The following is a 230,686-nucleotide window of genomic DNA, read 5'->3' on the forward strand; positions in this document are numbered from 1 at the left end:
CCACACCGCAGGACCTTTTGTGGTCGCGCGCTTGCTCGCGATAGCGGTGGTTCAGCTTATGGAGATGTTGGATGTGCGGCCGCCATCGCGAGCAAGCTCGCTCCCACAGGGAGGGCAGTGTTGTTTGTTGGATGCGGGCACGGCGCAGGGCTTCTTGTGGGAGCGAGCTTGCTCGCGATAGCGGTTGTTCAGCTTGCAGAGATGTTGGATGTACTGTCGCCATCGCGAGCAAGCTCGCTCCCACAGGGAGGGCAGTGTTGTTTGTTGGATGCGGGCACGGCGCAGGGCTTTTTGTGGGAGCGAGCCCTGCTCGCGATAGCGGTGGTTCAGCTTGTGGAGATGTTGGATGTACTGCGGCCATCGCGAGCAGGCTCGCTCCCAAAGCGGATTATTCGCGGTTCTGATTGACAAAGTCCACGAACGCCCGCAGCGGCGAGGGTAGGTAGCGGCGGCCGGGGTAGTAGAGGAACGGCCCGGTGAAATGCTGCCACCAGGGTTCGAGTACCGGTTCGAGCAGGCCGCTGTCCAGGTGTGGCCGCAGCCAGTCCTCGAACAAATGAACGATGCCCAGCCCATCCACCGCCGCCTGCACCGCCAGGTCCATGGCGCCGCCGATGCGCACGATCAACGGGCCGTTCGGCTCGACGCTGATGGTTTCCCCGTCCCGTTCGTACTCCCAGAGCGGTAGGGCCCCGCTGGGAAACTTGCCGGCCAGGCAGGCGTGCCGCAGCAGGTCCCGCGGGTGCTCGGGTCGGCCACGGGCGTCGAGGTATGCCGGTGAGGCGGCGGTGGCGAAGCGCTGCAAGCGTGGGCCGATGGGAATGGCGATCATGTCCTGCTCAAGGCGTTCGTCGTAGCGAATGCCGGCGTCACACCCGGCCGCGAGCATGTCGACGAAACTTTCCTCGGTGACCACTTCGAGGCGGATGTCAGGGTAGCTTTTGAGGAACGGCGCGATGATCGCGGGCAGCACCAGCCGGGCGGCGCTGACCGGTACGTTCAGCCTGAGGGTGCCCGAGGGACGATCACGAAAATCGTTGACCACGTCCAGCGCGGATTCCACCTCGCCCAAGGCCGGCACGATGCGTTCCATCAGGCGCGCGCCGGCCTCGGTCGGCACCACGCTACGGGTGGTGCGGTTGAGCAGGCGCACGCCGAGCCGGCTTTCGATGCGTCGCACGGCATCGCTGAGGCTGGAGGCGGATTTGCCGCTGATCCGCGCGCCTTCACGAAACCCGCCCGCGTTCACCACCGCCACGAAGGACAGCAAGTCCTGGATATCTGTCGCCATTGTTCTCTCCACCGTACAGCCCGTTCGGATTGCACCTGATTATCAGCGGAGTGGTCAACGCCTATAGTCGGCCCAGGCATATTTAATCCAAGGGGTACGAGATGAGCAGGGCAGACACCGCAGGGACTTTTCAACTGGGCGATCGTACGGTCAAGCGCATGGGCTACGGCGCGATGCAACTGGCGGGCCCCCAGGTTTTCGGGCCACCCAAGGATCCGGCGGCGGCCATCGCCGTGCTGCGCGAAGCGGTGGCGGCGGGCGTCAACCATATCGACACCGCTGACTTCTACGGGCCCCATGTCACCAACCGGCTGATCCATGAAGCGCTGCATCCTTACGCCGACGACCTGGTCATCGTGACCAAGGTTGGCGCCGTCCGGGGTACGGATGCGTCATGGAACCCGGCCCACAGCCCGGCCGAGCTGACCCGCGCTGTCCATGACAACCTGCGCAACCTTGGCGTGGATGTGTTGGAGGTGGTCAACCTGCGCGCCTGGGGCAATTTGCATTCGCCAGCCGATGACGACATCGAGGAACAGTTCTCGACGCTGGCCGAGTTGCAGCATCAGGGCCTGATCCGCCATCTGGGCTTGAGCAACGTCACCGCGTCCCAGGTCAAGCAGGCCCAGGGCATTGCAAAGGTGGTCTGCGTGCAGAATCACTACAACCTGACCCATCGCGTCGACGAACAACTGATTGTAGAGCTGGGCAAGCAAGGCATCGCCTACGTGCCGTTCTTCCCACTGGGTGGGTTTACGCCGCTGCAATCGCAAACCCTGTCGGATGTCGCCGCGCGCCTGGACGCTTCACCGCTGGGCGTCGCGTTGGCCTGGCTGCTGCAACGTGCGCCGAATATGTTGCTGATTCCCGGTACGTCATCCGTGGCGCACCTGCAGGAAAACCTCTCGGCAAGTGAGCTGCGAATTCCCGCGCAGATGCTGGCCGAGCTTGACGCCATGCTGTAGCGACAGGCGCCGCGCGGCGGTGTGCCTGATGCCTGAAAAATCGAACAGGCTCCGGCCGGACGATGTCCCAGATTTATCGTCGTCAGGCAAGGATTTCGTCATGGCAGACCCTGGTATTCCCGGCCATCGCTGGGCTGATTCGACATGGGCGTTCTTACGCGAGGGCTACCCGTTCATTCGCAAGCGGTGCGCCGCCTATGGCAGCCCGGTTTTCCAGACCCGGCTGCTGGGTCGGCGCACGCTTTGCCTCAGCGGGCTGGAGGCGGCGGAGCTGTTCTACGACGCGCGGCGCTTTGTCCGAACGCCCACGTCCACGCCTGCGCCGCTGCGCAATATTCTGCTGGGGGCCGGTGGGGTCCAGGGGCTCGACGGAGCCCCTCATGCGCGACGCAAGCAATTGTTCCTCGAACTGCTGGACAAGGAAAACGTCCAGCGTTTGGCCCAGGTTTATGAAGCTCGCTTGAGCGAGGCCACGGCAAGACTTCCAGTGGGCGAGGCGTTCGAATGCCTGCCTTGGATCGAGGCCCTGTTGTGTCGGTCGGTCTGCGAATGGGCCGGCGTTGCGACGATGAGCGACCAACAAATGCACCGGCTGACCCGGCGGTTGGCCTCGTTGATCGACGGCAGCGGTCGCCTGGATTGGCGCATGCCAGCCGCGTGGTGGCGGCGCAAGGCCTGCGAAGCCGAGGCCGCGCGCTGGATCGAAAACTGCAGGCGAGGCGCCCACCCTGCGTTGCCGGAGTCCCCTCTGCACAAGCTTGCCCAGCATCGCGATGAGCAAGGGCAATTGTTGGCGCCACGGGTAGCGGCCGTCGAATTGCTCAACATTCTACGCCCGGTGGTCGCGGTGGGGCGCTTCCTGTTGTTCGGGCTGATCGAGCTGGAGCGACAGCCGCGATGGCGCACCTCCATCGCCCGCAACGAAGGCGCGGCGTGGGCCTTCGCCGAGGAAACGCGGCGCTTCTATGCGTTCTTTCCGATGGTGGCCGCGTTCGTGCGCGAGAGCTTCGAATGGCGCGGCTATCGTTTCGACAAAGGCACCCGGGTGCTGCTGGACCTTTTCGGCAGCAACCGCGATGCGGCGCATTGGAAGGCGCCGGACAGTTTTTCGCCCGAACGTTTCGGCCAATGCCCGATGAAAACATCGGTCATCAGCCAGGGCGGCGGCGAGTACACCTACCACCGTTGTCCTGGCGAGCCGTTGACCTTGTCGTTGATGCAGGCAACGTTTGAATATTTGTGCCGGCACCTACAATGGCGTTTGGACGTGAAGGCCGTCGATTTCCAACGCCTGCCGATGTTGCCCCGAGAGGCCGTGCCGATGACCGTGACGGGTCATTGGGGGGACGAAAAGACCAGTGCCTGACCGTCGTCCGGGATGAGCAGCCGTTCCGCAACCCCCGCCCGCTCGGCGGCAGCGCGCAGTGCCTCTCGTGTCGTCGGGCAATGGCTGATGGCTTCCAGGTGATTGGCCATCACGGTCCCACGAGACAGACGGGTGAATTCCAGGGTTTCTTCCATGCCCATGATGATGTCGTCGCCGATATCGAAACGTGCCCCGCCTGCCGGTACGACGCTGACCTGCGGCTGATGGCGCAATACGAAATCGCACACAGTGGGGGTGAGCACGGTGTCGCCGGTGAGGTAGACGCTGGGCTCGCCGGGCAACTCGATCAGGTAGCCGACGCCGTGCTCCATCAGCTTGCCTACCAGGCCCCGTCCGTGGGTGCATTTGACGGACCGAATGCTGCCACCCAGGAACGCGCCGGGTTGCTCGTGATCGTTGGCGAGCGGTTGGACGTTCAAGCCTCGCCTGGCGAGGTACCCGGCGTCGCGGGGCGTGCAGATGACCGGGATCTGGCGTTCTCGCAGCCAGTGTTTCGCCGCCCGATCGAGATGATCGAAGTGGCCTTTCTGGCAGTGCGTGATCAGACAATGAGTCACGGTTTCAAGAGCGCTTGCCGTGGACGCCGGCAGCTCCACCAGCGGATTGCGCTGGGTCGCGCCGAACAGGCGAAGCGGCGGCAGGGCGCCTTTGCCGGCCAGCATGGGGTCGACGAGCACGCGGTACGGGCCGAACTCAAGGATGATCGTGGCGTTACGGATCTGTTGGATTTTCATGGAGCGTTCCTTGTTGGGCGAGCGTTCCATGGTGCCGATCCCGGGCGATAGGCATAATGGCCGGATCTGACATCCTTGATTCAATTTGAGCCATGCCGAAAAAACTCCGCGTCGGTTTGTTGCTGTTTCCCGGTTGCATGCCTGCCGGCCTGTTTGCCTTTGCCGATCTGCTGCACGCGGCCAACCGCCGCAGTGGTCGGGTGCTGTTCGAGGCGACCTATGTCGCGCTGCAAGCCGGCCCGGTGACCTGCGCCCATGGCATCGGTCTTCAGGCTGAGAAGTCGTTGGGCGAGGCCGACCTGGATGCGCTCATGGTGCCTGGTTTCTGGGCCGAATCGGCCGAACAGGTCAAGGGTGTGCTTGCCGGCCAGGCTCCGCTGTTGAAAGCGCTGTCGAACCGCCCCCGGCGCTTGCAACTCTGGGCCTACTGCACCGGGGTCTGTCTGCTGGCCGCCTGTGGCCGATTGGACGGGCAGGGCGCGACAGTCACCTGGTGGTTGGCGCAGTCGATGCAGGAGCAGTACGGCAACGTGCGCTGGCAGAGCGAACAGAACTGCGTGTTCAACGCGCGAACCGCCACCGCGTCGGGGGTGAACGGTTACCTGCCCATCGCCGAGCACCTGATCGAACGTAACGTCAGTAGCGATGCACTGCGCGATATTACCCGGCTGATGGTGTTGCCGCGCCCGGCCGTCCCGCACGTGGCGTTTCAGGGGATTGCGCTGATACAGCAGCCCGACGGATTGCTGCGCCGGTTGCATGGCTTGATCGAGCAGATGCCGGCGGAGCAGATCACGGTCAAGGCGCTGGCGAGTCGGCTTGCCATGTCCGAGCGCACGCTGGCGCGCAAGGTTGGCGACGCAACCGGCCAGACCGTCGCCGCGTATGCCCGGTGCATCAAGTTGAATCAGGTGGGCGAACGCCTGACATTGACGTCGCTGCCCCTGGCCAGCATCGGCGCCGAGCTGGGTTTCAGCAGCAGCTCCAACCTGCAGCGGATGTTCAAGACGCTGACAGGGCTGACGCCGGTGCAGTACCGGCGCCAGTTCGGGCGGGTGTGAAGCTGGGGCGCGTCAGCTGCGCGCCTGCTCCTTCTCGTTTCGGTGATGGTCCGGCCAGCTGTCGACCGGGTGCGCGCGGTCCTCGTTGAACATTTCCGTGAGCAGTGCATTGGCGCGGCGGTAGGCGTCGTGCCGGAACTTGAGGTCGTCTTCCGGCTGGGCGACGATTTCTTCGAGCATCTGCAGGTTGAGACGACGGAACTGGTCGGCGCGTTCGCGTGCCTCGTATGCGCCGACACCCATCTGCACCAGCGCGCGTCGACCCAATGACAGCGCGCTTTCAAAGGTCTCCCGCTCGGCGCTTTCCACGCCCAACTGCCGCAGGGTGATCAGGTGCGCCATGTCCCGCGCCCGCACGATCAGTTTCAATCCGGGGAAGTGTTCCTGGGCCATTCGGGTCAGCGTCAGGTTGTCCTGCTGATCGTCTATCGCATTGATCAGCACCATCGCCTGGGCCGCGCCGGCGGCGTGGAGCAGATCGAGGCGCGTGGCGTCGCCGTAGAACACTTTTACGCCAAACTTGCGCAGCGTCTCGATGTTGTCGGGGTCATGGTCGAGAACCACCACCTCAACGCCGCAGGACATCAGCAAGCGACCGGCGATCTGCCCGAAACGACCGAAGCCGGCAATGATCACCCTTGGATTCTGCTGGTCGACGAGATCGGATTGCTGGTTGTCCTTTTTGGTGGCCGATTCCACGCGGTCCAGCAGCAGGATCAGCAAGGGCGTCAGGCACATGGACAGGGCGACCGCCAGCGTCAGGCTTTTGCCCCACTGGTCGGTGAGGATGCCGGCCAACGTCGCAGCGCCGAACACCACGAAGGCGAATTCACTGCCCTGGCCGAGCAGCACCGCTTGCCAGGAGCGCTGGCCGGCGGGCACGTTCAGGAAGCGGCTGACGGTCTTGATCACCAGCAGTTTGATCAGGATGAAGCCCAGGGTCAGGGTGATGACCTTCAGCGGTGCGTTGATCAGCGTGCCGAAATCGATCGACATGCCCACGCCGATAAAGAACAGCCCCAGCAGCAGGCCCTTGAACGGCTCGATGTCGCTTTCCAGGGCGTGGCGGTATTCGGAGCTTGCCAACAGCACGCCGGCGAGGAACGCGCCCATGGCCATCGACAGGCCGGCCTCTTCGAGAAGAAAGCCGAAACCGAACACCAGGAACAGCGCCACCGCACTGAAAATCTCCCGCAGGCCCGAGAGCGCGGCGAAGCGCAGCAGCGGTCGCGTCACGTAGCGCCCCAGCAACACGACGACGCTGATGGCGGCGACAATTTTGACGATCGACAGCGCCAAGGCCATGCCTGACGGGGTTTGGCCGTGGGCCGACAACAACGGGATCATGGCGACCAGGGGAATGGCCGCGATGTCCTGGAACAACAGCACCGCAAAGCTGCTGCGCCCGACGGCCGTGGCGGTCAGGTTGCGTTCGCTCATCGCCTGCATGGCGATGGCGGTTGAGGACAGGCTCAACGTCAGGCCGACCAGCAGCGCCGCCGTCCAATTCAGCCCCAGGGCCGCGCAGAACGCGGCGATTGCACCGCCGCAGGCCAGCATCTGCAGGGCGCCGCCGCCGAACACCATCCTGCGCAAAGCCCATAGCCGCTTGGGATCGAGCTCTAGACCAATGATGAACAGCATCAGGACGACGCCGATTTCGGCGAACTCCAAAATAGCTTTTACATCGGTGATGAGCTTGAGGCCCCACGGGCCGATCACGCAACCGGCCAGCAGGTAACCCAGCACCGGGCCCAGGCCGAAGCGCACGGCAATCGGCACGATCAGTGTCGCCGAGGCCAGGTAGATGAGCATCTCGATCAGGCTGTGCGTCTGCATTTCAATCTTCCTTCCAAGCGGCCAGGCGTGCGCCGTAGTGTTCGATTTGTGCCCGTTGAGTGTCGGACTCGGCGGCGTAGGCGCCGTGCACGGCGACCGGCTCGAGCCAGCGCATGTGGCAGTAGAGCGCCGTGGCATGGAGCGGCTGGGCCAGCGCGGAAAAGTCCGGGTACGCGCCGATCTGGAAATGCTCCCGTTCGCCACCCGTGCTCACGGCCCACAACAGGCGCTTACCGTTGAGGGCCGTGGCGCCTTTGCCATAGGCCCAGCCATGGGTGAACACTTTATCGATCCACAATTTCAAGAGAGGCGGCATGCCGTACCAGTACATCGGGTGCTGGAGGACAATCAGGTCAGCCTGCTCGGCAGCGCGCTGTTCGGCCTCGACGACGATGTTGAAGTCTGGGTAAAGCTCGTAGAGAGACCGTATGACCACGTCTGGGTTGTCGGACGCGCGCTTGAGCATCTGTTGGTTGACCCGCGATTGGTCGGGGTAGGGATGGGCGTAAACGATCAGGATCATCGGGGCGGTTCCGCGCGACAGGGCCAGGTCAAAAGGCCGGACATCCTACCGAGTAAGGCACGTGTTGTTTAGGACATTGTTCGCCGCAATGCCGTGCCGAGGTCAATTGAGCGGCAGCGAGACCCTGACCTCGAGACCACCGTCCCTGCGGTTCCTGAGCATCAGCGTTCCGCCATGCTCCAGTACCGTCGCCCGTGCCGCCGACAGGCCCAGCCCGACGCCGCCGGTGTTCTTGTTGCGCGAGCCTTCGATGCGAAAGAACGGCGCGAACACTTGCTCCTGATATTGGAGCGCGATGCCCGGCCCGCGATCGACGATGCGGATCTCGACGCAGTCGGCGAAGGACTTCAACCGCACGCCCGGTTCGCTGCCGTATTTCGCCGCGTTGTCGATCAGGTTGCTCAGCGCGCGCTTGATCCCGATGGGCCGGCCGACATACACGAACCGCTGGGCGCCTTCGAAGGACACTTCGGTGCCAGCGTCCCGGAAATCGTCGACGACGGTGTGCAGCAGTTCCGCCAGGTCGAACGCCGTGGCGTGTTCCAGGCGCGCTTCGTCGCGGAAGAATTCCAAGGCGGCGTTGACCATCGCCTGCATCTCGTCGACGTCCCGGAACAACCTCGATTGCTGATCGGGGTCCTCTATGAATTCGCCGCGCAGGCGCATGCGGGTCAGGGGGGCTCGCAAGTCGTGGGAGATGGCGGCGAGCATCTGCGTGCGGTCCTGGACGAAGTGCTTGAGCTGGGCCTGCATGGCGTTGAACGCCAGGATCGCCTGGCGGATTTCGAAGGGACCTACGACCGGGATCGGCGGTGCCCGGAAGTCCACGCCAAAGCGTCGGGCGCCCTCGGCAAAGCGCTCCAGCGGTGTGGCGAGGTGTCGCGTGGCGATCAGGGCGACGATCAGTGTCGACAGCATGATCAGCGCGATGATGATCAGGTTGCGGGCCCATTCTCCCAGGCCCCAGCTGCGCGAGGTCACAGAGACGGTTACCCAGGAGCGATCGGACAGTTCGATGATTACGGCGTAGCGCCTGGCGGGGTCATCGGCTGGCCAGTCTCCTGGTTCGTAGGCGTCGATCCGTGCGTCGGGCCTGCCCAACTGCCGATGCAGGAATGCCGAGCCTTCGCTGAACTCCGGGTCGTCGATCACCGGTAACCGCGCATCTTCATAGCGCCGCAGCCACTGGACGCTGAACGCCTCGTCACTGGCCGCCACGGCAATGTCGGGTCGTTGTGCGGGCTTGACCGAATCAATGATGCGGGTAATCGCTGCGGCCTTTTCCATCAGGCCGGTTTCCATCAGGGGAGGGCGCGCCCAGGCGCCGGCCAACAGGCTGAACAGTTCGTTGAGCGCCAGCAACGTCAGCATCGCCACCATTGTGGTCAGCGCGATCCAGCGTGCCACGGTGTCCCGTGGTCGATGGACCTTCGTGGGCCCGGTGGTCATCGCTTCACCACGTGGGGACTGAACAGGTAGCCACTGTTGCGAACGGTGCGGATCATCGACGGACCGGTGACGTCGCTTTCCAATTTGCGCCGCAAACGGCTGACCTGGACATCGATGCTTCGGTCAAACGCATCGAAGGTCTCGCCACGGGCCAGGTCGAGCAGTTGCTGGCGGGTGAGCACCCGGCGTGGATGTTCGGCAAAGACCAGCAGTAATTCGAATTCCCCGGTAGACAGCGGAATCATGACTTTGTCGGGCGAGCGCAATTCGCGACGGGTGACGTCCAGTTGCCAGCCCTCGAACTCCAGGGTCGGCCGGGCGAGGTCGCCCGGGCTGCCCCTGGCTTCGCCGGTGCGCCGCAGGACGGCGCGCACCCGGGCCAGCAATTCTCGGGCATCGAAGGGCTTGGTGAGGTAGTCATCGGCGCCCATTTCCAGGCCGACGACACGGTCGCTCAATTCGCCCATGGCGGTGAGCATGATGATCCCGACCCGGTGCTCGTTGCGCAGGCGCTGGCACAGCACCAGCCCATTGTCGCCCGGCAACATCACGTCGAGGATGATCAGGTCTGGCTGCCGGCGCTCCACCGCTTGCCACAGGGCGTTGCCGTCGGCGGCGACTTCGACGCTATAGCCATGTTGCTCAAGGAATTTGCGCAGCAGGGCGAGGACTTCGAGGTCATCGTCCACCAGTAACAAGTGGCTCACGGTGGTCACGTCGGGCAATGAATACGGGGTGCAATACTAGGGTCAATCCGGGCCTGCGTCATTTATTTCAATCCGGAAACAAAACTGCCGGCGGGCAATATTCCGGAAATCTGCGGGCAAGAAAACGGCGGCAGGATGGGGTCGATGTCGGTCTCTCCAAATAGTCAGTTCCACCCAGAACCCGTGGCGAGGGAGCTTGCTCCCGCTGGGTCGCGAAGCGGCCCCAAAACAGCGGTGAGCGCTTCGCACTAAGGCGCGAGCAAGCTCCCTCGCCACGGGTTTGGTGTTTGGCTTTTAACCGGCATAGGCACCCCTCCATTCCTCCCCGAGATAGCCCCGCATGTCGATCCTCAAACCCGCGCCGCTGTTTGTCCGATCCACCGTCATCGTCGCGCTGGCGGTACTCGCCAGCGGCTGCAGCAGTACGCCAACCGCCAACCCGGGCAGTTGCGAAAGTGTTCCCTATGCGGTGCACGATCCGGCCGAACCGGTGAACCGCGGCATCTTCGCCTTCAACCGTACCGTGGACGATTACGCCCTGGCCCCCGTCGCCCGTGGGTATCGCAAACTGCCGGACATGTTCCAGGCTGGCGTACACAACTTCGTCGCCAACTTCGGTGAGCCCAAGGTGTTCATCAACGATTTGCTGCAAGGCAATGGGCAGCGTTCGGTCACGACTCTTGGGCGCTTCGTCATCAATACCACCGTGGGCATCGTCGGGCTGATCGACGTGTCGGGCAAGATGGGCATCGCGCGTCATGAATCGGATTTCGGCCAGACGTTTGGCGTCTGGAATATCGCCCCCGGACCGATCGTGGAATTGCCGCTGCTGGGCACTGCCAACCTGAGGGACGCGACCGGCAAGGTGGTGAGCTTCGTCGTGGACCCTTTCGGCGACAACAGCGATACCGTCCAGACCCTGGGTACGATCAAGACCGTGGGCGGCGTCGTCGATGGACGCGCGCAGGCGCTGCCGCTCACCGACCAGTTGCAGGCGCGACCGGACTATTACGTGGCGCTGCGCGACGCCATCGCGCAACGACGTGCTGATTTCGTCGCGGATGGCAAACTGGGCGCCGTCCAGGACGAGCCGCAATGCCCGGAACGCGGTGGCGCCGATGAATAGCCAGGCGCTGGTCCTGCATCGGCGGGTGAAGACCATTGACCAAGGCTCGCTGCATTGCCGCGAGCTCGAACTGCGGCTTGCCGAGGACGGCCAGCACATACTGCTCAGCCGCTACGTCGAATGGTACGACCCGCAGCAACCGGGCCTGTGTGCAGCCCAGCACTATCGGGTGCCGTTGGCGAGCATGATTCGCTGGATGATCAACAATGGCGAGCGGGGCAGCGGGCCGTGACGATGGGCGATCTCCCCGGCGTGTAACCATGTCGGGGAGTTGAAACATTTTTACATACTTCCGGCTTAATTATGGTTGTACGATGTCGTACGAAATATGGTCGACTGTTTCCGTTCCTCACAAAAAAAATAACGGAGATTCCATCCATGTCGAGCATTCCCTCCGCAGAAGGCCAGGCCGTGGCCCCCGCGCAGAGCCGCTTCGTACGCCTCTTGAAGCTACTTGGCCCAGGTATCATCGCGGTACTGTCATGGCTGGGCGCTGGCGATCTCATCACATCTTCCGTGGCCGGCGCGAACTACGGCTACGCAATGATGTGGGTGCTGGCGGTGTCCTTGCTGCTCCGATACCTGATCGTCAACATCATTGCCCGCTTCCAGCTGTGCAATAACCAGGGCATGACCATCCTGCAGGGTTACGCCCAGCTCAATCCGTTTTTCGCCTGGTTCATGCTGGTGTATGCGCTGCTCATGGGGCACCTGATGAACGCCTACATGATCAAGGGCGCCGGCGAGGCCTTGGCGATGCTGCTCAAGACCGATTACCCGCTGCTGTGTTCGGTGGCGGTGGTGTTGGCAGTGTGGATGCTCGTCGGGCGCAATATCTACTCGATGATCGAGGGCGTGATGAAGGTGTTGCTGGCGATCATGACCCTGGCGTTCCTCGCCTTGGCGGTCATGTCCGGCCCGGATGTCGCCGGAATCGTCAAAGGCACCATCGGCTTCAGCATTCCACCCGATGAAGGCGTGCACGGTGCGCTGCTGGTGGCGGTGTCGGTGATTGGCGCGGTGGCGGGTTCCATCGCCAACTTCGTCCACCCTTATGTCATGCGTCAGAAAGGCTGGGTTGGCCCTGAGCACAAGCGCATCCAGCGCAACGACCTGTTGTTTGCGGTGTTTGTCGGGATCGTCATCAACCTGGCGATCTGGATCGTCGGCGCCGAGATCCTGCGGCCTAATGGCATCGAAGTGAAAACCCTGGGCGACCTGGGCAAGGCCCTTGAAATGTTCTTCGGCTCGATCGGTTGGTATGTGTTCTTCGTCGGTGTGTTCGCCACGCTGTTCGCCAGCATTTCCGGCAAGACCACGGCATTCCCGATGCTGATCACCGATGCCTTCCAGCACGTGCGTCCTGAGCGTCGCGAGCGCTATGGCAAGGAGTTCCACCGCGACCCGATGCACAAGTGGTTCATGCTGTTCATCCTCGTCACGCCGCTGATCTGGTCGCTGCCGGGCATGCCGGACTTCGTGACCCTGACCATCGGTGTCAACGCGCTGAACATCGTCGGCCTGCCAGTGATCTCCCTGGGCCTGCTGATCATGTCCAACCAGAAATCGCTGCTGGGCAAGGAATACCGCAACAACCTGTTCGAGAACATTGCGCTGGTGTTCGCGACCGGCCTGGCGTTGTGGGTGGCGTTCCAACTGGGCGTCGATCTGTTTGCCTGAGCCTTGGGCATTCATCTCTGGAAGGGGCTGCTAGACTTCATGGTCCAGTCCCTTTCGGAGAATCCCAATGAACAACAAGAACAGGATTTGCCTCTGGTACGACGGCACCGCGCAGGACGCAGCTGAGTTCTACGCAAGCACGTTTCCCGACAGCGCGGTGAACGCGATCCACCATGCGCCGGGCGATTATCCGGCGGGCGAGCAGGGCGATGTCATCACGGTGGATTTCACGGTGATCGGCATTCCCTGCATCGGCTTGAATGGCGGCGCGATGTTCAAGCACAACGAAGCCTTCTCCTTCCAGGTCGCAACCGATGACCAGGCCGAGACGGATCGCCTCTGGAACGCGATCATCGACAACGGCGGCCAGGCGAGCGCTTGCGGCTGGTGCAAGGACAAGTGGGGTGTGTCGTGGCAGATCAGCCCCCGGGTTCTGGTCGAGGCGATCACCAGCGCCGACAAAGCCGCCGCCAAGCGCGCCTTCGAAGCCATGATGAACATGACCAAGATCGACATCGCGGCGATCGAGGCGGCGGTGAAGGGGTAGCCTGCGGTCGGCAGTAAAAACCATGCAAGCTGACCCTCCGCCATCGTCGGATCGCCGCCCGGAGCAAGCTCGCTCCCACAGGGATCCGTGCTGGCAGAAAAATTGAAGTTACCCCATCAAATGTGGGAGCGAGCTTGCTCGCGATGGCGGAGGGTCAGCCAACACACTCACCGCTGACTCTCCACACGCCAGATGCTACAGGGAGGGTCCAGGCAACCTGGCAATCACCTTGATCTCGAACTGGAAACCATACAGCCATGTCACACCCACCGCTGTCAGCGTTGGGTGCGGCGCGTGGCCCCAGAATTCGGGCACCACGCTCCAGACCCGTTCGAATATCGATTCGGGATCAACCATGAAGACCGTGACGTCGATCACGTCGTCAAAACTGCAATCGGCGGCGGCGAGTATGGCCGCAAGATTGGTGAAGGCGCGGCGCACCTGGTCTTCCAGCACGGGCTCGGGCGAGCCGTCCTCGCGGCTGCCGACCTGTCCGGATACGAACAGCAAACCATTGGAGCGAATCGCCGGCGAATAGCGGTTGCGCTCGTAAAGCGCCTGGCGGCCGGGTGGGAAAACAACGTCTCGGGTGGTCATGGGAATCTCTCCATCAATGGCCGAAAGCGGCCGGAACTCAACGATGAAGTCACTCTAGAGGCTTGTGTCCGGGCGATAAACGAGCAACCTTGGCGATCACTGTTTGTAGAAACCAAACAATCCGAGGCAGGAAATGGACCGTTTCGATGCGATGCAGGCGTTCGTGCGTGTGGTGGAGTCGGGCAGTTTCACCAAGGCCGCCGAGACGCTGCACATGAGCAAGACCACCGTGACCCAGCTGGTGCAACAGCTCGAAGCGCGGCTGCGGGTCAAGTTGCTCAACCGCACGACACGCAAGGTCAACGTCACGGCGGACGGCGCGGCCTTCTATGAGCATGCGATTCGCCTGTTGGCGGACCTGGATGACGCCGAGACCAGCTTGTCCGGCGCCCAGGCCCTGCCGCGCGGGCGGCTGCGTGTCGATGTGCCGAGCCCACTGGCGGCGCTGATCCTGATACCGGCGCTGCCGGAGTTCTACGAGCGTTACCCCGACATCCAGATCGACATGGGCGTCAGCGACCGCATCATTGACATAATCGACGAAAACGTCGATTGCGTGGTTCGCGGCGGCGAACTGAAGGATCAATCGCTGATCGCCCGACGCGTCGGCGACCTGGCCCTTGGGGTCTTCGCCGCGCCAAGCTACCTGGCGCGTCTGGGTACCCCGGCCCACCCGCGTGAGCTGGAGGATTCCCAACATCGCGTCGTCGGTTTCCTGTGGGCACGCACCGGCAAGGCCTTGCCCTATGCCATGCACCGACAGGACGAGCACCTGCGCATCAAGGGGCGTTACGCCCTGGCGATCGACGATGGCAACGCCTACCTGGCCGCCGGCCTGGCGGGGCTGGGGGTGCTCTGGTTGCCCATCTATATGTCGCGGACTCACCAGGCGCAGGGGACGTTGGTCCCGTTGTTCGAAGATTGGCGCCTGGAGTCGATGCCGATGTACGTGGCCTACCCGCCGAACCGGCACATCAGTGCCAAGCTGCGGGTGTTCATTGACTGGGTGATGGAACTGATGGCGCAGCATGCGCCTATCCTTGATCGGCAGGCGTCATGACATTTTTCTCGGTCGCAGAGGAGAACAGCGATGGAACGATTCACCGGCGGTTGCCTGTGCGGCAACGTTCGTCTTGAAGCGTCTGGCCGTCCATACCGGGTCGGCCTTTGCCACTGCCTGGATTGCCGCAAGCATCACGGTGCACTGTTTTTTGCGGCGGCGGTGTTCCCCGAGGACGCCGTCACCGTCACGGGCGAGCCCCGGGACTATGCCGGGCGCTTCTTCTGCCCCAATTGCGGCTCGTCGCTGTTCGCCCGCAGCGGCGACGAGATCGAAGTGCACCTCGGCACGCTCGATACCCCCGACCAACTGACGCCCACCTACGAATGCTGGACCGTGCGCCGCGAGTCCTGGCTGCCGGCGTTCCCGCTGGCGCGGCGGTATCAGCATGATCGCGGGGGCAAGGGGCGGGCAGAAGAGTAGGGGGGCGAGGCGCTCAGGCCGGTTCGCCTATGCACCACCATTGGACTGTGATGTTGTTTTCTGGGTCGACTACGTTACGCCCGTGCTCAATGAAATTGGGTGGAACGTGCAGCGCCAACTTGTCGCTGATCCGTTGGGGCGCTAGCGCGTTCGCGTCGCTGAGGAAACCCAGGTAGTAGTCCTTGTCATAGAAAATGGTGACTTCGCTTTCAAAGAGCCATGGCCATGTCAGAAGGCAGGCGACGCGGTAATAACCTTCGGAGCGGTCTGCCGCCCGGGATATGTGGGCCGCTGCCTCGAGCAACTGCTGGACGCAGAACGCCTGGACTTCGATTCGGGCTTGATCGCCTTCGACGAGCAGTTCGTGGACCGGGATTTTCCAGTTCGAATATCGGTAACCTTCCTGCCTTGGATAGAAATTACCCTCAAAACTCGACGCCCAGCGCTCGATTGAGCGAAGGCGGCGATGCAGGCCCCTGAGTGGCTTTCCGTTGACGCTGATTTGCCGCATTGATGTGTCCTGCCAAATGAGGCCGGCCATTCTCCGGGCTGCAATGCGGCAATCCAAGGATAACGCTGGTCATTTCGGTTTCATTTGATGTCCGCGATATCAGAGCGATCAACCAAATCCGACAATCGCCTTGATCTCCAGATACTCCTCGAACCCATGGACCCCATATTCGCGCCCGTTGCCCGAGCGCTTGTAACCGCCGAACGGGGCCATGGGGTTCCAGGTCGGATAGTTCAGCAGCACTTGCCCGGCACGGATGCGCTTGGCCACGGCGCGTACCTGGTCAAGGTCGCGGCCCTGAACGTGCGCGCCCAGCCCGTAGACGGTGTCGTTGGCGATGGCGACGGCTTCGTCCAGCGTGTCGTACGGGATGATGCACAGCACCGGGCCGAAGATTTCTTCCTGGGCGATGCGCATGCCGTTGTCGACTTGCGAGAACACGGTTGGCCGGGTGTAGAAGCCTTTGGTGAAACCGTCGACGCGTCCCGGCCCACCGCAAATCAGCTTGGCCCCTTCCTCCAGGCCCGCTTCGATCATCGCCTGCACGCGCTTGAACTGGGCCTGGTTGGCAATCGGGCCGAGCACGGTGTCTTCCGACCGTGGGTCACCGACGATGATGGCATTGGCCGTGGCGGCCGCCAGTGCCTCGACTTCCGCCAGGCGGTTCCTGGGTACGATCATCCGCGTCGGCGCGCTGCAGGACTGGCCGACATTGCGTAACGCCGACATCACGCCGGGCGGCACGGCCTTGGCGAAGTCGGCGTCGGGCAGAAACACGTTTGGCGACTTGCCGCCCAGCTCTTGGGTGACCCGCTTGACCGTGGGGGCGGCGGCTCGGGCCACCAGGGCGCCGGCGCGATTGGAGCCGGTGATGGAAATCATGTCAATGTCGGGGTGCGCCGCCATGGCCGCGCCGACCTCGGCACCGCCGCCGTTGACCAGGTTGAACACGCCTGCCGGCAGGCCGGCGTCATGCACCAGTTCGGCGAACAGCAGGGCGCTCAAAGGCGACAGTTCGCTGGGCTTGAGCACCACGGTGCAACCGGCGGCGATCGCCGGGGCGACCTTGGCGGTGATCTGATAGAGCGGCCAGTTCCACGGCGTGATCAAACCGCAGACGCCGATGGGTTCGCGCACGATGGCGGTGCCGCTCTCGATTTTCTGAAATGCATAAGTGGACAGCACATCGCGCGCCACACGAACGTGTTCGGCCGCCAGCGGCACTTGCATGGATCGGGCGAAACCGATTGCCGCGCCCATTTCCAGGCACAGCACCTGGGCCAGCGCTTCCTTGCGTTCGAGCATCAGTTCATGGATCTTGCCGAGGATTCGGGCGCGATCCGCCACTGCGGTCGCGGCCCAGCCGGGCATCGCCGCCTTTGCCGCCGCGACGGCGCGGTCAACGTCGTCGGATGATCCTTGGGCAACCTCGGCGAGCACCTCTTCGGTGGCCGGATTGACGACTGCCAGCGTCGTCCCCCGGGTCGGCGAATGCCAATGACCATCGATGTAGAACTGCCCGGTATTTTGCGGAATATATGAGGGTTTGGTCATCCATCAGGCTCCCATAGAGCGGTGATGACACTGCCGGCAGCAGGTCGTGGTTGCATGCCGATAAACTACCAAAGCGGCCCTGGCGGGTTGTGCCGTTGTTTGGCTCGGCAAAGAACAATCTGCTGAATATGCCGGGCTGACTTTGCAAAAACGTAGCGAAGGCGCTTCGCAGGCCCGACGCTACCGAGGCGTCGCCCGCAGCCGCAAAAGTGCCGGGGCCCTGCGGGCGGTGCACAGTGTTTTGAGTTGCTGGCGCAACCAGCGCAAATCGTGCCGCCGTGGCGTCGGCAAGCGCCTGGGTCTGGTCCGGCCGACGAGCTCGGTAAAGGTCTGGACGAATGAGGCCGGGTCACCGATGCCCTTGAGCTTGCGCCGTAGTTTTCCGTCTTTATAGAACAGCACGGTGGGCGTGCCGGTGACTTCCGGGTGCCGAGGCGATTGATCGGTGCTCAGTTTGTAGATCACGGCCCGATTCTCGAAGGTCTCGGCAACCTTGCAGAACAGCGGGTCGGCCATGCCGCAGGCGTAGCAGTGCGGATGGCCGAAATAAAAGACCACCGGGCGCCAGGTCTTGAGCGCCGTGCGGTAGTCCTTTTGAGTGCTGACGTGAGTGATGAGCGAGCTCATGGCGGCTTCCCTGTGTCCAGACGTGCCCCAGGACCATAAGCAACACGTTCCGGCGACGCTACTGTCAGAGTTGACAGGTGGCGGCCCCGTTTCGGTGCGATGGGTGTATTGCGCCCCCGATAGGCTTCGTAATGGGGCCTTGTTACCCAGCGGCCGTAGCCATCGGTAGCAGCCGCGAGCGGGTCATGGTTGCGCCTCCCGATCCGCTGGATTTCTATCTTCCTGATTTCATTGACGTTCCATTTTTCACTCCACCGCATCGAAAGGCTGTGGCACACTTTCTGCTGTCTATTCCGTTGTTACATACCAAATTCCGGTATAGCGGAATAAACTCACCCTGGAGTGCTTGCCATGCAACGCCGACCTTCCTTGTTCAAAGCGTGTGTTTTTCTCTTCGCGGCCACGACGGCCGCCATGGGTGTCGCCCAGGCGGCCGACAGCAAGCTGGACAGCGTGCTGCAACGCGGGAAATTGATTGTGGGCACGGGCAGCACCAATGCGCCGTGGCACTTCCAAGGAGCGGATGGCAAGTTGCAGGGGTTTGATATCGACATCGCGCGGATGGTCGCCAAGGGGCTGTTCAATGACCCGGAAAAAGTCGAGTTCGTGGTGCAATCATCCGATGCGCGGATTCCCAACCTGCTGACCGACAAGGTCGACATGAGCTGCCAGTTCATCACCGTCACCGCCAGCCGCGCCCAACAAGTGGCGTTCACCTTGCCGTACTACCGCGAAGGGGTGGGCCTGCTGTTGCCGGCCAACAGCAAGTACAAGGAAATCGAGGACCTCAAGGCCGCCGATGACGACGTCACCGTGGCGGTGCTGCAAAACGTCTACGCCGAAGAACTGGTCCACCAGGCGCTGCCCAAGGCCAAGGTCGACCAATACGACAGCGTCGACCTGATGTACCAGGCGGTGAACTCCGGCCGCGCCGATGCCGCCGCCACCGACCAATCCTCGGTCAAGTACCTGATGGTGCAGAACCCCGGTCGCTACCGCAGCCCGGCCTACGCCTGGAGCCCGCAAACCTACGCCTGCGCGGTCAAGCGCGGCGACCAGGACTGGCTGAACTTCGTCAACACCACCCTGCACGAGGCCATGACCGGTGTGGAATTCCCCACCTATGCGGCGTCGTTCAAGCAGTGGTTCGGCGTTGAGTTGCCGTCTCCGGCGATCGGTTTCCCTGTTGAATTCAAATGACCCTGTGAGCCCGGGGCGCCCCTCGCGGGCGCACCGTCGAAGGTACTGCCGACCATGAATTATCAGTTGAATTTTGCCGCCGTCTGGCGCGATTTCGACACCTTGCTGGCGGGGCTTGGCCTGGGGCTTTCCCTCGCGCTGGTGTCGATCGCCATCGGCTGCGTGATCGGCCTGGCGATGGCGTTCGCGCTGCTCAGCAAGCATCGCTTGTTGCGGGTGTTGGCCTCGGTGTACGTCACCGTGATCCGCAACACGCCGATCCTGGTGCTGATCCTGTTGATCTACTTCGCCTTGCCGAGCCTGGGCATTCGCCTGGACAAGCTGCCGTCGTTCGTTATCACGCTCTCGCTGTACGCCGGGGCCTACCTGACCGAAGTGTTTCGCGGCGGGCTGTTGAGTATTCATAAGGGCCAGCGCGAAGCAGGGTTGGCGATCGGCCTGGGCGAGTGGCAGGTCAAGGCTTACGTCACCGTGCCGGTAATGCTGCGCAACGTGTTGCCGGCCCTGTCGAACAACTTCATTTCGCTGTTCAAGGACACCTCCCTGGCGGCGGCGATTGCCGTGCCGGAGCTGACCTATTACGCCCGCAAGATCAACGTGGAGAGCTACCGGGTGATCGAGACCTGGCTGGTGACCACGGCCCTGTATGTCGCGGCCTGTTACCTCATTGCCATGCTGCTGCGTTATTTCGAGCAGCGCCTGGCGATCCGCCGTTAGGAGTTTCCCATGTACGAATCCCCCAGTTGGTTGCACGAGTTGTGGGTCGCCCGGGACACTTTGTGGAGTGGCTTCCTGACCAGCGTGCAATGCTCGGCGTTGGCGATTGTGTTGGGCACATTGATCGGTCTCTTCGCCGGGTTGGCGCTGACATACGGGCGGGCCTGGATGCGCGCGCCGTTTCGGTTCTATGTCGACTTGATCCGCGGTACACCGGTGTTCGTGCTGGTGCTGGCTTGCTTCTACATGGCGCCGGCCCTGGGCTGGCAGATCGGTGCGTTCCAGGCCGGTGTGCTGGGCCTGACGCTGTTCTGCGGCTCTCACGTGGCCGAGATCGTGCGCGGCGCCCTGCAGGCGTTGCCTCGTGGGCAGATGGAAGCGAGCCAGGCCATTGGCCTGACATTCCAGCAGGCGCTGGGCTACGTGCTGTTGCCCCAGGCGTTGCGGCAGATCCTGCCGACCTGGGTCAATTCCTCCACCGAGATCGTCAAGGCCTCGACCCTGCTGTCAGTGATCGGTGTGGCCGAGTTGCTGCTCAGCACCCAGCAGATCATCGCCCGGACGTTCATGACCCTGGAGTTCTACCTGTTCGCCGGTTTTCTCTTTTTCATCATCAATTACGCCATCGAGTTGCTCGGGCGGCACATTGAAAAGCGGGTGGCCTTGCCATGACTGATATTTCCCTCTCCAACGCCCAACCGCTGCTGGACATTCGTGGCCTGCGCAAACAATACGGCCCGCTGGAAGTGCTCAAGGGCGTTGACCTGAGCATGCAGCGCGGCAACGTGGTCACGCTGATCGGCTCCAGTGGTTCGGGCAAGACCACGCTGCTGCGTTGCGTCAACATGCTGGAAGAATTCCAAGGCGGCCGGATCACGCTCGACGGCGAGTCCATCGGCTATGACGAGGTGGACGGCAAGCGTGTGCGCCACCCCGAGAAAGTCATCGCCCGGCACCGGGCCATGACCGGCATGGCCTTCCAGCAATTCAACCTGTTCCCGCATCTGACCGCGTTGCAGAACGTCACCCTGGGCCTGCTCAAGGTGAAAAAACTGCCCAAGGACGAAGCCGTGGCCCTGGCCGAAAAATGGCTGGAGCGGGTCGGCCTGCTGGAACGGCGCGATCACTTCCCCGGTCAGTTGTCCGGCGGTCAGCAGCAGCGCGTGGCGATTGCCCGGGCGATTGCGATGAACCCGAGCCTGATGCTGTTCGACGAAGTGACCTCGGCCCTGGATCCGGAACTGGTCGGCGAAGTATTGAACGTGATCAAGGGTCTGGCCGAAGACGGCATGACCATGCTGCTGGTGACCCACGAGATGCGCTTTGCCTTCGAAGTCTCGGACAAGATCGTCTTCATGAACCAGGGCCGCATCGAAGAGCAGGGGCCGCCGAAGCAATTGTTCGAGCGACCGCAATCGCCGCGCCTGGCGGAATTCCTCAAGAACACCCGTTTTTAACTTCCATTCAACAAGGAGATAAATCCATGAGCATTACCCGTTACGGCACCGGCAGCACCGCAGGCGGCGGCCAGCCACGGCCCTTCGCCCGTGCCGTGGAGGCCGATGGCTGGCTGCACGTGTCCGGCCAGGTGCCGGCAGTGAACGGCGAAATCATCGTTGGCGGTATCGTCGAGCAGACCCACCAGACCATGAAGAACCTGATCGCCATTCTCCAAGAGGCCGGTTATGGCCTGGAAGATGTGGTTCGCTGCGGTGTCTGGCTGGAAGACCCGCGGGATTTCTGGAGCTTCAACAAGGTGTTCGGTGAGTATTTCAGCCCGGAACACGCCCCGGCGCGGGCGTGTGTGCAGGCGAGCATGATGGTCGATTGCAAAGTCGAGATCGACTGTGTGGCCTACAAGAAAAAGGCCTGACCACGATCTTCTGGCGAATTCACTTCTGTGGCGAGGGAGCTTGCTCCCGCTGGCCTGCGCAGCAGGCCCATTCTTTACGACCGCTGCGCAGCCGAGCGGGAGCAAGCTCCCTCGCCACAATAAAGATACATGCGATTATGGGTGAAATTTCAGGAACCAAAGACATGACCGAAGACACCATCAAACGCCGGGCCCGGGGATTGGATCGGGCGTTCGATATCCTCGATTTCCTCAAGGAGATCGGCCAGCCGTTGCGCCCGAACGACATCGCCAGCGGCATCGGCAGCCCCAAGTCCACGGTCTATGAGTTGGTGGCGTCGCTGCTGGAGCGTCGCATCCTCGAGCCGGTGGGCAAGGATGGCCATGTCTACCTGGGGCGCCAGTTGTACTTTCTCGGCCAAGCGCATTTGCGGCATTTCGACCTGAGCCGCGAAGCCGACCAGGCCTTGCAGGACATCGTCCGGCAGACCCGGGAAACCGCGCAGATGTGTCTGCTCAACGGGCGCAAATACACGGTCGCGCTGATGAAGGAGGGCGAGCGGCACTTTCGCATCTCTTCGGACATCGGTGAAAACGCGCCGATCCCCTGGACGGCCTCCGGTCGCCTGTTGCTGGCGCATCTGAGCGACCAGCAGATCATCGACCTGATCGACCCCGATGACTTCATCCTGCCGGACGGCGAACGCCTGCCGCTGGAGCGGTTTCTAGGAGAGATCCGCCAGGCCGGCATCGATGGATTTTTCTCCTTCGATAGCGTTGCCGACACCTTCACCCACTGCTTCGCCGCACCGGTCAAAGACCCCAACGGCGTGGCCATCGCGACCCTGTGCATCGTCGCCCCGAGGGCTGACGCCAAGAACAATTACGCCGACTACCGCCGGGTGCTGATCGAAAGCGCCAACCACCTGGCCCGTCGCATCAACGAATAGACAGCCTTGGCTGTGTGAGGAGTTCGAACATGTCTTCTGCCATTACTAACGCGGGCGTCGAGAAGGGCGCCGCGCCCATCGGCGCTCATTTGCTGCGGGACGTGAGCCTGCCGGCGCTGGTGCTGCATCGCGAGGCCCTGGAGCACAACATCCGATGGATGCAGAAATTTGTCAGTGACAGCGGTGCGCAGCTGGCGCCCCACGGCAAGACCAGCATGACCCCGGCGTTGTTTCGTCGCCAGATCGAAGCCGGCGCCTGGGGCCTGACTTTGGCCACGGCGGTGCAGACCCGTGCCGCCTACGCCCATGGCGTACGGCGCGTGCTGATGGCCAATCAATTGGTCGGCAAGCCCAACATGGCATTGATCGCCGATCTGCTGGCCGACCCGGCGTTCGAATTCCATTGCATGGTCGATCATCCGGACAACGTCGCCCAGCTCGGCGCTTATTTCGCTTCTCGCGGCGTGCGGCTGAACGTGATGATCGAATACGGCGTCGTCGGCGGTCGTTGCGGTTGCCGTACCGAAGCCGAGGTGCTGGCCCTGGCCGAGGCCATCGGAGCGCAACCGGCACTGGCATTGACCGGCATCGAAGGCTATGAAGGGGTCATCCACGGTGATCATGCCGTCAGCGGCATCCGCGCATTCGCCGCTTCCCTGGTGGGGCTGGCCATGCAGTTGCAGGACAGCGGCGCGTTTGCCATCGACAAACCCATCATCACCGCCTCGGGGTCGGCCTGGTACGACTTGATCGCTGAATCTTTCGAAGCCCGCAACGCCCAGGGACGTTTCCTCAGCGTGCTGCGCCCCGGCAGTTACGTGGCCCACGACCATGGCATCTACAAGGAGGCCCAATGCTGCGTACTGGAGCGGCGCAGCGATTTGCACGAAGGCTTGCGTCCGGCCCTGGAAGTCTGGGCCCACGTGCAGTCGATGCCGGAGCCGGGCTTCGCGGTGATAGCCCTGGGCAAGCGCGACGTAGCCTACGACGCCGGGCTGCCGGTGCCGCTCAAGCGCTATAGACCCGAGGCTGATTCGGTGACGGGTGACGACGTCAGCGCTTGCAAGGTGACGGCGGTGATGGACCAACATGCATTCATGACGGTGGCGCCGGGGGTCGAGCTGCGGGTCGGGGACATCATTGCGTTCGGGACCTCCCACCCGTGCCTGACATTCGACAAGTGGCGGGTGGGGTGCCTGGTGGATGAGGGGTTGCGGGTGGTTGAGCTTATGGAGACTTGTTTCTAAGGCTTGAGAGCGAGTCGCGGCTATCGCGAGCAGGCTCGCTCCCACATTGGATTTGTTGTGAATACAAAACCAGTATTCACCCACGATCCCTGTGGGAGCGAGCTTGCTCGCGATAGCGGTCCGCAATACACCACCGAACCATCAGGAACATCCATGAGCAACACTAAACCCCGCATCGCCCTGATCGGCGAATGCATGATCGAACTGCAGCACCGCGCCGACGGCAGCCTGCAGCAAAGCTTCGGCGGCGACACGCTGAACACTGCGGTGTATCTGTCCCGTGCGTTGGGCGACAAAGGCTCGGTGGATTACGTCACCGCCCTGGGCGACGACTCTTTCAGCGATGCCATGTGCCAGAGCTGGGCTTCGGAAAACATCGGGTTGGAAAGGGTCCAGCGTTTGCCCGGTCGTCTGCCGGGCCTGTATTGCATCCAGACCGATGCGGCGGGCGAGCGGCGTTTCCTGTACTGGCGCAACGAGGCTGCCGTGCGGGATTGCTTCACCACGCCGGCCGCCGTGCCGATCCTGGAAGCGTTGCCCGGATACGACGTGCTGTATTTCAGCGGCATCACCCTGGCGGTGATTGGCGAGCAGGGCCGGCGCAAACTCATCGAGACCCTGATCGAGGCACGGCGCCGGGGCGCGCAGGTGGTGTTCGACAACAATTACCGGCCACGGCTCTGGGCCTCGGTCGAGGCGGCCCGGGCGGCCTATCGCAGCGTGTTGCCCTATGTGGAGCTGGCGTTGCTGACCGTGGATGACGAACAAGCACTGTTTGGCCATGCCGACAGTGACGCAGTGTTCATCGCCTATGAGCAACTGGGGACACCGGAAGTGGTACTCAAGCGCGGCGCCGAGGCGTGCCTGATTCGTTGTGATGGCCGGTCTTATGACGTGCCGGCCCAACGGGTAGAGCGCGTGGTGGATACGACAGCGGCGGGGGACTCGTTCAGCGCCGCCTACCTGGCGAGTCGCTTGCTGGGGGGCAGCCCGGCGGAGGCGGCCGAGGCCGGGCATTTGTTGGCGAGCCGGGTGATCCAGGTGCCGGGGGCATTGATACCGAGATGATCTGGCCAGCCAAAACCCTGTGGGAGCGAGCTTGCTCGCGATTGCGGTGTGTCAGTCAATATTGATGCAGCTGACCTGACGCCTTCGCGAGCAAGCTCGCTCCCACAGGGGCTCGGTATCGCTTCAATCCCTATAAAACACCTGCACCAGGTGATAGCCAAACTTGCTCTTGATCGGCCCATGCACCACCCGCAGTGGTTTCTTGAAGATCACCGCGTCGATGGCGCCGACCATTTGCCCGGGCCGCACTTCACCCAGGTCGCCGCCGCGCTTGCCGGAGGGGCAGGTGGAGTATTTCTTTGCCAACACGTCGAACGCTTCGCCCTTGGCGATGCGTTGTTTGAGCTGTTCGGCTTCTTCGGCGGTTTTCACCAGGATATGGCGGGCTTGGGCTTTCATTGCGGCACAGACCTGAAGGGGGCGAAAGGGCGGCGATTATGCCTCAAGTCAGTGGTCATGGTTGATCATCGTCCGAATCTTGTTGGCCAACAGGTCCAGGGTAAACGGCTTGGCGACCATGTCCATGCCCTGATCCAGGAAACCTTGGCGTTCGGCGGCTTTCTGCGCATAGCCGGTCATGAACAGCACCTTCAAGCCGGGCCGGTGCTGACGGGCGATTTCCGCCAGCTGGCGGCCGTTCATGCCCGGCAGACCGACGTCGGTCACCAGCAGATCGATGCGTTGCTCGGATTCGAGCAATACCAGCGCCCGCTTGGCGTCCTCGGCTTCGAGGGCGGTGTAGCCCAGGGTGGCGAGTAGGTCGAGCACCAGCATGCGCACCGCCGGTTCGTCCTCCACCAGCAACACCGTTTCGCCGGCGATGGCGGGCGGAGCGTCGGTGGTCGTCGGTGCCGTTGCCTGTTCCGCCGGCGCGACGTGCAGGCGCGGCAGGTACAACTGCACGCGCGTACCTTGGCCCGGGACACTGTCCAGGCTCAGGTGACCGCCAGATTGCTGGGCGAAACCATAAATCATCGACAGTCCCAGGCCGGTGCCCTGGCCGATGGGCTTGGTGGTGAAAAACGGATCGAAGGCCTTTGCCAACACGGCGGGGGTCATGCCGCTGCCGTTGTCGCGCACGGCGATCATCACGTAATCGCCGGCCTTCACCGGCTCCAGCGTGCTGATGTCGCTGCCGTCGAGGTAGACGTTGGCGGTCTCGATGTTCAACTCGCCGCCATCGGGCATCGCGTCCCGGGCGTTGATGACCAGGTTGAGCAAGGCGTTTTCCAATTGGCTGGCATCGGTGCTGACCGGCCACAACTCGCCGGCCAGTTGCAGTCGCAGCACAATGTGATCGCCGGTGGTGCGGCTCAGCAGGTCCTCAAGCGAGCGAACCAGCGTGTTGGCATCCAGAGGCTTGCGGTCCAATGACTGGCGTCGGGAAAAAGCCAGCAGGCGGTGGGTCAGGGCGGCGGCGCGGTTGGCCGATGAAATCGCAGCTTCGGTAAAACGGCCGATCTCGGCGGCACGACCGGAGGCGATGTAGCGCTGCATCAAGTCGAGGCTGCCGAGGATGCCAGTGAGCATGTTGTTGAAGTCATGGGCGATGCCGCCGGTGAGTTGGCCCACGGCTTCCATCTTCTGCGCATGGCGCAGGGCTTCTTCGGCGCGTTCGCGTTCGAACATCTCGCTTTGCAGTCGGTGGTTGGCCTCGGCTAGCTGCTGGGTGCGGGCGATCACCCTTTCTTCCAGCGTTTCGTTGAGGTGGCGCAGGGCTTCCTCGGTTTTCTTGCGCTCGGTTTCGTCGATGACAAAAATGTAAAAACCGTTCACCGATCCGTCGGCGCCACGGCGTGGCAGGTAGTTGATCAACGCATGGCGCGGCCGGCCGTCGCGGTGGGGCGACTCTACGGTGAAACTGCACGGCTTGCCCGCCAGGGCGCCGGCGATCTGTTCGGCTCGGGCGGCGTAGGCCTCGTCGCCGATGACCTCACGGATGGTCTTGCCGTAGAGCTCTTGCGGCGTCAGCCCGTACCAATTGAGGTAGGCACTGTTGTTCAGCCGGAAACGCTCCTCGCGGTCGACGTAGCCGATCAGCACCGGCATGGCGTTGATGATCAGTTGCAGCTCGGTCTGGCTCTGGCGCAAGGCATGTTCGGTGCGCTTGCGTTCGGTCAGGTCCAGCGCCGCGCCGAGAAAGCGCTTGGGCCGGCCATGGCGATCCTTGTAGCAACGTCCACGCACGAACACCCAGCGCAGCTCGCCGTGGGGCTGCTGCAGCCGATACTCCTCGGCGTACTCGGTGCCATGGGTGATGCAGTGCTTGATGCTGCGCGCAACCATCGCCCGATCTTCCGGGTGGACGCCCTCGAGATAGGCGCTGATGGGCAATTGCCGTGACAGTGCCGGGTCGACGCCATGGAGGAGGGCAAAATGCGCGTCGGCGATGAAGCGATCCTCGCCGATGTCCCAGTCCCAGGTGCCCAACGCATCGGTGGCCGCCAAGGCCAGTTGCAAGCGTTCTTCGCTTTCCTGCTGGGCCTTGAGGCTGGCCTCGGAGCGCCGTTCGAATTCCTGAGCCAGGCGTCGCCGCTCGCCCGTCTCGATGGCAGTGATCAGTATTCCGGCGACGCTGGCGTTTTCGTCATGGATCGGGCTGTAGGTCAGGTCCAGCCAGACATCGCAGAGGCGGCCGCCAAATGGCATGCGCCAACGTTGATCGCGGCAGGTGCGCACCCGGCCCTGCAACACGCTGCGATAAACCCCTTCGGTTTCGCTGCGAAGTTCGGGCCAGGCCGTGTGGGTTGGCTGGCCAAACGCCCTGGGGTGCTTGTCGCCGACCAATCGCGCATAGGCGTCGTTGTACAGATGGATCAACTGCGGCCCCCACAGCACGGCCATCGGCATGGGCGAATGGACCACGATGTCCACGGCGGTGCGCAGGCTCGGGGGCCAGGTTTCTTGGGCGCCCAGCGGGCTGGAAGTCCAGTCCAGACGGGCGATCAACTGCTGTGTGTCGCTGCTGGCAGGTACTGCATTCATCACGGGAATCCCTGGATGTCATGTCGATGCTGCGGCTTCTACTATCCTCTGAAGAAGGTAAGCGCGGGTTGATCTGAAGTTTTTCTGGCTCGGGTCAGCGTGTCCATTGAAGTTCGCGGAAGTTTTTATAGTCATGGAAATTGATCCTTTACTGCGAGTCCTGGCAAGCCAGGACGGCTCCGACCTCTACATGTCCACCGGCGCGCCGCCCTGCGCGCGTTTCGAAGGTGTGCTCAAGCCGCTGAGCAACCAGGCGTTCAAGGTTGGCGACATCGCTGGGCTTGCCGAGTCATTGATGGACGCCGAACAGCGCCTTGAGTTCGATCGGGAATTGGAAATGAACCTGGCGATCTCCCTGGCCGGTGTCGGACGGTTTCGCGTCAACATCTTCAAACAGCGCAATGACGTGTCCATGGTCATACGCAACGTCAAGCTGGATATCCCGCGTTTCGAAGACCTGAAGCTGCCCAAGGTGCTGCTCGAAACCATCATGCACAAACAAGGGCTCATGCTGTTCGTCGGCGCCACGGGCTCGGGCAAATCCACATCACTGGCGGCGCTGATCGACTACCGCAACCGCAACAGCAGCGGCCATATCATCACCATCGAGGACCCGGTGGAATATATTCACCGGCACAAGAAATCCATCGTCAACCAGCGAGAAGTCGGTGTGGATACCCGCAGCTTCCACGCCGCTCTCAAGAACACCCTGCGCCAGGCGCCGGACGTAGTACTGATCGGCGAAATACGCGACCGCGAGACCATGGAACACGCCTTGGCCTTCGCCGACACCGGCCATCTGGTGATTTCCACCCTGCATGCCCATAACGCCAACCAGGCCCTGGACCGGGTGGTCAATTTCTTCCCGGAAGAACGCCGGCCGCAACTGCTGCAGGATCTGGGCAACAACCTCAAGGCGTTTGTCTCCCAGCGGCTGGTGCGCACCCGCACCGGCCAGCGGCGGGCGGCCGTGGAGGTGATGCTCGGCTCGCCCACGGTGGCCGACCTGATCCGTCGCAACGAGTTGGGCGAGCTCAAAGGCATCATGGAAAAATCCGAGGAACTGGGGATGCAAACGTTCGACCAGGCGCTGTTCAACCTGGTGGTGGAAGGGGCGATCGATGAAGAAGAGGCGTTGAAAAACGCCGACTCTGCGAACAATCTGCGCTTGCGGCTCAAGCTCCATGCCGAATCGGGAGCGGCGCCACCGGCTGAGCCGTCGGCGGGCGGGGAATGGGGGCTCATGGACTGATCGGTTTGTAGTGCGACCGCGTTATCGTTCATCGCGAGCAGGCTCGCTCCCACAAGGGATTTGGGTGCAAACAGTCCCCTGTGGGAGAGAGCTTGCTCGCGATGAGGCCCTCAAACCCAGCAAAACATTCAGATCAGGTCGCAAGCTCCACCCGCCCACGAAACTGCTCCAGCGCCTCGGGATTGGCCAGTGCATCGGTGTTCTTTACCGCCTCGCCATGCACCACGTTGCGCACCGCCAGTTCCACCACCTTGCCGCTGATGGTCCGTGGGATATCGTTGACCGCGAGGATTTTCGCCGGCACGTGGCGCGGTGTAGTGTTGGCGCGGATGACCTGGCGGATCTTCTGTTCCAAGGCGTCGTCCAGCACCAAGCCCTCTCGCAGGCGCACAAACAGCACCACCCGCACATCACCCTGCCATTGCTGGCCGATGGCGACGCTGTCCAGGACTTCCTCGACTTTTTCCACCTGCCGATAGATTTCCGCCGTGCCGATGCGCACGCCACCGGGGTTGAGCACCGCGTCGGAGCGGCCGTGGATCAGCAGGCCGCCGTGGGGCAGCTCTTCGGCGTAGTCCCCCTGGGCCCACACGCCCGGGAACTGGCTGAAATAGGAGGCGCGAAGTTTCTCCCGCTGGGGATCATTCCACAGCCCGATGGGCATCGCCGGGAAATGCCGGGTGCAGACCAGTTCGCCTTTTTCGCCAACCACCGCTTCGCCGGCTTCGTTCCAGACCTGCACCGCCATACCCAAGCTCTTGCCTTGCATCTCGCCGCGGCGCACGGGGGCCAGCGGATTGCCGTTGACGAAGCACGACACGATGTCAGTGCCGCCGGACATCGAGGCCAGGCAAACATCGGCCTTGAAGTCGCGGTAGACATAATCGTAACTGTGGGGCGCCAAGGCTGATCCCGTGGACAGGATCGTCCTCAGGCTGCCCAGGTCGTGGGTCTGGCGTGGCTTGATGCCTTGGCTTTCCAGGGCGGCCAGGTATTTGGGGCTGGTGCCGAATACGCTGATGCCTTGTCGGTCGATCAGGTCGAGCAGGCGTTCCGGGCTGGGGTGGAACGGCGACCCGTCATAGAGCACAACCGCGCTGCCCACGGCCAGCGCCGACACCAGCCAATTCCACATCATCCAGCCGCAAGTGGTGTAGTAGAACAGCCGGTCTTCGGGGCCCAGGTCGACGTGCAGGCCATGTTCCTTGAGATGTTGCAGCAGCACGCCACCGGTGCCGTGGACGATGCACTTCGGCACGCCGGTGGTGCCGCTGGAATAGAGAATGTACAGCGGGTGATCGAACGGCACGGGGTTGAACACCGGCTCGCCGCCGCATTGGTAGAAACCGTCCCACAGGGCCACGCGGGCCGGGGTCTTGAAATCTTCGACGCGGGCGTCGGGCTGGGCGTAGGGCAGTACGATCAATTGTTGCAGCGACGGTAGCCGTTCGAGTATTTCGTTGACCTTGGGCCGCTGGTCGATGGTTTTCCCGGCGTAGCGATAACCGGCGCAGGTGATCAGGACTTTGGGTTCTATCTGACCGAACCGGTCGATGACGCCCTGGGTGCCGAAATCCGGCGATGAACATGACCAGATGGCGCCCAGGCTGGTGGTGGCGAGCATGCACACCAGCGTCTGCCAGGTGTTGGGCATGCAAGCGGCGACCCGATCGCCCTGGGTCACGCCAGCGCCTTGCAGGCTTTTTTGCAGGCCGGCGACATGGGCGGCGAGATCGGCCCAGGTCAGCGTTTCTTCGCCGCCGTTTTCATCGAGTGCGACCACTGCCACGGCGCTGTCGCGGCGACGCAACAAGTGTTCGGCGAAATTCAGCGTCGCCCCTGGAAACCAGCGGGCACTGGGCATCTGCGGGCCTTCGTCGAGCACCGCGCCAGGCGCTTGATGGAAGCGGATCTCGAAGAAGTCGACGATGGCCTGCCAGAAGGCTTCGCGGTGGTCGGTGCTCCAGGCATGCAGGGTTGGGTAGTCGTTGAGTTGCAGCGAGTGCCGTTCGTTGACGAACCGGCGAAAGGCGTCCATTCGCGACTGGGCGATGCGTTCGGGGCTGGGGTGCCAAAGGATGTCGGACATGGTTTGCCTCTTGTTTTGGGGCTTACAAATAGTTCAGCACAAGGCGCCGGATGTGGCGAGGGAGCTTGCTCCCGCTGGCCTGCGAAGCGGGCCCAAGAGGCGCCTGCTGCGCAGCCGAGCGGGAGCAAGCCCCCTCGCCACAAAAGCTCGACGGCGCGGCGTTATTGAGCCAACCACCCACCATCAATATTCCACGCCGCGCCCCGCACCTGGCTGCCCGCTTCACTGCACAGGAACAGCACCAGCTCACCCAACTGCGGCGGGGTCACGAACTCCAGGGACGGTTGCTTCTCGGCCAGCAGATCATGCTGGGCCTGTTGCGGGTCCACACCCGTGGCGATGCGGTCGTCGATCTGCTTCTGCACCAGCGGCGTCAGGACCCAGCCCGGGCAGATGGCGTTGCACGTGACGTTGCTGGCGGCAGTCTCCAGGCCCACTACTTTGGTCAACCCGATCACCCCGTGCTTGGCCGCGACGTACGCCGCCTTGCCCACCGAACCGACCTGGCCATGCACCGAGGCAATGTTGACGATCCGTCCCCAGCCCTTGGCGCGCATGCCCGGAAGGCTCAGGCGGGTGGCGTGGAACACCGAGGACAGGTTGATCGCAATGATCGAATCCCAGCGCTCCACCGGGAAATCCTCCACGGCCGCCACGTGCTGGATGCCGGCATTGTTCACCAGGATGTCGACACCGCCGAATTCGCGCTCGGCGTAAGCGAGCATGTCGGCGATCTGCGCGGGGTCGCTGACGTCGGCCGGATGATGGCCGACCTTGACGCCGTGTCGAGCGACTTCGGCGACCACCGCCGAAGCATCGCCAAAGCCGTTGAGGATCAGGTTGGCGCCGGCCTTGGCCAGGCTCAGGGCGATGCCCAGGCCGATGCCGCTGGTGGAGCCGGTGACCAGGGCCGTCTTGCCGGAAAGGGTGGTTGTCATGGGAACCTCACACAATGCCAGTGGCGTAGAACACACCGATCACGAAGAACACCGCGAGGGTCTTGATCAGCGTAATACAGAAAATGTCTTTGTAGGCTTCACGGTGGGTCAGGCCCGTGACCGCCAGCAAGGTGATGACCGCGCCGTTGTGGGGTAGGGTGTCCATGCCGCCGCTGGCCATGGCCGCTACCCGGTGCAGCACTTCCAGTGGGATGTTGGCGGCGTTGGCGGCGCTGATGAAGGTTTGCGACATCGCCGCCAGGGCGATGCTCATGCCACCCGACGCGGACCCGGTGATGCCCGCCAGCAGGGTTACGGTCACGGCTTCGTTGACCAGCGGATTGGGGATGTTCTTGAGCCAGTCGGCGAGCACCAGGAAGCCCGGCAGGGAGGCGATCACCGCACCGAAACCGTATTCCGACGCGGTGTTCATGGCCGCGAGCAACGCACCGCCCACCGCGCTCTTGCTGCCTTCGGCCAGCTTGCTGCGAATGGCTCGGAAGCCGAACAACAGCACCATGACGATGCCCACCAGCAAGGCCGCTTGCACGGCCCAGATCGCCGTGAGCTTGGCGATGTCGCTGGTCACCGGCGCCGCCATGCCCGGCAGGGCCAGGCTATGGGTCTTGCCGTACCACTGTGGGATCCACTGGGTGAACAGCAGGTTCATGACCCCTACCGCCAGCAATGGCGAAACGGCGATCCAGGGGTTGGGCAGCTTGATGTCTTCGGCGGTTTCCGGCTCGTTGCGCAGCTCGGTACCGTAGCCTTCGCCCGTGCGCTGGGCCTTGTTGCGTTGGCGCTGCAAGAACAGCATGCCGAAGCTGAACACGAATATCGTACCGATCACGCCCAGCCACGGCGCTGCCCAGGCAGTGGTATTGAAGAAGGTGCTGGGGATGATGTTCTGGATCTGTGGCGTGCCGGGCAGGGCGTCCATCGTGAACGAAAAAGCGCCGAGGGCGATGGTGGCCGGGATCAGCCGCTTGGGAATGTTGCTCTGGCGGAACATCTCGGCCGCGAACGGATAAACCGCAAAGACCACGACGAACAGCGACACGCCGCCATAGGTGAGCAGCGCGCACACCAGCACGATCACCAGCATGGCCTGGCGCGTGCCCAGCAGGCGAATCGCCGCCGCGACGATGGAGCGGGAAAACCCCGACAGCTCGATCAGCTTGCCGAACACGGCGCCGAGCAGGAACACCGGGAAGTAGAGTTTGATGAAGCCGACCATCTTGTCCATGAACACCCCGGTGAAGGCTGGGGCAACGGCGGACGGATCGGTGAGCAACACCGCGCCGAGGGCGGCGATGGGGGCAAAAAGAATGACGCTGTAGCCACGGTAGGCGGCAACCATCAGCAGCGTGAGGGCTGCCAAGGCAATGATCACACTCATGGTGTGTCTCCTGGATTGTTATTTTTGTGGGTGGTGCGGTGGGGAGGGCTATAGCGAGTTTTGTGCCACTTGTTTAACTTATTGAAATATAAGGAATTTATTGAGGCGGGCGACGTGAGCTTGGAAAGTGCGTCTCTGTTTTGAGATTTTTGTTGAGATTACTGGCCTCATCGCGAGCAGGCTCGCTCCCACAGGTGAACGAGGATGGCAGGGAGAACGCCAGTTCCTGTGGGAGCGAGCCTGCTCGCGATGAGCGCGAAGCGCTCCAAACCATATGTCCAAATATGGAGAATTGAGTCTCTTTATTGAGACTCAGCAATCCCCAGCGCCACCATTTTCTTGTAAAGCGTCGACCGCCCCAGTCCCAACCGCTCGGCTGCCTCAATCACCCGCCCACCGCATTGCGCGAGGGTGGTCTCGATCAAATGTCGATCGAATCGGGCCCGGGCCTGGCTGAAGGTTTCCTGGGGCAACGGCTCGAGGCTCGGACTCGCCGCGCGCACCACCGGCGTGAAAGTACCGATGGCGGCACGAATGTCGGCGGCGGTGAGCATCAGGTCGTCGCTGAGCAGCGCGGCCCGTTCCAGCACGTTGCGCAACTCCCGGATGTTGCCCGGCCAGGCGTGCTGGCCCAGCAGGTCGAGGGCGTCGGGATTCAGTTCGTGCTGGCTGCGCAATTCTTCGAGGATCGCCTCGCTCAGGGCCGGCAGGTCATCCAGGCGTTCGCGCAGCGGCGGGACCTGGATGGGCAGCACATTGAGGCGGTAATACAGATCCGCCCGGAATTCGCCACGCTGGATCGCCGCCTCCAGGTTGGTGGAGGTCGCGGCGATGACCCGGACATCGCTTTGCAGTACTTCATTGGAGCCGACCGGTTCGTATTCCTTTTCCTGCAACACGCGCAGCAGTTTGCTTTGCAAGGGCAGCGGCATATCGCCGATTTCGTCGAGGAACAATGTGCCGCCCTGGGCGATTTGCAGCTTGCCGGCGCGGCCCTTGCGGTCGGCACCGGTGAAGGCGCCTGGCGCGGTGCCGAAGAATTCGGCTTCCAGCAAGGATTCGGGGATGGCGGCGCTGTTGATGCTGACAAACGCCTTGTGCGCACGCGGCGAAGCACCGTGAATCGCCTGGGCCAGAAGCTCCTTGCCGGTGCCGGTTTCGCCGAGGAGCAATACCGGGGAGTCGGTGCTGGCGCTGCGTCGGGCACGGCGCTTGACCTCGAGTCCCGCAGCGCTGGTGCCGATGAAATGGGCAAAGTTGTACTTGGTCTGCCGTGCCCGCAACAGCGAGCGGGTAGAGGCCAGTTCTTCCTGCATGCTCAGGTAGCGTTTGAGCATCGGCGACAGGCTGCGCAACTCGTCGAACAGGGCAAAACCGATGGCGCCGATCACCGCGCCGGCGCTGTCATGGATCGGCAGGCGCATCACCACCAGCGGTTCCTTGGGCGTGTCCTGCATGTCCAGCAGGATCGGCCGCCCGGTACGCACCACCTCTCGCAACAAGCTGCCCGGAATGACGCTTTCGCAAGCCCGGCCGATGGCCTCTTGCGCCGAATTCAGGCCGAAGCGACGAGCGTAGCGCTCGTTCATCCAGACGATGTTTGCATCGCGGTCGACGATCACCGTGCCTTCGCTGGACTGCTCGATGATTTCGAACAACGAGCGGATCGCCAGCGTACGCACGCGCTTGTAATCCTTGAGGCTTTCGGTGGAGTTCATGATCGGATCCGGGTTGTGTGTTGCTTGTCAGGCCCCCATCGCGAGCAAGCTCGCCCCCACATTTGGCCTTCAGTGCAACACCGGCCAATGTGGGAGCGAGCTTGCTCGCGATGGGCGCGACACGAAGCTACGCCATGTGCCGCATTATGCCCACTCTGGATGCGCCGCCGCCAACAACTCCTTGGTATACGGGTGCTGGGGTGAATCGAACACATCATGGCTGGGGCCTTGCTCGACCACCTTGCCGTCCTTGATCACGATCATGTCGTGGGCCAGGGCGCGGACCACCGCCAGGTCGTGACTGATGAACAGGTAGGTCAGGCCGTATTTTTCCTGGAGCTGGCGGAGCAGGGCGACCACCTGCTTTTGCACGGTGCGGTCGAGGGCGGACGTAGGTTCGTCAAGCAGGATCAGGGCGGGCTTGAGCACCAATGCCCGGGCAATGGCGATGCGTTGGCGCTGCCCACCGGAAAACTCGTGGGGGTAGCGATGCCGGCTCTGCGGGTCGAGGCCGACCTCCTTGAGCGCCTGGATCACCTGGGCTTCGCATTGCTCGGCACTGGACCGGCTGTGGACTTCCAGGCCTTCACTGATGATCTGTTGCACTGACATTCGCGGGCTGAGGCTGCCGAACGGGTCCTGGAAGACGATCTGCATCTGCTTGCGCCATGGCCGAAGCTCTTTATGCGACAGATGATCAAGCGCCTGGCCCTGGAAGCGAATGCTGCCTTCGGACTCTATCAGCCGCAGGATGGCCTGGCCGAGGGTGGATTTGCCGGAACCGGATTCGCCGACGATGCCCAGGGTCTTGCCGCGCTGGATATTCAGGCTGATGCCGTCCACGGCTTGCAGGTACTGCTTGCGCCGGAACAATCCGCCACCGAGGGGAAAGCTGACGCGCAGTTCCTGCACTTGCAGGACGTCTTCGCGTTCGTCCCGGGGCAGGGCTTCGCCTTCCGGTTCGGCGTTCAGCAGTTCGCAGCTATAAGGGTGGCGGGGGGCGCTGAATAAGGTTTCACAGGGCGCCTGCTCGACAATTTCCCCGGCTTTCATTACGCAAACCCGCTGCGCGATGCTGCGCACCAGGTTGAGGTCGTGGCTGATCAGCAGCAGGGACATGCCCAGGCGCTGCTGCAACGATTTGAGCAGCAGCAGGATCTTGCGCTGCACCGTTACGTCCAGGGCGGTGGTCGGTTCGTCGGCGATCAGAAGCTCCGGCTCGCAGGCCAGGGCCATGGCGATCATGACGCGCTGGCGCTGGCCGCCCGATAGCTGGTGCGGATAGGCCTTGAGTCGTTCGGCGGGTTTCTGGATGCCGACCAGGGCCAGCAATTCCAGGATGCGCTGGCGCGCGGCCTTGCCGCCCAGGCCGCGATGCAGCATCAGTGTTTCGCCGATCTGCTTTTCGACGCTGTGCAGCGGATTCAGCGAAGTCATCGGCTCCTGGAAGATCATTGCGATCCGATTGCCGCGCAGTTCCCGTAGCGTCTTGGCCTCGGCACCCACCAGTTCTTCGCCGCGATAGCAAATGCTGCCGGTGGTGCGCGTGCCGGTTTCCGGCAGCAGTTGCAGGATGGAATGGGCCGTCACCGACTTGCCGGAGCCCGACTCGCCCACCAGCGCCAGGCATTCGCCTTGGCGGATGTCCAGGCACAGGTTGCGCACCACCGTCTGGCCGTTGAAGGCCACGCTCAGGTCACGGATTTCGATCAGGTTTTCGCTCATCTCAAGGTTCCGCTCATGACCGAGGGTCGAACGCGTCTCGCAACGCTTCGCCGATAAACACCAACAGAGAAAGAATCAGCGCCAAAGTAAAAAACGCCGTCAGCCCCAGCCAAGGCGCTTGCAGGTTCTGCTTGCCCTGCGCGATCAGCTCACCCAGGGATGCGCTGCCGGCCGGCATGCCGAATCCCAGGAAATCCAGCGCTGTCAGGGTGGAAATCGCCCCGGTGAGAATGAACGGCAGGTAGCTCAGGGTGGCGTTCATGGCATTGGGCAGGATGTGCCGCACGATGACCTTGCGGTCGGTCAGGCCCAGCGCCCGCGCGGCTTTCACGTATTCGAGGTTGCGCCCGCGCAGGAATTCGGCACGCACCACGTCCACCAGCGCGAGCCAGGAGAACAGCGCCATGATACCCAGCAGCCACCAGAAGTTAGGCTCGACGAAACCCGACAGGATGATCAGCAGGTAAAGCACCGGCAAACCGGACCAGACTTCCAGCAGGCGTTGCCCCAGCAGGTCCACCCAGCCGCCGTAGTAACCTTGCAGGGCACCGGCGGCGATGCCGATCAGCGCGCTGATGGCGGTCAGCGCCAGGGCGAACAGGATCGACACCCGCGCGCCGAATATGACCCGCGCCATCACGTCCCGTGCCTGGTCGTCGGTGCCCAGCCAGTTCACGCTCGACGGCGGGCTTGGGGCCGGCCGCTCAAGGTCATAGTTGGGCGTGTCGTCGCTGAAAGGAATAGGCGGGAACAGCAGCCAGCCGTTGCCCTGGTGAATCAGGTCCTGCACATAGCTGCTGCGATAGTCAGCCTGGAACGGCAATTGACCGCCGAACTGCTGTTCGGTGTAGCGCTTGAACACCGGGAAATACAACGAGCCTTGGTAGCTCACCACCAAGGGCTTGTCATTGGCAATCAATTCCCCACCCAGGGTCAGGACGAAAAGCCCGATGAACAGCCACAGCGACCACCAGCCGCGACGGTTTTTCCTGAAGCGTTCGAAACGCCGCCGCCCCAGGGGCGATAACTTGAACATCAGGCGTTCCTCGCGGCGAAGTCGATGCGCGGGTCCACCAAGGTGTAGCAAAGATCGCCGATGAGTTTGATCAGCAGGCCGAACAACGTGAAGATAAACAGCGAGCCGAACACCACTGGATAGTCCCGGGACACGGCGGCCTCATAGCTCATGCGTCCTAGGCCGTCGAGGGAGAAGATCACCTCGATCAGCAAAGAACCGGCGAAGAACACGCTGATGAACGCCTGGGGAATGCCCGACACCACCAGCAGCATCGCATTGCGAAACACGTGTCCATACAGCACGCGTCGTTCACTCATCCCCTTGGCTCGCGCCGTGACCACGTATTGGCGGGTGATTTCGTTGAGGAACGAGTTCTTGGTCAGGATCGTCAGGGTAGCGAAGCCGCCGATGACCAACGACGTGACGGGCAGCACCAGGTGCCAGAAATAGTCCGCGACCTTGCCCAGCGTCGAAAGGGACTCGAAGTTGTCCGAGACGAGCCCGCGCACCGGGAACCAATTGAGCGAGGTGCCGCCAGCGAAGATCACGATCAGGAACATCGCGAACAGGAACGCCGGCATGGCGTAGCCGATAATGATTGCGGTGCTGCTCCAGACATCGAATGCCGAACCGTGGTGTACCGCCTTGCGAATTCCCAGGGGAATCGACACGAGGTAGGTGATCAGCGTCGCCCAGAGCCCGAGGGAGATGGTCACCGGCATTTTTTCCAGAATCAGGTCGGTGACCGTGGCACCGCGGAAGAAGCTCTTGCCGAAGTCCAGGCGGGCGTAGCTGGTGAGCATCAGCCACAAGCGTTCGTGGGCGGGCTTGTCGAAGCCGTACTGTTTTTCGATGTCCTTGATCAATTGCGGATCCAGGCCTCGGCTGGCGCGGGAGCTACCGGTCATGGCATTGCCCGAGCTGCCGACGCTGGCGCCGCCAATGCCCTGCAGGTGAGCGATCGCCTGCTCCACCGGCCCGCCTGGCGCGGCCTGGACGATCACGAAGTTCACCAGCAGGATGATCACCAGCGTGGGAATGATCAGCAGCAAGCGCCGCGTAATGTAAGCCCACATCAGTGATGCCCTCCAGGCGAGCCACGCTTGATGCGTTCGGCGGTCATCTGTTCGTTGGTCAGTGGCGTGGTGCTGACTTCCCACCAGCTCTCGATGGCTTCGTCATTGCTCGCCTGGACTTTCGGCATGCCGAAGCGATTCCACCAGACCGTCGAGCTGCCTGGCGGGTAATAGTTGGGAATCCAGTAGTAGTTCCATTGCAGCACCCGGTCCAGCGCATGGGCATGGCGGAGCATGTCGTCCTGGGTACTGGCTTTGACCAGGCCATCGATGAGGGCGTCCACGGCAGGATTCTGCAAGGCCATGTAGTTGTTGGCTCCCGGGTCGTTGGCCGCCGCCGAGCCGAAATAATTGTAAAGCTCCGTGCCCGGCGAAGTGCTGACCGGGTAGCCGGTAATGATCATGTCGTAGTCGCGGCTCATCAGGCGATTGACGTACTGGGACGAGTCGATGCGCCGGATGTGCATGTCGACGCCGATCTGTGCGAGGGTGCGCTTGTAAGGCAACAACAGGCGGTCTATTCCGTTTTGCGTGACCAGGAACGTGAAGCTCAGTGGCTCGCCTTCGGCATTGACCAGGCGGTCGCCTTCAGGTTTCCAGCCGGCCTGTTCCAATAGCGCCAGGGCCTGCAATTGCTTGTCGCGGATGACCCCGCTGCCGTCGGTCTTCGGCGCTTGGAACACCTGGGTGAACACCTCTTGCGGTACTTTGCCGCGCAGCGGTTCGAGAATCGCCAGTTCCCCCGCGTCGGGGAGCTCCCGGGCGGCGAGGTCGGTGTTGGAAAAAAAGCTCTGCTGGCGCACATAGAGGTTGCGCATCATCTGGCGATTGCTCCACTCGAAGTCCCAGAGCATGGCCAGCGCCCGGCGTACGCGGCGGTCCTGGAATTGTGGCCGTTGCAGATTGAACACAAAACCCTGGGCCGGCTGGGGCGCCTCGGTGGCAAGGTGGGCTTTTTGCAGCCGACCGTCGCGCAGGGCCGGGCTGTCGTAGCCGATGGAAAAGCCCGTGGCGGAGAACTCGCGGTTGTAATCGTAGGCGCCGCCACGCAAGACCTGCCGGGCCACGTCGGTGTCGCCGAAGTATTCGATACTGAAGTGGTCGAAGTTGTAGAGCCCGCGGCTGACCGGCAGGTCCTTGCCCCACCAGTCGGCGTTGCGCTCGAAGGTGATGCTGCGGCCCGAGTCGACCTTGCTCACCCTGTACGGTCCGCTGCCCAGGGGCGCCTCGTAACCGCCGCCGTTGGCGAAGTCGCGACTCTTCCACCAGTGCTCGGGGAAAACCGGCAGGGTGGCGATGTCCAGGGGCAGGGTGCGGCTTTCGTTATTCTTGAAGTCGAAGCGAACGGTTCGTTCCGATTCCACCTCGACACCTTTGACGGCGGCGAACTGCGTGCGATAGCGCAGGCTACCCTGGGTCATCAGCAGGTCGAAGCTGTAGCGCACGTCTTGCGCGGTGATGGGCTTGCCATCGGCGAAACGCGCCTTGGGATTGAGGTAGAAGCGCAGGGACAGGCCATCTTCGGCGCGTTCCATTTTTTCGGCGACAAGGCCGTAGACGGTATAGGGTTCGTCCAGGGAGCGTTGGGCCAGCGGCGAATAGAGCATGCCGTCGACCTGGCTGACGCCGATGCCTTTGTCGATATAAGGCAGCACATGGTCGAAATGGCCGATCTCCACGGCCGAGCGGCGCATCGTCCCGCCCTTGGGGGCCTGGGGATTGGCGTAGGCAAAATGGGCGAAGCCTTCGGCGTACTTGGCCGGTTCGCCATAAACGGTCAGGGCATGTTGGGGGGCGGCATTCACGCCTGCGGCGCCAGTCAGCAGGACCACGGCAGTGAACAGCCAGGAGGGAAAAGCCAGTCGCATTGTCAGCCTTAAAGCCGGGTGATCGATGAGTGCGATTTGTACGCGAGGGACGCGCTGATCGCCAGCCCTTCGCATGGCTCAAGCATGACAGCCCGCCCTAAGGCGGACCGTCGTGTCGATAAACCGAAATCAGTCCTGGCGGCTGGTTACTTCCAGCAGGTGATAGCCGAACTGGGTCTTGACCGGGCCTTGAACCACATTGATCGGAGCGCTGAATACCACGGTGTCGAATTCCTTGACCATCTGGCCCGGGCCGAACGAGCCCAGGTCGCCGCCCTGACGGCTGGATGGGCATGTGGAGTTGGTTTTGGCGACTTCAGCGAAATCAGCGCCAGCTTCAATCTGGGCCTTGAGTTCGTTGCACTTGTCTTCGCTGGAAACCAGGATGTGGCGGGCAGTGGCTTTGGCCATGGAGGTACTTCCTTTCAGTGTCGTAAAACGCCCAGCCTACCGGAATCAGTCCGCGGTTGTTGCCAAAATTGCGTCAGAGTCCGACGATCCGCAAGCGTTCTGCATGTTTCACGTAGAGCTCCATCGGATCGTTTCCCTTGCGCCAGCCTCCGTCAGCGCCCTGGTTGAGGGTGTCCAAGTGATCCATTGGGTAGTCGGAGCGGATCACCTTGCCCAGGTGGGAGCTGAAGCGTCCGACGATGCCATCGTTCTGTCCCGCCTCGGTGGTGAAATATTCGGAAAAAGCGCGGCAGAAGTCATGCAACGGATCGGGGGCGCTATTGCCGGCTTGTTTCGCGGTTTCCTGCACCGTGCCACTCCAAGAGTAATACCGCACGCCGTTAACCAATTGCGGCCCGTTGCCGCCCCAATGTCGGGGCAAGCCTTGCGGATACCTGTCATTGAATGCGCCTACGCCTTCGGTAGTCAGCGCCGCCAGCGCTGCGATGGCGTTTTGCGCAAGCTGTGCCTGGCCACTGAGCAGTGAAATGAAATCGGCGAAAAGCGTGGCGACCCGGTTCGCCACGTGTTCCGGCAAACGACCAGGCGTGAGGGCCTTGCGCAGGAAGTCAGCGAGTTCCGACCCTTGGTTGGGGCCGCTGACGGAGGTGACCGAGGCGACACTGCCGGGCGCCAGGGCGGCGGCATAACGAGCGGCCAACGCGCCTTGCCCGTGGCCGATAAGGTTGACCTTCGCGGCCCCGGTTCCTTCGAGAACCCGGTCCATCTGAGCCAGCAACTGTTCGCCGCGCGCTTCGTTGGAGTGGGTGGCCGACACGTACGGGACGAATACTCGGGCGCCGGCATTGCACAACGCCTGTCTGACGTCGTGAAAAAGTTCGAGCGGGCCGACCCTGTCGAACCCGAACAAACCATGTACCAAAAGAATGGGAAAGCGGGTGGTTGCATTCCGTTGCATGTTCGTACCTTTTTCGAAGAGGTTCATGTTGAGTTTGCGGCACCACTCTAATCCAGGCCGTTAGTGAGCGGTGTAGGACCAAACCGTTACTAGCTGCGGAAACAGGAATAGAAAGCGCGAGAAATTTTCCTCAAAAGCCAGGCGGCTCCTGCGGTTTCGGACGCTTCCGATAACCGATTGCCCTTCAAGCCACATCTCAAGGAGCGAGAGACCACGCAACTTGTCGCCTCGTCTGGCTGCGCGTCCCGGGCCGGAGAGTTCTAATGGTTTCATCCGGTGTCGCTATGGAAGCGGTGCCCCTTTCCAAGGGACTGGAGCCTGGAAATGACCATTGAATCAACTGTACGAAAAAGCCGGCCTCCATCGCGAAAGCTGCCCGCGCCTTTGCTGGCGAGGGCCCGCGAAGGCATCGTCGACCCTGCCTGGAGCAAGGCCGTCATCACGGTCAAGCCGTACCCGCTCATGTCCTGTGGAGACGAGCTGATGTTGTATTGGCGCGGGCTCAATAACGAAGGCGAGCAGTACCACCATCAAATTCGCCGGTTCGTCACGGAGCGGCAGGTCGGGCGCGAGCTTGTCTTTGTTGTACGCGAACCGCATATCGCCGAACTCGACGGCGGCTCGCTGGAAATTTCGTACCGGGTCATTGGCAAGCAGTTGCCGACCGCATTGGCCTCACAGGCCCTTCAGTTGCAAATTGGCGACGTGGCGCCGCTGCTGCTGCCGCCCATCGCCAATGATGCGGTGGGTGGGCACCTCGATCCGGGGCGGGTGCCTGAAGGCACGACGATGACCGTGCGACCTTATTCGAGAATGGCGGCCGGTGATCGACTGATCCTTCTGGCCAGCCGCGATTCCAAGCCATTGTGGCGGGATGTGCTGGACATAGGGGCTCATGCAGTGGGCGAAAAAGTATCGTTCTGGATCGATCATGGAGACATCGCTTCCCATATCGGGCACTCGTTGACCGTGGCTTATGTCGTCAGGCGCGGACATTCGATACGTCGAGCCGAGCCGCTGTCCGTCTGGATCGGTCCTCTGGTACGCCCAGCGCTGGTGGCGCCGAGGGTATTGGAGTTGATGGAGGGTGAACTGGATGTCGACGGGCTCCATGACGCAGCGACGGTGGTGATCGACGGCGTAGGGCTGGAGGCGGGCGAACGGGTCTGGTTGCAATGCGACGGCAGCTACTCGGATGCCCAGGAGCGGGAAATCACCGAGGCCACGGCCGGCCAGCCAGTTGTCTTCACGGTGCCGATTGCCTATTGGCAGGAGCAGGGCGGCCAATCGGTCCGCCTGTTCTATCAGGTTGAGCGTCTGGATGATGTAAGCCAGCGCTCGCCGGAGATCACCATTGAAGTTCGCGCCAGGCCGTAACGAAGGATCCGCGATGACAAAATCCGTGGCGAGGGAGCCAGCTCCCGCGCCACGGCATGAACGGGTCCGAAACTCAGACGCCCAATCGCAACCTGCGATGAGCCTGGCGCAGCAACTGCTCGGTGGACTCCCAGCCAAGGCATCCATCGGTCACCGACACGCCGTAGCGCATCGCCGGCCCCAACGGTTGGCAGCCTTCGAAGAGGTGGCTTTCGAGCATCATGCCGATCAGGGCCTTGTTGCCTTGCAAGCGCTGTTGCAGCACGTCCTCGAACACATGGGGCTGGCGCAGCGGATCCTTGCCACTGTTGGCGTGGCTGCAATCAACCAGGATGCGGGCCGGGATGTCGAGGCGGGCGAGGTCGGCGTGAATCTGCGCCACGCTTTGGCGATCGTAGTTCGGGCCGCGGTGGCCGCCGCGCAGGACCAGGTGCGTATCAGGGTTGCCTTGGGTCTGGATGATCGCCGGATGCCCTTGGCTGTCGACGCCGAAATGTCGATGGGGGTGCGCCGCGGAGCGCATGGCGTCGCAGGCGATGCCAACCCCGCCGTCGGTGCCGTTCTTGAAACCGACCGGCATGCCCAGACCGCTGGCCATTTCCCGGTGAATCTGCGATTCAGTGGTGCGCGCACCAATGGCGACCCAGCTAAGCAGGTCGTCGAAGTAACCGGCGGCCATCGGCTGCAACAGCTCGGTGGCCACGGGCAGGCCGAGTCGGAGCATCTCACGCATCAACTCCCGCGACAGCTCGAGGCCGGTGGCCATGTCGTCGCTGCCATCGAGATGGGGGTCGTAGGCCAGGCCTTTCCAGCCCACGGTGGTGCGGGGCTTTTCCACGTAGGCGCGCATCACCAACAGCATGCTCTCGCTGACTTCCCGGGCAAGGCGAGCCAGGTTGGCGGCGTATTCGAGCGCGGATTTCGGGTCGTGGATGGAGCAAGGGCCGACGATGACCAGCAGGCGGGAGTCCTCACCGTCGAGGATGGCGCGGATGGCCTGGCGATGGGCGCCAACTTGTTGGCTCAATACGCTGTCTAGCGGCAGTTGTTGCTTGAGTTGCAACGCGCTTGGCAGGCGCAGGGTCAAGGTTTCATTGGCAGGGCTGAGCGTGGACAGCGGCAAAGCGGAGACGGACGAATTCATGATCTGGCTTCCTGGGCGAGCAGCGGGTTCGTTCCCGCGCCGGCCCTAGTTGGGTGTTCGACAATTGGCCGTAATGGCCCGCAACGTTGGCATGCCACCGATAGGTGACCGATCGGAGGCGGCAGGCTGTCCCGAGCGGTGGCTGGTAAATCGCCAGGCGGAAAAACTGTCGTAACGGTAATAAGTGGCGTAGTTCATGGTTCGATCCTCAAGTGGTGTGATGCTGCGTATGTCTGGGGCCTGAAAAACAAAACCCCCGGTCGGGAGGCCGACCGGGGGTTTGGAAAACTCTGGAAGGCGACCCGTTTAAAATGGGCGCCGGTTGGGTATCAGGCGCGCCAGTGGCTAAACCAATACCCAAAATAAAAGCTGACCGAAGTTGGCGCGTCGTTCGCCCAGGCAGCCGCAACCGAGCGCGAGGCGCTGGTAGGTTGAAGCGGTGAAAGGGCGCTGGACATGCTGTGTCTCCGATGAATGATCTGGAGCTTACAAGAGCGCGGGGCGGCCGTTCAATAAGAAAATGCTATGGCCTTTTAATAACAACCCCATCGCTTGAATCCGACGGGCTTTATGACAAACTCCAGCGTTGTGCCAATTTCAATCACCGAAGTCGACAATGACCGGATGGCACGCTAATGGCAGCGGCCCCAGGCGTGGAAGAGCTGTTGGTCATCGCTCGCCGCGACGACGGTCGTTGGGCGGGTGAGCCCGTGGCATTGTGACGAGGTTTCAATGAGATTTGTATGGCGCCCGGCTGAAGTCGGTGACGTTGAATTCGCACGTCAATTGACTTGCAGCAATATGCTTCCCTATTACCTTCGCCATGATTTGCTGTGGCAGGACGAAGCGTTCGATCTGGCCTGGGTCATCCGACAGAACTGGATTCTTCAGCGCAATGAACAGGCGCTGGGTTTCGTCAGTCTCAGTCGTGATGCTCGCGCCTTGTACATTCGGGAGTTGCAGATCGATGAGGCGTTTCGTCGGCAGGGTGCCGGAACCTGGGCGATCGGACAGGTCTGGGCGATGGTGGCAAATGAGCATCGACCGGCGTTGCGGCTCACCGTTTTCAAGGACAACCCGGCCCGCGCGCTCTATGAACGCATGGGGCTGCGGGTGGTCGGTGAGGATGAATGTTTCCTGAGGATGCAGCGAGACGCCTAGGCTGAGGCGTCGGATATTGGATCTGAAGATTTGTTGTAACTTTTATCTGCCCGTTTGCGCTAGGTCTGCCGAGTGCTTTTTGCTAAGGTGTGGGCAACCCATACAAGACCAAATCGTGAGGTGTCTGCTTGATTAGGGTGTTAGTGGTCGACGACCATGATCTCGTCCGTACGGGCATAACACGAATGCTGGCTGACATCGATGGCCTGCAGGTGGTTGGCCAGGCCGAATCCGGGGAAGAATCCCTGATCAAGGCGCGTGAATTGAAACCCGACGTGGTGCTGATGGACGTCAAGATGCCGGGCATCGGTGGTCTTGAAGCCACGCGAAAACTGTTGCGTAGCCATCCGGACATCAAGGTCGTCGCGGTGACCGTCTGTGAAGAAGACCCGTTTCCCACCCGGCTGCTTCAAGCGGGGGCGGCGGGCTATCTCACCAAGGGCGCTGGCTTGAACGAGATGGTCCAGGCCATCCGCCTGGTATTTGCCGGACAACGCTACATCAGCCCGCAAATCGCCCAGCAATTGGCGATCAAGTCTTTCCAGCCGACCAACGATTCGCCCTTCGATGCGCTGTCCGAGCGAGAAATCCAGATTGCGCTGATGATCGTCGGCTGCCAGAAGGTCCAGATTATTTCCGACAAATTGTGCCTGTCGCCCAAAACCGTCAATACCTACCGTTACCGTATCTTCGAAAAGCTTTCGATCAGCAGTGACGTCGAGTTGACGCTGCTGGCGGTGCGTCATGGCATGGTCGACGCCAGCGCCTGATAATGACCGAACAGTTTGATCCAAGTGCTTTCCTGTCCACGTGCAGCGGCCGCCCCGGCGTGTACCGCATGTTCGACAGCGACGCGCGCCTGCTTTATGTCGGTAAGGCCAAAAACCTCAAGAAGCGCCTGGCCAGCTACTTCCGCAAGACTGGCCTGGCACCGAAGACGGCCGCGCTGGTGGGTCGCATCGCGCAGATCGAAACCACCATCACCGCCAATGAAACCGAGGCGTTGCTGCTTGAGCAGACGCTGATCAAGGAATGGCGGCCGCCGTACAACATTCTGCTGCGCGACGACAAATCCTATCCGTACGTGTTTTTGTCCGACGGGGCGTTTCCGCGCCTGAGCATTCATCGCGGAGCCAAGAAGGCAAAGGGCCGATATTTCGGTCCTTACCCCAGTGCCGGGGCCATCCGTGAAAGCCTGAGCCTGTTGCAGAAAACCTTTTTCGTACGCCAATGCGAAGACAGCTACTACAAGAACCGCACCCGGCCCTGCCTGCAACACCAGATCAAACGCTGCAAGGCGCCCTGTGTCGGCCTGGTGGAGCCTGAGGTCTACGCCGAAGACGTGCGTCACTCGGTCATGTTCCTGGAGGGGCGTAGCAATGCGCTGACCGATGAGCTGTCGGCCGCCATGGAAGAGGCCTCGATCAATCTCGAATTCGAACGCGCCGCTGAGCTTCGCGACCAGATCGGGCTGCTGCGCCGGGTTCAGGACCAGCAAAGCATGGAAGGCGGCAGCGGCGACGTCGATATCGTGGCCGCGTTCATCAACCCGGGCGGCGCCTGTGTGCACTTGATCAACGTGCGGGGCGGCCGGGTTTTGGGCAGCAAGAACTTCTTCCCCCAAGTAGGAATCGAGGAAGACGTCTCCGAAGTCATGGCCGCTTTCCTGGGTCAGTACTACATCAGCAGTCCGGAACGCGACTTGCCCAGCGAGTTGATCGTCAACGTGGTTCATGAGGACTTTCCGGCCTTGATCGAAGCCATCGAAAAGCTTCGCGGTCGCGAACTGACCATCAGCCACCGTGTGCGTGGCACCCGTGCGCGCTGGCAGCAACTGGCCGTGACCAACGCCGAACAGGCCCTTGGCGCACGCTTGGCCAACCGCCAGCACGTCGCGGCGCGGTTCGATGCCCTGGCCGATGTCCTCCACCTGGACGAGCCGCCGCAACGGCTGGAGTGTTATGACATCAGCCACTCCAGCGGCGAGGCAACGGTAGCCTCCTGCGTGGTTTTCGGCCCGGAAGGTCCGATCAAGTCCGATTACCGTCGCTACAACATCGAAGGCGTTACCCCTGGCGATGACTATGCCGCCATGCACCAGGCATTGATGCGGCGTTTCAGCAAGATAAAGGATGGGGAGGGCAAGTTGCCGGACATCCTTCTGGTAGACGGCGGCAAGGGCCAGTTGTCCATGGCCCGGGACGTCCTCAACGAGCTGGCCGTTCCTGACCTGATCCTGCTCGGCGTGGCCAAAGGCGCGACGCGAAAGGCCGGTTTCGAGACGTTGTACCTGAACGACGCGGCCCACGAGTTCACGTTGAAAGGGGATTCGCCGGCGCTGCACCTAATCCAGCAGATACGCGACGAAGCCCACCGTTTCGCTATCACCGGCCACCGTGCCCGCCGAGGCAAGACCCGCCGCACCTCCACGCTGGAAGGCGTGGCAGGGGTCGGGCCGACGCGCCGGCGCGATCTATTGAAACATTTTGGTGGATTGCAGGAACTGTCTCGTGCCAGCATCGAGGAGATAGCCAAAGCACCCGGTATCAGTAAAAAGCTCGCAGAGTCGATTTATGCAAACCTGCATAGCGAGTAGAATGCCCGTCAACCTCGTAGCCAGTTGTGCCGATGAATATCCCAAACCTGATTACCGTTCTACGCGTCCTGCTCATCCCGATCTTCATATTGCTGTTCTATTTGCCGTACCACTGGAGCTACGTGGCCTCCGCCTCGGTCTTTGCCTTCGCAGCCGCGACGGACTGGCTCGACGGCTACCTGGCTCGCCGCCTGGAGCAGAGCACGCCGTTCGGCGCGTTCCTCGACCCAGTGGCCGACAAACTGATGGTCGCGGTGGCCCTGGTGCTGCTGGTGCAGGAACACGGCAACCTCTGGCTGACCCTGCCGGCGGCGGTGATCATCGGCCGGGAAATTGTCGTCTCGGCGCTGCGTGAGTGGATGGCCGAGCTGGGCGCCCGCGCCCAGGTAGCCGTGTCGAACCTCGGAAAATGGAAAACCGCCGCGCAGATGCTGGCCCTGGTGATTCTGCTGGCCAACCCCTCGGATTTCAGTTTCTGGGTGCTGTTGGGTTATGCCTTGCTGCTGGTGTCCGCTGGGCTGACGCTATGGTCGATGGTCCAATACCTGCGCGCCGCCTGGCCGCACCTGCGGACTGACGTTGATCCGAAATAAACTTTTTTGAATCAAAGGGTTGACGGCGTGTTTGGATTCTATAGAATGCGCCACACCAAGACGCGGGAATAGCTCAGTTGGTAGAGCACGACCTTGCCAAGGTCGGGGTCGCGAGTTCGAGTCTCGTTTCCCGCTCCAAATATTGCGCTACAGAGTTCCACTGAATTCTGTAAGTGATTGAAATCAGGGCCTTTAGGCCCTTTTTTCGTTCCAGCGTGAACCACTGAAATCCAGCACTATCCGGTGCGTTTAAGTCCAGAATTGAGTCCAGAATTCTGACGCGTACCGAATCGGTTTAATGCTGGAGCAGATTGTGTAGCGAGATGAGCATCTGGCCCTGACTCTGTTCAGGAGCTCGCGATGGCACTCTCAGAAATGACAGTTCGGCATGCCCGAATCACCGGTAATGACTACACCCTCGGCGACAGTGATGGTCTTACACTCAATGTGACGGCCAGAGGCGGAAAAGTCTGGCTCTTCCGTTATTACTGGGCGGGCAAGCAGAAGCGCATGTCGCTCGGTAGTTACCCCCAAGATGGCCGATAACCTGGCGTCAGCCGAGGTCCCGCTGACGGCGGATCAACTGGCACAGCTGGACGCTGCCAGCGCCATGCCTCTTGGATTCCCACACGATAAGGTGGCTGCTTCAGCGCCTTCGCTTGCTGGCGGTAAGGCAGACCTCATTGATGCAATGAACCGGGCCGTTCGATGAATCGAGTTTCCAGGCAGTCCGCCCATTTGTCCGCAAACCGGTAGAGGGGCATGAATGCCTCCGAGAGCTCCAAGCCGAGTGGCGTGAGGCTATAGCCGCTGTCGACTCGCTCGACAATGCCCGCGTCGCGTAGCTCATGGATTCTGCTTTGCAACACGGTGGGAGAGATGTCTCCCGCCGCGCTTCTCAACGCCCTGGAACTCATGACGCCATCGCGCAGTTCCCAAAGGATCCTCAGCGCCCATTTTTGTCCGAGTAAGTCCAGAAGCGCCATGATGGGCCGGCGTCCCCTGAGTATTGATGAAGCGCAGCCCTGATTATCATTCATCGTTATTGACCTTGATTGCTACATATTTAGTAGCGATCATCTTTGCTACATGTTTGATAGCGGAGGATACGCGATGACGAGAATCAAAGCACTCAATGAACCTTGCCCAGCCGACGTCAGGGCGGATTTCGACAAGATAATGGGCGTAGGGGTACCGCCGCTCGTTCTATTCTCGACCGTCGCAAGCAGCGATCGCGCGTGGCGAAAATTCAAGGGCGGTTCGCTGCTGGATGGCGCATTGCTGACACTTCGCCAGAGAGAACTGGTCATCGATAGGGTGTGTGCTCGCACAGGGTGTGAATACGAGTGGGGGGTGCATGTGATGGCCTTCGCGCAGGCCGCCGGGCTCTCCAGGGAAGAGATTGCCGGCACATTGGAATATCCCCTTCGCCCAGGGCAGTGGAAGGCGGAAGAGGCCGCTCTACTGACCGCGGTCGATGCGCTTCATGATCAAGCGACGTTGAGCGATGAAGCATTCTTGAACCTTGGAGAACACTTCGACGACGATCAGATCCTAGAGGTTCTGATGCTCGCGGGTTACTACCGTACGGTCTCCTACATTGCGAATGGTCTTGCATTACCGCTTGAGAAAAATGCAGCGAGCTTCAGTGAATATCGCAAAGGTGAGAGGGCCGGTCATTGATTGCTTCTGGTCGAAGTTTTTCGGTCACTGACGCACCCCTGCGGGAGCTAGCTTGCGATAGCGGTGGGGCAGCTTGCATCAATGTTGAATGAACTGACGCCATCGCGAGCAAGCCAGCTCCACGGTTGATTGGAGGGGAGGTCGAGTGTAACCGTCTGCCCAACACCCTCTCCTGACAGCCCTCCAAATTAGCCAAGATAGTGGACACCGTTTTTTAGTGGACACTATCTTGGCTACAGTTACCCCAGTCCGTCGAACCGGTCGCCGTCCCAACTTCCCGCTCGACTTTAAACGCCGAGTCGTCGAAGCCACCTTCCAGCCCGGTGCCTCCGTGTCGGTGATCGCTCGCGAACATGACGTCAACGCCAACCTGGTATTTCGCTGGCGGCAACAGTACCAAGAGGGGCTATTCGGCCCGGTTAGCCAAAGTGCAGCGCTTTTACCTGTTCAGATAATCGAGACGCCAATGGATCTGGCGCAAGTCGTCCAGCCACCGGCAGAGCGTTATTTCGAAATCGCAGTTGAAGTAGGAGAAGCCAAGCTGCGTGTTACGGGTGCACCCGGTCCGCACACGCTGCAACTCGTCCTGCAGCAGTTATTGCAATGATTGCTCCTCCTGCTGGAACCCGTATCTGGATCGCCGCCAGCGTCACTGACATGCGCCGTGGTTTCGACGGATTGGCGGCTTTGGTGCAGACCCAACTGGAGGCCGATCCTTTCTCCGGTCAGATTGTCGCCTTTCGCGGACGGCGTGGTGACCGGATCAAATTGCTGTGGGCGGCGGCGACGGATTGTGCCTGTTTTGCAAACGCTTGGAACAAGGGCGCTTTGTCTGGCCGCTAGCAACCAGGGGCCGCGTGTCGCCAACGGCTGCGCAGTTATCGATGCTGTTGGACGTGATTGATTGGCGCAGGTCAATCCGTACGCCTCCTTCCTCGCGGTCTGACTTTCCACGCTGAAAAAATCCAGAGTAACATCCGGACACATACCAGTATCCCCCTACCCAAAAATCAGCTCCCGCTGATGGCGGCTGATGCTGCAAGACTGCATCCTTGAGCCCATGTCAACTAAGAGGTGTAGGTTCTCTCTCTATCTCTCTCGGTTTTGCCGTGCGTTCGACATGTTACGTGCCGCTCCTAGGAAGGAAACCCGTGTTCTGCGTCTATGTTCCCCTACATAGCTCAGCCGAACATGGGGTCCCCGCGACTCGCGGGATGGCAGTTTTGTGCCGCTCCCAGGAAGGGAGTCCATGGTCAGTTGTTTATGTACCCCTGCATAGCTCGACCGAACATGGGTCCCCGCTACTTGCGGGGATGGCTTTTTTTGTTTTTTCGGTAATCCGTGAAGAACCTATTATCTATACATCAATGTGGCGGCCAGCGAGCGAGGGTGTATCCAGCACATCTCAGGACTTGTTCGGAGAGTCCAAGACACCCCTTGCAAGAGAAAACCTGAAGGAATTTAAGAAGGGCTGCCGATACAGGTGATGTCCTGATATCGCCTGGGCTCCTTCGTGAAGAACCGTTTAAACCTCTATCTCTAATCCATCGAGTTTGTCACGTGAGCCTTCTGAATCAGTCCAAATTCTCGACCAAGCTTTTGACCTCGTTCGTCATTTGCGCCCTGATCACCCTAGCCGTTGGTGGGATGGGAATGGTGGGGATCAATCGTTTGGCCGCTGCACTGTCGTTGACCTTTTCCAACAACCTGGTTTCAGCGAGCAACACCGGCGAGGCCTTGATCAGCCTGACCAATCATAATCGAGGGCTCTATCAGTTGCTCGACGCTCAGGTCAGCGACCTGCCCGAAGCGGACAGAATGCTTGTTCGCCAGGCCCTGACGACGGATCTGGCCCGCGCGGAAAAGGCCTTTGCGACCTACCGTACCACGCCCATGGAGGCGGATGAGCAGGCCGCGGGGGACAGGTACGAAGAACTGTGGCCCACTTATGTGGTAAGTGCCCAGAAAGTCATTGAGTTGATGGACGCCGGCGATGTTGCTCAGGCACGCACTCGTTTGCACGCGCTGTCGGCGGGTGCGTTCAAGAGTGCCCGCGAGTACCTGCGGGTCATGATCGACTCGACCAATCGACAGATCAAAGAACGTGCTGAAGACGCCCGGGAGCTCGAAGCCAGTTCCAGGCTGAGGTTGCTGGTCGGGATCGGGATTGCCTTTCTGGTGGCCGTCGCTCTGGGCATTCTAAGTACGCGAATGATCACTCGCCCACTAGCAGTGGCGGTCGCTAGTGCCCGGCGCATTGCCAGTGGCGATCTGACCCAAAGCATTTCCACTACCCGTGGCGATGAAGCGGGGCAACTGCTTAATGCCTTGGCGGACATGCAGGGCGGTTTGAGGCGCGCCATTCAGCAGATCGCCAACGCTTCGAATCAGTTGTCCTCGGCCTCCGTAGACCTGAGCGCTGTGACCGAGGAGAGTACCCGGGGCCTGACGCGGCAAAATGACGAGATCCAGCAGGCGGCCACGGCTGTCAATGAAATGACCGCGGCAGTCGAGGAGGTGGCGCGCAACGCTGTGTCGACTTCCGAGGCCTCTAAAGCAGCGACCGAAGATGCCGCTCAAGGCCGCGGTCAGGTCGACCAGACGTTCATGGGCATCAGCACCATGGTGGAAGAAATCACCGTGTCGACCGAGACGGTGACCGAGCTGGCTGGGCACATTCTGGAAGTCAGCAAGGTACTGGACGTGATCCGTAGCATCGCCGAACAAACTAACCTGCTGGCGCTCAACGCCGCCATTGAAGCCGCCCGTGCTGGCGAACAGGGACGTGGGTTTGCGGTGGTGGCCGATGAAGTACGCGCGCTCGCCCACCGCACCCAAGCCTCGACCGTAGAAATCGAAGGCATGATCAGTACCGTGCAATCTGGTGCTAATGGAGCCGTCGCTGCCATGGGCAAGAGTCTGTCGCTGGCCACCAACACCCAGAAGCTGGCCCAGAGCGCCGGGGCGGCGCTGGAGAAAATTACTGACAGGGTTGTGACCATCAACGAGCGCAATCTGGTGATCGCTTCGGCGTCCGAAGAACAGGCCCAGGTCGCCCGTGAGGTGGACCGTAATCTGCTGAATATCCAGGACCTCTCGACCCAGACCGCTGCGGGTGCCAACCAGACCAGCGCCTCCAGCCAGGAACTGTCGCGGCTGGCCGGCTCCTTCAATGCCCTGGTAGCGCAGTTCAAGCTTTAAGGTTCAGAGCACTGTTTCACACACGCCACATGGCCTGCGCGGTCAGCCACCGCACGCCGTGCTCAATGTAGGGCGATCCTTACCGCCACCCCCAAAATGCTCACTTAAAAACCAGCGCGGTCTGATGGCCGATCAGTGGCCATGGCTTGCATCATGGCCGCTGGCATTTTGCCGCCAATCTTTCGACGCGTAGCGAGTGATACCGGTACCCGCCAGCAGGCTAGGTCAACATGTGGCGGATCCGTATCAAGCATGGCAACCGATCGTGCCGTGGTTCGCGCATTCCACCCATCCTCGTTGCCTGGCGATTGCGCGTGTCACTTGCATCCTGACGGCAGGGGAACGGGACGTCCATGTCAGGTGCGAATACGTGAGCTTGTAAAAGTGATCAATTTAAGGGCAGTTAAGTAATGAAGAGCGTTTCCGTTGCGACGAAGCTGGGCTTGGGCTTCGCCTCCGTCATATCAATTACATTGATTATTGCGCTGGTTGGTTTGGCGGGTGGCAATAACATCAACACCATGCTCAATGAAATGTACGCCAACAACCTGGTCCCCATCAAAGACGTGGCGAATGCCAACATGCAGGCCATTTATCACAACCGTGCGCTTTATGACTATCTGATTTCCGACAAAACCGAGCTGGACAAGATTGTCGAGAACATGGATAGAAATAAAGCAAAGATGGCTGGGCTGCTCGATAAATATAACAAGACCTATCTGACCGATCGTGAAAAGGACCTGTTGAAGAAGTTTGATGCCGCCTGGGGACCCTATGAATCTTCGGCCAAGAAGGTCTTGACCCTGGCGCAAACTGACAACTTGAAAGCTACGGATCTCATGAACAACGAGACCACGCAGCTGTTTCAGGTCGTTGATGATGTGTTGTCTGACATCGTCGATTTCAACGACCAGTTGGCTAAAGAGGCTTACGACCAGAGTGACGTGGCGGCAAACAGAGCGCAGCAGATTCTCATCGGCCTGCTGATTGTCGCGGTATTGGTTTCAGTCTTGATCGCCTTCCTTATTACCCGTGGTTTGCTCAGGCAGTTGGGCGGCGAGCCGGCGTTTGCCGCGCAGGTGCTGTCCAGGGTTGCAGCGGGGGATCTCGGTGTAACGATACCCCTGCGTAATAACGATACCAGCAGCATGCTCGCCGCGCTGAAGAGCATGGTAGAGAAACTCTCCCAAATCATCGGCGAGGTGCGTGGCTCGGCCAATGCCCTGACCAGCGCCTCCGAGGAAGTTTCCGCTACTGCGCAGTCCTTGAGTCAGGCTTCCAGCGAGCAGGCGGCCAGCGTCGAGGAAACCTCGGCCTCGGTCGAGCAGATGTCCGCTTCCATCGAGCAAAACACCGCAAACGCCCGGGTCACCGATGGTATGGCGGGCAACGCCGCCAAGCAGGCTGTTGAAGGCGGCGTGGCGGTCAAGGACACGGTCAGCGCGATGAAGAGCATTGCCGAGAGAATCGGCATCATTGATGACATCGCCTACCAGACCAACCTGCTCGCGCTCAATGCCGCCATCGAGGCCGCCCGTGCCGGTGAGCATGGCAAGGGCTTTGCCGTGGTCGCCGCCGAGGTGCGCAAGCTGGCTGAGCGCAGCCAGGTCGCCGCCCAGGAAATCGGTGAGGTAGCCAAGGGCTCGGTGGCCCTGGCCGAGCGTGCCGGCAGCCTGCTCGACGAGATTGTTCCCGGCATTGCCAAGACCAGCGACCTGGTCCAGGAAATCGCCGCCGCCTCCGCCGAACAATCCTCCGGTGTGGGCCAAATCAATACGGCGATGAACCAGCTCAACCAGATCACCCAGCAAAACGCCTCTGCCTCAGAGGAGCTGGCCGCCACCGCCGAGGAAATGAGTGGACAGGCCGAGCAGTTGCAGCAACTGATGAGTTTTTTCAGCCTTGCCGGCCACGGTGAGCATGAGCGTGGTGCTCCTCCCTCCATCGCTTCTGCCAGGTCCAGGGCGGTTTCGAACCTGCCCGCCATCAGCCGCTTGGCTGATACCCGTGACACGGCTGTGCCGAGCGGTTTTGTGCGTTTCCAGGAGTGATGCCGTGGGACAGTCGATCAAGCTGGACAATCCCCCGGGCTCACTGCCGACCCGGCAGTACCTGACCTTCACCCTGGCCGGCGAACAGTTTGCCGTGGGCACGCTGAGCGTGAAGGAAATCATCGAATACGGCGAGCTCACCGGTGTGCCAATGATGCCACCCAGCATTCGGGGGGTGATCAACCTGCGTGGTGCCGTGGTGCCGGTGATCGACCTGGAGGCGCGCTTCGGTGGCCGGCCGACCGAGGTCGGACGGCGCACCTGCATCGTCATCCTTGAAGTGGATCGTGGCGATGAGCAACAGGTCATCGGCGTGTTGGTCGATGCAGTGAACGAGGTGTTGGAAATCAATCTGTCGGACATCGAGCCGCCACCGGCCTTCGGTGGGCATGTGCGCACCGATTTCATCCAGGGAATGGGCAAGGTCGACGGCCGTTTGGTCATTCTTCTGGACATTGGTCGGGTGCTCTCGGTGGGCGAACTCGCTGCGCTGGATGAGGTGAGCGAGGCGCTTGAGTTCGGAGAGTCGGACAGTTGACTTCTAAAGTTCGTATGGGTATTTCGGCGCGCCTGATGATCGCGGTCACGTTCCCTATCGCGTTGGCAATGATCGGCGGTGGATTTTTCGTAGGGCTGCATGAAATTGACGTCGCCCACGCGGACCTCAAGCTTCTGAACGAGGAAAAGCTCAAGAGCGTGGAGGAGCTTCTGCAAGTCACCGACACGCTGCTGCGCGACCGGGTGAAGAATGGGATGCGTTTATTGGAAGAACGCGGTACGTCCATGGGCGCCGCCAGCCTGGGTTCGGCTGTCCGGGTCGAAAATGTCACGGTTCCCGACCTGCTGCTTGGAGGGCATCCCCAGGCCGGCGACTTTCATATCGTCGACTCTGTAACGGCCGATATGGGCGGAGGCACCGCGACCTTGTTCGCCAGGAGCGGCGAAGATTTCGTGCGCATTTCGACCAACGTCATGCTCGATGATGGGAAGCGGGCGATCGGTACCCGACTGGACCCGAAAGGCAAGGCCATAGCAGCCATCCGCCATGGGCGGGCGTTCTATGGCCTGGTGGACGTGCTTGGCCATCCTTACCTGGCCGGGTATGAACCGATCTTTGACGCGCGCGGCGCAGTCATCGGTATCTGGTATGTCGGTTACAAGATCGAACTGCAAGCGCTTCGGGAAGCCGTAGGCCGCACCAAGGTGCTGGACGGTGGTTTCATGGCGGTGCTGGATGAAAACAATCGCGTTCTGTTCCGGTCGGACAACGTCAGCGCCGAGCAGGTGCTCGCCGTGATCGAAGGCACCGGTGGTGATGATTGGCAGGTCGACACGCGTACGTTCGACAAGTGGCCCTTTCATCTGGTCATGGCTTACCCCAAGGCTGAAGGTGACCGGCAGGGTAACGCGGCGTTCCTGGGTATCGCGGTGAGCGGTGTCCTGTTGTGCCTGCTGGTGATCGCCGTGCTGCAAGTGTTGGTCTCGCGCATGCTCAGCCGCCCCTTGAGTCGGGCGGTCAGTGTGGCCCACCGTCTGGCTGAGGGCGACTTGACGATGAAAATCGAGGTCACCAGTACGGATGAGGTCGGGCAATTGCTGTCCGCTTTGCAACGCATGCTCAAGCAGCATGTGCAGGTTATCGGTGAAGTACGCGCCGCTGTGAGTATCTTGTCGAGTTCCTCGGAAGAGCTTGCCAGCACTGCCCAGGGCATGAGCCAGGCAAGTGGCGAGCAGGCGGCGAGCATGAACCGGACCGAGGCGTCGACCCAACAGGTGTCGGTCTCGATTCTGCGCAACAGGAGCAACGCTAAAGTGACCGAAGACATCGCGCTCGCCGTCGCCAGGGAGGCCGGGGAGGGGGATCGCGCGGTGAAGGAGACGCTGCAGGCGATGAAGAGCATCGCAGAAAGGATCGGCATCATTGATGACATCGCCTACCAGACCGACCTGCTCGCCCTCAATGCCGCCATCGAGGCGGCGCGTGCCGGTGTGCATGGCAAGGGCTTCGCCGTGGTGGCCGGCGAGGTGCGCAAGCTGGCCGAGCGTAGCCAGGTTGCCGCTCAGGAGATCGGTGAAGTGGCGAAGGACAGCGTGGCACTGGCCGAGCGTGCGGGCAGTCTGCTGGACGAGATCGTTCCCGGCATCGCGAAGACCAGCGTACTGGTCCAGGAAATCGCTGCCGCTTCCGAGGAACAGTCCTTCGGCGTGGGTCAGATCAGCGCGGCCATGAATCAGCTCAACCAGATTACCCATCAGAACGTTTCGGCCTCCGGGGCGCTTGCGGCCATGGCTGAAGAAATGAGCGGCCAGGCCGAGCGATTGCGGCGATTGATGGGTTTTTTCACGCTTGAGGTTCACCACGAACGTGCGCGGTCAGGAGCAATGCAATGAGCTCATTGATTGACGCCGGCAACCTGGTGTTCTGGCTACTTGCGTCCCTGGCGCTCGGCATCGTGATACTCGTCGTCTTGAGCCTTCGCCACCGGTCGGAGCGGCGAATCGACAGCCAGGCAAGTGTTACAACTGCGTCGCCGGTCGATGCCGGGCCCGACGACCTCGAGCGCTTCAATCGATACGCGATCGAACAACTCAGCGCCATCTCGCAAGTGCTTGCGACAAAGCACCTCGAGATGCCCTCTAGCAGACAAGAGGACGGCGATTCCCGTCGTCATGTGGGTTATGGGGCCATCGGCGAGCAACCCGATGTCCGGTTACACATGGAGCTCAGTGAACTTGACGAAAAATTGCGCCAGCTGAACGGGCTCGCTGCTCGATTACTTGATACAGAGCAGCTCTTTGTCGATATGGACAGGGGGGCCTCGCCGACCGCCGACACAATTGCCGCGAACAATCACTACCTCTTTTTTACACTTGGGGGCGAGCCGTTCGCGGTGAGTGCATCCAGTGTCGAAACGATCGTCGGGGCCGCTCGAATCGTTGCCGGGTCCGGGCTATCGACGCGGTTGCGTCGGGCGATCAGGGTGCGCGACGCGCTGGTGCCGGTGATCGACTTGGGTTCACATTTCGGTGGGCTGCCGATAGAGATCGGCCCAGGCACCAGCATCATCATTTTCGAAGTGATGCGCGACGACGCCATGCAGTTGATCGGTGTTCTGGTCGATGCGGTTGTCAACGTGCTGCCGATCCCTGCGCTGGACATCCAGTCGCCGACAACATCGAACAGCGGAATTGCGAGCGATTTCATCCGCGGCACCGTCACGATCGACAACCAGGGCGTCACCGTGCTGGATATCGGACAAGGCCTTTTTGCCAATGAGTTCCTCGCCCTCGGCCCAAGGAACCCTGCAAATGAATAATCCGGTGCTTTCCGATAAAGAGTTCCAGCAGTTTCGCGGGATGATCTTCGAGATCGCCGGGATCAGCATGTCCGATGCCAAGAAGCCCCTGGTCAGCGGTCGCCTGGCCAAGCGCGTCCGCCAGCATGGGCTGTCCGGCTATGGTGAGTACTTTCGCCTGCTGATGAGCGAACGTGCGGAGCTGCAGGTCGCGGTAGATCTGCTGACCACCAACGAAACCTACTTTTTTCGCGAACCGAAGCATTTCGACTTCCTCCGTGAGCGGATCCTGCCGGAGTTGCTCGACCGCTCCACCTTACGTGTCTGGAGTGGCGCCTGTTCCTCCGGCGAGGAGCCCTACAGCATCGCCATGTCCTTGGCCGATGCCCTCGGCAGTCGACCTTGGGAATTGCTCGCCTCGGACCTCAGCACACGCGTGCTGGAGAAGGCCCGCGCGGGCTTGTACGACATTGCCGATGCGGAAAACATTCCTCGGCCCCTGTTGAACCGATATTGCCTCAAGGGGGTCGGCGAGCACGCCGGTAAGCTGCTGATAGACCCGGCGTTGCGCAACCGCCTGCGTTTCCAGCAGATCAATTTGAATTCCGCGTTGCCGGAGCTGGGTGAGTTCGAGGTGATTTTCCTGCGTAACGTCATGATCTATTTCGACCTCGAAACCAAGCGTCAAGTGGTGCGGCGCATGCTGCCGCTGCTCAAGCCGGGTGGCTATTTCATCGTCAGTCACTCGGAGAGTCTGAACGGCGTCTGCGACGAGCTTAAAGTCGTGGCGCCTTCCATCTACCGCAAGCCTCATGCGTAGACCCGACGGCATCATCGAAATTTTCTTGCAGCCGGGCGACTTGTATTTCGGCGATCGCTACACGCGCATCCGGACATTGCTGGGCTCCTGCGTATCGCTGGTGGTCTGGCATCCCAGGCTGCTGATCGGCGGTATGTGCCACTTCATGCTGCCGACCCGGCCGCACCCGCCAACCGGGGAGCTGGACGGTCGTTATGGCGACGAAGCCATCGAGTTGATGCTGCGTGAAGCCCGCGCTCACGGTGTCTCGCCCTCGGAATTCCGCATCCAGTTATTCGGCGGCGGCAACATGTTTCCCTCTATCGGTAGGCACAAGGACAAGCACGTGGGCAAGAAGAACGTCGATGCCGCCAGGCAGTTGCTACAGGCTCATGGTTTGACGTGCAGCGGTACCCATGTGGAGGGGATCGGGCACCGGAACCTGATCTTCGACCTCTGGAGCGGCCACGTTTCGCTCAAGCACATTGCGCCGGCGCTGGACCTGCGTCAGGAGGGGCGCGCATGACGCCCATCAAGGTCATGATCGTCGACGACTCCGCCGTGGTGCGCCAGGTGCTGTCGACCGTGCTCGCCGCACAGCCGGGGATCGAGGTGATCGGCGTGGCCACCGACCCGTTGTTTGCACTGGAGAAAATGCAACGGCAATGGCCCGATGTGCTGGTGCTGGACGTGGAAATGCCGCGCATGGACGGCATCACGTTCCTGAGGAAACTGATGGTCGAGCGGCCGACGCCGGTGGTGATCTGTTCCACGCTGACCGAGGCCGGGGCACAGACGACCTTGCAAGCGCTGGCGGAAGGGGCGGTCGGCATCGTCAGTAAACCCAAGTTGGGGCTCAAGCAATTTCTTTACGATTGCGTCGATGAACTGGTCCAGGCGATCCAGAGCGCGGCGCGGGCCAACCTGCGCCGGCTGGTTCCCCAGGCCGCTGTTAAATTCTCCGCCGACGCGATCCTGCCGGCCCCAACCCAGGCGATGGCACGAACCACCGAGACCCTGGTGGCCATAGGGACCTCCACCGGCGGCACCCAGGCGTTGGAGGCAATACTTACCCGCCTGCCGCTGGTCTGTCCGGGGCTGGTCATTGTCCAGCACATGCCGGAGCGCTTCACCGCTGCCTTCGCCGAGCGGCTGAATCGGCTGTGTCGTATCGAGGTGCTGGAAGCGCGCAACGGCGACCGGGTCATGCCGGGGCGGGCGCTGATCGCTCCCGGTGGGCGGCACATGTTGCTCACACGAAGCGGTGCCCAGTATCAGGTGGAGATTCGGGATGGTCCGCCGGTCAGTCGACACCGCCCTTCGGTCGACGTGCTGTTTCGCTCCGCTGCCCGTGCGGCCGGCGGCAATGCGCTGGGGATCATCATGACCGGCATGGGCGACGACGGTGCACGAGGTCTGAAGGAAATGCGCGACGCGGGTGCTCGAACCCTGGCCCAGGACGAAGACAGCTGCGTCGTTTTCGGCATGCCGAAGGAGGCGTTCAAGCTGGGTGCGGTGGAGCGCATGCTCCCCCTCGGTGAAATCCCCGCGGCAATCCTCGCCGGCATGGCTGGCAGGCGTTGAATACAAGCTTTTCCAAAGAACGCACTTAGACCGATGGGCACTGACGGCCCTGTAAGGGTGCTGGGCTGTGCGGCTGAACAGAGGCCCGTGCCCGAAGCCTGAAACATCAACTCGCCTCATGAGTATCGAACATTCAATGAAAACGCTTCGTAACATGCCCATCAGCCGTCGGCTGTGGATCGTACTCCTGCTCGCCATGACCATGCTGCTTTTGCTCGGCTTGACGATGTTGCGCCAGATCTACGCCGAGGAATATGCCGGCAAGGAAGACAAGACCCGGCAAGTGGTGGAAGTCGCCATGAACATACTCGAGCACTACCACAGTTTGGAAAAGACCGGTGCGTTGAGCCGCGAAGACGCACAGAAACAAGCCATCGCGATGGTGCGCAAGCTGCGCTATGACGGTGATAACTATCTGTGGATCAATGATCTCGGACCGAAGATGTTGATGCACCCGACCAATGCCAAGCTCGACGGTCAGGACCTCTCCGGATTCAAGGATCCGGACGGCAAGGCCCTGTTCATGGACATGGTCGCGGTCGCCAAGAGCAAGGGTGGTGGTTTGGTGGAGTACCGCTGGCCCAAGCCGGGCGCCAGCGAGCCGGTAGGGAAAGTCTCTTATGTCCAGCTGTTCCAGCCATGGTCCTGGGTGTTGGGCTCAGGCGCGTACACCGATGACGTGCAAGCCGCGTTTCGCGCTCAAATGTGGAAAGCGGCCGCTGTGCTGCTGGGCATCGGCCTGCTGCTGGGCGGCCTGATCATACTGATCAGCAAGAGCATCACCCGGCCATTGAACGACGCGGTGCGCGCGATGGCCGATATCGCCGACGGAGATGGCGACCTTACGCGTCAACTGGATGCTCGCGGTCAGGATGAGCTGGCCGCACTGGCCGGTCATTTCAACGGCTTCACTGGAAAACTGCGCGACGTGATCGAGCAGTCGTTGCAAGCGGCCAATGCGCTGAATCAGGCCTCGGCTTCGCTCAATGCCATCGCCACCGAGAGCCAGGGGCACAGCGCGCAGCAGTCGCAACAGATGGAACGCGTGGCGACGGCAATCAATGAGGTGACGTGCGGCGTCCAGGATGTGGCGAAGAGTGCCGAACAGGCCGCCGGGGAAGTGCGTGACGCCGACGAGCGAGCCCGGTTGGGGCAAAGCAGTATCGACAGTTGTTCACGGCAGATCGAACAGCTGTCCGGGACCATCGAGCAAGCGGTGGCGGTCATTCAGGCCCTTTCGCAGGAAAGTACCCAGATCGGAAGGGTGCTGGAAGTGATTCGCGCCATTGCCGAGCAAACCAACCTGCTTGCCCTCAATGCCGCCATCGAAGCGGCGAGGGCGGGGGAGCAGGGTCGCGGATTTGCCGTGGTGGCGGACGAAGTGCGCATGCTGGCTCAGCGCACTCAGCTGTCGACCACCGAGATCCAGGGCATGATCGAAACCTTGCAGCGCAACTCCGACGCCGCGGTCAAGGTGATTGACGAGAGCCGCCAGGGGTCGCAACTCACCATTGAGCAAGCCAACCTGGCCGGCCGCAGCCTGGATCAGATCGGCCAGTCCCTGCGTAACCTGACCGGGCTCAATGCTTCCATTGCCAGTGCGACCTCTCAACAATCCCAGGCGGTCGAAGACATCAATCGCAATGTCACCCAGGCCAGCGGCCTTGCTCAGGAGAACTCTCAGGCCTGCGAACGAACCAGTGCCGCCAGCCAGGACCTGCGGCAATTGGCCGGCCAACTGGATCGTCTGCTGGGCCAGTTTCGAGTTTGAGCCGTACTTCCGCACGGCATGCTTTTGCGGTTCATAAATTCAGTTGCTTGAAACTAAAGAGCGAAAGGCTCTGCGAGTAAAATTTTGATGAATAAACTGTTGGGTAATCTGAGCGTTAATCTGAAGCTTGCACTGGGCTTCTCCCTGGTCTTGCTGCTGACGTTGATCATCACCTTTGTCGGTTGGTTCGGGTTGGACACCTTGAGCGAGCGCGCAGACAAGCAAATGTCGATATCGGAAGTTGAAAAGACCACCAAGGACCTGCGCATCGCGCGTCTGTTTTACACCCTGAATAATGGCTCTGGAGGTGCCGCTGCCGTACTCAGGCAATTGGACACTCTCGATCAGAATCTGCTGCGGGCTCGTGCATTGCATAAATCACCTCGGGATATCGAGGCGATAGGAGAAAGTATCAAGATTGCCGGCAATTATCGTGAGGCGTTCAACCAATTCAGCCGTGTCCTTGAGGTTCGTGAAGTCACTCGCAAGCAACTGGCCGGCGATTCCAATACCGCTGCAGTCGGACAGTTAAACGAGGCACAGCTTGCTGTCCAACAGGCACAGGAGACTCTGGACCGGGAAGTGGCTCGGTTGTTTGAGTTGTGTAAACAGATGTCGGCCGAGCAGGTAGTGAAGCGCGACCAGGCCTCCCAACAAGCCAAGATGCTCCTCGGCGGTAGCGCGGCAGCCGCTTTGCTTCTGGGTATGTTGGCCGCCCTGATCATCAGTCGCCAGATCACCCGCCCAATCCGCGCGACGCTCGATGCAGTCGAACGCATTGCCGCCGGCGACCTGACGCATAACCTGGTGGTCACCCGCCGCGATGAACTGGGCGTGCTGCAACAAGGCATCCAACATATGGGCGGGACCCTGCGCAACCTGATCGGCGGTGTTCGCGACGGTGTGACGCAGATCGCCAGCGCCGCCGAAGAGCTGTCGGCCGTGACCGAGCAAACCAGTGTCGGGGTCAACCATCAGAAAATCGAGACCGATCAGGTCGCCACCGCCATGCAGGAAATGACCGCCACGGGGCAGGAGGTCGCGCGTAACGCCCAGCAGGCCTCGCAAGCGGCCGCGGCCGCCGACGACGAGGCGCGCGAAGGCGACCGGGTTGTCGGCCAGGTCATTGCACACATCGACCACCTGGCCATGGAAGTTGCCCGTTCCAGCGAAGCCGTGGCCGTGTTGCAACAGGAAAGCAAAAAGATCGGCAGCGTGATGGACGTCATCAAAGCGGTGGCCGAGCAGACCAATCTGTTGGCGCTCAATGCGGCCATCGAGGCCGCTCGCGCCGGTGACGCGGGCCGCGGTTTTGCCGTGGTGGCCGACGAAGTCCGTGGCCTGGCCCAGCGGACCCAGAAATCCACCGAAGAGATTGAAGATCTGGTTGCCGGTCTGCAGAGCGGAACCGAGCGGGTCTCCCTTGTGATGAAGAACAGCCGCAGCCTGACCGACAGCTGTGTCGCGCTGACCCAAGATGCCGGTTTGTCGCTGGCGAACATCACTCGCACGGTGTCGAGCATTCAATCGATGAATCAGCGGATAGCGACCGCCGCCGAACAACAGAGCATCGTCGCCGACGAGATCAGTCGCAGCATCACGAGTGTGCGTGACGTTTGCGAGCAGACCGCCGCTGCCAGCGACGAAACGGCTGCTTCAAGCGTCGAGTTGGCACGGCTGGGGAATCACTTGCAGGTGATGGTCGGTCATTTCAAGGTCTGAAGTGGGAAGGGCGGAGTAGGGCTTGCCCTACCCGCGTAATCCATATGCCTAGTTAAAATCAGGCGCACCTGATAGTCCCCGCGCCTTATCCCCGGCATCATCGCCACTGTTTTGATATCGCCGCTTCGGAAGGCTGAACGGTGGTCGTGTTGTCGCTACGTTGCTCTGTCCGATTGCCTGGATGTCGATTCCTGGCTTTACGAACTGCCCCGTCACGCGTTCATCACACATAAGGGGAGGGGCGTACGCTTGATTCATGTTTCCTTGGCTATCCGGGATCTGCCGGATGAGCAGTTGTTGATGCGTCAGGGAGGACTGTATTGGGTGTCTGTCGACCGTGCCCGTGATGTCGAAGCGTTGGCGCTCCAGAGCCTGGCCGCCTTGCCCGAGCGGCACCGGGCGAGCCTGGTGTGGTGTGGCTATCACCCCGAGCAAATGATAAGCGCCTTGGACGAGCGGTCCGGGCCCGACGAGTTGCGGGTTTTCGAAGTGTCCACGGCCGCCATTCGCGCGGCGCTCAAATCGCTGCCCAGCGAGTTGAAGCGTGCTGCAACGGTGCCGGGCAGCTTCGTGTTGTTGATGCTGCCGACCAGTGGCTGGCAGGCATTCGACGCGGTGCAATTGCGGCAATGGTGCAGCAGGGTAAAGCGCTGGTTGCGTGAACAACGCTGCACGCTCCTGGTGCTGTGCCATGGCGAGGCCCCGGATCTGCATGCCGAGCTGATTCGTCTCAATGAGCACTTGTCCGGTCTGGCGCAGTTGTATCGGCGAGACGGCGTTATCCACTATCAGTCGCACTTTTGGCACAACGAGCGAGGCGTCTGTGGTGCTCAGGCGTTCGAGCTCGATCTGCAAGCCTCGGGGTTCAGTCTGGCCCGGGCGGAACAGGCCGTTGCGCTACCGACACGCACCGATGACCAGCGCATCTATCTTGCCCAACGCGTCGTGCTGGAAGGTGCTACGGCACTGTCGGAACACTGGCGCCTATTCGAACGGCGTATCGACCTGCTGGAGCAGGCGGCCCTGGCCCGCGCTGCGAGCGTTGTCGTGGCTGTCGACAGCGATCAGCAGGTGGAAGTGCTGGCGCGAGAGTTATACGAACTGCGCGAACGCTGCGGTACGGCGTTGAAAATCGTTATCCGCGAAATGGAGCCCTGCCTGCGCTATCGCGACGAGCGTCTGTTGATGTCGTGTGGGGCAAATATCATCGTGCCTTTCGGCATTGCGTTATCCCGATTCTTCAGTCTGGTCGACAGTGTGCAGGGGCAGGTCTGGAGGCGCGGTCGCTTGGGGGGTGACCTTGAATCGCTCATCGAACGTCTGCGCGCGCCGAAGATGCGAGGCCTGTTGGCGCCTCGGGAGTTTCTGTCGGCCCTGGAACGGATTTACGGCGGTGCCGCCAGTGAAGTCGAACACCAACTGTTGCGGTTGAATCCGCGCCCGGCATTGACGATGGAGCATTGCCTGCATCAGATCAGCCTGCGCCGGTTCGGCGATATCGCCAGCGTGGTGGATGGGGTTTTCTATCTGTTTCTATTCGCTTGTCGTAGCGATGGTCTGGAAGCGGCGTTGGGCAATATCTGTCGCCTGTCATGGCGCAACCTGTTCAGCGATTGTCAGGCTCTCGCCGAATTCGATGACTTGCCGTATGAGGCGTTCAGCAATGCAGTCAGTCTGCCGCAGACGTTGCGTCTGGCCCCGGATCGCACCGACACACCGCTGCGCACGCAAGCACAGTTGGGTGCCTACACACCACAGCGGATCACGCTGGCCCTCGCGGATGCCTGTGAATGAATCTTCTTGAGTTGTTCCAATTGATTGCCGTAAGCAGTCTGTTGACGCTGGCGTGTGTGTGGCTGTTGCGCAGCGTTTGGCGTCAGGGGCAAGCATTGCTCCAGTCCTTGTTACCGCCGCGCTATCTGAAACCCCGCCGCTCGCCTCGGCGCGCTTGCCCGCCAGTGGTGCCGGAGGCGCCCCATGAGTAAGTTCGAACCGGTGATTGCCGCGAGCACGGCGCGGGTCTGGCCCGGCCTCGGGCACTGGAATCTGTATTTCATCGTCAAGTTCGCGTTGCAGTGGGGCGGTTATCTGAACATTCAGGTATTGCCCAACCTGTTGTTCGCGGCTTTTTTGCTGATTCCCTTACGCAAGCACTCCACTGTGGTCGTCCGTCGATTGCTCGCTGTGCCGGTGGCCATGGCGCTGTTCTATCGAGACACCTGGCTGCCACCTCTGGATGAATGGGTCGAGTTGCCCTCGGTTATGGACCTGTCCTCCGGCCACCTTTTGACATTGGTCGGGAACCTGATCGACTGGAGCTTTTGTGGATGGCTGCTGGTGTTGGTGATGGCGTACCTGTTCGTCCAGCCCTGGCTGCGCATGACCACATTGAGCCTGGCGGGCCTGGCGTGGTTGAGTGTGACTTATCTGGCGGCGTTGCCGCCAACCCACGGAGCGAGCTCGACCCGCGTCATGCCCTCGGTAGACAAGGTCACCCCCTCCAGCGTGGCTGTCGACGTTTACTTGAAGCAGTTCTACGACTCGGAGGCTGATCGGCGTGTCTCGTTTCAGCCTCCGACGGCTGCCGCCCAGCCTTTTGACCTGCTGTTGATCAACATCGATTCTATGTCCTGGGACGATCTGGATGCGCTCGGTTTGCGCGACCACCCACTGCTGCGGCAGATGGATGTGCTGTTCGACCGCTTCAATTCGGCCGCCTCCGACCAGGTCCCCGCAGCGCTTCGGCTGTTGCGTGCCGGGTGTGGGCAGCCACCTCGCCGTGACTTGTTCGTTCCGGCGCCGGAGTCTTGCCTGTTGTTCGATGAGCTGGGCAAGCAGGGGTTCGTCGGCCAAACGCTGCTCAACCACACGGGGCGTTTTGCGGGCTTCTTGAATGCCGTGCAAACCTTGGGTTCGTTGCCGGAGCCGGAAATGAATACCGGCCATTGGCAGCCCATGCTGTCAGGGCCGGACGGCCTGCCGGTGTGGCGTGATCGCGAGGTGCTGGGCGATTGGTGGAAACACCGCCAAGCGCAGCCTCAGGCACGGGTGGCGTTGTTCTATAACACCCTGACGTTGCACGAGGGTAATCAGATCGTGGCGGCTGATGGCAACGTCCGACGTGCCGACTACAAGGCACGAGCCCAGGTCCTGCTGGATGACTTGAGTGGGTTTATCGAACAACTGGAGCTCAGCGGCCGTCGCGTGGTCGTGGTGATGGTGCCGAACCACGGTGCGGCCCTGCGCGGCGATCGCATGCAATTCCCCGGCATGCACGAGATACCCAGCCCGTCCATTACCCAAGTTCCGGTCGGCATCAAGTTGATCGGCATGGGGCGCAATCCTCGGTCCATGCCGTTGCATGTCAGCGAGCCGAGTAGCTACCTGGCCGTGGCGCAGCTCATCGATCGGTTGTATGGCACGCCATCACCGGCAGCGGGCGAGCAGCCTGACTGGCAGCCGCTGCTGGCAGGCCTGGCGCAGGCGCCACTGGTTTCCGAAAGCGAAGGCAGCATCGTCCTCGATTACGCCGCAACGCCTTATGTACGGATCACGGAGAAAGACCCATGGCTTCCTTATCGTCCGGTGTCCCAATGAGCGCCAGGTTGATGTCGCGCACCGAACGGGCCGATGACATCGCGCGATTGAAGGTGGAGCTGCAATTGCCCGCCCTGAAATACGTCGACGTGTCGCTCCAGAGGGAGCTGCGCCACGCCGTGGAGCGCTGGCCGTTGTTCGCCGAACTCGAGCAGGCACAGCGTGCGCCGGGCGCGCGGGTGTCGTTGGCGCGTCGCGATGAACAGCCGGTGAGCGCATGACTTCGCTGGGGTTGTACGGACTACGGGGTGGCACCGGCAGCAGTTCGTTGCTGGCGGCGCTCGGGTATGCCCTGCACACCTTGGAGCAGCGCGTACTGCTGGTGGACATGTGCCCGGAAAATCTGCTGCGCCTGCATTTCAATCTAGCCGTCACGCAAACCGGCGGGTGGGCCCGGGCCTTGCTCGATGGCCAGGACTGGACCGATCAGGTCTGGAGCCTGGCGCCGAATTTGAGTGTGCTGCCCCATGGTCGCCTCATTGGAACTGAACGGGCTCCCCTGGAGCAAGCGTTGGACCGTCGGCCCGGACTCTGGGCGCGGCGCATGGACGCTTTGGCGCAACACTACGACTGGATCCTGTTCGATCTGCCTCGACGTTTGCCGTGCCGGGACGACGTTGTGTCGTGCCAATTGCAGATCCAGGTCATCGAAGCCGATGCCGCCTGCCATGTGTTGCTGCAACAGCAAGAGGAGAGGGCGGACAGCCTGTTGCTCAATCGTTTCGATCCGGCCAGCCAGGTTCAACGCGATCTCGCGTTGATCTGGCGTCAACACTACGATGCACGGTTGCTGCCGGTGACCGTGCACAGTGATGAAGCGATGCGCGAGGCGCTGGCCTGCAAGCAGCCGGTGGGCCGCTATGCGCCGGACAGCCTGGTGGCTCAGGACGTGCTGAGCCTGGCGGTCTGGTGCCAGGCGCACCAAGGTGAGCTGAAGTGATCGCTCGTTGGTTTCCTTATGGGCAGTTGCGCGATGAACATGATTGCCCGCCGCCGGTCGCCTTGTTGCTGGCCCTGTGGAGCCTCCTGGCCTGGTCGATATTGCGCTTGGAATCCCCCGCCTGGCGACAGCTGCTGGACCATCGCAAACGCTGGTATCCGCAATTCGCCGGCAAGACGCCGAGCCTCGGCGACCCGTTGCGTTATGCCCTGCAGAGCCTCTGGTTACTGTTGGTACAACCTGTCGCGCCAGAACGGCGTTCAAGCGTTTATCCATGGTGGTCGCGAGCCTCGGCGTTCCACCGAGCGTGGTGGGAGCGGCTGAGCAATACGCTCCAGCAACAAACCCGGCGTATTCGTGACCATTCAAGCGTTACCCAAGGGGTCCATTGGTGGAGGGGCCTGGAACGGCACCGCCAATGGCTGCTCGGTGGTTTTCTGTTCATGCAATTGATCCTGTTGACGCTGCTGTGCATCACCGAACCGTTCGGTTACGTGGAACAACTGGTCTTCGGGCTCCTGCTGTGGGGATTGGCCCTGCTGGTGCGGGGCATTCCCGGACGGTTCGCGACGTTGTTGATGGTGGTGCTGTCCGTCATCGTTTCCTGCCGTTACCTGTGGTGGCGCTACACCTCGACGTTGAACTGGGATCAACCCTTGGACCTGGCTTGCGGCCTGGGTCTATTGGCAGCGGAAACCTACTCGTGGATCGTGCTGATCTTTGGCTACATCCAGACCTGCTGGCCGCTGAATCGCGAGCCGGCGCAGTTGCCGGACGACACCCGTCATTGGCCGACAGTCGATCTGCTGATCCCGACCTACAACGAGGACCTCTCGGTCGTGCGGGGCACGGTTTATGCGGCGCTGGGCATTGACTGGCCGGAAGACAAGCTGCGCATTTACCTGCTGGATGACGGCAAGCGCGAAACCTTCCGCCAGTTCGCCGCCGAGGTCGGGGTCGGCTACATCATTCGACCGGACAATCGCCACGCCAAGGCCGGCAACCTCAACCACGCCTTGGGCCGCATCGACGGCGAGCTGGTTGCGATATTCGATTGCGACCACATGCCGGTGCGCTCCTTCCTGCAACTGACGGTGGGCTGGTTCCTGCGTGATCCGAAGCTGGCGCTGGTCCAGACGCCTCACCACTTTTTGTCGGCCGATCCGTTCGAACGCAACCTCGCGGTATTCCGCAACCGGCCGAACGAAGGTGAGCTGTTCTATGGCCTGATCCAGGACGGCAACGACATGTGGAACGCTGCGTTCTTCTGCGGCTCCTGCGCTGTCTTGCGGCGTTCAGCGCTGGATGAGATCGGCGGGTTCGCAGTGGAAACCGTGACCGAAGACGCTCATACCGCCTTGCGCCTGCACCGCCGCGGTTGGAATTCAGCCTATGTGCGCATTCCCCAGGCCGCTGGCTTGGCAACGGAAAGCTTGTCCGCCCACATCGGCCAGCGCATTCGCTGGGCCCGGGGCATGGCGCAGATTTTCCGTACCGACAACCCGCTGTTGGGCAAGGGCCTGACGTTCTTCCAGCGGATTTGCTACGCGAACGCAATGATGCACTTTCTCGCCGGCTTGCCGCGGCTGATATTCCTGAGCGCACCCCTGGCTTTCCTGCTGTTGCATGCCTACATCATCTATGCCCCGGCGCTGATGATCCTGCTGTACGTGTTGCCGCCGATGATTCATGCCAGCCTGACCAATTCGCGGATGCAGGGGCGCTTTCGACAGACGTTCTGGGGCGAGGTCTACGAGACGGTCCTGGCCTGGTACATCGCCCGCCCGACCACGGTGGCGCTGTTCAGCCCGAACAAGGGCTCCTTCAACGTCACCTCCAAGGGCGGGCTGATGGAGCACAACCGCTTCGACTGGAAAATCGCCCGGCCCTATTTGGTCCTGGCGGGGCTGAATATCATCGGGTTGGGGTTTGCCTGCTGGCGTTTGTCCACTGGGCCGGCCAATGAAATCGGTACGGTGCTGGTGAGTTCGCTGTGGGTCATCTACAACCTGCTGATCCTCGGCGCCGCGGTGGCAGTGGCCGCCGAGGTGCGCCAGGTGCGCCAGACGCACCGAGTGCAGACGCGGTTGCCGGTGGCGGTACGCCTGGACAGTGGTCATTCCTATCCAGGCATGTTGGTCGACTACTCCGATGGCGGTGTCGGCGTGGAGATCGATGTGCCGCTGGCGCTGCCGGTCGGAGGTCGCATTTCGCTGCTGATGCAGCGTGACACGCGAGAGTTCATGTTTCCCGGCCTGGTCAGTCGCAGCCACAAGCAATTTGTAGGCATCAACTTCGCAAATCTGTCTACCCGGCAGAAGATCGACTTCGTGCAATGCACCTTTGCCCGCGCCGATGCCTGGTTGAACTGGGGCGAAAACTACGTGCCGGACCGGCCGCTGCACAGCCTGATCGATATTTTCAAGCTCGGTACCAAGGGTTACTTCCAGCTCTATCAATTCCTGCCGTTGTGGGTCCGCCGTGTGGCCGGTCCGCCCTTGCGGCTGGTCGGATGGCTGTTGAGTTACCTGCCACGGATGCCGGCTTCATTCTTCTCGTCTTCATCTCGTTCTGTGAGCCCATCATGAGTCGCTATTTCCGTAGATCCCTGGTTGCCGGCCTGGCGCTCCTGGCCGTTGGTGGTGTGCAGGCCGAGGGTCTGGCATCGCCTGTGGCAGGCGCGTCGCCACAGCTTGAACCGGCCCCAAGCTGGAGCAATACCTACAGCTTTGGTCAATTGGGCCAGCCCGGCGACAATCTGCTGCTGGGTATCCATGACAGCGAACAGATCGAGTTCTCGTTGCGCCGCGACCGCATCGCCAGCGATGCGAGCTTGCGGCTGGAGTACACCCCGTCGCCGGCCTTGCTGCCGGTGCTGTCCCATCTGCGGGTCTATCTCAATGATGTGCTCGTCAGCACGTTGCCCATCGAGAAGGATCAGCTCGGGCGCAAGACGTTCCGCGACGTGCCGCTCGACCCATTGTTGATCACCGATTTCAACCGGGTGCGCCTGGAGTTCATCGGCCATTACACGGACATTTGCGAAGACCCGGCCAACAATGCGCTATGGGTCAATATCGGGCGCCGCAGCGAAATCGAACTGCATGAACAGGCGGTGTCGCTGAAAAATGACCTGGCGTATTTCCCCCTGCCGTTCTTTGACGCGCGGGGCCAGGAAAAACCCACATTGAGCATGGTGTTCGCAGCGGCGCCGACATTGGGTGAGCAGCGCGCGGCGGGCGTCCTGGCGTCTTACTTCGGCAGTCGGGCCGGTTGGCGAGGCATGCGTTTTCCGGTGCTGTTCGACCAGTTGCCCGAAGCCGACGACGGGACGGCGACCACGCCGGCCATCGTCTTTGCGACCAATGACCACCGCCCGTCATTCCTGGCTGACCTGGAGCGTTTTCCAAAGGTGCAAGCCCCGGTGCTGCAAATCATCGAGAACCCTCGCGCGCCGCACAGCAAGGTACTGCTGGTGCTCGGCCGCAATGACGAGGACCTGCTGGTCGCAACGCGAGCATTGGCGCTTGGCGGCGATTTGCTGCGCGGTTCGCGAGTGACGGTGGACAAGGTGCAGCAACTGCAACCGAGGCAGCCCTACGACGCACCCAACTGGATTCGCACCGACCGTCCGGTTCGCTTCGCCGAGTTGATCAGTTACCCCGGGCAACTGCAGGCGAGCGGCTTGCGGCCGGCGCCGATCAGCGTCGACCTGAACCTGCCACCGGACCTGTTTGTCTGGCGCAGCCAGGGCATCCCCCTGAAGCTCAATTATCGCTACACCCCCAGCGTCGTCACGGATGAGTCACGGCTGAATATCAGTCTCAACGATCAATTCATCAGCAGTTTCCCGTTGCCCGCCAATGACAGTTCGAAGCTGCAAGGGCTGCGGCTGGCGGTGCTGTCCAGTGATCCGGCCAATCCCACCGAGAAGGTGTTCGTGCCTGCGTTGAAAGTCGGTGAGCGCAACACGCTGCGTTTTGACTTCAACTTCGCCAGCACGATCGGCAGTGCCCAACGGGATCATTGCCAGACGAGCTTGCCGTCCAGTAATCAGTCGACGATCGATGAAAACTCGACGCTGGATTTGTCCGGTTATCACCATTTCATCGCCATGCCGGATCTGAAGGCTTTTGCTCGCAGCGGTTTTCCGTTCAATCGCATGGCCGATCTGTCGCAAACCCTGGTCATGGTGCCGCCCCAGGGCAGCGCCGTACAGATCAGCACCTTGCTTGAAACCCTGGCAACGATCAGCGCGCGTTCCGGCGCGCCGGCGCTGGGCCTGCAATTGTCCGATGATTGGGGCGTGGCCGCTCGCACGGACGCCGATCTGCTGGTACTTGGCGGGTTGGGCGCGGGCGTCGGCGACAGCGCGAATGCGAACCTGATGCTCAACCAGCTCAACGATTGGCTGCTGGAGCCTTCCCATCAGGTACTGAACGGCTCGTCGGCGCGCGCCGGGCAGCTCAACGACTACAGGGAGCAAGCGGCCCATCGGGTCGAGGTGTCGGCCCAGGCGCCGATTGCCGCCTTCGTCGGCCTCAAGTCGCCGTTTCACGAACAGCGCAGCATCGTTGCGCTGCTTGCCCACGACGATACCGATTACCAATTGCTGCGCGATACGCTCGCCGACGGCGCGAAGATGGACGCCGTGGCGGGTTCGGTAGCGTTGCTGCGTAGCAGTGGCGTGGAGAGCAGCCAGGTGGGTGAGCAGTACTTCGTCGGCCATCTGCCGTGGTGGTTGTTGCTCTGGTTCCAGCTCTCCGAACACCCGGTGCTGTTGGCGATGACGGTGGTGCTGATCGTGCTGCTCATTGCATTCATGTTGTGGCGCTCGCTCAGTTGGGTCGCCCGGCGGCGCCTGGCGGGCCGGGAGTGATGGGCGTGAGAGGATGGCTGGCGCTGCTGCTGACGTTGAGCGTGATGGCCCCGGTCAATGCGGCCCAGTGCGGCTGGCCGGCGTGGGACAGTTACCGGCAGGCCATGATGAGCCCTGAGGGACGGGTGATCGACGGGTCCACCGAGCAGCGGATCACCACATCGGAAGGGCAGAGCTATGGCCTGTTCTTCGCTTTGGTGGCCAATGACCGGGCGAGTTTCGATCGGCTGTTGCGCTGGACCCAGGACAATCTGGCCGGTGGCGATTTGGCTCGCCGGTTGCCGGCCTGGCAATGGGGTCGTGACAAACAGGGGCAATGGAAGGTGCTTGACGCCAACAATGCCAGCGATGCCGACTTGTGGATCGCCTACAGCCTGTTGGAAGCCGGTCGGCTATGGAAGCGGCCTGACTACGAAAAGCTGGGGCTCAATATCCTCTGGCTCAGCGCGGCGCAGAGTCTGCGAAAACTGCCGGGACTGGGGTTGATGCTGCTGCCGGGCGGGCAGGGCTTCGAGGGGGCAGACCACTGGCGCTTGAACCCTAGCTATCTACCTCCGCAGATGCTCGCACGCTTTGCCCAAGTGGCTCCGATCTGGGCCGAGCTTGCCGATAATTCCCAACGGTTGCTGATCGAGGGTTCCCCCCAGGGGCTGGCCCCCGACTGGCTGTCGTGGCGAGCGGGGCAGGGTTGGGCGGTCGATAACGTGATGGGGCCCAAGGGCAGCTACGACGCCATCCGGGTTTACCTTTGGGTCGGCATGCTGGCCGAGCAAGCACCGGGAAGGCGTGAATTGCTCGAACATTTCCAGGCCATGCCAACAATGATCAAGCGCTTGGGGGCGGTGCCGGAAATCCTCGACACCCGCGCCGGCACCGATGCTGGCAAGGGCCCGGTGGGTTTCTCCGCGGCCATGCTGCCGATGTTGGCCGGCACACCTGATGGCGGCGAAACCTTGAAGCTGCAACGTGAGCGGCTGCGTCAGGAACCGCCCGCGCCCGACGCGTATTACAACCAGTCCCTGGTCTTGTTCGGACAGGGCTGGGACGAGCGGCGATACCGTTTCGACAAACACGGACGGCTGCTGCCGAACTGGGCGGGCGCATGCAAAAAGTAACGAAGTGGGCGCTGCTGTTGGCCGGGTTGTGTGGACCTGCCATGGCCCAGTCCTCCGGCCCGGTTGACCAGCAACAACGATTCCTGGAACAGATGCGTGTCGGCGAAGCGCTCTACCGCGAAGACCTGGTCCGTGACGCCTTGGCGCGCCTGAATCTCATCGCTCCCGACCTGCCTCAAGTGCTGGTGGCCGGAATCCGCCAGGCGCTGTTGCAACAGGATCAGGCGCAGGCCGAGCGACTGCTGGAGCGGTTACAGCGCCAAGCGCCGGACTCACAGGAACTGCTCCAGGCCCGCAGCCTGTTGACGCTGCAAAGCGTGGACGGACAAAAAGGCTTGAGTCAGGCCCGCAAGTTGGCCCAGGCGGGGAAAGCGCAAGAGGCGCTCGGGGCGTACCGGCAATTGTTCGGTGATGCCCCGCCGGATCTTTCCAGCGCCCTGGAATACTGGCGAGCCCGCAGCGCCATGGCCGGACAGCAAGCGATAGCCCTTGAGCACTTGCAAGCGTTGGATCGCCAGTACCCGGGAAATATCGGGTTGCAACTGGTGCTGGCCAACTTATTGATTGCCCAGAAAAAAGAGACACAGGGGTTGGCGATCCTGCATCGTCTGGCAAGTAATCCCCTGGCGAGCAATGCGGCCGCCGAACAGGAGTACAACTATTTGGGTCGGCTGCCGATCAGCCCCGCGAGTGTGCAGGGCTGGCAGGGCTTCCTGGCTCATTATCCCGATTCGCCACTCAAGGAAGCCGCCGTCGGTCAACTGCTGCGACAGCAACAACGAATGGCTGATCCTGCCTGGCAGGTCGCGACCAAGCGCCAACGCCTAGCGAAAGTCGTCGATCATTATTCGGTATGGCTGCGCCAGGGTGACAAGGCCTTGCAGCGCAAGGACCTGGCCGCCGCCGGGACGGCCTATCGGCAGGCGCGTAAGGTGAAACCGAACGACGCCAGGGCGCTGATCGGCCTGGCCGCCGTCGCCCAGGCCAACGCCGATGACATCGGCGCCGAAGCCTTGCTGTTGCAGGCGCATCGGTTGCAACCGGACAATCTGGCGGTGACCTGGCCGCTGGTGAATCTGTACCAGAAGCAGTCGCCGCAAAAGCTTGAGCCGTTTCTTGACAGCCTGCCTCCTAATCAGCCTCGGGATCTAGTCGCGTTGCGCCAAAGCCTACGGCTCGCGCGCTTGAACGCGTTGGCCGATGCCGCCACGCAACGGTCCGATTGGGCCGAGGTCAGTCGCCTGTTGCTGGAGGCTCGGCCGCTTGACGAGGACAATCCCTGGCTGGCTTTCCGGCTGGCCAACGCACAACGGGCGTTGGGGCAAACGGATGCGGCCGATGAGAGCCTGCGCCGCTTGCTCCAGCGCCAGGGGAGTAATCCCGAGGCACGTTATGCCCAGGCCCTGTACCTGAGCGCCGACGGGCGGGACAGCGAGGCTTTGCAGACATTGGCGCGCATCGCGCCGCAGGCCTGGAGCCCGGCCATGCACGAGCTGGACGAGCAGTTGCAACGTCGCCGATCGTTGGCGCAGGCCAATGCATTGCACGACGACGCGCGGCTCAATGCCGGGCATCAACCGCAACGGGCATTGGACCAATACGCCCGGTCGATGGCGGCAGTAGGTTTATTGACCCCCGCCGAGGCCAACCCACGCAATGATCGAGCGTTGACCCTGGCCAGTCGGAAAAAGGACGGCGATGAGGGATTGCCCCGCAGCTTGCGCGAGGAAGTCGACGCGCTGTATCAGCAGCAGAACCCCACCGTGCATCTCTACCACGACATCGCCTGGCGTTCCGACAACACCACGCCGGGCACGTCCGATCTGCTGGCTCAAACCTCCATCTTGCGCATCGACGCCCCCGTCGCGGCAGGGCAGGGCTTTGTCCTGGTCGAAAATATCGATCTCGATGCCGGTCGATTCGACACCGATGCCGATGGCCTGCACCGAGAGCGGTTCGGCACCTGCGCGATCCGCTTGCGTGACCGGGCAAGCGGGGCGGTGGTGTCCGACGGCTGCCGAAGCGACACCCAGCGCGCCCGTGGCCATACGATGGCCGTCGGCTGGCACGATGAACACTGGGCCTTGGATGTCGGGCATTCCGCCGAAGGGTTCCCCGTCTCGAACTGGTTGGGCGGCGTCAGCTTCGCCAGTGACTGGCGCACCCTGAAATGGAAACTTACGGCGTCTCGCCGCCCCGTGAGCGATTCGCTGCTGTCCCATGCCGGTGCCGTCGACCCAGTCAGCGGCGTGCGTTGGGGCGGTGTGACCAGCAATGGCCTGAGCCTTGACGTCAGTCATGCCACCAGTGCCGTGGATGGTTTCTGGGGCAGCCTCGGCGCGCATTGGTTGCGGGGCGAAAATGTGGCCGATAATCAGCGTCGTTCCGCCATGGGCGGCTACTATTACCACGTGATCGATCGCGCCGATGAACGTCTGACCTCCGGCCTGACCCTGATGTACTGGGGGTATGACAAGGATCTGAGCGAGTTTACGTTGGGCCAGGGCGGTTACTACAGCCCCCAGCGGTACTATTCGGTAGGGGTGCCGCTGAACTATGCCTGGCGCAACGCCGACTGGTCGGTGCGCCTGGACAGTTCGGTCGGCTGGTCGTTCGCGCGGACCGAGGCCAGCGCGCTTTATCCGCTCGAAGGCGCGGGGGCGAAATGGCTGAGTAGTGTCGAACAGGCGGGCTTGATTGCCGACGATATCGGCCAGGTGAAAGCCGGGAGCAGCACCAGCGGCGCCAACGTTCGTGTGCAAGGATGGGTGGAGCGTCGTCTGTCCGACCACCTCGTATTGGGCGGCGGGCTGGCATGGCAACACAGTGAGGACTACGCGCCGAGCCGCGCGCTGCTTTACTTGCGCTACACCTTCGACCCTTGGCAAGGCAACCTGCCTTTGCCGGTGGAGCCTATAACACCTTATGCGCAGATGCGCTGATCGTCAGGTGTCGGGCGGGTCAATCGCTGCCATCGGAAGATGGCGGCAAAGGAGTCGATGATGGCGCAAGAAATCCCTGAGGTTGTTCCTCATAGGCATTCGCTGACAACACGCGCCCTGCGGCTTGCCACGTTCCGCATCGGCCTGGTATCGCTGGGCGCGGGGGCGATTTCCTACTATGTCAATTCCACCTCGATAGAGAAGGACGTGACCGGGCAGTTGCTGCTGTCCACCGAGCAGACCCTGCAACGCGAATCCTTGCCGTTTCGGGAAATCAAGGACCTGCAGCGCAACTTCCTCGAGGAGTTCAAGCGGACTCTGGCCCTACCCGGCATGCGGGCCAAGCTGGTGGATGACTTCAAGCAGATTTTCTATCGCCACGACGATGGCTCTTATACGCAGCGTCCCGGTTTGTTCGAAGGAGAACCCTTGGCCGATGGGCGGCGCTTTGCCAGGATGTCGGCCACCTATGCGCCCGACATTCCGCCCAGCGACGACACCCGTGCGCGGTTTGCCTTGTCGTATCTGCTGTCCTACAAGTACGGATCGAGTAGTCACGGCCGGCTGTTCAACTTCTATGGTGTGGTACCTGAGAAGGGCTTTCCCATCTACCAGGACGCCGACATCGCCAAGGTATTCACTTATTCGGGGCCGGAAGCCCTGAAGCTCGAAACCTATGAGTTCTACGCGCGCGGCTTCGGTACGCCCGGCAACGACACGCTGTTCACGCGGATGTACTGGGATTTCTCCAATAATGCCTGGATGACAACCATCGCCACGCCCGATGTGGCCGATGCATCCGGCAGGCACCAGATCCTCGCCAGCGTCGATGTGTTACTGGATGAGCTGATGGCGCGCACCGCCAAACCCGGGGTGCAGGGCGCGTACAGCAGTCTGTTCATTGCCGATGGCGAAGGCACGCTGATCTACCATCCCACCGCCATGGAGCAAGTCAAAAGCAGTGCCGGCACGGCGTCCATCCGTTCGCTTGAAATGGTGCAAGACTTTCCATTGCTTGAAGCCATACCCGCGCTGACCCAGGGCCATGCGCGGATTATCCAGACCCGTGACGATATCGTCGCGATGGGCCGCATTCCCGACACGCCTTGGGTGCTTGCGATCCACTATCCCCGAACGCTGATGACCCCGGCCATTGTCGATAACCTGGTCATCGTGGTCGTGCTCGGACTGCTGACGTTGTTGGTGGAGATCCTCATTCTGCGTTCCATCCTGCAGAAACAAGTGGCCATTCCCTTGTTCCGGTTGATTGCGGCCACACGGCAGCTCGGTGCGGGCAAGGAGCGCCTGTGTCCGGAGCAGTTGCCGATCCAGTCCGCCGACGAAATCGGTGAACTGGCCCGGGCCTTTGGCAACATGGCCGAGCGGGTTCAGGGCACCCACGATCATCTTGAGCACGAAGTACGTGACCGTACGCGCGAAGCCCGACATCTGGAGGCTATTGCCGAGGAACGCAAGCGTGCCGAGAAATTGCTGTTGGAAAGCGAGCAGCGTTATCGGGATATTTTCAACAGTTCCCTTGACCCTCTGTTTTTGCTCGAGGTGACCGACCAGGGGTTGCGTTTCATCGAGGTCAACCCGGCCCTTGAGTCGGCCGTGGGCGTGGCGCGGGCCGAACTGATCGGCAAGACGATCGAGCAAATGCTGGCACCCCAGGCGCTCGCCAGCGCCATGGCAAAGTATCGACGCTGCATGGACAGTGATGCGCCGCTCGACGAAGAGGAGGAAGTCGAGCTGCCTGCCGGCCTGCGCACATTCCACACCACATTGATACCTGTACGTGACACTCGTGGACGCGTGCAGCGCGTCGTGTGTATCGCTCGCGACATCACTGAGCGCAAACACGCGGAGCGTGTACTCCACAGCTATCGCGAAAGCACGCGTGAAGAAGAGCGCAAACGCATCGCCCGGGAAATTCATGACGAATTGGGACAACAACTCACGGCGTTGCGCATGGGGGTTTCCCTGTTGCGCCTGCAATTCGGCAGTGGTCAGCCGCTGCTGGTGGAGCGGGTGCAGGTGCTCATGGGGCGGATCGACGCGGTCATTCAGGTCGTTCGTAACGTCGCTACCAGTCTGCGTCCGGCCGCGCTGGACATGGGTTTGATCCCGGCGCTCGAATGGCTGGTCTCCGAGTTTTCCCACAATGCCGGTATTGCGTGCTCACTGCGGGCCTCTTCCGATCCATTGGAGCTCGACGATGAACGGGCCACCGCCATTTTCCGTCTGATCCAGGAGTCGTTGACCAACGTCGCTCGTCATGCCCAGGCAAGTTGCGTGGAAATACACCTGCAACGCAGTGACGATCACGTTTTCATCGAGGTGCGAGACGACGGCAAGGGCTTTGATCCGAAGCAGTTGTCCAAGCGCACGCTGGGCATGCTCGGCATGCGTGAGCGAGGGCAGATGCTCGGCGGAACGGTCAACGTGGACAGCGCCCCGGGACAGGGCGTGCGCGTGCAGGTCGCGATCCCGTTTCGAACGGACCTGGAACTTCCCTGATCGGTGTGGTCCTTGTCCTGCCGGACTATCAGCCGTGCCCGATGATTGCGGGCTCAATCGCCCCCATGCTGGGCAGCGTGCACGACAGGGCGATCGTCCTGCGCGATATCCTGTTGATCGCCAACAAGGCCGAGCTGCCCGCGGAGCTGGAAAAGATCAGAATCCTGGCGCAGAACTACAGCAGTTCGGCCGAAAAGCTCGACCAGACGTTTGCAAGTCGCTCCGATATCACCTTGGAGGACCCAGATTTCCCATGGGACGGACGAGCCGGCGCGCCTGCTCAAGGCCTTGGAAAGCATGCAGCAAAGCTTGCGCAGGACGATCCGAGGTGCGAAGCCTGGCCCATCGCACCCAGCAATCGACACTGGAAATCGAAGAGATGGTGGCCGGCATCCGAACCGATATTCAGGACGCCGTATTGCTGATGAATGGATGTACGCGCAAAGCCGACCACAGTCTGGAGGTCGCTCGTTCGGCCGGAGAGGCGTTGGATGAAATCACTCAGGCCGTGGAGCTGATATCCGAGGGTAATCGCGTCATTGCCGGCGCGATGCAGCAGCAGGCAGAGGTTGCTCGAGAAGTGGACAGCAACTTGCTGAACATTCGCGATTTCTCGGTCCAGGCCCAGGACGTGGCGGTGAAGACCTTCACCACGACTCGGCAGCTCAACCAGCTCGCCGGGAATTTGCGCGAAATGATGAAGAGTTTCGTTATCTAGTGGCCTGTGTGGCTAATTCGTGTACTCAAATTAACCGTACAGGCCACTAGCGGCGCTCGCTGGTAAGGCAATTCCTACCGAGCGCGGACTTTCCCTTAGGTCAATATAAGCCTGGGCCGATGGTGCCGCCGCTCAAAACGAGGCAGTCTGCCATCATTCATCCGTCGCAGTGATTCATGACGGTGTTCAGTCGCTCGCTTGAAGCGTCCGGTCCGGTCAACCTTGCGGCTGACATCGGTTTCATCTGAAGCCAACGCCGACCGGATCAGAAACGCCAGCGTCAAGATCCAGAGAATCCTATCCAGATCATGCCATCTCACCCCGTCGCTCCGATGTTCATGCGATCTACATTGCAGAGTCTCTGCCTGTCGGGTTTCTGGCTGTTGTCACGGATGGCGACCGCCCAGGATCTGACGGTCATTCCGTTCGAGCAACTGCTCGAGACCAAAGTCGTGGGCGCGGCCCAATTCTCTCAGCAGCTCACCGACGCGCCGTCGGCCGTTTCGGTGGTTACGGCGGAAGAAATACACCGCTTCGGCTACAGGACGCTGGGTGAGATCCTCAATAACATGCGCGGCCTCAACATCGGCTTTGACGGGGCTTACTATTTTCTTGGCGGGCGTGGCTATGGTGCTCCTGGCGAGTACGCAGGACGCGTCATGTTGCGCATCGATGGTCAGCCGGTTGCCGACAACATCTTCAGCCAGATCTACCTCGGCGAGGATGGGCTGCTCGACACCGAGCTGATCGACCGCGTCGAGTACGCACCAGGTCCGGGCTCGGCGCTGTACGGCAACAGTGCCTTTCTCGGGGTGATCAACGTCGTGACGCTCAGGGGGCGCGATCTGGACGGCAGCCAGGTCGCCATGACCGCGGGCTCGAACCAGGATCGCAAGGTCCGCGCCAGTTGGGGTACGCGTCTGGACAACGGTGGGGAGTGGTTGGTCTCGACCTCGGCGTCCCAAGCCGAACTTCCTGATACGCCGCTCGCTGACGGTGCCCTGCGTGATGCTGAGGACGGGAAGCGGTTGTTCATCAAGGGGTCCCAGGATGCCTGGAGCATCGAGGGCGCATTCGTCGAACGCGGGCAACAGGAACTGACGATTCCCCTCGATTCCCATTGGGATTTTTCCGATCGCAACGACTTCTTGAAGCTTGGCCACGATGCCGACTTCGGGAGTTTTCGTTCATCCGTGCGGCTTTCCCACGGCCGTTATCTTTACCGCAGCGCCTATCGCGAGCCCATCGATGATGGGCGCCATTTCATCGAGGACATTCGCGCGGACGGCCGGTGGTGGGATCTGGAGGGCACGGTCAGTAGCGTCGCGCTTTCCGGACATCGCCTGGTGCTGGGCAGTGAATACCGCAACGACTACCGTCAGGATCAGCAAATACACCAGTATTTTCCTCGCCTCGACGAACACGAAACGGATCACAGCGAGACGTCGACCCAAACGTTCAGCCTTTACGCCCAGGACGAAATTGCCCTGCGCCATGACCTGAGCCTGAACCTGGGCATGCGCGTCGACCAGCGCAGTGGCCAGGATTCAGTGACCCGTAGCAACCCTCGGATGGCCTTGCTCTATACAGGCCTGACGGACACCACATTGTCGGTATCCCACGGCAGCGCTACGCGCTTTGCGAGCCGGAACGAGACGACCCTCAATGATCTCCCCGCGGTCGAGTCGGAGCGTGTCACCACCACCGAATTCGTGGCGGACCACCGCCGGGGCGATTTCCGCTTGTTGGGCACTCTCTATCGTTATCGCATTACCGATCCCGTCGGTCGTTTCTCGGACCCTTCGCTGGAGCGGATCGATACCCAGGGCGCGGAACTCGAAGCCCAATGGCAATGGCGCGAGATCCAGCTCAAGGGCAGCCATGCCTGGCAGCGTTCGGAGGACAATCTTGGCCGTGATCGAGTCAATTCACCCCGACACTTGAGCAAACTGCAGGTGTCCGTGCCGCTGGCAGAGGAGCGGCTGCGGGCCAGTCTCGCTGCCCGGTACGTGGGGCGCAGGCTGGTGGCGCCGGGAATAAGTACCGGCGGCTATACGATCACCGACCTGACCTTCACCAGTCGGGATGTGATGCCTGGGGTGAGCGTTACCGCCGCGGTACGCAATCTCTTCGACCGGCGTTACCTCGATGCCTCTCTCTTCGATGTCCAGAACAGCGCCGATCTTTCCGAGCGTGGTGAGCGTAGCCTGTGGTTGAGCGTGGGGTATGCGTTCCAATGAAAATCGCCGCGCGCCACCTGTTGGTCTTGGTTGCCCTGTACCTGTCCGCCCAAGTGGTGAGGGCCGACTCGGGAGTGGATGAACGCGCCATGAAAGCGGCCTATTTATACAATTTTGCCCTGTTCGCCGAGTGGCCAACGTTGCCTGACGTCAATTTTCAATTGTGCGTGCTGGGCACCACGCCGCTGGACGATGAGCTCGCCCAGTTGCAAGGCAAGCGTGTCCAGAACGGCCTGCCCATCACCATGCGCCGGGTTCTGCCTGATGATCCGCTCACGGGCTGCCAGGTCCTTTATATCGATGAACACAACCGTCGTTCCCTTGATTCTCTGCTGCGGCAACTGGCCGCGACGCCGGTGCTGACCATCACCGATGCCGCCGGTTTCGCCGATCAGGGGGTCATGATCGAGATGCGAAGGCAGGGCCAACGTATTGTGTTCGACGTCAACCTGATTGCGGCGCGACGGGCGCGCCTGGGCTTCAGCGCTCGACTGCTCAAGCTTGCCAGCTTTGTAGCGGACAGGTCTTGAGCACATGGCTCGTCTACGTTTCGAGGATCTCCCTTTGCGCGCCAAGGTCATTCACACTGGGTTCAAGCTGACCTCGGCCGCCATGGCGGTGCTGTTGGTGACGCTGCTGAGCTACCAATTCATCAATCAGCGCCGTGCCCTGGCGGAGGACATCACGGCTCACGCCCTGGTGGTCGGCAGTAATGGGTCGGCGGCGATCGTGTTCGGAAACGCCGACGAAGCGTACGAAACACTGGTCTCCCTGCGACACGTCTCGGATATCACCTGGGCAGCGTTCGTGCTGAACGATGGGCGTGAGTTGGCGATCTATCGGCGTGACCCGACCGAAGAAGTTGTGAATCATGATGGGATCGAAGAAATCGGCTGGCGGTCCCTGCTGGTGCGTCGGCCGGTAGAGCTCCATGGCAAGACCATCGGCAGTGTCGCGGTGCATGCAAGCTTTGCCTCGCTCTACCAGCGCCTGGCGTTGCAGGCCCTGTTCGGCGCGTTGGCGGCCGCGGCGGCCTTGTACTTGTCCTTCGTTCTCTCCCAGCGAATGGCGTCCAGCATCGTGCAACCGTTGCAGAACCTGGTAAAACTGACCGAGCGGGTGCGCGCTTATCAGGATTTCAGTCTGCGAGCGACGGTCTATGGAAACGACGAGACCGGCCGACTCGCTCGCAGTTTCAATGACATGATGGATCAACTCGAAAGTCACGATGCGCGCATCAGTGCCGAGCTGCAACAGCGTCGATTGGCACAGCAGCAGTTGAATCAACTGGCCTATCAGGATCCGGTAACCGGGCTGTACAACCGCCACTACTTCAAGGAAAAGCTCGAAACCGCGGTCGCGGAGGTGATGCGCTACGCTACATCATGCGCGGTGTTGTTCATCGATCTCGATGACTTCAAGATCGTCAACGATACCCTCGGCCACGAGACCGGCGACAGCCTGCTGATCCTGGTCGCCGAGCGCCTGCGGGAAACGTTGCGCAGCACCGATGTGGTGTGCCGGATCGGCGGCGACGAGTTCGCGGTCATCCTGGAAAATGGGGTGAATGCCGATCAGGCCAGGCAAGTCGCGTCCAATATCGTCGCCGCGCTGTCCAGCCCCTTCTACATTGAAGGTCGGCGGATCGGCGTCGGCGCCAGCCTGGGGATCAGCCTGTGTCCCGATCATGCCACGGACACCGCAAGTCTTCTGCGCAAGGCGGATATCGCCATGTATCAAGCCAAGGGCAGCGGTAAGAATAGCTATTATTTATATGATCTCGCCTCGGAAAATGTTTGAGCCTGTCTGTTGGTCCTGCCAATACCGGGCTCCACTAGTGGCCTGTACGGTTAATTCGAGTACTCAAATTCGAGTGCCAGGGCTTGCCAGGCAAGGCGCCATGACGAGTCGTAGCCCGCTACGGCGAGGAATGGCAACGCAGGCTGGCAAGTTCTGGCGCCGAAGTTGGGTGCACGAATTAGCCACACAGGCCACTAGGCGTTAAGTCGTATGACAAAAAGCCGAGCGATGCACCATACTCCGGGCAGGTCTTGATGAGCTTGCGTCGTCACCGACCGAAAACCGACCGGTCCTTGTCCATAAGCAACGCTAGAGCGAAGTGCTGATGAAGCTCTCTATGGAAACGGATATTTCCCCCCCACGGATGGCGCAAGCCCGACTCTTCGATGCCGTCTTCGATCTGGTCTCGGCGGCGCTGGTGCTGTTGGACGGCCAGGGCCGGATAGTGAAAGCCAACGGTGTTTTTGCTGAGTTGTTCGGCTACGCGCCGGCGCAACTGCCCGACGTTGATATCCAGGCGTTGCTCCACGACCCTGATGGCAGGTTTCCGCGTGCCGTGGATGGCCGAATCGTGCCGGCTCACTTCGCCGGTGCAGCGGTTGAACTGCGCTATCGACGCCAGGACGGCAGCGTACTGCTCGGGCGCACGAAGTCGACCGTGGTCGAGGGGTGGCTTCTTTGCGAGATCGAACCGAGTGCAGCGGCTCGAAGCCTGGACGCATGCCTGGAGCAGGACCAGTGGCTGCAGCGGATCGTGGAAACGGCGCCGGGCATCATCGGCACTTTTCGACTGGGTTGCGATGGCGAGGTTTCCATGCCCTGGGCCTCTCCAGGCTACGAAGAATATTATGGGGTTAGCCGGGAGGAGCTTGAGCATGACGCCAATATCCTGTTCGAGCGTATTCATACCGAGGACCTTGATCGAGTCAGGGCATCGATTGCCGAATCGGGACGTACGCTCAGTCCCTGGCAATGCGAATACCGGGTACACCATCCGCTAAAGGGCGAGATCTGGCTCGAAGGGCGTTCTACGCCAACGCTGGAGGCGGATGGCTCGATTATCTGGTTCGGTTTCCTGCACGACATCAGTGAGCGTAAACGCATCGAACAGGCATTGATGGACAGCGAAGAACGCTTTCGTCTGGCCTTCGAGTCCGTTGCCATCGGCATGGCCTTGCTGGGACTCGACGGGCGCTGGTTGCGCGTCAATCGCTACTTCTGTGAGTTGCTCGGTCGCGAGGAAGATGAGCTACTCCAAACCAGCAGCCAGGCATTGACTCATCCGGATGACTTTTCCGAGGAGCTGGAATGGGGCGGGTTCCTCGCCAGGGAGGGTGTTTCCTACCTGCGAATGGACAAGCGTTACCGGCACCGCAACGGCGAGTATGTGAGGGTTCAACTCACCGTTAGCGCCATCCGGGGCGCCGACGCCACGCCCTTGTATTTCGTCGTCCAGATAGAAGACCTGAGCCGTCTCCTCAAAGCCGAAGAGCGCCTGTCCTTGCTGGACCTTGCGCTGAGCCATGTACACGAGGCCGCCTACCTGATCGACCGCCAGGCCCGGTTTCGCTATGTCAACGACGAAGCCTGTCGAAGCCTGGGCTACAGCCGCACGGAACTGCTCGGCATGACCGTCGCCGAAATAGACCCGGATTGGACGAATGAGCAGATACTGGAGGACTGGAACTATGCCGGGCAGCGAACGCCCGAGATCATCGAGAGTCGTCACCTGGCCAGCGATGGACGCATTTTTCCTGTCGAGCTGAGCATCACTTATCTAGAGCTGGACGGTCAGAGCTACAGCCTGGAACTGGCCCGTGACATCACCGAGCGCAGGCGCCTGCACGCGGCGCGCCAGGAAAGCGAGAAGCGCTATCGGGAAGTCTTCGACAACAGCTCCGACTGCCTCTACCTGTTGGAAATCACCGAAGATCGACAGTTCCGATACATAGAGGTCAATGCAGCCTTCGAACGCGTGTCGGGGCTTGACCGCCAAGAACTGATCGGTCGCTGCCTGGGCGAGATCGTGCCGCGGGCAGGGCATAAAGTCATGGAAGGTTTGATGAGCTGCCTGGCCCGTGGCGAGATCATCGAGTGGAGCACTGAACTCGATCTTCCGGCCGGGTCCGTATCCCTGCACTCGACGTTCATTCCCGTCCGTGACCAACAGGGATCCATCTATCGGATCGTCGGGATCAGTCGCGATATCAGCGAACGCAAGCGCATGGAGCTTCGCCTGCTGAGCAGTGAGCAGCAGTTCCGCGCATTGGCGGAGAACTCGCTGAACATGATTATCCGTTACGACCTCGATTGTCGACGCACTTACGTCAACCCCGCTTTCGAACGGTATACGGGTATACCGGCTGCCCGAGCGTTGCTAACGCCGATCGAGGATGGCTGGACCGCCAACATGGCGGTGGAGGACTATCTGGGGCTGTTGCGTCAAGTGATACGTACCGGCGAACCGCTGGAAACCGTTCTGGAGTGGCCGAACGCTGCAAGCGGAGAAAGGGTGGTGCACGCCTTCCAGATAAACGCCGAGCGAGGCGCGGACGGATCGGTGACCAGCATTTTGGTCAAGGGTTACGACATCACCGCGCTCAAGCGTCACGAGCGCCTGGAGGAGGCCCGGCTTTGCATTTTCGAGCGCCTGGCGCAGGGCGCTCCGCTGGTTGAGGTTTTATCGCTGGTGACGGCTTATATCGAGCAGGTCCGGCCGGAATTTCTCGCCAGCATCAGGCTGGTGAGCGATGACGCTCGCCATTTGCGCCTTATTACCGCATCAAGCGTGCCGGCCGACTATCTACAAGCGGTGGGGGATATCGACATCTCGGAGGAGGGCGACGCAGCGGCCTGGCGTAACTCTACGATCATTGTCGAAGACATGAGTGTCGATCGTTGCTGTGCCGCCGTCAGGGGGCCGGCCGTCAAGGCCGGATTGCGAGCCTGTTGGTCGGAGCCGATCAAAGACTCCTCGGGGAAGGTCCTGGGTATCTTCAGTATCTTTTTACGCCGGCCAGGCAGGCCAACCGACAGCGACCTCAAATTGATTTACCAGGCCAGCCACCTGGCTGCCATCGCCATCGAGCGTAAATACGCCGAGACGCTGCTGCGCGAAAGCGAGAAGCGTTACCGGGATATTTTCGATCACACCCCCGATGTCATTGCCCGCTTCGATTCCAAGTGCCGCTTCCTGTACGTCAACCCGGCGATGGAAGGCATGCTCGATCAGTCGCAGGGGGCTCTGCTCGGTAGAACATTCAGGCAGGTATCGCCCGGCTCGGGTCTGGCACGATCCTTCCAGGGCAAGGTCGAGCAGGTACTGCGCAGCGGTCAAGCCGGCGAAGCGGAGCTGACGCTGGATCTACCGGCAGGACAAGACTCCGAGCCGGTCTGTTATCAGGTCCGTCTGGTACCGGAGCGCGATAAAAAAGGCGCGCTGGTCGGTATTCTCACCGTCGGTCGCAACGTCAGTGCCTGGCGCGCGGCGGAACGACGACTCAAGGAGTCCCACGCGCAATTGCGTCTACTGTCCAGTCGTCGTGAAAGCACGCGCGAGGAAGAACGCAAGCACATCGCTCGGGAAATTCACGACGAATTGGGGCAGCAGTTATCCGCGTTGCGCATGGGCATTTCGTTGCTGCGCCTGCAATTCGGCAATGACCAGCCGCAGTTGGTGGAGCGTGTCCAGGTCTTGATGCTGCGGGTTGACGAAATACTTCAGGTCGTGCGTAACGTTGCCACCAGCCTGCGCCCCTCCGCGCTCAACATGGGCCTGATCTCCGCGCTCGAATGGCTGGTGTCCGAGTTCACTCGCAATACCGGCATCGAGTGTCGGCTCAAGGCACCCTCGACTCGACTGGCACTCGATGACGAGCGTGCCACCGCGATCTTCCGGGTGATCCAGGAGTCCCTGACCAATGTCGGTCGCCATTCCCGTGCCAGACGGGTGAATATTCACCTGGAGCACGATGCCGAGCACTTGCAGATCGAAGTGTGTGACGACGGTCGGGGGTTTGATCCTCAACAATTGCCCGAGGGCACGTTGGGGTTGCTCGGCATGCGTGAGCGCGGACACATGGTGGGGGGAACGGTAATCATAGACAGTGCACCCGGGCAGGGGACCCGTGTCCGAGTGTACATTCCCTTTCAGCCGGGCCCGGAACTCCTATGATACGACTGATGATTACCGACGATCACGCCATCATGCGTGAAGGTCTGAAGCAACTGTTTGCCCTGGCGCCCGATGTGCGGGTCGTCGCCGAAGCGGAAAACGGTGCGATGTTGCTCGAGCAACTGCGAGTGACCGAGATCGACCTGCTGCTGCTCGACATGAGCATGCCGGGCATCTGTGGCGACGATCTGGTGGCGCGCATTCGCTTTCACTATCCGAAGTTGCCGATTCTTGTGCTGAGCATGCACAACGAGGTGCAGATTGCCCAGCGTGCGTTCAGGTCGGGGGCTTCAGGCTATCTGACCAAGGACCGTGACCCCGAAACCCTGCTCGCGGCGATTCGTCGGGTAGCGGCTGGAGGTCGGTACATCGATGCCGGGCTGGCCGAGCAAATGGCATTCGCCGCCAGCGGGTTGGGCCCCCATAGCCAGCACGACGGGCTCACCGACCGAGAACTGCAAGTCATGCGTCAGCTTGCCCAGGGGCTCAGCGTCTCGCGGATCGCCGAGGAGTTGGCGATCAGCCACAAGACCGTCAGCACCCACAAGGCGCGCCTGATGGAAAAGATGGGGTTCACCAGCACGGCCGATATCGTCCGCTATGCCATCAAGCATGGGGTGCTCTGAACCACCCTAGAACGTTGCCTCCATCCCATTCAAAAATTCCCTCTAAAAGCCTCCCGGGCATCCATTGCCCACCTGATCGAGGCGCTCGACGACGAGCGCCCCGGGCACCTGTCTTCGTCTTTTTTTTCGCCATCCGCGGTGGCCCGGCGCCGTTGAATGAAGTAGGGCGATTCCTACCGAAGTCGCCGTGGTGCCTACGGTAAAACCAGCCTGGTCCGATGGTTGGGTCATACCCAAGCTCTGCATGATGGGTGGGTGGCATTGTGCCGCCAGATTTTTTGACGCAAGACGGCCGGCGTTCGCCGCTGCTATCAGTTCCGGCCGTTGGAGGAGAGTCCAGATTGAGCGCAACAATCAACACCCAGGTTCCCGATTCGTCGGGGGCCCCGATCGCATTTCTTCTACTGGCGATCCTGGGCGCCGCCTGTGTACTGGCGGGCGGGGTGATGGACACGCAGTCCGTAGGGCTTGCCATTCTACTTTTGGCGCTGGGCGTGGCTACGGCCTTTTATTACCGTTCGCGTAACCCTGGGCGACGTGTCGCGTTCGATTCCATCGACCATGAGCGCCAAGCGCTGCAATCTCCCGTAGCCCTGTGTCGCTGCGGCCTGGAACCGGTATGCCAAGGCGTGTTGCCGATATGGACGGGCCAAATCGAAGTTGCCCGCAGTCACACCGAAGAAGCCATCACGACGTTGGCGACACATTTTGCCGAGATATCCATGCGTGTCGAGCGGGCAGTTTCGGGCGCGCAGGATGGCGCGGCGGCGGAAGGAGGGCTGGTCGAGCTGTTCGGTACCAGCCAGCGGGAGCTCGACGCCATCATCGCTTCGCTGCGCGCCGCTTTGACCACCAAGGAAACGCTCCTGCATGAAGTGATGGCACTCTCCGCCCTCACCGAACAGTTGCAAACGATGGCCCAGGATGTCGGCAATATCGCCAAGCAGACCAATCTGGTCGCGCTCAATGCCGCCATCGAGGCCGCCCGTGCCGGAGAGGTCGGCCGTGGTTTCGCCGTGGTGGCGGATGAGATTCGTAAACTGTCGAGCCTGTCCGGTGAAACCGGCAAGCGTATCGGCGACACGGTAAACACGGTGAGTGCGGCCATCGCCAATACCCTGGCAATTTCTCGTCAATATGCCGAGCAGGACGAAGCCACCGTCAATCGATCCGGCCAGGTCATCGAGCAAGTCATCGACAGTTTTCGCAGCGCCACCACCACGCTCTTCGATTCCTCCCATGAATTGCGCAAGGAAAGCCAGTCCGTCGGCCAGGAAATCGCCCAGGTGCTGGTCAGCCTGCAGTTCCAGGATCGTGTCAACCAAGTGCTGAGCCTGGTTCGCAACGACATGGAAAAGCTCCATGAGCACCTTGCCCAGGGGCAACGGGACAGCGCCGCGGGCCAGATGCCAACACCCATTGACGCCGATGCCTGGCTGGAACAGTTGGCCCGAACCTACACCATGCCCGAGCTGCATGACGTGCACCGGGGTAATGCCAAGGGCGCGCCAAGCAACGAATCCGAAATCACCTTTTTCTAGGAGCCCTCAATGGCCAAGACCATCATGATCGTCGACGATTCCGCGTCCCTGCGCCAGGTTGTCAGCATCGCCTTGAAAAGCGCCGGTTACGACACCGTTGAAGCCTGCGACGGCAAAGATGCCCTGAGCAAGCTGGACGGTCGCAAACTGCACCTGATCATCAGTGACGTAAACATGCCGAACATGGACGGGCTTTCATTCGTTCGGGCGGCCAAGCAATTGCCCGCCTACAAATTCACGCCGGTCATCATGCTCACCACCGAGGTGAGCGACGCCAGGAAACAGGAAGGCCAGGCGGCCGGTGCCAGGGCGTGGGTGGTCAAACCCTTCCAGCCGGCGCAGATGCTTACGGCAGTGTCCAAACTCGTTCTGCCCTGAAATTTCGCAATCCTATCGATGCCGCACGCGATATGCCGGCATTGGTTGAAGAGAATCCAAACCATGTATCCCAACGCTCATCAGCACCTCTTCATCGAGGGCGAGCTGAACATCTACACCGCGGCTGAATGGAAAAAACGCCTGGACGATCTGATCGCCCAGGATGAAGACCTCGAACTCGACTTGGGCGGGGTACAGGAGCTGGATACCGCCGGGTTGCAACTGCTGATCATGGCGAAGAAGGAGACGAACCTGCGCAACCGGCAACTGCGATTGGCCAATCACAGCCCAGCGGTGTTGGAGGTGTTCGCGCTATGCGGTCTAGCCGTCCTGTTCGGTGACCCTGTCCCGTTGCAATCCAACCGGTGGTGAAGAAGCAATGCTCATGAACCTGGACGACGCGCAGCAGACCTTCATCGTCGAAAGCCTGGAACTGCTGCAACAGATGGAAGAAGCCCTGCTGCGGATCGAATCGGCAGCGGATGACCCCGACACGATCAACGCAATCTTTCGCGCCGCCCATACCATCAAAGGCTCGGCGGGTCTGTTTGGTCTGGACGATATCGTTTCCTTTACCCATGTCGCAGAGAGTGTGCTGGACCGTGTTCGTGACCGGCAGTTGCAGTTCAACGCGCAGTTGACCGCGCTGTTCTTGCAGGCCTGCGATCACATCGGCGTATTGGTGAGACTGGCGGCGGACGGCAACGAATCCGCGCCGCAGAACGTTCGTGACAACGGCGTCAACCTGCTCAGCGTGCTGCGTGGATTTCTGGGCGACGAATCTGAATCGACGCCAGGCCTCGGCACCCAGCCGGGCGGTACGTCGCTGGTCGAGCATGAACCCGGCATTGAAAGCGGCGGTGAATCCAGGACTGCCGACCATTGGCACATTTCCTTGCGCTTCAGTCTTGACCTGCTGCGCAACGGCATGGACCCCCTGGCGTTCATCCGTTACCTGGCCACGCTGGGGCGAATCTGCCACATCGTCACCCTCAACGACGCTCTGCCCCACGCGGCGCAAATGGATCCGGAGAGTTGTTACCTGGGCTTCGAGATCGGCTTTCATGGCGATGTCGATCAAGCCACCCTCGAGAATGTCTTCGAGTTCATTCGTGACGACAGCCAAGTGCATATTCTGTCGCCGCACTGCAAGACCGATGAATACCGTCAGATGGTTCGGGAGCTGCCGGAGGAGCGCCAGCGCCTGGCTGAAATTATTTTCATCCGTTGTTGCGAGGTCACTGCCGCTACGGGCGCAGTTCCACTGGAACAGCCGCCACGGCAGCCTCCGGCCGATCCGGTGCCGGTCGAGCCTCCGGCTCCCGCTGCGATCCCCCGCGATCCCGTATCGAATGCACCGCAGCAGGTCCAGGACAGTCGCAGGAGCGAGAACAGTCTGATCCGCGTCGATGCCGGCAAGCTCGACCAATTGATCAACCTGATCGGCGAACTGATCATCGCCGGCGCGGGCGCCAACCTCGCTGCCAGGAACACCGGCGCCAGCGAGCTGATGGAAGCCACGGCGGTCCTGGCGCGTCTGGTGGAAGAAGTCCGCGATTCGGCACTGACCCTGCGCATGGTGCAGATCGGCTCGACCTTCAACCGTTTCCAGCGGGTGGTCCGCGATGTGTCCAGGGAGATGGGCAAGGATATTCGCCTGGAAATCAGCGGCGGCGAGACCGAGCTGGACAAGACCCTGGTGGAGCGCATCGGTGATCCGCTGACCCACCTGGTCCGCAATGCCATGGACCACGGTATCGAACCCGCCGAGGTGCGCCTGGCCCAAGGCAAGCCGGCCCATGGCACGTTGCGCCTCAATGCCTATCACGATGCCGGGAGCATCGTCATTGAGGTCGCCGACGACGGCGGCGGCTTGCACAAGGAAAAAATCCTGCGCAAGGCCATCGAGCGCGGGCTGGTCGGCGAAGGGCAGCATCTGGCGGAAAACGACATCTTCAACCTGATCTTCGAGCCGGGCTTCTCCACCGCCGAGCAGATCAGCAACCTCTCCGGGCGCGGCGTCGGCATGGACGTGGTCAAGCGCAACATCACCGCATTGCGCGGCAGCCTGGAGCTGGACAGCATCGAAGGGCAGGGCACCACGCTGCGGATTCGCCTGCCGCTGACCCTGGCGATCATCGACGGTTTCATGGTGGGGGTCGGCAACGCCAGTTATGTGATCCCACAGGACATGGTGGTGGAGTGCATCGAGTTGCCGGCCAACGACGGGCTGGACTATCTCAACCTGCGTGGCGAGGTGTTGCCGTTCATCCGCCTGCGCGAGCTGTTTGACGTCGAAGGGGAGCCTGCGCGCAGGGAAAACGTGGTGGTGGTGCAATTCGCCGGGCAGCGCGCGGGGTTCGTGGTGGATCGTCTATTGGGCGAATTCCAGACCGTGATCAAACCGTTGGGCAAGCTCTTTGGCCAACTGGGTGGCCTGGGCGGCTTCACCATCCTGGGCAACGGCGAAGTGGCGCTGATCCTGGATGTTGCCGGGTTGATCAAGCGAATCGCGGGAACGAAACAACGAACACTGGCCACGCAGCGATGATCGCTGCGTGCCCGGATTCATCTCAACTACAAAACTGAGAAATATGATGATGAGCGTTTTTTCCAACATGCGGGTCGCCACCAAGCTGGGTTCCGGCTACGCCGTGATGCTTGCAATGATGCTTGCAATGATGCTGGCGCTGGCCCTTACCGGCATGAACGGTCTGTTCAACGTCCATATGATCGTGGACGACATCACCGATAACGCCTACCCGAAGGTCCAGGTCAGCAACGACATCAACAACGGGGTGAGCGATACGAGCGCTACGTTGCGCGACTTGATTCTCAAGTCTGACGAGCAGCAACTCAAACAGCTTCGCGACCGCTACCAGGCGATCCGCCAGGACCAGGAAAAGAACTTGGATATCCTGGAGAAGCTGTTGGATAACGTGCAGGAGCGGGACCTGTTCAAAGATATCCAGAGCGCCCGAGGGGCCTATGTCCGGTTCGTGGACCAGCTCGTCGAGTTGGCAACGGCGAGTCTGGACGACCAAGCAATCGACTTGCTCTACGGTGACTTGGCTCAGGCGAAAACCCTGTACACCAAGTTGCTCAACGACATGATCGAGCTGCAGGAAGCATCCTTTTCCGACAACGACAAAATGGAACAAGCCGAATACGATCAGACCCGCCTGCTGTCTTTCACGCTGTTGGGTGCCGCGCTGCTCATCGGCATCGGCCTGGCGCTGTGGATTACCCGCAGCCTGACGCGTCAACTGGGCGGCGAGCCGCAACTGGCCGCCGAAATTGCCCGGCGTATCGCCGACGGCGACCTCAGCGTGGCGATCCCGCTGCGCCATAACGATTCGGGCAGCATGCTCGCCGCCATGAAAGGCATGGCCGAGAAGCTGTCGCAGATCATCGGTGAAGTACGTGGCGCCGCGAATGCCTTGAGCAGCGCGTCGGAACAGGTCTCTGCCACGGCCCAATCGATGAGCCATGCCTCCAGCGAGCAGGCGGCCAGCGTCGAGGAAACGTCGGCCTCGGTCGAGCAGATGTCGGCCTCCATCGAACAGAACACCGAGAACGCCCGGGTGACCGACGGCATGGCCGGCAACGCCTCTCGGCAGGCCCGCGAGGGGGGCGAGGCGGTCAAGGACACGGTGATCGCGATGAAGAGCATCGCCGAGAAAATCGGCATCATCGATGACATCGCGTACCAGACCAATCTGCTTGCGCTCAACGCTGCCATCGAAGCCGCCCGCGCCGGCGACCACGGCAAGGGTTTTGCCGTGGTCGCCGCCGAAGTACGCAAGTTGGCCGAACGCAGCCAGGTCGCCGCCCAGGAAATCGGCGAGGTCGCCAAGGGCTCTGTTGCCCTGGCCGAGCGCGCCGGCAGCCTGCTCAATGAGATCGTGCCGGGTATCGCCAAGACCAGTGACCTGGTGCAGGAAATTTCCGCCGCGTCCGAAGAGCAATCCTCGGGCGTCAGCCAAATCAATACGGCGATGAATCAGCTCAACCAGATCACCCAACAAAACGCCTCTGCCTCCGAGGAGTTGGCCGCCACCGCTGAAGAAATGAGCGGTCAGGCCGAGCAATTGCAGCAACTCATGGGGTTCTTCAGTCTTGAGGAGCAGAGAAGCAAGGAGCGCGTCATCCCATCGTCCACTCGTTCGGCCACCCCGCGCAAGGACGTGATGCCACTGGCGCTCAACGGGCTGCCCCGCCCTCATGGCCAGGCCGTGCCGGCCGGTTTCGTGCGTTTCGAGGAATGATGGCATGGGCCAGTCGATAACAATGCGAAACCCTGAAACCGCGCCGCAGGCCCGGCAGTACCTGACGTTCACCCTCGGCGACGAGCAGTTCGCCGTTGGCACCCTCAGCGTCATGGAAATCATCGAGCATGGCCGGCTCACCGCCGTTCCGATGATGCCGCCCAGTATCCGCGGGGTCATCAACCTGCGGGGAGCCGTGGTGCCGGTCATCGACCTGGGCGCGCGCTTCGGCGGACAGCGAACAGCGGTCGGCCGGCGTACTTGTATCGTCATTCTGGAAGTGGTCCATGCCGGTGAGCAGCAAGTGATCGGTGTGCTGGTCGACGCGGTCAATGAGGTGCTGGAAATCGCCTCGGCGGACATCGAACCGCCGCCGGCTTTCGGCGCGCATATTCGCGCCGACTTCATTCAGGGCATGGGCAAGATCGGCGGGCGGTTTGTCATTCTCCTGGACATTGGACGCGTGCTGTCGGTGGATGAACTCGCGGTGCTCCAGGGTGTGGCAGATGATCGAGCGGTCGATGCATGAGCAGCGCTGATGTAACACTCTGGCTGTGCCTGGCCATGGCCCCAGGTGCGCTGATGCTTGTCGCCCTGATTGTTTACTACCGACGCTATCCGCGCACCGTCCCCGAGCAACCGGGCGATCTCTGTACGCGGGGTAATGACCAGGTGACGGTGATGGACAACGACGCGGTCGGCGTTCAAGCGAGTGGCGCAATCACGCAGCAGACCCCGCCATTGCCGACGAGAGGGATGAGTTCAGCTCAACTCGCGGAAAAATTGTTTTATCTGGCGGATTTGACCGAACGCATGCTCGAAAAAAGCGAAACGCTTAGCCATGCGGCCGTTGCGCCCCGTCGGGCTGCCGATGAGGTTCCACCCAACAGGCTTTATCTTTCCTTCATGCTCGGTGGTGCAGCGTTCGCGGTGAGCATGAGCAATGTCCATTCCGTGGTCCAGGGCGCTCGGCTCGTTGGCGGGGTTGGCCCGTCGAGGCAGGTTCGCAGGGCAATCGTACTGGACGGTACCTTGGTGCCAGTGGTCGACCTGGGTATCCAGATGCATAAACAGCCCACACGGATCGGGGAGCATACGAAAATTGCCATCCTGGAGGTGCCCGTAGGCGATCACTTGCAAAGAGTCGGGGTACTGGCCGATGGGGTCGGCGCAATACTGCAGATCCCTTCGATCCAGATCGACCCGACCACGAGCTTCGACAGCCGGGTTGGCGTCGATTTCGCCTTCGCACCCGTCACGGTCAATGACGAGAGGACGACGCTGTTGGTCGTACGGCCCGGATCCGCGACGAGCCAATCCAACGCCGTACGTTAGCTGAGCTGATCCGTAATACAGGACTGCTTGCCGACATGATGTTACGCCCATGGATTGGGTACCCGATTTCTCCTGGCCCCCGAGAACCCGTTCATGAACATGCTTGATCGATTGTCCTTGCCTGGCAAGTTTTCATTGTTGGCTGTGTTGTGCCTGGCGCTGATCGCCGCGCCTACGTCGTTGTTCATTCTCGGCGCCATGGGCCAGAGTCGCCAGGCCGTGCAAGAATCTCTCGGCATGCAACCGGTGCAGGAGTTGTTGCACCTGATTCAGCTGACGCAACAGCACAGCAGTCTTTCCTCCGCGGTGCTGGGCGGCAGCCGCGCATTAATTGAAACAAGGCAGAAAAAACAGGCCGAAGTTGAACAAGCCTTTGATTTGACCGAGCGTGAGTTGAGCAAATCCCAGGTGCCTTCCGGCATTCTGGAGGCGCTGCGCAAGGCTCACCGGCAATGGGGTGAATTGGCTGGCCAGATCTCCCGAGGTGCGGTCAATGGTGTTCAAAGCCAGACGTTGCACGCCCAGTTGGTCGCGGCTAGCCTCCAACTGGAGGACTCGCTGCTCGACCATTTCGAGCTGTCGCTGGATCCGATCTTCGAAACCTATTACCTGATCACCGGGGCTTTGGTCGAACTGCCACAGACCAGTGAATTGCTCGCGCAATTGAGCACGACGGGGGCGCTGCTGCTCTCCCAAGGGCAAATCCAACCGGAACAACGTGCCACCCTCAGCAGCTTGACGACCCAGGCAACGAACAGCTTCGGCAAGCTGACCAGGGCATTCACCAAGGTCAATGGCGCCAGCCCGTCATTCAGCGCATTGCTCGGGAGGCCTTTGGCCAAACTGGGTCCGCAGGTCGAGCAGGCGCTCAAGCTGACCGACACCCAACTGATCTTGGCCAATGAGCCCGACTATCCGGTCGCCGATTACCTGGCGACCTACACACGCACCATCGATGCATTGTTTGCCTTCAACCGGCCGGCGTTGGACGCGCTCGCGCAGGCGCTTGAAGCCCGACGTGACAGCGCCCGAAACGACATCATGCTGATGACCGGCGGTCTGTTGGTGATGTTGTTGGTCGGGGCTGTGCTGGCCACGTCCATGGTGCTTCGTCTTTTGCGGCAGTTGAGCGCCGCCTTGACGGCCGCGGAGCGCATTACCGCAGGGGACCTGAGTCACCCGATCGAGTCGCCCGGCGCGGATGAACCGGCACGCTTGCTGGGGGCCTTGGATCAGATGCAGCAAGGATTGCGCAGCACCGTCCAGCACATCGTGGGTTGCGCCGGACGTCTTGCTTCGACGGCCGGTGAACTGAACTCGGTATCCGATGAGGCCAGCCGGGGCTTGACGCGGCAGAACAACGAGTTGGATCAAGCCGTGACCGCCGTTACTGAAATGACCGTCGCGATCGAGGAGGTGGCGCGCAATGCCGTCTCGGCTTCCGAAGTGGCCCAGTCCGCTGACCAGAGCTCCCGCGAGGGCCAGGAGAGTGTCGGTCGGGCCGTCGACGCCATGGCATCGCTGACCGGTGAGATTGAACACACCACCGACGCTCTCCAAGTGCTGGATGGGCAGATAGGTGGCATTGCCTCCGTACTGGATGTCATCCGAGGTATCGCCGAGCAAACCAACATGCTGGCCCTGAACGCGGCGATCGAAGCCGCGAGGGCCGGTGAAAGCGGACGCGGCTTCGCCGTGGTGGCGGATGAGGTGCGGGCGTTGGCACAGCGGACCCAGGAGTCGACGCGGCAGATTGAAAGCATCATCGGCGCGGTGCGCAAGGGCAGCCAGGACGCCCTCGGCGCCATGCACGAAAGCAATGGCAGGACCCGCGACACGCTGGTAATGACGCGTCAGGCGGGCGCCGCACTCGGCGCGATTGCAGCCGCCATCGTTCAAATCAACGAGCGCAACGTGAGCATTGCCAGCTCGACCCAGGAGCAGTCCCATGTCGCGCGCGAGGTGGACAGCAATCTGCTCGACATTCGGGATGTCTCGGCACAGACGTCAAGTGCGGCGAACCAGACCCATGCGGCCAGCCGGGAGCTCGCGACACTCGCTGACGAGCTCAACGTCGTGGTCAAGCATTTCATTGTCTGACAAAGGACGTGACGTCACGGAGCCGATTTGTAGACCTGTGGAGAGGTCACGTTTGCCTCAAGCACATAACCCCTGCGGACGCATCCGCAACCAGACGGGCATGAAGCCGTTCAAGGTGATGATCGTCGATCACCGAATGCCAAAGGTCATGAACCATGCAACAAACGAATCCTTTCACCCGCTCCAGGCCGTCCGCCAATGACTGATCATCCAGAATGGCAGTTGCCAAGCGACGAACAGACTCTGCGCACTCTGGTCGAAAACACCCCGGATACCATTGCGCGATACGACCACAATGGCTTGCGGACCTACCTCAACCCGGCGTTCGCACATATGGCCGGGGTACCTGCCGTGACGCTGCTCGGCAAGAGCCCCAGCCATGGGCGGCAAACTCCCGAGATGCTCGCCTATGAGGCTAAATTATTCGGGGTTTTACACAGCGGCCAACCCGACGAGTACGAGCTGACCTGGTCCGGCGCGGACGGCGCACTGATCGCCAGCCATATTCGTATTGTGCCGGAGAGAGATGCTTTCGGCGCGGTGGTCAGTGTCCTGGCCGTGGGCCGGGATATCTCCAGACTCAAGGCTGCTGAGCGGCGACTCGAACAGGCCGAGGCCCTGGCCCGCTTCGGTCATTGGCAACAGGACTTTCGGCGCGGCAGCTTGAAGCTGTCCGCGGAGCTCTGTCGCATGGTCGATAAACCGCGGCATTGGGCGCCGACTCAACAAGAACTGCTGGACATGCTGGTGCTCAAGGACCGTGCCCGTGTTCTGGAGAGCGTGTACCACGCCTTCTCGAAGCACAGCGTATTTCTGGCGCTGGACTATTGCATGGCGGTGGGTGATCGGGAGCTGCACCTGCAGACCTGCCTGACCATCGAGTACGACGCCGGTGGCGTGCCCTTGCGAATGTTCGGGACTGCCCAGGATGTCAGCGAGCTTAAAAGCTATCAGCAACGGCTGCATGAACAGGCGTTCTACGACGCATTGACAGGGCTACCCAACCGCGAACGGTTCAAGGAGTGTCTGCAGGAAGCCTTGCTCAAGGCCGGACGCAACGGAAGCCAGGTCGCGGTCGCAATTCTCGATCTCGACAACTTCAAGGCTGTCAACGATACCCTGGGGCATGGCGCCGGCGATGAGCTGCTGCGCGAGGCCGCCCGGCGGTTGCGGCGCTCGGTGTGCGGTCACGACAACGTGGCACGCCTGGGCGGCGATGAGTTCGCCCTGATTCTGTCTTCCCAGCTGGATACCCCTCTGGAGCTGGAAAACAAGGGGCGGGGAATTCTTAAGTCCATTACAGGCGTTTATAAGATTCAGGACCGGGAGGTCTTCGTATCGGGCAGCCTCGGGATCGCCCATGGCGTGGCGGGCACCGAGAACATCGATGAGCTGGTGCAGTTCGCCGATTCGGCCATGTACAGCGCCAAGACCCACGGGCGTAACAACGTGCAACTGTACTCGCCGAGCATGACCCAAAGATCCACCGAACGGCTGGCATTGGCGGCCAGCTTGCGCCATGCCCAGCGCAATGATGAGTTGGTATTGCATTACCAGCCGCAGATCGATCTGATCAGTGGCTGCGTGATCGGCGCCGAAGCCTTGTTGCGCTGGCAACATCCGCAACACGGGCTCATCGCCCCGGACACTTTCATCCCCATTGCCGAGGAAACCGGATTGATCGTCGGTATCGGTGAATGGGTGTTGGAAAGTGCCTGCCGCCGTGTTGTCGAGTGGAATCGCGACAATCGTTGTCCGCCGCTGAGAATCGCGGTCAATCTGTCGCCGCGACAGTTCCAGATGAACGACCTGCTCACGTCGGTGTGTACGATCCTGCGAGACACCGGCTGCGAGCCGGGCTGGCTTGAACTGGAAATTACCGAAGGTCTATTGCTGGACAACAGCGTCGCCGTACGCGAGACACTGGAACAACTGAATGCGTTGGGGTTGACTATCGCGATCGATGATTTTGGCACCGGCTACTCGGCCCTCAGCTACTTGAGTCGCCTGCCCATCGAAACGCTCAAGATCGACCGCTCCTTTATCAACGACATTGAACACAATCGCGACAGCGCCGAGTTGGTCAAGGCGATCATCTCCATGGCTCACAGCCTGCGGTTGACCCTGGTTGCCGAAGGTGTCGAAGAGGCCTCCCAGCAAGCGTTCTTGCAACTTTATGGGTGCCAGAGTGCGCAGGGTTGGTTGTATGGTAAGCCCATGCCACAGTTGGCGTTCGAAGACCTGTTGAGGACCCAGGTCGACAGTCAATGATTCTTTGGTTTGGGCAAGGTACGCTCGCGAATGGAATAGCGTTGCTCGGAATCACGCCTTCTTGGCCCTTGATACACTCCAAAACAAGTCCAGAATCAAGTCTTTTCCTGCCTCGGCAAGAAAAGGAACCCTTTAGATTTCAATGGGTCGGACGCCAGATGCGAGTCTCGTTTCCCGCTCCAAGATTCACAAAAAAGCCACTCAGAAATGAGTGGCTTTTTGTGCCTGAGAAGTTTTGGTATTCATGGCGACAGGCAGCTTTCGGCCAGGAGCGGACATAGGGAAATGACGTTGCTATTCTGCTACGTCAGTTCATCAGGACATACTGCATATGGAAATTGCGCCGCATTTTATTATTCATCAAACCGATCATTGGATTATCAACCATCACCTCGTGAGCACGCTTCCCGGCTACTTGATGCTGGGAACAAAAATGCAGACCACGTCGTTGACTGACCTGTCATCAGATGCGCTTACAGATCTCACGGTAGGCGGTGTGATTAAAGATCTACGTGACGCCTTTCTGTAGAAGGATCAGTCTGATCATCCGCAAAATTGGACATCCGATATCAGCCGATTGCTGCACTTCACCACAGGCGGCAATCGACCCATAGCAGTTATCTGAACCGCATTGATCGAAAGAAATGTCCACAGCCAATCCTAAAAACGTGATAGTGGCTCTTTTCCGGCCTTGATATGCGAAAAGACCTGATATGGATCTGCCTGGCGCCAATATCTGAACAGAAGCCGAGGTTCGGTATTTCCGAAATATTGATCCACGATTTCGCCACCGTAATGTAAGCGTCCAGTCAAGTCATCTACCGATGCAGCTATAAGCACGAGGATGACTGGTAGCCGCCTATACCGTAAGGTTCGCTACCAAAATCGCCACAGCCTTCCAGTGGTGGTAATACAGCAAGGAGAGCGAACAATGAACACCTTCAAATCGTCAGTTCAAAACGTAGCTGCGGCCATAGGCCTTATCGCAGCAGTGACAGTCGGTGGATGCGTGATGATCCCTTACGACACGCCGGAATCAAAAGCCCAAATCCAGCGCGATCTGAAAATTGCACCATCGGATATTCAAGCCGTGTCGGAAACGAACTGGTGCTTGTTCCCATATGGAAGCGAAGGCAACTGCAGAGCCACTCAAGGCCTGGGAGTGTTGACCAGCAAAGGCCTGATCCTCAGCCTCTACAACAACCACACCTACACGGAAACCGCACGCATCCTCCCAGAACAAGTGCAGTGCGTTAAGACGGTTGGGGGCCGCACTGGAGTCGAACCGTTCGTTGTATTCACCAAAGACCGAGCGATCATGCTCGCCGTCATTACGCCGGGTGGGCAAATGAATGTGCCTGTGAAAGTCAGTTTCTTTGATTATCTGACGAAGCCAGGGCAGCACGTCTTCACTGGGACGGATGGCGGATATGTGCGCAAGTCGGGTCGACAGCAGACCGTAGGCGGAATGGTGTCAGGCACTGCCGTCCCGTGGCATACAACACTCGACGTAACCGAGGTGTTTAACCCTTGCCCGCAGGTTACAGATTGAGAGGAAACGGGGACAGACCACGATTATGAGACAGTCCAATTAAGGTGAGCCAAAATCGTGGTCTGTTCCCGGTTTCCCTTAGCGGTGAACACGCGGGTTTTCATTTGATTCTCTGGCTGACTACAGACCAAAACGAAAACCAGCTAGTCGAAGCAGCGAAACAGGTCGGGCTGCAGCTGCAACCGCTTCGCCATTCTTGTCACAACCTTCAACCAGGACCAGCGTTTGTCTTGGGCTTTGCCGCGCTCACCCGCGCCCAGGTAAAAAGCGCTGCGGGAAAACTGGCGCACCTGCTCAGGGCCAACCAGCCCTCGCAGTGAAGAAGGACCAAGTGGTTTGCACCTGTTGCTGTCGGCTCTGCCTTTCGGCACCCCCGGCAAGGTGACCGGCACATGCTGGGCCAACCATTCACTCAAACGATCGCGCGTTTAGTCAGTAAGTGTGGCCAATACCTTTCCGTCTCTGCGCTGCACGATGGTCTTGAGCGCTACCGGCTGTGAGCCGTCGGCGCCCGGCGGTGGGGTTATCAACCAGGCACCCGCATAGTCTTCCCGGATATGGAGCGGATTGAAGCGGATAGCGCTTGCCGCCGCATAACGGCGCCCTGCGAGTGTGGCAACGCTCGAAAGCACCGCACCTCTGACTTCATAGAGCCTTCGCTCTGCGTCGAGCGCAATACTGGCATCCGCAAGCTCGAAATTATCGATACGCACGGGCACGCCTTCCGGCATATCGAGAACCCACCGGTCAGAGTCTACAAGCCCATCGGCATAGACATTGCCGGTCGAAGCCCGGAGCGAGGTGCCTTCGGGCAAGGTGATGCCATCGACTACATTGCCATCAGCAAGCGTACAGGTGCTGAACCTCGATACGCCGCCATCTGGCTTGAGCTCAAACTCCACCGGTTGCAGCGCATTGCACCGCCAGCCGATCTGCATCGTCGTGCCGTGGCCGGTTAGCCGCATGTTCTCTGGCGTGAAGCCCACCGTTTCGTATTTTTCGTTGGTTTGAATCGCGATGTAGCGGGCTACTTCGACGGCATCCATATCGAGCATACGCACAGGGCGTGGAAACACGGCTCGTTTGAAGGATTCCCGATGATCCGCAACGGCTAATTCGAGTTTTGTGCCTTTGGGCATGTCGATCTGGCCAAGGCGCATCGGCTCTACTAGTTCCGGGCGATAACTTGCCTCTCTCTCCCGTTCATAGCTGCGCATCTGCACATAAAAAGCCGCGGACTGCCACAGGGTAAAAAGCGCACACGCGGTGACAAGCATGTAAGGCAGGAGGAGAGGGCGGCGCCAGCGACCTTTGATATATCGAACCCCCAGCCTTATCGTCCACCCGAACCAGAAAAGCGTCGCGGCGACGAAAAAGGCAAGGTAAAGCAGTAGTTCGGCGGAGGGCAGTGCAACGGGGATCATGCGAGCCAAACTTCCTGAATGGGTGATGGGGTTTGAACGCACCTACGACACAAAAAGGGCGAGCCGTTACGTTGAGTCAATTTTACTCCGATGCCGCGTAAGATCGATCTTCGTTGCTCCGCAGTTGTCGTCGTTCCGCGCCGCGAAGACTAACGTCATCCGGGGCGCGGATTTACTTCAATGCAGCTACCGCGGCATCGAAGAACACCATCGGGTCGATCGGCTCTTTGTCAACCGGCTTGGGCTGGGCACCGAAGGTGACAATCACCACGTTAAACGACCCCTTGGATGAATGACTGCCAAGGCCAAGGCTCCTGACCGCGTAGCAGCTACCGCTTTGTGGACTACTGCAACGAAATTTGGCCCTGAAATAACGACACCGGCCAGGTAAACCAAAAAGACTGTCAAAACGGCGGGAACATCGATCATCTGCATTCCGTTGCGAATGTTGAGGCAGGGGACGGTCATCATTCAGTTCAAAGCCGTCCGCGGCTTCAACGTACAACGAAAAAATTCGATACAGGGCTTTTGAGCGTAGTTGTGTTTTTACACACTCTGGGCCGTAAGTAGTCGGCATAGGAGGCGCATTTTTTAAGCTGCAGATGCCGAACGAGTCCTCGCTAGCGGGCTTTCACCGTCCACAACTGATCAAGCTTCGTCGTATAGCTCTGACTCATCAGCTCTCGACGCATTGCCCAACCAGGCGCTGCAGGCACACTCGCTATCCGAATAACCCCCTTTCCCCATCGACCATTGATTTCATCCAAAACACTCATCACCTTATCAGCCATGACGGGTTGAGAATGAGCGAACAGATCATCAGTGAATTCGCCAGGCTGGCGCAGATCCATCAGCAAAACTTCTGCTTTGCTGTACTTGAAGCCAGGCCGGAATAGACGGTTTACCGCTTCGGTTGCGGCCTTGGTCATGAGCCGCACGTCGTTGGTCGGGTAAGGTAATTCGACCAACGCCCCGTTCGCATACTTCGCTTCCTGAGGGTTGAACATGCCGGTTCTAATGCTCACGCGGATTTTCTTGCACAGTGAGCTTTGAGCTCGGAGCTTTTCCGCCGCGCGTTGTGTGTAGGTAGCGACAGCTTCCTTGATTGGCTCAATCTCGGTGAGCCGCGTGCCGAACATCCTGCTACAACAAATCTCCTGCTTGGGTGGATCAGCCTCACTCAACTCCAAACATGGGGTGCCGGCAAGTTCGCGAGCGGTTTTCTCGATCACCACGCTGAATTTTTGACGAAGCATCCACGGGTCGGCTTTGGCCAAGTCCATCGCGGTCTGGATCCCCATTGTTTCCAGATGCGCCTTCATGCGCCTGCCGATGCCCCAGACCTCGCCGACATCAGTGTTGCGCAGCGTCCAATCCCGTTTGAAGGGATCACAGAGATCCACTACGCCGCCCGTGATATCCAGCAGCCGCTTGGCGGTATGGTTGGCAAGCTTGGCCAGCGTCTTGGTGTGCGCGATTCCAACCCCGACAGGAATGCCAGTGCGTTTGAGAAGGGTAGAACGCATGTGCCGGCCAAACGCAGATAAGTCACCTGGCATACCGGTGAGGTCGGCGAACGCCTCATCAATGCTGTAGACCTCAAGTGTCGGTACTAACGATTCAATGATCGTCATGACACGCTCGCTCATGTCGCCGTACAGAGCGTAATTACTGCTGAACGCCACAACCCCATGCCGACGTAGATGATCTTTGATTTGGAAGTACGGCTGGCCCATCTTTACGAAAGGTTTTGCGTCGTAGCTACGCGCAATTACACAGCCGTCGTTGTTGGACAGCACCACTATAGGTGTCTTCGCGAGGTCCGGTCTGAAGACGCGCTCGCAGCTGGCGTAAAACGAGTTGCAGTCAATCAGGGCGAAGACAGGTTCACGTGTTGTCATGATCGCGGACGCTGTATTTCACTACACCCCAAATCATGAGTTCGTCGCCTTCCATCACGTGCCTTGCCGGATACTTGGGATTTTCCGACAGAAGTATTACGGCGTTGTCGCGCAAATGCAGACGCTTGAGCAGTGGCTCGGAGTTAAGCGCAGCTATAACGATGTCCCCACTGATCGGATCTATGCTTCGATCAACCACCACCATATCCCCCGAATAGATCCCCGCGCCCTGCATGCTGTCGCCATCGATCCGCACGAGATAGACGTGGGGAGCTCGTACATCGAAGAGCTCATCCAGGGAAATGTGCTTTTCGATGTGGTCAGCAGCGGGTGAAGGGAAGCCTGCAGGCACCTTGAATGAATAAAGAGGCAGCTTCTCGCCGCCGGTAGCCAACAGGCCCAGGATGGTGATGCTCATGATGCAAGCCTTAGAGGGATTAACTGTACGTATATACAGTTAACGATTTGCATCGCTTGCGGTCAATGTCATAAGCAGCACTATTCGACGGGTGACAGCATGTGCGGACGCATGGCGCCTGAGCATGCTCGTGAATGGATTGAGCTATCGGTGGAACATCCGACGGGAGAATTCACGGTGGAACTGAAGCTGGTTGATGTTTTGGCACCGGCTATTCGGCCCTCAGCTACTTGAGTCGCTTGCCCATCGAAACGCTCAAGATCCACCGCTCGTTTATCTACGACATCGAACACAACCGCGACAGCGCGGAACTGGTCAAGGCGATTATCTCCATGGCTCATAGCCTTCGGTTGACCCTGGTTGCCGAAGGTGTCGAGGAGGCCTCTCAGCAGGCGTTCCGGAAAATCGATTCCTGGCGCTCGAGCGGTGAATGCATTGCGACCTTGGCGATCACTGTCAGAGGTCGAGGCTCAGACTCACACTGAGGTTACGCGGCTCTCCGGGCAGGACCCAGGCACTGTTATAGGATCGTTCGTAGTACTTGCGATCGAACAGATTGTTCAGGTTCAGCCCGAGCGTAACGTCTTCGCTGGCTTTGTAGTGCGCGAGCAGATCGACAGTGCTATACGACGGCAGTTTGAAGCTACTGCCAGCCTGGCCTGAGCGTTCGCCGACATAGTTGAAGGCTGCGCCCATGTCCGATCCACGCAAGGCGCCATCCTGAAACTCATAAACACCCATCAGGCTACCGCTGTTGCGGGCGATGCCTAACAGGTCGCTGCCTTTGGGTAGCGCGGAGTCGCCTTTGGTCACCTCGGCGTCGATGTAGGCATAAGCACCGATAACACGCAGGGCATCGGTGATCTGGCCGCTGAACTGCAGATCCAGGCCCTGGCTGCGAGCCTCACCGGCTGCGACACTTTCACCGAGCGCGTCGGTCGTCACGACGTTTTCCTTGTCGATGTGAAACAGAGCGATGGTCGCGCCAATACGGCTGTCGAACAGGTCCAGTTTTAAACCGGTTTCATAACCCAGGCCTTTTTCCGGTTTATAGACCTGGCCTTGCGTGCCGATGGTATTGGGCTTGAAAGACGTGGACGCGTTGGCGAATACGCCGACCTGTGGTGCCAATTGGTAAAGCAGCCCAACGCGTGGAGTGGCGACGTCTTTTTCCTGGCTGTTGCTGACAGCTGTCGTGCGATTCAGCGAAGTCTGCTCGATGCGCTCCAGGCGCACGCCGATCAATCCGCGCAGACGATCGGTAAAGGCGATCTGGTCCTGCAAATTGAGCGCGTAGCTCTCGGTGTGCTCGTGGAAATCGTTGGCGCGGGTCAGGGCCGGCTTGGGCTGACCATAAACGGGGTTGTAGATATCCAAGCCATAGCTTGCAAGCGTGGCGCTCTGGGGATACTTCTGGCTGTTGCGGTAGTTTTCATACTCCAGTCCCGCCAGCGTCTGATGCTGCCAGCCGGCCAGTTCGAAGTTGCCATGTAGCTCGGCCTGGGTGATGTTGTCGTTCCATTCAAAGTCACGCTCGCGATAGAAACGCGTGATGGTGGTGCCGACCAATGCTTGAGGTTCCGAGCTCGCGCCATTGAGCGTGCCCTGCGTGTAGTGATTGGCCAGGCGAACCTTCCAGTTGTCGTTCAAATAATGTTCCAGCGCCAGATCAATGGTCTGGTTGTCGTTGCGTATCTGGCCATCGTTGGGCTCACCCATGAAGGTCGACCGCTTGACCGAGCCAAGCTCACCATTGACTGCCGGAATGCCGCGGTCGAACACCGATTCGGTACGGGAGAACTCGGTGTCGAGCATCAGGCGGGTGTCTGGTGAAATCTGCCAGCTCAACGACGGGCTGATGATCCGTCGTTGACTGTCAACGTGATCGCGAAAACTGCCATTGTCTTCGATGGCCATGTTTACTCGTGCCAGCAGGTTGCCCTCGCTGTCGAGTGGCGAGTTGACGTCGAGGCTGCTGCGGTAACGGTCCCAGGTGCCGGCGCTGATGTTCAGGTTGCTGAACGCCTCAGCCTGCGGGCGCTTGGTCACGATATTGACCAGGCCGCCAGGATCGCCGCGACCGTAGAGACTTGCAGCCGGGCCTTTGAGCACTTCGATACGTTCGATATTGGAAGTGTCCGGCGCGCTGTAGCTGCCACGGTTGATGGCAAAGCCGTTCTTGTAGAGTTCGCCGGTGGTAAAACCACGGACGCTGTAGTTGAGAAACGTTAGTCCGCCAAAGTTGTTCTGTCGTGAGACACCGCCTGCGAAATCCAGGGCGCGATCGATTCGCGTGGTGTTGAGGTCCTTGATCACCTGGGCGGGTATTACATCGATGCTTTGCGGGGTATCGCGAATGTCGGAGTCGGTGCGAGTAGCTGTGCTCGAACGCGTTGCTCGATAACCTTGCACTGGTCCATCGGCACGCTCCTCCACGGTGGATCCGGTGATAGTCAACGCGTCCAGCGTCAGAGGTTGTGCCGCTGAAATAGGTTGTCCAAGTAGCCCGAGGGTGAATCCTGTCAGCAGCGGAACGTGATGTTTCAAAATGAACTCTCCCATAAAGATGTAATAACATAACATTTATGGGGCCAGTCACACCACAACCTATAGATCGCCACTTGCTTGTTGATTGGGCACCGTCCTGATGATCATCTGCGTGCCTGGCGTTCCCTCGCAGCCTCTACAAAATGATAGCGTTCGCCCAAAGCAGACACTAAGCACCACGTATTTGCCTCAGGCCTACCGCATGAGTAGAATGCGATTAATTATCAATCATGTATTTGCCGGGATTGCGATGCGCAGCGATGAACCACTAGGTACTGCAGATCTAGGGCTGCTCTATCGAACCCACCACTCGTGGTTGCACGGCTGGCTAATCCGACGCATTGGATGTCGCGATAACGCAGCAGATTTGGCGCAGGACACCTTCGTACGCCTGCTCAAATCCCGTCAGTCCAGCCCCTTGCGTGAACCACGGGCCTATTTGAGCAGTATCGCCCGCGGGTTGATGATTGATCAGTATCGCCGTCGCGAACTCGAACGTGCCTACCTGGAGAGCGTCGCGTTACTGCCTCAACACGACGTTCCCTCGGAAGAAAGCCGACTGCTGATTCTCGATACGCTCGAGCGGATAGATCGCATGCTCGATATGCTTAAACCGAGAGTTCGCCAGGCGTTTTTATTTGCCCGGCTCGACGGCTTGACCTGCGCACAAATAGCCGAAAAGTTGGGTGTTTCCCGTGCGACGGTGGAACGCGACCTGGCCACCGCCCTGCAACACTGTTATCGCTTGCGTTATGTCGAGGCGTGACTCCCAGACGCTGGATCCGGCCGTTGTCGACCAGGCGATCTACTGGCAGGTGCGCCTGCGCTTCAATCAGCCAGATGAGCAAACACAGCGCACATTTGAGCACTGGCTGCAGCAGTGCCCGGAGCACGTGTTGGCGTGGCAGCGCGTGGAAGCGCTTGGGGATGAATTCGCAGGCGTGCCAGCTCAACTGGCCCGGCAAACCCTTAATGGGACCAATCATGGAATGCGGCGGCGGGAAAGCCTGAAACTCCTAGGCATATTGGCGACTGTTGGCACTGCAGCCTGGCTCGGCCGGGACCACACACCCGTACCCGCCATGCTTGCGCAGCAGCGCAGCAGTACCGGCGAGCAACGGCGCTTCCAACTCGATGATGGCAGCCTCATCCAGCTCAATAGCGATAGCGCCGTCGACAGCGATTTCGACGCCCAGCGACGTCTGATAATCCTGCGACGTGGTGAAATCATCGTGAATGTCGGCGCGGATCAACACTCGCCTCGAGCGCGACCGTTCTGGGTGCAATCACGTGACGGGATCATGCGCGCTCAGAGTTCCCGCTTTCTGGCACGCGAGTTCGACGGTGGCACGCTGGTCGCGGCTCAGGAAGGATCAGTCACGGTTTTCCCCGGCTCCAGTCAAACGCCTGCCAGCCGCAGTGTTCAGGCAGGAAATCAGCTGCTGTTCACATCAAGTGGGGCCCGAATGTTCAAAGGCAACGGCCTTGATCTATGGAGCTGGGGTGACGGGGTGATCAGTGCGCGCAATATGCGCCTCGATGATTTCATCGTGGAGTTGTCGCGTTATCGCCCCGGTGTACTGCGCTGCGCCGACGAGGTCGCGGATCGTCGCGTTTCCGGCACCTTCCAACTCGCCGACAACGATCAGGTCCTGGCATTGATCGCGCAGTCACTGCATTTGCACGTTGATTATCGGACCCGTTATTGGGTGACCGTGACCGCTGCCACCTAAGCCCATCAGAACTTTGTGCCACCTGAAAAAAATAATGAGGTGTATTCTCATTCTCGTTCGACCTCTTAGAAAGGCCGGAATACAGGCCTGTCTGCCGATGTCCTTTCTTGGAGCGAGAATATGAGTTCGTCCCCTGTTTCCCAGCGCCATCCATTAAGTCGTGCCTTGCACGGTGCGATTTTGGGGCTGATCGTAAGCAGCTACGCCTTGCCATCGCTTGCGCAAACGCCGAGCGCTGACCACAGCAATCAGGTCAAGCAGTGGAACATCGCTGCCGGCCCGCTGGCGCCGGCGCTTGACCGCTTTGCGCGCGAGGCCGGCATCAGCCTTTCCTTCGACGCGTCGAGTGTAGCGAACCGCACCACTGCTGGCGTGAATGGCACGCTCGATACGTCGGCAGCGCTGTCATCCTTGCTACAGGGAAGCGAATTGCAAATCCAACAGCAAGGCCCGAATGCCTATCTACTGTTCCCTCAGCCTACGCCCGCCGGCCCGCTGCAGCTCGACACAACGTCCGTCGAGGACTATCGCCTTGCGCCCCTCATCATCAATGCCAAGGTCAGGGTCAGTGCCGACGACGACGCCAACTCGGTTGTCGCCAAGGAACTCTGGGTGGGCGGCAAGGTGGCAACCAGCATTCTCAATACACCGGCATCGGTGTCGGTTGTTACCAACAAGGAAATGGAACAACGCAGCGTCAGCACCACGGAAGAGGCGCTGCAATACACGCCTGGTGTGGTCAGTGACTTCTATGGTACGGATGACCGCAACGACTATTTCCAGATCCGGGGCTTCCAGGCCACCACCTACCGTGACGGCTTGACCCTGAGTTCGATGCGCGGCGTACGCGAAGATCCATTCGCTTACGAACGCATAGAGATTTTGCGTGGCGCCAACTCCACGCTGTTTGGCCCAGCGGACCCGGGTGGTTCGGTGAATTTCGTGACCAAACAGCCGCGCTTTGAGCAGTTTGGCCAAGGCTATGTGACCTACGGTTCGTTTGACCATGTCGAGACAGGCATCGATGTGGGGGATGCGCTGAACGACGAGAAAACCTTGGCTGGCCGCTTTACTGCCAAAGGCCAAAACAGCGACCGCGAGTACGATCACTCACAGGACGACAACCAGTTGCTGATGGGTGGCCTCACCTGGGCGCCCACGGATTACACGTCAGCCACCGTGATTCTGGATTATCTGAAAACCGAAAGTTCGCCCAACAGTGGCGGCTATCCGCTGGACAAGGAATACGACCGCAGCAAGTTTTATGGTGAGCCGAGCTACAACTTTCACGATGTCGAGCGCACCAGCCTCAGCGGTAACGTCACCCATGACTTCGACAACGGCTTCGTATTGCGCAGCAATCTGCGTTACAGCAAATTGACCGATGATTTTGGCTACGTTTACATCAGCGACAGCGCCGCGCGTGTCGGTACTACCGTTGACCGGTACTTGTTTGGAACGGACAGTGAGGCCGACCAGTTCAACGGCAACCTGATGCTGCAATACGATGCCCGCTTCGAGAACATCGACAGCAGCAGCCTGGTGGGCGTGGAATACCTCGATTCGACTACCAAGGAAAGCTCGGTCTACGCCCTGACGACCCCGATTGACGTTGCAAATCCCGTGTTTACTGGCGTTTCACGCTCTATCACCCCGTATGCGGTCAACAAGCGAGACGCGACCACCAAGGCCGTATTTCTTCAGCAGAACCTATCGTTCTACGAGCGTTTCATCGTCACCGCCGGTATGCGCAATGATTCGATGGACCTTACCAGCAAAGGCTTGCAATCCACCGAGAAAGACAACTTCTCCGAAACCTCCTACCGAGGTGCGTTGACCTATATCGTCAACGATGAGGTGTCCACCTATGTGAGCATGGTGGAGTCCGTCTCGCCGCCTCAGGTTGGCGTAACACCGCAGACCGGCAGGCAGTACGAAGTGGGCGTGAAGTATGCGCCGATGGGGATGGACGCACTGTTCTCCGCAGCCGTTTATGACTTGACCCAGGAAAACGTCACCATCGCCGTGGTGCTGCCGAGCGGCATCATCGAGCAACAGACGGTGGGCGAATCGCGGGCGCGTGGCCTCGACCTGGAGGCCAAGGCGCAGGTGACGCAGAACCTCAGCCTGATTGGTGGCTACTCCTATATGGAGTCCGAGGTACTGCGCGGTTCGTTGTACGACGGCAGCTCCCTGAAGGGTAATGAGTTCACCACGGCACCCAAGCATTCCGCTTCGCTCTGGAGTTATTACGACGTGCCCGGCACTGATGTCAGCGTTGGCTTGGGCGCGCGCTACGTCGGCTCTTATTACTTCGATGCAGCCAACTCCGGCAAAAGCGATGGCGCCACGCTGTTCGACGCCGCCTTCAACTACGAGATCGCCAAGGGCACCGACCTTGCGGTGAACGTCAGCAACCTGCTGGATGAGCAGCACGTGGTCGGTTCCGGCACAGCGAACTTCTACAACCCGGGTCGCGAGATTACCGCCAAAGTGAGTTACAGCTGGTAAGCAGGCGTGTAAGCCTTCGTCCCCTATGTGAAGCGGTGCCCGCTATACGCGGGTACCGTCAACTTGGCCATCGTTGTGCGAGATGAAATGCAAGGGCGTTCGATTTTCATCGTTACGCGCCAGCGGTTGACTACGCGCGAAATCCAACGATGCTCACCGGAAAAAATCGCCTGATGTTCGTCCGGTTGTGGCACCTGAAAATGTTCGGTCCGAGCCGCGAGTCATTCGCCTTGGGGGCGGGCAGAGGAAGTTGGGACTGTTAATCAGGCCAACACCAATGAGGCCGCGCTAATGCCTTTTCTCTTGGAACAATGCACTCACCCATTCGACAAATACCCGCACATTGGGTGATAGATGACGGCGATCCGGAAACAACACGGAAACGGTTTTCGGCTCGACTGGAACATCCGGCAGAACTTCCACCAGACGTCCGCTATCGATGTATCGCTGCAGCGCCGGGCGCAGCCCCTGCACCATCCCAATCCCCGCCAATGCGCAGTAAAGCAATGCCTCTGCGTTGTCGACGACGATGCCGCTGCGCATCTTCACACTGATAATTTTACCGTTGCCCCTGAACCGCCAGGGCATGATCTGGCGGCGCTGTTCAACCATGAAGTTGACAGCCACGTGCGCCTGCAGATCATCCAGCGTGGCTGGTAAACCATGTTTCTTTACGTAGGCGGGAGCCGCGCAGGTCACCAAAGCAACCTCGCCGATACGTTTGGCAACCAGGCTCGAATCATCCAGATCACCGAGCCGCACGGAACAATCGATGCCTTCTGCAATAAGGTCGTTCAGGTTGTCAGTGGCTCCCAGAGATATTTCCAGGCCAGGGTAGCGCTCCATGAACTCGGGCAGTCGCGGGATTATCACCGCGTGACCGAGTACGGTCTGCATGTCGATCCTTAGCTTGCCTCGCGGCGGACGAGTCGGCGAAAACCAGTCCAGTGTGTCCGCTAGTTCCGCGAGTAACTTCCGGCTGCGGTCATAGAACTCATCGCCAGCTGGCGTGGTGTTCACCCTGCGCGTGGTGCGGTGCAATAGCTGCACACCCAGTTCGTGCTCCAGATTCCGGATATTCTTGGAGAGTGCCGGGCGATGCACACTCAGCGCCTCGGCCGCTCTGGTGTAGCTGCCATGCTCAACCACTGCCACGAACATTTGCATGGCTTCAATCAGGTTCATCGCCAATCTCCATTTACCTGCGCATCGGGCCAGACCTACTCTGCACATGATAGCGAAGCCGGGCTGCCTCTCTCTTAGGGACCCAAAAAATAGGCCATCATCGCTTGAGGGCAGGCAGCGATGGCGTACGGCAGCCAAGCTGGCTGCCGCAGCATTTTTCTCAGTCGACCACGACGACTATTTTGCCGATCTGCGCATTCGACTCCATTCGGCGGTGTGCCGCCGCGATGTCAGTAAGCGGGAAGATCTGGTCGATGACGGGCTTGAGTTGACCGCCTGCCAAGCCTTTGGCAACAAATGCCTTGGCATTGGCCAGCTTTTGCATATCCGTGGTGATTTCGAACAGCTCGTAGCCCCGCACGGTCAGATGCTTGCCGAGAATGTCGAAGACCGGAACCGGGATATCGCGATGATCCAGAGCACCGTACTGAAAGAAGATTCCGTTGCTGGCCATGGACTTGATCAGCTTGGTCGCCTCGGGACCACCAACAGGGTCGAAAACAATACGCGCACCTTTGCCCCCGGTAATCGCGGCCACCTCGGCGATCACATCCTCCTCCTGGGTGGCAATGACATATTTCGCACCAGCGTCCAGCAATGCCTGACGCTTGGCACTTGTGCGGGTAAGGGCCACCGGGATGGCGCCTTGCATGTTGGCGATCTGGATTGCTGCCAGACCGACACTGCTTGATGCAGCCGGGATGAGCACGGTTTCGCCAGCCTGTAGATTTCCGTACTCAATCAACGCGCCGTATGCAGTAACAAACATCATCCAGCTGGCTGCTGCCTCCACGAAGCTGAGATTGGACGGGTGCTTGACGACGGCATGCGCAGGCGCATTGACCACCTCACCATACATACCGTAATCGGCGAAAGAAAACGCCGGCACGACGCTTACTATGTCACCAGGAACAATGTCGCTGACGTTACTGCCGACCGCCCGGACAATCCCGGCCGCTTCATAGCCCAGCTTCGCCGGGAACTGGGGCTCGATCACGTACTGCCCAGTGCGGTACATGATTTCCGCACGGTTCAAGCCGATGGCTTTGACTTCGATCTGAACCTCGCCGCTTTTCGGCGCGGTTACAGCGACTTCATCGAGAGTCAGAACATCAGCGTCACCGGTACGGTGAAATTGGACAACCTTGGGCATGGCACACCTCATTGACGGCAAGATATAAAAAGCTACTTCTGAAAGGTTGTGCCAATGCTACCGACCCTCTTGCCTACGGCAGAGCGCTGATCAATTCATAGATTGGTACTCAAAAAGAACTAATGTCGGATTCAAAGGCTGTCTTGTCCTGAATAGGGTCTACACCTTCTGACTATCTTCAGGACCAGACGATCTAAGGGTCGCTAATCGGCTCTTGGTTGCCTCTGCGGAGCTTCACCGGGTGAGGCATTCTTCCCGTAGGTTCGCTTAAGACTGGTTTTTTCATGAACTTGCACCACCCCCGCGCTAGGGCTCCAACTGCAACAGTGCCTGCACGTTTCCTATCGTGACTCCATCCGAGTGGTTCTGACCGATAGAAACTCCGCTGAGTTCGAGAGAGACCGTGGCTTGCCACGGTCTCCGATGAATGACTTAGTGCAAAACTGCTTGGGTTTCCGTCGCAAGACCTGGCTGTCGCGCCCCGTACACAAGTACCTTGGTCGCGATCGTCGCGGCTGCCAGCACGCAGAAAACCAAGCCGCTTACGATGGTGCCTTCCATTCCCATGCGGGCCAGGAACCAGCCACCGGCAGTCGCACCGAGCGTCACGCCCAGATTGATGAACGAGATGTAAAGACCCGTAACGAACTCAGGCGCCTCCGGGGCTTCGGAGGTCAGCCAGACCTGGGTCACGATCAGGCCACTGGTGTGGGTGGCTCCCCACAGCACGACGATCAGAATCATCGGCATGATGTCCGGACTGGCAAAGAAATGCAGGATCAGATACGACGCCCCCAGCATGATCGGATGCATTAGCGTGGTGCCCACTTTATTTTTGGATAACAAACGGCCTGCCAGCAGATTACCGGCCACACCGCCCACGCCGAACAGAATCAACATGGCGCTGATCACCTCACCGCTCATTCCGGCTTCCCGAGACAGATACTCGGCGCTGTAGGAATACACCGAAAACATTGCTCCGAAGATCAGTGTCGAGGCCAGGATATTGAGCCACAACGTCGGTTTGCGCAGGATAGCCAACTGTTCCCCATAAGGCGTCCGCTGCCCGGCAAAGGTATCGGGTAACCGGGCGATGATGCCCAGCCCGGCGATCACGTTGACTGCGGTGCAGAACAGGAAGGCCGCTTCGTAGGAAAAACGTGCAGCGATCCAGGTGGTGATAGGCACGCCGAGCACCATGCCCATGCTGGTGCCGACAAACGCCTTCGCGGTCGCTTGTGTAGCCTGTTCCTCTGAATAAAGCGACACCACCGCGACAAATGCCAGTGAGAAATAAACTGGATGGAAGAAGGCCGGAATGATCCGCAGGATCGCCAGTGATCCGTAATTGGGCGCATAGGCCGATAAGGCGCTGGAGGCGGCGAAGATGAACAGCGACAGGGCCAGGACTCGCTTGCGGTTGTAGCGCGAAAACCACAGCACCATGAAGGGGCCGCATACCGCGATGACCAGGGCGAACAGACCCACCAGATAACCTGCCTCGGAGGCGCTGACGCTGTAGCGTTCAATGATCACCGGCAAGATACCAACCACGCCGAACTCGATGGTGTAGACGCCGAACAACCCCAGGGCAATGAAGAACATCGGGCTGAATAATGCGTTAGATCGGGTAGAACAAGTCATGTCATTTCTCGCAAGAATCAGGTGTGAGCGCATTCTCAAAGCGTGAACGGCAGCCCAAGGCGAGGGCCATCAAGCGCCGTATACGGCGTTGCACAGATCGACCGTAAACTGTCCGAACATCCCCTCGAAGGCGGTGTTGGTAAACGCCACCACGGAGATCTGCTGCGCCGGATCGACAAACCAGGAATGACCAAAAGCCCCACCCAACCGCCAGGTCCCGACGGACTCCGGCGCTTGTGCCGCTTGCGGGTCAGTCATCACCGTGAATCCGAGGCCGAAGCCACGGCCAGGCCAGTTGGCGAGTTCCAGGTTGCCGGTCTGGACGGTTCCCATTTCTTTTGCCAGGCTCGCCGGCATGAGCGCGCCACCACCCTGGCGCAAGGTTTCGAGCAAGGTCAGGAATTCTTCGGCGGAGCCGATCATCCCTGAGCCTCCCGAATGGTAGGCATTGCTGTCGAGGGCCCGATCCGCGTCCATCCGGATGCCGGCGGTGTTCTCGAAAACCTCGATCACTTCGACACCATTCATACGACGTGGCGCGGGATCGGCATTGAGATAGGCGGCCGTCAGGCGCGAGGTGTCGACGACATTGAAACGGGTATCGGACAGGCCGAGTGGCTCGCACACCAGTTGGTTGATTGCATCGGCCAGACTGGTCCCGCATACCTTGGCAATGAGCGCGCCCAACACATCAGTGGCAATTGAATACCCCCAATCGGTGCCAGGACGATAGAGCAGCGGCGCCGTCGCCAGTCGCCGAATGTTTTCCTCCAGGGTCACCGGCGCATTTTCCAGCCCGTCACACACTCCGGCCTGTGCATAGGCGCCGCCGCCCGTGCCTTCGAGAAAACCGTAACCAAGGCCCGCTGTATGGCTAAGCAACTGGCGCACGCTGATGGATACGCCAGTGCCGTCCGCCAAGGTTGGTTGAAACCCCGGTAGCCAGCGAGCGATAGGATCATCCAGGCCAATGCGGCCTTGGGCGACCAAGGCCAGGGCGGCGGCCGAGGTGATAGGTTTGGTCACCGAGGAGAGCCGGAACAAGGCGTCGGTGCGCATCGGCAGGCCAGCCTCTCGGTCGGCCAGGCCCACGGCCTTGCGATAAGTGATTTCGCCGCGACGGGCAACCAGCACCACGGCCCCCACCAGGCGTTTTTCTTCGATGGCGCTGTTCAGGGCAGCGTCGATTCTCACCTGCATGGGGTCGGTGGCGATAGCGCTGGAGAGTAGGATGGTTTCTTTGGCGGTCATGTTCGCGATTCCCCTGCTGTAATGGACGTCGCCATGCTAGGTCGCAGACGGCAGGGGAAACAGAGGCTAGAATTCCGGACACACCGGACGTTTCGTTCCGCAATTCAAGGCGCAAGAATCTCAAGGAGAGAGCGTGGACAACCTCAGCGGAATCTCGGTTTTCGTCCAGGTCGCCGAAACGCGCAGTTTTGTCGCGGCCGGACGGCTATTAGGCGTGTCTTCATCGGCGATCGGCAAAAGCGTCGCGCGCCTGGAACAGCGCCTGGGCGTCAGGCTGTTTCATCGCAGCACCCGCAGCATCAACCTGACGGCGGAGGGCATGCTTTTCCTGAACCGCTGCCAGCGCGTGCTCAATGAGCTGGAAGCAGCAGAACTGGAACTGTCGAGCACCAGCAGCGAACCGCGCGGCAAGCTGCGCGTGAGCCTACCCTTGGCCGGGCAGTTCCTGTTTACGTTGCTGTCCAGCTTTGCCAAGCGATACCCGGACATTCATCTGGAATTGGATTTCAGCGATCGCCTGGTGGATGTCGTGGAGGAAGGCTTCGATGCGGTGGTCAGGACCGGTGAGTTGAATGACTCTCGCCTGGTGGCACGGCGATTGGGTGCTTTCCGTTTCCTGCTGGTGGGCGCCCCGGCCTATTTCCAGGCCCAGGGGACGCCGGTGGACGCCAGCGACTTGAGCAACCATGACTGCCTGTTATACCGGGTGCCTTCCACCGGAAAGCTTGAGCGCTGGCCGCTACCGGATAAGTCCCACAACGGCACGCAGGACCTGCGGGCCGTGCTGGTCTGCAACAACATCGACATGCTTTTCAACGCCGCCATGGAAGGGCGGGGCATTGCCTGCCTGCCGGAATTTGCCGTCAAGGAGGCCCTCGAGTCCGGGGCGCTGCAGGCCGTGCTGACCCAAGAGGTGACCCGCACCATTCACTTCAGTGTGCTGTGGCCGCCGAATCGCTTTATCACGCCCAAGCTGCGCTGTTTCGTGGATTTCATTTCCTTGCATATGTGAATGGGAGGGCGACGTGGGCGATGGCGGGCGGAGGGCAAGACCGGTACATACGGTTATCGTTAAATCTCCCGACCAATCTCAATCACGTTCGCTCCTGCGCAATATCAATACTGCCACCTCATAAACAAGAACCGTTTTCCCCTCATTCGTTGTTACATCGACTTTAAACACGACCCAGCCCCGTTGATGATTTGACGCATGAATGAATGATCGAACGACTTGAACGGATAGCTTGAGCGTGTCTCCGGGCACCACCGGAGCAACCATCCTGAAACCATCGATCTTGCCACCCGCCACGACATTGGTTTGAAGCAGCAAGGCGTCGCACATCAGCCGCTGCGAAATACCGAAGGTTTGCACTGCACTGGCACAGTGCACGCCAAGCGGACTCGAACGGGCAAGGTCAGGATCTATGTGAATGTCGAGAGGATCGTACTCTGCGGCAAAGGCAATGATCGCCTGCGTTGTAATAGGCGCAGATTGCTTGGCCGTCCAGAGGCTACCTGGCGTGAAGTCTTCCCAGTACAGCTCTTTCTCTGTCACGGTAACTCCTGGATTCTGTAGCGTCAGACTCAACGTAACCGAAGGTTGCCGGCCGATAGTGTCGGTGGGCGACGGCCTGGACAATGTCCAAAAGCCTCGGCGTGGTTGAATGTTTTGGACAACTATCAAGACCCGCCATCAAAGCCTGGGAAGAGGGCCCATGGGCTTGTTGATAACAAAACCTTCGGGTTGACAGGTCATGTCGAGAAGTCGGAACGTAGAAAGCGTTCAGGCTCGTCAGGTTGCCCAAGGCAGGACTGCCGAAGAGATTCAAAAGTCAGCATCAAGTCAGCAGGCAACCACCGGCAGAGGGGAAAGGGCGTGCTCATCCAGGATAAAGGAACGACTTCAATCGGATTGGTGCATGAGGCCCTGGAGGGCGCGTTGCGTCGCCAGCTGGACACCTCCCTTGCACTGCAGCAAGCACGTATCGACCCTGTACTCCTCACTTCCCCCCAAGCCAGGGTTTCGGCTGCAGCACTTTCTCGGCTGTGGGTCGCGCTCTCGGATCTGCTCGACGATGAGTTTTTCGCGATCGATAGCCATCCCATGCGACGGGGCAGCTTCCGATTGATGTGCCAGTCATCGATTGACTGCGAGTCGTTAGAGCAAGCGTTGCGACGGATTCTGAAATTTTTGCGTCTCGTACTGGACGATATTCACGGTGAGCTGAGTTTTGATGGCGACTGGGCCGTCATCGTTATCCATGACAACGGCATTGAACGTCGTCTCTTTAGTTATGGAACATGGCTGATCCTTGTCCATGGACTGCTCTGCTGGTTGGGTAACAGACGCATTCCCATTAAAGAGCTCTGCTTCAGGCCGAATCGACCACTCGACGATAGCGACTATCGGATGCGCTTCTGTGAAGACATTCAGTTTGGTGCGCCAGTGACGATGATTCGTTTCGAGCGCAGTTTTCTAAGCCTCAAAGTCGCGCAAAACAAAGCCAGTCTATCGGCGTTCTTGAAGGAGTCGCCTGCCAGTCTGCTGGTGAAATATCGTAACGAGGACAGCATCAGCGCCCAGATCCGCCTCAGATTGAGAGGCCTCGATCCGGAGCAATGGCCAGAGCTGGACAAGATGGCAAGCACGCTGTGCATGTCTTATTCGACGCTCCAGCGAAGACTGCAGGCCGAGGGGGTCAGTTATCAGCGTTTGAAAGACAATCTGCGCCGTGACATGGCGATCAATCTGTTGTGCCAGCCGAATATGACCGTGACTGAAGTGGCTGCCCTCACGGGTTTCCAGGAAAGCAGTGCGTTTCATCGTGCATTCAAAAAGTGGACGGGCGTGAGTCCCGGCGCTTACCGCCGCTCCAATGCTGACGAATCGGGCGAGATTTAAAAGCGTTTCTTGCGCTTATACAAAAGCACTGCGTCCCCGCCAGATTACCTCCTGTGATCTGCAACTCGTTTCATCCGCCAAAACCTCAACAGACCAGGGTCATCCCGGGCGTGGCGGGTAAGTCACGAGTGTCCAAAACGGTCACGTACAACGATGCCGTCGGGCATAGGCCGCCGCAAAGGCAACTCCTACGATGCGCTGCAGGTAGCCCTGGCATCGCCTGTCAAGCGAGCCAGTAACTCTTCGCACTTCACAAACAAAAACAAGATCGAAGGAGACGCGATATGCAGCCGGTAAACGTCTATACACTCGCGGTTGAATCAAAGTTCAACCGCTTCCATGGGCTCATCCTGTTTTGGTGTGTACTCATTCTGATCATCGATGGTTATGACCTTGCGGTCGTCGGTGCAGCCCTTCCGGCGATCATGAAGGACATGAACGTCGATCCAACCAGCGCCGGCGTCATGGCGGGCTCTGCGCTCTTCGGAACGATGCTGGGCGCCATTTTTCTTGGCACGCTAGCCGATCGTATCGGGCGTCCCAGGATGATCGCCATCTGCGTGGCCTTGTTCAGTATTTTCACGGCGGCGGCAGGCCTCACCAGTGACCCGATCAGCTTCAGCGTAGCCCGCTTCATCGCCGGCCTTGGCATCGGCGGCGTACTGCCTATCTGCACCGCTCAGATGGGTGAATTTTCTCCACTCAAACTGCGTACTCGGCTGGTCACCCTGGTTTTCGCGGGGTACTCCGTGGGCGGAATCCTGGTCGCGCTGACGGGTAAGCAACTGATCGAGAGTCATGGATGGCAATGGGTGTTTTATGTGGCGTTGCTGCCCGTGGTGCTTATTCCCCTGATCCTGAAGACCATGCCTGAATCCATCGGCTACCTGCTCAAGACCGGACGTCAGGACGAACTGCGAGCGATCGCTCGTAAACTGGACCCTGCTCTCGTTATCGACGAAAACACGCTGATGACTGGGAACGCCACGGTCCTGGATAAGCAGCAAGCACCGGTTCGTAACTTATTCAGGGAGGGGCGGGGCTTCAGCACTTTAATGATCTGGGCCGCGTTCATGACGGGCCTGTTCATGGTCTACGCCCTTAACTCCTGGCTAACCAAGCTGATGGCGATGGCTGGATTCAGTCTGGGTTCTGCGTTGAATTTTGTGATTGTTTTCAACTTGGGAGCCATCGCCGGTGCAATAGGCGGAGGGTGGTTGAGCGACAAGCTGAACATCAAGCACGTATTGGTCTGCTTCTATATCGTCGGTGCGATAGCACTCACCGTTTTGGGTTATACGCGTTCAACGTCGTTGCTGTTTCCAGTGGTGTTCATCGTCGGCGCATCGACCCTGGGAACTCAATTGCTGGCGTATGCGTACGCCGGTGATTTCTACCCGTCATCGATTCGTTCAACCGGCGTGGGTTTCGCGTCTGGTGTGGGACGAATAGGCGCAATCGTCGCCCCTGTCCTGATTGGCTGGCTGGTGTCGTTGAACCTTGCGCTCGAGAAAAACTTCATGGCCATCAGCCTGGCTGGCCTCATTGGCGCTGTCGCCGTAACCCTGATCAATCAGTCACGCGCCGACTCTACCCAAGTCAGAAAATCCCCGGCCCTGTCGAACTGATGGATGCCCCCGTCTGTGGCTGAATCCGTGGAATTGAATGCATGAAAATGAATCGCTTATCCAAACCGCCCATACCGCCTGAACTGCTTGCTCAAACGGTTGATTGGGCGATCGCTTCGCGCCGCAGTATTCGGGCTTTTTTGCCCACTCCCGTACCGCGCGAAGACATTAAGGCGATCCTTGATGTCGCTCGGTTCTGCGCCACGGGGGTGAACATGCAGCCTTGGCGCGTGCATGTCGTCACTGGAGAAGCAAAGGCTCGTCTTTCATGCGCCATCGCGGAAATTGACAACGATCCATCACAGAGCAACGACCTTGAAGATGCCTATGACTATTACCCACGCGAGTGGACTTCACCCTACGTGGATCGGAGAAGGCAGGTCGGGTGGGAGCTCTATGGGCTGCTGGGCATTGAAAAGGGAGACAAGCAGCGGATGCATGCGCAACACGGCCGCAATTACCAGTTCTTCGACGCTCCCGTCGGCCTGATCTTCACCATGGATCGGGTGTTGAAGGAAGGCAGCCTTCTTGACTACGGCATGTTTCTACAGGCCGTGATGGTCGCTGCGCGTGGAAGGCATCTGCACACCTGCCCACAAGCCGCTTTTTTGAAATATCACCAGGTCATTTCGCAAGCCCTTGCGATTCCCTCGGATCAAATGCTGGTTTGCGGAATGAGCCTTGGATACGCCGACGAGAGCAGCATCGAGAACACCTTGGTCACTGATCGGGAGCCGGTGAGCGCGTTCTGCACTTTTCATCACAATAATAAGGAAACAACATCATGACCCCTGGTGCTTATGAAAGTGGGCTTGATCGCTGCAAGGCCAACTATCTGCCCCTGACGCCACTTGGTTTTCTGGATCGGGCAGCCCTTGTGCACCCGGATCGGGTAGCGGTGGTGCATGGCGAACTGCAACGAACCTGGCGTGAAACCCGCGAACGCTGCTATCGACTTGCCTCGGCACTTTGCGAAAAAGGCCTGGGAGCAGGGGACACCGTTTCAATTCTGTCTCCTAATACTCCTGCCATGCTCGAAGCGCATTTCGGGATCCCCCTCAGCGGCGCGGTACTCAATGCGGTCAACTACCGCCTCGATGCCGAAGGTGTGGCATTCATTCTGCGTCATGGCGAATGCAAGTTGCTGCTGGTGGATCGAGAGTTTGCTGCGCTTGCGGAGGCTGCATTGGCACTCCTCGAACATCCCCCGATGGTGATTGATATCAATGATCACCTGGCGCCACTTTGCGCGAGTGTCGCAGACATTGACTACGAAACCTTCATCCGCAGCGGCAGCCCCGATTTCGAAGGCGTCTGGCCGGATGACGAGTGGCAGCCGATAGCACTCAACTACACCTCCGGTACAACCGGTGATCCAAAGGGCGTGGTCGCTAGCCATCGTGGCACCTACCTCATGAGTCTGCTGCAGATGACCAACTGGCCGCTCACGCGGGCGCCTCGTTACCTGTGGACATTGCCGATGTTCCACGCCAACGGATGGTGTTTTACCTGGGCGATCACGGCTGTGGCCGGCACGCACGTCTGCCTGAGAAAAGTGTGCGCAGAGACGGTGTTCGATGCGATCGATAACCACGGTGTCGATCACTTCTGTGCGGCGCCGATTGTCATGGCCATGATTGCCAACGCCGAAGACCGCCCCGCGCTCAAGACGCCGGTTCGAGTGTTGACTGCTGGTTCTCCACCTCCGGCCAGCATACTCAACGCAGTTGTTTCACGAGGCTTCGACGTGGACCACGTGTACGGAATTACCGAAGTGTCCGGTACGCCGATCAGCTGCGTCTGGCAAGACGGCTGGGACGATTTAACGCCCGGTGAGCAAGGCGCTATGCGAGTACGCCAAGGGGCTCGTGCAGCCGCCTTCGAAGGTTTGATGGTGGCTGACGCCGATACGATGCGGCCAGTCGCAAAAGATGGCCAGACAACGGGTGAGCTGCTGCTCAGGGGCAACACCGTAATGATGGGTTATCTGAAGAATGACAGTGCAACCCGAAAAGCATTCGAAGGCGGTTGGTTTCATACGGGTGATGTCGCCGTCGTGCACCCTGACGGCTACGTCCAGATTACCGACCGGTGCAAAGACGTGATTATCTCCGGTGGGGAAAATATTTCGTCTGTAGAGATCGAGGAGGCGATCCACTGTCACCCGTCTGTTCTGTATGCCGCGGTAGTCGCTCAGCCGGATGACAAATGGGGTGAAGTACCGTGCGCGTTTGTCGAGCTGAAAACGGGTGTCGAGCCTCCCACCGAAGCAGAAATAATGGAGTTCTGCCAAGCACGTCTGGCTCGATTCAAATGTCCGCGCAGAGTGGTCTTTACGGTGTTGCCGAAAACCGCAACCGGGAAAATCCAAAAGTTTGTACTTCGTGAGCAGGCAGGCAGTCGCGATGCCATTGTCCGTTTGGCTTCGAATGGCTAGGTCGTAGTCGCTTCCATCACCTACTAAAAATAAGAATCGGAGCGTTATAAGTGAGCCTGAAAAAAATAACTGCAACGTTGGTGTCTGGCAGCATCGCCCTCAGTGGCCAGGCGTTTGCCGACTTTCTAAGTGATAGCAAAGCCACCTTGGGCATGAGGAGCTTCTACTTCAATAACGACAACCGCGATGGTGTCGCTGCCCTTTCAAAAACCGAAGAGTGGGCGCAGGGCTTCATGCTGGACTTCAAGTCGGGTTATACCGAGGGCGCCGTTGGTTTTGGTGTTGATGCCCTTGGGTTGCTGGGCGTCACCCTGGACAGTGGCAAGGGACGTCACGTTGGCAGCTCGATGATTCCCTCGGACAGTGACAACCGCGCCGTCGACGAGTGGAGCCGGCTGGGACTGACCGGTAAGGTCAAAATGTCCAGGACCGAACTGCGCTACGGCACCTTGATTCCGAAACTTCCGATTCTGGTCGCCAACGATGGACGGGTGCTTCCACAAACCTTCGAGGGCGGCCAGATGACTTCGAGCGAGTTCAAGGACTTGACCCTGACGGGTGGGCGAATTGAACGGGCAACCGGTCGTGCCTCAACGGATCAGACGGGGCTCGCCGCTATGGGCGGTACGCGTGAAAGCAACCAGTTCGCCTTCGCCGGGGGTGACTGGAAAGTCACCAAGGACCTGACGGCTCAGTACTACTATGCCCAGCTCGAAAGCTACTATAACCAACAGTTTTTCGGACTGACTCACACCCTCGCGTTCTCGGACAGTCAATCGTTGAAAACCGACCTGCGTTACTTCAGGACTGACGCGTCAGGTGAAAACAGTTCCGGTACATCGGGCTACCGAATCAGCGGTTACACCAAAAACGGAGATGGCGTTATCGACAATCGTCTCTGGAGTGCTGCATTGATCTACAGCATCGGCGCTCATGCGATGACGGCGGGTTACCAAAGCGTCTCGGACGGTAGCAGCTTCACCCAGCTCAATCAGGGTGGCCTGATAGATAAAGGCGCAGCAGGCAGCTCCTTATACCTGCACACAGATCGTCTGATCCAGAGTTTCACCCGTGCAGGGGAGCGCACAGTATTCGGTCAGTATGCCTATGACTTTGCCGCCCTGGGTGTCCCGGGCCTGAAAGCCTCGGTCATGTACCTCTGCGGTGACAACATCAAGACGAGATCCGGTGACGATCAGAAAGAATGGGAGAGGGATATCTTTCTGGACTACGTCATTCAGTCGGGAGCGCTCAAAGGGGTTGGCTTCGGCTGGCGGAACGGTAAATCCAATAGCGAAGCCGCCCGTGACCAGGACCATAACCGGGTGTTTGTCAGCTACAGCATTGCGCTGCTCTAAGGGCGCAGCATCGCCATCCTCGGCCCGGCGCCCCCGTGGCAACGCGCTTGCGAGCAGGTCAGGCAACAAAAGCATTAATGCGCTAGAGCGCGACAGCCAGGCTGACGTAGGATGGCGTCAGCGTTTCACTCCGTGACTTTCCTCGAATAAGGTACGAAACCATGCGGCTTATGATCCTGCTGATCGGTGCACTACTGAACTTCCACGTGTTGGCGCAGGAGTCAGCCCAATCAAAAGCTCTGGATCAACCCAAAGATCTAAACCAGCCCGCGATGAAGTGGACCCTGCTGGATCAGAACGAGAAGGCGTATACCTTGAACGACAGCGCTCAGGTGCTGTTGATAGCGCGCAGTATGTCGGCCGCCAAGTTAGTGGATGCGGCGATGGAGGGTCACCCGGAGGGCTATCTGGAAGCGCGCCACATTGTGTACCTGGCGGATATCGAGAAGATGCCTTCTATGATCAAACTGGTGGCAGTACCGGCCATGCGTTCGGCCAAATACAGAATTATGCTCGACCAGGACGGCAGGGTTGCCACCCGCTATGGCGGCGACCGGGACACCGTTCAGTGGCTCGCCTTGAACAATGGCGCGGTCGTCAATGAGCAGCGTTTTGCCGACGCCGAAAAGTTGAAACAAGCAATCGCCGAGCAGGCCAAGTAGGCCCTACAGCCTTGCGCCACGTTGTCGCACCGCTTTCTCGAAGATCATCCGCATATACCAGGTGATCATTCGCGAGGGCCCGAAAACTTCTCGCAAATGGCTTTCGGCGCTCGTTAGATGAGCCTCTAGCTGTTCGCGGACTTTTTGCTCGCCGTAAAGCGCAATGAACGTCGACTTGCCCTCGTCCTTGCCCTGGTCCTTATTGCTGTCCGGACAACGATCCAAAAGGTCATCATGCATTTGGAACGCCTGACCCAGCTCAACGGCAAAGTCCTGCAAGATCGGGCGTGTGTGAGCTTTGGCACCACTGATCAGCCAGGCCATGTCCATGATCGCGCTAAACAGTACCCCCGTCTTGAGGTTGTTGGTCAGTGCAATTTCCTCGGGGGGGCGATTTTTCTGCCCGTCACGCAGATCCTTGAACTGACCCTTGACCAGACCCTGCATGCCAACGGTATTGGCCATGACCTCCACCAATTGCATGCGGATTGCGGGTGCCAGATCGGTAATCCCGGCGGCCACCCCGAATGCGCGGCTGAGGAGGGCAACGGCGGCAAGAATCGCTACGTCTTCGCCAAACTTCAGGTGCACGGTCGGCTGCCCACGGCGCAATCGGGCGTTGTCCATGCACGGCATGTCGTCCAGAACCAGTGACGCTGCGTGGATCAATTCCACGGCGCAGCCCAATTCCAGTGCCTGATCACCACCGTGCCCCAAGCCTTGTGCAGCCAGTATCAACAGAATCGGCCGCATCCGCTTGCCGGGCGCCAGCGTGGAGTCACGCATGGCCAGCGCGACAAGGTCGCGCTCGTCGCTGCTGCTCGGCAGCAGTTGGTCCAGACGCTGCTCAATAGCCGCGCGCACATCTTCCAAACGTTCGCTAAACCCATATTCGACGGTTGCGTCAGGCTCGATGGTCATCGGTCTTGACCTTTGCTTTAAGGGCAGTTGTGAAGGGTGATCTGCTTTCTGGTGGTTCACGTGATGGGCCTCAAACTCTGAACCACTTTGAATAACCAGTGCCTCAATTATCAGTCAGCGTTGCACACAAGTTGTACGATCGGCCTAAGCTTGTATAACGCCACTCAACAAAATGACCACGCGCGCCGCGAAATGATTCAACCGAATTGGAGCTTTCATGACCGAGCATCCCTTAAGTCGGAGAAAGGATGATCATCTCAATATCGTGCTGGACGGCCGTGGTGTGAGCCATAACCCACGACAGGGTGGCGGCAACGGGCTGGATGCCTTTCAGTTCGAGCATTGCGCGTTGCCCGAGCTGAATCTGAACGACATTGACCTTGCCAGCGCGCTGGTCGGGATCCCCCTCAGAGCGCCCTTGCTGATCAGTTCAATGACCGGCGGGGCGCAGCGTTCTTCGGCCATTAACCGCCATCTGGCTGAGGCCGCCCAGGAGCTTGGCATCGCCATGGGCGTAGGTTCGCAGCGCGTCGGTCTGCGCAGTGGCAACGATCAGGGCTTGACCCGTGAGCTGCGGCGGCTGGCGCCCGATATCCCGTTACTAGGAAATATCGGCGCGGCACAGTTATTGGAAAAGGATGGCCAGGAGTTGGCGCGCCGCGCCGTGGAGACTTTGCAGGCCAACGCTTTGATCATTCATCTGAACCCGTTGCAGGAAGCCGTTCAGGCCGAAGGTGATCGGGATTGGCGAGGCGTGCTGGATGCCATCGGGCTGACGGTGCAAAGTCTCGGCGTGCCGGTGATCGTCAAGGAGGTCGGGGCGGGTATATCGGCATCGGTGGCGGTGGCCCTGGCTGGAGTCGGGGTCAGCGTGATCGATGTGGCAGGCAGCGGCGGCACCAGTTGGGCAGCGGTAGAGGCTGAACGCGCCAGCAGCCCCGCTGATCACGAGGTGGCAATGGCGTTTGCCGATTGGGGTATAGCGACGTCCACCAGCCTGATCAGCGTGCGTGAGGCATTGCCCGGCATGACGGTGATTGCATCCGGCGGCATTCGCAACGGCGTGGATGTGGCCAAGGCGCTGTGTCTGGGGGCCGACCTGGTAGGGCAGGCGGCCGGAGTGCTGCGCGATGCGACGGTGTCGACAGCGTCGGTCATCGAGCATTTCGACATCGTCATCAAGCAGCTGCGCATTGCCTGTTTCTGCACCGGTTCCGGAGATCTGGCGGCATTGCGTCAAGCCAGATTACTGCCATCGGTTCATCGCCCATGAGCCATTTCGGCGTGGTGACCCCGGCGTTCCATAGCCACTTCCAGGCCTTTCAGGCGCTGGCGGTAGAGCTATTGAATCGTGGGCATCAGGTCACGTTCTTCCAGCAGGCCGACGCGCGCCGTTGGCTGGGTGATCCGCGCATCGGTTTTCATGCGATGGCTGCTAGCAGCCATCCACCGGGGAGCCTGGACGCTGTGTTGCAGCGCGCGGCCAGCTCTAATAACCCGCTGACCTTGCGGCGGGTTATTGCCGATATGTGTTCAACCACAAACATGCTTTGTAATGAATTACCCGCGGCGCTGGCTTACGAGCAGGTCGATGCACTGCTCTGCGATCAGATGGAAGCTGCCGGTGGGCTGGTCGCCGAGGCCTTGGGGCTACCTTATGTCTCGGTGGCTTGCGCGTTGCCGGTCAACCGCGAGCCAGGCTTGCCGCTGCCGGTGATGCCGTTTGCCTACGGTCGCGACGAACGTAGCCTACGCATGTACGCCGGTAGCCAGCAGGTCTACGATTGGCTGATGCGACCGCTCAGAGACGTATTGCGGGGTGCATGTCGACGGCTTGCCATCGTGCCTCGCGATGCGCTGCATGAATGCCTTTCTCCGCTTGCCCACATCAGTCAGACCCTTGCGGGATTTGATTTTCCCCGTTTGCAGCAGCCCGCGCATTTCCACGCAGTCGGACCGTTGCGCCTGCCTTTTTCGGGTACGGGGCAACCTTCGCCAGGCAATGAAACCTTCGAGTGGCAGATTGATAAAAATCGACCCTTTGTCTTCGCCAGCCTGGGTACCTTGCAGGGCGGGCGCCTGGGTATGTTCCGGCGGATTGCAAAGGCTTGCCGTCGCCTGGATGCGCAATTGTTGGTCGCCCATTGCGGCAGGCTTGATCCGGTTCAGGAACGCATGCTTCTCGACAGTGGCGCGACCTGGGTCACTGCGTTCGCCCCCCAGCAAGCGGTGCTTGAACACGCCGATGTAGTCGTGACCCATGGAGGACTCAACACCGTGATGGATGCCATAGCCACCACTACGCCGATGCTCGTCATGCCCATCGGTTTTGACCAGCCGGGGGTGGCTGCGCGTGTCAGCTACCGAGACCTGGGCCTGAAGCTGAACCGCTGGGCGAGCGCCGCCACCATTGCTGATGGGCTGGCCCGGCTGCTTGTTCTGCCACGAGAGCCCTTGCAGCGGATGGCGGCTGAGTTGCAGCGCGCCGGTGGCGCCAGCAAAGCGGCGGACATCGTTGAGGCGGCGGTGCGTAGCGGCGAACCCGTGCTGACGCAGGCGGTGGCATGAACTATGACCTGATCCTCGCCGGTGGTGGGCTGGCCAATGGGCTGATCGCCTGGCGGCTCAAGCAGTTGCGCCCTGAGTTACAGGTGCTGTGCGTTGAAGAGCAGGCCCGGATCGGTGGTAACCATACCTGGTCCTTTCACGACTCGGACTTGACGGCCGAGCAGCATCAGTGGATCAGGCCCTTGGTGGTGCAAACCTGGCCTGCCTACGAGGTGCATTTCCCGGGGCGTTCGCGACGGCTGAACAGCGGTTATGCCAGCATCACCTCCGAACGCTTTGCCCAAGTGATCGAACCCGCGCTCAGTGAGGAGGGGCGGGCAGGGTTGCGTGTGTCACAGCGGATCGAACAGATCACCCCGACTTCGCTGTTGCTGGAGGACGGCGAACAGCTGTGGGCCAAGGCCGTCATCGACGGGCGTGGCGTCCAGCACAGCGAACATCTGGTGCTGGGCCAACAGGCGTTCCTGGGTCAGGTGCTGCAGCTACAGGCCCCTCATGGACTGGACGTGCCGATCATCATGGACGCCCGGGTGGCTCAAGGGCAGGGCTATCGTTTCGTCTACGTCTTGCCCTTTTCAGCCGACACGGTGCTGGTGGAGGACACCCACTACGTTGACCGCCAGAGCTTTTCTTCAGAACAACTGCGCCAGCATGTCCGTGATTATGTGCAAGATCGCGGATGGATCATTGCCCGCTGCCTTCGCGAAGAGCAAGGCGTGTTGCCGATCACCCTGGCAGGCGACTTTTCCGGCTTCTGGCGCGAGGCGCCCGGCCAGCCGCGTTCCGGTTTGCGGGCCGGTCTTTGCCATTGCACAACAGGTTATTCGTTGCCCCAGGCGGTGCAACTGGCGGACTGGGTCGCCCGCCAGCAGAACCTGCAGGCGGACACCTTATACCTTGGCATTCGCGCATGCGCTGAACAGGCGTGGCGGCGCCAGGGGTTTTACCGTTTGCTTAATCGCATGCTGTTCCTGGCGGGCAAACCCCACGACCGCTGGCGGGTGATGCAACGTTTTTATGGTCTGCCCGAGGGGCTGATCAGGCGTTTCTATTCGGGCGACAGCACCCTGCAGGACAAGCTTAGAGTGCTGATCGGCAAGCCGCCTGTTCCCATCAATGAGGCCCTGCACGCGGCACGTCGCTGCCTGCCTCGGCATTACAAGGATCAAGCATGACCCAGGGGAAAAGCGCGATTGTGATTGGCGCAGGCTTTGGTGGCCTGGCACTGGCGATCCGGCTGCAGGCGGCGGGCGTGCAAACCACCTTGCTGGAAAAACGCGACAAGCCCGGCGGCCGCGCCTATGTGTATCACGACGAGGGATTCACTTTCGATGCCGGGCCGACGGTGATTACCGATCCCACCGCCATCGAGGAATTGTTCACAGCGGCCGGCAGATCCATGCGTGACTACGTCGAGATGCTGCCGGTCTCGCCGTTCTATCGCTTGTGCTGGGAGGACGGTACGCAGTTTGACTATGCCAACGATCAGGCCGAGCTGGACCGCAATATCTCCAGGCTCAACCCCAAGGATGTTGAAGGCTACCAGCGGTTTCTGGCGTACTCCAAGGCGGTTTTTCGCGAGGGTTATCTCAAGCTGGGCGCCGTGCCGTTTTTGTCGTTTCGGGACATGGTCAAGGCCGGGCCGCAGCTGGCTCGGCTGCAGGCGTGGCGCAGTGTCTACTCGATGGTTTCTGAATTTATCGAAGACGAAAAACTGCGCCAGGCGTTTTCGTTTCACTCCCTGCTGGTGGGCGGCAATCCGTTTTCCACCTCATCGATCTACACCTTGATCCATGCACTGGAACGCGAATGGGGCGTGTGGTTTCCCAAGGGAGGGACGGGGGCGCTAGTGCAGGGGCTGGTGAGGTTTTTCGAAGACCTCGGCGGGCGTCTCGAGCTCAATGCCGACGTCGCCAGCATCGAGGTGCAAGCGGGCAGGGCCAGCGGCGTGCGCTTGAAAAACGGTCGCTTGCTGAATGCCGACTGCGTCGCTTCCAATGCGGACGTGGTGCATACCTATGAGCAACTTCTGGGCGGCCATGCCCGTGGCATCAAGGAAAGCGCGCGCCTCAAAGGCAAGCGTTTCAGCAACTCGCTGTTCGTCATCCATTTCGGCCTCAAGCGGCCGCAACCTCAGCTTCGACACCACACGGTCTGCTTCGGGCCGCGCTACCGGTCATTGATTCAAGAAATATTCAATGGCGCTGAGCTGGCTGAGGATTTCTCGCTCTACCTGCATGCGCCCTGCATCACGGATCCGAGTCTCGCCCCGCCGGGCTGCTCCAGCCACTACGTGCTCTCGCCGGTTCCTCATCTGGGTAACGCGCCTATCGACTGGGAGGTAGAGGGGCCACGCTACCGTGATCGGATTTTCGCGTATCTGGAAAAACACTACATGCCTGGCCTGCGGGAAGATTTGGTGACCAGTCGGATTTTCAACCCGAATGATTTCCGCAGTGAGTTGAACGCACATTTGGGTTCGGCGTTTTCACTTGAACCTGTCCTTTGGCAGAGTGCCTGGTTCCGGCCCCATAACCGCGACGCGAGCCTTGGCAACGTTTACCTGGTGGGCGCGGGCACTCACCCCGGTGCGGGCGTCCCCGGTGTCATCGGCTCGGCCAAGGCCACGGCAGGTTTGATGCTGGAGGATCTGCACTCATGAATCGCGATGCTAATCAGGACCAAGTCCTGCTGGAGCATGCCGAACGCAGCATTGCTGTGGGCTCGAAGAGCTTTGCCGCGGCCTCGCGCTTGTTCGACCCCTCGACCCGGGCCAGCGCCATGATGCTCTATGCGTGGTGCCGGCATTGCGATGACGTGATAGATGGTCAGGAGGCGGGGCATGCGGCGACCGTGTTGAACCAGTTTGACATTGAACGGCGCCTTGCCGAACTTACCGCTCAGACTCGGGCGGTGTACGCCGGGTTGCCTGTGCAGCACGAAGCCTTCGCTGCGTTCAGAGAGGTGGTGGTCAAACATCGCATTCAGGAGCGTTATGCCCTGGAGCACCTGGCGGGTTTTGCGATGGATGTACACCAGCGCCGCTATCAGAGCGTAAACGACACGTTGGACTACTGCTACCACGTGGCCGGGGTCGTCGGGCTGATGATGGCTCAGGTCATGGGCGTCAGCGACCAAAAGACATTGGACCGCGCCTGCGACCTGGGCATGGCGTTTCAATTGACCAACATTGCCCGGGATATCGTCGAAGACGCTGCCGTCGGCCGGTGCTATCTGCCACGAGACTGGCTGGATGAGCTTTCGATCCCCGAGGCGTCACTTGCCGACGATCAGCATCGGCCCGGTCTGGCCATCCTCGCGCAACGGCTGGTGCAGCTGGCCGAGCCTTTTTACGCCAGTGCCGAGGCGGGATTAAGGGCATTGCCGTGGCGCTCCGCGTGGGCGGTGGCGACTGCGTCGGGTGTCTATCGGCAAATTGGCATCAAGGTCTCAAGGCGGGGCGAGCATGCCTGGGATACGCGGGTGTCGACCTCGAAGGTCGACAAGTTGCGGCATGTGCTCGGGGGCCTGTGCCACGCCGTTACTGCTCGCGGGCGTCACTGGCCTGAGCGTCTGCCGAGCCTGTGGCAGCGCCCGGATCATTCTTGCGAAGAGGTCCGCCATGCAGATCGCGCAACTGAACCCGAAGCACCGCGGTAGGTGGGGCATAGAGAAAACCGAATGAGACACAGCGGTCCTTGCCCGACACGGCATGGTGCATCAAATGCGCTTGATACAGACGCTTGAGATAGCCGGTGCGGGGGACGTACTTCAATGGCCAGCGTTTGTGGACTAGCCCATCATGGGCCAGAAAGTACAGGAAACCGTAAGCCGTCATCCCGGCCCCTATCCATTCCAGCGGGTGCATGCCCTGGGTGCCAAGCGCGATCAGTACGATGGCGAACAGCGCAAATGCGATCGCGTACAGGTCGTTTTTCTCGAACCAGCCGGTGCGGGGCTCATGATGGGAGCGGTGCCAGCCCCAGCCCCAGCCGTGCATCACATATTTGTGGGCGAGAAACGCAAAACCCTCCATACCGATAAGGGTCGCGAAAAAAACCAGTGCGTTCGTCATGAGGCGGATCATCCGAGCAAAGACACAGCATCGGACTGCGCCGAGGCGGTGAACGTTCTAACATCTAACAACGCGATCTTGGCCCTGTTGAGCTGCTCAATCACCTCATTGGCGGTCATTCTCGACATATTCACCGTTCAGTGGCGCGCAGTTGTTTATACCTGACGAGAAGCGATGAGTGTCGTCCTTCAGCTTGGGCGCGATTCCAATGAGTAGACTATGGTTCAAGCGGCCGCGTTTTTTAACATGCGTGAAAAGCAAAACAAAAAAAGGATCGGTTATGCACTCATCCGCGATTTTTCGTGCGACTGCGACTGCGCCTGGTCGCTCGCTGCTTCTCTCACTGGGTCTGCTCGCTGCGGGTATCACCTCGGGCGCATGGGCTGAGGATTATCCCCACGCCAAGGAACCGATTGGCACGGTGGAGCAGATCTATGACGGCGCCATGCTCCCCGATCTGGCGGTCAGTACCTACCGCAACATCGACCGGCTTTTCCCCACCCATAGGATCAAGGCCGGCGATCACCCGTATGCACTGCCCAAATCAGACAAACAGTTGCCCAACGTTCGATTCACTGTCGGGGACAAAAAGTACGACCTGTATGACTTTGTCGCACTGGACAGCATTACGGCGATGCTCGTGCTCAAGGACGGCAAGATCGTGTTCGAGACCTATCAGCGTGGCAACACGGAGAAAACCCGATGGATGTCGATGTCGATAGCCAAATCCATCACCTCCACGCTGGCAGCTGCAGCGATCAAAGACGGCCTTATCAAGAGCCTTGACGCGCAAGTGGTGGATTACGTTCCCGAGCTCAAGGGCAGCGCCTACGAAGGCGTGACCGTGCGCGACGTGCTGATGATGTCTTCGGGCGTGAAGTGGAACGAAACCTACACCGATCCGGCGTCCGATCGTCGCGCGCTACTCAAAGCGCAGATTTCGCAGAAACCGCGTTCTGCCATGGCCTTGATGGCAGGTTTGCCGCGAGCGGCCGAGCCCGGCACGGCCAACACGTACAGCACTGGCGAAACGCAGGTACTCGGCGAGATCGTCCGTGGCGCTGTGAAGATGCCACTGGCCGATTATCTATCCCAGAAGATCTGGCAGCCGTTCGGTATGGAAAGTGATGCCCGGTGGTGGCTCGATTCGCCTGACGGCGTGGAAATCGGTGGCAGCGGTATCAGCGCCACGCTGCGTGACTATGGACGCTTCGGGCTGTTTTTCATGAACGGCGGCAAGATCAATGGCACCTCGATTCTGCCCGAAGGTTGGGTCAAGGAGGCGACGCTGCCGACCACCCTCAAAGGCGGTAAGACCCTGGACTACGGCTACATGTGGTGGACGGCGTGGACCGAGCCGTCGGTGAAAGACGGCGCCTATGCGGCGGTCGGTATCCAAGGCCAGAACATCTACCTCAACCCTGCCAATAACGTGGTGATTGTCACCTTCGGTGCCCAACCCAAGCCGGTTGACAAAGAGCCGATCGACCCGATGGTCTTCTTCGATGCCGTGGTAGCTGCGTTGAAGTAAATTCGCGCGTTGATGACGTCAACCTAGTCGTCGCGAGCCGATCGCCCGCGTAGCGGGGAGCCGTTGGCTGTATTTCGTCCTGACATCGCTGATCTGCGCCGGCTGGTAACCGGCAGCCACCAGGCTTTCGGGTAGCTTGCCGCCAACGCTACCGAACAGTTCACCGGTACCGGTATCGACCAGTACGACACGTCCCAGTATCGATAAGGTAGGCATTGATCGACGTCTTCAGCGGGTTGCGCGTTGCAGCATTGCGTCGATCTGCATTGGACTGATGCCTCTAAGCAGCGGATGTAGATCGAGAGGCAGCGTTCCGTCGCTCAGCGCGGAGATGCGGAACTTTCCCAGATTGAAGGCGTAGATGCCTGCGAAGTGAAAGGTGTTTAGATGAGGGAGCTGCCTGTCGTTCCCGAGGTCAGCGAATGACGCTGCGTAGGTCAGGGCTGCGGTTTTGAATTTAACGATAGAACCCCTTCCAGCCAGACGAGTCTGTTCCTGTACTACTTTCGGGAAAGCAGCCAATGTCAGCGCACCAAAGCCTTATTGTCCTAGCACGCGGAGGGTACGCCGCGCGAGGTGTGATTTACCTCATCATCGGTATCTTCGCATTGCTTGCGGCACAAGATTCGACAAAACCGAAAGATAGCCAGAAAAGCCTGGAAGCCTTATTGGGCCAGCCGTTTGGCTATTTTTTAGTGGGAATCGTCGTGGCGGGTTTGCTCGCATTTTCGGCTTGGCGTGTTCTGCAAGCTACCCGTGATGTCGACCACCATGGCAAAAATCTCAAGGGACTGATAATTCGCACCGGTCTTTTTGCGGGGGGATTGGTCAATGGTGCTCTGGCATTTTTTGCGTTAGGCCTACTTGTAAGCGGAGTGGGTAGCTCTGGCAACTCAGGAGAACAGAACACAGATTGGCTGGCGCATCTATTGTCCTGGAAGCATTCCAACCTATTGGTGTATCTGCTTGCTCTCATTCCGCTTGGCGTTGGAATTGCTCACATTTACAAGGGATGGAAGGCATCGTTTGAAAAGTATTTCGAGGCTGACGAAGACGTCATGCGGTACGTCCGCCCGGTGTCTCGGTTTGGCCTGATCGCACGTGGCGTCGTCTTTATAGAGATTGCATTGCTGTTGGCCTTTAGCGGCTCGGCCTATCAAGCCATGGATCCACCCGGTATGAAGGAAGCCCTCGACGCACTTCAGGGTTTGCCCGCTGGATGGTTGGTTTTGATGGTGATGGCCTTCGGATTGATTGCTTTCTCGGCATACAGCTTCTCTGAAGCCTTCTGGCGCAAGATAAATATGGAAGTACCCGGATTGTCGAAAGCGTAGTGCACCGTATCAACCAGGGCCATTATCGAATGCTGGATATCGTTGCTGTCTTTGTGAGTATCACGGCGGTTCTTGCCTTCCTCAATCGCCGTTATGTTGGGCTGCCGCCAGCGATTGGTGTCATGGGCATTGCGCTGGGCCTCTCTGTGCTGAATATGGCGTTGGATGCGATGGGTTTTCATGCACTCCACACGCTTGAGCAATCGTTGGTGGAATCGATCGATTTTTCCGAACTGCTCATGCAGGGGATGCTTTCCTTACTACTGTTCGCTGGAGCGTTGCACGTCGATCTTTCGCAGCTGCGTTCTTACCGGTGGCAGGTGGCTTCTCTGGCACTAGTAGGAACAACAGCCTCCACATTGTTGATTGGCTATGGGCTGTGGCTACTTCTGTCACTAACGTCTCTGGAACTTCCCCTTGCCTACTGCCTGGTATTCGGTGCCCTGATTTCTCCCACGGATCCCATAGCGGTCATGGGTATCCTGAAGTCCGCCGGGGCTCCCAAAAGCGTCGAACTGGTGATAGCGGGCGAATCACTGTTCAACGACGGAGTCAGTGTTGTGCTGTTTTCACTCATTGTGGCGATGATAGCCAGTGGCGAAGCACCGTCGGCGTTGGGCGCATCGAAGTTGCTTCTGACAGAGGCCGGTGGCGGCGTGCTTCTAGGCGCAGCCATTGGATATCTAGCCTATTTGATGCTGAAAAGCATCGACAGCTACCAGGAAGAAATCTTGATCACATTGGCTGCGGTGCTAGGTGGGTACGCGCTGGCGAACCATCTTCATGTGTCCGGCCCCCTGGCGATGGTAGTCATCGGGCTTATCGTCGGAAACCAGGGACGATCCTACGCAATGTCCGAGCAGACTGAAAAACATGTGGACATGTTCTGGGAACTGATAGACGAGATCTTGAACGCCGTTTTGTTCGTACTGATCGGCCTGGAGGTGGTTCTCATCCAGTTCTCGAACTCCTTGATCGTCACCGGGCTGGCGGTAATAGCACTTACCTTGCTGTCTCGATTGCTTACGGTAGGCGTTCCTATTGCTGCGCTTGGAAGACGCTTTCGTTTACCCAGCGGTTCATGGCGCGTTTTGACCTGGGGAGGTTTGCGAGGGGGCATATCGGTAGCCTTGGCGCTGTCACTGCCAGCCGGAGGCGCGCGGGATATTGTCGTTTCACTCACCTACATGGTGGTGATATTTTCAATTTTGATCCAAGGCATGTCTATCGCAAGCGTGGTTAAACGAGTCATCCCATGCGCGGACACCAAGTAACGTTAGTGGGTGCCGTCCGCTTAGGTTCGAGAGTGCTTGCGGGTTGAAAAAAGCGGGCGACAAAAAGGCGAATTGCAATTCTGTGATTTGCCGAACAGGTGCCGACAATTGCAAGTCGACACCTGATCGTCGAGGCTGCGCGCTAGCTGCCAGACGGCGCCGGCATCGGGATATCACCCAGCTGCAGCCCCAGCAGCGTCATGTATTCGTAGATGTGCTGGTAGCCCGATTGCGCTTCATAGCTAGGGCACGGGGATTGAAGTTCTCCGCAGAGCCGCAGCTCCATGTTTGCGCCGCCCATGCCCCATTGCGTGTAGTTGGAGTTATTACGGGTGACGGTATCGATATTGGAGCAAACCAGTCCCTTCATTTTTTCATCGATGACATTGGTCGGCTCATAAAGCGTCAAGGAGAAGTCGAGAGAGGTTGCGCACCAGGCCATCGGAACGACATCCAGCGTGTTGTAGATGCGTAGCGCATTGCCGGCCATTTGCTTATTGAAATAACTTGCAAAAACACCGTCGCCGGCCGTTGGTGCAGCAATTGTTTCGCAACGGAAATTAAAGTTCGAGAATTTATCTTTCAAATAAAGCGCAAGAACCGACATCAAGGCACCGCCGAGGCTATGCCCGACCAACCGGATCGTTGCCCCACTGCGCTGTTCCGCCAGAAAATCGCAAAGTGTGCCCTGGAAACCGATTGTCGATTCCTGACCCAATATCGCCTTTACACCGTCCGCAGTTCCCTGCGCCAGGTGTGCCGGCACCGGGCAGTTCTTGATGAGGCTCTGCAGCGGCACCATTGAAGAAATATCAAGATCATCTATCTGATCCTTGACCGAATCGGCGAGGGTTCCACTCGTCACCACCACAATGTCGTTTTTGTCCTGCCCGCCGACCAACACCACCGTGATGTGGGCCACATGTTCGCCATCCGGGACCAGGGCGGGTCCCCAGGCTACGTCATAGCCGCCGCCAAACTTGGAGCCGTTAAGGCGCGTAAGAATGTTGTCTTTGACCTGGGTCGGCGAAGGCTTCTTCATGTTTTTCCAATCCGGCGAAGCCAACGCCGCATTGTTCACCACGTACGCGTGGGTAAGATTGATTTGTCTTTGTTCAATTGAGTCTAGCGAAGTCATGACTGCTCCTTGTCTCAGATAATTCAACGGGACCAACGAAAACTCACGCTGCCGTCGATCCTTCTTGGCCAGCAAGACCGAGTGTAGTCGCAGTTTTGGAAGCGACAACTTAATACGCAGCCTTAGCACTTCGAACGGTCCTTGATCCGCAAATCCGGAACCGAGGATGAGGTGCAGATGGTCTTGATATCACCGAACCAGTGCCCTGCGTATTCAATGCGAGGAGGAGCGACCGAGAAGCGAACACCCCGCCTCGGATCAGCACAAACGCCGTAAGGCACTTGCCAATGCCCTGACGTTAACGTAAAGATGGCAACAAAGCGCTGAACTCAGAAGGGCGCAGGGCGGACCGATCCGGAGCGCTTGCTGATGCTGATAAAAACAACTCATCCCAAACTTCATCGCGAAGCACGGCTGGCCCGGGAAAAGCTGCACCTCGAAGGCACCGTCCCCGATGGCGTATTGCGTGCGGAAATCGATGCGTCGTGGCGGCGCAGCCTCAGCCATGGCGTGCATTTCAATGCCAAGCAAGAACTGGCGTTGGAGTCGAACGCCAGCCTTGATGTGCTGCTGGAGAGCAATCGCTTGTTGATCGATGCGGCGATGCCGGCCATCGATTATCTGGCCGAACGCCAGGGCAAGGAAGGGCTCATCATCCTCGCCAATTCCGACGCCACCATCCTTGCAGCCGAAGGGCACGCCGACCGTTTCAAAGGCAGTGGCCTGCAAGACATCACGCTGGGGGCTTGCTGGAGCGAAGCGGTGCGCGGCACCAACGCCCTGGGTACCGCACTGGTGGAAGCCCGACCGACGATGATCGATTGCGGCGAACATTACCTTGACCGTCTGACTGATTTTTCCTGCACCTCGGTGCCTATCCATTGCCCGCAGGGCGACATCCTCGGCGTCCTTGACCTGACCCGCGAAGGCCCGCTCGGCCGTGTTCACGACAGCACCGCGTTGCTGACCATGGCCGTCAGCCAGATCGAAAGTCGCGTGTTCAATGCCTGTTACCCGGACCAGATCGTTCTCGCCTTCCACAGCCGTCGACAGTACCTCGAATCCCCTTGGCAGGGCTTGCTCGCGGTGAGTCTCGGGGGTCAGATTCTCGCGGTCAGCGCCCAGGCGTGTCAGTTGCTTCACGCCGAGCGTTCGGCGCTCGTGGGGCGGCGCTGTGAAGATTTTCTGGGTGTCGATGGCCTGCAGCTGTTATCGCGTCTGCACCAGGGCGGCGTCGGCAGCCTGCAAACCGCCAAGGGTGAATTTTTCTACAAAGCCCTGCGCGCACCGCAGCGCTCGATCAACGTCAGCACGGTATCGCGCACCCCAGCTAAAAGCGCTAAACCACAACCCGATCTCGAATCCCTGGCCGGCAACAATGCCCGTTATGCCCGGGCGCTGCGCATGGCTCGCCAGGGTCTGGCCAATGAATTACCGGTGTTGCTGCAGGGTGAAACGGGCACCGGTAAGGAAGTCATCGCCCGAGCGTTGCATACGGCTGGAGCGCGCTGCGACAAACCTTTCGTGGCGGTGAACTGCGCGGCAATCCCTGAAGGCCTGATCGAGTCGGAGCTGTTTGGCTATCGCGAGGGTGCCTTTACCGGGTCGCGCCGGGGCGGCATGGTCGGGCGTCTGCAGCAGGCCCATGGCGGCACGTTGTTTCTGGATGAAATCGGCGACATGCCGCTGGCCTTGCAGGCCCGTTTACTCAGGGTATTGCAAGACCGCAAAGTCGCGCCGCTGGGCGCTGGCGAAGAGCAAGACATCGACATCGCGCTGATCTGCGCCACGCATCGCGACCTCAAGCGTCTGGTGGAAGACAAACACTTTCGCGAGGATCTGTTCTACCGAATCAACGGCATCAGCGTGATGCTCCCGGCCCTGCGCGAGCGCGACGACTTCACTGGCCTGGTCGACCGGTTGCTGGCCAAGCTCGATGCGCCGACGGTAGTCCTGCATGACGATTTGAACCGGTTGCTCGGCGGCTATCACTGGCCGGGCAACATCCGCCAGCTGGAAATGGTCCTGCGCACCGCGCTGGCCATGCGTGAATCGGGGGAGACTGTGTTAACCCTCGACCATTTGCCCGACAGCACGCTCGATGAGCTCACCGCCGGCGAGCGCCCTCCAAGTGGCAGTATTCGAGAGCATGAACTGGAATTGATTCGTCAGTCCCTGGACACGCACCAAGGTAATGTATCGGCCGCCGCCGAAGCCCTGGGCATCAGCCGCGCGACCCTGTATCGCAAGCTTAAACAGCTGCGCTCGTGATGCTGCGTTTGATCGTTCGGCTGATCGACAGCCAGAACCCTGCGGCCCAGCAAGCGGCGTTGCGCTGGCTCTACGGCTTCGTGCGTCCGCACCGGCTGGCGATTGCCGGGCTGCTCGGGCTGTCGGCCTGCGCCTCGGCGTTGGTATTGGTGCAACCTTGGCTGACCAAGCTGCTGATCGACGATGGTCTGTTGGCGCGCAACTTTACGATGCTGGTGCTGATCGCCGGGTTGATGATGGCCGCCGGGTTGCTGGGCACGGCACTGTCGGGCGTGAATCGATATCTGCACACGCGATTGTCCGGACGGATTCTGTTTGCCCTGCGCGATGACCTTTATCGGCATTTGCAGACGCTCTCGCCGGGTTTCTACGGCCAGCGGCGAATCGGCGATCTGATGTCGCGCCTCGATGGTGATGTCGCGGAGATCCAGCGTTTCGCCGTGGACTCGCTGTTCTCCGCGGTGTCGAGCGTGATCGGTCTGGTGGTCGCCGTGGCGATGCTGGTGACCTTGTCGTGGAAACTCTCGTTGCTGGCCCTGGTACTGATTCCGATCGACGTGCTCTGGCTACGCTGGATGCGCCGTAAGGTCGAGCGCGATGTCCGGCAGTTGCGCGAGCGTTCGGCGGACATGTCCTCATTCATGGTCGAGACCTTGCCGGTGATGAAATTCATCCAGTCCGCCGGCCAGCAACGGCGCGAAGCACGGCGCCTGGAAACGTTGGGCCAGGGGTACATGAGCCAGCTCTTGCGCTTGCAAGTGACCGAGTTCTTCACACAGGCGGTGCCCGGCACCCTGACGTCGTTGTCGCGGGCCTGTGTATTTTTGATTGGCGGTTACTGGGTGGTGCAAGGGACTTGGCAGTTGGGCGCGCTGATCGCGTTTTCGACCTATCTGGGAATGGCGGTGGGCCCGGTCCAGAGCCTGCTGGGGCTCTATGTCGCGGTTCAGCGGATGACCGTGAGCCTTGGGCGGGTCATGGAACTGCGCGGTGAAGAGCCAACCGTCCTCACTCCGGTTACACCCCAACCGATGCCGGTTTCTGGCGATTTGCGTTTCGACAACGTGCACTTCAGCCATCCCGGCCGCGCGACGACCCTGCGTGGCGTAGAAGCGCAAATTCCCTACGGTTTGAAAGTCGCCTTGAGCGGCGGCTCCGGTGTCGGTAAATCAACCCTGATCGATCTGCTGCAACGGCACCATGATCCGCAATCCGGCCGGGTTTTGCTGGGGGAGGTCGATCTGCGGGAACTGGACCTGTTCCAGCTGCGTCGGCGCATTGCCGTGGTCAGTCAGGACATCGTGCTGTTTCGCGGCAGCCTTGCGGACAACCTGGCCTATGCCGTCCCGGACGCCAGCCGCCAGGCCATCGCCGAAGTGGCGCGGCTGGCTCAGCTCGATAGCCTCATCGAGTCACTGCCCGAAGGCCTCGACAGCCCTTTGGGCGAGCGTGGCCAGCAATTGTCCGGCGGACAGAAACAGCGCATCGCCATCGCCAGGGCGCTGTTGCAGGATACGTTGATCCTGGTGCTGGACGAAGCGACGTCGGCGGTCGACGAAGCCACCGAGCGCGAAGTGATCGAGGCCATCGACCGGCTGTTCGCCGGGCGCACGCGGATTCTGATCAGCCATCGTCCGTCGACCCTGGCCGATGCCGATCTGCGCTTTGAACTGCTGGATGGCGTGCTCACGTCAAAATCGGTGCAGCATGAAACCTGAGCTGCGGATTGGGGTGGTGGACAGCGGTCATTCAGCCGCGCAACGAGTGCGGGTGATTGCCGGTCGACGGTTCTCGCTGCTGGAGGATGGACTGGCCGAAAGCGATTTACGCGACGATCCGCTGGGTCATGGCAGCGCGGTAATCGAGGCCATCGGCCGACGAGCGCCGGCGGCGGTTTTTTGCATCGCCCAGGTGTTCGACCAGCGAGGCATCACCAGCGCCTTGCAGATCGCTGCCGCTATCGATTGGCTGGTGGCGCAGGACGTGCGAGTGATCAACCTGAGCCTCGGTCTTCGGCAGGATCGCAGCCTGTTGCGTGAGGCCTGTGCCGCGGCGGTGGCGCGGGGTGTTTTGCTGTGTGCGTCCAGCCCGGCCCAAGGCGAAGGGGTGTTCCCAGCGAATTATCCGCAAGTGCTACGGGTGACCGGCGATGCGCGTTGTACCGAACAGCAATGGTCGTGGCTCGACAGCGCCCAGGCAGATTTCGCCGCGTGTGTGCACGGCACCCACCCGGGGCAGTCGGGTGCAAGCCTGGGCTGTGCGGCATTGAGCGGACACATTGCGAGTTTTCTCGTTGAAAATCCCGAGGCGAGCAACGCGCAAATTGTCGAATGGCTGCAAAGAAACGCCTGTTATCACGGCCCTGAACGGCGCGTCGGCCCATGAAGCCGATTGTGATTCTCGGCGCGGGGCCTGCGGGGGCTGCGGTGGGCCTGGGGCTGCGGCGGCTCGGCTACCCTGTAACGCTGGTCAGCGAGTGGCGGCGCTTCGCGGCGCTGGAAGGGGTTTCGGCACGGGTGCTGGATGCGTTGCGGGGCGCGGGGCTGCATCAGGCGTTGACGGACGCGGCGCAGCCTTCCCAACGGCAGGTGTCCTGGAACGGTCAGCGGCATGCGCAGAACATTGAGTTTTTGCTGGACCGTCCGAGCTTCGATCGAGGCTTGCGCGAGGATCTGCGGCTGGCCGGCGTCGAGTTGATCGAAGGCCGAGTGCTGACGGTGCAGTCACACGCTTCGGGGCATCGAATCGAACTGCAAGGGCGCGAAGCGCTGCTCGCGGATTTTCTGGTGGACGCTCGCGGACGTCAGGCACCGGCCCTTGGCAAAGGGCTGCGGGGGCCGGAGACGGTCAGTTTGCTCAATCGCTGGCGAGGCGCGCCGGGTATCACCGCCAGTGCTGTTGAAAGCCTTGGGGACGGCTGGGCCTGGATGGCGCGTCGGGCTGACGGCCAGTGTTACTGGCAATGGACGGTGGACGTGGCCAGTGCCGGGTTGCCGGGTAAGGCGCTGCTGCTCGATCACTGCCGTCAGCGCCGCCAGGATTCGCCATTGGCCCGGGAGTTTTTCGGGAGTGAACCGGAAACCGGACTGCATTTGCATGCCCGCAGCAGCACGGCGATTTTGTGTCCCCACGTCTGTGGCGATAACTGGATTCGGATAGGGGACGCGGCCATGGCGGTCGATCCACTGTCGGGTAATGGCATTTTTCAGTCGTTGTCTTCGGCGTTGCAGGCGCCTGCGGTGGTCAACACGCTGTTGCGCAAACCTGAGCGGGCGTTGCTGGCGCAGCGTTTTCATCAGCGGCGGGTCGAGCAGCTGTTTTTGCGTTTTGCGCGCATCGGCCGGGATTTTTATGCCGATGAGCAGCGTTGGCCGGACCAGCCGTTCTGGCTGGCGCGGCGTCAGTGGCCGGATGCTGAAGTCGCCCACGCCGAGGTGGATTACGCCACGTTGAGGGTTGAGCGGGCACCGGTATTGCGCGATGGCTTCGTGGAGGAGGCCGAGGTGGTGATCACGGCGGATCAGCCGCTCGGTATCTGGCATCTGCAAGGCGTGGAGTTGGCACCCTTGGTGCGACGGTTGCGCAGCGAGCCAGCCGAGCGTGTGTTGGAGGGGTTGACGGTGGAGCAGGGGAGGATGGTTCGGAGCTGGTTGTCGGGGCAGGGGTTCAAGCCCTGACATTGGGCTGCCTGGGCTGGCCTATCGCGAGCAAGCTCGCTCCCACAATGGTTTTGCGTCGACCGAATATCCACTGTGGGAGCGAGCCTGCTCGCGATAGCGGTCTAAAGAACGCCGCCAATCACAACTTGATCAACACCGACTTCAACTCGGTGTAATGCTCGATCGCCGCATACCCCATTTCACGCCCGACCCCCGACATCTTGTAGCCGCCAAACGGCAATGCCGGGTCCAGGGCGCTGTGGCAGTTGACCCACACCGAGCCCGACTTGATCCGCGGAATCATCCGGTGCACCGCCGCCAAGTCATTCGACCAGATACTCGCCCCAAGGCCATAAGGGCTGTCATTGGCCAGACGCAACGCATCGGCTTCGTCATCGAACGGAATCGCCACCAGCACCGGGCCGAAGATTTCCTCTTGTACCAATGAATGCCGCTGATCGACATCCACAATCACCGTGGGCTTGACGAAGAAGCCCGGCCCGAATTGCTCACCGCCGCAAGCGATGGTCGCGCCGCTTTCCCGACCTTTTTCGATGTAACCATAAACCCGCTCCTGTTGACGCGCGGAAATCAGCGGGCCCATTGCGACACTGGGGTCCAGGCCATTGCCCAGTTTCATCGCATTGGCGATGTCGGCGATGTCCGCCACCACATTGTCGAAATGCTTGCGTTGCACATACAGCCGGGACCCGGCGCAGCAGACCTGGCCCTGGTTGAAGAAGATCGCGCTGGCGGCGCCCGCTGCGGCGGTCTTCAGGTCGGCGTCGGCCATCACAATGGTTGGGGATTTGCCGCCCAGCTCCAAGGTGACCCGGGTCATGGATTCCATGGCGATCTTGCCGATCTGCTTGCCCACGGCGGTGGAGCCGGTGAACGTCAGCTTGTCCACCAACGGGTTATGAGTCAGGGCGGAGCCCGCCGTGACACCGGTGCCGGTGACCACATTGAACACGCCTTCGGGGTAACCGGCTTCCAGCACCAGTTCGGCGAGCTTCAGCGCGGTCAACGGTGTTTCGTCGGCAGGTTTGAGCACGACGGTGCAACCGGTGGCCAGGGCCGGACCGAGTTTCCAGCAAGCCAGCAGCAGCGGGAAATTCCAGGCGACGATGGCCCCAACCACGCCCACCGCTTCGCGACGAATGAAACTGTGAAATTGATCGTTGGGCATCAGCGGCAGCGACACGTCAACGCTGGAACCTTCGATCTTGGTGGCCCAACCGGCCATGTAGCGCAGGAAATCGATAGACAGCTGCACGTCCATCACTTGCGCCACCGCCGCGCTCTTACCGTTGTTCAGGCATTCGAGTTGCGCCAGCAGTTCGGCGTCGCGCTGCATCAGATCGGCGAGTTTCCACAGCAGGTTCTGCCGTTCCCGAGGGCGGGTGCGGGTCCAGGCCGAATCGTCGAACGCCTGACGGGCGGCGAGCACTGCACGGTCGACATCCTCGGGCGTGGCCCGTGGCACCACGCATAACACTTCGCCCGTGGCCGGGTTGTGCAGGGGCATGGTCTGGCCGTCCGCGGCCTCGACCCAGTCGCCGCCGATGAGCATGCGTGGGGCGCGTTGGACGAAGGCCGAGGTGGCGGGAAGCAGATTAGGCAGGGGCATGATGAGACCTCTTGTTGTGCGTGAGAACGTGGATCTCTCCAAGGTTGGCAATGGCTGTGCCAAGTACCGGGAACGGGCCAAGGCCCTTTGTTGGCGGGGGTTGAGCGATAAAAGGCGAAAATGGCACCCAGTGGTTTTGTCGCAAATCGCGACAACGCTGAGACGGCGAGCCATTGCGTTTGTACTTGAACATTGCCGCTGGCCATGAAGTATTCCAGCCGGGGGCACCTATGCTTGTCTCAGACTGCAACGGCTGTCGCGATATAAGACGCAGGTCATCTCGTTCTGATGCGTAGAAAAGCCAAGATATTCCTATAACTCATTGATTTTAATGCCGTTCGTTAAGCTGGCACGCTCCGTGTATTGCTCATCGCAGACGTTTCTCTTGCCTCCGTCAGCGGCTTGTCGCCGACGGCAGAAACCATAAAAACGATAAGCCACAAAAATAAGAAAGCACCGTGGGAGGTTCGACGTTGATGAAGAGAAAACTCCGATCAGGCCTGAGCGCCAGTCTGTTGACCGTGGCGGCCTGTGTAGCGCTGCATTCGCCTTACAGCCTGGCAGCTCGCGACGCCCAGACCATCCTCAGGGAAACCTGTCAGGGCTGTCACATCCCCGAAGCCGATAACGCCCTGAGCCGTATCAGCCACCAGCGCAAAACGCCGGAAGGCTGGCTGATGAGTATTGCCCGGATGCAGGTCATGCATGGTGTGCAGATCAGCGATGACGATCGCCGGACCCTCGTCAAATACCTGGCTGACACCCAAGGCCTGGCGCCCAGTGAGACCGATGGTGTGCGTTATGCCTTGGAGCGACGGCTCAATACCGTCGAGAAGTTCGACGACCAGACCAGCCAGATGTGTGGCCGCTGTCACTCCGGTGCGCGGGTTGCCCTGCAGCGTCGACCTGCCCAGGAATGGGAGCGCCTGGTGAACTTCCACCTCGGCCAATGGCCGTCCCTCGAATACCAGGCCCTGTCCCGCGACCGCGATTGGTTCGATCTGGCCCGCAAAGAGATGGTGCCGCTGCTGGCCAAGCGTTATTCGCTGGACAACCCGGCCTGGAAGAAATGGGTGGGTAGCGCGCCGAAAGCCGAGGCGCTGGTCGGCGACTGGAGCTTCAGCGGGCACCTGCCGGGTAAAGGCGAACTGGCTGGCGTCATGAGCGTGACTGCCGATGGCAGCGACACGTTCAAGGTCAACGTCAAAGGTCAGTATGCCGACGGCAGCCCGTTCAACGGCGATGGCAGTGCGATTCTCTACACCGGTTACGAATGGCGCGGCAACGTGACCATCGATGGCGTAGTCATGCGTCAGGTGTTCGCCGCCCAGGGCAACGCCATGCAGGGTCGGATGTTCGAGGCCGAGCACGACGAGCGGGGCCTGGACTTTGTCGCCGCCAAACAGGGCTCCAACCGTTTGCTGGCCGTGCAGCCGGGGTATCTGAAGGCGGGCAGCGAAACCGAAGTTACCCTGATCGGCAGCGGCCTGACCGGCAAACCGGATTTTGGTAAAGGCGTGGAAGTGGTTCAGGTGCTTGAGCAAAGTCCGGAGCGCCTGCGAGTCAAGATCAAGGCCGCTGCCAATGCGCAACCGGGCCTGCGCAACGTCACGCTCGGCACGCTGAAAGGCCCGACACTGTCGGTCTATAGCAAGATCGCTGAAGTCAAAGTCGTGCCCGAATTCTCAGTGGCGCGGATCGGCGAGGGCGGTGGTTCGACGCCAAAAGTCCAGGGCCGTTTCGATGCCGAAGCCTGGGGCAAGGGCGCTGACGGCAAGCCCTATCGCATCGGCGTATTCCCTGCGCAATGGAAGGTCGAGGCTTTCGATGACCGTGCCAAAGAGGATGAAGACGTCAAGTTTGCCGGCACCATGCAGGCCGATACCGGTGTGTTCACCCCAGGCGATGCCGGGCCGAACCCGCAGCGCAAGATGTCCACCAACAATGCCGGCAATCTCAAGGTGATCGCCGCCGTCGACGACGCAGGGAAATCCCTGACCGGCGAAGGCCACATGATCGTCACCGTGCAACGCTGGAACAATCCACCCATTCCATAAGTTGGCTGTTTGTAGCGGTTCCAGACACTTTTCGGAATGACCGCAGGCCTCGTGAATCGGGGCTTGCACAGGAGGTTTGCAATGGGCGCTATTTTGAATCTGGTCGAACGCAATCTGCACGAAGTGCATGTCGACGCCGACCGCATGCTGTTCCACATTCCCAGCAGCTCGCTGTTCGCCAGCGATGAGCTGACGGGCACCATCATCGATACCTTGCGCGGCCCCGGCTGCTCATCGGACGACCTGATCCAGCGCTTGGCCGCACGCTTCAACGGCGAAGAAATCACCGAAACCCTGCGTGAGCTGATTTCCCTGGAACTGGTCAGCGACGGCTCACCGCTGTCGCCGGACATCGGTACCAAACGGGTGGAGCGCACCGCAATCAATACCGTGGTGCTCAACGTCAACACGGGCTGCAATCTGAGCTGCACCTACTGCTACAAAGAAGACCTCGACAAGCCCTCGGCGGGCAAGAAGATGGACATCGAAACGGCGGTCGCTTCGGTAGAAATGCTGCTGCGCGAATCCCCCGATGAAGAGCGTTTCACTGTGGTGTTCTTCGGGGGGGAGCCGCTGAGCAACCGCAAGCTGATCGAGTACATGGTCGACTACTGTGAAAAGCGGTTTGCCGAGGCGGGCAAGTTCGTCGAGTTCGTCATGACCACCAACGCCACGCTGCTCACCGAAGACACCGTGGACTACCTCAACGCCCACCGCTTCGGGCTCTCGGTGAGTATCGACGGGCCGAAGACCGTGCATGATCGCAATCGCATCACGGTGGGTGGGCAGGGCACGTATGACGTGGTGCGGCGCAAGGCCGAGATGCTGTTGTCGCGTTACAACAGCCGTCCAGTGGGGGCGCGGGTGACCCTGACCACTGGCGTTACCGATGTAGAGACCATCTGGGACCACCTGTTCAACGAACTGGGATTTGCCGAGGTCGGTTTTGCTCCGGTGACGTCCGGTGATATCAGCAGCTTCAACCTGTCCAGCGACGAACTGATCGAGGTCTTCGCCAACATGAAAAAGCTCGGTCGTCGTTACCTGGAAGCGGCATTGGAGCACCGCAACATCGGGTTCTCCAACCTGCACCAGTTGATCACCGACATCCATGAAGGCCACAAGAAAGCCCTGCCGTGCGGCGCGGGCCTGAAAATGCTGGCGGTGGATCACAAGGGCGAATTGAACCTGTGCCACCGCTTTACCGGTTCGAGCCTGCCGACGTTCGGCAACGTTCACAGCGGGGTGAAACAGGTCGAGTTGAATGACTTCCTGTCCCAGCGGCTCGACCGTACCAATACTGGCTGTGAAGACTGCCAGATCCGCAATCTCTGCTCCGGCGGCTGCTACCACGAGAGCTACGCCCGATACGGCGACCCGACTCATCCGACCTACCACTACTGCGAACTGATGCGTGACTGGGTCGACTTCGGCATCGAGGTCTACACCCGGATCATGGCTCACAACCCTGCGTTCATCAGCAGTTACATCACTCCGCGCAAGGCTCACTGATATGAAACATCTCAAGGCAATCAATAACAAAGCCCAGAAACTCGATCAGGCCGCGGCCGAGAACCGAATCGAAGAAGTGGTGGCGATGAGCTCCGTCGCCGGCTGCGCCTCGACCACCGATCCTGGTTGGGAAATCGACGCGTTCGGCGGCGTGTCGTCGCTGTGCCAGCCGATGGAAGCCGACCTGTATGGTTGCTCCGACCCCTGCTGGTGGCCGGCCCAGGTGCCGGACATGATGAGCACCTATCCGGACTGGAACAAGGATGCCCAGGCGTCCAACGAAAACTGGCGCAACCTCGGCACCGTTTTTCCTAAAGACAAGTGATCGGTCATGAAGAAGGATTCCAGCATGCAATGCATCAAAGCCTGCGGCTTGGCCGCGTTCGGTGTCCTGGGCGTTATCTCATTCGATGTCCTGGCCGATGAAAACACCGCCCTGCAAAGCGGCCACGAGTACATGGTGACCACCAATTATCCGAACAACCTGCACGTGATCGACCTGGCCACCGACAGCCTGTTCAAGACCTGCAAGATGCCGGACGCCTTCGGTCCCGGCACCGTGCAACTGTCGCCGGATCGCAAGACCGCCTACGTGTTGAACAACCATTACGCGGATATTTACGGTGTTGAGCTGGACAGCTGCAAACAGGTCTTTCACGCCAGCATCACCCAGAAACCGGGGGAGAAAGCGAAATCCATGTTCGCTTTTACTGTTGGCCACGACGGCAAGGAACTCTTTGCCATCGCCAACCCGACGTTGATGCTCAACGACCGTTACGAAGTACAGCAACCCCGGCTCGATGTGTACGCCACCGATGCCGGCATGAACGCCAAACCTGTTCGCAGTTTTCCGGCACCGCGGCAGCTGACCATCATGCAAAGCGGTGACGATGGCACGCTGTATGTGGCGGGAGCGGATGTCTACAAGGTCAACGTGAACACCGGCAAATTCGACGTGCTGATCCCCAGTCGTCATTGGAAGCGTGAAAACTACAGCGCGCCGGACGTGCTTTATGTGTGGAACCAGCAAACGTACCGCCATGATTTTTCGCTGCTCTACACCGCCGCGAAATTCAAGGACAAGCAGCAGGACCCGGCCACCGCCGAATACCTCTATGGGCTGTTCAGCATCGACCTGAAAACCGGCAAGACCGAAACCACCGATTTCGGCCCTCTGACGGAGATCTATTTCAGTGGCATGCGTTCGCCCAAGGACCCGAACCTGATGTTCGGTGTACTCAACCGTCTGGCCAAGTACGACATCAAGCAGAAAAAACTGCTTCAGGCCGCCACGCTGGACCATTCCTTTTACTGCATTTCGTTCAACAAGGCCGGCAGCAAGATTTACCTGGCGGGTACCTTCAACGACGTAGCGGTGTTCGACGCCGACAGTTTGAAGCAGATCGGCAACATCAAATTGCCCGGCGGTGATATGGCGATTACCACGGCGCAGATATTCACGCGTTAAAAACAAAGAGGGCAAGCCATTCAACAAAGCGCCGTGGTTGAAACCCCGGACCACATTTGGATCGTACAGAGAGAACAGATATGAGTGTCCCCAGTTACACCCGTGGACCGCAAACCACACCCTTGCTGGCGATGACCATTGGCGCGGCGTTCGACCGAGCGGTGGAACGGTTCTGCGATCGCGAAGCGTTGGTCGTACGGCATCAAGGGCTGCGCTACACCTGGGCACAGTTGGCCGAGGAGGTGGACTGTTGCGCACGAGGATTGCTCGCGCTGGGCCTCAAGGCCGGTGAACGGGTCGGCATCTGGTCGCCGAACTGCGCGCAATGGTGCATTGCCCAATTCGCAACCGCCAAGGTGGGAGCGGTGTTGGTGAACATCAATCCGGCCTACCGCCTGACCGAGCTTGAATACACCCTCAAGCAGTCGGGGTGCCGCTGGCTGATTTGTGCCGATTCGTTCAAGACCTCCAACTACCACGCGATGCTTCATGATCTGCTGCCCGAACTCCAACGCTGCGCCGTAGGCGCACTGCAAAGTGGCCGGTTGCCTGAGTTGCGGGGCGTGATCAGCCTTGGCGATGCGCCAGCCGCCGGTATGTTGTCATGGGAGAGGTTGCGAGACCTGACGGAACGAGTGGCTCCGGAGCAATTGCGCGAACGCGGCGAACAATTGCAGTTCGACGATCCGGTCAACATCCAGTACACCTCGGGGACCACCGGATTCCCTAAAGGCGCCACCCTCAGCCATTACAACATCCTGAATAACGGCTTTATGGTCGGTGAAAGCCTGAAGCTCAGCGAGCAAGACCGGCTTGTAATACCGGTGCCGTTGTATCACTGCTTCGGCATGGTCATGGGTAACCTGGGTTGTGTCACCCACGGAACGACAATGATCTACCCCAGTGCGGCGTTCGATCCTCTGGAGACCTTGCGGGCCGCCGCACAGGAGAAAGCGACCGGCGTGTATGGCGTGCCGACCATGTTCATCGCGATGCTCGACCACCCGCAGCGCCAGTCATTGGATTTGAGTCATCTGCGAACGGGCATCATGGCCGGCTCCACCTGCCCGATCGAAGTCATGAAGCGGGTGATCGAAGACCTGCACCTCAAGGAGATGCAGATCGCCTACGGCATGACCGAAACCAGCCCGGTCTCCACCCAGACCGGGCCGGACGACGATATCGAACACCGAGTCACCCGTGTCGGCCGCACCCAGCCGCACTTGGAAAGCAAGGTCATCGACGAACAGAACCGGGTCGTTCCTCGCGGTCAGATTGGCGAACTGTGTACTCGCGGCTACAGCGTGATGCTGGGCTACTGGAACAACCCGCAGGCGACCGCGCAGGCCATCGACGATGCGGGCTGGATGCACACCGGCGACCTGGCAATCATGGACGACGAGGGTTATCTGAAGATCATCGGGCGCAATAAGGACATGATCATTCGAGGGGGCGAGAACGTCTACCCGCGCGAAATAGAGGAGTTCTTCTTCAGCCATCCTTCGGTGGCAGACGTTCAGGTCATCGGTGTTCCGGACAAGGTCTATGGGGAAGAGATCGTTGCTTGGATCAGGCTGCACGAGGGACACCAGGCAAGCGCTGAAGAGCTGCGCGATTACTGCAAGGGCCGGATCGCTCATTTCAAGACGCCACGCCACTTCAAGTTCGTTGACAACTTTCCGATGACCGTCAGCGGTAAGGTGCAGAAGTTCCGCATGCGTGAAATCAGCGTAGAGGAACTGGGAGCGCCCGGTTCGCCGATGCCCTTGATAGGCGGTTGAGGGATGAAAAGTGGCAACCTGACTGACCCATGTCTATAGTTTTTGGCGCCTAATAGCTACAGGAGACATGGACATGAGTCAGGACATTTCGCCCGCCGCTGCAGCGGCGCGGAACACAGGCATGGTTGCCACCACCTTATGGGGCTCGGACACTGTCGCAGGTATCACGGTCGATCCGGACGGTGCTATCTGGCTGGGCGCTTATAGTCGCCTGGGATTGGGAGGCGAAGAGGACTCGGGCTTCACCGGTAGCCTGGTCCGGTTCAATGCCGACGGTAGCCTGGACCGCAGCTTCAGTGGAGACGGTAAATCGCTTCTTCCTGTGTCGCTCGATATCGAGGACGGCGGTAATGCCGCGGTGCAGCCGGGAGGCGGTTACCTGGTGGCGCAGTACGTGCAAGTCGGCGACGCCTGGGTATCGGGGGTAAGTCGCACCTTGGCGGACGGCAGCCTGGATACGAGTTTCGGGAATGGCGGCACCGCGATCGTGCCTTTTTACTGGAATGACAATCTAGGCCAGCAAGCGTCGTTCTCCGTGCAACGCGACGGAAGCTTTTTCGCAAGCGCGGGGTATCCCTCCGGGGAGATCTATATCGCCCGCTTCGACGCGACGGGGGCCTTGATCCCGTCTTTCGCAGAGGCAGGGGTCTTGCACCTGCCAGCGTCCGTCGGCATTCACCCCGGCGGCACGATCGACGTTTCGCTGCAGGAAGACGGGAAAATATTGGTCACAGGGCAAGATACCCTGACCCGCCTCAACCCGGACGGTACCCTGGATAGCGGCTTCGCGAACGGGGGCAGCCTGGCCCTGGATGTTCATGCGGATGCCCTCGTCATCCAGGATGACGGCAAAATCCTGCTGGCGGGCGCCTCGGGGGGCGTGGCGACCGTCACCCGACTCAACGCCGACGGCTCGCTCGACAGCAGCTTCGGTGACCAGGGTAAGGTGAGTTGGGGCTCGCAAAACGCTCCTTTTGCGATCGCCGACATGATTGTGCTGGCCAACGGCAAGGTATTGATTGGCGCAAGCCAAGGTACAAGCGCGGACGGCTACCTGGCCTCCCTGGTTCAGTTGAACCCCGACGGTAGCCTGGACCGCAGCTTTGGCAATCCCGACGACGGCTATCACCACGTCGACGGTGGCCGCGATGATGATTTCTTGCCCGGTACCGCGTCATTCGACGATGCGATCTCTGGCGGGGCCGGTAACGATCTGCTCGATGGCCAGGAAGGTCGTGACTTGCTGACGGGCGGGGCCGGTGCCGATACGTTCCGTTACGAGTCAATCGCAGACAGTTACCGAACCGCAACCACCGCCCATAGCGACCGAATCACCGACTTCGACCCCAGCACCGATACCCTCGATCTCTCATCCCTGGGCTTTCTCGGGCTGGGCAATGGCTATGACGGAACGCTGGCGATACGCGTCAATGAAAGCGGGACGCGGACCTACCTCAAGAGTTTCGAGGCCAACGCGGATGGGGAACGCTTCGAAGTGGTCTTCGAGGGTAATCTGGGCCAAACGCTGGATGAAACCAACGTCCTGTTCCAGCAAGCCAGGTTGGTGGGCACCGAAGGGGACGATCGTTTACAAGGCAACGCCCGAGGCGAAATCATCGAAGGGCACGCGGGCGATGATCGCCTCTATGGAGCGTTAGGCAATGACGTATTGATTGGCGCAGAAGGCCGGGACCAATTGGTCGGTGGCGGCAACAACGACGTGTTCCGCTTCGACCTGCTGAGCGACAGCTACCGTACCGCCACCGAAAACCACACTGACCGCCTGATGGACTACACCACGGGTGAAGACACGATCGATGTGTCCGCCTTGGGCTTTACCCGACTCGGCAATGGGTACAACGGCACCTTGGATGTAGTTGTCAATCAAGCCAAGAACCTGACTTACTTGAAGAGCTACGAAGCCGACGCATCAGGGGCTCGATTCGAGTTGAGCCTGGTCGGGGATCACTCCGGTTACCGTGACTTGAACATCATCTTCGCCGAGCCCCCGCAAGAGGAGGTCTTTCAACTGATCGGAGTGGCTGACTCGCTGGCGTGAAACGCAAACCTGGCTGTTCCGGGCCTAAGGCGTTGGCATGAAAGGCCCGCTTGGATGTCAATCCAGCTGCGCTGGGCATAACCTTGGCATTTGGTGGTGCCCAGCGTATGGTTCGGCTGGTTGACGGCCCGACCTTAATATTCCCAGTTCATGGATTAAAACCGATGGCAACGATTGAACGTTTTCAGAGCAACGCGCGGATGTCCGGTGTGGTTAGTCACGGCGATCTGCTTTACCTCTCCGGCCAGGTACCTACTGATCTACAGGCTGGCATCGAAGAGCAGACGCAGCAGGTGCTGGCCAAAATCGAAGCCTTGTTGGCGTTGGCGGGCAGCGACAAGGGCCAGCTTTTGAGCGCACAGATCTGGCTTAAAGACATTGATCGTGATTTCGCGGCGATGAACTCAGTGTGGGATGCTTGGCTTCCAACCGACTGCGCTCCTGCACGGGCCACTGTTCAGGCAAATCTGGCGCGACCCGAGGTGCTGGTTGAGATCATGGTAATAGCAGCGAAACCTGCCCTTGATGCTTGATCCCTTTATGACAAGCTCGGCCATCAATCTCCAGGATTAATGGCTATGTCTCTACGCGCACTTCGAACACTGCTTGCCATTGCCCAATACGGTTCTTTTGTTAGGGCCGCGGACGCCGTGCATTTGACCCAGTCAGCGATCAGCCTTCACGTCCGGTCTTTGGAGGAAGATTTCAATACACTTCTGTTTGATCGCTCACGGCGGTTGCCGGTGCTGACGGATGCTGGGCATATTGCCGTTGAGCGCGCGCGAGAAATTCTAGCCTTATACGACGGCATCTCGTCCGAGATTGGAGGCGACACTGAGTTGCGCGGCAGGCTTAGAATCGGTGCCATTCATACAGCGCTGGCGAGCGTGCTGCCTCTCGCGCTGTCGGCATTGCGTGCCGAACATCCTCACCTGCGCATCACTGTTGCGTCGGGAATGTCCGCCGAATTGGCCACGCGCGTAGAGGCGGGCGAGCTTGACGTTGCGATCACCACCGAACCGGTAAAACCACACCCTTACGGCCTGGCAAGCACGGTACTTTACGAGGAAGGGTTCTGGATCATCGCGCCGGTATCACACGCGCATGAGGACTTGAAGCTTCTACTCAAAAGCCAGCCGTTCATTCGATTCGATCGTCGCGCCTGGGCAGGTCGAACCATTGAGCGAGAGCTTCGCGCTATGCGGCTGCGTGTGGAGACCAGCATGGAGCTGGATAGCCAGGATGCGATTATCAAGATGGTCTCAAGCGGGTTGGGCGTATCGATCGTTCCGCTCTCCCGGCATCAAGTCGTAAGCTTGAAAACACTGGCCGTTCAACCGTTCGGCATCCCTCAAAAAACCAGGCGTGTGGTATTGCTGGAGCGCGAAGATCGTCCGCTTGCGCGACTGGCGGCAGCGCTGGCGAACGCGGTGAAAGCCCATGTCTTGCCCGATTAACCATGAGTAATACTTGTTGATCACTGAAGTTTAAAACGTTTTTATTTTGGAGTTCGACCTCTTATCGTGGACCTCAGTCATTGAGTTTTTGGGGGCGCCATGATCAGTAGACCTACCGTAGACATGCCGCTGATGAGCCGACGGATTGCGGAATGCGAACCGTTGGCACAGAAAATCAAGGCACGCGCATGACCCTCTCCCTGCTGACTGCCTTGTTGCCGATCGCGCTTTTGATCGTGCTGGGCGCGTGGCTCAAGCATCGTCAGTTTTTGGCGGATACGTTCTGGGCGCAGGCAGAGCGCTTGGCGTATTACGTGTTGTTGCCTTCTCTTTTCTTTCACGGACTGGCGACCGCCAACCTTGATGGCGTGCCGTTTCAAAGCATGGTTTCGGTGCTCGTATTCTCGACTGTTGTGGTATCGCTAATGTTGTTGAGCGCCAGATCGCTGATCACCACGGACGATGCTGCGTTCACTTCGGTTTTTCAGGGGGGGATACGTTTCAATAATTACGTGGGCGTGTCGGCAGCTGCGGGCTTGTTCGGTGTGCAGGGTATAGCCCTGGCCGCGGTCGCGAACGCGGCCATCGTGCCCAGTGTGAACATTTTGTGTGTATTGGTCTTCGCAAAGTACGGCTCAGGCGGCAGGATGCCATTGGGCAAAGTCCTCAAACAGTTGGCACTGAACCCGCTGATACTTGCGTGCTTCGCCGGCGGATTGATCCAATTCTCGGGCTGGGGATTACCTGTGGGCATTGAGCCGATGCTCAAAGCCTTGGGGCAAATGTCACTACCGCTCGGATTGCTCTGCGTGGGTGCTGCGCTTGAGTTCGCAAGCATCAGGCAATGGTGGCGTCCGGTTGGTTACTCGTCGCTGACCAAGTTTTTAATCATGCCGCTGGTGACACTTTGGGCGTGCCACCTATTCGGACTTGAAGGAAAGGCCGCGGTTGCAGCACTTCTGTTCCAAGCACTGCCCACGGCCTCGTCCTCCTACATCATGGCAAGGCAGTTAGGAGGGGATGCCCCCCTTATGGCTGGGATCATCGCTTGCCAGACCATGCTGGCAGGACTGGCACTTCCAGCTGTCATCCTCGTGATGACCCAGTGGATTTGAGTGCGCTCTCAGCCATGCTACCAGGCTAGCCAACGCGGGACGGCCTGCGCTCCGACTCATAATCAGACACGTCAGGCCGTCAGACGACTTGTTGCAGTGCGTTCAGGCTTGTCAGTACTTCCACTGCATGGCGACTTCCAGACTGCGCGGTTCCCCCACGTAATATTGAGTGTTGCTCTGGTGGATGAAACGGGCATAGACCTCGTCGGTCAGGTTGCGCAGGCGCGCGCTGACTTGCAGGTGTTTGTCCAGGTCGTGGGTCATGGACAGGCCGTACAGGGTGTAGGAAGGCACCCACATCGTATTGGCGGTGTTGGCGTAAACCGACGACACGTAGCGCGCGTCGGCCCCGAGTTGCCAGCCAGGAGCCACGTCATAGGTCAGCCAGAGATTGGCGACCCGATCTGGAATGTTCACCGGATTATTGCCTTTGCGTGAGTGCACGACGCCTGCGATGGTTTCATTGAACTCGTCGTACTCGGCCCTGACCCAAGTGACGTTGCCGGCCGCCAATAGCTTGGGCGTGACCTTGAACGACGCTGCCAGCTCAATGCCGGTGGAGGTTTGCTGACCCGCTTGTTCGGTGGTGTTGGGGATCGTCGAGGAGGGGACGGAGATGTTCTTGCGCACGATGCGGTAGGCCGCGGCGGTGGCCGAGCCGCGACCGTCAAGAAAATCGAACTTGCTGCCCACCTCGACTTGGCGACCGGTGCTCAAGTCAAAATCGCCCACCTGGGCAATGGAGGCGCTGGTCAGCGTGCCTCCCGGCGGCTCGGCCGACGTACTGTATTGGGTATAAAGGCTGACATTGGACGTCAGGTCGTACACCAGGCCCACGCGACCCGTGACTGCATCCCAACGCTTGTCGAGCCTGGCCTGGGCCACATGATCGACGACCTCGAAGTCGATGTGGTCATAGCGCAGCGCAGTGATCAGCGACAGTTGTTCGGTCAGGCGCGTACGGTTCTCGACGAAAGCCGAGGAGGTATCGGTCCAGGTGCTGCGACCTTTAGCGCGTGGTGCGTCCATCCCCGGAATGTCCAAAAACTGGCCCGGCTCAAAGCCATTTGGGTCGATGGTATCGAAGGCACCTTTGGACAGTGGGTAGTTGGTTTGCTGGTTGGTGTTGTAATCCACGCCCAGGGCCCAATCGCTGGCCAGGCCGAACAGCTGAGCCTGGTGAGTCAGCTCGATACGGTCACCGTTGACCTCCTGGTCGTGCCGCTGGCGGTAACCGCCGGAGCGGGCGATGGCACTGTTGTCGCTGTTGTAGCGGTAGACCTCAAGGTTGCGGTAATCGCGCTGGCCGTCGTAGTGATAGAAGGTGTTGCGCAATTGGGTGTTGTCGTCCAGATGGTAGTCGGTGATTGAACGTATCCAGCGGGTGCGCTGCTCGTAACGACCGTCTTCGACGTTGTAGTTGTTGAAGCGGTTGTGCTTGTCGATGTGCAGCTTGCCGGTCAGCGGTTGCAATACCGGCGTGCCCCAGTAGGGACTGTCTTCCTTCTCCTCCAGGTACTCGATCGCCAGCGTATGGGAGAGTCGGTCGTTGATGTCGCTGAGCAGGGAGAAGGCCAGGTTGCCCGCACCGTTCTCCTGGCGATCGATATAGCCGTTGCTGCTGGTGCGGCTGTAGTCGAGCCGCGCATAGTGACGTGGACCGTCACCGCTGTTGAGCGCCTTATTGAAGCCGACCGCGGTTTCCCAAGTGTCGTAGCGACCGTAGCTCATCCGGCCCTCGAAGGTATCTTCCTCGCGGTTGGCGAGCTTGGTGATCACGTTCAGGCTGCCACCCACGGCACCGCTGCCGTTGAGGAACGAGGAGGGGCCGCCGAGCAATTCCACCCGGTCATAAATCCAGGCGCCGACCGGACGTGCTGCGCCGCCGTATTGCAGGTTGATGCCGTTGAACAACTGGCTGATCTGGGCACCGTTGAAACCGCGATACGACACATAGCCGCCCCAGCCGGGCGGTGCAGAAGCGTTTACGCCTGGCAGGGCGTTCGCCGCATCCTGAAAGTTGCGCGCGCCGATGCGTTCCATTGTCTTGCGATCGGCCACGCTCACAGAGGCCGGGTTTTCCCGGGCACTGAGGTTCAGACGCGAGCCGCTTTCGATGGGGGTATCCAGGTCCAGGCTGGTCGCCGGTTTCGGCTGGTCGGCCGAGGCGTTGATGTAGCTGGTGGGTAAATTCAGGGTTGTGTCTTGCGCCCACGCGCAGGTGCTGCCCGCGAGCAGCGCCAAAGTAGTCAAGCGAAACATGAATAGCTTCCTGGCTTAATTCGATGAGCACACACCGACCGCGCGTCAGGCAGCGGCTAGTGGTGATGATGTCAAGGCGAGGGAAGCAGGGCGGGGGAGGCGCGAGGATTGATCAGGGGCCAGCGCTGCCTGGGTAAGCAACGGGTAGGTTGTGCGGGCAAGGGCCAGGCTGGTTCGCCGGCAAGCAAGGCGAGCAGCCCGAAGAACGCCGCGAGCAGGATCGCACCGAACAGGCTGGCAATGACGCAATCAGCCTCGACGGGCAGTGACGGGGCGGGCGCATCATGCACGCTTTCGAAGACTGCACCGCCGCCTGTGGAGCAAAGCAGTCCGCCGTCCAAACCGCTCAATCGCAAGCCGGCCATTTGCCCGTGGCCCATCGCGCACAGCAACGATGCGAACAGGACGCTGAAATACAGCACCCAGGCAATCATCGATTTTTTGCGGCTGGCCAGCTTCATCAGCAAAGCTCGTTGAGAAGGAACGGTTTTTTGGCGAGCGGATTCTACATTTTTTGATCCGTCAGTGGGCTTTTCAACAGTCCGACCTACAGGGACTGCCTTGCTCAACCTTCAGTCCGGGCAGGAGGGTGTCGCAGAAAAACGTCGCGATGGATTCCGGCGAGCGCGGGCCGCCGGGCTTGATCCACAAGTAGCTGTAATGGTGTATGCCAAGGATAGCCTTGACGGCCAACGCGTCAGCTGTACGGAAGGTCCCCTCGTTCACGCCGGCCTTGAGGATTTGCGACCAGAGCTTTTCATACTGCCGGTGCAGGTCGAGCAACTCGGTCTGGCGCTCGCCAATGACGGAATACACCTCCCGGAAACATACCGTCATTTCGGCCAGGTGAGTGACAATCGTGCGCATCACAATGGCCGAGAACTGGCGAAATTTATCCTCCGCGGGCAGGTCACTCTCGCACAGAGGCGTGCCCTCAGCGATGAGCACCCGCAAGTACCGGCTGGTGATCTCGAACAGGAGCTCTTCCTTGCTGCCGATGTGGTAATACAGCGCGCCTCGAGCCAGGCCGGTGGCTTTTTCCAACTCAGCCATGCCGGTCGCGTGAAACCCGCGCGTCGAAAACAATTGCGCAGCGACTTTCAGTATCCGCTCCTTGGTGCTGGTTTCAGCAGGTTCGGCAGCGACGACGGCGTTCTTTTTTCCCATGGGCCATTTCCAACCGGTTGAGCGGCAATCATACCCATGCGTGCGCGTTGAAGGATACAAATGGGAGAAGCTCATCCGAGGGTCGTAGGAAGATAGTTGTATTGACCGATCGGTACAGAGACGACTATAAGCCCAGCGTAGTTGAACCTGTTTCAACGGGCGCGGTGGCGTCGAACGTTCTAAGAGCCTGCCTGGGCATTGGGATCGACCATGACAATAAGCAAACACCCCACACTGGCGTCCAACTCGTCAGCATCGGCCAGATTGGTAGCGATGACCTGTTTCGCCCTGTTCGCCTTCGCCGCTAACTCATTGCTGTGCCGCCTGGCGCTCAAGCACACTGATATCGATGCCGCGAGCTTCAGCGTTGTCCGGCTGGTCAGCGGGGCCTCGGTGTTAGGGCTGATGTGCCTGATGAGGCGGTCCTCAACCCTAACCAAAGGCAGTTGGAAGGGCGCCGCAGCCTTGTTCGTTTACGTCTTTGCTTTTTCTTTCGCGTACCGTCATTTGGAGACCGGGACGGGGGCGCTGTTGTTGTTTGGCGCGGTTCAACTGAGCATGGTTCTGTTTGGCTTGTTCAAAGGCGAACGGATGCATACGCGGGCAATCGTTGGGTTTTTGTTGGCGATGGCTGGCCTGGTCAGTCTGCTGCTGCCAGGCGCAGCCGCTCCCGACCCCGTTAGCGCGCTTACGATGCTGTTATCGGGGCTGGCATGGGGAATCTACTCGCTGCTTGGCAAAACTGTCGCCGATCCGCTGGCGACCACAACCGGCAATTTCCTGCGGTCGATTCCCCTGGTCCTGGTGGCAAGCTTGCCGTTTCTCTCAACGCTGCGTTGGGATGCGCTGGGTGTGTTTTATGCGGTTCTTTCCGGCGCGCTGGCGTCAGGCGTCGGCTACGCGGTCTGGTATGTCGCGGTGCGTCATCTTGCGGCGTTTCAAGCCGCGACCGTGCAGTTGAGCGTGCCCATCCTGGCTTCGCTGGCGGGTATCGTATTTCTGGGTGAAAGCCTGAGCGTAAGGATGGTCTTGGCATCCGTCGCCGTACTGGGGGGTGTTGCTTTGGTGCTGGGTAGCAAACGGCACGGCTAGTTGGCATTGGATGGATAACCGTTCGTTTGGCTATGGGCTAAGTAGGTCACGGGTGATCTAGTGAACTTTTACCCTACGAATCCATTCCACTGGTGCAGACGTTGTGCGCAGGCATGACGCTTGAATACCTTCGCGCATTCACATCTGTGACAGAGCCTTCAATGAAAGTAAACACGTCCCAATCCAAGACCTCTTTGCGTCGCGCTGTCACGGGGCCGATGCTGTTTCTGTTCATACTTGGCGATGTGCTGGGCGCTGGCGTTTACGCGCTGGCGGGTACCATCGCTGGGGAAGTCGGCGGCGCGATCTGGGTCCCGTTGCTGATCGCGTTATTGTTCGCAATGCTGACGGCGGGTTCGTATGCCGAACTGGTCTCGAAATACCCTCACGCGGGCGCAGCGTCGGTGTTTGCCGAAAAGGCTTTCAAATCACCGTTGATATCGTTCCTGGTCGGTTTTTGCATGCTCGCCGCGGCGGTGACAAGCGCTGCCGGTCTCTCGCTGGCTTTCGCGGGGGACTACCTTGCAGCGTTCATTGAAGTACCCGCCCACGTGGCAGCCCTGATTTTCTTGTTGGTCATCGCGCTGTTGAATGCCAGAGGGATCAAGGAATCCCTGGGGGCGAATATGGTGATGACCGTGATCGAGCTGTCTGGGCTGATCCTGGTCATCGTCGCGGCGGGGAGTTTCTTCAGTTCTGGCGAAGCGCAACTCGCAAGGTCGCTGGAATTCAAGCCTGGAGTCAGCCCGATGCTCGCCGTCCTGAGCGCTGCGTTGCTCGCGTTCTATTCGTTCGTGGGTTTTGAGACTTCCGCCAACCTCGCGGAAGAGATCAAGGACGTCCGCAAGGTATACCCCCGCGCCTTGTTTGCGGCGCTGATAACCGCGGGCGTCGTTTACATGGCCGTTGGGGTCGCAGCCTCGTCAGTACTGTCCACGGAGAAACTGCTCGCGACCTCGGCGCCGTTACTTGAGGTGGTCCGTGCGTCCGGGCTAGATATTCCGCCTCGCCTGTTCGCGTTCATCGCGCTCATCGCAGTGGCCAACGGGGCGCTGCTGACCATGATCATGGCCAGTCGTCTCACGTATGGGATGGCAAATCTAGGCCTCTTGCCAGACTTCCTGGAAAAGGTACTGCCCCACCGGCGCACGCCGTGGGCGGCCATTGTCGCAACGACCCTCGTAGCAATCGCACTGACGCTCACGGGGACCTTGGCTACCCTGGCGCAAACCGTGGTTCTGCTCTTACTGTTCGTTTTCCTCAGCACCAACATAGCGGTGCTGGTGTTACGCAAGGACAAGGTCGCACAAGAGCATTATCAGACGCCTACGTGGGTACCCGTGCTAGCCATCCTGTCTTGTCTCGTATTGCTGAGTCAGCAAGACATGAGCACTTGGCTGCGCGGCGGGGCACTCATCCTGGCGGGCATGCTGCTGTATGTCTTTGCTCGGATGACCGTGCCTACCGTTGCGAAGCCAAACTAGCCGGGGCAGTGCAGGCAGGAACGCGAGGCTACAGCCAAGCAGCTTGATTGCGGCAGGGTACGGCCGTAGGACGGCCCGTCACCGGACAGCATGATCTATCATTGCGATGATCACTCACTGGGCTTGCACGATGACTTCATCAAACTGGCAACTACACGACAGCCATGTTCGCTACGGAACAGTCAGTCGTTTCCTGCACTGGTCAATGGCCGCCTTGCTTGCGTGGCAATTTGCTACGGCGTTTTCCCATCTTCTGCTGGAGGACACGGCCGTCGAGAAATTTTTGTGGGGCACCCACAAGACACTCGGGTTCGTATTGATACTTCTGGTGATACTGCGGGCGTGCTGGTCCTTGCACAATCGCGGCCATAGGCCCGCGTCCCTGAGCATCGCAGCGACACTGGGACACCTGGCGATGTATGCCCTGGTCATCATCATTCCGCTGATCGCACTGGTCCGGCAATACGGCTCCGGGCGGGCTTTTTCGCCGTTGGGCATTCCGTTGATGCCGGGTTTCGATGAAAAAGTCGAATGGATGATGTTGCCCGCGAACCTCCTGCATAGCTGGTTGGGTTGGTTGCTGCTGCTACTGATCATCGGCCACGTCGCCATGGTGCTGATCCATCGGCGGCGTGGCGGGGAAGGCGACGTTCTGGTGCGAATGTTCGGACGCTAGGCCGCCTGGTCCCCCGGGCTACGCTCACAGTCGATGATGCTCCAGCAGAAAATCGACGAATACCCGCACCCGCGCTGGCATTGCCGTCCCGCCAACAAAAACTGCGTGGATCGGTTCCCGGTCCCCGGGGTTCCAGGCACCTAGTAGCGGTACCAGATCGCCGCGCCGCAAATCCTCGGCCACGGTGAACTCGCCGATACGGGCGATGCCGGCGCCCACACGCGCGAGTTGTGCCAGCGCCTCGCCGCTGCTGCATTCGATGTTGCCGGTGACTTTCAGGGAAAATTCTTCGCCGTCGCGGATGAACGGCCAGTTGGGTTCGGCGCGACGGAAATTGAAGCGCAGGCAGTTGTGTTGCAGCAGGTCTTCCGGTTCCTGGGGTGTGCCATGGCGCTCTAGATAGGCGGGCGAAGCCACCACCACCTGGCCGGTGTCGCCGATCCGGCGCGCGGTCAGTGGGCTGTCGGGCAAGTGGCCAAACCGCACCGCGACGTCGGCCTGGCCGCCGAGGATGTCGACCACTTCGTCGCCGAGGGTGAGGTCGACGACGATGTTCGGGTAGCGGGCGCTGAAGGCCGCCACCAAGGGAACGATGGCTTGCCGCCCGTGACCGAGGGCGGCACTGACGCGCAAGCGGCCCCGGGGCACGCCCTGGTCGGCGACGGCTTCTTCGACCTCGGCCATGTCGGCCAGGATCCGCCGAGCGCCGCGCAGGTAAGCCTCGCCTTCGGCCGTGAAGGTGATCGCCCGCGTGGTGCGCAACAGCAGGCGGGTGCCCAGACGCTGTTCGGTCCGCGCGATGGTCCGGCTGACCGCCGAGGGCGTCAGCCCCAATACGCGCGCGGCGGCCGACAGGCTGCCTTCCTGCGCCACCGTGGCGAACACAGCCATTTCCCCTGATCTGCCGTTGAAGTCCATTTGTGCTCCGCACGCAAAGGTGTATGCCAGAAAGGCTATCTACCGCCTTGAAAGTCCGCATCGTAGCATTTGCGACATAGATGAGGAGACTTCCATGCGTATCAATCCACCGCTTGTTGCACTCGCCATTGGTGCCTTTGGCATCGGCGTTACCGAGTTCGCGCCGATGGGCATGTTGCCGGGCATCGCTGCGGATCTGGGCGTTTCCATTCCCTCCGCCGGCCTGCTGGTCAGTGCTTACGCCCTCGGCGTACTGCTCGGCGCGCCGTTGATGACCCTGACCACCGGCAGGATTCCCCGACGTTATCTGCTGATCGGGCTCATGGCGATTTTCACCCTCGGAAACCTGATGTCAGCGCTGGCGACCGACTACTACAGCCTCATGATCGCCCGGGTGGTGACCTCACTGAATCACGGAGCGTTCTTTGGCGTTGGCTCTATTGTCGCTGCCAGCGTGGTCGCGCCGCAGAAACGTGCCGGAGCGGTCGCGGCCATGTTCATGGGCCTGACCCTGGCGACCATCGGCGGTGTGCCGCTGGCCGCCTGGTTTGGCGAACTGCTCGGCTGGCGCACGGCATTCTGGGGCATTACTGGCCTGGGCGTGGCGGCGATGGCCGCGCTGTGGTTCGCCCTGCCCAACGTGCCGACGCCGCAAAGCATCGGTGTGTTGGCTGAAATCCGGGTGCTGGGCCGTGGTCCGGTGTTGGGGGCATTGGCCCTGACCGTTGTCGGTTCAGGTGCGATGTTCACCGTCTTCACCTATATCGCCCCGATCCTGAGCAGCGAGACCCATGCTCGCACCCCTTTCATCACCGCGATGTTGGTGTTGTTCGGTGTCGGGCTGACGCTGGGCAATATGTGGGGCGGCAAGGCCGCCGATCGCTCGATAGACCGCACGCTGATCGTATCGCTGAGCATACTGATTGTTGTCCTGCTGGCGTTTACCGTGCTGATGCGTTGGCCGCTGCCGGCCGCGGTAGCCATCCTGATCTGGGGCATCGCCAGCTTTGCCTTGGTGCCGCCTTTGCAGATGCGCGTGATGGAAGCCGCCAAGGACGCGCCTAACCTGGCGTCTGCGGTAAACATCGGTGCCTTCAACCTGGGCAACGCGATTGGCGCGGCGCTGGGAGGCGCGGTGATCAACGCGGGGTTGGGTTATCCGGCGATCTCCCTGGCCGGAGCAGCGATGGCGGCCCTGGGGTTGCTGATGGTGCTGGCTTTTGCCTGGCGTTCCAGGGTGGTTGCGGCTGCTGCAGTGTGACCGGGGGTTGAATACAAGCGGGCCGCGAAGCCTGTTGAATCCCAGTGCTCGGTCAAGGCATCGCGGCTTCGACCAATTCTATCCAGTGCCGGACCGAGGTTCGGCCAGCACCGTCGAGGTGGGACTGGCAGCCGATATTGGCGGTGGCGATGATCTCGGGGTGTCCGCTTTCCAGCGCATTGAGCTTGTTGTCCCGCAGTTGCCGGGACAGTGCAGGTTGGGTCAGCGAATAGGTGCCCGCCGAGCCGCAGCACAAGTGACTGTCGGGCACCGGCGTGAGGTTGAATCCGAGCTTCTCGAGGATGGCTTCAACCGCTCCCCCAAGCCTTTGCGCGTGCTGCAAGGTGCAGGGGCAGTGGAAGGCCAGGCGCTGATCGCTGTGTACGCCGAGCTTGTCCAGTGGCTCGTCACGCAGTACTTCGACCAGGTCCTTGGACAACGCACTGACCCTTGCGGCCTTGTCGGCATAAGCTGGGTCGGTGCTGAGCAGATGCCCGTAATCCTTGACGAAGGCGCCGCAGCCGCTGGCGGTTTGCACAATGGCCTCGGCACCGCTTTCGACGGCCGGCCACCACGCGTCGATGTTACGTCGGGCTCGATCGAGGCCGGCGGCCTGGGCATCCAGGTGGTAATCCAGCGCACCGCAGCAGCCGGCCTCGCGAATCGGGGTGACACTGATTCCCAGCCGGTCCAGTACCCGGGCGGCGGCGGCATTGGTATTGGGCGACAGGCTCGGTTGCACGCAGCCTTCGAGCATGAGCACTTGCCGATCATGGCGCAGGGTCGGTCGTGGCTTTGCCCGATGAGTGTTGCGAGGCAGTTTGGCTTGCAGCGCATTGGGCAGCACGGCACGGAAAACCTGGCCACTGCTCACCAGCCCTTTGAACAATCCTGGATTGGGCAGCACGCCGCGCAATCCCTCGCGAAGCAGCCGTTGGCCAGGTGAGCGTGGGACTGCCGCATCCACCACCGCCCGACCGATGTCCAGCAAATTGTGATAATCGACGCCGGAGGGGCAGGTGGTTTCGCAGTTGCGGCATGACAGGCAACGGTCAAGGTGTTCCTGGGTCTTGCGGGTCACTTCGTTGCCTTCGAGCACCTGCTTGATCAGGTAGATGCGCCCCCTCGGGCCGTCCAGTTCATCGCCCAGCAATTGGTAGGTCGGGCAGGTGGCATTGCAAAAGCCGCAGTGCACGCAACTTCGCAGAATCCGTTCGGCTTCTTCGGCGCGAGGCAGTTGGCGGGCGTTGTCGCTCAAGTTGGTCTGCATGGTTCAGAGCTCCGCGTACAGGCGACCGGGGTTGAAGATGCCACGCGGGTCGAGTTGTTGCTTCAAGTTCCGGTGGTAGCGCATCAGCGCGTCGGGCAGCGGCTGGAAGGGGGTGTCGGTCACGCCAGGCGTGTAGCAGGTGGCATGCCCTCCGGCTTGTTCGACGAGCGAGCGGATAAAGGTCGCTTCGGCAGCGGATTTGAGCCAGCGCTGGGCGCCGCCCCAATCGATCAACTGAACGCCCGGCAAGGGCAGTCGAGGCGTGCCATTGGGCACGGCGAGGCGCCAAAGGGGGCGATCCTCATCGAAGAAGCTCAACCGGTGTTCATTCAGATCCTGCCAGTACGAAGAGTCCAGCCACTCGCCGCCCAGACGGTCGCGGGCCGCGGCGACCGAGCCTTCGCCACCTTCGAGCCGCAGGTGCAGGCGCTCGCCATCGTGGCACGCCGCGCTGATGGGCAGTGGTTGCTGGCCCCATTCCGCGAGGCGCAACAAAGCCCGGGCGGCGTCCATTTCCAGGCTGATGCTCAACGTTTGCCGCGGTTTTGGCAGGACCTTGAGGGACACTTCGGTCACCACGCCCAGCGCGCCGTAGCTGCCGGCCATCAAGCGCGACAGATCGTAGCCGGCGACGTTTTTCATGACTTCGCCACCGAAACGCAGGTGTTTACCGTGACCGGTGATGACCCGTGTGCCGAGAATGAAATCGCGCACCGACCCAGACCAGGGGCGCCGGGGCCCTGAGAGCCCGCAGGCAATCATGCCGCCCACGGTGGCGTTCTCGCCGAAGGAGGGCGGTTCGCAAGGCAGCATTTGCTGCGCCGCGTCCAGCACCTCGCAAAGATGAGCCAGTGGCGTACCGCAGCGAACGGTGATCACCAGTTCCGTCGGATCGTAGCTGACGATGCCTCGGTGCGAGCGCGTGTCGAGGACCTCACCGGCGACGCTGCGTCCAAGTGACGCTTTGCTGTTGGAGCCTTGGATGCGCAGCGCGGTGGCGCTTTCCAGCGCCTGGTTGACCTGCTGCAGCAGCGCTGCGCTGTCGTCGAAATCATGTTCGCTGCCCATCAGAAACGCTCCAGTTCAGGGAAGGGCACCTGACCCATGTGGACGTGCATGGCGCCAAACTCGGCGCAGCGATGCAGCGTTGGAATGTTCTTGCCAGGGTTGAGCAGGCCGCTCGGATCGAATGCGGCTTTGACGGCGTGGAACACGGTCAATTCGTCGCTGTTGAACTGCGCGCACATCTGGTTGATCTTTTCCCGGCCCACGCCGTGTTCCCCGGTGATGCTGCCACCGACTTTCACGCACAGTTCGAGGATCTTGCCGCCCAGGGCTTCGGCGCGATCGAGCTCACCCGGTTGATTGGCATCGAAGAGGATCAGCGGATGCATGTTGCCGTCGCCCGCGTGAAAAACGTTGGCCACCCGCAGGCCATGTTCGGTCGATAACGCCGCGATGGCGCGAAGCACTCCGGGCAGTTCCCGACGCGGTATGGTCCCGTCCATGCAGTAGTAATCCGGCGAGAGGCGTCCCACCGCAGGAAACGCATTCTTGCGTCCAGCCCAGAAACGCACGCGCTCGGCCTCGTCGCGAGCCTGGCGCACTTCGGTGGCGCCGGCCTGCTGCAATACCTGGCGCACGCGATCGCAGTCGTCGTGGACGTCGGCCTCCACGCCGTCGAGCTCACACAACAGGATGGCTTGGGCGTCTACCGGATAGCCGGCGTGAATGAAGTCCTCGGCGGCGCGGATGGCCAGGTTGTCCATCATTTCCAGGCCGCCCGGGATGATGCCGGCGGCAATGATGTCACCCACGGCGCGGCCGGCCTTTTCAACCGAGTCGAAGGCCGCCAGCAGGACTTTGGCCGTTTGCGGTTTGGGCAGCAGTTTGACTGTGACCTCGGTGATCACCCCGAGCATCCCTTCGGAACCGGTGAACAACGCCAGCAGATCGAACCCGGGTGAGTCGAGGGTCTGCGACCCCAACGTCAGGTGTTCGCCGTCGACGGTGAGAATGTCCACCTTCAACAGGTTGTGGACGGTCAGCCCGTACTTGAGGCAATGCACGCCACCGGCGTTCTCCGCGACATTGCCACCGATCGAGCAGGCGATCTGGGAGGAGGGGTCCGGCGCGTAGTACAAGCCGAACGGCGCGGCCGCCTGGGAAATCGCCAGATTACGCACCCCCGGCTGGACCCGTGCGGTGCGGGCGGCAGGGTCGATGTGCAGGATGTTGTTGAAGCGCGCCATTACCAGCAACACGCCTTTTTCCAGCGGCAGCGCACCGCCGGACAAACCAGTGCCGGCGCCACGGGCAACGACGGGGACCTTGCGCTCATGACAGAGCCGCAGCACGCCCTGGACCTCTTCGATGTGGCGCGGCAGCACCACCAGCATGGGCGTGGTGCGGTAAGCGGAGAGCCCGTCGCATTCGTACGGCTTGAGCTCCTCGCGCTGATGCAGGATTTCCAGGTCGGGCAACTGGGTTTGCAAGGCCTGCAGAAGCGCGTTTTTGTCGACGTCAGGCAGGGCGCCGTCGACGCGTTCGTCGTAGAGAATATTCATCGTTCGTAGGCGACACTCGGTTGTTTTTATTAGAGGTCTGTTCCGATACGGCTGACTTGCATCATTAGGCCGACGCGTTCTACTGTCTATGGGGTGTTCAGCTGGTCGAACCAGTTCTTTGAGCCGGTTCTCATGGGCTATAGGGTAAAAGCCTTATAGGGCAATGGTTTATCAGCATGTCCGAACGGACGTTTACATTGGTCTGAATCTGGTCATACCAGTGGGAGATTCGATGGAAAGCGTGGAAACGAGCCGCAACCCGCAGGTCGCCGACGTCGTCTGTGAGCGCATCGAACGCCTGATTGTCGATGGCGTACTCAAGACCGGGCAATTGTTGCCTTCGGAGCGCCGGTTGACAGAAAAACTCGGCGTCTCCCGTACCGCGCTTCGCGAGGGCCTGAAGCTGTTGCGCGCCCGCGGAATCATCAAGACCGAGCAGGGCAAGGGGTCCTTCGTGGCCGACCTGGCTGGGCATGGCTTGGAGTCGCCGCTGATGCACCTGTTCAGCTCGCAGCCACGCACACTCTATGACTTGTTTGAAGTGCGCAGCCTGCTTGAGGGCGAATCGGCGCGCTTGGCGGCCCTGCGCGGGACCGAGGCTGACTTCGTACTGATTACCCGCAGCTACGAGGCCATGCTCGACGCCCATAGCCATCCCCTGGAGGCCAGCGTCCACGCCCGGCTCGACCATGCGTTTCACTTGGCGATCTGCGAGGCCTCACATAACCCGGTGCTGGTGCAGACCTTGCGTTCATTGACGGACTTGCTGCTCAGCTCGGTGTTCGCATCGGTCAACAACCTCTACCACCGCGAACCGCAGAAGCGCCAGATCGACCGCCAACACGCCCGGCTCTACAACGCCGTGACCGGACGCCTGCCGGAGCAGGCACGCAAGGCGGCCATCGCCCACATCCAGAGCATTTGCGAAAACCTCAAGGAAATCGAAAACGAAGAACAACGCCTGGTGCGCGCCACGTTGCGGCTTGAGGGGTGGGTGTAGAGGCAGTGGCTGGCGGGAGCGCTAAGGGATGGCTTTTCATCTTCCCGCCCCACGAAAAGTGGTCGTGGTAGTAAGCCGCGATGACGTTGCAACTGATGCCCGCATTTCCCAACGCCGTTGCGAAGGCTGTGGTCAAGCCGACGGCGTCCAGGCCGGAATGCACGGTCGAGGTGATGATGGATTGGGCCCCAGTGTCCAGGAATTTGCCGGCAGGCGTTGTAGGAACGGTTGCCGCCTGTAAATTACCGGCCTCGGGGGATCGAAGGGAGCAAAAATCCAAGCACCTCGTCCAGCAAAAGCTTCGGCGCTTCTTCCGCTATGTAATGCCCCGAAGGTAACGCTTTCCCTCGCACATCGGTCGCGACTTTTTGCCATTCCTTCAGCGGATCGAAGCAACGGCCCACGACGCCGTCCGCTCCCCACAAGGCCAACAATGGCACTGAGAGTTTTCGGCCGGCTTGTCGGTCGCTCTTGTCGTGCTCCAGATCGATGCTGGCGCTTGCCCGGTAGTCTTCACAAACACCATGAGCTGCGCCGGGGAGTGACAGGCAGCGCAGGTATTCGGCCAATGCTGAATCAGTGAAAGGCGCCATGCCAGCGCTGCGAGTGCCCATGACGCTGCGCAGATAGAGCTCCGGATCGGCCTCGATGAGCGTTTCGGGAAACGGAGCCGGGCGAATCAGGAAAAACCAGTGCCAATAGGCGCGGGCAAACGCTTCGTTGGTTTGCTCGTACATCGCCAGTGTCGGAGCGATGTCCAGCGTGATCAAGCGCTTCACTGCATCCGGGTGATCCATCGCCATGCGATGGGCCACGCGTGCGCCTCGGTCATGCGCCAATACGTCAAACTTCACGAACCCCAGCGCGCGCATGAGCTCGAGCCCGTCCAGGGCCATTTGCCGCTTGGAGTAGGCGACGTGTTCTGCGTCGCCTGCCGGTTTGTCGCTGTCACCGTAGCCGCGAAGATCCGCCGCGATCACGGTGAAATGCTCCGCCAGGGGTTCGGCGACTTTGTGCCACATGACGTGGGTCTGGGGATGCCCGTGGAGCAAGAGCAGACCTTGGCCGCTCCCACCTTTGCGGTAGTTGACGGTGATGCCGTTGACTTGGCATCGGCCCGATTCAAATGAGGCGAACATCGCTTGGCTCTCCTGCTGATGGTGGCTTTTATTCTAGGGCCCTCGCGCCAAGGTGCTAAGGCACAGCGTGTGACCGCTTTCTTCACGAATCGTGTGCAACCTGGCGCACGTCTGGCACAGCTGTCACGGTGAATGCGACAACTGTCGCACGTCTTCGCAACCCGCTAAACCAAGCGCAGCCCCCGTAGAACGGGGCTTGCAGAGCATTTCCCGACGGTGGCATGGGGGTTGCTCCTGCCTGAGTGCGCAGCGCAATGGCTTCGCTACTAATAAGAATCAGGAGTCCTCCCATGACACAGATTGGCCTCGCCGTGCCTACTGCTTCTCGGAACGCGCCCCTTCGCGCTCCCCTCAAGGCGCTATATGTCGTGCTGGCGCTTACCCTCAATACTGCTCCGAGCTGGGCCCAGGACATGCCGGCGAATGTCGACGGCAAGCGCATCATCGCCGCCGACCAGGAGCCCGGTAACTGGATGAGCACCGGTCGCACCTACGATGAACAACGCTACAGCCCGTTGAAGAAGATCAGCGACCAGAACGTCGACCAGTTGGGGCTCGCCTGGAGCTACAAGCTGGACCTGGATCGCGGTGTCGAGGCCACGCCTATCGTGGTCGACGGCGTGATGTACACCACCGGCCCGTTCTCGGTGGTCTACGCCCTGGACGCCCGCGACGGCAGGTTGATCTGGAAGTACGACCCCAAGTCCGACCGCAACCGCGCCGGCGAGGCCTGTTGCGATGCGGTCAACCGGGGCGTCGCGGTGTGGAAGGGCAAGGTTTACGTGGGCGTGCTCGATGGTCGCCTGGAGGCCATCGACGCCAAGACCGGCCAGCGGGCGTGGTCGGTGGACACCCGTGCCGATCACTCGCGCAGCTACACCATCACCGGTGCGCCGCGCGTGGTCAACGGCAAAGTGGTGATCGGCAATGGCGGCGCCGAGTTCGGCGTACGCGGTTATGTCACCGCCTATGACGCCGAGACCGGCAAGCAGGCCTGGCGCTTCTTCACGGTGCCGGGTGACCCCAAGCTGCCGCCCGAAGACAAGGCCATGGAAATCGCCGCCAAGACCTGGCACGGCGACGCCTATGTGGCCCAAGGCGGTGGCGGCACGGCCTGGGACTCGTTTGCGTTCGACCCGGATCTGAACCTGCTGTACATCGGCGTGGGCAATGGTTCGTTGTGGGACCCGAAATGGCGGAGCCAGGCCAAGGGCGACAATCTGTTCCTGTCGTCCATCGTCGCGGTCAATGCCGATACGGGGGAATACGCCTGGCACTACCAGACCACGCCGGGTGACGCCTGGGACTACACCGCTACCCAGCACATGATCCTTGCGCAGCTGCCGATCGACGGAAAGCCGCGCAAGGTGCTGATGCAAGCGCCGAAGAACGGTTTTTTCTACGTGATCGACCGCGCCACGGGTGAGCTGCTGTCCGCCAAGGGCATCGTGCCCCAGAGCTGGACCAAGGGCATGGACATGAAGACGGGCCGGCCCATCGTCGATGACGAGAATGCCGCGTACTGGAAGGACGGCAAACGTAAACTGGTCACGCCCGCGTTCTGGGGCGCCCATGACTGGCAGCCGATGTCCTACAACCCGAACACCGGGCTTGTGTATATCCCCGCGCACATCATGTCCGCCTATTACGAGCACATCCCCGAGGCGCCGAAGCGCAACCCGTTCAAGAGCATGTACCAACTGGGCCTGCGCACCGGGATGATGCCGGAGGACGCCGATGGGCTGTTGGAAATGGCCAAGGGCTGGTCAGGCAAACTGATTGCCTGGGACCCGGTCAAGCAGCAACCGGCGTGGGAAGTGCCCTATGTGACGATCTTCAACGGCGGGACTTTGAGTACCGCCGGCAACCTGGTGTTCGAGGGCAGCGCCGACGGCCGTGTGATCGCCTACGCTGCCGACAGTGGCAAGAAACTCTGGGAGCAGCCGGCGGCCAGCGGTGTGATGGCGGCGCCGATTACCTACAGCGTGGACGGTGAACAGTACGTGACGTTCATGGCCGGTTGGGGCGGTGCCTTCTCGACATTCGCCGGAGCCTTGTCCCTACGCGCCGGGGTTCGGCCGTTCTCCCAGGTGTTGACCTATAAATTGGGCGGCACCGCGAAACTCAACGAGCCGGCGCCGCTCGCCGACGCCCCGAAACCGCCACCCCTGACCGGCGACCTGGCGGCAGTGGAGGCCGGCGGCAAGCTCTACGACGGCTACTGTTCTCAGTGCCACGGCATCCACGCGGTCAGCGGCGGTGTGCTGCCGGACCTGCGCAAGCTGACGGCGGAAAAACACCAGATGTTCCTCGGCATTCTCTACGGCGGCCGAGTGCCGGACGGCATGCCGTCCTTTGCCGACGCCTTCACGCCGGAACAGGTGGAGCAGATCCACCAATACCTGATCAAGCGCGCCCACGACCTGCAGCAAGAAGGCGGGGTCTGGAAGACCTTCACCGCCAAATGAGCGCCCCCGCATTATTTCGACCCTGACGCGAGAGCAAGCACATGACCGAGATCACCGATTACCAGAACTTCATCGCCAACGCTTTTGTTCCCAGCGACCCAAGCATCGAAGTGCGCAACCCGGCCAACGGCCGTTTGCTCGCACGGGTCCCCGAAGCCAGTGGCGAGCAAGTCGAAGCGGCCATTGCCGCAGCGCGCAAGGCGCAAAAAAGCTGGGCTGCCCGTCCGGCCATCGAGCGCGCCGGTTACTTGCGAAAAATCGCCACAAAAGTGCGCGACAGCGCCGAACGCCTCGCCCATGTCATCACCGCCGAGCAGGGCAAAGTGCTGGGATTGGCGCGGGTGGAAGTCAACTTCACCGCCGATTACCTGGACTACATGGCCGAGTGGGCGCGGCGCCTTGAGGGAGAGGTGCTGACCAGCGACCGTGCCGGCGAAAGCATCTTCCTGCTGCGCAAGCCCCTGGGCGTAGTGGCCGGGATTCTGCCGTGGAATTTCCCGTTCTTCCTGATTGCTCGCAAAATGGCCCCGGCGCTGGTGACCGGCAATACCATCGTGATCAAGCCCAGCGAAGAAACCCCTATCAATTGCTTCGAGTTTGCTCGCCTGGTGGCTGAGACCGACCTGCCGGCCGGTGTGTTCAACGTTGTCAGCGGCACGGGGGCGACCGTGGGGCATGACCTGACCCGTCATGCCGGCATCGACTTGATCAGCTTCACCGGCAGCGTCGGCACCGGTTCGCGAATCATGGCGGCGGCAGCGCCAAACATCACCAAACTCAACCTGGAGCTCGGTGGCAAGGCGCCGGCCATCGTGCTGGCGGACGCCGACCTGGACCTCGCGGTCAAGGCCATCACGGCTTCGCGGGTGATCAACACAGGGCAAGTCTGCAATTGCGCCGAACGGGTGTACGTCGAGCGCAAGGTCGCCGATCGGTTCATCGAGCAGATTGCCGCCTCGATGGCCGCGACCCGCTACGGCGACCCGCTGGCCGAGGACAATCTGGACATGGGGCCGCTGATCAACCAGGCGGCCCTGGACAAGGTTGCGCGAATGGTCACGGTCGCGAAGGGAGAGGGGGCCGAAGTGGTCACGGGCGGCGCGGTGGCCGACAAGGGCCAGGGTTTTCACTATCAGCCGACGGTGCTGGCCGGGTGCGGCGGCGAGATGGCGATCATGCGCCAGGAGATCTTCGGCCCGGTACTGCCGATCCAGATTGTCGACGACCTGGACGAAGCCATTGCCCTGGCCAATGACAGCGAATACGGCCTGACTTCATCGATCTACACCCGCAGCCTGAGCGCGGCCATGCGCGCCAGCCATGAGCTCGATTTCGGTGAGACCTACATCAATCGAGAAAACTTCGAAGCGATGCAGGGCTTCCATGCGGGGGCGCGCAAGTCTGGTATTGGCGGCGCGGACGGCAAGCACGGCTTGTATGAATACACCCATACCCATGTGGTTTACATCCAGGTCTGATCGGACGACAAAAAATGCCGGCACCCGCAAGGGCGCCGGCATTTTCATGGGCGTATCAGAACTGGTCGTTGGGCGCGACGACGCCGTGCTTTTTCATCTTGCGGTACAGCGTGGAGCGAGAGATGCCCAGTTCGGTAGCGGCGGCGCTGATGTTCCAACGATGCTGACGCAAGGTCGCCAGCAAGCGGCGGGCCTCTTCGTCGCCCAGCTGTTCGCCCAGGTTGCCGGACAACGGTGTGGTGTTGTCGAGCAATGACAGCCGCCGTGGCGCCAGCACTTCGCTGGGCAAGCAGTCCAAGTCGATGACCCCGTCTTCGGCCAGGGCTACCGCGTAACGCAGGGCGTTGAGTAGTTGGCGGATATTGCCAGGCCACTGATAGTCGAGCAGGCATTGGCGGGCGTCCGCGTTCAGCCGTAGCTCGCGAGTTTGGTCCTGAGCCGCGAGCAATTGATCGATCAGCGCGGCGCGATCACTGCGTTCGCGCAAGGCGGGCAGCGCCAGGTTCATGCCGGCGAGGCGATAGAACAGATCTTCGCGAAAGCGCTTCTCGCCGATCATCGTAGGTAGGTCCTGGTGAGTCGCCGAGATGACCTGGACGTCCAGCGTCACCGGCACTTCAGCCCCCAGCGGCGCGATTTCCCGCTCCGCCAGTACCCTCAGCAAGCGGGTTTGCAAATGGGCGGGCATGTCGCCAATCTCATCGAGAAACAGCGTGCCGCCGTTCGCCAGCTCCAACTTGCCCTTCATGCCTTTTCGGTTGGCGCCGGTAAAACTGCCGGCGCGATAGCCGAACAGTTCGCTTTCGATCAGCGTCTCCGGGATCGCCGCGCAATTGAGCGCAACGAAAGGTCCTGCGCGACGATGGCTGGCCTGGTGGATGGCTCGGGCGAAAGCTTCCTTGCCGGTGCCGGTTTCGCCGGTAATCAAAATAGGGATGCCTTTGTCGATCACCTTGCGCACCCGCCGCACGCTCTGTTGCAGTTGAGGGTCGAGGCCGGCAAGTTGTTGCAGCTCCGGGTGAGCGTCAAGGGCAGGGCGGGCGATGGGGCGCGGGCGGTGCTGTTGGGATGGAATCCGCAGGCCGACCTCCAGCAGCGCTTCATCGCGAAGACCACGCAAACGCACGCCCTGGGCGCCGCCATTGGTGAGCTTCAGCAATTCGTCCATTGTGGTGGGAAGCAGGCGATCGATGGGTGTGCCCAGCAACTGCGGCCCCTGAGCCAGCTCCAGGGCGACAAATGCCGCACGGTTGGCCCCGATGACGCGGCCGTTTTCATCGAGCGCCAGCAATTGCTCGTTGGCCAGGTCGGCGATTTCATCCAGGGGCTTGAGGGACAAGGTCAAGCGGTCGCGGTAGCTCTGGCGAAAATGTGCGTTCTCGATCAGACGCGCATACATGATCACCAGTTGCAGCGTCAGGTATTGGCTCTCCCGGGGGCCTGCGCTGTTCATGCAGGTCGCATTGAGGCAACCGCGCAACAGGCCTTGGGCATCGAAAATGGGCGCCACCGAACAACTCAGGCTGAAATTGGACGCCAGGAAATGCTCCTCCCGATGAATGATCAACGGCTGCGCGGCTGCTAGCGTGGTGCCGATGCCATTGGTCCCCACCACCGATTCCTCCCACTGCGCACCCACCACCAGCCCGGACTGCGTATAGATGTCGTGCTGGTCGGGCAGTCGGGAATCCAGGGTAATGCCGCGCTCGTCGCTCAGCAGCACGGCAAAACCGGCGGGCACCACGCGCCGGGCCAGACCGCTGACGCCTTGGCTGGCGATGGAAAGATACTGCTGGTGCTGTTCCTGATGACGGCGGATGTCCTCGGCGCTGAGGATGTTCTTGCGGCTCGCCGCGCCAGGGTCGAGCCGGTGCTCCACGACGCTGCGGTACCAGGACTGGGCGATGACGCCATCGGGCTTCAGGCCGCGTCCGGAAAAATGGTCGTTGACGAAGGCTGCCAGTTCGCTCGGGATAGGCTGCGCGCTATGCAGGGTCATGAAATGCTCCATCAGGCGTGAATCCGCGAAGGGGCTTCACGGCGATCTTGTTATTGGACGATGGCCGCCATTGCAAGTATCTACCATAGACGCTGGCGCGGGAGTTTTCATCGTTGGATTGAAGGTCCGGATCCGATTTCACCCCCTCCTCAGAAAAACGCCCAACGCCCGGACGATGTCGCGGGACGCTTGATCCGCGATGCGCCCTGGCACCTGGTCGAACATATGGGGTGCGCCAGGATAGACATGAAGTTCGGTGGCAACGCCTGCGCGAATCAGCCTCATTGCAAAATCGACGTCCTCCTCGAGGAACAAATCTTGAGAACCGACCGAAATGAACGTCGGTGGCAGGTTACGCAGGTCTGGTTGCAGCGCCGGTGAGAACAGACCCACACGATCGTCGTCCAGGGGGGCGCCCCCGCGAAGGCACTGCCAGCAGAACTGATTGGGCTCCGGCAGCCAACTGAATGTGTCGGTGTCGCGGCTCGGGTAGGGTGATTGCGTCGAGCCTGTGCGGTGATCGAGCATGGGATAGACGAGCATTTGGCCGACGATCGGATACCGCGCTTTGTCGCGAGCCATGATGGCCAATGCGGCGGCCAGCCCGCCACCGGCGCTATGACCCATGACCGCAATGCGCCGGGGATCCAGGCCCAGGTCCTGGCTGTTTTCGAACAGCCAGGCGAGGGCGCTGTAACAGTCGTCAAGGGGCGCTGGAAAGGGATATTCGGGCGCCAGTCGATAATCCACTGCAACGATGTACGCACCTGACTCGTCGGCCAGGTCGGCCAGAAAGTCATCGGCCATTTCGAGGCTTCCGAGTACGAAGCCACCGCCATGGATAGACAGGATCGCCGGCAGGTTCGCATCAGGCTCGAGGCCTTCCGGCCGGTAGACGCACAGGCGCAGGCGTTCGTCATCGGTGCCTGGAATCCACCGCACTTCGCATCGCGCGCGGTGCTCGGGTTTGAAGGTCGAATGCACTCGGGCGCGGATGGCCGGTAGCGTGCCCACCGACCATTGTTCCGCACCCGAGGCCACAAGACCGTGGAATATGGGATCGAGCCATTCATCAGACATCAGGTTTCGCTCCCCTTTGCTTGGAGCCGCCGGGTACCCGTCGCCGATACCCGGCGGTTTGCTGTTAAAGCCAGGCTTTGATTTGCGCGCAAACGGCCTGGGTGGAAATGCCGTAGCGATCATGCAGTGTCGGCAGCGCGCCTGCGTCGAGGAAGGCGTCTGGCAATGCAATTTGTCTGAACGTCGGCGTCACCCCGTTGCGCAGCAGGACCCCGGCAACCGCTTCGCCCAGCCCGCCGATGATGGAGCTGTTTTCTGCGGTCACCACCAATCGTCCCGGCTTTCTGGCCTCGGCAAGCAGGGTATGTTCATCCAGCGGCTTGATGGTCGGCATGTGCAATACCGCGACATCGACGCCGTCTGCCTGCAGTTGCTTGGCTGCTTCCAACGCACGCATTGTCATCAACCCAGTGGAAATGATCAGCACGTCGTTGCCGGTACGCAGAGTCTTGGCCTTGCCGATCTCGAACGTGTAGCCGTATTCGTCCAGCACCAAGGGTACGTTACCGCGCAACAAACGCATGTAGACCGGGCCTTGGTGGGCGGCGATGGCGGGCACGGCCTGTTCGATTTCCAGCGCGTCACAGGGATCGACAATCATCAGGTTGGGCATGGCGCGAAATATCGCCAGGTCGTCGGTGGCCTGGTGGCTCGGACCATAACCGGTGGTAAGACCCGGCAAGCCACAGACGATCTTGACGTTGAGGTTTTCCTCGGCAATTGCCATGCAGATGAAATCGTAGGCCCGACGGGAAGCGAACACCGCATAGGTCGTGGCAAACGGCACGAAACCTTCCCGGGCCATACCCGCCGCAGCGCTCATCAGCAATTGCTCAGCCATGCCCATCTGGTAGAAACGGTCCGGATGGGCCTTGGCGAAGATGTGCAGGTCGGTGTATTTGGACAGGTCGGCGGACAGCCCGACGATGTCCTGGCGCTGGTCCGCCAATGCGGCCAGTGCATGGCCGAATGGCGCAGGTTTCGTCGCTTGGCCCTCGGCCGCGATCGAGGCAATCATCGCCGAAGTGGTCAGGCGTTTTTTGCCCGGCTCGATTTTCGCGTTCGATGTATTGACGGCGTTGCTCATGAGTGTCTTCCTTCTTCGAGGTTGTTCAGCGCCAGGTCCCACTCGTGTTCTTCGACGCGGATGAAATGGGTCTTTTCGCGGTTCTCCAGGAACGGCACACCCTTGCCCATGCGTGTATCGCAGATGATCACCCGAGGCACGCTGGAGGAGTGGTTGCGCGCGGCATCGAAGGCCGTCACCAAGGCGTCCAGGTCGTTGCCGTCGACGCGCTGGGTGAACCAGCCAAACGCTTGCCAGCGGTCAACGATCGGCTCGAACGAGAGGATCTCGCTGGAGTATCCATCGGCCTGCTGGTTGTTGACGTCGACGATTGCAATCAGGTTGTCGAGCTTCCAGTGCGAAGCGGACATCACCGCTTCCCAGGTTGAACCTTCGTTCAATTCACCGTCCGATAGCAGGTTGTAGACGAAAGCCGACGAGCCTTTGCGCTTGAGGCCCAGGCAGGCGCCTACCGCGATGCCCAGCCCTTGGCCGAGGGAGCCTCCGGTTATTTCCATGCCCGGCGTGTACGCCGCCATGCCCGACATGGGCAGCCGGCTGTCGTCCGCGCCGTAGGTTTCCAACTCATCGAGCGGAACGATCTGGGCCTCGATCAATGCCGCGTACAACGCAATCGCGTAGTGGCCGATAGAGAGATAGAAGCGGTCACGTTGCTCCCATTCAGGGTCATGGGGTCGATAGCTCATGGCGTGGAAGTACGCGACCGCCAGCAGGTCGGCGGCGCCCAGGGCCTGGCCGACGTAGCCTTGGCCTTGCACCTGCCCCATGCGCAGCGCGTGATGACGGATGTTGTGGGCGCGGTCGGCCAGGGACAGGGGTGAAGCAGGTGAAAGCGAGCGAGTCATGGTGGAACTCCGGTGACTTAACGATTGACCAGGGCGGCAGGAATGCGCAGCACCAACGAGGCGCCGCCCAGCAGTACGCCGGTGATCAGGTACATGCCGATGGCGCTGGAGCCGGTTTGCGTGGTGATCCAACCAATCAGGTAGGGCGAGCAGAAGCCGGCGAGGTTGGCGAAGCTGTTGACCGCCGCGATGCCTGCGGCGGCGGACACCCCGCCGAGCAGGGTCGTGGGCAGCATCCAGAACATCGAGGAGGCGGACAGGATGCCGGACGCCGCCAGGCACAGGCTCAGGATGGACAACAAGATGTTGCCTCCCAGCAGCGCGGCGAGCGTCAGGCCGATGGCACCGGCAATCATTGGTGCAATCAGGTGCCAGCGCCGCTCGCGGTGTTTGTCGCCGCTGCGGCCGATCAACAACATGGCCGCAATCGCGCAAAGGTAGGGCAGGCTGGTCAGGAAACCAATGTGCAGCGGATTGGAAACCCCGGCGTTGCGCACCAGCGTCGGCAGCCAGAAAGTAATGGCGTATTGGCCCATGACCACGCAGAAGTAAATACCGGCCAACAGCCACAGGCGGCGGTCCCGGACGAACTCGCCCACCGAGGCATGGGTGACCTTCTGCTGGTTGTCCTCGGCCAGCTCACGGCTGACCAGCGCTTTCTCTTCGTCGTCCAGCCAATGGGCCTGATGCACGCCATCCTTGAGGTAACTCAGCACCAGCAACCCGACAACAACGGTGGGAATGGCCTCGAGCACGAACATCCACTGCCAACCGGCCCAGCCGTGCACGCCGGCGAAATGGTTCATGATCCAGCCCGACAGCGGGCCGCCCACCATGCCCGACAACGGGATGGCGATAAACCAGAGCACGGTCATGCGCGCACGGCGGTAGGACGGGAACCAGTAGGTGAGGTACAGCAGCAAACCCGGTGCCAGCCCTGCTTCGGCGACCCCGAGCAGAAAGCGCAAGGCATAGAACTGCCAAGCGGTCTCAACGAAGGCGAACAGCGCGGAAATGATGCCCCAGGTGATCATGATTCGCGCGATCCAGACGCGAGCGCCGACCTTGTGCAGGATGACGTTGCTGGGTACTTCGCAGAGGAAATAGCCGATGAAAAACATCCCCGCGCCCAGTCCGTAGACGGTTTCGCTGAGCGCCAGGTCGTTCATCATCTGCAGCTTGGCAAAGCCGACGTTGACCCGATCCAGATAGGCGCACAAATAGCACAGCATCAGGAAGGGCATCAGCCGCCAGGCCGTTTTCCGGTAGGCATTGGAGCGCACGGTCGAAACCGCTTCGAGCGACAAAGTAGTCATGATGGCCTGATCTCTTGTTTTTATTGACCGCCAGGCAAACAGCCCGGCAGGGGTCTTCGATCCAGAACCGCACGGGCCGCACTGGCCCGCCCAGATACATCAGTGAATCAGCATTCCGCCGTTCACATCCAAGGTGATGCCAGTCAGGTACGAGGATAAATCGCTGGCCAGGAACAGGGCCGCGTTCGCGACGTCCTGGGCCTCGCCCAGGCGACCCAACGGAATGCCGTCGATGATGGCGTGGCGACGCTCATCCTGCATGAGGCCGCCGGTGATGTCGGTGTGGATCAGGCCCGGGGCGATGGAATTGACCCGCACCTTGTCCGGACCCAATTCGCGGGCCATTGCCTTGGCCAGGCCCAGCACACCGGCCTTTGCGGCGCTGTAGTGCGGCCCACCAAAGATGCCGCCACCACGTTGGGCAGACACCGAAGACATGCAGACGATGCTGCCGCCTTGCTGCTCGCGCATCAGTGGGATCACGGCTTGCGACATGAGCAGGGTGCCGCGCAGGCTGACGTCCAATACCTTGTCGTAGTCCGACCCGCGAATGTCGAGGGTTTTGAGGGGTTGGGTGATGCCAGCGTTGTTGACGAGAATGTCGATGCGGCCGAAATGTTCGATGGCCCGTGAGACGGCCCGTTGGACCTGCGCTTCATCGGCGACGTTGGCCGCAAGGCCGAGATGGCCTTCGCCCAGGGCGTTGGCGGCATCGCGTGCGGCGGATTCGTCCAGGTCCAGAATCACGACGCGGGCGCCGTGCTGCGCGAACGTCGTAGCGGTGGCGCGGCCAATGCCACGGGCGGATGCGGCGCCAGTAATGATCGCGACTTTGCCTTGGAGAAGCATGGGGAGATACCTCGTATTTGTTTTTATTGGGTCGATTCGGAAAAACCGATGACTTAGCTTCGTCTTGGTCCCCTGGCTGAGCAATGGCCTAAAAGTCATTCAGTGCTGAAAAAAATTCAGCGCTCGTTTGCTTGCGGTTGGAAGGTTTCACGGCGAAGCTCAACAATCATTAGAGCTATTGTCGAGTGATCTGCCATGCGTACCGACGCCGATGCACCCTTGATTCTCCCACCGCTGAAAGCCATTCAGGCTTTTGAGCAGGCGGCCCGGTTCAGCAACGTCGCCAGGGCAGCGGAAGTGCTGGACCTGACGCCCTCCGCGGTCAGCCATCAATTGGCGAAACTTGAAGCGATGATTGGCCGGCAGTTGTTTGTGCGTGCCGCGCGAGGCGTAACGCTCACGCCCGTGGGAGAGCAATACCTGAAGGAGGTTTCAGGGATCCTCCATAGCCTGGCCGTCGCCACCGAGCGCGCGGCCAGCGACGTGAGCCTGGACTGTTTGCGTCTGCACTCGGCGCCCAGCTTCGGGTTGTTGTGGTTGATGCCGAGGCTGGAAGCGTTCCGCGCCTGCAACCCTGACATCCAGATCAATCTTTCGTGCTCTTACGAATCGCTGCATTTCAGTCGGGACAAGATTGACGTGGACATCCGCCACGGCACTGCAAACTGGCCCAGTTATGAAGTGCGCACCGTCCAGAACGAAACCTTTGCGGTATTGGCTTCGCCGAAACTGCTCGCACAATGTCCGATCCGCAGCGCGTCCGATTTATTGAATTGCGACCTGGTGCTGTCCGAAGCCACTTTGCTCAAATGGCCGCAATGGTTTGCGCAACATGGCCTGGCGCGCCCGGAGAAGCCTTACGCCTTGAGTTTCGATCGGTCGTACATGTCTCTGGAGGCCGCCAGTCATGGATTGGGCTTCGCCTTGGAAAGCACATTGCTGGCGCAAAAATATCTGGCGACCGGCAGCCTGGTCGAGGTGGCGCCCGAGGCGCTCAGCGCGCCTGTGGCTGCCCACCACCTGGTATTCCCGAAAGCCCACTCGAGCTTCCCCCGCGTCCGGCGTTTCCTGGAGTGGATGGAAAGTGAGCTAGGGCAGGGCTTCGCGTATTAACGGGTCAGGGAGACTGCCCCTTGGCGGTGGCGGTCGACGGCTTTAGGGCAGTAACAGTCGGATCATTTAGGGTGCTTGCGGCGTTTCCAATGCGCAACCGGTGAGGTTTATCGAAGAAAAACGACCCGCCCAACGATGCGCCTCACGAAACTGTTGAATGGCTGATCGGTCGCTTCGACTGGCAAGCGCTTCAGTGGCGGCTTTTTGCAGGTCCGTGTCTTCATCCAAGATCCAGACCCCCGGTTCCTTGTCTCGCAAGGCCATTTCACCGAAGCGGGTGGTGAGGACGGGCAGGCCGAGGGCGCGGTACTCGTAGTATTTGATCGGGTCGACCGAAGCGGTCAGGCGGTTGAGCTTGAACGGGATCAAACCCACCGAAAACGTGGCCATGGCGGCGATCGCACCGGCATGGGAACACTCGGGGAGTAGTTCGATGTTGGCGGGCAAGACGCGACGCGGTGGAGTGAACAGGGGGCCGATCAGTTTGATCCGGTTTCCAGGGTTGGCCTGGGCCAGCGCGATGACCAGGTCCCAATCGAACCAACGACCCAGCGTGCCGACGTAGCCGATCACTTGTTGTTTGGGGCCCAGGTCGAGGCTTTCGACCGGTGCCAGGCGCTGCATATCGCAGGCGTTGAGGGCCAGTTCTATCTTGTCGGTCATGCCCAGGAGCTTGTCGCGAAGGGGGCTGGACGATGCCAGCACTTTATCCACCCGTTGGATGAGCTGCGTCTGGCGACGTGCCATCGACCTGCGTGACAGGCCCTGGTAGAAGGCCGGAAAATCGTCCATGGCATCGTAGACGGCACGGCTTGCGGGTATGCGCGCCAACAGTTGCAAGGCCAGTTCCGAAGGCTTTGCAATACACACCACGCAGGGCTTTTCTGCGGAAAATGCCATGACCTCCCTGAACAGGTTGCGCCACAGCCGCTTGAGCACCAGCGCCGAGCCGGGAAGGGGTTCGATGGGAAGACTGTGGGGTTTGCAGACCCGCAACCAGGCAGGGGCGTTGGTGTTTTGCGGGTTGGCAACAGGTGGCTTGCGCCTGAAATCATCGAGTGTTGGCAAGCGCGTCGGATACGGATCGATCCAAAGCACCGTTGCCCCGGTCCGGTGGTGATACCAGTCGACGAAGTGATGGGGGCGCTGGCTGAAGCTGGCCCATGGCACCGGCGACAGGTAGATCATCCGCATGACTGCAAGTGCTGCCTCAAGACTTCGACGATGCGGGCTGCGGCCTTGCCGTCGCCATAGGGAGAAACCCCGCGTGCCATGCTCTGATAGGCCTGGGGATCATCGAGCAGGCGCTGTGCCTGTTCGACGATGGTGGTCCGGTTGGCGCCCACCAGCTTGACCACGCCGAGGTCGACCGCCTCCGGGCGCTCGGTTTCCTCTCGCAGCACCAGCACCGGCTTGCCCAGGGCCGGGGCTTCTTCCTGCACGCCCCCCGAATCACTGATGATCAAGTACGAGCGCTTCATCGCCGCGATGAACGGCGCGTAGTCCAAAGGTGCGCAGAGGAGGATGTTCGGGGTCTGGCCGAGCAGGCGGTACGCGACATCCTTGACGTTTGGATTGGGGTGGACGGGATAGAGTATTTGAATGCCTGGATTGCGTTCGGCCAGGCGCTTGAGGGCCTGGCAGATATCCTGGAACGGCTCGCCGAAGTTCTCCCGGCGATGGGAGGTGACCAGTACCAGGCGTTTGCCGGGGTCCACTGGGACGTCCAAGTCGCAGTCCTGTGCCGCGGTCATCAGCAAGGCATCGATCACGGTGTTGCCCGTCAGGGTGACGGCGCTGGCGTCGACGCCTTCGCATAGCAGGTTGTCGACGGCGCGCTGGGTTGGCGCGAAATGCCAGCGGGTCAGTTTGCCGGCGATCACCCGGTTGGCTTCTTCGGGGAACGGATTGAAGATGTCCCCGGTCCGCAGGCCCGCTTCGACATGGCCAAAGGGAATGCGCAAGTAGAAGCACGCCAGTGCGGCGGACATGACCGTGGTCGTGTCGCCTTGCGCCAGCACGACATCCGGCTTTTCCGACTGCAGCACGCCGTCGAGCTCAAGCAGCAAGCGTGAAGTCAATGTCGCCAATGACTGATCGGGCCGCATGATGTCCAGGTCCAGGTCGGCTGTGATTGCGAAGCCCTCCAGTACCTGGTCCAACAGGGCTCGGTGCTGGGCGGTGGCGAGCACCCGGCAAACGATATTCCTTTCGGCTTGCAGCGCCTTGATCACGGGAGCCATCTTGATCGCTTCCGGGCGCGTACCGACGATGCAAAGTACCTTACGAGTCATGCCTTCTGATTTCCTATCGTTGTGGCAAGTGAGCGGGCTATCCGGTCCGCGTTGGCCATGAGCGTCAGCGTGTGGGATTTTTCCGTCAGGCTGGGCAGGCAGGCCCCGTCGACAATATGCACGCCGCCAAGGCCCGCGACTTCGCCCAGGTTATCGGTCTGTCCGATCTTGGGCACCGAGTGCATGGGCAGGGTTCCCGCGTAATGAATATCGGCCCCGGGCCCGCCGGGGGTGAAGCTCATGGGCATCAACAGCGCGCCCATTTTCCAGTAGATCCGCCGCAGCTTTGCTTCGGCAGCCTTCATGAGCCGGGGCAGCTCGGGGTGGATTTGGCCGGTGACGCTCAACGAACCATCGGGGCGCAAGCGCGCTGTGTTGTGGGACAAGTGCCCCGGCAGGAAAAGGTTCCCCACCAGGCAGGCGCTGAGCAGGTTCTTCAGCAGTTCGATGCTGTGGCGTTTGTCCAGGGGTATCCGGCTGACGAACTCGCTCATCGGCAAGCCTGTGGTGCTGAACGTCGAGCCAAAGGCCGTGGCATTGGCCGATAGCTCAAGGGCGAACGAAAGCTGCCCCAGGCCAAAGGTCGGCCCCCTTGGAGTGCCGAGCATTCTGGGCAGCCATAGCACAAAGGCCGCCGTTGGCGATGAGAGCAATGGTATCGGGGCCAAATGGTTCAGGCGCTTGAGGGCGAGCCGGGTCGAGGCCAGGGTGCCGGCCGCCAGCAGCAGGCGTGTTGCGCAAAAACGCCGGGCGGAACGACGATCACTGATCACCCATGAACCGTCCTGCCCCAGCAGGTCGTCCACCAGAAAGCCCTGGACATGCTGGAAGCCGGGGTACTGCTTGAGCTTTCCTAACTCTTGCGAGGCGCTGTACAGGGCCTGGTTGTGACAGCCCCACAAACAGTTTCCAGACAAGTCGCAAGCCCTGCGCTCGTCCAGGGGCTGGCTCAGCACGGCGACCCTGGAGCGGCCGAGGCGAAACCCCAGTTCAGGAAACGCCGGTCGGCGCCGCGCGTATCGATCGAGCAAGCGCTGGTGCAAAGCGTCCAGCGGCAGGGGCGGTTGCGACCACTCATCGAGGCCGAAGTAGTTCGACAGGTCATCGTCGATTCGGCCACTGATACCGATCCGGCGCGCGACCGTTTCGTAGGACGCCTGCATCTCGGAATAATCGATGGGCAGCCCGGCAAAGTCGCTGGCGCCAAGCGTCGCCACGCCGCAGCCCCAGGCATTGGACAGGCCACCCGTTGCCAGTGAGCCGACGCCGATGAAGTGGTCGGTCTCGATGCGGTTGCCGGCGCTGAATCCATCGAAGACAGGGGCGTGGGTCGGTGTCTTCAGCTTGGGCGACACAGCCTCCTGTTGGTTCAGGGCGTGGAAGTTTTCGCCGATCATCCATTTCCATTGATGCTCGTCGTGTGCCCGTGCGTCGAGGAATGGGCGACTCGGTAGTACCGGTGAGCCGATGTCGGCCTGGGCATCGACCATGAGGACCTTCAGGCCCGCCTTGACCAACGGGTAGGCAGCCGAAGTCCCGGCCGGGCCGCTGCCGACGATGATCACATCGAATTCAGGCGTCACGGTGGGCTTCACTTTCACGCAGCAGTTGGCGGGCCAGGGGACGGCACGCCAGCGCCGCCAGTTTCCACGCCAGGGCCTTGAGCACGGCCACGCCCAGCGCAACCAGCGTCCCGACCAGTCGGCCCGGTGGCTGGGCGCCGAGAAACACCTGCGCGCCCCGGGGGCTGGCTTCGGCGATACCCAGTGCCACCTGCAGGCGCCAGGCCAGCTCCTGGCCATCGGATGACTGCTGGGGGCCAGGGTCGTCCAGCAGGGCCAGTAGAATCGGCCAGCGCATCAACAAGCGGGAGTGGACGACGGGTCGGGTTTTGCCAGCGTGCTCCAGTGCCCTGGCGTAGCGAATGACCAAGCTTGTTGGCGGGGGCCGTTTGAGCAGATAACTCAAGAGCACCCCGGCTTCCCGGAGAAGGCCCCGACGTTGTCCATGGCCGGAGCGGTGCATGCCAGGGGCAAGGGGACGCAACCGGATGCCTATTTCTTGCAGGGAGCGCTCGCTGTCCATGGGTGGCAGCTGGACCAGGGAGAAAATTCGCGTCAGGCCCAGTTTCGTACTCAAGGATTGCCCCAGTGACCGGCGCAACAGCCTGAGCAATGCCACCGGTACGGGGATGGGCAGGCGCGTGGCACGGACCCGGTGCGTCGCGATCGACATCAGGAAGTGGCCAAAGGTAATCGGTCGCGCGGCGCCCAGGTTAAGGATTTCGGCACGAATGTCGTCCCGCTCGACAACGGCCAGAATGGAGGCCGCGAGGTCGTCGACATGAATGGGTTGCACCCGAGGCGCCGGCAGGAGGACCGGTATGAACGGGCTTCGGCGAACCAGCCCGCACAACAGGCCGAAGAGCCCACGTTCGGGCCCGCCATAGACTTGGCCGGGGCGGACCACGGTGCCGCCGGCGGCGAGCACGTCTTGTTCAATGCGCCATTTCGTCCGGCCATAAACGCTGGGAGCCGCGGCCTCGGCGGTTTGACTGGAAATGAAAACAAACTTGGCCGAGCCTTTTCGGGCACAACGAATCAGCGCCTGGGCCGCTCTGAGTTCTTCGTCCGGGTCGGTGTGGGCAGTGTCGGCAGCCAGGTGGATCAGCGCCTGGGTACCGGCGGGGCATTCGGGGGCCAGGCCCCGCAGGTCATAGGGAAGCCAGGCATGAGCGGCGGCGCACGGCCGGCGGGTGGCGCAAATGACCTCGTGCCCGCTTGCCGCCGCAAGGGCTGACAAACGTTGTCCGATGTAGCCAGTCGCGCCGGTGATCACCAGTTTCATGCCTCAAATGCCCTCGGCTCGGTCAGCGGGCGTGCGCGTATTGGAATGAAAAACGAACAGTTTGCTGATCCAATAGGTCAAGGCCACGCAGACCACGTCGCAGACAAATTTCACCGGGGCCGGGCTGTCGACGAAATACAGCCCCACGCTGAACAGCGCCGAAGCGACCGGGATATTGATCGCCAGCAAAGAGAAATAACGCACCGCTTGGGCCTTGGCGCTGCCATGGGACGACTGGAACGTGAAGTGCCGATGCAAGAAAAACGCGAACACGCCGGCGATGCCTTTGCCAGCGATGTTGGCCAGGATGGGGTGATCTTCGAATAGCGCGACCAACAGCACGAAAGCGCCCATGTCCAAGGCATAGGCGATGAGTTGGATGGCGCCGTACTTGATAAAGGTCAAGACGATCTCCTGAGCACCACAATGTGATGCAGCGCCAGTAGCCGTCGCAACGGATGCAGTAGTTTCTCCATGACTTTGAGCGCGGGGATCAGTGCGTCAGGCAATAACTGGCGGAAGTTCAGGCCGCCGGAAATCAAATATCGCAGGTAATTGCCGCATATCTCCTGATGGACGATTTCCAGGCCAGGGTACTTGCGCTCGAATGCTTGCCTGTCGCGTACGAAGATGATGTAGCTCAGGGCCTGGTTGGCGCCGTTCATGGGGCCGGTCGACGGCGTTTCCCAGGACGGGAAGTGCCGGTCGAACCCTTCCGACTTGAACAGGCGCTTGTAGAGAAACGCGGCGAAGGGACCGTGGAAGGGCTCGATCAAAATGACGCCGCCGCCAATCTTGAGGGTCCTTTGCAACTCGGTGAAAAACCGATCGGGATGAGGAAAATGGTGAAAACAGTTTTGGCCGTAAAAGGCCCTGACCGATTGATCGTCCAGGCTCATGGCCTCGGCATTGAGTGCCATGTCCAGTTGTTCGGTGCAGACAACGTCGGTGGCCAGTACCTCGGGGTATGAGTCACGCATGGGCGCGATGCCGGCGCCCAATTCCACTTCAAGGCCCTCGACTCTGAAGTAGCGCGCTGCCAGGCGATGAAACGCGTGGTGGAACTCCACGAACACTTCGCGCAGCATCCGCTTGCGCGCCAGTACTTTGCCGTGAAGATCAAGGCGCTCGATGCCATCGACATCCAGTGCCTTGAGCGACGGGTCCGATAAAAAATCCCTTAGCGCTTTAATGAGTTTTCTTCCCGCAGTGGTGTGGCTTTACTACGCCTGGAATGTCGTGGCCTGCTAGGCACCGAGGCGATGTCGTAACCGAGGAACGCCATGATCAATTGCAACCCCATGAGCATGGGCAATGCGCTGAGCATCACGGTTCCGGCGGGTGTCGCAACGCCGTTCTGCGCCGAATCGAACCAGTGGTAACCGCCGAAGAGGATGCCGAACAAGAACATCAGGATCCCGATCGGCAACTCGATCGAAGCCAGGGACATGTCGCGCAAGTAGTAGTTATAGAGCACGCGCTTGGTGAAGTTGCGCAGATGTTTGAACAGGAACTCGCCAATGATTTTCGAGATCTTGAGGTGGCTGACTTCGTCGCCGTATCGGGCCTCCATTGGAATATCCACCACCACGGCGCGCACGGTGTTCAGGCGGAACAGGATGTCCGTCTCGAAGAAATAGCGCTCGCTGACCTTGTCCAGGGGCAGCAGCCTGGCGACGTCGCGGTGAATCGCCGTGTAACCGTTGGTGGGGTCGAACAGATCCCAGTAACCCGTCGATAGTTTGGCCATCAGCGACAATATGGCGTTGCCAAACAGGCGAAGCCGCGGCATCGATTGGACTTCCTCCAGATTGAAAAACCGGTTGCCCTTGGTGTAGTCGGCTTCACCGGCGAGGATCGGTTCGATGAACAGCGGGATCAGGGCCGGGTCCATCTGGCCGTCGCCGTCGACTTTGACGATGATGCTCGCACCGTCGGCGAGGGCCGCCCGGTAGCCGGTCATGACCGCGCCGCCCACGCCTTTGTTGACGTGGTGGGGCAGCACCTTGACCCGAGGGTCGTTACAGGACGCCAGCACGTGCGCGCCTGAATCGTCCGGGCAGGCATCGTCGATGACATAGATGCGCCACACCTCCGGCCCTATGGCGTCTATGACGCCGAGGATGTGCGCGGTGACCCGATAGCTGGGGATGACGACGGCGACGCGTTGTTCGTCCGTGAAAAGCGCTGTTTTTGAGTTCATCGATATCGCCCGTTATTGCCTGAATGAGAGTGACTTGAACTCCAAGGGAGTGTCGGTATGGCCGGACGCATAAATGATCACGGACGTGGCATTCGCGGGGGCAACGACATTCATCTCATGGGTCTCCCATTGCTCGGTGCATTCAAACGTCTCGATGCTGGCGGCAATGAAGTCACCTTTGGCATCCATCCAATTGGCCTGGATTCTTCCCGTGGTGGCTGTCGTTGCGCAGCGCGCAGACACGCCATTGATGTACGTCAGCCCTGGTGTCACTTCGACCCGCTGTGTTGCCGGCGTCTTCACGTCGACCGTGAGGATCTTGCGCGACGGGTCATAGCTCGAAGGCGACGTCAGGTTCCATCCCTCGAGGCTGGACAGCGCCGGGTTGAGCAGGTGCTCGACGTGCGAGACGTTGAGTTTGCGCAGGTCCAGGTCACCCAGTCGGGCGTATGACGTGGACACATTGCGCAGAAGATCGAGTCGCGCCTGGGGAACTGACTTGGGGTCGATGATCAACCAGTTGACCTGGCGCTGGCGCAAGCGCCGTGCAAGTTCCGATGGAGACGTCGCTGTCTCTAACTCACCTTTCCACTTCAGGTTGTACCAAGACGCGTAAAGGGCATCGCTGCGCAGGCCCGCCATCAACGGAGCCGCAAAGACCGCCACGGGCTGATAGCTGGTGTTCAAGGCGTTGACGGTGTCGACCATTTTCCGGATGGGCAAGCGTTCCTGCAGATACCTCTCTCGACCTGCCTGGCTCAACAATGCAGAGGGTTTGATTTCGCCGTAGTAAGTCGCGGCCTGGATGAAACGGGTATTGGTCAGGATCAACAAGACACCGGCCCCGATGGCGAGGCTGCGTGGGAAGGTCTTGTCGTGGGAAAACGGCAGCGCGAGGATCACCGAGAACAGCGCGAAAGAGGGGAACACATAACGCAGATAAGCCGTCGATTGAAACGTCATGAACATCGCGCCAGCACCCACCAGGAGAATGCACAGGGCTTTGCGGCTGCCGCTCAACAGCACGGCGAGGGCCGCCGTGGGCAGCAACAGCCACTGGAAGCCTGCCGCTCCGACTCGCCCCTCAATGAACTCGGGCGAGTCGAAGACCATTCGATAGAGGGTGTCCCAGGTCATCCCAGTGCCGAAAGTGGCTGGCGGCTCGAAGTTGATGTTCGGCCAGAGCGGCGAATGGAAAATGGCATTGAAAAACGGAAACACCGGATTGCCAGTCAAATACCCGGCCGAGACGTAAGGGGTCGCACCGGCCAGTATCAGGCCAGCGCTGCCCAGCAGCAGCGTTTTGACGATGCCTTGGATCGCCCAGGCCTTGTATTGCCACAAGAGAACCACCAGCAGGACCGGCAGGACGCTCAGGGTCACGGCCTTGGCCGCCATGGCGAAGCCAAGCAGGAGGCCGGCCAGGAGCAATTGCGACAAGCGCTCCCCAGGCTCGGGTGTGAAGCTTGAGACCTTCAGGATCGCCAGGGTCCCGGCCAGCAGGAAGGCGGTCCATGCCGACTCGATGTGCAGGCTGCTGCTCTCGGCAAAGGCGAGAGGCGTCGAGAGAAAAATCAGGCTTGCCCAGCGGGCACTGGAGGCAGAGCCTCCGGCCCAGAGCGTCATGTTGTGGATCTGCCAGGTCACCAATAGGGTGAATGCACTGTTGCTCAAGCGTGACGCCGTTTCGCCGGCGAGCAGATAGACAATGCTGTAGATCCAGTCGGCCAGCATCGGCATCACCGCCCAGACATAGGTGCTCGCGTCGAACGACCATTGATGCCGCTGCGCCAGTTGTGATGGAACGAACAGGTGCATGGCCAATGCGTCGTGACCGACCTCCGGCATGAAGGCCACCAAGACGTAGAGGCAGGCGAAGCCGCAGATCAATACGTCGAGCGCCGTTTGGATAGAGGTTTGTGCCGTGCGGACGGCCTGGATGTGCCCCAGCAGTTCGCGACCTATCGACATGGCATGTTTGTGCCCCAGTAAAAGCGGCAATGACAGCAGCGCGCCATACAGTCCGGGGTAATTGATCGGCCAATAGGCCGCCAAGCCCGTGAACGTCCCGAGCGTACCCGCTCCCACCAGCAGGTGGACGCTCCAATCGGTCGCAAGGTGCCGGCTGAGCATCCACCTGCCGAGCACAGCAGCGGACAAACCGAAGACCGCGACGACGATCACCGGCCCTGCCTGCCCACAAATGACGGACAAGCACGCCAGCAAACCCAGGCAGAGGATAAACGGTGACTTGCGAGTGAAGACGGTGAGGGCGGCCAGGCTTGCCACCGACAGCAATATCGTCCGGGTGGCGCTGTTCATGGGCGCCAGCTCAAGCGTCGAAAAACCGTACGCGCCTACCGCCGCACTGGCCAACAGAACCACCAACACCATTGCGTATTTCAGGCTGTATCTCGGCAAAATATCGTCTCGGCTGAAGGGACAACGTTACTCATTCAGGGCTGCCCAAAATCCGTGGCGAGGGAGCTTGCTCTCGCTTGAGTGCGAAGCACTCATGAAATGGGACTGCCGCACAGCCCAGCGGGAGCAAGCTCCCTCGCCCTAGATTCCTCTGACTTCTTGAGTAAGCAATTACGAGCCAACGTCTGCTATGCATCTCGGTACCTGTGGGGGACCCAGGTGCCCCACTTGCTCTCGTAGATCGCCCGGTTCTTCTCGAAAAGTGCCTGTTTTTTACTGGCACCCAAGGCGTTGAACGAGGCGGACAGGTGATGGTGGACAAAGACGTCTTCGGCACAGGCCGCACGCATGCCACGGCGCTGCACGCGGCGGCAGTAATCGTCATCCTCGAAGAACCCCAGGCCATATTCTTCGCAGAGACCGCCTATCTGCTCGTAGGTCGAGCGTGGAAGCATCACGCAGAAAAACGCCAGGGTGTTGATTTCGAACCACTCGCCCATGCGGGCGCGGGTCATTTGCGCGGCTTCGGCGGGCATGTCCTCTATTCGCTCATAGTGGGTGCCGACCTTGGCTTCATTGCCGATGTTGTTGGTGATCGGGCCGATGATGCCGATTTCCTTGTTGTCGCGCAGATGGCGGATCAAGCCCCTGACCCAGCCGGCGGTGACGACTGTGTCGTTGTTCAGGATGACCAGATAATCGCCAGTGGCCGCCGCGAGGCCCAGGTTGTTGCCGGCGGCGAACCCCTTGTTCTCGGAGTTCAGCATGACGATCCGGTCAGGATGGCCGTCGGCCCAGGCCGTGAGGTAGCTCGGGGTCTGGTCGCTGGAGTGATTGTCGACGACGATGATCTCAAGGTTCGGGTATTGGCTTTGGGTCAGCAGGCTGTCGAGGCAGGCCTTGGTCAGTTCGAGGTTGTTGTAGGTCAACACCACGACGCTGACCTTGGGCAATGGCAACGTCGCGATGGCCTGGCGCAGGCTGGCGGCTCGATGCTGCCAGGTCTGGCCCTGGGCGAAGGATTGGCGCGCCTGTCGCGTGGCGCCGGCCTCTGGCAGCGCATCCAGGACGTTGCGGACGGCCGAGATGAACTGCGTTGGCTGTTCAACCGTCCAGACCAGTTCGCCGAACTGACTCAACTCCGGCAGTTTTACCGACACCACCGGTTTGCCCGCACTCAGGTACTCATAGACCTTGACCGGGTTGGTGGCGAGGGTCAGCGGCATGACCTTGAACGGAAGCAGGCACACGTCCATGGCGTGCAGGTAGTAGGGCAGGGAGGCATAGGGGACTTCGCCTTCAAAGACCACGTTCGGGCAGGATTTGAAGTATTTCCTTGCCTGGACGGTGTCGCTGCCGATCAACAGGATCAAGTGTTGCGCAAACGTCCGGGCGACTTGCTTGACCAGGTCCAGATCGAACCATTCGGCAATGACGCCGTAATAGCCGATGATCTTCCTGTTCGCGGTGTCCTGATAGACCTTGTCGGGACGCTGCCTGAAGAAGCTGAACTCGCAGGCGTTGCGGATCACCTTGACGTTGCGGTTTTCCCGTTTGCCGTGTTGTTCGATCCAGTCGGAGGTCGCCACCAACAGGTCCGCCCTGCGCATCAAGGCGATCTCAAGGTCGAGCAATTCCTGGGCGACATTGCCGAAGCCTTCGTGGTGGTCCATGCAGTCATAGACCAGCGTGGCGTTGGGGACACGCCTCGCCATGGGGAACCAGTAGGCGTGCTGGACGATGCAATCCACGGCGCCGACATTCGCCGATTCCAGCAGCATCGCCAGGCCTTGGCACAACTGATGGATCGCGGCGGCGGACGGTGGGGCGTGATAGATGGGCGGCGCGCCGCGCACCTTGAAACGGATCTGGAACAGCCGGTCGGAGCCTGCCAAGGGCTCAGCTTCGAAGCCCGGGGCATCATCGTCGATGAAGTTGTTGGAAATATAAAAAGTGGTCTGTCCGGCCCTGGCCAGCTCCTTGGCCAGGTTTTGCGGACGCTGGATGCGAAAGTGCCAGTCGATCACCCCGAACATCAGGATCGTGGGCTGGCCGTGGCTCGACGGTATGGCAAGGTCTACGGGCGGTGGCAGCGATTGCAGCGGGATCAGGCTGGTGGCTGTCGCGGGCTCGCCCGGCGTCGCCTTGGGGCGTTTCAACCAGCTTCGAAGCCGATGCGCCAGCTTGCTTTTCTGGTGCGCGGTGAGGGGCAACCAGGCATAGACCCGGCGGGATATCCGATAAAGCTGCTTGCGTATGGAGTAACGCAGGGGGGCGCGTTCGATGGCGTTGCCCCAGTCCGAAAGCTTGAACAGCTCAGCCTGTTTCGCCGCCAACTGGGCGCGCAGGTCCACCGCCCAATCGGAAAGCGCGACCGCCTCGCTGTGTTTTGTCCGCAGCAGTGCCTCGGTTTCTTTGAGGCGCCGCTCGGCCACTCGCAGTTGCTCACGCAAGCGCCCGGTCTTGCCTTCCTGAAGCGCCAGGCGAGTGCGAAGCGCTTGTGAACCAAGACGCAGTTGTCTGATAAGCCGATCTCGGTTCTCGATTTCCTTGACCAACTGCTGGGCTTCAATGGATCTGGATTGTGTTGAGCGAGACAGTTGGTCAATGCAATCAACAAGACGGTTGATCTGGTCCATGCGTTTTTCGAGTCCTTTGGTCATTACGGCAACGCACCCCAAGTGTTTCAGGATCGTCGTCGACTTCAATTACCAGCCGCGCCCAGTCTCCAGTCGCGCCACGAATCATCATAGCGGTTGCTGGGCAGCGCGCCACGCCAACCCGCTCAAATGACATCGGCGAAGCCTTTGCGTGTCCTCTGGAACCACGCAAACCCGACGCAGGCAATCAGCACGGCGACTGCCGAGTAAGTGGCCCATTGTTCCCATTGCGGCGGCCTGCCCCAGAACAACACGTCGCGAACCATCTCCACCGGCAGCGTCAGCGGGTTTGCCTGCAAGGCGACCTGGTAGTTTTGCGGAAGCGTCGAGCGAGGGTAGAAGATCGGCGACAGGAACAGCATCGCGGTGACGACGATGCCGATGAACTGACCGATATCGCGCAGGTAAACGCTTATCGAGGCGAGAAACCAGGAGATACCCAGCGTCAGCAATATCAGCGGCAACAGCACCAGTGGCAGCAGCAGCGCGGTTATCGGGGGAAGGCCGAACAGAAGCACATAAAAAAGCAGCCATGCCAGCACGCTGATAGCCATGTGGAACAGCGCTGCGCCGAGCGATACGAGGGGCAGGGTTTCCAGTGGGAACACGATCTTCTTGACGTAATTGGTATTGGCCAGCACCAGGCCCGGCGCGCGGGTCAGGCATTCGGAGAACAGGTTGAAAACCAGCAGGCCGGCGAACAGCACCAGGGCAAATTCACTTTTGGATTCGCCGCCGCCGGACCACCGAGCCTTGAAGACGACACTGAACACGAAGGTATAGACCACGAGCATGAAAACCGGCGTGAAGAACGACCAAAGGATACCCAGCATCGAACCTTTGTAACGACCGGTCACTTCCCGGCGGATCAACACGTAGATGAGGATCCGATTGATCAAGACGCTCTTGATCATGGCGGCAGGAGAAATACTGAACGACTGCATGGGTGCTTGGTCCTCAAGACAATATCAATTGCTCCTTGGGTTGGGTCTCATGAAGGTTAGACCAAATCGGCTTCATTCAAAGTTTTTTATTCCATCTGTGCTTAACTCATTCGTAGCACCCAGCGAAGGACGGATTCAGTAGCGCCGCAATAGGGTCGTGATTCATGGAAGGGTTTTGCCGATGTCGTTTGAAGTGGCCATCAGTGCCGAGAACCTGAGCAAGTGTTATCAGATTTACGAGGCGCCCAAGGACCGTCTGTTGCAGATGCTGGTGCGCGGCAGGAAGCGTTTCTACCGCGAGTTCTGGGCCCTGGACGATGTTTCCCTGACCATCGCCAAGGGGGAGACCGTCGGCATCATCGGCCGTAACGGCAGTGGCAAATCCACCCTGTTGCAACTGATCTGCGGAACGTTGACGCCGACCCGGGGAAGCGTCCGCGGGCATGGCCGGATTGCGGCGTTGCTTGAGCTGGGGTCCGGTTTCAACCCAGAGTTCACCGGCCGCGAAAACGTCTATGTGAATGCGGCGGTGCTGGGCTTGAGTCGCGCGGAGATCGACGCTCGGTTCGAAGACATCATCGCCTTCGCCAACATCGGCGACTTTATCGACCAGCCCACCAAGATCTACTCCAGCGGGATGTTGGTGAGGCTCGCTTTCGCCGTTTCGGTTTGTGTGGAGCCGGAGATCCTGATCGTCGATGAGGCTCTTTCCGTCGGCGATGCATCCTTTCAATTCAAATGCCTGAATCGGCTCGAAGAGCTGGCGGCCAAAGGCACGACGCTGCTGTTCGTCTCCCATGACATGAGCATGGTCAAGCGCTTCTGCCACCGGGTGATCTATCTGCGCGGCGGGCGGGTCGTCGCCAGCGGATCGCCCGATGAAATGGCCGAGTTGCACTTGCTCGACATGCGTGATGAGCAACGGCGCTGGGCCAGTGGCGGTGCCACACAGGTGACGCGCAAGCCGTTCATGGGTGGCCAGGAGGGGATCGCCTTCGGGACCGAAGAGGGGCACATCAGCGCTGCCTGCTTCACCAATACCCAACAACCTTGCTCCAGTTACCTGTATGGCGATGACATCGAGATTCGCGTCGAGGTGGTGTTGCATGAATCGATCACGCAACCCAACATCAGTTTCACTGTGCAGGAGGCAAGGCTGCTGGTGATTGGCGGCGGCAACTTCGCGCTGTCACCGGGCCCGGCCGAAAACGGCTGGCGGCGGTCGGCGATCACGGTGCGCTTCCCGGCCAACCTCGCCGAGGGACGCTATCATGTCACCCTCAAGCTGTTGCACGGCGCCACGGAAGAGACCTCGCAGTTGATCGAGAAACAGGTCGCGCCATTAGCGTTCGATATGTTGCCAAACCACAGGAATTTTCTGGGCATGGTCGACCTGGGATTGCAGCGGGTCGGCTCGCGAGCGGTTGAGACGCTTGCCGAGGCTTGTCGGACTCAAGGAGAGGAAACGATGACGGAACACCCGGACGAGCACACATGGCAGGTTGCTATATGTGGCACTTTTGATGTCGAGAATTACGGCGACCTGCTGTTTCCGATCATTGCCGAGGCGGAGTTGGCCCGGCGCTTGGGTCGAGTCGAGCTGCATCGGTTTTCCTACCATGAAAAAAAACCACCTGAGTGGCCCTATGCGGTAACGTCGCTGACGGAGCTTCCCCATGTCGCGGCCCGCCTGGATGGCGTCTTGATCGGCGGCGGTTTCCTGATTCGATTCGATAAAGTCGTTGCCCACGGCTATGGTCCGACAACGCCCGATATTCATCACCCGACCGGCTATTGGCTGACGCCTGCGCTGATCGCGCTGCAGCACGCGATTCCGGTGATCTGGAACGCCCCCGGGATGCACTGCAACGGTATCCCCGATTGGGCCAGGCCATTGTTGACGATGGCCCTGGAGCAAAGCCAGTACGTGAGGGTTCGTGATGCACTGACGCGCGACACCCTTGGCGCGCTCACCCAGCGCGCCGAGATCGAGGTGCTGCCCGATACCGCGTTCGGCTTGCCCCGCTTGATCGACGAGCAGCAGCCCTGCGCTGAGTTCATTCGCCTGCGCGAGAGCGCTGGGCTGACGGGGCCCTATATCGTGATCCACGCCATCCACGTGGTGGAGTCCTTCGTAAAACTGTTCGAAGACCAACCCGAGGCGTTCCAGGATTATCAGTTCCTGGTGGTGCCGATAGGTCCGGTGTTGGGTGACGATCCGTCCGTCATTGCCGCGCGCCTGCCCGGGGCCATTACCTTGGCGGTTTGGCCAGAACCGTTGCTGATGGCAGAGATTATCAGCCAGGCGCAAGCGGTGATCGGCCATAGCTACCACTTGGCGATCACCGCCCTGGCGTTTGGCGTCCCGGTGTTTTGCTCGGCGGACCTGACCACGGGCAAGTACACGGCACTGGCGGGGTTCGACTCGCTTCATGCCTTGCCGGAGGCTGGGACGATCGACCCGCAATGGTTCGTTTCGCGCGTCGGCAAGACCCGTCCATCGCCGGCGGCGCTAGAGGCGGCGGATCGGTTGGTCGAGCACTGGGATCGGGTCGCGACGATCATTCGCCAGGGTAAAACCTCATCCCAACCTGCGTTGGGCGCGTTTATGCAGCACCTGCCCAATCTGCTCGAAGCCGCCGTCCAGGGACATGGACCGTTGGCGGTTGAGTCGACGGCAAGCCACATCGTACCGGAGCCGGGCATCATCGAGCCGGCGCCAGACCTCGCTGCGCAGGACCTGGCCCAGCAACATCGGATAGTCCAGCTCAGCCAGCAGTTGGCCCTCAGTGACGCCAGGATGCTTGAGCTGCAGAATTCCAATTCGTTCCGAATGACCGCGCCACTGCGTTCCATCGCCCGTGGTATCAGAAACCTGACAGCGAACAGGAACAGACAATGCTAGATATCTCTCGTCTCACGCGTGCGGCGCTCAAAGCTCACCCGTACTCATGGGCGCAAATTGACGGCCTGTATTCGGCCGAGGATGCAGCGGCGTTGGCGGCATCCTTTCCCCACGATCATTTCAAGACCGTGAGCGGATATGGTGGCGAAAAAAACTATGACTACGAGGCCCGCGCCCTGGTGGGCATGGGCACCAACGCGATTGCCTTCCCGCAGGAGCTGAGCGAAGCGTGGTTGCGGCTGGCGCGGGATCTTGGCTCGGCCGGCTATCGAGAAGCCATGTCGGAAATGACCGGGATCGATCTGCGTACCGTGCCCATGGAGGTCAACGTTTTTCATTACGGTCCCGGTGCGAGCCTCGGGGCCCATCCGGACCTGCCGGATAAACTGGTCACCCATATCCTGTATTTCAACGAGTCCTGGGACCGCAACGACGGCGGTTGCCTGAACATCCTGCATCGCAACGATCCCACTGCCGTGGCGGCCGAGATTGAACCGCTGGTGGGCAATTCGGCGGTTCTGGTGCGCTCGGATAATTCCTGGCATGCGGTCACTCCCGTGGTGAGCGGTTGCCATGCTTCCCGCCGTAGCCTGACGGCTACGTTCTATCGACCAGGGTCAGTCAGTTCCATGTGGCCGCCCGGCGACAACACACCGCTGCATGGGTACCCACGTGCTTGAGCTCGACCGAACCTTGATCGACCGCGACGCCGCGTTGGCCCAAAGAGACGCGGCCATCAATGAGCGCGACACTGCCTTGGCAAAAGTCGAGTTCCTGCAAAACACCCGTTCGTGGCGTTTCACCCGGCCACTGCGCTCGCTTTTCCGTGTGATGCGTTATGGTTTTGGCGCAGCAACGCAGGAACTTCCCGAACCCGCCGCCGCACTCGTCTACCCGGCGGCACCGGAGCCGTTGCCGAACGTTGAGGCGCAACCGGATTTCGCCACTCAAGGACGCCTGGATATTCTCTGCTTCGCCAACATCGATTGGGCCGCACGCTTCCAGCGACCCCAGCAGTTGATGAGTCAGTTTGCGAACCATGGTCATCGGGTTTTCTACATCGTCCCCTCCAGTGTGCCGGAGCAGGGAGAGCCCTATCGGTTGACGTCAGTGGCGCCCGATGTCTTTGAAGTCGCACTGCAACGAGGGACGCAAGAGGCGTATTACGAAAAAACAGTGACACCTGAAAATCATCAGGCGTTATCAGGTGCCTTGGCTGCGCTGATTGCCGATATGCACATCAGGACCGCGCTCACAGTGGTGCATATAGCCTACTGGAGTCCCGTGGTGCTCAGCCTGCGTGCCGAACGTGGCTGGCGCGTCCTCTACGATTGCATGGATGACTGGGATGGTTTCCCGAACATCGGCGAACAGCTGCTGGACGAGGAAAAGACCTTGATCGCCCAGGCGGACGTCGTCACTGTTTCCGCCGCGCTGCTACACCAGAAATGGTCCGCCCATAACCCTCGTTGCGTGCTGGTGCGAAATGCCGTGGATTTCGCTTTTTTTCGCCAGCACTGTTTTAGCAACGATGTGCTGAGCGGGCTCTGTGGCCCGGTGATCGGGTACTACGGCGCCCTGGCCCAATGGCTCGATTACCCATTGCTAGCGGCGTTGGCGGACAGGCGCCCAGGGTGGAATTTCATTCTGGTGGGAGACGTTTTCGTCGAGGACATGGCGGGCCTGGAGCACAAGCCCAATGTGCAATTGCTGGGCCGCAAGCCTTACTCGCAAATGCCGCTTTACCTGGATCATTTCGATGCCTGCCTGATTCCCTTCAGGCTCTATAACGTGACGCATGCGGTTGATCCGGTGAAATTCTATGAGTACATCAGCGCAGGCAAACCGGTGATCTCCACGCCACTGGCGGAGATGAGCCTCTATGAAGACCTGCTGTACTTCGCAACCGGTGTCGATGAGTTCATCGAGCAGATCGAACGGGCCTTGGCCGAGCGCGACCTGGCCCTGTTCAAGCGACGTGTGGAACTCGCCCGGGCCAACGATTGGAAGGACCGCTACAACAGCATGCAACAGGCTATTGTCGAGCTGTACGAAAAAGTCTCCATCGTCGTGGTGACGTACAACAACCTCAACCTGACGGTTCAATGCGTAAACAGTATTTTGCGCAATACCGCCTGGCCCAACTACCAGCTCATCGTCGTCGACAACGGCTCGGAGGACGGCACGAGGGAGTATCTGGAGCGCCTGAGTCGAGAGGTGCCGACGACAAAAGTCATCCTCAATCCTGACAATCGGGGCTTTGCCGCGGCCAACAATCAGGGCTTGCGCGAAGCCGACGGTGACGTGTTGCTGCTGCTCAATAACGACACGGTAGTGCCTGACGGCTGGCTGGATCCGTTGGTCATGCATTTGAGGGATTCGAGCATCGGCTTGGTCGGGCCAGTCACGAACACGGTCGGAAACGAAGCGAAAATTGAAATTTCCTACACCGATATTCAACACATGCAGGCGTTTGCAGACCGTCACACCCGAGCTCACACCGGACAGTCGTTCGATATCCCGATGCTCGCAATGTTCTGTGTGGCATTTCGCCGAGGCATCCTCGACGAGGTGGGGTATCTGGATGAAGCATTCGGTATCGGAATGTTCGAAGACGACGACTACAGCCGTCGCGTGCAGGCGGCGGGCTATCGCACCGTCTGTGCCGAAGATGCGTTCGTTCATCACTACGGGCAGGCGTCCTTCAGGAAGCTGATCGCCAGTGGTGAGTACCAAGCCCTTTGGGATAAGAACCAGGCGTACTACGAAAGCAAATGGGGCGCTTGGCAGGCCCATGTTCATCGCCCAGGCAAGTCCTCATCCATCAAATGAAATGCCCTGGGAGCAAAGCCAAGCCGATCACGGGCATTCGAGTGGTTAAACACCAGGTCCTGATTCATCCGCGCCACCAATGCGCTTGAAAGGTGTCGGTAGCGGGGCAGGCAGCGCAGGATCGAAACGCCCAGGCTCACTGCTCCGGCGGGAAGAGGCAATGTTCGCGCCGGGCGTCCCATGGCCTGGAATATCCGGCCCACCATCGTGTGGTAAGGCAGCGTTTCTCCTCCCGAAAGGTTGTAGGCGCCACTGGGCAGCCCCCGCACGCTCAAGGCGCCCAGGCACGCCTGGATTACGTCCGCACCATGCACCGGTTGGCGCAACCCAGTCGCGCCGCCAATGAGCGGGAAAAATCCAAAGCGTTGGATGAAGCGCGCTATCTCTGAAATATTCTTGTCGGCGCCAAAGCCATAGATCAGGGTCGGTCGCAGGACCACCCATTCGATCCGCCGTTCGGTCGCCCACTGTTCCAACTGTTCTTCTGCGTTTATCAAGCGTTGCGCGACGTCCTTCTCCCGAACGTCAGGCGATGCTTGCTTGACAAAGCGGCTCGTGGAGGACAGGGCAACGACACGTTTGACGCCGGTGCTGGCAAGACGCTCCAGATAATCGGGCAACACCCAGAGGGGGGCAAAAGACAGGAAAGTGTCCAGCGTCAGTCCGTGCCAGTCGTCAGCTTTACGCCACGTCACACCGGGGCAGGGAGGCTTTGGCAGGGTTCGGGTGAATGATGTCGTCGAGTGGCCTGCCTGTGTCAGCAACGGCAATGCGCGCTCGCCCAGGAAGCTGGAGCCGCCCAATAGTCCTATCCGCACTTGAGCTCTCTTACCGTGGATTCCAGGTTTGTCCAAGCCGGTTAGTCGCGTGGCGAAGCACCACCAGGCCGAATCGAAGCCAGACCCCGATGATCACGCTGACCCATAGGACGGTTGGGTACTTGCGACGGAAAAACTTGCGATAGAAACGCAGGAACCCCAGGTGTTTGTGCCACTCGACGAAATAGGGACGGTGACGGCTGCAGCCGCCGAAGACGTGCATCACCCGGGCATCCGGCACGAACAGAACGCGCCAGCCGGCCTGATGGAACCGCATGCACCAATCCAAGACCTCGCAATGAAGAAAATAATCCTCATCCCAAAGCCCGACGCTTTCGATCGCTTCGCGCTTGACCAGCATGCAAGCCCCGGAAATGGCCTCGACGGCAACGGGAACGCGGGGCAGCGGCTCCTTGTGCAATAAAAAATCGGACAGCACCGATGGGAAAAGGGCCGAGAGCCGCGAAAGGCCGAAGGCCCGCATGAAAGCTCGCCTGGGCGTTGGAAACACCCTGCGCCCACCCGCTTGCTCGCTGCCGTCCGGATTGCACAGGAAGCCGCCGACCATGCCGATCCCCGGTGAGCTGCACAGTGCCTGCAGCATGCGGTCTATGGCATCGGCGGCGAGCTCGGTGTCCGGGTTCAGGAAAAGCAGATTGGACGCCTCCGACAGGCGGGCACCTTGGTTGCACGCCGCAGCGAAGCCGAGGTTGGTGGCATTACGGACAATCTGAGGCGAGCCGGTCGCAGCGTCGATTCGCGCAAGCAGCATCAAGCTGTCATCGTGGGAGTCGTTGTCCACCACGATCACCTTGGAGGCACCGGCCGCAAACGCCGACCTGACACTCGCCAGCAAAAGGTCGCCGGCATTGTAGTTGACGATAATCACGTCACACTCGCTGTGTGGCGATGGCTTGGCCCATTCATCTATAGCGAGCAGTTCCACTGCTTCTGACATCATCACTCCATGAAGACCTGGATACGAAATAGATCGCAACTACTCAGGTCTTTATTGACGATAGCAGTTCCATTAACTTCGACCAGTTTCGTCTTGGGCCGTCAGGTAAACAGGCTTATCGCCCCGGTAAGCAACGACAAGCCCGTCATCAGAAGCGAAAGCAGCACCGCCCACTTGATCGTGCTTTTCTGGAAGTCGCCGAGGTCTCGATTGACCGAACGTGAATCGCTGACGTGGGACGACCTGACCGAGGTGGACTACATCAGCCTGGCGCAAGGCAGCGGCAACCGCTTTCTGATCGACCAGGCCCTGGCCAATCGCGATGTCCGGCCCCGGTCGTTCTGTGAAGTCAAGCACGTGCCGGCGCTCGTCAGCCTGGTGGAAGCAGGGCTCGGCGTCGGCGTGGTGCCCAAGCTGGCCATGCCGGCGCAGGGGCATGCGACCTTGCTCACGCGCCCGCTGATGGATCCGGCGATCAGCCGGACCTTGGGGCTGATATCACGTCGCGGGCGAACATTGTCGCCCGTCGCGCAGTTGCTTTTCGACCTGCTGATAGCGATCAAGAAGTAACGATCTGCTGCGATGCGCCGCACATATGGCAATTCCGGGCCCAGGCCCGGGGCCTTGCCAGGTTCAAGCGTCGCGCTTGGCGAAGATGCTCCAGCGGTCTGCATAAGCCATCTGAAAAATAATCGAGCGACCTTGTCGATTTCGCCTGCCCCCATTCGATTAGTCATGGAGCCCTCTCACGGACGGCTCAACAGTCCTCTACTCTAAGGAGATTCGAGCATGCGATTTATGGTTATCGTCAAGGCCAGCCCGGAGTCGGAAGCCGGGGAAATGCCCAGCGCGCAACTGCTGGCCGCCATGGGCGCTTACAACGAAGAGTTGGTCAAGGCCGGGGTGATGCTCGCCGGTGAAGGCCTGCATCCCAGTGCCCAGGGCGTGCGCGTGCGCTTTTCCGGTAAGGACCGGAGCGTCGCCAAGGGCCCCTTCGCTGAAACCAGGGAGCTGATCGCCGGTTTCTGGATCTTCCAGGTCAATTCATTGCAGGAGGCCATCGACTGGGTCAAGCGTTGCCCGAACCCGATGGTCAGCGACAGTGAAATCGAGATTCGCCAGATCTTCGAAGCCGAGGAGTTTGGCGAGTCCTTTACCCCCGAGTTGCGCGAGCAGGAAGATCGCTTGCGGGCTCAGATGTCTGGTCAACAATGAAACGGTGAAAGGAGAAAAGCACCATGAAAATCATTCCGTACCTGACCTTCGACGGCCGCTGCAAGGAAGCCTTTGCGTTGTACAAGGAGGTGCTTGGCGGCGAACTGTTTTCCATGTCCTTCGCCGACGCGCCAGAGGACGTGGGCATGCCCAAGGACCCAAACCTGATCATGCACGCCTGCCTGACGGTCGGCGATTTCAGCCTGATGGCTTCCGACTGCCCGCCTTGCCAGCCGTTCAGCAAGCCGCAGGGCGTGTCGGTTTCCCTCAACGTCGACAGCGCGCAGGAGGCTGAGCGACTCTTCAAAGGCTTGAGCGAGGGCGGCCAGGTACAAATGCCATTGGCGCAGACTTTCTGGGCGGAACGTTTTGCGATGTTCGAAGACCGTTTCGGAGTGGCCTGGATGGTCAATTTCGAAGGGCGGAAATAAACCGGGTCGCGTACAGCCAAAAAAACCACTCGAATGAGTGGTTTTTGCTGTGCGGACTTTATGTTTTCAAGTTGAAGCCGTCGTGGTGTAAGCCCCCCGCGTCAAAGCTTCCCAGCCCAAACCTCGGGTTTGCGTCCAGCCCAAGGCAACACACCCTCCAGCTGTCCCGCCAGACGCAGCAACCTGTCTTCCCGACCAAAACCCGCCGAGAACTGCATGCCGATTGGCAGGCCGGTATGCGGATCGAACGCCAGTGGCATGGACATGGCAGGGGACCCCGTCACGTTTGCCAATGCGGTGAACGGCGAATGGCTGAAGACCCGATCCATCCAGCCCCTGCCATCCAGGAACTCCTGGCCTTCGTTATAGTGGCCAATGGCAGGAGGCAGCGCTGGCAGTGTCGGGCTCATCAAGATGTCGAAGTTGCAGAAAAAGCTGCCCATGCTGCGAGTGACGAGGTTCCTTGAATGCATGGCCCCAAGCAGATCGATGGCAGTGAGTTCACTGCCCATTCGATGCAGCGAAAGCGTGGCGGGCTCCAGTGTGCTGTCATCGACGGGCCGGCCGGTTGCCGCTGCGATGGCATTGATCCAGGCTGCGGTGTTGGCTGACCAGAAGCGGGCATTCATTTCAACGAAGGCGTCCCAGCTCAGGCCGATGTCCAGGCGGATCTCTTCCACACGGTGCCCCAGGCCTTCGAGCTGGGCGGCAACCTGGCGAGTGGCTGTCGCGACCGGCTCGGTGCAGCGAGTGCCGTTCAGCGGATGCGGGAGCAGGCCGATGCGCAGTGACCCGGGGACGCGATTCAATTCGGTTAGATAGGGCTGCTGCGGCCTGGCGATCTCAAAGGGATCACCCATGGCGGCGCCCTCGATGGCATCCAGTAAAGCAGCGCTGTCACGCACGGTTCGACTGACGACACCGTGCACCGCAAGCCCGGCCCATATTTCGTCCACCGCCGGGCCCATCGCAATCCTGCCCCGGCTGGGCTTGAGCCCGAACAGTCCGGTGGCGGCGGCGGGTACGCGGATAGAGCCGCCGCCATCGGTGGCGTGCGCCGCCGGTACGAGGCCGGCGGCTACAGCAGCGGCCGATCCACCGCTTGACCCGCCTGCGCTGCGACTCAGATCCCACGGGTTGCGTGTCGGCCCTGGAAATACGGCTTCGGTGGTGGTGCTGGCCGCCAGTTCCGGCGTGTTGGTCCTGCCGAGGGTCACCAGTCCCGCTTGGCGCAAGCGCGTCATCAGGGTGGAGTCTTCGTCGGCGATGCATCCGGTGGCCAAGCGACTGCCCAGCTCATTCAGACGCCCTTTGGCGGTCAGCCCGAGGTCCTTGACCAGGAATGGCGCGCCCTTGAACGGCCCGGACGGAGCCTCGGGTTCAGTTTCCCAAACCTCTACCAGCCCATTGATTTTCGGGTTGAGCTGTTCGATAGCGGACAAGGCCGCGGCCCGGACTTCATCTTGGGTGACGTGACCGTTGGCGATCAGCTCAGCCAGGCCCAGTGCATCGTATTCGGCGTATTCAGCGCTTTTCATCACATTTCTCCGAGCCAATTGCCTGGCAAAAGCGTTATGATTTACTCGTCGGTATCGAGTGATACTGATCGGTATAGTAAGATACCGTTGAGTATCGATGTCAAGCGGAGAGCATCATGCGGCCCGAACGTATTCCCCAGTTAGCCCCCAAAGAAAGGATTCTCGATGCTGCCGAGGCGCTGTTTTTCAGCGAGGGCATCAGTCGGGTGACGGTGGATGCCATCGCGGCGAAGGCCAAGTCGACCAAGATGACGGTGTACCGGCATTTCGATTCGAAAGACGCGCTGGTGCTTGAATGGCTACGTCTGCTCGTCGAGAAATATGCCGAGGTCTTCGAGGCGCTGTCGGCGCAACACATCGACGATACCAAGGCGCAGATTCTCGGGTTTGCCGAGTTCATCGCCCACGACCTTTCGGCGTCGTCATACAGGGGCTGTCCATTCACCAATTCGCTGGCGGAAATACCCGAGCCGGCCAATCCCGCCCGCGTTCTGATCGAGGAACATAAAAAGCGTCAGTTCTTGCGATTGGTCGCGCTCTGTGAAGAGGCTGGCCTGCCCGAGCCGGACGAAGTGGCAATGGAGCTCACGTACCTGATGGAAGGGGCCCAGGTCGTTGCGCAGAACAAAAGCATCGAGGACGTCGGCGCAAACCTCATGACGATGGTTCGGAAAAAAATTGCTGGATAAACCGAGAGACATGACAGCGTGAAAAGAATCATTCGAGTCGATGATCTCCAGGTATTCGTGACCACGACGGATGCCGGAAGCTTTTCAGCGGCAGCACGGTTGCTGGACATCTCTCCGGCATTGGCCAGCGTCGCGGTGCAACGACTCGAGGCCAGCCTGGGGGTGAGGTTGTTCGTGCGGTCCACCAGGCGGCTGCGTTTGTCGGATGACGGCGAGCGGTACCTGAGCCACGCGCGGCAAGCGCTGGAGGCCTTGGAAAATGGGGAGCTTGCCCTGGCCCAGGGGCGCGATGAAATTTCCGGGACGCTGCGCTTGTCCATGCCCTCGGACATCGGCCGCAACCTGCTTCTGCCATGGCTGGATGAGTTCCAGCAGTTGCATCCCAAGGTCCTGTTGCAGTTGCGCGTCAGCGACCAGGTGGCTGATCTGTTTACCGAACACCTGGACGCGAGCATTCGTTATGGCCAGTTGGCTGATTCAAGTCTCGTGTCCCTGGCGCTCGCGCCGTCCAACAGACGGACGGTGTGTGCCTCTCCCGACTACATTGCACGCCATGGCCGCCCAGAAACGCCCGGCGAGCTGAGCAGGCATAATTGCCTTCGTTATGTGATGGGCGAGCAGACCTTCGAACGCTGGAGTTTCCAGACGCCGCAGGGAGTGGAAACCGTCCAGGTGCTGGGCAACCGCATCAGCGATGACGCTGACATCGTCAGGCGTTGGGGGGTGTCGGGACTTGGCGTCGTCTACAAATCCAAGCTCGATGTGATGGACGATATCCGCAGCGGGCGCCTGGTGGAAATCTTCCCGCCGGACTATGGCCAGCCCGCGCCGCTGCAACTGGTGTGCGCCCACCGGACCTCGCTGACGCCGGCGGTCCAGGTGTTGAGGGCGTTCCTGGTGGCGCGTTTAGAGCGTTACATCAGCGGGTGAGCGACCGCGCTGCAGCGCATGCCCTGGCTACCGAACGGCCATGGTATGCGCTTCGCGGCCGCCGGCCCCGGCTGCTGGTCCCGGACAATCAGGTCAGCCCTGGTCCTCGACGCGTAACAACACCCGGGTCACCCGCCGCTCTTCCACCTCGACGACCGTCATGCTCCATTGCTCCCAACGCAGGCTATCGCCGATGATGGGCAGACGGTCCAGCAAGCTCATCACCAAGCCGGCGAGCGTTTGGTAGTCCTCCGTCGCTTTCGCCTGGAAGCCGATATGTTCGCGGACCTGGCTGAGATTCAGGGCGCCGCTGACCAAAAAACCTCCCTCCTGGGCAACGATGTTCGGACCCTCGATTTCACTGGCATCGGGCAGTTCCCCGGCGATGGACTCGAGAATGTCAGTCATGGTCAACAGGCCGACGAAATCACCGAACTCGTTCACCACGAAGGCGATGTGGGTTGACTCCTTACGCATTTGTTCCAGTGCGTTGAGGATCGTGAAACTGTCCAGCAGGTTGATGGCCTTGCGCGCCATGGTTTCCAGATTCGGCGGGTTGCCCGCCAGCATTTCCTTAAGCAGCTCTTTCTTGTGGACGAAGCCCAGGGGTTCGTCCACGCGACCTTCGCGGATCAACGGCAAGCGTGAATACGACGAATGCATCAGTGTGGTACGGATTTCTTGCGCAGTGTTCGCCAGGTCAAGGTGATCGATCTGCGCGCGATGAGTCATCACGCTGCGTATCGGGCGCTCCGCCAATTGCAGCACGCCACTGATCATCACCCGTTCCCGTCGATGGAAAACCTGTTCGGGTTCTTCGCCGGCCAACATGTCGGCTATTTCCTCGCCGACCTCGTCGGGGCCGAGCTTCTGGCCGCCCAGCAAGCGCATCACCGCGTGGGCGGTACGCTCGCGCATCGGCCGCAGACCCTGCAGGCTTTTCTTGCGCCGCGAGCGTGCCAACTGGTTGAACAATTCGATCAGGATCGAGAAGCCAATCGCGGCGTACAGATAGCCCTTCGGAATGTGGAAGCCCAGCCCTTCGGCGGTGAGGCTGAAGCCAATCATCATCAGGAAGCCCAGGCAGAGCATGATGACGGTCGGATGACTGTTGACGAAGTGGGTCAGCGGCTTGCTCGCGATCATCATCAAGCCGATGGAGAAAATCACCGCGATCATCATGACCGACAGGTGCTCCACCATGCCCACGGCGGTAATCACCGCATCCAGGGAAAAAACCGCGTCCAGCACCACGATCTGCGCGACGATGGGCCAGAACAACGCATAGGCAGCATTGCCGGAGCGTTGCGCCACGTGGCCTTCGAGGCGCTCATGCAGTTCCATGGTTGCCTTGAACAACAGGAACACACCGCCGAACAGCATGATCAAGTCTCGGCCCGAGAACGTCTTGCCGAAGATTTCGAACAGCGGGTTGGTCAGGGTCACCATCCACGAAATGCTCGCCAGCAGGCCCAGGCGCATCAGCAATGCCAGGGACAAGCCGATGACACGGGCACGGTCGCGTTGTTCGGGGGGAAGTTTATCGGCCAGGATGGCGATGAAGACAAGGTTATCGATGCCGAGCACCAGCTCCAGCACGATCAACGTCAGTAGGCCCAGCCAGGCCGTGGGATCAACGATCCATTCCATGGTTTATTTGCTCCCTCGACCGGTCAGTGCGAGGGCAAGAGGCTGCGACGAGCCTGCCCAGGGCGCGGCGACGGGGGAGAGGCGGTTGTTCGTTGAACGGCGACTGGGAGGTTCCTGAAGGGTTTTCATACAGACCTGAGGTTAAATGGGGAAGAAATCCTACAATGGTTTCCAGCGTTTCCCACGAGACGATTTATTACAGGATCTGACGAAGCAACGGCGAAGCGCAGCAAACCGTGTGATTTTCATGGCGGGTCGGGCCAACGTCAAACTAGCGAAATAAGTGCACGGCCAAGCCAACAAGCCCACAGCCGAGCAATACCTGGATCACGCCACGCTTGAAGCGAAACAACGCAATCGCCGCCCCGATCGCTATCAACGCCGAAGGCCAGTCGAGGCTGCCGCTGAACCCGGTTGGCCAGAGCACGTGGTAACCAAAGAAACACGCCAGGTTGAGGATGACCCCGACCACCGCCGCGGTGATGGCGGTCAGCGGCGCGGTGAACTTGAGCGCGTTGTGAGTCGATTCCACCAACGGCCCGCCCGCGAGAATGAACAGGAAGGAGGGCAGGAAGGTGAACCACGTCACCAACGCTGCCGCAACGGCACCTGCCAGGAACACTTGATCGGCGCCAAACACTTGCGAGACATACGCCCCGATGAAACCTACGAAAGCCACGACCATGATCAGCGGCCCGGGGGTGGTTTCGCCGAGCGCAAGGCCGTCGATCATTTGAGTCGGAGTCAACCAGCCGTAATGGCTGACCGCGCCTTGGTAAACATAGGGAAGCACCGCATACGCACCACCGAAGGTCAGCAGCGCGGCCTTGGTAAAGAACCAACTCATCTGGGTCAGCGTGCCTTCCCAACCAAACAGCGCGGTCAGGGCGGCCATTGGCAAGGCCCACAGCACGGCGCCAATCAATCCCAGCAATGCCAGCCTTGGCCAACTGAACCGGGCATGCTCGGGCGTGGGTGTCTCGTCATCGATCAGGGCCGGGCCGAATGACTTGTTGGCGGCGCTGTGCCCACCAACCTGGAATTTTCCTGGTGCCAGGCGGCCACCGATGTAACCGATCAGCGCCGCACCCAGCACAATCAGCGGGAACGGAACATTGAAAGCGAAGATCGCCGTGAACGAGGCGGCGGCGATGGCCCACAGCCAATTATTCTTCAACGCCCTGGAGCCGATTCGATGCGCCGCCTGCACGACGATCGCGGTCACTGCTGGCTTGATCCCGTAGAACAGGCCGGCCACTACCGGAACTTCACCAAAGGCGATGTACACCCAGGACAAGACGATCAGGATGAAAAGAGAGGGCAATACAAACAGGGCGCCGGCGATTACGCCGCCCCAGGACCGATGCAATAGCCAGCCGATGTAGGTCGCCAACTGCTGGGCCTCCGGCCCGGGAAGCAACATGCAATAGTTGAGGGCATGAAGAAAGCGTCGCTCGGAGATCCAGCGCCGTCGCTCGACCAACTCCTGATGCATGATCGAAATCTGTCCCGCTGGGCCGCCGAAGCTGATGAAGCCCAGCTTCAGCCAAAACCAGAAGGCGACGCGCAAGCTGATCGGTTCAAGTCTCGCAGGATCATGTTCAAGGGCAGATTCGGCAAGCTTGGGGTTCATGGGCGATAGCTTGGAAAAATGAGGGTGCCGCTACAGTATCGGCTGCATATGAAATTGAAAGCTATTTGTCGCAAGCCGGTGAAAGGTCATCGCCTCCCACCGGCAGCGGTCGTTCAAGCGCCGCCGACGGCCTCGCGAACGAAGTCTTCATAGCTGCGCAACGGACGGCCCAGAATGGCTTGGAGTCGCTCCACCGTTCCTGCCTCGGCTTGCATGCCGAACGCCTGGATACCGGCCATCATCAGGCGCATGTCGTAGGCCAGCCAGCCAGGGCCGAACGACGCCATCTGGGTTTCGAAGGCGGCCACGTCGTCACCGCCATAAACCACCTCCCGGCCCAACGCCGAACCCCAGGTTTGCGCCACGGCTGCGCCAGTCAGGGCCCGGGGGCCGACCAGTTCCAGCGTGAGCCGTTCGAGGGCAGCGGGAGCCCGGTCGCGTCGCAGCAATTCGGCGACGGCGATGTCGGCGATGTCTCGCGCATCGATCATCGAGACCCCGGCCGAGCCGATCGGCATCGGGTATACGCCATAGTCCTGGATGGTCTGCCGGACCATGAGCTCGTTCTGCATGAAATACGCCGGACGCAGGATGGTCGCCGGCATGCCGAGGCTTTCGAGCATGCGCTCCACCGTATGCTTGCCGGTGAAATGCGGGACATTGGTGAACCTGTCGGCATGTATCACCGATAGGTAGACGATGCGCTCGATACCGGCTTCACGCGCCAGGTTGAGTGTGATCAAGGCCTGTGTCACTTCGTCCGGCGTGACGGCGTTGAGTAGAAACAACGTGCGTACTGACGCGAGCGCGGCGCGCATCGAGGCTACGTCGGTCAGGTCGCCAACGACTTCCGTCACGCCAACCGGGAAGTCGCGCTTGCCGGGCTGACGCACCAGGGCCTTCGCTTCGGCGCCTTTCTCGGCAAGTCGTGTGGTGATGAGAGAACCGATGGTGCCCGTGGCGCCGGTGATCAAGATGCTCATGTGAATCTCCTGTCGCTGATATCAAGGAATGGCATTGCAGTGACCAGACGATAGGGCGTTGCAGGTATAAACCGAAGGCGCCAGAATGCAAACACCTCGTTTCAAAAATGGAACAACATGAACCTGAATGCGCTCATTGATTTCGCGCTGGTCGCCACCAACGAAGGATTGGGCAAGGCAAGCCGCGCCAGCGGCCGGTCGAAAGCCACCTTGTCGCGGCGCATCGCCGAATTGGAGGAACAGCTGGGCGTCAGGCTGATCGAGCGTAGCGCCCGTGGCCTCAAGCTTACCGAAGCCGGCGAAATGCTGATTGCCCGGACCGAAGGGCCGCTGGGGGAGGTGATCGAAGCCATGACGGCGACCCAGGAAGGCGTGTCGACGCCTAACGGACGCTTGCGGGTGGCGGCGCCGGTCCTGTTTTCCCAATTGACGATGGGGCGCATTGGCGCGGATTTCTGCGCGGCCTATCCGCAGGTGACGATCGATGTGCGGGCGGAGGACCGCCTGGTGGATCTCGTCGAGGAACAATTCGACGTCGCCATCCGAGTCAACCCAAGCCCGGACAGCAATCTCGTCGGACGTTGCTTCGCCAAGGACCGGTTGGTGGTCGTGGCCGCGCCTGGCGTGGCCAAGCCTGAACCCGGAGCGGTCAGGCCAGTCCCCGGTATCGTGCCTTCCAATTTCCAGCCGACCCACTGGAATCTTGATGATGGGCGCTTGATCCTGGAGCCCATCCCCAAGCTGTGGTTCTCTTCCTACCTGATGATTCGCGACGCCGCGGTCGCGGGTGGGGGCGCCGCGCTGCTTCCGAAATCGATTGCCTGGAATCAATTGGCCCGCGGCGAGTTGGTCCAGTGGGGGATGGTCGCAAGCGCCGAGCGACAGTTGTGGGTCCTGCACACCTCCAGGCGCCTGGCGGCGCCGAAGGTTCGCGCGTTTGTGGACTTCCTGTGCGCCCGTTACCCGGATATGTCATTGACACTGGAAGGATAACGGAGCGGTTTGCGCCCACTCAAGGTAAGGGCTGTTCCTTGACCTTGGTTGAAACGACCGCGTCGTAACCGCCCGGGCTCTGCACTTCGTCGGAGACCCATAACCGCTCGCTGCGGCATTTGTATTTCACGCCTTTGCGCGGTGCCATGACTTGCGCGCTTTCAATACACATCTGTCTGGATGCATAGGTCGGCCCGGGGTTTCGCTCTTCCACACAGCCTTCCATGCCACTACAGATCCTCATGACAAGAAAATAGACAGTCATCATCCTAATGTTGCTCCAGCGAGCGATGCGGTTGGTTACGTCCTGTGTCAGCGCGGTTTTAGCGCCTGAACGCACAGCGATCATGCGGCGGATGATGAGCCCGCTCACAAATCTTCAGCAATGGGACATCAGTGCCATCTGTCGGAAAAATGGCGCTTCATATAAAAGTTTTTATAGGAAGGTTTTTGGTGACGGATTGTTGACGTCACGGAGGGCGTCATGTCGCGCTTTTTCCCGTCCCTTGAAGCGATGGCTGGGAAGAGCTACGGGTGGGACAAAAGGCCGTTTTGAACGTGTTGCCATGTGCGCTTCGAGCGCCTTCGAACAGATATTTGTACTTGATTTTTTTCTTCGTTAGTTATGCAGGATAAACACGATTAATCATTAAAAGTTATCTTGCGGTAGCCTTCCGAGAGCATTAATTCGCAGGGCTATATGGACAAAATCTGTCCACTTGTCAACGTAATTGCAGCCCCTATTATTGGCGCACTGAGTCGCCAAGAAGAGGGTGTCATGAAGCAGTTATTTGAAGGTTGTGTAAAAGTGATTGTCCCCTGTGGTTCATTGGGAGCGGGTGTACGAGAAGAAGAAATTGCTTATGGGCTGGCGGCGGGGGCGCAAGTAATTGCCACGGACGCGGGTTCAACCGACAGCGGCGCGGCTTATCTTGCCCTTGGCAAATCGAAGAATAACCGAGGCGCGGTCAAGCGCGACCTGACTATTCTGATGAAGGCCCAGGCGCAATCCGGCGTGCCGATTATTGTCGGGACTTCGGGGCAGGCGGGCGGCGATCTGAATCTTGATTGGACGCGTGATATTGCCTTGGAAATTGCCGGGGCGTTGGGTGTGTCACCAAAGATTGCGCTCATTTATTGTGAGCAAGACAAGCAAACCATTAAAAAGCTGAACGCTGAAGGTCGTATCAAACCATTGCCGCCCCACGCCGAGTTGGACGACGCGACAGTGGACGCCTGTGAGCACATCGTCGCTGCCCTGGGGGTTGAACCCTTCCTCGCCGCGCTGGACGCGGGCGCCGATATCATATTGGCCGGCCGTTCGACCGACACAGCCGTCATAGGCTGCTATCCCATTTGGAAAGGCGCGCCATGGGGACCGTCCTGGCATGCCGGCAAGACCGGTGAATGCGGCGTGCAATGCGCCGTCAACCCGACGCTAGGGTCGGGGATCCTGCTCAGTGTTGACGCGAACGGCTTCGAAGTCGAGCCGTTGAGCCTGGACAACCAGTGCACGCCCCATAGCGTATCGGCCCATATGCTCTACGAAAACAGTGACCCGTTCCGGTTGTTGGAGCCCGGTGGAATCTTGAACGTGGCCCAGGCGCGGTACACCGATTTGAATGGGCGCGCTGTTCGGGTAGAAGGCTCGCAATGGGAGCCGATGCCTTACACCATGAAGTTGGAAGGCGCTGCCGCCGGTTTGTACCAAACCATCATGCTGGTGGGCATTCAGGACCCCGATGTGCTCAAGGACATCGATGGTTTTCATGACCGTTTGCTGGACGCGCTATATAAGAGAACACGTCAGTCGATTCCCGCCGAAGAGTTGGGCGAGTTTCATATTTCCCTGCGCATGTACGGGTGGAATGGCGTGACCGGTGTCAAACCCGCAGCCGGAACGTTACCGCCACCGGAAATAGGGATGTTGTTTGTCGCCACGGCTGCAACGCAGGAAATGGCCAATACCATTGCCCAGGCGTGTAATCCGTACTTCTTCCATTATCCAAGCGTGATGGGTAAGGAGTTGCCTTCCTATGGGTTTGCCTTTACACCGGCCGATATACCTCGCGGGCAAATATTCGAGTTCAAGTTGAATCACGTGGTGCAACTTGAGAATCCTCTTGAATTGGTTCGTTTGAAGTGGATTGATCTGTCGGACACCACAATAGCTGTGAAGGAACTTGCACAATGACTAAGTTGCGTGATGTATGCCGGCACGTCCGATCCAAACAAGCGGGGCCGTTCTGGGTTACGTTCGATATCTTTTTCAACGGACGCGAGAATTTCGAACGTTATTCCAATTGCGCGGCACTCTCGCCGGCTCAATTCGCAACGCTCTATGGCACCGACCCGGAACGGGTCAAGCGCATCCCGGTGCCGGATCTGGAAATGGTCAAGATCTCCTATCCCCGTGCGACGCCTCAGGGCGGAATGGTCGAGCGCGACATGCACGCCGGCCAGCAATACGTCCGTCTGCTTGACGTGATCGTCGACTGAGGTCGGGCGCCCGCTCGAGCCTTGATCTGTGCGCCTCATGGACGAGGACCGACCCCCTGTTTACCCGAGGTAACTATGACGGACCCGACCGTTGCGATGCGCCTTGCGCAATATGCCCATGAATTTCGTAGCCAACGCCTGCCCGAAGACATCATCAAACTGGTACGCCAGCGTTTCATCGACAGCCTGGCATGCATACTGGGCGCCTACGGGGCTGACCCGGTCAAGGCTGCCCTCTGTTACGCCGCTGCAAACACGGCGCAATCATCCAGCGTATTCGGCACCAACCTCAGAACAGCGACGGAAATCGCAGCTTTCGCCAACGGCTTGATGGTTCGTTTCCTGGACTACAACGATGGCTACATGGGCCTGGAGCCCGGCCATCCGAGCGATAACATCCCGGCCTGCCTGGCGGTGGCGCAAGCCGAAAACGCATCCGGGGCTGAGTTGGTCTCGGCCATCGTCCTGGCATATGAGATCCAAATGCGCTTGCAGGATGTGGCGAGCCTGAACAAGCGTGGCTGGGACCACGTGAACTACATCAACGTCGCGATGGCGGCGGCGGCTTCCAATTTGATGAAGCTGGACGTGGCGCAGACCGAGCAAGCCATCAACATCGCCCTGAGCGGGCATTTGGCGATGCGGCAAGTGCGCAGCGGGTCGTTGTCCGATTGGAAGGGCTGTTCCGCGGCCAATGCCGCTCGCAACGCGATTTTCGCCGCGCAACTGGCGCGCCATGGCATGACCGGGCCGTCGCCGATCTTCGAAGGCGAGATGGGCTTCTTCAAACAGATTAGCGGACCGTTCGACCTGGACATCAGTCGTTTCGGCACGCCCGGCAACGGCGACTACGCGATACGGCGCTCGCTGACCAAGACGTTTCCCACCAATGGCGAATTGCACACGGCCGTCTGGGCCGCGCTGGATATCCGCAAGCGGATTGACGGCGTGCAGGACATTGCCGCCATTTCAATCGAAACGTCTGAATTCAACCGTCGGGTACTCGCCGATACCCCAGAGAAATGGCTGCCGAAAACCCGCGAAACGGCTGACCACAGCCTGCCTTACAACGTCGCCCGGGCCTTGCTCGATGGCGATATCACGGTCGGCTCGTACGCCGCAGAAAAGATCGCCGACCCCGCAGTGATTGCCTTGATGGAGAAAGTCAGCGTCGTCGAAGATCCGGCGCTCACCGCGCTGTTTCCGCGGCACCTTGCCAACCGTGTTTGCGTAACCCTGAAATGCGGCGAGCTGGTCGTGAGCGAGATGATCACCGGTCCCGGTTCGGTCGAAACGCCAATGACCGATAGCGACTTCGAGCGCAAGTTCCGGCGCATGGCGATGCCTCATCTCGACGCATCGGCACAGGCTGCGGTGCTTGGGTTCGTGGCGGGGCTCGAGCATCAAACCGAGTTCGAGACATTGTTTGCGGCGATGGTTGCCTCCTAGGGTCGCCAGCGCCCCAATGGCATCGCCAACGGATGCCCTAATCAGCGGCGTCCGGTATCGGTCGCCGTTGGCAGCGTCCCGGTGTAGCGAGCGCGAGGGCGGCCCTCGTGGTGTTGGTTGTATTGCTCGTTGGCGTGGGCGATCCAGCCGATGGATCGACCTACGCCTCCCAATGAAATTTCCTGCCCGCGCAATCCCAGTTTCCTGCCGATGAAGCTCACCATGAGAATGAATTCCGGTGGGTACGCCACGAGCTCCGAGGCCACCGAGAAGGCTTTTTGCAGCTTGATGAACTCACTGTCGCCATCAAAGGCAGCCGTGAGCGCCGCCAAAAGATTGCTGGCACGCGGGTCGTTGATCGAGTGGACATTGGGACCGAACCCAACAATGTGTCCGTCCTGGTTGTAGCGCTGCAAGATCGGTCGCGTAGGGTCCACGGCGGTACAAATCTCTTCGATCATCCGACTGGCGGCTTCATTCCTGCCATAGGCGATTTTATGGCCCCGTGCGGCGGCGAGTGCAGCGATGACCGCGTAGTACGGAGTGGCGCCGGTGGTGGCGGCGACGCGGACGCTGTGGGTAGTGTGATCCAGCTCATGGTCGATACTGAGGATCAACAGGCGCCGGATAAGATCGGCGTGGGCCGGCGGGGCGCCGCACGACTGGGTGATGAACTCATGCAGGGGTTGCGTACTCGGTTCGGTCGCCCCCACGACCAACGCGGCAAACCACCTCACGACATCGGCGCCTGTACGGGCGTAGCTGTCCGGGGAAAGGTCGAACGCTTTGGGATTCTCTCGCTGGACCAAGGGGAAAAGCGCGATGGCTTTTTCCTGGGCAGACATGTGCTCGTAAATCTGCAACAGCTTGGCGCTGTCCTTCGGCGTGCGAGGCAGCGAATCGCCGAACGCCGAAGGTACCTGCCAGATCAACTCGGCCACCTCTTCGACGGTGGCCCGGTCCGCGAGCTCGACGACGTCATGGCCACGATAAAACAGCCCATCATCGGTGATCAGCGTAATCGCACTGTCCGAGGGCGATGAGCGCTTCGCCACGGGTTTCTCCGCCGCCGGCACTTTCACCAGCCGCTGAATATCCTCTGCCCAATAGCGACGCTTGGGCGTCCCGGCGATTTTGATGGAGCGGATATTCTTGCGACTGACGTAGGCGTACAACGTCGGCAGGCTGATCCGGAGCAGGGCGGCTGCCTCGTCTGCCGAGAGGTAAAGGCCTTCTTGTTCTGGCATGACGGGCCCACTCGGGTGATTGGAAGTCGTACATGTTTATTAGATATGCAGTCAGGTCGTCAATGTGTATTGGTGGATAAATTTCAACACGTGTTTTTTAGACGACCGATGGCGGGATAGGCCCGATCAAGCCGGGATGTTGACGAAAAAAATCAAGATTTACAGCGTTTCAGCCCCTATGTAGATTTCGGCTGCGCAAGAGTTGTTCACATTGATTTTTCGATGCATCGATAACAATAAAAACGAAAAGGTGAAACGCATGGCTTGGTTAGGTTTCGCAATGGTCGTCACGTTTATGGCCTTGATCATAAGCAAACGACTTTCTGCTGTGACGGCACTCATCCTTATTCCGGTTGCCTTCGGGCTGGCCAGTGGGGCAGGACCGGAACTGGGCGCGATGGTGATGAACGGCGTCAAGCAAGTTGCGCCCACCGCGTTGATGCTGATGTTTGCAATCCTGTATTTCGCGATCATGTTCGACGCCGGGCTCTTCGAACCCGCCGTGAGGAAAATCTTGCGCCATGTAGGAAATGATCCTCTTAAAGTCGTACTGGGCACTGCGTTGCTGGCCACCGTCATCTCCTTCGACGGCGATGGCGCAACGACTGTGCTGATCGTCACGACGGCGTTCCTGCCGCTTTACCTGCGGCTGGGGATGAACCCGCTGATCCTGGCATTGATGCTTTTGCTGACGAACACCGTGGTCAATCTCATCCCCTGGGGAGGACCGATCGCCCGCGCCGCCAGCGCCCTTCACCTTGATGTGGCAGAAATGTTCCTGGGGCTGGTGCCGGCGATGCTGGTGGGGCTTGCCTATGCGTTTGCCGTGGCGTTCTGGATAGGCCGAAAGGAGCGGCGCCGCTTGGGATGGACGCCCGGCACCCAGGACGCCGCACCGCAGGAGGTCGCTTTGCCGACCGTACACGCCGAAACCCATCGGCCGAAACTCTTCTGGGTCAACCTGGTGCTTACTGCGGGGCTCATGTACTCCATGGCCACAGGGCTGGCACCCTTGCCGTTGCTGATGATGGTGGGTTTTTCCCTGGCGCTGCTGATCAACTATCCACGCTTGGCGGAGCAGAAGGCTAGAGTCGCGGCTCACTCGGAAAGTGTGCTGATGGTCATCGCGCTGATATTTGCCTCAGGTGCGTTCACCGGCATCTTGTCCGGCACCGGGATGGTTGATGCCATGTCAGGGAAGATCGTCCAGCTGATTCCCGACGGCGGTGGCCAATACTTCAGCATCATTACTGCGCTGGTGGCCTTGCCGCTCAATTTCCTGCTGTCCAATGACGCGTTTTTCTTCGGTATCTTGCCGGTGCTGGGGGCGGCGGCTGCCGAATATGGCATCGACCCGATGCATATCGCTCGCGCGTCGGTGCTGGGGCAGCCGGTGCATGCATTGAGCCCATTGGTTGCAGCGGTCTATCTCATCAGTGGAATCATCAAGCGCGACATGGGCGACATGCAACGCTATTGCCTGCTCTGGGCGATCGGCAGCAGCGTTGTCCTGATTGTAACGGCAGTTATTACCCGGGCGATTTATTAATTAATTAGTTCGCTGCGCCGAAGTTCAAAGGACGCCAGTTCGCGTCTGCTCACGTCAAAATAAAAATAATAGAGAGGTGGTCGATGAAATCGATTAACGCCGTCGCTATGACGTTCCTGTCGACATTGTTAATGTCTGAAGTTTGCCTTTCGGCAACCATCAGTGATCCTGACAGGTTCCAGCATGAAGGGAAGTTGAATGCTTATCTTCGTTCGGTCTATATCAATACGCGTATCGCCAACGATTTGATCGAAGATCGCTTTGGCGGTTTTCCGGACGGTGCCGAGCTGGGTGGCACAGGCGTCGGTGCGATCCTGGATTACAACTCCGGTTATTGGGCCGGGGTTGTAGGGATTGATGCCTCTTTGTATGGCGTGGCAATGGTCGATTCAAAAGACAATGGCCGGGACCTGTTCGACGATACTGACGGCACCAACGGGGGCTTTGCCAAAGTTGGACAGAGTTATTTCAAGTTGCGTTACGAGGGCAACGGCTGGAATGCCGATTCCCAAGTAGGTCGGGGGCGGTTCGACGCCGGAACGTTGGTCACGCTGGACACTCGGATCGTTCCCGGCTCCTACCAGGGAGGCCGCGCCCATTTGAACTTCACCGAGATGGGGATCGGTCCGCTTCCTGGCACGTTGGGGTTCGAAACCGCCTATATCAACCGCACCTCGCCTCGGGACAGGGAAGACTTCGAGCACCTGCTGAGCCAGACGGGCGAGGAAATCAAGGATCTGTATACCTACGGCATCAATTACGACTTGAAAGCTGTCGAGCTGGGTTACGCCCACGGGGTGGCGCGGGACTTCAATGAAAACACCCGTTATGGGCTGACATTAAAAGCGCCGCTGGGCGACAAAGCCGGTGTGGTATTGGACACCCAATATTATGAGTTCCAGAAAGCCGGGCGAATCTGGGAGCGTGACTGGGAGGCGGGTGAGGCGGCTTACGATGATGACGCGACATGGTTGAATATCAACCTGGGTTTATTGCTCGATAAACTTCGCCTGGGTCTTTCTTTTTCCGAGACCCAGGCAAAGTTGAGCAACGGGCAACTGGGTTATGCCTACTTCGACCACGGCGATAATGTTGACGGCCGGATGGATGCCTGGACACGCTCCGGCAATGATTTCAATAACGACGGTGAGCGAACCTGGCAGATTGGCGCCGAATATGACTTGAGCGGGCATTCTTTATTGGGCGCTTCGCTGGATGGTTTCAAGGTCATGACTATTTATAAACAAGGTGAGTTTGACGCGACCGACCCGTTCAGCGGTCGACGCACCGACGTGACCGAGCGACAAAATGAATATCGCCTCTACTATCGCTTCGACGAAAAAGAATACGCAGGACTTTCCGTGGGCCTGATTTATATCAACTACCGGATTAACCAGGACTTCGTCGCACTGGTTTCCGCTCAACCCGATAACGTGGTGAGCGGTTCGGAGGCGCGGGTCTATCTGGACTACGCATTTTAGAAGTTCAACCGCTCTATCGAGAGGCTCGAGATGTCTACACCTCGTCATAAAATAGTGGTCACACAGCGATTCTTCGATGCCATGGCGACCGACTTCCTGGAGAGCCGCGGCTGTGATGTAGTCGTCGCCGACCTGGCGCCCGGGCAAGCGGACGGCGACCTGAGTGAACAGCAACTGACCGACATCTTGAAGGACGCTGATGGCTGGATCGTCGGGCACGCGACTATCACGTCCAGCCTGTTGGGCTCGCTCCCGCGCTTGCAGGTCATCGCCCGTCGCGGTGTGGGTTACGAACGGGTTGATACGGCGGCGGTGGTAGCGGCGGGGAAGGTCGCGACCATAGCGATCGGCGGCAACGACGCAAGCGTCGCCGACCACACCGTGGCATTGATGCTCGCTGTGTGCCGCCAACTCAAGCGCTGCCAATCGGGATTGTCCGCAGGGGATTGGTCGATCCCCCTGGGCGGCGATTTGTACCGCAAGACGGTGGGCGTCGTCGGGATGGGGCGGATCGGCCGGGGCGTTCTGCAGCGCTTGTCCGGGTTTGAAGTTACACCGTTGATTTTTACCCCTGATCCTCACAAAACACAGCTCGACGGTATCGCCCACGGTAAATTCGTTGGTCTGGAAACGCTGCTCGAGGAAAGCGATTTCGTCACCCTTCATGCGCCTCTCAATCCTCAAACCCAAGGGTTGATCGACGAGCACGCATTGAGACTGATGAAGGGGTCCTCGGTGTTGATCAACACCGCGAGGGGCGGGTTGGTGCGCGATGCGGATCTGCTCTGCGCGCTGCGTGAGAACCGGTTGGCAGGGGCGGGGCTCGATGTCTTCGAAAGCGAGTCTGACCCCACGCTTTTACCTGTGACCGAACGATTGATTCAACTGCCGAACGTGGTCGTGACGCCCCACGTCGGGGCCTCCACGGTCGAGGGGCTCAATCGCACCAACCTGATTGCCGCCCAGTGCGCGGTGGCCGTCCTGCAAGGGCGCAGCCCGCCCGCCCATTGCGTCATCGCGGACGGACGACGACCCGCCGGCACGCAGGTGTGGCCATGAGTCGTAGCGAAAACCCGTCGCCGGACTCACGCCCGCCGGTTCATCCCGACTTGCTCGCGGTGGCGACGTCGCTGCGCCAACAGGGCCTGCTTCCGATTGTCCAGGGCGATGTGCAGAGCGTCCGGGGCCAGTTGGAGCGGATCGATGCGTGGGCGGCGCACCGCAGCGTGCCCCTGAGCTACGAGCGCACGCTGGGCTTTCGCGTCGACGGCCGAACGGTTCCCTGCAAGCTTTATTGGCCGGAGGGCGATGAGACGCCTTGTTTGATGTTCTACTGCCATGGCGGCGGATTTCGCCATGGTTCGCTGGCCGGCTGGGACGCGCCGCTGCGTCAGTTGGTTCGCGACAGTGGCCTGGCGGTGCTCTCCATCGACTACGCGTTGTCGCCGGAGCATCGCTTTCCCGTGGCGTTCAACGAGGTGGTAGCGATCGTCAGCCGTGTCATCAAGCTCGGGGCAATCACCGACTGCCCGGTGCGCGGCTATGCCCTGGGCGGCGATTCGGCGGGCGCGAACCTGGCCCTGGGCGCGGCCATTGCGCTGCGTGACGCGGGGATCGATGCGCTGCGCCAGCTGTTGCTGTTCTACGGCAGCTACTCGCGGGACATGACCTCCAACTCGTGGCAACGGTTGGGCGGATATGCAGGGCAGAATCTGTCAGTCGAAACCATGAGCGCCTATTGGGCCAGCTATCTGGCCGATGATGAGGACGACTGGCGGGTGCAGCCAATCACGGCTGACCTGACGAACCTGCCGCCGACGCGATTGGTCATTGGCGAGCTGGACCCACTGCTGGACGAAAACCGAGCGTTGGCGCAGCGCTTGAAGGACGCAGGTGTGGTGACGAGCCTGCAAGTCCTGGCGAACATGACCCACGGTTTTATCCGTTTCAATGAAGTGGCGCCCATCGCGCGCAACGTACTCGCTGCTCAGGGCAACGCGTTGCGCAAGGCGCTTCCCAATCAGGCGAACCTTCCATGAATGTTTTCCGAATCGCGGCCTTTGCATGGGCCTGCGTCGCGGCATCCGTTGGCATGGCCGCCGGTACGCTGCCTGTCGGGCCCGTTGCCGGGGATGTGCAGTTGTCGGCGTTTTATCGCTGGCCTGAGGCAATGCCCGAATCGCCGGGTACGCTGCTGCGAAACGAGCGCATGCCAGTGCAGGCACTAATGCCTGCCGCCGCGCAGGCGATACGCCTGCTCTACAGTTCGGTTGACGAACGCTGGCATTCCGGCCTCGTTCCGGTCAGCGGCGTGTTATACCTGCCGGCGGGCAATCCCCCCGCCGAAGGCTGGCCGCTGCTGGCCTGGGCCCACGGTACGCTGGGGATCGCCGATGCGTGCGCGCCGTCCTGGACGGGGCTGCGCGACCGTGACGCGGCGTACATCAATCGTTGGCTGGCGCGAGGGTTCGCGGTGGTCGTGACTGACTACCAAGGACTGGGCGGCCCGGGGCCGCATCCCTATACATTCTGGCAGGCCGAGGGACGTTCCGTTCTCGACTCGATTCGCGCTGCCCGCGCCATCAGACCAGGGCTGATCGCCCCTCGCACGTTCCTCGCCGGGCAATCCCAGGGCGGCGGGGCGGCGTTGGGCGCGGCGATACTTGCCACGACCTACGCACCCGAACTGCCTATCCTGGGGGCGATACTCACGGCGCCGAACAGCACGTTTCCCCAAGGCCCCATTGCGCTGCCGCCACGCCAAACCAACACCGTGTTCCTGGTCCTGGCGTCCGGTGGCCTGCGCGAAGACGGACCGCCAATCGAAACCATCCTGACCGCCAAGGGCCTCCAATTGCTGGACGTCGCCCGGCAGGGCTGTACCCGTGACATTGCGCTCAAATCCAAGGTTTTGCGGATCGGTTCGTTTGCAGAGCTGTTGACAATCACCCCCGAGGCATTGAACGCAGCGCGCATCCCGTCCACCGACATGCCGCAGGCTTCGATTGCGTTTGCGTTGTTCATCGCCACCGGCCAGGCAGATCAGACGATCACGCCAGAGCGGCAGTACGCGGTCGCGGCGGCGTTGTGCGCCGCCGGCAACCCCGTCACTTGGCGCACCTATGAAGGCCTGGGGCATGACGGGGTGTTGCACGGTTCGTTGGAAGATGCCTTCGCATTCGTCAGGGCCCGACTCGATGGGCAGGGCGATGGTTCGAATTGCGCCACCTTGCAAAGACCTGGTCCGCCGGGGGAGAGAGACGAAGGAGCGCTGTTCAACGACGACTGAGTGCTGAGTAGACCTATGTGGCAAGGG

General features: G+C 60.4%; 184 protein-coding genes, 1 tRNA gene and 15 pseudogenes. 128 read left to right on the forward strand and 72 right to left on the reverse strand.

The window, feature by feature from the left end:
* Positions 1-388 precede the first annotated feature (388 nt).
* The gene (locus tag ACLK1G_RS00005; RefSeq protein ID WP_420763523.1) at positions 389-1,291 is read right to left on the reverse strand and encodes a LysR family transcriptional regulator; all 903 of its coding nucleotides are present in this window, start codon (positions 1,289-1,291) and stop codon (positions 389-391) included.
* A 101-nt stretch (positions 1,292-1,392) separates the two neighbouring features.
* Between ACLK1G_RS00005 and ACLK1G_RS00010 the strand changes: the two genes are divergently transcribed.
* Together ACLK1G_RS00010 and ACLK1G_RS00015 are read left to right on the forward strand one after the other, a co-directional pair.
* Entirely contained in the window at positions 1,393-2,256 is an 864-nt protein-coding gene (locus tag ACLK1G_RS00010) for an aldo/keto reductase family oxidoreductase (RefSeq protein ID WP_420763524.1), read from the forward strand.
* Positions 2,257-2,356: 100 nt separating this feature from the next.
* Positions 2,357-3,622 (forward strand): cytochrome P450, encoded by a 1,266-nt coding sequence (locus tag ACLK1G_RS00015; RefSeq protein ID WP_420763525.1) that lies wholly within the window; start codon positions 2,357-2,359, stop codon positions 3,620-3,622.
* Here ACLK1G_RS00015 and ACLK1G_RS00020 read toward each other — a convergent pair.
* Positions 3,592-4,377 carry an MBL fold metallo-hydrolase gene (locus ACLK1G_RS00020; RefSeq protein ID WP_420763526.1) on the reverse strand — a complete coding sequence of 262 codons (786 nt, stop codon included), beginning with the start codon at positions 4,375-4,377 and terminating at the stop codon, positions 3,592-3,594. The genes ACLK1G_RS00015 and ACLK1G_RS00020 overlap by 31 nt on opposite strands.
* A gap of 92 nt (positions 4,378-4,469) precedes the next feature.
* On the opposite strand from ACLK1G_RS00020, the gene ACLK1G_RS00025 reads away from it, so the two are divergent.
* Positions 4,470-5,438 (forward strand): GlxA family transcriptional regulator, encoded by a 969-nt coding sequence (locus tag ACLK1G_RS00025; protein ID WP_420763527.1) that lies wholly within the window; start codon positions 4,470-4,472, stop codon positions 5,436-5,438.
* A 12-nt stretch (positions 5,439-5,450) separates the two neighbouring features.
* Here the strand turns inward: ACLK1G_RS00025 and kefC are convergent, their stop codons facing one another.
* The 4 genes from kefC to ACLK1G_RS00045 form a co-directional block, all read right to left on the reverse strand.
* Positions 5,451-7,277: a glutathione-regulated potassium-efflux system protein KefC gene (gene kefC, locus ACLK1G_RS00030; RefSeq protein WP_420763528.1), complete on the reverse strand. Its 1,827-nt coding sequence runs from the start codon at positions 7,275-7,277 to the stop codon at positions 5,451-5,453.
* A 1-nt stretch (position 7,278) separates the two neighbouring features.
* On the reverse strand, positions 7,279-7,800 hold the full coding sequence (gene kefF, locus ACLK1G_RS00035; RefSeq protein WP_420763529.1) for a glutathione-regulated potassium-efflux system oxidoreductase KefF: 522 nt from the start codon (positions 7,798-7,800) through the stop codon (positions 7,279-7,281).
* A gap of 102 nt (positions 7,801-7,902) precedes the next feature.
* Positions 7,903-9,249 (reverse strand): sensor histidine kinase, encoded by a 1,347-nt coding sequence (locus tag ACLK1G_RS00040; protein WP_420763530.1) that lies wholly within the window; start codon positions 9,247-9,249, stop codon positions 7,903-7,905.
* Positions 9,246-9,956, reverse strand: a complete 711-nt coding sequence (locus tag ACLK1G_RS00045; protein WP_420763531.1) for a response regulator — start codon at positions 9,954-9,956, stop codon at positions 9,246-9,248. The genes ACLK1G_RS00040 and ACLK1G_RS00045 overlap by 4 nt, the downstream gene beginning before the upstream one ends.
* 340 nt (positions 9,957-10,296) lie before the next feature.
* Here ACLK1G_RS00045 and ACLK1G_RS00050 point away from each other — a divergent pair, with 340 nt between their 5' ends.
* The 4 genes from ACLK1G_RS00050 (at position 10,297) to ACLK1G_RS00065 (ending at position 13,309) form a co-directional block, all read left to right on the forward strand.
* Positions 10,297-11,082 (forward strand): MlaA family lipoprotein, encoded by a 786-nt coding sequence (locus ACLK1G_RS00050; protein ID WP_420763532.1) that lies wholly within the window; start codon positions 10,297-10,299, stop codon positions 11,080-11,082.
* Complete coding sequence (locus ACLK1G_RS00055; protein WP_420763533.1) at positions 11,075-11,314, forward strand: hypothetical protein; 240 nt, start codon at positions 11,075-11,077, stop codon at positions 11,312-11,314. Before ACLK1G_RS00050 ends, ACLK1G_RS00055 begins: the two co-directional genes overlap by 8 nt.
* 146 nt (positions 11,315-11,460) lie before the next feature.
* Complete coding sequence (locus tag ACLK1G_RS00060; protein ID WP_420763534.1) at positions 11,461-12,762, forward strand: Nramp family divalent metal transporter; 1,302 nt, start codon at positions 11,461-11,463, stop codon at positions 12,760-12,762.
* 67 nt (positions 12,763-12,829) lie between these two features.
* Positions 12,830-13,309, forward strand: coding sequence for a VOC family protein (locus ACLK1G_RS00065; protein ID WP_420763535.1), 480 nt, complete (start codon positions 12,830-12,832; stop codon positions 13,307-13,309).
* Positions 13,310-13,504: 195 nt separating this feature from the next.
* On the opposite strand, the gene ACLK1G_RS00070 is transcribed toward ACLK1G_RS00065, so the two are convergent.
* Positions 13,505-13,906 (reverse strand): RidA family protein, encoded by a 402-nt coding sequence (locus tag ACLK1G_RS00070; RefSeq protein WP_420763536.1) that lies wholly within the window; start codon positions 13,904-13,906, stop codon positions 13,505-13,507.
* Between the two features lie 133 nt (positions 13,907-14,039).
* On the opposite strand from ACLK1G_RS00070, the gene ACLK1G_RS00075 reads away from it, so the two are divergent.
* The gene (locus tag ACLK1G_RS00075) at positions 14,040-14,966 is read left to right on the forward strand and encodes a LysR family transcriptional regulator (RefSeq protein ID WP_420763537.1); all 927 of its coding nucleotides are present in this window, start codon (positions 14,040-14,042) and stop codon (positions 14,964-14,966) included.
* Between the two features lie 30 nt (positions 14,967-14,996).
* Positions 14,997-15,389 (forward strand): GFA family protein, encoded by a 393-nt coding sequence (locus tag ACLK1G_RS00080; RefSeq protein WP_420763538.1) that lies wholly within the window; start codon positions 14,997-14,999, stop codon positions 15,387-15,389.
* Positions 15,390-15,402: 13 nt separating this feature from the next.
* Here ACLK1G_RS00080 and ACLK1G_RS00085 read toward each other — a convergent pair whose 3' ends face one another.
* The 3 genes from ACLK1G_RS00085 to ACLK1G_RS00095 form a co-directional block, all read right to left on the reverse strand.
* Positions 15,403-15,900: a DUF3916 domain-containing protein gene (locus tag ACLK1G_RS00085; RefSeq protein ID WP_420763539.1), complete on the reverse strand. Its 498-nt coding sequence runs from the start codon at positions 15,898-15,900 to the stop codon at positions 15,403-15,405.
* A gap of 108 nt (positions 15,901-16,008) precedes the next feature.
* A complete protein-coding gene (locus ACLK1G_RS00090) occupies positions 16,009-17,454 on the reverse strand; it encodes an aldehyde dehydrogenase family protein (protein ID WP_420763540.1) in 1,446 nt (481 codons plus the stop codon).
* Between the two features lie 180 nt (positions 17,455-17,634).
* Positions 17,635-18,081 (reverse strand): thioredoxin family protein, encoded by a 447-nt coding sequence (locus ACLK1G_RS00095; RefSeq protein WP_420763541.1) that lies wholly within the window; start codon positions 18,079-18,081, stop codon positions 17,635-17,637.
* A gap of 351 nt (positions 18,082-18,432) precedes the next feature.
* Between ACLK1G_RS00095 and ACLK1G_RS00100 the strand changes: the two genes are divergently transcribed.
* From ACLK1G_RS00100 to ACLK1G_RS00135, 8 genes are all read left to right on the forward strand, one after another.
* Positions 18,433-19,281 (forward strand): transporter substrate-binding protein, encoded by an 849-nt coding sequence (locus ACLK1G_RS00100; RefSeq protein WP_420763542.1) that lies wholly within the window; start codon positions 18,433-18,435, stop codon positions 19,279-19,281.
* Positions 19,282-19,335: 54 nt separating this feature from the next.
* Positions 19,336-19,998, forward strand: a complete 663-nt coding sequence (locus ACLK1G_RS00105) for an amino acid ABC transporter permease (protein WP_030141394.1) — start codon at positions 19,336-19,338, stop codon at positions 19,996-19,998.
* 9 nt (positions 19,999-20,007) lie between these two features.
* Positions 20,008-20,670 (forward strand): amino acid ABC transporter permease, encoded by a 663-nt coding sequence (locus tag ACLK1G_RS00110; RefSeq protein ID WP_420763543.1) that lies wholly within the window; start codon positions 20,008-20,010, stop codon positions 20,668-20,670.
* Positions 20,667-21,455, forward strand: coding sequence for an amino acid ABC transporter ATP-binding protein (locus ACLK1G_RS00115; protein ID WP_420763544.1), 789 nt, complete (start codon positions 20,667-20,669; stop codon positions 21,453-21,455). The genes ACLK1G_RS00110 and ACLK1G_RS00115 overlap by 4 nt, the downstream gene beginning before the upstream one ends.
* A 26-nt stretch (positions 21,456-21,481) precedes the next feature.
* Positions 21,482-21,871: a RidA family protein gene (locus ACLK1G_RS00120; RefSeq protein ID WP_264427496.1), complete on the forward strand. Its 390-nt coding sequence runs from the start codon at positions 21,482-21,484 to the stop codon at positions 21,869-21,871.
* 164 nt (positions 21,872-22,035) lie between these two features.
* Positions 22,036-22,800 (forward strand): IclR family transcriptional regulator, encoded by a 765-nt coding sequence (locus ACLK1G_RS00125; protein WP_420763545.1) that lies wholly within the window; start codon positions 22,036-22,038, stop codon positions 22,798-22,800.
* Between the two features lie 29 nt (positions 22,801-22,829).
* Positions 22,830-24,047, forward strand: a complete 1,218-nt coding sequence (locus tag ACLK1G_RS00130) for an amino acid deaminase (protein WP_420763546.1) — start codon at positions 22,830-22,832, stop codon at positions 24,045-24,047.
* A gap of 153 nt (positions 24,048-24,200) precedes the next feature.
* Positions 24,201-25,115, forward strand: coding sequence for a sugar kinase (locus tag ACLK1G_RS00135; protein WP_420763547.1), 915 nt, complete (start codon positions 24,201-24,203; stop codon positions 25,113-25,115).
* 123 nt (positions 25,116-25,238) lie between these two features.
* Here the strand turns inward: ACLK1G_RS00135 and ACLK1G_RS00140 are convergent, their stop codons facing one another.
* The gene (locus ACLK1G_RS00140) at positions 25,239-25,514 is read right to left on the reverse strand and encodes a peptidylprolyl isomerase (protein ID WP_019690952.1); all 276 of its coding nucleotides are present in this window, start codon (positions 25,512-25,514) and stop codon (positions 25,239-25,241) included.
* A 48-nt stretch (positions 25,515-25,562) separates the two neighbouring features.
* Positions 25,563-28,100 (reverse strand): PAS domain S-box protein, encoded by a 2,538-nt coding sequence (locus ACLK1G_RS00145; protein WP_420763548.1) that lies wholly within the window; start codon positions 28,098-28,100, stop codon positions 25,563-25,565.
* Positions 28,101-28,233: 133 nt separating this feature from the next.
* Here ACLK1G_RS00145 and ACLK1G_RS00150 point away from each other — a divergent pair, with 133 nt between their 5' ends.
* Positions 28,234-29,352, forward strand: a complete 1,119-nt coding sequence (locus ACLK1G_RS00150) for a PilT/PilU family type 4a pilus ATPase (RefSeq protein WP_420763549.1) — start codon at positions 28,234-28,236, stop codon at positions 29,350-29,352.
* 133 nt (positions 29,353-29,485) lie between these two features.
* Here ACLK1G_RS00150 and ACLK1G_RS00155 read toward each other — a convergent pair whose 3' ends face one another.
* The 10 genes from ACLK1G_RS00155 to ACLK1G_RS00200 all read right to left on the reverse strand — a co-directional run bounded on the left by ACLK1G_RS00155 (position 29,486) and on the right by ACLK1G_RS00200 (position 42,552).
* A complete protein-coding gene (locus tag ACLK1G_RS00155; RefSeq protein WP_420763550.1) occupies positions 29,486-31,441 on the reverse strand; it encodes an acetoacetate--CoA ligase in 1,956 nt (651 codons plus the stop codon).
* A gap of 161 nt (positions 31,442-31,602) precedes the next feature.
* On the reverse strand, positions 31,603-32,379 hold the full coding sequence (gene hbdH / locus ACLK1G_RS00160) for a 3-hydroxybutyrate dehydrogenase (RefSeq protein ID WP_420763551.1): 777 nt from the start codon (positions 32,377-32,379) through the stop codon (positions 31,603-31,605).
* A gap of 7 nt (positions 32,380-32,386) precedes the next feature.
* On the reverse strand, positions 32,387-33,778 hold the full coding sequence (locus ACLK1G_RS00165) for a GntP family permease (protein WP_420763552.1): 1,392 nt from the start codon (positions 33,776-33,778) through the stop codon (positions 32,387-32,389).
* Positions 33,779-34,080: 302 nt separating this feature from the next.
* Positions 34,081-35,496 carry a sigma-54 interaction domain-containing protein gene (locus tag ACLK1G_RS00170; protein WP_420763553.1) on the reverse strand — a complete coding sequence of 472 codons (1,416 nt, stop codon included), beginning with the start codon at positions 35,494-35,496 and terminating at the stop codon, positions 34,081-34,083.
* Positions 35,497-35,640: 144 nt separating this feature from the next.
* A complete protein-coding gene (locus tag ACLK1G_RS00175) occupies positions 35,641-37,221 on the reverse strand; it encodes an ABC transporter ATP-binding protein (protein WP_420763554.1) in 1,581 nt (526 codons plus the stop codon).
* 13 nt (positions 37,222-37,234) lie between these two features.
* Positions 37,235-38,257: an ABC transporter permease gene (locus tag ACLK1G_RS00180; RefSeq protein ID WP_420763555.1), complete on the reverse strand. Its 1,023-nt coding sequence runs from the start codon at positions 38,255-38,257 to the stop codon at positions 37,235-37,237.
* Positions 38,257-39,315, reverse strand: a complete 1,059-nt coding sequence (locus tag ACLK1G_RS00185) for a microcin C ABC transporter permease YejB (protein ID WP_420763556.1) — start codon at positions 39,313-39,315, stop codon at positions 38,257-38,259. Before ACLK1G_RS00185 ends, ACLK1G_RS00180 begins: the two co-directional genes overlap by 1 nt.
* Positions 39,315-41,183, reverse strand: a complete 1,869-nt coding sequence (locus ACLK1G_RS00190) for an extracellular solute-binding protein (RefSeq protein ID WP_420763557.1) — start codon at positions 41,181-41,183, stop codon at positions 39,315-39,317. Before ACLK1G_RS00190 ends, ACLK1G_RS00185 begins: the two co-directional genes overlap by 1 nt.
* A gap of 129 nt (positions 41,184-41,312) precedes the next feature.
* Positions 41,313-41,594, reverse strand: coding sequence for a peptidylprolyl isomerase (locus ACLK1G_RS00195; RefSeq protein ID WP_042610373.1), 282 nt, complete (start codon positions 41,592-41,594; stop codon positions 41,313-41,315).
* 73 nt (positions 41,595-41,667) lie between these two features.
* Positions 41,668-42,552 carry an esterase/lipase family protein gene (locus ACLK1G_RS00200; RefSeq protein ID WP_420763558.1) on the reverse strand — a complete coding sequence of 295 codons (885 nt, stop codon included), beginning with the start codon at positions 42,550-42,552 and terminating at the stop codon, positions 41,668-41,670.
* Between the two features lie 324 nt (positions 42,553-42,876).
* Between ACLK1G_RS00200 and ACLK1G_RS00205 the strand changes: the two genes are divergently transcribed.
* A complete protein-coding gene (locus tag ACLK1G_RS00205; protein WP_420763559.1) occupies positions 42,877-43,929 on the forward strand; it encodes a hypothetical protein in 1,053 nt (350 codons plus the stop codon).
* 73 nt (positions 43,930-44,002) lie between these two features.
* Here ACLK1G_RS00205 and ACLK1G_RS00210 read toward each other — a convergent pair whose 3' ends face one another.
* Positions 44,003-45,073 carry a 3-deoxy-7-phosphoheptulonate synthase gene (locus ACLK1G_RS00210; protein WP_420763560.1) on the reverse strand — a complete coding sequence of 357 codons (1,071 nt, stop codon included), beginning with the start codon at positions 45,071-45,073 and terminating at the stop codon, positions 44,003-44,005.
* Positions 45,074-45,805: 732 nt separating this feature from the next.
* On the opposite strand from ACLK1G_RS00210, the gene ACLK1G_RS00215 reads away from it, so the two are divergent.
* From ACLK1G_RS00215 to ACLK1G_RS00240, 6 genes and pseudogenes are all read left to right on the forward strand, one after another.
* Entirely contained in the window at positions 45,806-46,234 is a 429-nt protein-coding gene (locus tag ACLK1G_RS00215) for a GNAT family N-acetyltransferase (protein ID WP_420763561.1), read from the forward strand.
* 128 nt (positions 46,235-46,362) lie between these two features.
* A complete protein-coding gene (gacA, locus tag ACLK1G_RS00220) occupies positions 46,363-47,004 on the forward strand; it encodes a response regulator transcription factor GacA (RefSeq protein WP_003200277.1) in 642 nt (213 codons plus the stop codon).
* A 2-nt stretch (positions 47,005-47,006) separates the two neighbouring features.
* Complete coding sequence (gene uvrC / locus ACLK1G_RS00225; protein ID WP_420763562.1) at positions 47,007-48,830, forward strand: excinuclease ABC subunit UvrC; 1,824 nt, start codon at positions 47,007-47,009, stop codon at positions 48,828-48,830.
* Positions 48,831-48,862: 32 nt separating this feature from the next.
* Positions 48,863-49,423: a CDP-diacylglycerol--glycerol-3-phosphate 3-phosphatidyltransferase gene (gene pgsA / locus ACLK1G_RS00230; protein WP_030141409.1), complete on the forward strand. Its 561-nt coding sequence runs from the start codon at positions 48,863-48,865 to the stop codon at positions 49,421-49,423.
* A gap of 62 nt (positions 49,424-49,485) precedes the next feature.
* Positions 49,486-49,561: transfer RNA gene (locus ACLK1G_RS00235), tRNA-Gly, on the forward strand.
* A gap of 222 nt (positions 49,562-49,783) precedes the next feature.
* Positions 49,784-49,957 (forward strand): annotated as a pseudogene (locus ACLK1G_RS00240) (Arm DNA-binding domain-containing protein); the annotation flags it as partial.
* A 146-nt stretch (positions 49,958-50,103) separates the two neighbouring features.
* Here ACLK1G_RS00240 and ACLK1G_RS00245 read toward each other — a convergent pair.
* Positions 50,104-50,463, reverse strand: a complete 360-nt coding sequence (locus ACLK1G_RS00245) for a winged helix-turn-helix transcriptional regulator (protein ID WP_420763563.1) — start codon at positions 50,461-50,463, stop codon at positions 50,104-50,106.
* Positions 50,464-50,536: 73 nt separating this feature from the next.
* On the opposite strand from ACLK1G_RS00245, the gene ACLK1G_RS00250 reads away from it, so the two are divergent.
* From ACLK1G_RS00250 to ACLK1G_RS00470, 45 genes and pseudogenes are all read left to right on the forward strand, one after another.
* Positions 50,537-51,106, forward strand: coding sequence for a carboxymuconolactone decarboxylase family protein (locus tag ACLK1G_RS00250; RefSeq protein WP_420763564.1), 570 nt, complete (start codon positions 50,537-50,539; stop codon positions 51,104-51,106).
* A 229-nt stretch (positions 51,107-51,335) separates the two neighbouring features.
* A complete protein-coding gene (gene tnpA / locus ACLK1G_RS00255) occupies positions 51,336-51,713 on the forward strand; it encodes an IS66-like element accessory protein TnpA (RefSeq protein WP_420763565.1) in 378 nt (125 codons plus the stop codon).
* Complete coding sequence (gene tnpB, locus ACLK1G_RS25835; RefSeq protein ID WP_489685924.1) at positions 51,710-51,949, forward strand: IS66 family insertion sequence element accessory protein TnpB; 240 nt, start codon at positions 51,710-51,712, stop codon at positions 51,947-51,949. The genes tnpA and tnpB overlap by 4 nt, the downstream gene beginning before the upstream one ends.
* 717 nt (positions 51,950-52,666) lie before the next feature.
* Positions 52,667-53,449: pseudogene (locus tag ACLK1G_RS00265) on the forward strand (MCP four helix bundle domain-containing protein); the annotation flags it as partial.
* Positions 53,450-53,707: 258 nt separating this feature from the next.
* A pseudogene (locus tag ACLK1G_RS00270) lies at positions 53,708-54,307 on the forward strand (methyl-accepting chemotaxis protein); the annotation flags it as partial.
* A 410-nt stretch (positions 54,308-54,717) separates the two neighbouring features.
* Positions 54,718-56,358 carry a methyl-accepting chemotaxis protein gene (locus tag ACLK1G_RS00275; protein WP_420763566.1) on the forward strand — a complete coding sequence of 547 codons (1,641 nt, stop codon included), beginning with the start codon at positions 54,718-54,720 and terminating at the stop codon, positions 56,356-56,358.
* A gap of 4 nt (positions 56,359-56,362) precedes the next feature.
* Positions 56,363-56,896 (forward strand): chemotaxis protein CheW, encoded by a 534-nt coding sequence (locus tag ACLK1G_RS00280; protein WP_420763567.1) that lies wholly within the window; start codon positions 56,363-56,365, stop codon positions 56,894-56,896.
* 68 nt (positions 56,897-56,964) lie between these two features.
* Positions 56,965-57,591: pseudogene (locus ACLK1G_RS00285) on the forward strand (Cache 3/Cache 2 fusion domain-containing protein); the annotation flags it as partial.
* Between the two features lie 222 nt (positions 57,592-57,813).
* Positions 57,814-58,749, forward strand: a pseudogene (locus tag ACLK1G_RS00290) (methyl-accepting chemotaxis protein); the annotation flags it as partial.
* On the forward strand, positions 58,746-59,675 hold the full coding sequence (locus tag ACLK1G_RS00295) for a chemotaxis protein CheW (protein WP_420763568.1): 930 nt from the start codon (positions 58,746-58,748) through the stop codon (positions 59,673-59,675). The pseudogene ACLK1G_RS00290 and the gene ACLK1G_RS00295, both read left to right, overlap by 4 nt.
* Positions 59,668-60,474, forward strand: coding sequence for a CheR family methyltransferase (locus tag ACLK1G_RS00300; RefSeq protein WP_420763569.1), 807 nt, complete (start codon positions 59,668-59,670; stop codon positions 60,472-60,474). The genes ACLK1G_RS00295 and ACLK1G_RS00300 overlap by 8 nt, the downstream gene beginning before the upstream one ends.
* On the forward strand, positions 60,467-60,979 hold the full coding sequence (locus tag ACLK1G_RS00305; protein WP_420763570.1) for a chemotaxis protein CheD: 513 nt from the start codon (positions 60,467-60,469) through the stop codon (positions 60,977-60,979). Before ACLK1G_RS00300 ends, ACLK1G_RS00305 begins: the two co-directional genes overlap by 8 nt.
* A complete protein-coding gene (locus ACLK1G_RS00310; protein ID WP_420763571.1) occupies positions 60,976-62,037 on the forward strand; it encodes a protein-glutamate methylesterase/protein-glutamine glutaminase in 1,062 nt (353 codons plus the stop codon). Before ACLK1G_RS00305 ends, ACLK1G_RS00310 begins: the two co-directional genes overlap by 4 nt.
* 226 nt (positions 62,038-62,263) lie before the next feature.
* Positions 62,264-62,953 (forward strand): annotated as a pseudogene (locus tag ACLK1G_RS00315) (cache domain-containing protein); the annotation flags it as partial.
* Positions 62,954-63,073: 120 nt separating this feature from the next.
* Positions 63,074-63,808 carry a methyl-accepting chemotaxis protein gene (locus ACLK1G_RS00320; protein WP_420764021.1) on the forward strand — a complete coding sequence of 245 codons (735 nt, stop codon included), beginning with the start codon at positions 63,074-63,076 and terminating at the stop codon, positions 63,806-63,808.
* Positions 63,809-63,958: 150 nt separating this feature from the next.
* Positions 63,959-65,530: pseudogene (locus ACLK1G_RS00325) on the forward strand (methyl-accepting chemotaxis protein); the annotation flags it as partial.
* Positions 65,531-65,779: 249 nt separating this feature from the next.
* Positions 65,780-67,324, forward strand: coding sequence for a cellulose biosynthesis protein BcsE (gene bcsE / locus ACLK1G_RS00330; RefSeq protein ID WP_420763572.1), 1,545 nt, complete (start codon positions 65,780-65,782; stop codon positions 67,322-67,324).
* A complete protein-coding gene (bcsF, locus tag ACLK1G_RS00335) occupies positions 67,321-67,515 on the forward strand; it encodes a cellulose biosynthesis protein BcsF (RefSeq protein WP_420763573.1) in 195 nt (64 codons plus the stop codon). The genes bcsE and bcsF overlap by 4 nt, the downstream gene beginning before the upstream one ends.
* The gene (bcsG, locus tag ACLK1G_RS00340) at positions 67,508-69,127 is read left to right on the forward strand and encodes a cellulose biosynthesis protein BcsG (protein WP_420763574.1); all 1,620 of its coding nucleotides are present in this window, start codon (positions 67,508-67,510) and stop codon (positions 69,125-69,127) included. The genes bcsF and bcsG overlap by 8 nt, the downstream gene beginning before the upstream one ends.
* A complete protein-coding gene (gene bcsR / locus ACLK1G_RS00345) occupies positions 69,124-69,348 on the forward strand; it encodes a cellulose biosynthesis protein BcsR (protein WP_420763575.1) in 225 nt (74 codons plus the stop codon). Before bcsG ends, bcsR begins: the two co-directional genes overlap by 4 nt.
* Complete coding sequence (gene bcsQ / locus ACLK1G_RS00350) at positions 69,345-70,067, forward strand: cellulose biosynthesis protein BcsQ (RefSeq protein ID WP_420763576.1); 723 nt, start codon at positions 69,345-69,347, stop codon at positions 70,065-70,067. The genes bcsR and bcsQ overlap by 4 nt, the downstream gene beginning before the upstream one ends.
* On the forward strand, positions 70,064-72,655 hold the full coding sequence (gene bcsA / locus ACLK1G_RS00355) for a UDP-forming cellulose synthase catalytic subunit (protein WP_420763577.1): 2,592 nt from the start codon (positions 70,064-70,066) through the stop codon (positions 72,653-72,655). The genes bcsQ and bcsA overlap by 4 nt, the downstream gene beginning before the upstream one ends.
* Positions 72,652-74,946, forward strand: coding sequence for a cellulose biosynthesis cyclic di-GMP-binding regulatory protein BcsB (gene bcsB, locus ACLK1G_RS00360; RefSeq protein ID WP_420763578.1), 2,295 nt, complete (start codon positions 72,652-72,654; stop codon positions 74,944-74,946). The genes bcsA and bcsB overlap by 4 nt, the downstream gene beginning before the upstream one ends.
* Entirely contained in the window at positions 74,946-76,061 is a 1,116-nt protein-coding gene (bcsZ, locus tag ACLK1G_RS00365) for a cellulose synthase complex periplasmic endoglucanase BcsZ (protein ID WP_420763579.1), read from the forward strand. The genes bcsB and bcsZ overlap by 1 nt, the downstream gene beginning before the upstream one ends.
* Positions 76,049-79,003, forward strand: coding sequence for a cellulose synthase subunit BcsC-related outer membrane protein (locus ACLK1G_RS00370; RefSeq protein WP_420763580.1), 2,955 nt, complete (start codon positions 76,049-76,051; stop codon positions 79,001-79,003). The genes bcsZ and ACLK1G_RS00370 overlap by 13 nt, the downstream gene beginning before the upstream one ends.
* A gap of 60 nt (positions 79,004-79,063) precedes the next feature.
* A complete protein-coding gene (locus ACLK1G_RS00375; RefSeq protein WP_420763581.1) occupies positions 79,064-81,523 on the forward strand; it encodes a PAS domain-containing protein in 2,460 nt (819 codons plus the stop codon).
* 328 nt (positions 81,524-81,851) lie between these two features.
* Positions 81,852-82,241, forward strand: a complete 390-nt coding sequence (locus tag ACLK1G_RS00380) for a methyl-accepting chemotaxis protein (RefSeq protein WP_420763582.1) — start codon at positions 81,852-81,854, stop codon at positions 82,239-82,241.
* Positions 82,242-82,579: 338 nt separating this feature from the next.
* A complete protein-coding gene (locus ACLK1G_RS00385) occupies positions 82,580-84,481 on the forward strand; it encodes a TonB-dependent receptor plug domain-containing protein (protein ID WP_420763583.1) in 1,902 nt (633 codons plus the stop codon).
* Positions 84,478-85,011: a YfiR family protein gene (locus tag ACLK1G_RS00390; RefSeq protein WP_420763584.1), complete on the forward strand. Its 534-nt coding sequence runs from the start codon at positions 84,478-84,480 to the stop codon at positions 85,009-85,011. Before ACLK1G_RS00385 ends, ACLK1G_RS00390 begins: the two co-directional genes overlap by 4 nt.
* A 4-nt stretch (positions 85,012-85,015) precedes the next feature.
* Positions 85,016-86,281 carry a diguanylate cyclase domain-containing protein gene (locus ACLK1G_RS00395; protein WP_420763585.1) on the forward strand — a complete coding sequence of 422 codons (1,266 nt, stop codon included), beginning with the start codon at positions 85,016-85,018 and terminating at the stop codon, positions 86,279-86,281.
* A 325-nt stretch (positions 86,282-86,606) separates the two neighbouring features.
* Positions 86,607-90,455 (forward strand): PAS domain S-box protein, encoded by a 3,849-nt coding sequence (locus ACLK1G_RS00400; RefSeq protein WP_420763586.1) that lies wholly within the window; start codon positions 86,607-86,609, stop codon positions 90,453-90,455.
* Entirely contained in the window at positions 90,452-91,081 is a 630-nt protein-coding gene (locus ACLK1G_RS00405; protein ID WP_420763587.1) for a response regulator, read from the forward strand. Before ACLK1G_RS00400 ends, ACLK1G_RS00405 begins: the two co-directional genes overlap by 4 nt.
* A 722-nt stretch (positions 91,082-91,803) precedes the next feature.
* Positions 91,804-92,622 (forward strand): methyl-accepting chemotaxis protein, encoded by an 819-nt coding sequence (locus ACLK1G_RS00410; protein WP_420764022.1) that lies wholly within the window; start codon positions 91,804-91,806, stop codon positions 92,620-92,622.
* Positions 92,623-92,631: 9 nt separating this feature from the next.
* The gene (locus tag ACLK1G_RS00415) at positions 92,632-93,000 is read left to right on the forward strand and encodes a response regulator (protein WP_204126558.1); all 369 of its coding nucleotides are present in this window, start codon (positions 92,632-92,634) and stop codon (positions 92,998-93,000) included.
* 63 nt (positions 93,001-93,063) lie between these two features.
* Entirely contained in the window at positions 93,064-93,372 is a 309-nt protein-coding gene (locus ACLK1G_RS00420) for an STAS domain-containing protein (RefSeq protein WP_420763588.1), read from the forward strand.
* Positions 93,373-93,385: 13 nt separating this feature from the next.
* The gene (locus ACLK1G_RS00425) at positions 93,386-95,551 is read left to right on the forward strand and encodes a chemotaxis protein CheA (protein WP_420763589.1); all 2,166 of its coding nucleotides are present in this window, start codon (positions 93,386-93,388) and stop codon (positions 95,549-95,551) included.
* Between the two features lie 67 nt (positions 95,552-95,618).
* A pseudogene (locus ACLK1G_RS00430) lies at positions 95,619-96,122 on the forward strand (MCP four helix bundle domain-containing protein); the annotation flags it as partial.
* A 126-nt stretch (positions 96,123-96,248) separates the two neighbouring features.
* A pseudogene (locus ACLK1G_RS00435) lies at positions 96,249-97,268 on the forward strand (methyl-accepting chemotaxis protein); the annotation flags it as partial.
* Positions 97,269-97,272: 4 nt separating this feature from the next.
* Complete coding sequence (locus ACLK1G_RS00440; RefSeq protein WP_420763590.1) at positions 97,273-97,797, forward strand: chemotaxis protein CheW; 525 nt, start codon at positions 97,273-97,275, stop codon at positions 97,795-97,797.
* Positions 97,794-98,603 carry a chemotaxis protein CheW gene (locus ACLK1G_RS00445; RefSeq protein WP_420763591.1) on the forward strand — a complete coding sequence of 270 codons (810 nt, stop codon included), beginning with the start codon at positions 97,794-97,796 and terminating at the stop codon, positions 98,601-98,603. The genes ACLK1G_RS00440 and ACLK1G_RS00445 overlap by 4 nt, the downstream gene beginning before the upstream one ends.
* Before the next feature lie 1,101 nt (positions 98,604-99,704).
* Positions 99,705-99,845: pseudogene (locus ACLK1G_RS00450) on the forward strand (HAMP domain-containing protein); the annotation flags it as partial.
* Positions 99,840-100,703, forward strand: a complete 864-nt coding sequence (locus ACLK1G_RS00455) for a methyl-accepting chemotaxis protein (RefSeq protein ID WP_420764023.1) — start codon at positions 99,840-99,842, stop codon at positions 100,701-100,703. The pseudogene ACLK1G_RS00450 and the gene ACLK1G_RS00455, both read left to right, overlap by 6 nt.
* A gap of 198 nt (positions 100,704-100,901) precedes the next feature.
* The gene (locus tag ACLK1G_RS00460; protein ID WP_420763592.1) at positions 100,902-102,974 is read left to right on the forward strand and encodes an EAL domain-containing protein; all 2,073 of its coding nucleotides are present in this window, start codon (positions 100,902-100,904) and stop codon (positions 102,972-102,974) included.
* Positions 102,975-103,305: 331 nt separating this feature from the next.
* Entirely contained in the window at positions 103,306-103,503 is a 198-nt protein-coding gene (locus ACLK1G_RS00465) for a hypothetical protein (RefSeq protein ID WP_420763593.1), read from the forward strand.
* Positions 103,504-103,905: 402 nt separating this feature from the next.
* A complete protein-coding gene (locus tag ACLK1G_RS00470) occupies positions 103,906-104,526 on the forward strand; it encodes a hypothetical protein (protein ID WP_420763594.1) in 621 nt (206 codons plus the stop codon).
* 428 nt (positions 104,527-104,954) lie between these two features.
* On the opposite strand, the gene ACLK1G_RS00475 is transcribed toward ACLK1G_RS00470, so the two are convergent.
* The 4 genes and pseudogenes from ACLK1G_RS00475 to ACLK1G_RS00490 form a co-directional block, all read right to left on the reverse strand.
* On the reverse strand, positions 104,955-105,950 hold the full coding sequence (locus ACLK1G_RS00475; RefSeq protein WP_420763595.1) for a hypothetical protein: 996 nt from the start codon (positions 105,948-105,950) through the stop codon (positions 104,955-104,957).
* A gap of 300 nt (positions 105,951-106,250) precedes the next feature.
* A pseudogene (locus ACLK1G_RS00480) lies at positions 106,251-106,379 on the reverse strand (LysE family translocator); the annotation flags it as partial.
* A 191-nt stretch (positions 106,380-106,570) separates the two neighbouring features.
* The gene (locus ACLK1G_RS00485; RefSeq protein WP_420763596.1) at positions 106,571-107,851 is read right to left on the reverse strand and encodes a Y-family DNA polymerase; all 1,281 of its coding nucleotides are present in this window, start codon (positions 107,849-107,851) and stop codon (positions 106,571-106,573) included.
* Positions 107,838-108,269: a LexA family protein gene (locus ACLK1G_RS00490; RefSeq protein WP_420763597.1), complete on the reverse strand. Its 432-nt coding sequence runs from the start codon at positions 108,267-108,269 to the stop codon at positions 107,838-107,840. Before ACLK1G_RS00490 ends, ACLK1G_RS00485 begins: the two co-directional genes overlap by 14 nt.
* A 212-nt stretch (positions 108,270-108,481) precedes the next feature.
* Between ACLK1G_RS00490 and ACLK1G_RS00495 the strand changes: the two are divergent.
* Positions 108,482-108,754, forward strand: a pseudogene (locus tag ACLK1G_RS00495) (EAL domain-containing protein); the annotation flags it as partial.
* Here the strand turns inward: ACLK1G_RS00495 and ACLK1G_RS00500 are convergent.
* Positions 108,726-110,831 (reverse strand): TonB-dependent siderophore receptor, encoded by a 2,106-nt coding sequence (locus ACLK1G_RS00500; RefSeq protein ID WP_489685925.1) that lies wholly within the window; start codon positions 110,829-110,831, stop codon positions 108,726-108,728. The pseudogene ACLK1G_RS00495 and the gene ACLK1G_RS00500 overlap by 29 nt on opposite strands.
* Positions 110,832-111,066: 235 nt before the next feature.
* Here ACLK1G_RS00500 and ACLK1G_RS00505 point away from each other — a divergent pair, with 235 nt between their 5' ends.
* The 3 genes from ACLK1G_RS00505 (at position 111,067) to ACLK1G_RS00515 (ending at position 115,060) form a co-directional block, all read left to right on the forward strand.
* Positions 111,067-111,582 carry a sigma-70 family RNA polymerase sigma factor gene (locus tag ACLK1G_RS00505; protein ID WP_420764024.1) on the forward strand — a complete coding sequence of 172 codons (516 nt, stop codon included), beginning with the start codon at positions 111,067-111,069 and terminating at the stop codon, positions 111,580-111,582.
* Entirely contained in the window at positions 111,569-112,549 is a 981-nt protein-coding gene (locus ACLK1G_RS00510) for a FecR domain-containing protein (RefSeq protein ID WP_420764025.1), read from the forward strand. The genes ACLK1G_RS00505 and ACLK1G_RS00510 overlap by 14 nt, the downstream gene beginning before the upstream one ends.
* 120 nt (positions 112,550-112,669) lie before the next feature.
* Complete coding sequence (locus ACLK1G_RS00515; protein ID WP_420763599.1) at positions 112,670-115,060, forward strand: TonB-dependent siderophore receptor; 2,391 nt, start codon at positions 112,670-112,672, stop codon at positions 115,058-115,060.
* A gap of 288 nt (positions 115,061-115,348) precedes the next feature.
* Here ACLK1G_RS00515 and ACLK1G_RS00520 read toward each other — a convergent pair whose 3' ends face one another.
* From ACLK1G_RS00520 to ACLK1G_RS00535, 4 genes are all read right to left on the reverse strand, one after another.
* Positions 115,349-116,245 carry a LysR family transcriptional regulator gene (locus tag ACLK1G_RS00520; protein ID WP_420763600.1) on the reverse strand — a complete coding sequence of 299 codons (897 nt, stop codon included), beginning with the start codon at positions 116,243-116,245 and terminating at the stop codon, positions 115,349-115,351.
* 160 nt (positions 116,246-116,405) lie between these two features.
* Complete coding sequence (locus ACLK1G_RS00525; RefSeq protein ID WP_420763601.1) at positions 116,406-117,398, reverse strand: zinc-dependent alcohol dehydrogenase family protein; 993 nt, start codon at positions 117,396-117,398, stop codon at positions 116,406-116,408.
* A gap of 432 nt (positions 117,399-117,830) precedes the next feature.
* A complete protein-coding gene (locus ACLK1G_RS00530; RefSeq protein ID WP_420763602.1) occupies positions 117,831-119,003 on the reverse strand; it encodes an MFS transporter in 1,173 nt (390 codons plus the stop codon).
* Positions 119,004-119,111: 108 nt separating this feature from the next.
* Positions 119,112-120,293 carry a serine hydrolase domain-containing protein gene (locus ACLK1G_RS00535; protein WP_420763603.1) on the reverse strand — a complete coding sequence of 394 codons (1,182 nt, stop codon included), beginning with the start codon at positions 120,291-120,293 and terminating at the stop codon, positions 119,112-119,114.
* Between the two features lie 133 nt (positions 120,294-120,426).
* Here ACLK1G_RS00535 and ACLK1G_RS00540 point away from each other — a divergent pair, with 133 nt between their 5' ends.
* Entirely contained in the window at positions 120,427-121,305 is an 879-nt protein-coding gene (locus ACLK1G_RS00540) for a LysR family transcriptional regulator (RefSeq protein WP_420763604.1), read from the forward strand.
* Between the two features lie 78 nt (positions 121,306-121,383).
* Here the strand turns inward: ACLK1G_RS00540 and ACLK1G_RS00545 are convergent, their stop codons facing one another.
* Positions 121,384-121,848 (reverse strand): MaoC/PaaZ C-terminal domain-containing protein, encoded by a 465-nt coding sequence (locus ACLK1G_RS00545; RefSeq protein ID WP_420763605.1) that lies wholly within the window; start codon positions 121,846-121,848, stop codon positions 121,384-121,386.
* Positions 121,849-122,169: 321 nt separating this feature from the next.
* Between ACLK1G_RS00545 and ACLK1G_RS00550 the strand changes: the two genes are divergently transcribed.
* From ACLK1G_RS00550 to ACLK1G_RS00575, 6 genes are all read left to right on the forward strand, one after another.
* A complete protein-coding gene (locus tag ACLK1G_RS00550; protein WP_420763606.1) occupies positions 122,170-123,195 on the forward strand; it encodes an AraC family transcriptional regulator in 1,026 nt (341 codons plus the stop codon).
* A gap of 284 nt (positions 123,196-123,479) precedes the next feature.
* Positions 123,480-124,823, forward strand: a complete 1,344-nt coding sequence (locus ACLK1G_RS00555; RefSeq protein WP_420763607.1) for an MFS transporter — start codon at positions 123,480-123,482, stop codon at positions 124,821-124,823.
* Positions 124,824-124,864: 41 nt separating this feature from the next.
* Positions 124,865-125,611 (forward strand): nitroreductase, encoded by a 747-nt coding sequence (locus ACLK1G_RS00560; RefSeq protein ID WP_420763608.1) that lies wholly within the window; start codon positions 124,865-124,867, stop codon positions 125,609-125,611.
* Positions 125,608-127,260: an AMP-binding protein gene (locus ACLK1G_RS00565; RefSeq protein WP_420763609.1), complete on the forward strand. Its 1,653-nt coding sequence runs from the start codon at positions 125,608-125,610 to the stop codon at positions 127,258-127,260. The genes ACLK1G_RS00560 and ACLK1G_RS00565 overlap by 4 nt, the downstream gene beginning before the upstream one ends.
* Positions 127,261-127,310: 50 nt before the next feature.
* Positions 127,311-128,618, forward strand: coding sequence for an OprD family porin (locus tag ACLK1G_RS00570; RefSeq protein ID WP_420763610.1), 1,308 nt, complete (start codon positions 127,311-127,313; stop codon positions 128,616-128,618).
* Between the two features lie 161 nt (positions 128,619-128,779).
* Complete coding sequence (locus tag ACLK1G_RS00575) at positions 128,780-129,280, forward strand: hypothetical protein (protein ID WP_420763611.1); 501 nt, start codon at positions 128,780-128,782, stop codon at positions 129,278-129,280.
* Between the two features lie 3 nt (positions 129,281-129,283).
* Here the strand turns inward: ACLK1G_RS00575 and ACLK1G_RS00580 are convergent, their stop codons facing one another.
* On the reverse strand, positions 129,284-130,201 hold the full coding sequence (locus ACLK1G_RS00580; RefSeq protein WP_420763612.1) for a polyprenyl synthetase family protein: 918 nt from the start codon (positions 130,199-130,201) through the stop codon (positions 129,284-129,286).
* Positions 130,202-130,418: 217 nt separating this feature from the next.
* Here ACLK1G_RS00580 and fni point away from each other — a divergent pair, with 217 nt between their 5' ends.
* Genes fni through ACLK1G_RS00605 form a run of 5 tightly spaced genes read left to right on the forward strand, consistent with a single transcriptional unit; the run spans position 130,419 to position 136,429 of the window.
* Entirely contained in the window at positions 130,419-131,474 is a 1,056-nt protein-coding gene (gene fni, locus ACLK1G_RS00585) for a type 2 isopentenyl-diphosphate Delta-isomerase (protein ID WP_420763613.1), read from the forward strand.
* A complete protein-coding gene (locus ACLK1G_RS00590; RefSeq protein WP_420763614.1) occupies positions 131,471-132,769 on the forward strand; it encodes a glycosyltransferase in 1,299 nt (432 codons plus the stop codon). Before fni ends, ACLK1G_RS00590 begins: the two co-directional genes overlap by 4 nt.
* Positions 132,766-133,944, forward strand: a complete 1,179-nt coding sequence (crtY, locus tag ACLK1G_RS00595) for a lycopene beta-cyclase CrtY (RefSeq protein ID WP_420763615.1) — start codon at positions 132,766-132,768, stop codon at positions 133,942-133,944. Before ACLK1G_RS00590 ends, crtY begins: the two co-directional genes overlap by 4 nt.
* Positions 133,941-135,431 (forward strand): phytoene desaturase, encoded by a 1,491-nt coding sequence (locus ACLK1G_RS00600; RefSeq protein WP_420763616.1) that lies wholly within the window; start codon positions 133,941-133,943, stop codon positions 135,429-135,431. The genes crtY and ACLK1G_RS00600 overlap by 4 nt, the downstream gene beginning before the upstream one ends.
* Positions 135,428-136,429, forward strand: a complete 1,002-nt coding sequence (locus ACLK1G_RS00605) for a phytoene/squalene synthase family protein (RefSeq protein WP_420763617.1) — start codon at positions 135,428-135,430, stop codon at positions 136,427-136,429. The genes ACLK1G_RS00600 and ACLK1G_RS00605 overlap by 4 nt, the downstream gene beginning before the upstream one ends.
* On the opposite strand, the gene ACLK1G_RS00610 is transcribed toward ACLK1G_RS00605, so the two are convergent.
* Positions 136,311-136,844 (reverse strand): sterol desaturase family protein, encoded by a 534-nt coding sequence (locus ACLK1G_RS00610; protein WP_420763618.1) that lies wholly within the window; start codon positions 136,842-136,844, stop codon positions 136,311-136,313. The genes ACLK1G_RS00605 and ACLK1G_RS00610 overlap by 119 nt on opposite strands.
* 280 nt (positions 136,845-137,124) lie before the next feature.
* Here ACLK1G_RS00610 and ACLK1G_RS00615 point away from each other — a divergent pair, with 280 nt between their 5' ends.
* Positions 137,125-138,375 (forward strand): serine hydrolase domain-containing protein, encoded by a 1,251-nt coding sequence (locus tag ACLK1G_RS00615; protein WP_420763619.1) that lies wholly within the window; start codon positions 137,125-137,127, stop codon positions 138,373-138,375.
* A gap of 18 nt (positions 138,376-138,393) precedes the next feature.
* On the opposite strand, the gene ACLK1G_RS00620 is transcribed toward ACLK1G_RS00615, so the two are convergent.
* Positions 138,394-138,591 carry a hypothetical protein gene (locus tag ACLK1G_RS00620; RefSeq protein WP_420763620.1) on the reverse strand — a complete coding sequence of 66 codons (198 nt, stop codon included), beginning with the start codon at positions 138,589-138,591 and terminating at the stop codon, positions 138,394-138,396.
* 305 nt (positions 138,592-138,896) lie between these two features.
* Here ACLK1G_RS00620 and ACLK1G_RS00625 point away from each other — a divergent pair, with 305 nt between their 5' ends.
* Positions 138,897-139,709, forward strand: a complete 813-nt coding sequence (locus tag ACLK1G_RS00625) for a DUF1206 domain-containing protein (RefSeq protein WP_420763621.1) — start codon at positions 138,897-138,899, stop codon at positions 139,707-139,709.
* A gap of 29 nt (positions 139,710-139,738) precedes the next feature.
* Complete coding sequence (locus tag ACLK1G_RS00630; RefSeq protein ID WP_420764026.1) at positions 139,739-140,983, forward strand: cation:proton antiporter; 1,245 nt, start codon at positions 139,739-139,741, stop codon at positions 140,981-140,983.
* A 142-nt stretch (positions 140,984-141,125) separates the two neighbouring features.
* On the opposite strand, the gene ACLK1G_RS00635 is transcribed toward ACLK1G_RS00630, so the two are convergent.
* Entirely contained in the window at positions 141,126-142,121 is a 996-nt protein-coding gene (locus ACLK1G_RS00635; protein WP_420763622.1) for a lipase family protein, read from the reverse strand.
* Positions 142,122-142,487: 366 nt separating this feature from the next.
* Here ACLK1G_RS00635 and ACLK1G_RS00640 point away from each other — a divergent pair, with 366 nt between their 5' ends.
* Genes ACLK1G_RS00640 through qhpG form a run of 4 tightly spaced genes read left to right on the forward strand, consistent with a single transcriptional unit; the run spans position 142,488 to position 148,069 of the window.
* Positions 142,488-144,392, forward strand: a complete 1,905-nt coding sequence (locus tag ACLK1G_RS00640; RefSeq protein ID WP_420764027.1) for a sigma-54-dependent Fis family transcriptional regulator — start codon at positions 142,488-142,490, stop codon at positions 144,390-144,392.
* Positions 144,392-146,110: an ABC transporter ATP-binding protein gene (locus ACLK1G_RS00645; RefSeq protein ID WP_420763623.1), complete on the forward strand. Its 1,719-nt coding sequence runs from the start codon at positions 144,392-144,394 to the stop codon at positions 146,108-146,110. Before ACLK1G_RS00640 ends, ACLK1G_RS00645 begins: the two co-directional genes overlap by 1 nt.
* Positions 146,100-146,777, forward strand: coding sequence for a subtilisin-like serine protease QhpE (gene qhpE, locus ACLK1G_RS00650; RefSeq protein ID WP_420763624.1), 678 nt, complete (start codon positions 146,100-146,102; stop codon positions 146,775-146,777). The genes ACLK1G_RS00645 and qhpE overlap by 11 nt, the downstream gene beginning before the upstream one ends.
* Positions 146,774-148,069 (forward strand): flavin-dependent monooxygenase QhpG, encoded by a 1,296-nt coding sequence (gene qhpG / locus ACLK1G_RS00655; RefSeq protein WP_420763625.1) that lies wholly within the window; start codon positions 146,774-146,776, stop codon positions 148,067-148,069. Before qhpE ends, qhpG begins: the two co-directional genes overlap by 4 nt.
* Positions 148,070-148,190: 121 nt before the next feature.
* Here the strand turns inward: qhpG and ACLK1G_RS00660 are convergent, their stop codons facing one another.
* Positions 148,191-149,681: an aldehyde dehydrogenase family protein gene (locus ACLK1G_RS00660; RefSeq protein WP_420763626.1), complete on the reverse strand. Its 1,491-nt coding sequence runs from the start codon at positions 149,679-149,681 to the stop codon at positions 148,191-148,193.
* Positions 149,682-150,157: 476 nt separating this feature from the next.
* On the opposite strand from ACLK1G_RS00660, the gene peaA reads away from it, so the two are divergent.
* The 9 genes from peaA to ACLK1G_RS00705 all read left to right on the forward strand — a co-directional run bounded on the left by peaA (position 150,158) and on the right by ACLK1G_RS00705 (position 161,130).
* Positions 150,158-151,738, forward strand: a complete 1,581-nt coding sequence (gene peaA / locus ACLK1G_RS00665) for a quinohemoprotein amine dehydrogenase subunit alpha (RefSeq protein WP_420763627.1) — start codon at positions 150,158-150,160, stop codon at positions 151,736-151,738.
* 81 nt (positions 151,739-151,819) lie between these two features.
* The gene (gene peaB / locus ACLK1G_RS00670; RefSeq protein ID WP_420763628.1) at positions 151,820-153,250 is read left to right on the forward strand and encodes a quinohemoprotein amine dehydrogenase maturation protein; all 1,431 of its coding nucleotides are present in this window, start codon (positions 151,820-151,822) and stop codon (positions 153,248-153,250) included.
* A 1-nt stretch (position 153,251) separates the two neighbouring features.
* Positions 153,252-153,575 (forward strand): quinohemoprotein amine dehydrogenase subunit gamma, encoded by a 324-nt coding sequence (gene qhpC, locus ACLK1G_RS00675; RefSeq protein ID WP_007933151.1) that lies wholly within the window; start codon positions 153,252-153,254, stop codon positions 153,573-153,575.
* A 24-nt stretch (positions 153,576-153,599) separates the two neighbouring features.
* A complete protein-coding gene (gene peaD / locus ACLK1G_RS00680) occupies positions 153,600-154,718 on the forward strand; it encodes a quinohemoprotein amine dehydrogenase subunit beta (RefSeq protein WP_420763629.1) in 1,119 nt (372 codons plus the stop codon).
* A gap of 80 nt (positions 154,719-154,798) precedes the next feature.
* Complete coding sequence (locus tag ACLK1G_RS00685; protein WP_420763630.1) at positions 154,799-156,499, forward strand: AMP-binding protein; 1,701 nt, start codon at positions 154,799-154,801, stop codon at positions 156,497-156,499.
* Between the two features lie 73 nt (positions 156,500-156,572).
* Complete coding sequence (locus ACLK1G_RS00690) at positions 156,573-158,558, forward strand: M10 family metallopeptidase C-terminal domain-containing protein (protein WP_420763631.1); 1,986 nt, start codon at positions 156,573-156,575, stop codon at positions 158,556-158,558.
* A gap of 164 nt (positions 158,559-158,722) precedes the next feature.
* Positions 158,723-159,091, forward strand: a complete 369-nt coding sequence (locus ACLK1G_RS00695; RefSeq protein WP_420764028.1) for a RidA family protein — start codon at positions 158,723-158,725, stop codon at positions 159,089-159,091.
* Positions 159,092-159,136: 45 nt separating this feature from the next.
* On the forward strand, positions 159,137-160,015 hold the full coding sequence (locus ACLK1G_RS00700; protein ID WP_420763632.1) for a LysR family transcriptional regulator: 879 nt from the start codon (positions 159,137-159,139) through the stop codon (positions 160,013-160,015).
* A 152-nt stretch (positions 160,016-160,167) separates the two neighbouring features.
* On the forward strand, positions 160,168-161,130 hold the full coding sequence (locus tag ACLK1G_RS00705; protein WP_420763633.1) for an AEC family transporter: 963 nt from the start codon (positions 160,168-160,170) through the stop codon (positions 161,128-161,130).
* 111 nt (positions 161,131-161,241) lie between these two features.
* Here the strand turns inward: ACLK1G_RS00705 and ACLK1G_RS00710 are convergent, their stop codons facing one another.
* The 3 genes from ACLK1G_RS00710 to ACLK1G_RS00720 all read right to left on the reverse strand — a co-directional run bounded on the left by ACLK1G_RS00710 (position 161,242) and on the right by ACLK1G_RS00720 (position 164,634).
* Positions 161,242-163,392 carry a TonB-dependent receptor gene (locus tag ACLK1G_RS00710; RefSeq protein WP_420763634.1) on the reverse strand — a complete coding sequence of 717 codons (2,151 nt, stop codon included), beginning with the start codon at positions 163,390-163,392 and terminating at the stop codon, positions 161,242-161,244.
* A gap of 71 nt (positions 163,393-163,463) precedes the next feature.
* Positions 163,464-163,853 carry a DUF2946 family protein gene (locus ACLK1G_RS00715; protein WP_420763635.1) on the reverse strand — a complete coding sequence of 130 codons (390 nt, stop codon included), beginning with the start codon at positions 163,851-163,853 and terminating at the stop codon, positions 163,464-163,466.
* Positions 163,854-163,926: 73 nt separating this feature from the next.
* Positions 163,927-164,634 carry a TetR/AcrR family transcriptional regulator gene (locus tag ACLK1G_RS00720; RefSeq protein WP_420763636.1) on the reverse strand — a complete coding sequence of 236 codons (708 nt, stop codon included), beginning with the start codon at positions 164,632-164,634 and terminating at the stop codon, positions 163,927-163,929.
* Between the two features lie 135 nt (positions 164,635-164,769).
* Here ACLK1G_RS00720 and ACLK1G_RS00725 point away from each other — a divergent pair, with 135 nt between their 5' ends.
* The 3 genes from ACLK1G_RS00725 (at position 164,770) to ACLK1G_RS00735 (ending at position 167,811) form a co-directional block, all read left to right on the forward strand.
* Positions 164,770-165,651 carry a DMT family transporter gene (locus ACLK1G_RS00725; RefSeq protein WP_420763637.1) on the forward strand — a complete coding sequence of 294 codons (882 nt, stop codon included), beginning with the start codon at positions 164,770-164,772 and terminating at the stop codon, positions 165,649-165,651.
* A 161-nt stretch (positions 165,652-165,812) separates the two neighbouring features.
* Positions 165,813-167,135, forward strand: coding sequence for an APC family permease (locus ACLK1G_RS00730; protein ID WP_420763638.1), 1,323 nt, complete (start codon positions 165,813-165,815; stop codon positions 167,133-167,135).
* Positions 167,136-167,265: 130 nt separating this feature from the next.
* Positions 167,266-167,811, forward strand: a complete 546-nt coding sequence (locus ACLK1G_RS00735) for a cytochrome b (protein WP_420763639.1) — start codon at positions 167,266-167,268, stop codon at positions 167,809-167,811.
* 24 nt (positions 167,812-167,835) lie between these two features.
* Here ACLK1G_RS00735 and ACLK1G_RS00740 read toward each other — a convergent pair whose 3' ends face one another.
* A complete protein-coding gene (locus ACLK1G_RS00740) occupies positions 167,836-168,729 on the reverse strand; it encodes a LysR family transcriptional regulator (RefSeq protein WP_420763640.1) in 894 nt (297 codons plus the stop codon).
* A gap of 94 nt (positions 168,730-168,823) precedes the next feature.
* Between ACLK1G_RS00740 and ACLK1G_RS00745 the strand changes: the two genes are divergently transcribed.
* Entirely contained in the window at positions 168,824-169,990 is a 1,167-nt protein-coding gene (locus ACLK1G_RS00745) for an MFS transporter (RefSeq protein WP_420763641.1), read from the forward strand.
* Positions 169,991-170,042: 52 nt separating this feature from the next.
* Here the strand turns inward: ACLK1G_RS00745 and glcF are convergent, their stop codons facing one another.
* Genes glcF through glcD form a run of 3 tightly spaced genes read right to left on the reverse strand, consistent with a single transcriptional unit; the run spans position 170,043 to position 173,827 of the window.
* Complete coding sequence (gene glcF, locus ACLK1G_RS00750) at positions 170,043-171,260, reverse strand: glycolate oxidase subunit GlcF (protein WP_420763642.1); 1,218 nt, start codon at positions 171,258-171,260, stop codon at positions 170,043-170,045.
* 3 nt (positions 171,261-171,263) lie between these two features.
* Positions 171,264-172,328 carry a glycolate oxidase subunit GlcE gene (gene glcE / locus ACLK1G_RS00755; RefSeq protein WP_420763643.1) on the reverse strand — a complete coding sequence of 355 codons (1,065 nt, stop codon included), beginning with the start codon at positions 172,326-172,328 and terminating at the stop codon, positions 171,264-171,266.
* A complete protein-coding gene (gene glcD, locus ACLK1G_RS00760; protein ID WP_420763644.1) occupies positions 172,328-173,827 on the reverse strand; it encodes a glycolate oxidase subunit GlcD in 1,500 nt (499 codons plus the stop codon). Before glcD ends, glcE begins: the two co-directional genes overlap by 1 nt.
* 232 nt (positions 173,828-174,059) lie before the next feature.
* Here glcD and glcC point away from each other — a divergent pair, with 232 nt between their 5' ends.
* Positions 174,060-174,827: a transcriptional regulator GlcC gene (gene glcC / locus ACLK1G_RS00765; RefSeq protein WP_420763645.1), complete on the forward strand. Its 768-nt coding sequence runs from the start codon at positions 174,060-174,062 to the stop codon at positions 174,825-174,827.
* Here the strand turns inward: glcC and ACLK1G_RS00770 are convergent.
* Both ACLK1G_RS00770 and ACLK1G_RS00775 read right to left on the reverse strand, forming a co-directional pair.
* Positions 174,760-175,002: pseudogene (locus ACLK1G_RS00770) on the reverse strand (hypothetical protein); the annotation flags it as partial. The gene glcC and the pseudogene ACLK1G_RS00770 overlap by 68 nt on opposite strands.
* Before the next feature lie 67 nt (positions 175,003-175,069).
* Positions 175,070-175,966, reverse strand: a complete 897-nt coding sequence (locus ACLK1G_RS00775) for an alpha/beta fold hydrolase (protein WP_420763646.1) — start codon at positions 175,964-175,966, stop codon at positions 175,070-175,072.
* A 290-nt stretch (positions 175,967-176,256) separates the two neighbouring features.
* Between ACLK1G_RS00775 and ACLK1G_RS00780 the strand changes: the two genes are divergently transcribed.
* Positions 176,257-178,434: a PQQ-dependent dehydrogenase, methanol/ethanol family gene (locus ACLK1G_RS00780; RefSeq protein WP_420763647.1), complete on the forward strand. Its 2,178-nt coding sequence runs from the start codon at positions 176,257-176,259 to the stop codon at positions 178,432-178,434.
* 41 nt (positions 178,435-178,475) lie between these two features.
* A complete protein-coding gene (gene aldA / locus ACLK1G_RS00785) occupies positions 178,476-179,912 on the forward strand; it encodes an aldehyde dehydrogenase (protein ID WP_420763648.1) in 1,437 nt (478 codons plus the stop codon).
* Between the two features lie 55 nt (positions 179,913-179,967).
* On the opposite strand, the gene ACLK1G_RS00790 is transcribed toward aldA, so the two are convergent.
* From ACLK1G_RS00790 to ACLK1G_RS00815, 6 genes are all read right to left on the reverse strand, one after another.
* Positions 179,968-181,911, reverse strand: a complete 1,944-nt coding sequence (locus ACLK1G_RS00790) for a sigma-54-dependent Fis family transcriptional regulator (RefSeq protein ID WP_420763649.1) — start codon at positions 181,909-181,911, stop codon at positions 179,968-179,970.
* Between the two features lie 138 nt (positions 181,912-182,049).
* Positions 182,050-182,991: an alpha/beta hydrolase gene (locus tag ACLK1G_RS00795; RefSeq protein ID WP_420763650.1), complete on the reverse strand. Its 942-nt coding sequence runs from the start codon at positions 182,989-182,991 to the stop codon at positions 182,050-182,052.
* Positions 182,992-183,055: 64 nt separating this feature from the next.
* Positions 183,056-184,078, reverse strand: a complete 1,023-nt coding sequence (locus tag ACLK1G_RS00800; protein ID WP_420763651.1) for a transketolase family protein — start codon at positions 184,076-184,078, stop codon at positions 183,056-183,058.
* Positions 184,075-184,923, reverse strand: coding sequence for a transketolase (locus tag ACLK1G_RS00805; protein WP_420763652.1), 849 nt, complete (start codon positions 184,921-184,923; stop codon positions 184,075-184,077). Before ACLK1G_RS00805 ends, ACLK1G_RS00800 begins: the two co-directional genes overlap by 4 nt.
* A gap of 17 nt (positions 184,924-184,940) precedes the next feature.
* Complete coding sequence (locus ACLK1G_RS00810) at positions 184,941-186,239, reverse strand: MFS transporter (RefSeq protein WP_420763653.1); 1,299 nt, start codon at positions 186,237-186,239, stop codon at positions 184,941-184,943.
* Between the two features lie 99 nt (positions 186,240-186,338).
* Positions 186,339-187,088 (reverse strand): SDR family NAD(P)-dependent oxidoreductase, encoded by a 750-nt coding sequence (locus ACLK1G_RS00815; protein WP_420763654.1) that lies wholly within the window; start codon positions 187,086-187,088, stop codon positions 186,339-186,341.
* 195 nt (positions 187,089-187,283) lie between these two features.
* On the opposite strand from ACLK1G_RS00815, the gene ACLK1G_RS00820 reads away from it, so the two are divergent.
* Positions 187,284-188,201 carry a LysR substrate-binding domain-containing protein gene (locus ACLK1G_RS00820; protein ID WP_420763655.1) on the forward strand — a complete coding sequence of 306 codons (918 nt, stop codon included), beginning with the start codon at positions 187,284-187,286 and terminating at the stop codon, positions 188,199-188,201.
* Between the two features lie 66 nt (positions 188,202-188,267).
* On the opposite strand, the gene ACLK1G_RS00825 is transcribed toward ACLK1G_RS00820, so the two are convergent.
* The 10 genes from ACLK1G_RS00825 to ACLK1G_RS00870 all read right to left on the reverse strand — a co-directional run bounded on the left by ACLK1G_RS00825 (position 188,268) and on the right by ACLK1G_RS00870 (position 201,570).
* Positions 188,268-189,395, reverse strand: coding sequence for a glycosyltransferase family protein (locus ACLK1G_RS00825; RefSeq protein ID WP_420763656.1), 1,128 nt, complete (start codon positions 189,393-189,395; stop codon positions 188,268-188,270).
* The gene (wecB, locus tag ACLK1G_RS00830; RefSeq protein ID WP_420763657.1) at positions 189,386-190,495 is read right to left on the reverse strand and encodes a non-hydrolyzing UDP-N-acetylglucosamine 2-epimerase; all 1,110 of its coding nucleotides are present in this window, start codon (positions 190,493-190,495) and stop codon (positions 189,386-189,388) included. Before wecB ends, ACLK1G_RS00825 begins: the two co-directional genes overlap by 10 nt.
* Positions 190,492-192,078, reverse strand: coding sequence for an FAD-dependent oxidoreductase (locus ACLK1G_RS00835; protein WP_420763658.1), 1,587 nt, complete (start codon positions 192,076-192,078; stop codon positions 190,492-190,494). The genes wecB and ACLK1G_RS00835 overlap by 4 nt, the downstream gene beginning before the upstream one ends.
* Entirely contained in the window at positions 192,068-193,342 is a 1,275-nt protein-coding gene (locus ACLK1G_RS00840; protein WP_420763659.1) for an NAD-dependent epimerase/dehydratase family protein, read from the reverse strand. Before ACLK1G_RS00840 ends, ACLK1G_RS00835 begins: the two co-directional genes overlap by 11 nt.
* A gap of 3 nt (positions 193,343-193,345) precedes the next feature.
* Positions 193,346-193,747 (reverse strand): GtrA family protein, encoded by a 402-nt coding sequence (locus ACLK1G_RS00845; RefSeq protein WP_420763660.1) that lies wholly within the window; start codon positions 193,745-193,747, stop codon positions 193,346-193,348.
* Positions 193,744-194,430, reverse strand: coding sequence for a class I SAM-dependent methyltransferase (locus ACLK1G_RS00850; RefSeq protein ID WP_420763661.1), 687 nt, complete (start codon positions 194,428-194,430; stop codon positions 193,744-193,746). The genes ACLK1G_RS00845 and ACLK1G_RS00850 overlap by 4 nt, the downstream gene beginning before the upstream one ends.
* Positions 194,431-194,522: 92 nt before the next feature.
* Positions 194,523-195,545 (reverse strand): glycosyltransferase family 2 protein, encoded by a 1,023-nt coding sequence (locus tag ACLK1G_RS00855; RefSeq protein WP_420763662.1) that lies wholly within the window; start codon positions 195,543-195,545, stop codon positions 194,523-194,525.
* 12 nt (positions 195,546-195,557) lie between these two features.
* The gene (locus tag ACLK1G_RS00860) at positions 195,558-197,867 is read right to left on the reverse strand and encodes a phospholipid carrier-dependent glycosyltransferase (RefSeq protein ID WP_420763663.1); all 2,310 of its coding nucleotides are present in this window, start codon (positions 197,865-197,867) and stop codon (positions 195,558-195,560) included.
* Positions 197,868-198,154: 287 nt separating this feature from the next.
* Positions 198,155-200,629 (reverse strand): glycosyltransferase, encoded by a 2,475-nt coding sequence (locus ACLK1G_RS00865; protein ID WP_420763664.1) that lies wholly within the window; start codon positions 200,627-200,629, stop codon positions 198,155-198,157.
* 122 nt (positions 200,630-200,751) lie between these two features.
* Positions 200,752-201,570 carry an ABC transporter permease gene (locus tag ACLK1G_RS00870; protein ID WP_420763665.1) on the reverse strand — a complete coding sequence of 273 codons (819 nt, stop codon included), beginning with the start codon at positions 201,568-201,570 and terminating at the stop codon, positions 200,752-200,754.
* A gap of 181 nt (positions 201,571-201,751) precedes the next feature.
* On the opposite strand from ACLK1G_RS00870, the pseudogene ACLK1G_RS00875 reads away from it, so the two are divergent.
* The 4 genes and pseudogenes from ACLK1G_RS00875 to ACLK1G_RS00890 form a co-directional block, all read left to right on the forward strand.
* Positions 201,752-203,008 (forward strand): annotated as a pseudogene (locus tag ACLK1G_RS00875) (ABC transporter ATP-binding protein); the annotation flags it as partial.
* Between the two features lie 105 nt (positions 203,009-203,113).
* A pseudogene (locus ACLK1G_RS00880) lies at positions 203,114-204,475 on the forward strand (polysaccharide pyruvyl transferase family protein); the annotation flags it as partial.
* Entirely contained in the window at positions 204,469-205,155 is a 687-nt protein-coding gene (locus ACLK1G_RS00885) for a 2OG-Fe(II) oxygenase (protein WP_420763666.1), read from the forward strand. The pseudogene ACLK1G_RS00880 and the gene ACLK1G_RS00885, both read left to right, overlap by 7 nt.
* A complete protein-coding gene (locus ACLK1G_RS00890) occupies positions 205,148-207,307 on the forward strand; it encodes a glycosyltransferase (RefSeq protein WP_420763667.1) in 2,160 nt (719 codons plus the stop codon). Before ACLK1G_RS00885 ends, ACLK1G_RS00890 begins: the two co-directional genes overlap by 8 nt.
* Here the strand turns inward: ACLK1G_RS00890 and ACLK1G_RS00895 are convergent.
* Together ACLK1G_RS00895 and ACLK1G_RS00900 are read right to left on the reverse strand one after the other, a co-directional pair.
* Entirely contained in the window at positions 207,274-208,125 is an 852-nt protein-coding gene (locus ACLK1G_RS00895) for an NAD-dependent epimerase/dehydratase family protein (RefSeq protein WP_420763668.1), read from the reverse strand. The genes ACLK1G_RS00890 and ACLK1G_RS00895 overlap by 34 nt on opposite strands.
* 10 nt (positions 208,126-208,135) lie before the next feature.
* Positions 208,136-209,083 carry a glycosyltransferase family 2 protein gene (locus ACLK1G_RS00900; protein ID WP_420763669.1) on the reverse strand — a complete coding sequence of 316 codons (948 nt, stop codon included), beginning with the start codon at positions 209,081-209,083 and terminating at the stop codon, positions 208,136-208,138.
* 252 nt (positions 209,084-209,335) lie between these two features.
* Here ACLK1G_RS00900 and ACLK1G_RS00905 point away from each other — a divergent pair, with 252 nt between their 5' ends.
* The 3 genes from ACLK1G_RS00905 to ACLK1G_RS00915 all read left to right on the forward strand — a co-directional run bounded on the left by ACLK1G_RS00905 (position 209,336) and on the right by ACLK1G_RS00915 (position 210,729).
* A complete protein-coding gene (locus tag ACLK1G_RS00905) occupies positions 209,336-209,653 on the forward strand; it encodes a LysR substrate-binding domain-containing protein (protein ID WP_420764029.1) in 318 nt (105 codons plus the stop codon).
* A gap of 219 nt (positions 209,654-209,872) precedes the next feature.
* Positions 209,873-210,298: a YciI family protein gene (locus tag ACLK1G_RS00910; protein ID WP_420763670.1), complete on the forward strand. Its 426-nt coding sequence runs from the start codon at positions 209,873-209,875 to the stop codon at positions 210,296-210,298.
* Positions 210,299-210,321: 23 nt separating this feature from the next.
* Positions 210,322-210,729 (forward strand): VOC family protein, encoded by a 408-nt coding sequence (locus tag ACLK1G_RS00915; RefSeq protein ID WP_420763671.1) that lies wholly within the window; start codon positions 210,322-210,324, stop codon positions 210,727-210,729.
* A gap of 101 nt (positions 210,730-210,830) precedes the next feature.
* Here ACLK1G_RS00915 and ACLK1G_RS00920 read toward each other — a convergent pair whose 3' ends face one another.
* A complete protein-coding gene (locus tag ACLK1G_RS00920) occupies positions 210,831-212,267 on the reverse strand; it encodes an amidase (RefSeq protein ID WP_420763672.1) in 1,437 nt (478 codons plus the stop codon).
* Positions 212,268-212,383: 116 nt separating this feature from the next.
* On the opposite strand from ACLK1G_RS00920, the gene ACLK1G_RS00925 reads away from it, so the two are divergent.
* Both ACLK1G_RS00925 and ACLK1G_RS00930 read left to right on the forward strand, forming a co-directional pair.
* The gene (locus tag ACLK1G_RS00925) at positions 212,384-212,956 is read left to right on the forward strand and encodes a TetR/AcrR family transcriptional regulator (RefSeq protein ID WP_420763673.1); all 573 of its coding nucleotides are present in this window, start codon (positions 212,384-212,386) and stop codon (positions 212,954-212,956) included.
* A 27-nt stretch (positions 212,957-212,983) separates the two neighbouring features.
* On the forward strand, positions 212,984-213,886 hold the full coding sequence (locus ACLK1G_RS00930; protein ID WP_420764030.1) for a LysR family transcriptional regulator: 903 nt from the start codon (positions 212,984-212,986) through the stop codon (positions 213,884-213,886).
* 93 nt (positions 213,887-213,979) lie between these two features.
* Here the strand turns inward: ACLK1G_RS00930 and ACLK1G_RS00935 are convergent, their stop codons facing one another.
* From ACLK1G_RS00935 to ACLK1G_RS00945, 3 genes are all read right to left on the reverse strand, one after another.
* Positions 213,980-215,536: a TerC family protein gene (locus ACLK1G_RS00935; RefSeq protein ID WP_420763674.1), complete on the reverse strand. Its 1,557-nt coding sequence runs from the start codon at positions 215,534-215,536 to the stop codon at positions 213,980-213,982.
* A gap of 271 nt (positions 215,537-215,807) precedes the next feature.
* A complete protein-coding gene (chrA, locus tag ACLK1G_RS00940) occupies positions 215,808-217,169 on the reverse strand; it encodes a chromate efflux transporter (protein WP_420763675.1) in 1,362 nt (453 codons plus the stop codon).
* Between the two features lie 113 nt (positions 217,170-217,282).
* Positions 217,283-218,152, reverse strand: a complete 870-nt coding sequence (locus ACLK1G_RS00945; RefSeq protein ID WP_420763676.1) for an NmrA/HSCARG family protein — start codon at positions 218,150-218,152, stop codon at positions 217,283-217,285.
* 117 nt (positions 218,153-218,269) lie between these two features.
* On the opposite strand from ACLK1G_RS00945, the gene ACLK1G_RS00950 reads away from it, so the two are divergent.
* A complete protein-coding gene (locus ACLK1G_RS00950) occupies positions 218,270-219,145 on the forward strand; it encodes a LysR family transcriptional regulator (RefSeq protein ID WP_420763677.1) in 876 nt (291 codons plus the stop codon).
* A 19-nt stretch (positions 219,146-219,164) separates the two neighbouring features.
* On the opposite strand, the gene ACLK1G_RS00955 is transcribed toward ACLK1G_RS00950, so the two are convergent.
* A complete protein-coding gene (locus ACLK1G_RS00955; RefSeq protein ID WP_420763678.1) occupies positions 219,165-219,518 on the reverse strand; it encodes a hypothetical protein in 354 nt (117 codons plus the stop codon).
* Between the two features lie 405 nt (positions 219,519-219,923).
* Here ACLK1G_RS00955 and ACLK1G_RS00960 point away from each other — a divergent pair, with 405 nt between their 5' ends.
* From ACLK1G_RS00960 to ACLK1G_RS00970, 3 genes are all read left to right on the forward strand, one after another.
* A complete protein-coding gene (locus tag ACLK1G_RS00960; RefSeq protein WP_420763679.1) occupies positions 219,924-221,339 on the forward strand; it encodes an acyclic terpene utilization AtuA family protein in 1,416 nt (471 codons plus the stop codon).
* Positions 221,336-221,644, forward strand: coding sequence for a DUF4387 domain-containing protein (locus tag ACLK1G_RS00965; RefSeq protein ID WP_420763680.1), 309 nt, complete (start codon positions 221,336-221,338; stop codon positions 221,642-221,644). The genes ACLK1G_RS00960 and ACLK1G_RS00965 overlap by 4 nt, the downstream gene beginning before the upstream one ends.
* Positions 221,645-221,719: 75 nt before the next feature.
* Positions 221,720-223,093 (forward strand): MmgE/PrpD family protein, encoded by a 1,374-nt coding sequence (locus tag ACLK1G_RS00970; RefSeq protein ID WP_420763681.1) that lies wholly within the window; start codon positions 221,720-221,722, stop codon positions 223,091-223,093.
* Between the two features lie 41 nt (positions 223,094-223,134).
* Here the strand turns inward: ACLK1G_RS00970 and ACLK1G_RS00975 are convergent, their stop codons facing one another.
* Positions 223,135-224,340 (reverse strand): citrate synthase, encoded by a 1,206-nt coding sequence (locus ACLK1G_RS00975; RefSeq protein WP_420763682.1) that lies wholly within the window; start codon positions 224,338-224,340, stop codon positions 223,135-223,137.
* 259 nt (positions 224,341-224,599) lie between these two features.
* Between ACLK1G_RS00975 and ACLK1G_RS00980 the strand changes: the two genes are divergently transcribed.
* The 5 genes from ACLK1G_RS00980 to ACLK1G_RS01000 all read left to right on the forward strand — a co-directional run bounded on the left by ACLK1G_RS00980 (position 224,600) and on the right by ACLK1G_RS01000 (position 230,659).
* Positions 224,600-225,889, forward strand: coding sequence for a CitMHS family transporter (locus ACLK1G_RS00980; RefSeq protein WP_420763683.1), 1,290 nt, complete (start codon positions 224,600-224,602; stop codon positions 225,887-225,889).
* Positions 225,890-225,972: 83 nt separating this feature from the next.
* Positions 225,973-227,370, forward strand: a complete 1,398-nt coding sequence (locus ACLK1G_RS00985; RefSeq protein WP_420763684.1) for an OprD family outer membrane porin — start codon at positions 225,973-225,975, stop codon at positions 227,368-227,370.
* A 30-nt stretch (positions 227,371-227,400) separates the two neighbouring features.
* Positions 227,401-228,429: a phosphoglycerate dehydrogenase gene (locus ACLK1G_RS00990; protein WP_420763685.1), complete on the forward strand. Its 1,029-nt coding sequence runs from the start codon at positions 227,401-227,403 to the stop codon at positions 228,427-228,429.
* Positions 228,426-229,409 (forward strand): alpha/beta hydrolase, encoded by a 984-nt coding sequence (locus ACLK1G_RS00995; protein WP_420763686.1) that lies wholly within the window; start codon positions 228,426-228,428, stop codon positions 229,407-229,409. The genes ACLK1G_RS00990 and ACLK1G_RS00995 overlap by 4 nt, the downstream gene beginning before the upstream one ends.
* Positions 229,406-230,659, forward strand: coding sequence for a lipase family protein (locus ACLK1G_RS01000; protein WP_420763687.1), 1,254 nt, complete (start codon positions 229,406-229,408; stop codon positions 230,657-230,659). The genes ACLK1G_RS00995 and ACLK1G_RS01000 overlap by 4 nt, the downstream gene beginning before the upstream one ends.
* The last annotated feature ends 27 nt before the right edge of the window (positions 230,660-230,686 follow it).

Origin of the sequence: Pseudomonas algeriensis, assembly GCF_048847255.1 — a bacterium.
Classification (GTDB): Bacteria; Pseudomonadota; Gammaproteobacteria; order Pseudomonadales; family Pseudomonadaceae; genus Aquipseudomonas.

What these genes read in the sequence shown, in the direction of transcription:
- ACLK1G_RS00005 (WP_420763523.1), bottom strand. Translation starts at nt 1,291, where the DNA reads ATGGCGACAGATATCCAGGACTTGCTGTCCTTCGTGGCGGTGGTGAAC.
- ACLK1G_RS00010 (WP_420763524.1), top strand. Translation starts at nt 1,393, where the DNA reads ATGAGCAGGGCAGACACCGCAGGGACTTTTCAACTGGGCGATCGTACG.
- ACLK1G_RS00015 (WP_420763525.1), top strand. Translation starts at nt 2,357, where the DNA reads ATGGCAGACCCTGGTATTCCCGGCCATCGCTGGGCTGATTCGACATGG.
- ACLK1G_RS00020 (WP_420763526.1), bottom strand. Translation starts at nt 4,377, where the DNA reads ATGAAAATCCAACAGATCCGTAACGCCACGATCATCCTTGAGTTCGGC.
- ACLK1G_RS00025 (WP_420763527.1), top strand. Translation starts at nt 4,470, where the DNA reads ATGCCGAAAAAACTCCGCGTCGGTTTGTTGCTGTTTCCCGGTTGCATG.
- kefC (WP_420763528.1), bottom strand. Translation starts at nt 7,277, where the DNA reads ATGCAGACGCACAGCCTGATCGAGATGCTCATCTACCTGGCCTCGGCG.
- kefF (WP_420763529.1), bottom strand. Translation starts at nt 7,800, where the DNA reads ATGATCCTGATCGTTTACGCCCATCCCTACCCCGACCAATCGCGGGTC.
- ACLK1G_RS00040 (WP_420763530.1), bottom strand. Translation starts at nt 9,249, where the DNA reads ATGACCACCGGGCCCACGAAGGTCCATCGACCACGGGACACCGTGGCA.
- ACLK1G_RS00050 (WP_420763532.1), top strand. Translation starts at nt 10,297, where the DNA reads ATGTCGATCCTCAAACCCGCGCCGCTGTTTGTCCGATCCACCGTCATC.
- ACLK1G_RS00055 (WP_420763533.1), top strand. Translation starts at nt 11,075, where the DNA reads ATGAATAGCCAGGCGCTGGTCCTGCATCGGCGGGTGAAGACCATTGAC.
- ACLK1G_RS00060 (WP_420763534.1), top strand. Translation starts at nt 11,461, where the DNA reads ATGTCGAGCATTCCCTCCGCAGAAGGCCAGGCCGTGGCCCCCGCGCAG.
- ACLK1G_RS00065 (WP_420763535.1), top strand. Translation starts at nt 12,830, where the DNA reads ATGAACAACAAGAACAGGATTTGCCTCTGGTACGACGGCACCGCGCAG.
- ACLK1G_RS00070 (WP_420763536.1), bottom strand. Translation starts at nt 13,906, where the DNA reads ATGACCACCCGAGACGTTGTTTTCCCACCCGGCCGCCAGGCGCTTTAC.
- ACLK1G_RS00075 (WP_420763537.1), top strand. Translation starts at nt 14,040, where the DNA reads ATGGACCGTTTCGATGCGATGCAGGCGTTCGTGCGTGTGGTGGAGTCG.
- ACLK1G_RS00080 (WP_420763538.1), top strand. Translation starts at nt 14,997, where the DNA reads ATGGAACGATTCACCGGCGGTTGCCTGTGCGGCAACGTTCGTCTTGAA.
- ACLK1G_RS00085 (WP_420763539.1), bottom strand. Translation starts at nt 15,900, where the DNA reads ATGCGGCAAATCAGCGTCAACGGAAAGCCACTCAGGGGCCTGCATCGC.
- ACLK1G_RS00090 (WP_420763540.1), bottom strand. Translation starts at nt 17,454, where the DNA reads ATGACCAAACCCTCATATATTCCGCAAAATACCGGGCAGTTCTACATC.
- ACLK1G_RS00095 (WP_420763541.1), bottom strand. Translation starts at nt 18,081, where the DNA reads ATGAGCTCGCTCATCACTCACGTCAGCACTCAAAAGGACTACCGCACG.
- ACLK1G_RS00100 (WP_420763542.1), top strand. Translation starts at nt 18,433, where the DNA reads ATGCAACGCCGACCTTCCTTGTTCAAAGCGTGTGTTTTTCTCTTCGCG.
- ACLK1G_RS00105 (WP_030141394.1), top strand. Translation starts at nt 19,336, where the DNA reads ATGAATTATCAGTTGAATTTTGCCGCCGTCTGGCGCGATTTCGACACC.
- ACLK1G_RS00110 (WP_420763543.1), top strand. Translation starts at nt 20,008, where the DNA reads ATGTACGAATCCCCCAGTTGGTTGCACGAGTTGTGGGTCGCCCGGGAC.
- ACLK1G_RS00115 (WP_420763544.1), top strand. Translation starts at nt 20,667, where the DNA reads ATGACTGATATTTCCCTCTCCAACGCCCAACCGCTGCTGGACATTCGT.
- ACLK1G_RS00120 (WP_264427496.1), top strand. Translation starts at nt 21,482, where the DNA reads ATGAGCATTACCCGTTACGGCACCGGCAGCACCGCAGGCGGCGGCCAG.
- ACLK1G_RS00125 (WP_420763545.1), top strand. Translation starts at nt 22,036, where the DNA reads ATGACCGAAGACACCATCAAACGCCGGGCCCGGGGATTGGATCGGGCG.
- ACLK1G_RS00130 (WP_420763546.1), top strand. Translation starts at nt 22,830, where the DNA reads ATGTCTTCTGCCATTACTAACGCGGGCGTCGAGAAGGGCGCCGCGCCC.
- ACLK1G_RS00135 (WP_420763547.1), top strand. Translation starts at nt 24,201, where the DNA reads ATGAGCAACACTAAACCCCGCATCGCCCTGATCGGCGAATGCATGATC.
- ACLK1G_RS00140 (WP_019690952.1), bottom strand. Translation starts at nt 25,514, where the DNA reads ATGAAAGCCCAAGCCCGCCATATCCTGGTGAAAACCGCCGAAGAAGCC.
- ACLK1G_RS00145 (WP_420763548.1), bottom strand. Translation starts at nt 28,100, where the DNA reads ATGAATGCAGTACCTGCCAGCAGCGACACACAGCAGTTGATCGCCCGT.
- ACLK1G_RS00150 (WP_420763549.1), top strand. Translation starts at nt 28,234, where the DNA reads ATGGAAATTGATCCTTTACTGCGAGTCCTGGCAAGCCAGGACGGCTCC.
- ACLK1G_RS00155 (WP_420763550.1), bottom strand. Translation starts at nt 31,441, where the DNA reads ATGTCCGACATCCTTTGGCACCCCAGCCCCGAACGCATCGCCCAGTCG.
- hbdH (WP_420763551.1), bottom strand. Translation starts at nt 32,379, where the DNA reads ATGACAACCACCCTTTCCGGCAAGACGGCCCTGGTCACCGGCTCCACC.
- ACLK1G_RS00165 (WP_420763552.1), bottom strand. Translation starts at nt 33,778, where the DNA reads ATGAGTGTGATCATTGCCTTGGCAGCCCTCACGCTGCTGATGGTTGCC.
- ACLK1G_RS00170 (WP_420763553.1), bottom strand. Translation starts at nt 35,496, where the DNA reads ATGAACTCCACCGAAAGCCTCAAGGATTACAAGCGCGTGCGTACGCTG.
- ACLK1G_RS00175 (WP_420763554.1), bottom strand. Translation starts at nt 37,221, where the DNA reads ATGAGCGAAAACCTGATCGAAATCCGTGACCTGAGCGTGGCCTTCAAC.
- ACLK1G_RS00180 (WP_420763555.1), bottom strand. Translation starts at nt 38,257, where the DNA reads ATGTTCAAGTTATCGCCCCTGGGGCGGCGGCGTTTCGAACGCTTCAGG.
- ACLK1G_RS00185 (WP_420763556.1), bottom strand. Translation starts at nt 39,315, where the DNA reads ATGTGGGCTTACATTACGCGGCGCTTGCTGCTGATCATTCCCACGCTG.
- ACLK1G_RS00190 (WP_420763557.1), bottom strand. Translation starts at nt 41,183, where the DNA reads ATGCGACTGGCTTTTCCCTCCTGGCTGTTCACTGCCGTGGTCCTGCTG.
- ACLK1G_RS00195 (WP_042610373.1), bottom strand. Translation starts at nt 41,594, where the DNA reads ATGGCCAAAGCCACTGCCCGCCACATCCTGGTTTCCAGCGAAGACAAG.
- ACLK1G_RS00200 (WP_420763558.1), bottom strand. Translation starts at nt 42,552, where the DNA reads ATGCAACGGAATGCAACCACCCGCTTTCCCATTCTTTTGGTACATGGT.
- ACLK1G_RS00205 (WP_420763559.1), top strand. Translation starts at nt 42,877, where the DNA reads ATGACCATTGAATCAACTGTACGAAAAAGCCGGCCTCCATCGCGAAAG.
- ACLK1G_RS00210 (WP_420763560.1), bottom strand. Translation starts at nt 45,073, where the DNA reads ATGAATTCGTCCGTCTCCGCTTTGCCGCTGTCCACGCTCAGCCCTGCC.
- ACLK1G_RS00215 (WP_420763561.1), top strand. Translation starts at nt 45,806, where the DNA reads ATGAGATTTGTATGGCGCCCGGCTGAAGTCGGTGACGTTGAATTCGCA.
- uvrC (WP_420763562.1), top strand. Translation starts at nt 47,007, where the DNA reads ATGACCGAACAGTTTGATCCAAGTGCTTTCCTGTCCACGTGCAGCGGC.
- pgsA (WP_030141409.1), top strand. Translation starts at nt 48,863, where the DNA reads ATGAATATCCCAAACCTGATTACCGTTCTACGCGTCCTGCTCATCCCG.
- ACLK1G_RS00245 (WP_420763563.1), bottom strand. Translation starts at nt 50,463, where the DNA reads ATGAATGATAATCAGGGCTGCGCTTCATCAATACTCAGGGGACGCCGG.
- ACLK1G_RS00250 (WP_420763564.1), top strand. Translation starts at nt 50,537, where the DNA reads ATGACGAGAATCAAAGCACTCAATGAACCTTGCCCAGCCGACGTCAGG.
- tnpB (WP_489685924.1), top strand. Translation starts at nt 51,710, where the DNA reads ATGATTGCTCCTCCTGCTGGAACCCGTATCTGGATCGCCGCCAGCGTC.
- ACLK1G_RS00275 (WP_420763566.1), top strand. Translation starts at nt 54,718, where the DNA reads ATGAAGAGCGTTTCCGTTGCGACGAAGCTGGGCTTGGGCTTCGCCTCC.
- ACLK1G_RS00295 (WP_420763568.1), top strand. Translation starts at nt 58,746, where the DNA reads ATGAGCTCATTGATTGACGCCGGCAACCTGGTGTTCTGGCTACTTGCG.
- ACLK1G_RS00300 (WP_420763569.1), top strand. Translation starts at nt 59,668, where the DNA reads ATGAATAATCCGGTGCTTTCCGATAAAGAGTTCCAGCAGTTTCGCGGG.
- ACLK1G_RS00305 (WP_420763570.1), top strand. Translation starts at nt 60,467, where the DNA reads ATGCGTAGACCCGACGGCATCATCGAAATTTTCTTGCAGCCGGGCGAC.
- ACLK1G_RS00310 (WP_420763571.1), top strand. Translation starts at nt 60,976, where the DNA reads ATGACGCCCATCAAGGTCATGATCGTCGACGACTCCGCCGTGGTGCGC.
- ACLK1G_RS00320 (WP_420764021.1), top strand. Translation starts at nt 63,074, where the DNA reads ATGGAACGCGTGGCGACGGCAATCAATGAGGTGACGTGCGGCGTCCAG.
- bcsF (WP_420763573.1), top strand. Translation starts at nt 67,321, where the DNA reads ATGAATCTTCTTGAGTTGTTCCAATTGATTGCCGTAAGCAGTCTGTTG.
- bcsG (WP_420763574.1), top strand. Translation starts at nt 67,508, where the DNA reads ATGAGTAAGTTCGAACCGGTGATTGCCGCGAGCACGGCGCGGGTCTGG.
- bcsR (WP_420763575.1), top strand. Translation starts at nt 69,124, where the DNA reads ATGAGCGCCAGGTTGATGTCGCGCACCGAACGGGCCGATGACATCGCG.
- bcsQ (WP_420763576.1), top strand. Translation starts at nt 69,345, where the DNA reads ATGACTTCGCTGGGGTTGTACGGACTACGGGGTGGCACCGGCAGCAGT.
- bcsB (WP_420763578.1), top strand. Translation starts at nt 72,652, where the DNA reads ATGAGTCGCTATTTCCGTAGATCCCTGGTTGCCGGCCTGGCGCTCCTG.
- bcsZ (WP_420763579.1), top strand. Translation starts at nt 74,946, where the DNA reads ATGGGCGTGAGAGGATGGCTGGCGCTGCTGCTGACGTTGAGCGTGATG.
- ACLK1G_RS00370 (WP_420763580.1), top strand. Translation starts at nt 76,049, where the DNA reads ATGCAAAAAGTAACGAAGTGGGCGCTGCTGTTGGCCGGGTTGTGTGGA.
- ACLK1G_RS00375 (WP_420763581.1), top strand. Translation starts at nt 79,064, where the DNA reads ATGGCGCAAGAAATCCCTGAGGTTGTTCCTCATAGGCATTCGCTGACA.
- ACLK1G_RS00385 (WP_420763583.1), top strand. Translation starts at nt 82,580, where the DNA reads ATGCGATCTACATTGCAGAGTCTCTGCCTGTCGGGTTTCTGGCTGTTG.
- ACLK1G_RS00390 (WP_420763584.1), top strand. Translation starts at nt 84,478, where the DNA reads ATGAAAATCGCCGCGCGCCACCTGTTGGTCTTGGTTGCCCTGTACCTG.
- ACLK1G_RS00395 (WP_420763585.1), top strand. Translation starts at nt 85,016, where the DNA reads ATGGCTCGTCTACGTTTCGAGGATCTCCCTTTGCGCGCCAAGGTCATT.
- ACLK1G_RS00400 (WP_420763586.1), top strand. Translation starts at nt 86,607, where the DNA reads ATGAAGCTCTCTATGGAAACGGATATTTCCCCCCCACGGATGGCGCAA.
- ACLK1G_RS00405 (WP_420763587.1), top strand. Translation starts at nt 90,452, where the DNA reads ATGATACGACTGATGATTACCGACGATCACGCCATCATGCGTGAAGGT.
- ACLK1G_RS00410 (WP_420764022.1), top strand. Translation starts at nt 91,804, where the DNA reads ATGCGTGTCGAGCGGGCAGTTTCGGGCGCGCAGGATGGCGCGGCGGCG.
- ACLK1G_RS00415 (WP_204126558.1), top strand. Translation starts at nt 92,632, where the DNA reads ATGGCCAAGACCATCATGATCGTCGACGATTCCGCGTCCCTGCGCCAG.
- ACLK1G_RS00420 (WP_420763588.1), top strand. Translation starts at nt 93,064, where the DNA reads ATGTATCCCAACGCTCATCAGCACCTCTTCATCGAGGGCGAGCTGAAC.
- ACLK1G_RS00425 (WP_420763589.1), top strand. Translation starts at nt 93,386, where the DNA reads ATGAACCTGGACGACGCGCAGCAGACCTTCATCGTCGAAAGCCTGGAA.
- ACLK1G_RS00440 (WP_420763590.1), top strand. Translation starts at nt 97,273, where the DNA reads ATGGGCCAGTCGATAACAATGCGAAACCCTGAAACCGCGCCGCAGGCC.
- ACLK1G_RS00445 (WP_420763591.1), top strand. Translation starts at nt 97,794, where the DNA reads ATGAGCAGCGCTGATGTAACACTCTGGCTGTGCCTGGCCATGGCCCCA.
- ACLK1G_RS00455 (WP_420764023.1), top strand. Translation starts at nt 99,840, where the DNA reads ATGCAGCAAGGATTGCGCAGCACCGTCCAGCACATCGTGGGTTGCGCC.
- ACLK1G_RS00460 (WP_420763592.1), top strand. Translation starts at nt 100,902, where the DNA reads ATGACTGATCATCCAGAATGGCAGTTGCCAAGCGACGAACAGACTCTG.
- ACLK1G_RS00465 (WP_420763593.1), top strand. Translation starts at nt 103,306, where the DNA reads ATGGAAATTGCGCCGCATTTTATTATTCATCAAACCGATCATTGGATT.
- ACLK1G_RS00470 (WP_420763594.1), top strand. Translation starts at nt 103,906, where the DNA reads ATGAACACCTTCAAATCGTCAGTTCAAAACGTAGCTGCGGCCATAGGC.
- ACLK1G_RS00475 (WP_420763595.1), bottom strand. Translation starts at nt 105,950, where the DNA reads ATGATCCCCGTTGCACTGCCCTCCGCCGAACTACTGCTTTACCTTGCC.
- ACLK1G_RS00485 (WP_420763596.1), bottom strand. Translation starts at nt 107,851, where the DNA reads ATGACAACACGTGAACCTGTCTTCGCCCTGATTGACTGCAACTCGTTT.
- ACLK1G_RS00490 (WP_420763597.1), bottom strand. Translation starts at nt 108,269, where the DNA reads ATGAGCATCACCATCCTGGGCCTGTTGGCTACCGGCGGCGAGAAGCTG.
- ACLK1G_RS00500 (WP_489685925.1), bottom strand. Translation starts at nt 110,831, where the DNA reads ATGGGAGAGTTCATTTTGAAACATCACGTTCCGCTGCTGACAGGATTC.
- ACLK1G_RS00505 (WP_420764024.1), top strand. Translation starts at nt 111,067, where the DNA reads ATGCGCAGCGATGAACCACTAGGTACTGCAGATCTAGGGCTGCTCTAT.
- ACLK1G_RS00510 (WP_420764025.1), top strand. Translation starts at nt 111,569, where the DNA reads ATGTCGAGGCGTGACTCCCAGACGCTGGATCCGGCCGTTGTCGACCAG.
- ACLK1G_RS00515 (WP_420763599.1), top strand. Translation starts at nt 112,670, where the DNA reads ATGAGTTCGTCCCCTGTTTCCCAGCGCCATCCATTAAGTCGTGCCTTG.
- ACLK1G_RS00520 (WP_420763600.1), bottom strand. Translation starts at nt 116,245, where the DNA reads ATGAACCTGATTGAAGCCATGCAAATGTTCGTGGCAGTGGTTGAGCAT.
- ACLK1G_RS00525 (WP_420763601.1), bottom strand. Translation starts at nt 117,398, where the DNA reads ATGCCCAAGGTTGTCCAATTTCACCGTACCGGTGACGCTGATGTTCTG.
- ACLK1G_RS00530 (WP_420763602.1), bottom strand. Translation starts at nt 119,003, where the DNA reads ATGTTCTTCATTGCCCTGGGGTTGTTCGGCGTCTACACCATCGAGTTC.
- ACLK1G_RS00535 (WP_420763603.1), bottom strand. Translation starts at nt 120,293, where the DNA reads ATGACCGCCAAAGAAACCATCCTACTCTCCAGCGCTATCGCCACCGAC.
- ACLK1G_RS00555 (WP_420763607.1), top strand. Translation starts at nt 123,480, where the DNA reads ATGCAGCCGGTAAACGTCTATACACTCGCGGTTGAATCAAAGTTCAAC.
- ACLK1G_RS00560 (WP_420763608.1), top strand. Translation starts at nt 124,865, where the DNA reads ATGAAAATGAATCGCTTATCCAAACCGCCCATACCGCCTGAACTGCTT.
- ACLK1G_RS00565 (WP_420763609.1), top strand. Translation starts at nt 125,608, where the DNA reads ATGACCCCTGGTGCTTATGAAAGTGGGCTTGATCGCTGCAAGGCCAAC.
- ACLK1G_RS00575 (WP_420763611.1), top strand. Translation starts at nt 128,780, where the DNA reads ATGCGGCTTATGATCCTGCTGATCGGTGCACTACTGAACTTCCACGTG.
- ACLK1G_RS00580 (WP_420763612.1), bottom strand. Translation starts at nt 130,201, where the DNA reads ATGACCATCGAGCCTGACGCAACCGTCGAATATGGGTTTAGCGAACGT.
- fni (WP_420763613.1), top strand. Translation starts at nt 130,419, where the DNA reads ATGACCGAGCATCCCTTAAGTCGGAGAAAGGATGATCATCTCAATATC.
- ACLK1G_RS00590 (WP_420763614.1), top strand. Translation starts at nt 131,471, where the DNA reads ATGAGCCATTTCGGCGTGGTGACCCCGGCGTTCCATAGCCACTTCCAG.
- crtY (WP_420763615.1), top strand. Translation starts at nt 132,766, where the DNA reads ATGAACTATGACCTGATCCTCGCCGGTGGTGGGCTGGCCAATGGGCTG.
- ACLK1G_RS00600 (WP_420763616.1), top strand. Translation starts at nt 133,941, where the DNA reads ATGACCCAGGGGAAAAGCGCGATTGTGATTGGCGCAGGCTTTGGTGGC.
- ACLK1G_RS00605 (WP_420763617.1), top strand. Translation starts at nt 135,428, where the DNA reads ATGAATCGCGATGCTAATCAGGACCAAGTCCTGCTGGAGCATGCCGAA.
- ACLK1G_RS00610 (WP_420763618.1), bottom strand. Translation starts at nt 136,844, where the DNA reads ATGACGAACGCACTGGTTTTTTTCGCGACCCTTATCGGTATGGAGGGT.
- ACLK1G_RS00615 (WP_420763619.1), top strand. Translation starts at nt 137,125, where the DNA reads ATGCACTCATCCGCGATTTTTCGTGCGACTGCGACTGCGCCTGGTCGC.
- ACLK1G_RS00620 (WP_420763620.1), bottom strand. Translation starts at nt 138,591, where the DNA reads ATGCCTACCTTATCGATACTGGGACGTGTCGTACTGGTCGATACCGGT.
- ACLK1G_RS00625 (WP_420763621.1), top strand. Translation starts at nt 138,897, where the DNA reads ATGTCAGCGCACCAAAGCCTTATTGTCCTAGCACGCGGAGGGTACGCC.
- ACLK1G_RS00630 (WP_420764026.1), top strand. Translation starts at nt 139,739, where the DNA reads ATGCTGGATATCGTTGCTGTCTTTGTGAGTATCACGGCGGTTCTTGCC.
- ACLK1G_RS00635 (WP_420763622.1), bottom strand. Translation starts at nt 142,121, where the DNA reads ATGACTTCGCTAGACTCAATTGAACAAAGACAAATCAATCTTACCCAC.
- ACLK1G_RS00645 (WP_420763623.1), top strand. Translation starts at nt 144,392, where the DNA reads ATGCTGCGTTTGATCGTTCGGCTGATCGACAGCCAGAACCCTGCGGCC.
- qhpE (WP_420763624.1), top strand. Translation starts at nt 146,100, where the DNA reads ATGAAACCTGAGCTGCGGATTGGGGTGGTGGACAGCGGTCATTCAGCC.
- qhpG (WP_420763625.1), top strand. Translation starts at nt 146,774, where the DNA reads ATGAAGCCGATTGTGATTCTCGGCGCGGGGCCTGCGGGGGCTGCGGTG.
- ACLK1G_RS00660 (WP_420763626.1), bottom strand. Translation starts at nt 149,681, where the DNA reads ATGCCCCTGCCTAATCTGCTTCCCGCCACCTCGGCCTTCGTCCAACGC.
- peaA (WP_420763627.1), top strand. Translation starts at nt 150,158, where the DNA reads ATGAAGAGAAAACTCCGATCAGGCCTGAGCGCCAGTCTGTTGACCGTG.
- peaB (WP_420763628.1), top strand. Translation starts at nt 151,820, where the DNA reads ATGGGCGCTATTTTGAATCTGGTCGAACGCAATCTGCACGAAGTGCAT.
- qhpC (WP_007933151.1), top strand. Translation starts at nt 153,252, where the DNA reads ATGAAACATCTCAAGGCAATCAATAACAAAGCCCAGAAACTCGATCAG.
- peaD (WP_420763629.1), top strand. Translation starts at nt 153,600, where the DNA reads ATGCAATGCATCAAAGCCTGCGGCTTGGCCGCGTTCGGTGTCCTGGGC.
- ACLK1G_RS00685 (WP_420763630.1), top strand. Translation starts at nt 154,799, where the DNA reads ATGAGTGTCCCCAGTTACACCCGTGGACCGCAAACCACACCCTTGCTG.
- ACLK1G_RS00690 (WP_420763631.1), top strand. Translation starts at nt 156,573, where the DNA reads ATGAGTCAGGACATTTCGCCCGCCGCTGCAGCGGCGCGGAACACAGGC.
- ACLK1G_RS00695 (WP_420764028.1), top strand. Translation starts at nt 158,723, where the DNA reads ATGGCAACGATTGAACGTTTTCAGAGCAACGCGCGGATGTCCGGTGTG.
- ACLK1G_RS00700 (WP_420763632.1), top strand. Translation starts at nt 159,137, where the DNA reads ATGTCTCTACGCGCACTTCGAACACTGCTTGCCATTGCCCAATACGGT.
- ACLK1G_RS00705 (WP_420763633.1), top strand. Translation starts at nt 160,168, where the DNA reads ATGCGAACCGTTGGCACAGAAAATCAAGGCACGCGCATGACCCTCTCC.
- ACLK1G_RS00710 (WP_420763634.1), bottom strand. Translation starts at nt 163,392, where the DNA reads ATGTTTCGCTTGACTACTTTGGCGCTGCTCGCGGGCAGCACCTGCGCG.
- ACLK1G_RS00715 (WP_420763635.1), bottom strand. Translation starts at nt 163,853, where the DNA reads ATGAAGCTGGCCAGCCGCAAAAAATCGATGATTGCCTGGGTGCTGTAT.
- ACLK1G_RS00720 (WP_420763636.1), bottom strand. Translation starts at nt 164,634, where the DNA reads ATGAGCTTCTCCCATTTGTATCCTTCAACGCGCACGCATGGGTATGAT.
- ACLK1G_RS00725 (WP_420763637.1), top strand. Translation starts at nt 164,770, where the DNA reads ATGACAATAAGCAAACACCCCACACTGGCGTCCAACTCGTCAGCATCG.
- ACLK1G_RS00730 (WP_420763638.1), top strand. Translation starts at nt 165,813, where the DNA reads ATGAAAGTAAACACGTCCCAATCCAAGACCTCTTTGCGTCGCGCTGTC.
- ACLK1G_RS00735 (WP_420763639.1), top strand. Translation starts at nt 167,266, where the DNA reads ATGACTTCATCAAACTGGCAACTACACGACAGCCATGTTCGCTACGGA.
- ACLK1G_RS00740 (WP_420763640.1), bottom strand. Translation starts at nt 168,729, where the DNA reads ATGGACTTCAACGGCAGATCAGGGGAAATGGCTGTGTTCGCCACGGTG.
- ACLK1G_RS00745 (WP_420763641.1), top strand. Translation starts at nt 168,824, where the DNA reads ATGCGTATCAATCCACCGCTTGTTGCACTCGCCATTGGTGCCTTTGGC.
- glcF (WP_420763642.1), bottom strand. Translation starts at nt 171,260, where the DNA reads ATGCAGACCAACTTGAGCGACAACGCCCGCCAACTGCCTCGCGCCGAA.
- glcE (WP_420763643.1), bottom strand. Translation starts at nt 172,328, where the DNA reads ATGGGCAGCGAACATGATTTCGACGACAGCGCAGCGCTGCTGCAGCAG.
- glcD (WP_420763644.1), bottom strand. Translation starts at nt 173,827, where the DNA reads ATGAATATTCTCTACGACGAACGCGTCGACGGCGCCCTGCCTGACGTC.
- glcC (WP_420763645.1), top strand. Translation starts at nt 174,060, where the DNA reads ATGGAAAGCGTGGAAACGAGCCGCAACCCGCAGGTCGCCGACGTCGTC.
- ACLK1G_RS00775 (WP_420763646.1), bottom strand. Translation starts at nt 175,966, where the DNA reads ATGTTCGCCTCATTTGAATCGGGCCGATGCCAAGTCAACGGCATCACC.
- ACLK1G_RS00780 (WP_420763647.1), top strand. Translation starts at nt 176,257, where the DNA reads ATGACACAGATTGGCCTCGCCGTGCCTACTGCTTCTCGGAACGCGCCC.
- aldA (WP_420763648.1), top strand. Translation starts at nt 178,476, where the DNA reads ATGACCGAGATCACCGATTACCAGAACTTCATCGCCAACGCTTTTGTT.
- ACLK1G_RS00790 (WP_420763649.1), bottom strand. Translation starts at nt 181,911, where the DNA reads ATGACCCTGCATAGCGCGCAGCCTATCCCGAGCGAACTGGCAGCCTTC.
- ACLK1G_RS00795 (WP_420763650.1), bottom strand. Translation starts at nt 182,991, where the DNA reads ATGTCTGATGAATGGCTCGATCCCATATTCCACGGTCTTGTGGCCTCG.
- ACLK1G_RS00800 (WP_420763651.1), bottom strand. Translation starts at nt 184,078, where the DNA reads ATGAGCAACGCCGTCAATACATCGAACGCGAAAATCGAGCCGGGCAAA.
- ACLK1G_RS00805 (WP_420763652.1), bottom strand. Translation starts at nt 184,923, where the DNA reads ATGACTCGCTCGCTTTCACCTGCTTCACCCCTGTCCCTGGCCGACCGC.
- ACLK1G_RS00810 (WP_420763653.1), bottom strand. Translation starts at nt 186,239, where the DNA reads ATGACTACTTTGTCGCTCGAAGCGGTTTCGACCGTGCGCTCCAATGCC.
- ACLK1G_RS00815 (WP_420763654.1), bottom strand. Translation starts at nt 187,088, where the DNA reads ATGCTTCTCCAAGGCAAAGTCGCGATCATTACTGGCGCCGCATCCGCC.
- ACLK1G_RS00820 (WP_420763655.1), top strand. Translation starts at nt 187,284, where the DNA reads ATGCGTACCGACGCCGATGCACCCTTGATTCTCCCACCGCTGAAAGCC.
- ACLK1G_RS00825 (WP_420763656.1), bottom strand. Translation starts at nt 189,395, where the DNA reads ATGCGGATGATCTACCTGTCGCCGGTGCCATGGGCCAGCTTCAGCCAG.
- wecB (WP_420763657.1), bottom strand. Translation starts at nt 190,495, where the DNA reads ATGACTCGTAAGGTACTTTGCATCGTCGGTACGCGCCCGGAAGCGATC.
- ACLK1G_RS00840 (WP_420763659.1), bottom strand. Translation starts at nt 193,342, where the DNA reads ATGAAACTGGTGATCACCGGCGCGACTGGCTACATCGGACAACGTTTG.
- ACLK1G_RS00850 (WP_420763661.1), bottom strand. Translation starts at nt 194,430, where the DNA reads ATGCTGCGCGAAGTGTTCGTGGAGTTCCACCACGCGTTTCATCGCCTG.
- ACLK1G_RS00855 (WP_420763662.1), bottom strand. Translation starts at nt 195,545, where the DNA reads ATGAACTCAAAAACAGCGCTTTTCACGGACGAACAACGCGTCGCCGTC.
- ACLK1G_RS00860 (WP_420763663.1), bottom strand. Translation starts at nt 197,867, where the DNA reads ATGAACAGCGCCACCCGGACGATATTGCTGTCGGTGGCAAGCCTGGCC.
- ACLK1G_RS00865 (WP_420763664.1), bottom strand. Translation starts at nt 200,629, where the DNA reads ATGACCAAAGGACTCGAAAAACGCATGGACCAGATCAACCGTCTTGTT.
- ACLK1G_RS00870 (WP_420763665.1), bottom strand. Translation starts at nt 201,570, where the DNA reads ATGCAGTCGTTCAGTATTTCTCCTGCCGCCATGATCAAGAGCGTCTTG.
- ACLK1G_RS00885 (WP_420763666.1), top strand. Translation starts at nt 204,469, where the DNA reads ATGCTAGATATCTCTCGTCTCACGCGTGCGGCGCTCAAAGCTCACCCG.
- ACLK1G_RS00900 (WP_420763669.1), bottom strand. Translation starts at nt 209,083, where the DNA reads ATGTCAGAAGCAGTGGAACTGCTCGCTATAGATGAATGGGCCAAGCCA.
- ACLK1G_RS00910 (WP_420763670.1), top strand. Translation starts at nt 209,873, where the DNA reads ATGCGATTTATGGTTATCGTCAAGGCCAGCCCGGAGTCGGAAGCCGGG.
- ACLK1G_RS00915 (WP_420763671.1), top strand. Translation starts at nt 210,322, where the DNA reads ATGAAAATCATTCCGTACCTGACCTTCGACGGCCGCTGCAAGGAAGCC.
- ACLK1G_RS00920 (WP_420763672.1), bottom strand. Translation starts at nt 212,267, where the DNA reads ATGAAAAGCGCTGAATACGCCGAATACGATGCACTGGGCCTGGCTGAG.
- ACLK1G_RS00925 (WP_420763673.1), top strand. Translation starts at nt 212,384, where the DNA reads ATGCGGCCCGAACGTATTCCCCAGTTAGCCCCCAAAGAAAGGATTCTC.
- ACLK1G_RS00935 (WP_420763674.1), bottom strand. Translation starts at nt 215,536, where the DNA reads ATGGAATGGATCGTTGATCCCACGGCCTGGCTGGGCCTACTGACGTTG.
- chrA (WP_420763675.1), bottom strand. Translation starts at nt 217,169, where the DNA reads ATGAACCCCAAGCTTGCCGAATCTGCCCTTGAACATGATCCTGCGAGA.
- ACLK1G_RS00945 (WP_420763676.1), bottom strand. Translation starts at nt 218,152, where the DNA reads ATGAGCATCTTGATCACCGGCGCCACGGGCACCATCGGTTCTCTCATC.
- ACLK1G_RS00950 (WP_420763677.1), top strand. Translation starts at nt 218,270, where the DNA reads ATGAACCTGAATGCGCTCATTGATTTCGCGCTGGTCGCCACCAACGAA.
- ACLK1G_RS00960 (WP_420763679.1), top strand. Translation starts at nt 219,924, where the DNA reads ATGAAGCAGTTATTTGAAGGTTGTGTAAAAGTGATTGTCCCCTGTGGT.
- ACLK1G_RS00965 (WP_420763680.1), top strand. Translation starts at nt 221,336, where the DNA reads ATGACTAAGTTGCGTGATGTATGCCGGCACGTCCGATCCAAACAAGCG.
- ACLK1G_RS00970 (WP_420763681.1), top strand. Translation starts at nt 221,720, where the DNA reads ATGACGGACCCGACCGTTGCGATGCGCCTTGCGCAATATGCCCATGAA.
- ACLK1G_RS00975 (WP_420763682.1), bottom strand. Translation starts at nt 224,340, where the DNA reads ATGCCAGAACAAGAAGGCCTTTACCTCTCGGCAGACGAGGCAGCCGCC.
- ACLK1G_RS00980 (WP_420763683.1), top strand. Translation starts at nt 224,600, where the DNA reads ATGGCTTGGTTAGGTTTCGCAATGGTCGTCACGTTTATGGCCTTGATC.
- ACLK1G_RS00985 (WP_420763684.1), top strand. Translation starts at nt 225,973, where the DNA reads ATGAAATCGATTAACGCCGTCGCTATGACGTTCCTGTCGACATTGTTA.
- ACLK1G_RS00990 (WP_420763685.1), top strand. Translation starts at nt 227,401, where the DNA reads ATGTCTACACCTCGTCATAAAATAGTGGTCACACAGCGATTCTTCGAT.
- ACLK1G_RS00995 (WP_420763686.1), top strand. Translation starts at nt 228,426, where the DNA reads ATGAGTCGTAGCGAAAACCCGTCGCCGGACTCACGCCCGCCGGTTCAT.
- ACLK1G_RS01000 (WP_420763687.1), top strand. Translation starts at nt 229,406, where the DNA reads ATGAATGTTTTCCGAATCGCGGCCTTTGCATGGGCCTGCGTCGCGGCA.